214 protein-coding genes, 4 tRNA genes, 1 other RNA gene and 3 pseudogenes (2 of these 222 running past the window's edge) are annotated in these 230,686 nt (G+C 37.9%); 163 read left to right on the top strand and 59 right to left on the bottom strand.

The features are described from left to right. From MTT30_RS06215 to MTT30_RS06040, 36 genes and pseudogenes are all read left to right on the top strand, one after another. Positions 1 to 369 carry the 3' portion of a triose-phosphate isomerase gene (locus MTT30_RS06215; protein ID WP_429801362.1) on the top strand. The gene continues 312 nt to the left of window position 1, outside the view, so 369 of the gene's 681 nt are visible here — the last part of the coding sequence; its start codon lies beyond the left edge, outside the window; it ends in the stop codon at positions 367 to 369. 305 nt (positions 370 to 674) lie between these two features. Then, the gene (gene fabI / locus MTT30_RS06210; protein WP_429801361.1) at positions 675 to 1,493 is read left to right on the top strand and encodes an enoyl-ACP reductase FabI; all 819 of its coding nucleotides are present in this window, start codon (positions 675 to 677) and stop codon (positions 1,491 to 1,493) included. Positions 1,494 to 1,671: 178 nt separating this feature from the next. Continuing rightward, positions 1,672 to 1,911, top strand: a pseudogene (locus tag MTT30_RS06205) (DUF2625 family protein); the annotation flags it as partial. Positions 1,912 to 1,942: 31 nt separating this feature from the next. Next, a complete protein-coding gene (locus tag MTT30_RS06200; protein ID WP_429801360.1) occupies positions 1,943 to 2,134 on the top strand; it encodes a DUF2625 family protein in 192 nt (63 codons plus the stop codon). Positions 2,135 to 2,640: 506 nt separating this feature from the next. Beyond that, positions 2,641 to 4,635, top strand: coding sequence for a TonB-dependent receptor domain-containing protein (locus MTT30_RS06195; RefSeq protein ID WP_429801359.1), 1,995 nt, complete (start codon positions 2,641 to 2,643; stop codon positions 4,633 to 4,635). 130 nt (positions 4,636 to 4,765) lie between these two features. After that, entirely contained in the window at positions 4,766 to 6,112 is a 1,347-nt protein-coding gene (locus MTT30_RS06190; RefSeq protein ID WP_429801358.1) for an FAD-dependent oxidoreductase, read from the top strand. A 38-nt stretch (positions 6,113 to 6,150) separates the two neighbouring features. Further along, positions 6,151 to 6,828 (top strand): DUF4272 domain-containing protein, encoded by a 678-nt coding sequence (locus tag MTT30_RS06185; protein ID WP_429801357.1) that lies wholly within the window; start codon positions 6,151 to 6,153, stop codon positions 6,826 to 6,828. A gap of 45 nt (positions 6,829 to 6,873) precedes the next feature. Then, positions 6,874 to 7,932, top strand: a complete 1,059-nt coding sequence (locus tag MTT30_RS06180; RefSeq protein ID WP_429801356.1) for an NAD-dependent epimerase — start codon at positions 6,874 to 6,876, stop codon at positions 7,930 to 7,932. Positions 7,933 to 7,941: 9 nt separating this feature from the next. Then, positions 7,942 to 8,520, top strand: a complete 579-nt coding sequence (locus MTT30_RS06175; RefSeq protein ID WP_429801355.1) for a DNA-3-methyladenine glycosylase I — start codon at positions 7,942 to 7,944, stop codon at positions 8,518 to 8,520. Beyond that, positions 8,520 to 9,368: a DNA ligase gene (locus MTT30_RS06170; protein WP_429801820.1), complete on the top strand. Its 849-nt coding sequence runs from the start codon at positions 8,520 to 8,522 to the stop codon at positions 9,366 to 9,368. Before MTT30_RS06175 ends, MTT30_RS06170 begins: the two co-directional genes overlap by 1 nt. 79 nt (positions 9,369 to 9,447) lie before the next feature. Next, the gene (gene galE / locus MTT30_RS06165) at positions 9,448 to 10,431 is read left to right on the top strand and encodes a UDP-glucose 4-epimerase GalE (RefSeq protein ID WP_429801354.1); all 984 of its coding nucleotides are present in this window, start codon (positions 9,448 to 9,450) and stop codon (positions 10,429 to 10,431) included. 8 nt (positions 10,432 to 10,439) lie between these two features. Next, entirely contained in the window at positions 10,440 to 11,762 is a 1,323-nt protein-coding gene (locus MTT30_RS06160; RefSeq protein ID WP_429801353.1) for a UDP-glucose dehydrogenase family protein, read from the top strand. Next, entirely contained in the window at positions 11,759 to 12,196 is a 438-nt protein-coding gene (locus tag MTT30_RS06155) for an ecotin family protein (protein WP_429801352.1), read from the top strand. Before MTT30_RS06160 ends, MTT30_RS06155 begins: the two co-directional genes overlap by 4 nt. Further along, a complete protein-coding gene (locus MTT30_RS06150; protein ID WP_084109496.1) occupies positions 12,197 to 13,429 on the top strand; it encodes a nucleotide sugar dehydrogenase in 1,233 nt (410 codons plus the stop codon). An 8-nt stretch (positions 13,430 to 13,437) separates the two neighbouring features. Next, on the top strand, positions 13,438 to 15,564 hold the full coding sequence (locus MTT30_RS06145) for an STT3 domain-containing protein (RefSeq protein ID WP_429801351.1): 2,127 nt from the start codon (positions 13,438 to 13,440) through the stop codon (positions 15,562 to 15,564). Then, positions 15,564 to 17,081, top strand: coding sequence for an MATE family efflux transporter (locus tag MTT30_RS06140; protein ID WP_429801350.1), 1,518 nt, complete (start codon positions 15,564 to 15,566; stop codon positions 17,079 to 17,081). The genes MTT30_RS06145 and MTT30_RS06140 overlap by 1 nt, the downstream gene beginning before the upstream one ends. Then, the gene (locus tag MTT30_RS06135; protein WP_107793392.1) at positions 17,082 to 17,843 is read left to right on the top strand and encodes a glycosyltransferase family 25 protein; all 762 of its coding nucleotides are present in this window, start codon (positions 17,082 to 17,084) and stop codon (positions 17,841 to 17,843) included. 3 nt (positions 17,844 to 17,846) lie between these two features. Beyond that, a complete protein-coding gene (locus tag MTT30_RS06130) occupies positions 17,847 to 18,776 on the top strand; it encodes a glycosyltransferase family 2 protein (RefSeq protein WP_429801349.1) in 930 nt (309 codons plus the stop codon). Beyond that, positions 18,773 to 19,831 (top strand): glycosyltransferase, encoded by a 1,059-nt coding sequence (locus MTT30_RS06125; protein WP_429801348.1) that lies wholly within the window; start codon positions 18,773 to 18,775, stop codon positions 19,829 to 19,831. Before MTT30_RS06130 ends, MTT30_RS06125 begins: the two co-directional genes overlap by 4 nt. Further along, a complete protein-coding gene (locus MTT30_RS06120; protein WP_429801347.1) occupies positions 19,828 to 20,871 on the top strand; it encodes a glycosyltransferase in 1,044 nt (347 codons plus the stop codon). The genes MTT30_RS06125 and MTT30_RS06120 overlap by 4 nt, the downstream gene beginning before the upstream one ends. Further along, positions 20,868 to 21,992 (top strand): N-acetylgalactosamine-N,N'-diacetylbacillosaminyl-diphospho-undecaprenol 4-alpha-N-acetylgalactosaminyltransferase, encoded by a 1,125-nt coding sequence (gene pglJ / locus MTT30_RS06115; RefSeq protein ID WP_429801346.1) that lies wholly within the window; start codon positions 20,868 to 20,870, stop codon positions 21,990 to 21,992. Before MTT30_RS06120 ends, pglJ begins: the two co-directional genes overlap by 4 nt. Then, positions 21,985 to 24,084, top strand: coding sequence for an STT3 domain-containing protein (locus MTT30_RS06110; RefSeq protein ID WP_429801345.1), 2,100 nt, complete (start codon positions 21,985 to 21,987; stop codon positions 24,082 to 24,084). Before pglJ ends, MTT30_RS06110 begins: the two co-directional genes overlap by 8 nt. 2 nt (positions 24,085 to 24,086) lie before the next feature. After that, on the top strand, positions 24,087 to 25,202 hold the full coding sequence (pglA, locus tag MTT30_RS06105; RefSeq protein WP_429801344.1) for a N,N'-diacetylbacillosaminyl-diphospho-undecaprenol alpha-1,3-N-acetylgalactosaminyltransferase: 1,116 nt from the start codon (positions 24,087 to 24,089) through the stop codon (positions 25,200 to 25,202). After that, positions 25,195 to 25,800, top strand: a complete 606-nt coding sequence (gene pglC, locus MTT30_RS06100; RefSeq protein WP_429801343.1) for an undecaprenyl phosphate N,N'-diacetylbacillosamine 1-phosphate transferase — start codon at positions 25,195 to 25,197, stop codon at positions 25,798 to 25,800. The genes pglA and pglC overlap by 8 nt, the downstream gene beginning before the upstream one ends. Further along, the gene (gene pglD, locus MTT30_RS06095; protein ID WP_429801342.1) at positions 25,787 to 26,377 is read left to right on the top strand and encodes a UDP-N-acetylbacillosamine N-acetyltransferase; all 591 of its coding nucleotides are present in this window, start codon (positions 25,787 to 25,789) and stop codon (positions 26,375 to 26,377) included. Before pglC ends, pglD begins: the two co-directional genes overlap by 14 nt. A gap of 49 nt (positions 26,378 to 26,426) precedes the next feature. Next, positions 26,427 to 27,518: a UDP-N-acetylbacillosamine transaminase gene (pglE, locus tag MTT30_RS06090; RefSeq protein WP_429801341.1), complete on the top strand. Its 1,092-nt coding sequence runs from the start codon at positions 26,427 to 26,429 to the stop codon at positions 27,516 to 27,518. Next, complete coding sequence (gene pglF / locus MTT30_RS06085) at positions 27,519 to 29,300, top strand: UDP-N-acetylglucosamine 4,6-dehydratase (configuration-retaining) (protein ID WP_429801340.1); 1,782 nt, start codon at positions 27,519 to 27,521, stop codon at positions 29,298 to 29,300. Positions 29,301 to 29,302: 2 nt separating this feature from the next. Next, complete coding sequence (locus tag MTT30_RS06080) at positions 29,303 to 30,199, top strand: PDC sensor domain-containing protein (RefSeq protein ID WP_429801339.1); 897 nt, start codon at positions 29,303 to 29,305, stop codon at positions 30,197 to 30,199. Next, on the top strand, positions 30,196 to 30,807 hold the full coding sequence (gene hisH, locus MTT30_RS06075; protein ID WP_148798700.1) for an imidazole glycerol phosphate synthase subunit HisH: 612 nt from the start codon (positions 30,196 to 30,198) through the stop codon (positions 30,805 to 30,807). The genes MTT30_RS06080 and hisH overlap by 4 nt, the downstream gene beginning before the upstream one ends. Next, positions 30,807 to 31,517 (top strand): 1-(5-phosphoribosyl)-5-[(5-phosphoribosylamino)methylideneamino]imidazole-4-carboxamide isomerase, encoded by a 711-nt coding sequence (gene hisA, locus MTT30_RS06070; protein WP_429801819.1) that lies wholly within the window; start codon positions 30,807 to 30,809, stop codon positions 31,515 to 31,517. The genes hisH and hisA overlap by 1 nt, the downstream gene beginning before the upstream one ends. A 63-nt stretch (positions 31,518 to 31,580) precedes the next feature. Beyond that, a complete protein-coding gene (locus MTT30_RS06065) occupies positions 31,581 to 31,946 on the top strand; it encodes a chemotaxis response regulator CheY (RefSeq protein ID WP_002939933.1) in 366 nt (121 codons plus the stop codon). Then, a complete protein-coding gene (locus tag MTT30_RS06060) occupies positions 31,946 to 32,779 on the top strand; it encodes a 50S ribosomal protein L11 methyltransferase (RefSeq protein WP_429801338.1) in 834 nt (277 codons plus the stop codon). Before MTT30_RS06065 ends, MTT30_RS06060 begins: the two co-directional genes overlap by 1 nt. Next, positions 32,772 to 34,697, top strand: a complete 1,926-nt coding sequence (gene ftsH, locus MTT30_RS06055; RefSeq protein ID WP_429801337.1) for an ATP-dependent zinc metalloprotease FtsH — start codon at positions 32,772 to 32,774, stop codon at positions 34,695 to 34,697. The genes MTT30_RS06060 and ftsH overlap by 8 nt, the downstream gene beginning before the upstream one ends. A 2-nt stretch (positions 34,698 to 34,699) precedes the next feature. After that, positions 34,700 to 35,326, top strand: a complete 627-nt coding sequence (locus tag MTT30_RS06050; protein ID WP_429801336.1) for a phosphatidylserine decarboxylase — start codon at positions 34,700 to 34,702, stop codon at positions 35,324 to 35,326. Continuing rightward, the gene (pssA, locus tag MTT30_RS06045) at positions 35,319 to 36,050 is read left to right on the top strand and encodes a CDP-diacylglycerol--serine O-phosphatidyltransferase (RefSeq protein WP_429801335.1); all 732 of its coding nucleotides are present in this window, start codon (positions 35,319 to 35,321) and stop codon (positions 36,048 to 36,050) included. Before MTT30_RS06050 ends, pssA begins: the two co-directional genes overlap by 8 nt. Before the next feature lie 145 nt (positions 36,051 to 36,195). Beyond that, a complete protein-coding gene (locus tag MTT30_RS06040) occupies positions 36,196 to 37,710 on the top strand; it encodes a 2-isopropylmalate synthase (protein WP_429801334.1) in 1,515 nt (504 codons plus the stop codon). Between the two features lie 807 nt (positions 37,711 to 38,517). On the opposite strand, the gene MTT30_RS06035 is transcribed toward MTT30_RS06040, so the two are convergent. Next, complete coding sequence (locus MTT30_RS06035) at positions 38,518 to 39,165, bottom strand: tRNA threonylcarbamoyladenosine dehydratase (RefSeq protein WP_429801333.1); 648 nt, start codon at positions 39,163 to 39,165, stop codon at positions 38,518 to 38,520. Beyond that, a complete protein-coding gene (gene surE / locus MTT30_RS06030) occupies positions 39,155 to 39,931 on the bottom strand; it encodes a 5'/3'-nucleotidase SurE (protein ID WP_429801332.1) in 777 nt (258 codons plus the stop codon). The genes MTT30_RS06035 and surE overlap by 11 nt, the downstream gene beginning before the upstream one ends. A 102-nt stretch (positions 39,932 to 40,033) precedes the next feature. On the opposite strand from surE, the gene lpxB reads away from it, so the two are divergent. From lpxB to MTT30_RS05910, 24 genes are all read left to right on the top strand, one after another. Continuing rightward, positions 40,034 to 41,068: a lipid-A-disaccharide synthase gene (gene lpxB, locus MTT30_RS06025; RefSeq protein WP_429801331.1), complete on the top strand. Its 1,035-nt coding sequence runs from the start codon at positions 40,034 to 40,036 to the stop codon at positions 41,066 to 41,068. A gap of 3 nt (positions 41,069 to 41,071) precedes the next feature. After that, a complete protein-coding gene (gene greA / locus MTT30_RS06020) occupies positions 41,072 to 41,557 on the top strand; it encodes a transcription elongation factor GreA (RefSeq protein ID WP_429801330.1) in 486 nt (161 codons plus the stop codon). A 111-nt stretch (positions 41,558 to 41,668) separates the two neighbouring features. Further along, positions 41,669 to 42,460 (top strand): UDP-2,3-diacylglucosamine diphosphatase, encoded by a 792-nt coding sequence (locus MTT30_RS06015; RefSeq protein ID WP_429801329.1) that lies wholly within the window; start codon positions 41,669 to 41,671, stop codon positions 42,458 to 42,460. Next, entirely contained in the window at positions 42,460 to 43,413 is a 954-nt protein-coding gene (locus tag MTT30_RS06010; RefSeq protein ID WP_087577569.1) for a chemotaxis protein, read from the top strand. The genes MTT30_RS06015 and MTT30_RS06010 overlap by 1 nt, the downstream gene beginning before the upstream one ends. 8 nt (positions 43,414 to 43,421) lie before the next feature. After that, positions 43,422 to 45,764: a hybrid sensor histidine kinase/response regulator gene (locus MTT30_RS06005; RefSeq protein WP_429801328.1), complete on the top strand. Its 2,343-nt coding sequence runs from the start codon at positions 43,422 to 43,424 to the stop codon at positions 45,762 to 45,764. Positions 45,765 to 45,773: 9 nt separating this feature from the next. Continuing rightward, positions 45,774 to 46,271 carry a chemotaxis protein CheW gene (locus MTT30_RS06000; protein ID WP_072594427.1) on the top strand — a complete coding sequence of 166 codons (498 nt, stop codon included), beginning with the start codon at positions 45,774 to 45,776 and terminating at the stop codon, positions 46,269 to 46,271. An 8-nt stretch (positions 46,272 to 46,279) separates the two neighbouring features. Further along, positions 46,280 to 46,906: a phosphoserine phosphatase SerB gene (gene serB / locus MTT30_RS05995; protein ID WP_085658146.1), complete on the top strand. Its 627-nt coding sequence runs from the start codon at positions 46,280 to 46,282 to the stop codon at positions 46,904 to 46,906. A gap of 6 nt (positions 46,907 to 46,912) precedes the next feature. Then, complete coding sequence (locus MTT30_RS05990) at positions 46,913 to 47,905, top strand: transaldolase (protein ID WP_429801327.1); 993 nt, start codon at positions 46,913 to 46,915, stop codon at positions 47,903 to 47,905. A 116-nt stretch (positions 47,906 to 48,021) separates the two neighbouring features. Next, positions 48,022 to 48,558, top strand: a complete 537-nt coding sequence (locus MTT30_RS05985) for a 50S ribosomal protein L25/general stress protein Ctc (protein ID WP_021091684.1) — start codon at positions 48,022 to 48,024, stop codon at positions 48,556 to 48,558. A gap of 11 nt (positions 48,559 to 48,569) precedes the next feature. Continuing rightward, complete coding sequence (gene pth / locus MTT30_RS05980) at positions 48,570 to 49,118, top strand: aminoacyl-tRNA hydrolase (RefSeq protein WP_429801326.1); 549 nt, start codon at positions 48,570 to 48,572, stop codon at positions 49,116 to 49,118. Beyond that, complete coding sequence (locus tag MTT30_RS05975) at positions 49,115 to 50,179, top strand: LptF/LptG family permease (protein WP_429801325.1); 1,065 nt, start codon at positions 49,115 to 49,117, stop codon at positions 50,177 to 50,179. Before pth ends, MTT30_RS05975 begins: the two co-directional genes overlap by 4 nt. Positions 50,180 to 50,234: 55 nt before the next feature. After that, positions 50,235 to 51,458 carry a diaminopimelate decarboxylase gene (gene lysA / locus MTT30_RS05970; RefSeq protein ID WP_429801324.1) on the top strand — a complete coding sequence of 408 codons (1,224 nt, stop codon included), beginning with the start codon at positions 50,235 to 50,237 and terminating at the stop codon, positions 51,456 to 51,458. Continuing rightward, entirely contained in the window at positions 51,442 to 52,521 is a 1,080-nt protein-coding gene (gene pheA / locus MTT30_RS05965) for a prephenate dehydratase (protein ID WP_429801323.1), read from the top strand. The genes lysA and pheA overlap by 17 nt, the downstream gene beginning before the upstream one ends. After that, positions 52,521 to 53,618, top strand: a complete 1,098-nt coding sequence (gene hisC / locus MTT30_RS05960; protein WP_429801322.1) for a histidinol-phosphate transaminase — start codon at positions 52,521 to 52,523, stop codon at positions 53,616 to 53,618. The genes pheA and hisC overlap by 1 nt, the downstream gene beginning before the upstream one ends. A 4-nt stretch (positions 53,619 to 53,622) precedes the next feature. Further along, positions 53,623 to 55,320, top strand: a complete 1,698-nt coding sequence (fliF, locus tag MTT30_RS05955) for a flagellar basal-body MS-ring/collar protein FliF (protein ID WP_429801321.1) — start codon at positions 53,623 to 53,625, stop codon at positions 55,318 to 55,320. Next, complete coding sequence (gene fliG, locus MTT30_RS05950) at positions 55,320 to 56,351, top strand: flagellar motor switch protein FliG (protein WP_021091747.1); 1,032 nt, start codon at positions 55,320 to 55,322, stop codon at positions 56,349 to 56,351. The genes fliF and fliG overlap by 1 nt, the downstream gene beginning before the upstream one ends. Continuing rightward, on the top strand, positions 56,348 to 57,211 hold the full coding sequence (gene fliH / locus MTT30_RS05945) for a flagellar assembly protein FliH (protein ID WP_429801320.1): 864 nt from the start codon (positions 56,348 to 56,350) through the stop codon (positions 57,209 to 57,211). Before fliG ends, fliH begins: the two co-directional genes overlap by 4 nt. After that, complete coding sequence (dxs, locus tag MTT30_RS05940; protein ID WP_429801319.1) at positions 57,204 to 59,030, top strand: 1-deoxy-D-xylulose-5-phosphate synthase; 1,827 nt, start codon at positions 57,204 to 57,206, stop codon at positions 59,028 to 59,030. Before fliH ends, dxs begins: the two co-directional genes overlap by 8 nt. Before the next feature lie 72 nt (positions 59,031 to 59,102). Beyond that, the gene (locus MTT30_RS05935; protein ID WP_054197019.1) at positions 59,103 to 59,513 is read left to right on the top strand and encodes a Fur family transcriptional regulator; all 411 of its coding nucleotides are present in this window, start codon (positions 59,103 to 59,105) and stop codon (positions 59,511 to 59,513) included. A gap of 139 nt (positions 59,514 to 59,652) precedes the next feature. Continuing rightward, complete coding sequence (locus MTT30_RS05930) at positions 59,653 to 61,059, top strand: CHAD domain-containing protein (protein ID WP_262367583.1); 1,407 nt, start codon at positions 59,653 to 59,655, stop codon at positions 61,057 to 61,059. A gap of 13 nt (positions 61,060 to 61,072) precedes the next feature. Further along, a complete protein-coding gene (ubiE, locus tag MTT30_RS05925) occupies positions 61,073 to 61,795 on the top strand; it encodes a bifunctional demethylmenaquinone methyltransferase/2-methoxy-6-polyprenyl-1,4-benzoquinol methylase UbiE (RefSeq protein ID WP_429801318.1) in 723 nt (240 codons plus the stop codon). Beyond that, entirely contained in the window at positions 61,788 to 62,954 is a 1,167-nt protein-coding gene (gene xseA / locus MTT30_RS05920) for an exodeoxyribonuclease VII large subunit (RefSeq protein ID WP_429801317.1), read from the top strand. Before ubiE ends, xseA begins: the two co-directional genes overlap by 8 nt. Positions 62,955 to 62,956: 2 nt before the next feature. Then, entirely contained in the window at positions 62,957 to 64,036 is a 1,080-nt protein-coding gene (gene serC, locus MTT30_RS05915) for a phosphoserine transaminase (protein ID WP_429801316.1), read from the top strand. Next, entirely contained in the window at positions 64,036 to 65,496 is a 1,461-nt protein-coding gene (locus MTT30_RS05910) for a methyltransferase regulatory domain-containing protein (protein ID WP_429801315.1), read from the top strand. The genes serC and MTT30_RS05910 overlap by 1 nt, the downstream gene beginning before the upstream one ends. A gap of 30 nt (positions 65,497 to 65,526) precedes the next feature. On the opposite strand, the gene MTT30_RS05905 is transcribed toward MTT30_RS05910, so the two are convergent. Next, complete coding sequence (locus tag MTT30_RS05905) at positions 65,527 to 66,267, bottom strand: sulfite exporter TauE/SafE family protein (protein WP_103560421.1); 741 nt, start codon at positions 66,265 to 66,267, stop codon at positions 65,527 to 65,529. A gap of 152 nt (positions 66,268 to 66,419) precedes the next feature. Between MTT30_RS05905 and MTT30_RS05900 the strand changes: the two genes are divergently transcribed. Continuing rightward, positions 66,420 to 67,691: an anthranilate synthase component I family protein gene (locus tag MTT30_RS05900; RefSeq protein WP_429801314.1), complete on the top strand. Its 1,272-nt coding sequence runs from the start codon at positions 66,420 to 66,422 to the stop codon at positions 67,689 to 67,691. On the opposite strand, the gene MTT30_RS05895 is transcribed toward MTT30_RS05900, so the two are convergent. From MTT30_RS05895 to MTT30_RS05880, 4 genes are read right to left on the bottom strand one after another with little or no spacing between them, the layout of a single operon-like run. Then, a complete protein-coding gene (locus MTT30_RS05895) occupies positions 67,688 to 70,558 on the bottom strand; it encodes a hypothetical protein (RefSeq protein WP_429801313.1) in 2,871 nt (956 codons plus the stop codon). The genes MTT30_RS05900 and MTT30_RS05895 overlap by 4 nt on opposite strands. Beyond that, positions 70,548 to 71,303, bottom strand: a complete 756-nt coding sequence (locus MTT30_RS05890; protein WP_087586232.1) for a hypothetical protein — start codon at positions 71,301 to 71,303, stop codon at positions 70,548 to 70,550. The genes MTT30_RS05895 and MTT30_RS05890 overlap by 11 nt, the downstream gene beginning before the upstream one ends. After that, positions 71,300 to 73,117, bottom strand: coding sequence for an excinuclease ABC subunit UvrC (uvrC, locus tag MTT30_RS05885; RefSeq protein ID WP_429801312.1), 1,818 nt, complete (start codon positions 73,115 to 73,117; stop codon positions 71,300 to 71,302). Before uvrC ends, MTT30_RS05890 begins: the two co-directional genes overlap by 4 nt. Then, entirely contained in the window at positions 73,111 to 73,563 is a 453-nt protein-coding gene (locus MTT30_RS05880) for a hypothetical protein (RefSeq protein ID WP_429801311.1), read from the bottom strand. The genes uvrC and MTT30_RS05880 overlap by 7 nt, the downstream gene beginning before the upstream one ends. A 30-nt stretch (positions 73,564 to 73,593) precedes the next feature. On the opposite strand from MTT30_RS05880, the gene MTT30_RS05875 reads away from it, so the two are divergent. The 16 genes from MTT30_RS05875 (at position 73,594) to MTT30_RS05800 (ending at position 94,925) form a co-directional block, all read left to right on the top strand. Next, a complete protein-coding gene (locus MTT30_RS05875; protein ID WP_180371745.1) occupies positions 73,594 to 73,761 on the top strand; it encodes a hypothetical protein in 168 nt (55 codons plus the stop codon). Positions 73,762 to 73,876: 115 nt separating this feature from the next. Next, positions 73,877 to 75,265, top strand: a complete 1,389-nt coding sequence (nhaD, locus tag MTT30_RS05870) for a sodium:proton antiporter NhaD (protein WP_429801310.1) — start codon at positions 73,877 to 73,879, stop codon at positions 75,263 to 75,265. Between the two features lie 10 nt (positions 75,266 to 75,275). Next, on the top strand, positions 75,276 to 76,808 hold the full coding sequence (guaA, locus tag MTT30_RS05865; RefSeq protein ID WP_103580499.1) for a glutamine-hydrolyzing GMP synthase: 1,533 nt from the start codon (positions 75,276 to 75,278) through the stop codon (positions 76,806 to 76,808). Between the two features lie 20 nt (positions 76,809 to 76,828). Further along, positions 76,829 to 77,752, top strand: coding sequence for a HamA C-terminal domain-containing protein (locus MTT30_RS05860; RefSeq protein ID WP_429801309.1), 924 nt, complete (start codon positions 76,829 to 76,831; stop codon positions 77,750 to 77,752). Continuing rightward, on the top strand, positions 77,752 to 79,821 hold the full coding sequence (locus MTT30_RS05855) for a DEAD/DEAH box helicase (RefSeq protein WP_429801308.1): 2,070 nt from the start codon (positions 77,752 to 77,754) through the stop codon (positions 79,819 to 79,821). Before MTT30_RS05860 ends, MTT30_RS05855 begins: the two co-directional genes overlap by 1 nt. A gap of 104 nt (positions 79,822 to 79,925) precedes the next feature. Further along, on the top strand, positions 79,926 to 80,570 hold the full coding sequence (locus MTT30_RS05850) for a cupin domain-containing protein (protein WP_103560414.1): 645 nt from the start codon (positions 79,926 to 79,928) through the stop codon (positions 80,568 to 80,570). A 113-nt stretch (positions 80,571 to 80,683) separates the two neighbouring features. Next, on the top strand, positions 80,684 to 81,844 hold the full coding sequence (locus MTT30_RS05845) for a multidrug effflux MFS transporter (protein WP_429801307.1): 1,161 nt from the start codon (positions 80,684 to 80,686) through the stop codon (positions 81,842 to 81,844). Continuing rightward, positions 81,837 to 82,475 carry a uroporphyrinogen-III synthase gene (locus tag MTT30_RS05840; protein WP_429801306.1) on the top strand — a complete coding sequence of 213 codons (639 nt, stop codon included), beginning with the start codon at positions 81,837 to 81,839 and terminating at the stop codon, positions 82,473 to 82,475. The genes MTT30_RS05845 and MTT30_RS05840 overlap by 8 nt, the downstream gene beginning before the upstream one ends. A gap of 232 nt (positions 82,476 to 82,707) precedes the next feature. Further along, a complete protein-coding gene (purD, locus tag MTT30_RS05835; protein WP_429801305.1) occupies positions 82,708 to 83,952 on the top strand; it encodes a phosphoribosylamine--glycine ligase in 1,245 nt (414 codons plus the stop codon). Beyond that, positions 83,949 to 84,398, top strand: coding sequence for an RDD family protein (locus MTT30_RS05830; RefSeq protein WP_054197002.1), 450 nt, complete (start codon positions 83,949 to 83,951; stop codon positions 84,396 to 84,398). Before purD ends, MTT30_RS05830 begins: the two co-directional genes overlap by 4 nt. Next, positions 84,391 to 86,550, top strand: coding sequence for an LPS-assembly protein LptD (locus tag MTT30_RS05825; protein ID WP_429801304.1), 2,160 nt, complete (start codon positions 84,391 to 84,393; stop codon positions 86,548 to 86,550). The genes MTT30_RS05830 and MTT30_RS05825 overlap by 8 nt, the downstream gene beginning before the upstream one ends. Continuing rightward, complete coding sequence (locus MTT30_RS05820; RefSeq protein WP_021091548.1) at positions 86,551 to 87,249, top strand: hypothetical protein; 699 nt, start codon at positions 86,551 to 86,553, stop codon at positions 87,247 to 87,249. Continuing rightward, a complete protein-coding gene (locus tag MTT30_RS05815) occupies positions 87,239 to 89,437 on the top strand; it encodes a polyribonucleotide nucleotidyltransferase (RefSeq protein ID WP_107776377.1) in 2,199 nt (732 codons plus the stop codon). The genes MTT30_RS05820 and MTT30_RS05815 overlap by 11 nt, the downstream gene beginning before the upstream one ends. 17 nt (positions 89,438 to 89,454) lie before the next feature. After that, complete coding sequence (locus MTT30_RS05810; RefSeq protein ID WP_021091781.1) at positions 89,455 to 90,306, top strand: universal stress protein; 852 nt, start codon at positions 89,455 to 89,457, stop codon at positions 90,304 to 90,306. 311 nt (positions 90,307 to 90,617) lie between these two features. After that, positions 90,618 to 94,235: a DNA polymerase III subunit alpha gene (gene dnaE, locus MTT30_RS05805; RefSeq protein WP_429801303.1), complete on the top strand. Its 3,618-nt coding sequence runs from the start codon at positions 90,618 to 90,620 to the stop codon at positions 94,233 to 94,235. Positions 94,236 to 94,250: 15 nt separating this feature from the next. Then, on the top strand, positions 94,251 to 94,925 hold the full coding sequence (locus MTT30_RS05800; protein WP_429801302.1) for a DUF6882 domain-containing protein: 675 nt from the start codon (positions 94,251 to 94,253) through the stop codon (positions 94,923 to 94,925). Here the strand turns inward: MTT30_RS05800 and MTT30_RS05795 are convergent. From MTT30_RS05795 to MTT30_RS05785, 3 genes are read right to left on the bottom strand one after another with little or no spacing between them, the layout of a single operon-like run. Continuing rightward, entirely contained in the window at positions 94,922 to 95,584 is a 663-nt protein-coding gene (locus MTT30_RS05795) for a cysteine hydrolase family protein (RefSeq protein WP_429801301.1), read from the bottom strand. The genes MTT30_RS05800 and MTT30_RS05795 overlap by 4 nt on opposite strands. Before the next feature lie 2 nt (positions 95,585 to 95,586). Further along, entirely contained in the window at positions 95,587 to 96,570 is a 984-nt protein-coding gene (locus MTT30_RS05790; RefSeq protein ID WP_429801300.1) for a sensor histidine kinase, read from the bottom strand. Beyond that, a complete protein-coding gene (locus MTT30_RS05785) occupies positions 96,567 to 97,403 on the bottom strand; it encodes a DUF234 domain-containing protein (protein WP_429801299.1) in 837 nt (278 codons plus the stop codon). The genes MTT30_RS05790 and MTT30_RS05785 overlap by 4 nt, the downstream gene beginning before the upstream one ends. 110 nt (positions 97,404 to 97,513) lie before the next feature. Here MTT30_RS05785 and MTT30_RS05780 point away from each other — a divergent pair, with 110 nt between their 5' ends. From MTT30_RS05780 to MTT30_RS05765, 4 genes are all read left to right on the top strand, one after another. Beyond that, the gene (locus MTT30_RS05780; RefSeq protein WP_429801298.1) at positions 97,514 to 98,845 is read left to right on the top strand and encodes an aminotransferase class V-fold PLP-dependent enzyme; all 1,332 of its coding nucleotides are present in this window, start codon (positions 97,514 to 97,516) and stop codon (positions 98,843 to 98,845) included. After that, the gene (locus tag MTT30_RS05775) at positions 98,842 to 99,588 is read left to right on the top strand and encodes a hydroxymethylpyrimidine/phosphomethylpyrimidine kinase (RefSeq protein ID WP_429801297.1); all 747 of its coding nucleotides are present in this window, start codon (positions 98,842 to 98,844) and stop codon (positions 99,586 to 99,588) included. Before MTT30_RS05780 ends, MTT30_RS05775 begins: the two co-directional genes overlap by 4 nt. Beyond that, positions 99,581 to 100,186 (top strand): thiamine phosphate synthase, encoded by a 606-nt coding sequence (gene thiE / locus MTT30_RS05770; protein ID WP_429801296.1) that lies wholly within the window; start codon positions 99,581 to 99,583, stop codon positions 100,184 to 100,186. The genes MTT30_RS05775 and thiE overlap by 8 nt, the downstream gene beginning before the upstream one ends. Positions 100,187 to 100,253: 67 nt before the next feature. After that, on the top strand, positions 100,254 to 101,576 hold the full coding sequence (locus tag MTT30_RS05765) for an aminotransferase class V-fold PLP-dependent enzyme (RefSeq protein ID WP_429801295.1): 1,323 nt from the start codon (positions 100,254 to 100,256) through the stop codon (positions 101,574 to 101,576). Positions 101,577 to 101,590: 14 nt separating this feature from the next. On the opposite strand, the gene MTT30_RS05760 is transcribed toward MTT30_RS05765, so the two are convergent. Continuing rightward, positions 101,591 to 102,697 (bottom strand): FtsW/RodA/SpoVE family cell cycle protein, encoded by a 1,107-nt coding sequence (locus tag MTT30_RS05760; protein WP_429801294.1) that lies wholly within the window; start codon positions 102,695 to 102,697, stop codon positions 101,591 to 101,593. Positions 102,698 to 102,749: 52 nt separating this feature from the next. On the opposite strand from MTT30_RS05760, the gene MTT30_RS05755 reads away from it, so the two are divergent. The 14 genes from MTT30_RS05755 to mnmC all read left to right on the top strand — a co-directional run bounded on the left by MTT30_RS05755 (position 102,750) and on the right by mnmC (position 117,533). Further along, complete coding sequence (locus MTT30_RS05755; RefSeq protein WP_429801293.1) at positions 102,750 to 103,721, top strand: RluA family pseudouridine synthase; 972 nt, start codon at positions 102,750 to 102,752, stop codon at positions 103,719 to 103,721. Continuing rightward, positions 103,654 to 104,328 (top strand): fibronectin type III domain-containing protein, encoded by a 675-nt coding sequence (locus MTT30_RS05750; RefSeq protein WP_429801292.1) that lies wholly within the window; start codon positions 103,654 to 103,656, stop codon positions 104,326 to 104,328. The genes MTT30_RS05755 and MTT30_RS05750 overlap by 68 nt, the downstream gene beginning before the upstream one ends. A gap of 106 nt (positions 104,329 to 104,434) precedes the next feature. After that, positions 104,435 to 104,860: a hypothetical protein gene (locus MTT30_RS05745; RefSeq protein ID WP_429801291.1), complete on the top strand. Its 426-nt coding sequence runs from the start codon at positions 104,435 to 104,437 to the stop codon at positions 104,858 to 104,860. Next, complete coding sequence (gene trmB / locus MTT30_RS05740; RefSeq protein WP_429801290.1) at positions 104,860 to 106,047, top strand: tRNA (guanosine(46)-N7)-methyltransferase TrmB; 1,188 nt, start codon at positions 104,860 to 104,862, stop codon at positions 106,045 to 106,047. Before MTT30_RS05745 ends, trmB begins: the two co-directional genes overlap by 1 nt. Further along, positions 106,031 to 106,702 carry a cell division ATP-binding protein FtsE gene (locus tag MTT30_RS05735; protein WP_084109431.1) on the top strand — a complete coding sequence of 224 codons (672 nt, stop codon included), beginning with the start codon at positions 106,031 to 106,033 and terminating at the stop codon, positions 106,700 to 106,702. Before trmB ends, MTT30_RS05735 begins: the two co-directional genes overlap by 17 nt. Next, a complete protein-coding gene (locus MTT30_RS05730) occupies positions 106,689 to 107,504 on the top strand; it encodes a cell division protein FtsX (protein WP_429801289.1) in 816 nt (271 codons plus the stop codon). The genes MTT30_RS05735 and MTT30_RS05730 overlap by 14 nt, the downstream gene beginning before the upstream one ends. Further along, complete coding sequence (locus MTT30_RS05725; RefSeq protein WP_429801288.1) at positions 107,501 to 108,721, top strand: murein hydrolase activator EnvC family protein; 1,221 nt, start codon at positions 107,501 to 107,503, stop codon at positions 108,719 to 108,721. Before MTT30_RS05730 ends, MTT30_RS05725 begins: the two co-directional genes overlap by 4 nt. 73 nt (positions 108,722 to 108,794) lie before the next feature. Beyond that, positions 108,795 to 109,511, top strand: a complete 717-nt coding sequence (gene pyrH / locus MTT30_RS05720; protein ID WP_054196984.1) for a UMP kinase — start codon at positions 108,795 to 108,797, stop codon at positions 109,509 to 109,511. An 18-nt stretch (positions 109,512 to 109,529) separates the two neighbouring features. Continuing rightward, positions 109,530 to 109,745, top strand: a complete 216-nt coding sequence (locus MTT30_RS05715; RefSeq protein ID WP_021091717.1) for a DNA-directed RNA polymerase subunit omega — start codon at positions 109,530 to 109,532, stop codon at positions 109,743 to 109,745. Continuing rightward, entirely contained in the window at positions 109,732 to 111,921 is a 2,190-nt protein-coding gene (locus tag MTT30_RS05710; RefSeq protein ID WP_103600546.1) for a RelA/SpoT family protein, read from the top strand. The genes MTT30_RS05715 and MTT30_RS05710 overlap by 14 nt, the downstream gene beginning before the upstream one ends. A gap of 10 nt (positions 111,922 to 111,931) precedes the next feature. Continuing rightward, complete coding sequence (gene tyrS / locus MTT30_RS05705) at positions 111,932 to 113,137, top strand: tyrosine--tRNA ligase (protein WP_429801287.1); 1,206 nt, start codon at positions 111,932 to 111,934, stop codon at positions 113,135 to 113,137. After that, positions 113,138 to 114,229, top strand: coding sequence for a nitronate monooxygenase (locus MTT30_RS05700; RefSeq protein WP_021091713.1), 1,092 nt, complete (start codon positions 113,138 to 113,140; stop codon positions 114,227 to 114,229). Continuing rightward, complete coding sequence (locus tag MTT30_RS05695; protein ID WP_429801286.1) at positions 114,226 to 115,668, top strand: N-acetylmuramoyl-L-alanine amidase family protein; 1,443 nt, start codon at positions 114,226 to 114,228, stop codon at positions 115,666 to 115,668. The genes MTT30_RS05700 and MTT30_RS05695 overlap by 4 nt, the downstream gene beginning before the upstream one ends. Beyond that, entirely contained in the window at positions 115,665 to 117,533 is a 1,869-nt protein-coding gene (mnmC, locus tag MTT30_RS05690) for a bifunctional tRNA (5-methylaminomethyl-2-thiouridine)(34)-methyltransferase MnmD/FAD-dependent 5-carboxymethylaminomethyl-2-thiouridine(34) oxidoreductase MnmC (RefSeq protein WP_429801285.1), read from the top strand. The genes MTT30_RS05695 and mnmC overlap by 4 nt, the downstream gene beginning before the upstream one ends. A gap of 58 nt (positions 117,534 to 117,591) precedes the next feature. Here the strand turns inward: mnmC and putP are convergent, their stop codons facing one another. Further along, positions 117,592 to 119,079, bottom strand: a complete 1,488-nt coding sequence (gene putP, locus MTT30_RS05685) for a sodium/proline symporter PutP (protein WP_429801284.1) — start codon at positions 119,077 to 119,079, stop codon at positions 117,592 to 117,594. Between the two features lie 150 nt (positions 119,080 to 119,229). Here putP and MTT30_RS05680 point away from each other — a divergent pair, with 150 nt between their 5' ends. From MTT30_RS05680 to MTT30_RS05650, 7 genes and pseudogenes are all read left to right on the top strand, one after another. After that, positions 119,230 to 119,940, top strand: coding sequence for an amino acid ABC transporter permease (locus tag MTT30_RS05680; RefSeq protein WP_429801283.1), 711 nt, complete (start codon positions 119,230 to 119,232; stop codon positions 119,938 to 119,940). Next, positions 119,933 to 120,661, top strand: a complete 729-nt coding sequence (locus tag MTT30_RS05675; protein WP_429801282.1) for an amino acid ABC transporter ATP-binding protein — start codon at positions 119,933 to 119,935, stop codon at positions 120,659 to 120,661. Before MTT30_RS05680 ends, MTT30_RS05675 begins: the two co-directional genes overlap by 8 nt. 11 nt (positions 120,662 to 120,672) lie before the next feature. Then, positions 120,673 to 121,446 (top strand): basic amino acid ABC transporter substrate-binding protein, encoded by a 774-nt coding sequence (locus tag MTT30_RS05670; protein WP_087583956.1) that lies wholly within the window; start codon positions 120,673 to 120,675, stop codon positions 121,444 to 121,446. 379 nt (positions 121,447 to 121,825) lie between these two features. Next, positions 121,826 to 122,611 (top strand): annotated as a pseudogene (locus MTT30_RS05665) (nitrate- and nitrite sensing domain-containing protein); the annotation flags it as partial. A 555-nt stretch (positions 122,612 to 123,166) separates the two neighbouring features. Then, positions 123,167 to 123,778, top strand: a pseudogene (locus MTT30_RS05660) (methyl-accepting chemotaxis protein); the annotation flags it as partial. Between the two features lie 194 nt (positions 123,779 to 123,972). After that, on the top strand, positions 123,973 to 124,689 hold the full coding sequence (locus MTT30_RS05655) for a transporter substrate-binding domain-containing protein (RefSeq protein ID WP_429801281.1): 717 nt from the start codon (positions 123,973 to 123,975) through the stop codon (positions 124,687 to 124,689). 74 nt (positions 124,690 to 124,763) lie between these two features. Beyond that, positions 124,764 to 127,502 (top strand): M16 family metallopeptidase, encoded by a 2,739-nt coding sequence (locus MTT30_RS05650; RefSeq protein WP_429801280.1) that lies wholly within the window; start codon positions 124,764 to 124,766, stop codon positions 127,500 to 127,502. 170 nt (positions 127,503 to 127,672) lie between these two features. Here the strand turns inward: MTT30_RS05650 and MTT30_RS05645 are convergent, their stop codons facing one another. From MTT30_RS05645 to MTT30_RS05635, 3 genes are read right to left on the bottom strand one after another with little or no spacing between them, the layout of a single operon-like run. Further along, on the bottom strand, positions 127,673 to 128,560 hold the full coding sequence (locus tag MTT30_RS05645) for a hypothetical protein (RefSeq protein WP_429801279.1): 888 nt from the start codon (positions 128,558 to 128,560) through the stop codon (positions 127,673 to 127,675). Between the two features lie 51 nt (positions 128,561 to 128,611). Further along, the gene (locus tag MTT30_RS05640) at positions 128,612 to 128,833 is read right to left on the bottom strand and encodes a hypothetical protein (protein WP_021091847.1); all 222 of its coding nucleotides are present in this window, start codon (positions 128,831 to 128,833) and stop codon (positions 128,612 to 128,614) included. Positions 128,834 to 128,865: 32 nt separating this feature from the next. Continuing rightward, on the bottom strand, positions 128,866 to 129,159 hold the full coding sequence (locus tag MTT30_RS05635) for a putative quinol monooxygenase (protein ID WP_429801278.1): 294 nt from the start codon (positions 129,157 to 129,159) through the stop codon (positions 128,866 to 128,868). Positions 129,160 to 129,320: 161 nt separating this feature from the next. Between MTT30_RS05635 and MTT30_RS05630 the strand changes: the two genes are divergently transcribed. Beyond that, positions 129,321 to 131,774, top strand: coding sequence for a molybdopterin-dependent oxidoreductase (locus MTT30_RS05630; protein ID WP_429801277.1), 2,454 nt, complete (start codon positions 129,321 to 129,323; stop codon positions 131,772 to 131,774). Positions 131,775 to 131,822: 48 nt separating this feature from the next. Here MTT30_RS05630 and MTT30_RS05625 read toward each other — a convergent pair whose 3' ends face one another. The 14 genes from MTT30_RS05625 to MTT30_RS05560 all read right to left on the bottom strand — a co-directional run bounded on the left by MTT30_RS05625 (position 131,823) and on the right by MTT30_RS05560 (position 147,707). Next, on the bottom strand, positions 131,823 to 133,655 hold the full coding sequence (locus tag MTT30_RS05625; protein ID WP_429801276.1) for a dynamin family protein: 1,833 nt from the start codon (positions 133,653 to 133,655) through the stop codon (positions 131,823 to 131,825). Beyond that, a complete protein-coding gene (locus MTT30_RS05620; RefSeq protein ID WP_429801275.1) occupies positions 133,648 to 135,735 on the bottom strand; it encodes a dynamin family protein in 2,088 nt (695 codons plus the stop codon). Before MTT30_RS05620 ends, MTT30_RS05625 begins: the two co-directional genes overlap by 8 nt. A 95-nt stretch (positions 135,736 to 135,830) precedes the next feature. Further along, positions 135,831 to 136,838, bottom strand: coding sequence for a tRNA (adenosine(37)-N6)-threonylcarbamoyltransferase complex transferase subunit TsaD (gene tsaD / locus MTT30_RS05615; RefSeq protein ID WP_429801274.1), 1,008 nt, complete (start codon positions 136,836 to 136,838; stop codon positions 135,831 to 135,833). After that, positions 136,835 to 138,127 carry a M99 family carboxypeptidase catalytic domain-containing protein gene (locus tag MTT30_RS05610; RefSeq protein WP_429801273.1) on the bottom strand — a complete coding sequence of 431 codons (1,293 nt, stop codon included), beginning with the start codon at positions 138,125 to 138,127 and terminating at the stop codon, positions 136,835 to 136,837. Before MTT30_RS05610 ends, tsaD begins: the two co-directional genes overlap by 4 nt. Then, positions 138,127 to 139,362 (bottom strand): uracil-xanthine permease family protein, encoded by a 1,236-nt coding sequence (locus MTT30_RS05605; RefSeq protein ID WP_429801272.1) that lies wholly within the window; start codon positions 139,360 to 139,362, stop codon positions 138,127 to 138,129. The genes MTT30_RS05610 and MTT30_RS05605 overlap by 1 nt, the downstream gene beginning before the upstream one ends. Further along, positions 139,349 to 140,458 carry a 1-deoxy-D-xylulose-5-phosphate reductoisomerase gene (gene dxr, locus MTT30_RS05600; RefSeq protein WP_429801271.1) on the bottom strand — a complete coding sequence of 370 codons (1,110 nt, stop codon included), beginning with the start codon at positions 140,456 to 140,458 and terminating at the stop codon, positions 139,349 to 139,351. The genes MTT30_RS05605 and dxr overlap by 14 nt, the downstream gene beginning before the upstream one ends. Further along, positions 140,440 to 141,171: a phosphatidate cytidylyltransferase gene (locus tag MTT30_RS05595; protein WP_107697618.1), complete on the bottom strand. Its 732-nt coding sequence runs from the start codon at positions 141,169 to 141,171 to the stop codon at positions 140,440 to 140,442. Before MTT30_RS05595 ends, dxr begins: the two co-directional genes overlap by 19 nt. Positions 141,172 to 141,399: 228 nt before the next feature. After that, entirely contained in the window at positions 141,400 to 141,711 is a 312-nt protein-coding gene (locus tag MTT30_RS05590) for a restriction endonuclease (RefSeq protein ID WP_429801818.1), read from the bottom strand. 8 nt (positions 141,712 to 141,719) lie between these two features. Continuing rightward, a complete protein-coding gene (locus MTT30_RS05585) occupies positions 141,720 to 142,283 on the bottom strand; it encodes a winged helix-turn-helix domain-containing protein (RefSeq protein WP_429801270.1) in 564 nt (187 codons plus the stop codon). A 362-nt stretch (positions 142,284 to 142,645) separates the two neighbouring features. Further along, positions 142,646 to 143,365: a fumarate reductase iron-sulfur subunit gene (locus MTT30_RS05580; RefSeq protein WP_021091811.1), complete on the bottom strand. Its 720-nt coding sequence runs from the start codon at positions 143,363 to 143,365 to the stop codon at positions 142,646 to 142,648. Further along, positions 143,358 to 145,376 carry a fumarate reductase flavoprotein subunit gene (locus MTT30_RS05575; protein ID WP_429801269.1) on the bottom strand — a complete coding sequence of 673 codons (2,019 nt, stop codon included), beginning with the start codon at positions 145,374 to 145,376 and terminating at the stop codon, positions 143,358 to 143,360. Before MTT30_RS05575 ends, MTT30_RS05580 begins: the two co-directional genes overlap by 8 nt. Before the next feature lie 14 nt (positions 145,377 to 145,390). Further along, entirely contained in the window at positions 145,391 to 146,089 is a 699-nt protein-coding gene (locus tag MTT30_RS05570) for a fumarate reductase cytochrome b subunit (protein ID WP_021091688.1), read from the bottom strand. Between the two features lie 119 nt (positions 146,090 to 146,208). Then, positions 146,209 to 147,024 (bottom strand): prolipoprotein diacylglyceryl transferase, encoded by an 816-nt coding sequence (gene lgt / locus MTT30_RS05565; RefSeq protein WP_429801268.1) that lies wholly within the window; start codon positions 147,022 to 147,024, stop codon positions 146,209 to 146,211. 41 nt (positions 147,025 to 147,065) lie between these two features. Beyond that, positions 147,066 to 147,707, bottom strand: coding sequence for an IMPACT family protein (locus MTT30_RS05560; protein WP_429801267.1), 642 nt, complete (start codon positions 147,705 to 147,707; stop codon positions 147,066 to 147,068). Positions 147,708 to 147,833: 126 nt separating this feature from the next. Between MTT30_RS05560 and galU the strand changes: the two genes are divergently transcribed. From galU to MTT30_RS05480, 16 genes are all read left to right on the top strand, one after another. Next, positions 147,834 to 148,655, top strand: a complete 822-nt coding sequence (gene galU, locus MTT30_RS05555) for a UTP--glucose-1-phosphate uridylyltransferase GalU (RefSeq protein WP_429801266.1) — start codon at positions 147,834 to 147,836, stop codon at positions 148,653 to 148,655. Continuing rightward, positions 148,652 to 149,872 (top strand): glucose-6-phosphate isomerase, encoded by a 1,221-nt coding sequence (locus MTT30_RS05550; RefSeq protein ID WP_429801265.1) that lies wholly within the window; start codon positions 148,652 to 148,654, stop codon positions 149,870 to 149,872. The genes galU and MTT30_RS05550 overlap by 4 nt, the downstream gene beginning before the upstream one ends. Before the next feature lie 3 nt (positions 149,873 to 149,875). Beyond that, a complete protein-coding gene (locus tag MTT30_RS05545; protein WP_103624719.1) occupies positions 149,876 to 150,421 on the top strand; it encodes a DUF1287 domain-containing protein in 546 nt (181 codons plus the stop codon). A 62-nt stretch (positions 150,422 to 150,483) separates the two neighbouring features. Further along, complete coding sequence (locus MTT30_RS05540) at positions 150,484 to 152,073, top strand: ABC-F family ATP-binding cassette domain-containing protein (RefSeq protein WP_103624718.1); 1,590 nt, start codon at positions 150,484 to 150,486, stop codon at positions 152,071 to 152,073. Positions 152,074 to 152,733: 660 nt separating this feature from the next. Continuing rightward, positions 152,734 to 154,134: an aspartate ammonia-lyase gene (locus MTT30_RS05535; RefSeq protein ID WP_429801264.1), complete on the top strand. Its 1,401-nt coding sequence runs from the start codon at positions 152,734 to 152,736 to the stop codon at positions 154,132 to 154,134. A gap of 91 nt (positions 154,135 to 154,225) precedes the next feature. Next, the gene (locus tag MTT30_RS05530; RefSeq protein WP_087577643.1) at positions 154,226 to 155,713 is read left to right on the top strand and encodes an anaerobic C4-dicarboxylate transporter; all 1,488 of its coding nucleotides are present in this window, start codon (positions 154,226 to 154,228) and stop codon (positions 155,711 to 155,713) included. Positions 155,714 to 156,006: 293 nt separating this feature from the next. Further along, positions 156,007 to 158,280: a thiosulfate reductase PhsA gene (gene phsA / locus MTT30_RS05525; RefSeq protein ID WP_429801263.1), complete on the top strand. Its 2,274-nt coding sequence runs from the start codon at positions 156,007 to 156,009 to the stop codon at positions 158,278 to 158,280. A gap of 9 nt (positions 158,281 to 158,289) precedes the next feature. Continuing rightward, positions 158,290 to 158,853, top strand: coding sequence for a 4Fe-4S dicluster domain-containing protein (locus MTT30_RS05520; protein ID WP_072595164.1), 564 nt, complete (start codon positions 158,290 to 158,292; stop codon positions 158,851 to 158,853). Continuing rightward, positions 158,846 to 159,781: an NrfD/PsrC family molybdoenzyme membrane anchor subunit gene (gene nrfD / locus MTT30_RS05515; RefSeq protein WP_429801262.1), complete on the top strand. Its 936-nt coding sequence runs from the start codon at positions 158,846 to 158,848 to the stop codon at positions 159,779 to 159,781. Before MTT30_RS05520 ends, nrfD begins: the two co-directional genes overlap by 8 nt. Positions 159,782 to 159,871: 90 nt before the next feature. After that, positions 159,872 to 160,540, top strand: a complete 669-nt coding sequence (locus MTT30_RS05510; protein WP_429801261.1) for a response regulator transcription factor — start codon at positions 159,872 to 159,874, stop codon at positions 160,538 to 160,540. Beyond that, on the top strand, positions 160,524 to 161,630 hold the full coding sequence (locus MTT30_RS05505) for a sensor histidine kinase (RefSeq protein WP_429801260.1): 1,107 nt from the start codon (positions 160,524 to 160,526) through the stop codon (positions 161,628 to 161,630). The genes MTT30_RS05510 and MTT30_RS05505 overlap by 17 nt, the downstream gene beginning before the upstream one ends. Before the next feature lie 49 nt (positions 161,631 to 161,679). Continuing rightward, positions 161,680 to 162,690 (top strand): Holliday junction branch migration DNA helicase RuvB, encoded by a 1,011-nt coding sequence (ruvB, locus tag MTT30_RS05500; RefSeq protein ID WP_429801259.1) that lies wholly within the window; start codon positions 161,680 to 161,682, stop codon positions 162,688 to 162,690. A 23-nt stretch (positions 162,691 to 162,713) separates the two neighbouring features. Then, positions 162,714 to 163,793: a cytochrome C gene (locus tag MTT30_RS05495; RefSeq protein WP_429801258.1), complete on the top strand. Its 1,080-nt coding sequence runs from the start codon at positions 162,714 to 162,716 to the stop codon at positions 163,791 to 163,793. 216 nt (positions 163,794 to 164,009) lie between these two features. After that, on the top strand, positions 164,010 to 165,050 hold the full coding sequence (locus MTT30_RS05490) for an AI-2E family transporter (protein WP_087583930.1): 1,041 nt from the start codon (positions 164,010 to 164,012) through the stop codon (positions 165,048 to 165,050). 14 nt (positions 165,051 to 165,064) lie between these two features. Then, on the top strand, positions 165,065 to 165,436 hold the full coding sequence (locus MTT30_RS05485; protein ID WP_429801257.1) for an HIT family protein: 372 nt from the start codon (positions 165,065 to 165,067) through the stop codon (positions 165,434 to 165,436). A 97-nt stretch (positions 165,437 to 165,533) separates the two neighbouring features. Continuing rightward, on the top strand, positions 165,534 to 166,316 hold the full coding sequence (locus MTT30_RS05480) for a cache domain-containing protein (protein ID WP_178140366.1): 783 nt from the start codon (positions 165,534 to 165,536) through the stop codon (positions 166,314 to 166,316). Between the two features lie 44 nt (positions 166,317 to 166,360). On the opposite strand, the gene ssrA is transcribed toward MTT30_RS05480, so the two are convergent. Further along, positions 166,361 to 166,719, bottom strand: a transfer-messenger RNA (tmRNA) gene (gene ssrA, locus MTT30_RS05475). A 26-nt stretch (positions 166,720 to 166,745) separates the two neighbouring features. Further along, positions 166,746 to 167,150, bottom strand: coding sequence for a histidine phosphotransferase (locus MTT30_RS05470; protein ID WP_035167557.1), 405 nt, complete (start codon positions 167,148 to 167,150; stop codon positions 166,746 to 166,748). An 86-nt stretch (positions 167,151 to 167,236) separates the two neighbouring features. On the opposite strand from MTT30_RS05470, the gene panB reads away from it, so the two are divergent. Continuing rightward, positions 167,237 to 168,046: a 3-methyl-2-oxobutanoate hydroxymethyltransferase gene (gene panB / locus MTT30_RS05465; RefSeq protein ID WP_429801256.1), complete on the top strand. Its 810-nt coding sequence runs from the start codon at positions 167,237 to 167,239 to the stop codon at positions 168,044 to 168,046. A gap of 28 nt (positions 168,047 to 168,074) precedes the next feature. On the opposite strand, the gene MTT30_RS05460 is transcribed toward panB, so the two are convergent. The 11 genes from MTT30_RS05460 to MTT30_RS05410 form a co-directional block, all read right to left on the bottom strand. Next, positions 168,075 to 169,094 (bottom strand): bifunctional 3,4-dihydroxy-2-butanone 4-phosphate synthase/GTP cyclohydrolase II, encoded by a 1,020-nt coding sequence (locus MTT30_RS05460; RefSeq protein ID WP_429801255.1) that lies wholly within the window; start codon positions 169,092 to 169,094, stop codon positions 168,075 to 168,077. Positions 169,095 to 169,360: 266 nt separating this feature from the next. Then, positions 169,361 to 169,437, bottom strand: a tRNA-Asp gene (locus MTT30_RS05455). Between the two features lie 8 nt (positions 169,438 to 169,445). Continuing rightward, positions 169,446 to 169,521, bottom strand: a tRNA-Val gene (locus tag MTT30_RS05450). Between the two features lie 18 nt (positions 169,522 to 169,539). Next, positions 169,540 to 169,615: transfer RNA gene (locus MTT30_RS05445), tRNA-Glu, on the bottom strand. Between the two features lie 13 nt (positions 169,616 to 169,628). Further along, positions 169,629 to 169,704: transfer RNA gene (locus tag MTT30_RS05440), tRNA-Lys, on the bottom strand. A 582-nt stretch (positions 169,705 to 170,286) separates the two neighbouring features. After that, positions 170,287 to 170,547: a 30S ribosomal protein S18 gene (gene rpsR / locus MTT30_RS05435; RefSeq protein ID WP_021091467.1), complete on the bottom strand. Its 261-nt coding sequence runs from the start codon at positions 170,545 to 170,547 to the stop codon at positions 170,287 to 170,289. Positions 170,548 to 170,563: 16 nt separating this feature from the next. Further along, positions 170,564 to 171,118, bottom strand: coding sequence for a single-stranded DNA-binding protein (locus MTT30_RS05430; protein WP_429801254.1), 555 nt, complete (start codon positions 171,116 to 171,118; stop codon positions 170,564 to 170,566). A gap of 13 nt (positions 171,119 to 171,131) precedes the next feature. Continuing rightward, positions 171,132 to 171,551, bottom strand: a complete 420-nt coding sequence (gene rpsF / locus MTT30_RS05425; protein WP_429801253.1) for a 30S ribosomal protein S6 — start codon at positions 171,549 to 171,551, stop codon at positions 171,132 to 171,134. 77 nt (positions 171,552 to 171,628) lie between these two features. Further along, complete coding sequence (gene holA, locus MTT30_RS05420; RefSeq protein WP_429801252.1) at positions 171,629 to 172,627, bottom strand: DNA polymerase III subunit delta; 999 nt, start codon at positions 172,625 to 172,627, stop codon at positions 171,629 to 171,631. After that, positions 172,620 to 174,539, bottom strand: a complete 1,920-nt coding sequence (locus MTT30_RS05415; protein ID WP_429801251.1) for a VacB/RNase II family 3'-5' exoribonuclease — start codon at positions 174,537 to 174,539, stop codon at positions 172,620 to 172,622. Before MTT30_RS05415 ends, holA begins: the two co-directional genes overlap by 8 nt. Next, entirely contained in the window at positions 174,536 to 175,354 is an 819-nt protein-coding gene (locus tag MTT30_RS05410) for an HDOD domain-containing protein (RefSeq protein WP_103628805.1), read from the bottom strand. The genes MTT30_RS05415 and MTT30_RS05410 overlap by 4 nt, the downstream gene beginning before the upstream one ends. A gap of 142 nt (positions 175,355 to 175,496) precedes the next feature. Between MTT30_RS05410 and ilvC the strand changes: the two genes are divergently transcribed. From ilvC to ruvX, 4 genes are read left to right on the top strand one after another with little or no spacing between them, the layout of a single operon-like run. Then, on the top strand, positions 175,497 to 176,519 hold the full coding sequence (ilvC, locus tag MTT30_RS05405) for a ketol-acid reductoisomerase (protein WP_429801250.1): 1,023 nt from the start codon (positions 175,497 to 175,499) through the stop codon (positions 176,517 to 176,519). Positions 176,520 to 176,522: 3 nt separating this feature from the next. Beyond that, positions 176,523 to 177,914 carry a divergent polysaccharide deacetylase family protein gene (locus MTT30_RS05400; RefSeq protein WP_429801249.1) on the top strand — a complete coding sequence of 464 codons (1,392 nt, stop codon included), beginning with the start codon at positions 176,523 to 176,525 and terminating at the stop codon, positions 177,912 to 177,914. Continuing rightward, the gene (locus MTT30_RS05395) at positions 177,911 to 178,681 is read left to right on the top strand and encodes a DNA-processing protein DprA (RefSeq protein WP_107770122.1); all 771 of its coding nucleotides are present in this window, start codon (positions 177,911 to 177,913) and stop codon (positions 178,679 to 178,681) included. Before MTT30_RS05400 ends, MTT30_RS05395 begins: the two co-directional genes overlap by 4 nt. Next, on the top strand, positions 178,678 to 179,061 hold the full coding sequence (gene ruvX / locus MTT30_RS05390) for a Holliday junction resolvase RuvX (RefSeq protein ID WP_084109382.1): 384 nt from the start codon (positions 178,678 to 178,680) through the stop codon (positions 179,059 to 179,061). Before MTT30_RS05395 ends, ruvX begins: the two co-directional genes overlap by 4 nt. A 15-nt stretch (positions 179,062 to 179,076) precedes the next feature. Here the strand turns inward: ruvX and MTT30_RS05385 are convergent, their stop codons facing one another. From MTT30_RS05385 to MTT30_RS05360, 6 genes are all read right to left on the bottom strand, one after another. Then, complete coding sequence (locus MTT30_RS05385; RefSeq protein WP_429801248.1) at positions 179,077 to 179,877, bottom strand: hypothetical protein; 801 nt, start codon at positions 179,875 to 179,877, stop codon at positions 179,077 to 179,079. Continuing rightward, a complete protein-coding gene (queA, locus tag MTT30_RS05380) occupies positions 179,874 to 180,896 on the bottom strand; it encodes a tRNA preQ1(34) S-adenosylmethionine ribosyltransferase-isomerase QueA (protein WP_429801247.1) in 1,023 nt (340 codons plus the stop codon). Before queA ends, MTT30_RS05385 begins: the two co-directional genes overlap by 4 nt. After that, the gene (tatC, locus tag MTT30_RS05375; RefSeq protein ID WP_021091515.1) at positions 180,889 to 181,647 is read right to left on the bottom strand and encodes a twin-arginine translocase subunit TatC; all 759 of its coding nucleotides are present in this window, start codon (positions 181,645 to 181,647) and stop codon (positions 180,889 to 180,891) included. The genes queA and tatC overlap by 8 nt, the downstream gene beginning before the upstream one ends. Continuing rightward, positions 181,647 to 182,045, bottom strand: coding sequence for a Sec-independent protein translocase protein TatB (gene tatB / locus MTT30_RS05370; protein WP_429801246.1), 399 nt, complete (start codon positions 182,043 to 182,045; stop codon positions 181,647 to 181,649). The genes tatC and tatB overlap by 1 nt, the downstream gene beginning before the upstream one ends. 67 nt (positions 182,046 to 182,112) lie before the next feature. Next, complete coding sequence (gene hemW, locus MTT30_RS05365) at positions 182,113 to 183,159, bottom strand: radical SAM family heme chaperone HemW (RefSeq protein ID WP_429801245.1); 1,047 nt, start codon at positions 183,157 to 183,159, stop codon at positions 182,113 to 182,115. A 53-nt stretch (positions 183,160 to 183,212) separates the two neighbouring features. After that, positions 183,213 to 184,097 (bottom strand): helix-turn-helix domain-containing protein, encoded by an 885-nt coding sequence (locus MTT30_RS05360; protein ID WP_429801244.1) that lies wholly within the window; start codon positions 184,095 to 184,097, stop codon positions 183,213 to 183,215. A 106-nt stretch (positions 184,098 to 184,203) separates the two neighbouring features. Here MTT30_RS05360 and MTT30_RS05355 point away from each other — a divergent pair, with 106 nt between their 5' ends. The 12 genes from MTT30_RS05355 (at position 184,204) to cmoA (ending at position 195,954) form a co-directional block, all read left to right on the top strand. Beyond that, complete coding sequence (locus tag MTT30_RS05355) at positions 184,204 to 186,150, top strand: TonB-dependent receptor domain-containing protein (RefSeq protein ID WP_429801243.1); 1,947 nt, start codon at positions 184,204 to 184,206, stop codon at positions 186,148 to 186,150. A 1-nt stretch (position 186,151) separates the two neighbouring features. Further along, on the top strand, positions 186,152 to 187,237 hold the full coding sequence (locus MTT30_RS05350; RefSeq protein WP_429801242.1) for a PepSY-associated TM helix domain-containing protein: 1,086 nt from the start codon (positions 186,152 to 186,154) through the stop codon (positions 187,235 to 187,237). Between the two features lie 63 nt (positions 187,238 to 187,300). Continuing rightward, positions 187,301 to 187,765, top strand: a complete 465-nt coding sequence (locus tag MTT30_RS05345) for an RNA pyrophosphohydrolase (RefSeq protein WP_021091471.1) — start codon at positions 187,301 to 187,303, stop codon at positions 187,763 to 187,765. Beyond that, positions 187,765 to 188,967, top strand: a complete 1,203-nt coding sequence (locus MTT30_RS05340) for an aspartate kinase (RefSeq protein WP_021091541.1) — start codon at positions 187,765 to 187,767, stop codon at positions 188,965 to 188,967. Before MTT30_RS05345 ends, MTT30_RS05340 begins: the two co-directional genes overlap by 1 nt. Beyond that, positions 188,967 to 189,509, top strand: a complete 543-nt coding sequence (locus MTT30_RS05335; protein ID WP_072594585.1) for a HobA family DNA replication regulator — start codon at positions 188,967 to 188,969, stop codon at positions 189,507 to 189,509. The genes MTT30_RS05340 and MTT30_RS05335 overlap by 1 nt, the downstream gene beginning before the upstream one ends. Beyond that, positions 189,510 to 190,130, top strand: coding sequence for a DNA polymerase III subunit delta' (locus MTT30_RS05330; RefSeq protein WP_429801241.1), 621 nt, complete (start codon positions 189,510 to 189,512; stop codon positions 190,128 to 190,130). Next, positions 190,127 to 191,266, top strand: a complete 1,140-nt coding sequence (folP, locus tag MTT30_RS05325; RefSeq protein WP_429801240.1) for a dihydropteroate synthase — start codon at positions 190,127 to 190,129, stop codon at positions 191,264 to 191,266. Before MTT30_RS05330 ends, folP begins: the two co-directional genes overlap by 4 nt. Then, on the top strand, positions 191,260 to 191,691 hold the full coding sequence (locus MTT30_RS05320; protein WP_314539772.1) for an NADAR family protein: 432 nt from the start codon (positions 191,260 to 191,262) through the stop codon (positions 191,689 to 191,691). Before folP ends, MTT30_RS05320 begins: the two co-directional genes overlap by 7 nt. Before the next feature lie 41 nt (positions 191,692 to 191,732). Further along, entirely contained in the window at positions 191,733 to 193,676 is a 1,944-nt protein-coding gene (ligA, locus tag MTT30_RS05315; protein ID WP_429801239.1) for an NAD-dependent DNA ligase LigA, read from the top strand. Continuing rightward, positions 193,666 to 194,379 carry a 23S rRNA (cytidine-2'-O)-methyltransferase TlyA gene (gene tlyA / locus MTT30_RS05310; protein WP_429801238.1) on the top strand — a complete coding sequence of 238 codons (714 nt, stop codon included), beginning with the start codon at positions 193,666 to 193,668 and terminating at the stop codon, positions 194,377 to 194,379. Before ligA ends, tlyA begins: the two co-directional genes overlap by 11 nt. Next, on the top strand, positions 194,345 to 195,238 hold the full coding sequence (locus MTT30_RS05305) for a bifunctional riboflavin kinase/FAD synthetase (protein ID WP_429801237.1): 894 nt from the start codon (positions 194,345 to 194,347) through the stop codon (positions 195,236 to 195,238). Before tlyA ends, MTT30_RS05305 begins: the two co-directional genes overlap by 35 nt. 11 nt (positions 195,239 to 195,249) lie before the next feature. Continuing rightward, positions 195,250 to 195,954 carry a carboxy-S-adenosyl-L-methionine synthase CmoA gene (gene cmoA, locus MTT30_RS05300; RefSeq protein ID WP_429801817.1) on the top strand — a complete coding sequence of 235 codons (705 nt, stop codon included), beginning with the start codon at positions 195,250 to 195,252 and terminating at the stop codon, positions 195,952 to 195,954. Between the two features lie 64 nt (positions 195,955 to 196,018). On the opposite strand, the gene fdhF is transcribed toward cmoA, so the two are convergent. Together fdhF and rpsO are read right to left on the bottom strand one after the other, a co-directional pair. Next, a complete protein-coding gene (gene fdhF, locus MTT30_RS05295; RefSeq protein ID WP_429801236.1) occupies positions 196,019 to 198,298 on the bottom strand; it encodes a formate dehydrogenase subunit alpha in 2,280 nt (759 codons plus the stop codon). 394 nt (positions 198,299 to 198,692) lie between these two features. Continuing rightward, complete coding sequence (rpsO, locus tag MTT30_RS05290) at positions 198,693 to 198,965, bottom strand: 30S ribosomal protein S15 (RefSeq protein WP_004317763.1); 273 nt, start codon at positions 198,963 to 198,965, stop codon at positions 198,693 to 198,695. A 146-nt stretch (positions 198,966 to 199,111) separates the two neighbouring features. On the opposite strand from rpsO, the gene MTT30_RS05285 reads away from it, so the two are divergent. Genes MTT30_RS05285 through MTT30_RS05255 form a run of 7 tightly spaced genes read left to right on the top strand, consistent with a single transcriptional unit; the run spans position 199,112 to position 205,616 of the window. Next, entirely contained in the window at positions 199,112 to 199,516 is a 405-nt protein-coding gene (locus MTT30_RS05285) for an RrF2 family transcriptional regulator (protein ID WP_054196916.1), read from the top strand. A 2-nt stretch (positions 199,517 to 199,518) separates the two neighbouring features. After that, positions 199,519 to 201,711, top strand: coding sequence for a flagellar biosynthesis protein FlhA (flhA, locus tag MTT30_RS05280; protein ID WP_429801235.1), 2,193 nt, complete (start codon positions 199,519 to 199,521; stop codon positions 201,709 to 201,711). 9 nt (positions 201,712 to 201,720) lie between these two features. Further along, entirely contained in the window at positions 201,721 to 202,746 is a 1,026-nt protein-coding gene (locus tag MTT30_RS05275; protein WP_429801234.1) for a DHH family phosphoesterase, read from the top strand. After that, positions 202,743 to 202,970 (top strand): hypothetical protein, encoded by a 228-nt coding sequence (locus tag MTT30_RS05270; protein WP_021089755.1) that lies wholly within the window; start codon positions 202,743 to 202,745, stop codon positions 202,968 to 202,970. The genes MTT30_RS05275 and MTT30_RS05270 overlap by 4 nt, the downstream gene beginning before the upstream one ends. A gap of 9 nt (positions 202,971 to 202,979) precedes the next feature. Next, a complete protein-coding gene (locus MTT30_RS05265) occupies positions 202,980 to 203,390 on the top strand; it encodes a tetratricopeptide repeat protein (protein ID WP_429801233.1) in 411 nt (136 codons plus the stop codon). Between the two features lie 16 nt (positions 203,391 to 203,406). Further along, positions 203,407 to 204,336: an aspartate carbamoyltransferase catalytic subunit gene (locus MTT30_RS05260; protein WP_429801232.1), complete on the top strand. Its 930-nt coding sequence runs from the start codon at positions 203,407 to 203,409 to the stop codon at positions 204,334 to 204,336. Between the two features lie 2 nt (positions 204,337 to 204,338). Then, positions 204,339 to 205,616: a dihydroorotase gene (locus tag MTT30_RS05255; RefSeq protein ID WP_429801231.1), complete on the top strand. Its 1,278-nt coding sequence runs from the start codon at positions 204,339 to 204,341 to the stop codon at positions 205,614 to 205,616. Positions 205,617 to 205,706: 90 nt separating this feature from the next. Here the strand turns inward: MTT30_RS05255 and MTT30_RS05250 are convergent, their stop codons facing one another. From MTT30_RS05250 to MTT30_RS05235, 4 genes are read right to left on the bottom strand one after another with little or no spacing between them, the layout of a single operon-like run. Beyond that, positions 205,707 to 206,996, bottom strand: a complete 1,290-nt coding sequence (locus MTT30_RS05250) for a M28 family peptidase (protein ID WP_429801230.1) — start codon at positions 206,994 to 206,996, stop codon at positions 205,707 to 205,709. A 16-nt stretch (positions 206,997 to 207,012) separates the two neighbouring features. Continuing rightward, complete coding sequence (locus tag MTT30_RS05245) at positions 207,013 to 207,270, bottom strand: heavy-metal-associated domain-containing protein (protein WP_087577684.1); 258 nt, start codon at positions 207,268 to 207,270, stop codon at positions 207,013 to 207,015. Further along, complete coding sequence (locus tag MTT30_RS05240; RefSeq protein ID WP_087577685.1) at positions 207,263 to 207,586, bottom strand: aryl sulfotransferase; 324 nt, start codon at positions 207,584 to 207,586, stop codon at positions 207,263 to 207,265. The genes MTT30_RS05245 and MTT30_RS05240 overlap by 8 nt, the downstream gene beginning before the upstream one ends. Next, complete coding sequence (locus MTT30_RS05235) at positions 207,583 to 208,662, bottom strand: transglutaminase domain-containing protein (RefSeq protein WP_429801229.1); 1,080 nt, start codon at positions 208,660 to 208,662, stop codon at positions 207,583 to 207,585. The genes MTT30_RS05240 and MTT30_RS05235 overlap by 4 nt, the downstream gene beginning before the upstream one ends. A gap of 92 nt (positions 208,663 to 208,754) precedes the next feature. On the opposite strand from MTT30_RS05235, the gene MTT30_RS05230 reads away from it, so the two are divergent. The 4 genes from MTT30_RS05230 (at position 208,755) to MTT30_RS05215 (ending at position 211,773) form a co-directional block, all read left to right on the top strand. Further along, positions 208,755 to 208,922 (top strand): hypothetical protein, encoded by a 168-nt coding sequence (locus tag MTT30_RS05230; RefSeq protein ID WP_002942642.1) that lies wholly within the window; start codon positions 208,755 to 208,757, stop codon positions 208,920 to 208,922. Between the two features lies 1 nt (position 208,923). Beyond that, positions 208,924 to 209,793, top strand: coding sequence for a tRNA 5-methoxyuridine(34)/uridine 5-oxyacetic acid(34) synthase CmoB (cmoB, locus tag MTT30_RS05225; RefSeq protein WP_429801816.1), 870 nt, complete (start codon positions 208,924 to 208,926; stop codon positions 209,791 to 209,793). Between the two features lie 8 nt (positions 209,794 to 209,801). Further along, entirely contained in the window at positions 209,802 to 210,335 is a 534-nt protein-coding gene (locus MTT30_RS05220; protein ID WP_429801228.1) for a PaaI family thioesterase, read from the top strand. Positions 210,336 to 210,522: 187 nt separating this feature from the next. Next, a complete protein-coding gene (locus tag MTT30_RS05215; protein WP_429801227.1) occupies positions 210,523 to 211,773 on the top strand; it encodes a major outer membrane protein in 1,251 nt (416 codons plus the stop codon). Positions 211,774 to 211,944: 171 nt separating this feature from the next. Here MTT30_RS05215 and MTT30_RS05210 read toward each other — a convergent pair whose 3' ends face one another. Continuing rightward, positions 211,945 to 212,547 (bottom strand): MBL fold metallo-hydrolase, encoded by a 603-nt coding sequence (locus tag MTT30_RS05210; RefSeq protein ID WP_429801226.1) that lies wholly within the window; start codon positions 212,545 to 212,547, stop codon positions 211,945 to 211,947. Positions 212,548 to 212,667: 120 nt separating this feature from the next. On the opposite strand from MTT30_RS05210, the gene MTT30_RS05205 reads away from it, so the two are divergent. Genes MTT30_RS05205 through kdsB form a run of 6 tightly spaced genes read left to right on the top strand, consistent with a single transcriptional unit; the run spans position 212,668 to position 217,994 of the window. Next, a complete protein-coding gene (locus MTT30_RS05205) occupies positions 212,668 to 213,405 on the top strand; it encodes an NAD+ synthase (RefSeq protein WP_196086354.1) in 738 nt (245 codons plus the stop codon). 10 nt (positions 213,406 to 213,415) lie between these two features. Then, entirely contained in the window at positions 213,416 to 214,546 is a 1,131-nt protein-coding gene (locus MTT30_RS05200) for a DegT/DnrJ/EryC1/StrS family aminotransferase (protein WP_103589556.1), read from the top strand. Then, positions 214,539 to 215,459 (top strand): tetraacyldisaccharide 4'-kinase, encoded by a 921-nt coding sequence (locus tag MTT30_RS05195; RefSeq protein ID WP_429801225.1) that lies wholly within the window; start codon positions 214,539 to 214,541, stop codon positions 215,457 to 215,459. Before MTT30_RS05200 ends, MTT30_RS05195 begins: the two co-directional genes overlap by 8 nt. A 50-nt stretch (positions 215,460 to 215,509) precedes the next feature. Then, the gene (gene cutA / locus MTT30_RS05190; protein ID WP_103618588.1) at positions 215,510 to 215,824 is read left to right on the top strand and encodes a divalent cation tolerance protein CutA; all 315 of its coding nucleotides are present in this window, start codon (positions 215,510 to 215,512) and stop codon (positions 215,822 to 215,824) included. Continuing rightward, positions 215,821 to 217,284: a threonine synthase gene (gene thrC / locus MTT30_RS05185; RefSeq protein ID WP_429801224.1), complete on the top strand. Its 1,464-nt coding sequence runs from the start codon at positions 215,821 to 215,823 to the stop codon at positions 217,282 to 217,284. The genes cutA and thrC overlap by 4 nt, the downstream gene beginning before the upstream one ends. Beyond that, positions 217,281 to 217,994, top strand: coding sequence for a 3-deoxy-manno-octulosonate cytidylyltransferase (kdsB, locus tag MTT30_RS05180; RefSeq protein ID WP_429801223.1), 714 nt, complete (start codon positions 217,281 to 217,283; stop codon positions 217,992 to 217,994). The genes thrC and kdsB overlap by 4 nt, the downstream gene beginning before the upstream one ends. A 105-nt stretch (positions 217,995 to 218,099) precedes the next feature. On the opposite strand, the gene MTT30_RS05175 is transcribed toward kdsB, so the two are convergent. Both MTT30_RS05175 and MTT30_RS05170 read right to left on the bottom strand, forming a co-directional pair. Continuing rightward, positions 218,100 to 218,273 (bottom strand): hypothetical protein, encoded by a 174-nt coding sequence (locus MTT30_RS05175; protein ID WP_429801222.1) that lies wholly within the window; start codon positions 218,271 to 218,273, stop codon positions 218,100 to 218,102. Further along, positions 218,274 to 218,519: a DNA-binding protein gene (locus tag MTT30_RS05170; RefSeq protein WP_072594609.1), complete on the bottom strand. Its 246-nt coding sequence runs from the start codon at positions 218,517 to 218,519 to the stop codon at positions 218,274 to 218,276. A 347-nt stretch (positions 218,520 to 218,866) separates the two neighbouring features. Between MTT30_RS05170 and MTT30_RS05165 the strand changes: the two genes are divergently transcribed. The 4 genes from MTT30_RS05165 to MTT30_RS05150 all read left to right on the top strand — a co-directional run bounded on the left by MTT30_RS05165 (position 218,867) and on the right by MTT30_RS05150 (position 222,668). Continuing rightward, positions 218,867 to 219,661, top strand: a complete 795-nt coding sequence (locus MTT30_RS05165; protein ID WP_429801221.1) for an HrcA family transcriptional regulator — start codon at positions 218,867 to 218,869, stop codon at positions 219,659 to 219,661. Then, positions 219,658 to 220,200 carry a nucleotide exchange factor GrpE gene (gene grpE, locus MTT30_RS05160; RefSeq protein ID WP_429801220.1) on the top strand — a complete coding sequence of 181 codons (543 nt, stop codon included), beginning with the start codon at positions 219,658 to 219,660 and terminating at the stop codon, positions 220,198 to 220,200. The genes MTT30_RS05165 and grpE overlap by 4 nt, the downstream gene beginning before the upstream one ends. A gap of 35 nt (positions 220,201 to 220,235) precedes the next feature. Further along, a complete protein-coding gene (gene dnaK / locus MTT30_RS05155) occupies positions 220,236 to 222,110 on the top strand; it encodes a molecular chaperone DnaK (protein WP_087578979.1) in 1,875 nt (624 codons plus the stop codon). Between the two features lie 126 nt (positions 222,111 to 222,236). Beyond that, positions 222,237 to 222,668, top strand: coding sequence for a trehalose-6-phosphate synthase (locus tag MTT30_RS05150; RefSeq protein WP_429801219.1), 432 nt, complete (start codon positions 222,237 to 222,239; stop codon positions 222,666 to 222,668). A gap of 51 nt (positions 222,669 to 222,719) precedes the next feature. On the opposite strand, the gene ppk2 is transcribed toward MTT30_RS05150, so the two are convergent. Then, the gene (gene ppk2, locus MTT30_RS05145; RefSeq protein WP_087578978.1) at positions 222,720 to 223,529 is read right to left on the bottom strand and encodes a polyphosphate kinase 2; all 810 of its coding nucleotides are present in this window, start codon (positions 223,527 to 223,529) and stop codon (positions 222,720 to 222,722) included. A 105-nt stretch (positions 223,530 to 223,634) separates the two neighbouring features. Here ppk2 and dsbD point away from each other — a divergent pair, with 105 nt between their 5' ends. After that, the gene (gene dsbD / locus MTT30_RS05140; protein ID WP_429801218.1) at positions 223,635 to 225,365 is read left to right on the top strand and encodes a protein-disulfide reductase DsbD; all 1,731 of its coding nucleotides are present in this window, start codon (positions 223,635 to 223,637) and stop codon (positions 225,363 to 225,365) included. Here the strand turns inward: dsbD and nth are convergent. Then, positions 225,358 to 225,990 carry an endonuclease III gene (gene nth / locus MTT30_RS05135; RefSeq protein ID WP_429801217.1) on the bottom strand — a complete coding sequence of 211 codons (633 nt, stop codon included), beginning with the start codon at positions 225,988 to 225,990 and terminating at the stop codon, positions 225,358 to 225,360. The two genes, dsbD and nth, sit on opposite strands and share 8 nt — an antisense overlap. A gap of 95 nt (positions 225,991 to 226,085) precedes the next feature. Here nth and MTT30_RS05130 point away from each other — a divergent pair, with 95 nt between their 5' ends. The 5 genes in view from MTT30_RS05130 to MTT30_RS05110 are tightly spaced (at most 15 nt apart) and all read left to right on the top strand, a layout consistent with a single transcriptional unit that may run on beyond the window. Continuing rightward, positions 226,086 to 226,904 (top strand): peptidylprolyl isomerase, encoded by an 819-nt coding sequence (locus tag MTT30_RS05130; RefSeq protein WP_429801216.1) that lies wholly within the window; start codon positions 226,086 to 226,088, stop codon positions 226,902 to 226,904. Between the two features lie 15 nt (positions 226,905 to 226,919). Then, the gene (gene fbaA, locus MTT30_RS05125) at positions 226,920 to 227,984 is read left to right on the top strand and encodes a class II fructose-bisphosphate aldolase (protein WP_429801215.1); all 1,065 of its coding nucleotides are present in this window, start codon (positions 226,920 to 226,922) and stop codon (positions 227,982 to 227,984) included. 4 nt (positions 227,985 to 227,988) lie between these two features. Next, positions 227,989 to 229,302, top strand: coding sequence for a MotA/TolQ/ExbB proton channel family protein (locus MTT30_RS05120; protein WP_429801214.1), 1,314 nt, complete (start codon positions 227,989 to 227,991; stop codon positions 229,300 to 229,302). Beyond that, positions 229,299 to 230,390, top strand: a complete 1,092-nt coding sequence (locus MTT30_RS05115) for an OmpA family protein (RefSeq protein WP_429801213.1) — start codon at positions 229,299 to 229,301, stop codon at positions 230,388 to 230,390. The genes MTT30_RS05120 and MTT30_RS05115 overlap by 4 nt, the downstream gene beginning before the upstream one ends. Next, a protein-coding gene (locus MTT30_RS05110) for a pyridoxal-phosphate dependent enzyme (RefSeq protein WP_429801212.1) crosses the window boundary here: on the top strand, positions 230,383 to 230,686 show its 5' end (the start). It continues 548 nt past the right edge of the window; only the first 304 of its 852 coding nucleotides appear in the window; the start codon lies at positions 230,383 to 230,385; its stop codon lies beyond the right edge, outside the window. Before MTT30_RS05115 ends, MTT30_RS05110 begins: the two co-directional genes overlap by 8 nt.

The raw sequence follows: 230,686 nt of genomic DNA, 5'->3' as shown, positions 1-230,686 counted from the left end.
GCCGTAAAGGCGGGCTGGCAGATCGTCTACTGCATAGGCGAAAATTTGAGCGTGAATGAAGCTAGCGGCACGAAGGAGTTTTTAGCGGAGCAGCTAAAAAATATTGACCTTGGCTACGAGCAGCTGCTGATCGCCTACGAGCCAATTTGGGCGATAGGCACGGGCAAGAGCGCGAGCGCAGAGCAGATCGAAGTGGTTTTAAATTTCATCCGCGAGCAGACGAGAGCGCCGCTACTTTACGGCGGTAGCGTAAATGCTGCAAATATCGGTGGGATAGCGGGTATCGCGAACTGTGATGGAGTATTAGTGGGGACGGCGAGCTGGGACGCGACGAAGTTTTTGGAGCTTATTAGCGCGTCATCTCGCTGACGTCTTTAAATGATTTCGTAAATTTCGCCCTGCGACAGGCCACATGCCTAGTCTTGGGACGAAATTTACTTCAAAACATTTAAATCCGCCTAGCGATATTTCCACTTGTAGATTTACGTTTAGAATTTGACGTTTTGTTAAATTTAGATTGCAAATTTTTAAGTCAAATTGCAAAGGATTTTGAGATGATTTTTGTGGCTTTGCAGTTAAAATTTGCGTAGGCTAGACGGATGGTCTGCCGAGCAAAATTTTAACCAAATCGTCAAAAAGCGCTCAAAAGTCAAGCAAATTTTAAAGGAGAAATAATGATTTTAAAAGGAAAAAAGGGCCTCATCGTCGGCGTCGCTAACGCCAAATCTATCGCTTACGGCATCGCTGAAGCTTGTCACGCGCAGGGTGCGCAGATGGCGTTTACCTATCTAAACGACGCTCTGAAAAAACGCGTAGAGCCGATCGCGGAGGAGTTTGGGAGCAAATTCGTCTACGAGCTTGACGTAAACAACCAAGCTCACCTAGACGGCCTTGCAGATCGCATCAAAGCGGATCTTGGTGAGATAGATTTCGTCGTACATGCGGTGGCCTATGCGCCAAAAGAAGCGCTAGAGGGCGAGTTTGTAAACACGACCAAAGAGGCCTTTGATATCGCGATGGGTACTAGCGTTTATTCGTTGCTAAGCCTTACTCGGGCTATCCTACCGGTATTAAAAGAGGGTGGCTCGGTACTTACGCTCACATATCTAGGTGGACCTAAATTCGTGCCTCACTATAACGTCATGGGCGTTGCCAAAGCGGCACTTGAAAGCTCAGTTCGCTACCTAGCACACGACCTTGGCGCTAAAAATATCCGCGTAAATGCGATCAGCGCAGGCCCTATCAAAACGCTTGCTGCAAGCGGAATAGGCGACTTTAGGATGATTTTACGCTATAACGAAGTGAATAGCCCGCTAAAACGTAACGTCACGACTGAAGATGTCGGCAACAGTGCTATGTATCTGCTTAGCGACCTAGCTAGCGGTGTAACAGGTGAAGTTCACTATGTAGACTGCGGCTATAACATTATGGGCATGGGCGACGTAGCTACCGACGCCGAAGGCAACACGATCCTAGCTTGGGACGCAAAATAATCTACTGATACAAATTTGGCGGGGTGACTCGCCAAATTCTTCTTTAAAATTTCACTAAATTTACCGCAAGGGCATACAAAATGAGCTTTAGATTAGCTTATAGACGCAATAGTCCAGACTAGGCACTGATCAAGGAATGGCTAAAAGAGACTAATGAAATTTGTCTATTGATGAAGGCATGGTGCAAGGCGAGCTTTTAGGGCTTCAAGTAGCCACTCGATCGTCGATGGGTGCGCTTGTTTATAGGTATGGTGGCATCGTGATGAATGGAGGTTGGCTGCGCCTACTTGGTTCAGGATGTGAGCAGATGAAGCGTGGAATTTACAGCTTTAACCTTGGCAAAAACTTTAGCGAGGCAGGGTAGATGCCTAGCAATTTGTTCGTGGCAAACGATGTTTTGTATAAATTTTTCGTGATAAACGGCGGTGCCTTTGGTGGCAAAGCCGGCAATGTCTTTTACTGCATGCCAGACAAGCGGCAAATGGGAAGATGCGCAGCTTGGCTACTCGCAGTTTTTATACTGGGCGCTATGTGGCGATATATCTAAATTTTGCGAGCTTTACTACTGGGATGACTGGCGTGAAGATGTGAAAAATTTTAGCCTTGATAGGATGATATTTGTACTACTGCCGATACTTTAGCAAGACACCAACATAAGTCTAAGGCTAAAAGATATGAAAAAAGATATTATTTGCATGAATGAATATTTCATTTTTGTCTTCAATGGCATCTAATAAATTTGCATGATACTTCTATTAGATCCAAGAGTTTTGCTCTATCTTATTTAATTTTTAAAATTTCTTCATAGTCTATCTAAGAGTGTTTATAAAAAAAATTCTGAGCGCTAAAAAAGTAAAATTTATTTTAGATTTCTTAAGCCTTTTTTGATAAAAATTATCTATAAAATTTAAGAATTTTTCTATTAAAAATTAACCTTATTTACTACTTTGATAAAATTATTTAATTTAGTCCTTTATATCGGAATTTAATTAAATTAATGGACAATTAAAAATTTAAAAATAGTTTATATTTTTATCTAAAAACTCAAAAATTTATCCAAAATTTATACTTAAAATTATAATATTCAATCTCAAAATTATGCTATAAAATTAAAATAGTAACTTTAATAACTAAATTAGGAGAAAATATGAGATTTAAAAGCTTATTTAAACTCTCTCTTGCAGCAAGCATAGCAGTTTGTGCAAACGGGGCAGACGAGAGCGTGCTAAGCGGTGTAGAAGTGACAAGTAGCAGTGGCGGATATGGCGTTGATGACATCAAAATTTCAACCAGAAATGCTGGCCTAGCAAAAGACGTGATGAGAGACATCCCTGGCGTTTACGTAGGCGGAACAAACGGCATGAATCAAAAAATTTACATGAGGGGCGTTAGTGACCGCGGCCTAAACATCACGATAGATGGTGCTAAACAAAACGGAAATACATTTCACCACAACGCTGACTTACTAATCGATCCTGATCTCATAAAAGCAATAGATGTCGAGGTTGGCTCAAGGTCAGTCGTAAATGGCTCTGGTGCGCTCGGTGGCTCAGTCGCCTTTAAGACGGTTGACGCAAAAGACTTGCTAGAAAACGGCGAGATCATCGGCGCAAAGATAAAGACTGGATACGCTTCAAACAACAGCGAATTTTCTCAAGGTCTTATGCTCTTTACAGCTCCAGTTGATGGGCTTGACTTTATAGCTGCGATAAATCACAAAGGCTATGACTACGGCAAAAGCGGTAATAACAGAAGGATAGGTGGTGACGGAAATGACCTTAGCTATCTTTTAAAGCTTGGTTATAGCTTCCTTGACGCGCATAGAATTTCTATCTCAAGAGAGCACAATGAATTTAAGGGCATTTATCCTATAAGAGCAGAATTTGGTAGTTCGCATGCAAATGATGACCACCGCAAATACGAGCGCGATACGACAACGCTAAAATACGAATACAAGCCTAGTAATCTTTTGAATTTAGAGGTAACGGCATATAATACCGAGCATAAAAAAGATGATCCGGTCTTAAAAATTTTAGGCGTAAAGACAAACGGCATAAATGCAAAGGCTAAGAGTATAGTCGAGACCGGCGCTTTGACGCAGACGCTTAGATACGGCGCTGAGTTTTACCAAAGTAAAAATTTTAACAAGCCAAATAATCACTATCCTGAAAAGGTAAATAACTACTCAATCTATGCGGAAGATGCGCTAAATTTTAGCTCGCTAACCGTTACTCCAGGCATCAGATACACCCATCACGAGCTAAAAAGCTACGATGGTAGAGCCGGAAATATAAAGAGCTACACTTATAAATACAATGAATTTACCCCAGCGCTTGCGCTTGATTATGAGATACTTAAAGGTCTTAACGCTTTTGCAAGCTATGCAAGAGTCTTTAGAGGACCTGATGTCATGGAGTCGATGATGGCAAGTGGAAGCAGCAGGGGCAGAGCCTTAAATTGGTCGGCAAATAAGGATCTAAAAGCGACAACTGGTAATAGCTACGAAACTGGTCTTAAATATCATGGTGATATAAATGAAGTTAGCTCATATAGCCTCTCTGCAAAATACTTTATGACAAAATATAAAAATTTAATAGTTGATAACAACACAGCAAATGGGGCTTTAAAGAGGATAAATGCTGGTGGTGCTGATATAAGCGGCGTTGAGCTACTTGCAAGGCTAAATTTAGATGCACTAAGCCTAGCTGCTAGCTACACTCATCAAAATGTAAAATATAAAGATAGAGTAGCAAACCCAGCAAGGGGCGGATACTACACCTCAAACGTTATCGGCTACCGAGATCAGGGCGATAAATATACATTTAACGCAGAGTATGCATTTTCTAGCATTGATACGCTAGTAGGCTACAACCTAATCTACTTTGCATCAAAAAATACCATCTCGGCTGGTAATGACGAAAGTGTGAATATACCAAGCTACGCAGTTAGCGATATCTACGCTACCTATTCACCAAGCAGCGGTAAATTTAAAGGCCTTGAGATAAACGCTGGAATTTACAACCTCTTTAACAAAGCTTATACTTCACAATCTCAAAGATTGGCTACATATACAGGCGACTCAAATTTCATAGACTGGGAACCAGGTAGAAATTTCAAAGTAAACGTCTCTTATAAATTCTAACTTCAAGGCAAGGTGAGAACCTTGCCAAATTTCTCTTTTACACAGGTAAAATTCCACTTTCTGCTTTTTGCTGTTTGATTTAAATTTAATATAGTATCATTTTGGCGACTAAACTTTTTTGGGAGAAAAAATGAGGCAGAAGCACTTTGAAGTGGTAATTGTCGGAGCAGGCATTAGTGGGACGGCGCTCTTTTATGAGTTGGCTGCATTTAGCGACATAAAAAAAGTCGCACTTTTAGAAAAATATGACGGCGTAGCTACTCTAAATTCAAACGGCAAAGGCAACTCACAAACCATTCATTGTGGCGATATCGAGACAAACTACACACTAGAAAAAGCAAAAAAAGTCTCTCGTGTGGCAAATATGCCAGTAAAATATGCTCTAAAATACAATCTTGATGGCAAGTATATGTTCGCTCATCAAAAGATGGCACTAGCTATCGGAGATGCTGAAGTAGAGCGTATGAAAGAGAGATATGAGAGTTTTAGAGAGCTTTTTCCTTACCTTGAAATTTATGACAAAGAGAAGTTAAAACAAATCGAGCCAAACGTCGTTTTTGACACAAATGGTAATGAGAGGCCAGAAAACATCATCGCCATAGGCACGCAAAATGGGCAGTTTACGACGATGGACTTTGGTGGCTTAGCAAACTCACTTGTACAAAATGCCATAAATTTAGGCGCAGATGGCTATGAGATCAGCCTAAACTCAGAAGTAACTGATATAAAAAAGGCTGGTGATACATTTCATATAAAGATAAATGATGGCGAAGTGATCACTGCAAACTACGTTGTAGTAGATGCTGGAGGGCATTCACTATTTTTAGCTCACAAAATGGGTTATGGGCTTCATCTTAGCACATTGCCCGTTGCTGGAAGCTTTTATTTCGCAAAAAAACGCTTACTAAACGGCAAAGTCTATATGGTGCAAAACGATAAGCTACCATTTGCCGCGCTTCACGGCGATCCAGATATCTTAGCTAACGGCAACACTCGCTTTGGCCCAACAGCCCTAGTCATACCAAAACTAGAGAGATACCACGGCTGTTCAAGCTTTTTTGACTTTTGTAAATGCCTAAAATTTGATAAAAACGTCTTTGAAGTCTTTACAAATCTCTTAAAAGATAGCGACATCAGATCTTATATTTTAAGAAATTTCTTATTTGAAGTGCCATTTATCAATAAAAAAGAATTTGTAAAAGATGCTAGAAAGATCGTACCAAGCCTAAGTGAAAACGATCTGAGCTATGCTATAAATTTTGGCGGCGTAAGACCGCAAGTTATCGACCGTAATAAAAAGTGCCTTGAGCTTGGCGAGGGCAAGATAAGCACAGGCGAGGGCATAAGTTTTAATATGACTCCAAGCCCTGGGGCTACGAGTTGCTTTGAAATAGCAAGAACTGATATGATTGAAGCCTGTAAATTTTTAGGTAAAAAATTTAACGAAGAGAAATTTAACGCTGAGTTTTTTGAATAAAAATGGGAGTGTTTGATATTTTTACAAAAGGTGCAGATATGCCAAAAACAGCGCAACAAAGAAAAGATGAGAGTATAAAAATTTTAAAAAAAGAGGGTGTGGCTGTGCTTGAGAGCCTGCCACTAAGGTATGACAATAGTGAAGTTACGCCAAGAAGCGTTGATGAGATCATTGCTCGTGCGGTTTGTTCATTTACGGCCATTATGTGTGCTTGCACTATCCGCGATAATGGTCACCTAAGTGAAGATGAGATAGCCTGGGCTAAAGACTTTTTGGGCGATTTTTATGATGACCTAAGTGTAAAAGAAAAAGAGGTCGTAGAGGGCAGGGCTGATATAAATTTAGCCGTAAATATGGGCTGGAAGTATGAGTCGCTTTGGATCTTGCTTTGGGCACTTGGCATTGCTGAAGATATTGGTAAGATGGATAAAATTTGCGACTGCGAGTTTGTGATGGACGTCTTTAGAGAGGGCGGGCTAAAAAGCCGCTCAAAACTTCGCAGTTTGGATGAAATTTTAAGCAAACTTGACCTAGTTTATCGCTACCACTGGGCGTGTGTAGATGCAAGGATAAACGGCAAAAAGGTTGTTGGGCTTGACGAAGAGGTTGTTATGGAAAGACGTGCAGGGCTTGAGTGGCTATGTTGCAAAGGGCAAGAAAATGACGACTTAAGAGCTGAATTTAACGCTTGGGACTACCCTGATCTAAATACGTAAATTTACATTTTTGCACTAAAATAAGCCAAAAATGAAAGGAAAAATATGAAAATTTTAGTAACTGGAACAGCTGGATTTATAGGATTTCACCTTGCAAATGCCCTTGTAAAAAGAGGCGATGAGGTCGTCGGATACGACGTGATAAACGACTACTACGACGTAAATTTAAAGCTTGCTCGCCTAAAAACGGCTGGCTTTGAGACTAGCGAGATAGAGTATGGCAAGCTAACCACCTCAAAAACGCATCCGAATTTAAAATTTATAAAAGCCGACTTGGCCGATGAAAAGACTATGAAAGAGCTTTTTACTAAAGAAAAATTTGACGTAGTGGTAAATTTAGCCGCACAAGCAGGCGTTCGCTACTCTCTCATAAACCCAAAAGCCTATATAGACAGCAACATCACAGGTTTTATGAACATCCTAGAGTGCTGCCGTCACAACGAGATCAAAAATTTAGTCTATGCAAGCTCGAGCTCGGTTTACGGCTTAAATGAGAATATGCCATTTTCTACGCACGAGGCGGTAAATCACCCTATAAGCCTCTACGCAGCGACCAAAAAGAGCAACGAGATGATGGCGCACACTTATAGTCATCTATTTAACGTACCAACGACTGGACTTCGCTTTTTTACGGTTTATGGACCATGGGGACGCCCTGATATGGCGCTATTTTTGTTTGTTGATGCAGCGCTTAAAGATAAAACCATTGACGTCTTCAACTATGGCAAGATGAAGCGTGACTTTACCTATGTGGATGACATCGTAAAGGGCATCATAAAATGCATCGATAATCCTGCAAAACCTAATCCAAACTGGGATGCAAAGCACCCAGACCCTGCCACCTCAAAAGCGCCGTTTAAGGTCTATAATATCGGTAACAACAGCCCAGTCGAGCTCATGGACTACATTAAGGCGGTTGAGATAAAGATCGGCCGTGAGATCAAGAAAAATTTCCTCCCACTTCAAGCAGGCGACGTACCAGCGACATTTGCTGATGTGAGCGACTTGGTGGCCGACTTTGACTACAAGCCAAATACAAAAGTAAATGACGGCGTGGCTAAATTTGTTGAGTGGTACTGCGAGTTTTACGGAGTTAAAATTTAAGGAAAGCAGATGAGGCGATGCGAATGGGCAAAAGGCGAGCTTGATATAGCTTACCACGATAACGAGTGGGGCAAAGCCATAAAAGATGATAGAAAATTTTTCGAAATGATAGTTCTGGAGGGCTTTCAGGCGGGACTTTCGTGGCATGGTGTGCTTCAAAAAAGAGAGGCCATGAGAGAGGCGTTTGATGGCTTTGATCCAGAGAAGATCAAGCTTTACGGCGAGGCTGAGATAGCGAAATTTATGCAAAATGAGAGATTGATTCGCAACAGATTAAAACTAAAATCGCTTTCTGCAAACGCCATTGCATTTTTATCCGTAACGCAAGAATTTGGTAGCTTTTATGACTATCTTTGGGGATATTTGCTAAGAAAATTTGACCCCAAATTTGATGGCAAACAGATCATAAATCACTATCAAGATATCAAACAAGTGCCGGCGACTACGCCGATGTCTGATTTTGTGGCAAAGGAGCTAAAAAAGCGAGGGTTTAAATTTTTAGGCTCTGTTAGCACCTATGCATTTTTGCAAAGTGTGGGTGTGGTGGATGATCATATGGACTATTGCTTTTGCAAGGCAAAAGCTTGATTAGAATATTTTTTGCGGTTTTAGTCCTTTTAAATTTTGCATTTTCTCTTGATTTGCTGCGCCTTAGCGAGTATAAAGATCAAAATGTCTCAGGCTGGCTAGCTAGCGAAAAGCTTGATGGCGTGCGTGCCTACTGGGACGGAGAGAATTTACTCTCAAGGCAAGGCAAAAGGCTGAATGCGCCGCTAAGTTTTACTAAAAATTTCCCAAAATTTGCACTCGATGGCGAGCTTTACGCAAAAGAGCTTAAATTTGAAGAAATTCAAGCAACAGTGATGGATAAGTTGCCCGATGAAAAAGCTTGGCATAGGTTAAAATTTCATATTTTTGATGTGCCTGAGGCAAATGGTGGCTTGCTTGATAGGCTTGAAGTTTTGGCTAAATTTTTAAAAAATGAGCCAAATCAAAATTTGATCATCATAAAACAGATAAAAATGCGTGATAACGCTCAGTTTTTAAAATTTGCTGAGGAGATTATCTCGAATGGTGGCGAAGGAGCTGTGGTGCGTGAGCCAAATGCGCCCTACGAGCGAAAAAGAAGTAAAAATGCACTGAAATTTAAAAAATTTAAAGACGCCGAGTGCGAGGTAGTCTCCATAAATAAAGGCAACGGCAAATACGTTAATCTTGCTGGCTCGCTCACTTGCAGGGCGCTTGGCGGCAAAGATAAAGAAGAAAAAGCTGGCGAGCCAAAAGAGGGCACTATCTTTAAAATAGGCTCAGGACTAAGCGATGAGCAACGCACAAATCCCCCAAATATAGGCTCTATCATAACGTATAAATTTCAAAATTTAACAGCCAATGGAAAGCCAAGATTTCCCATATTTTTAAGGGTTAGAGAGGATTAAATTTCATTCAAAGCCTTACTTTACTTTTGCTTTACTCTATTTTTGATAAAATTAACCACTTTTTATGAAAGGCTTAAACTTGAAGATTTTAATAACAGGTGGTGCTGGATACATCGGCAGCCACGTAGTAAAAGCACTTTTAAAGCAAGGCAGAGATGAGATAACCATCATCGACAATCTTTGCAAGGGTTCACAAAAAGCACTTGAAGCACTCCAAAAATTAGGAAATTTCAAATTTATAAACGCAAATTTAGAGGATGATCTAAATGAAATTTTTGCAAATGGTAAATTTGATGCCATCATCCATTTTGCAGCGTTTATTGAGGTCTTTGAGAGTATGAGTGAGCCGCTAAAATACTATCTAAATAACACCGCAAACGTCGCAAGGGTGCTAAGATACGCAAAAACTTACAGTGTAAATAAATTTATATTTAGCTCAACTGCCGCAGTTTACGGCGAGCCAGACGTGGCAGAAGTTAGCGAAACAACGCCTACAAATCCGATAAATCCATACGGCAGAAGCAAGCTCATGAGCGAGCAGATCATCAAAGACTACGCCGCTTCAAATGAAAATTTTAAATTTGCAATACTTCGCTACTTTAACGTCGCAGGCGCGGACGAAGAGGGGCTTATCGGTCAAAACTATCCAAACGCCACGCACCTTATCAAAGTAGCTGTGCAAACTATACTTGGCAAGCGTGAGAGCATGGGTATCTTTGGCGATGACTACGCGACAAAAGATGGCACATGCGTAAGAGACTATATCCATGTTAGCGACCTGGCAGACGCTCACATTAGCGCGCTGGAGTGCATCGGAGAAAACGGCAGCGAAACTTTTAACGTGGGATATGGCAGAGGATTTAGTGTAAAAGAGGTCATCGAGACCGCAAAAAAGGTAAGTGGGGTAAATTTCAAGGTGTTAAATGCGTCAAGAAGGGACGGCGATCCAGCTATCCTTATCTCAAACGCAAGCAAACTGCGCTCGCTAACAAGCTGGAAGCCAAAAAGAGATGACCTAGCGCTCATCATAAAAACCGCCCTTGAGTGGGAAAAGAAAATTTAAGGATAAACATGAGGGTAGCAGTAATTGGAACCGGATATGTTGGACTAGTAAGTGGTGCATGTTTTGCCAAAATGGGCAACAGCGTGATCTGCGTCGATGTCGATGAAAAAAAGATCAAAGCACTAAAAAACGGCGTCGTACCGATATATGAGCCAGGGCTTGCTGATATCGTAAGTGAGTGCTACAAAAATGGCTCGCTTAAATTTAGCACGCAGATAACTGAGGCGCTAGAGCATGCAGATGTGTTATTTATCGCAGTTGGCACGCCTATGGGCGCTGATGGACAGGCGGATTTAAAATACGTTCTCTCGGTGGCAAAATCGATCGGAGAAAATTTAAGCAAACCGCTAATCGTAGTCGATAAATCAACCGTCCCAGTAGGCACTGGAGCCAAGGTGCACGAGGTGATCGAGGCTGAGCTTAAAAAGAGAAATGTAGAGGTTAAATTTGAAGTAGTCTCAAACCCAGAGTTTTTAAAAGAGGGCGCGGCGGTTGAGGACTTTTTAAAGCCAGACCGCGTAGTTATCGGAGCTAGCAGCGAGTGGGGCTTTAGCGTGATGAGAGAGCTTTATGAACCATTTATGAAAAATCATGATAGGCTCATTTGTATGGACGTAAAGTCAGCAGAGATGACAAAATACGCTGCAAATTCGATGCTAGCAACAAAGATAAGCTTTATAAACGAGATAGCAAATATCTGTGAACGTGTGGGAGCTGATGTAAATTTAGTAAGAAAAGGCATCGGCAGCGACTCAAGGATCGGATATAGTTTCATCTACCCAGGCTGCGGATACGGTGGCAGCTGCTTTCCAAAAGACGTCGAGGCGCTTATATACACCGCTAGACAAAACGGATTTGAGCCAGAGCTTTTAAACGCGGTCGAGTCAAGAAATAAGGCTCAAAAAAGAGTGCTATTTGATAAAATTTATAACTTCTTTGGCGGCGATCTAAAAGGCAAAACTATCGCTCTTTGGGGGCTTGCGTTTAAGCCAAACACAGACGATATGCGCGAGGCTAGCTCGATAACATTGATAAAGCTTTTAGACAAAGCTGGCGCGAAAGTGGTCGCTTATGATCCAAAGTCAAGTGAAGAAGCCAAAAAATATATGCCAGATTTAGATATAAAATACGCTAAAAATAAGTACGATGCGCTTGATAACGCCGATGCTATGGTGCTTGTGACCGAGTGGAGCGAGTTTAGATCGCCTGATTTTATGGAGATCAAAGAGAGGCTAAAAAACGCTGTCATATTTGATGGGCGCAACCAATACAACGCTAAAATTTTAGCTGAGCATGGATTTAAGTATTTCCAAATCGGAGTAAAGGCATGAGAAAAATTTTACTTTTTGTCGTAGCTTGCGTGCTGCCGTTTACGCTTTTGGCGAGCGAAAACGCGGCGAAAACCGAGGAAAAGATTTTTGAGCTACCTATTTCAAAGATGCCGCCTGATTATTTTAAATACGAAGTCGCGTTTTTTAAAGAAATAGAAATCGACTGCAACTTTGCCTTTTTGCTCGGCGGAAAGCTTGAACAAAAAGAGGACGCGCGCGGGATTTATTACGAATTTAGCGGCGGTGACGAGCTAGCGCAAACGATGATGCTCTGCAAGGACGCAAAGAAAAAGAGACGGGTTTATTACGAGCTCACTCAAATTTTACCAGGCGTTAGCCCTATTAGAATTATAACTCCAAAAGGTGTAAGTGCGGAAATAAGAATGTACGAACGCGTAAAAAAGATAGAAGCAAAAAAAGAAAGGAAAAAGTAAATGAAAATAGCAGTAGTAGGACTTGGATATGTTGGACTTCCACTTGCAGCAGCTTTTAGTGAAAAGTACGAAGTAGTAGGCTTTGATGTAAATGCAAAACGTATAGAAGAGCTTAAAAGTGGCTATGATAGAACGCTTGAACTTAGCAACGAGCAGATGAAAAAAGCGATCGATAATGGTATGAAATTTAGCCTAAATTTAGACGATATTAAAGAGTGCAACTTCTTCATCGTGACCGTCCCGACTCCGATAGATAAGAACAAACGCCCTGATCTAACTCCAGTCGTAAAAGCGACTGAGAGTGTGGCAAAAGTACTTAAAAAAGGCGACATCGTTGTCTATGAAAGCACCGTTTATCCAGGTGTTACAGAGGAGATTTGCGTGCCACTTCTTGAAAAAAGTGGGCTTAAATTCAATAAAGACTTCTTCTGCGGCTACTCTCCAGAGCGTATAAACCCAGGTGACAAAGAGCACACAGTGACAAAGATCAAAAAGATCACAAGCGGCTCAACTCCAGAGATCGCTGATAAGGTCGATGAAATTTATCGCTCGATCATCACAGCTGGCACACACAAAGCATCAAGCATCAAGGTAGCAGAGGCTGCAAAGGTCATCGAAAACACTCAGCGCGACATTAATATCGCCTTTATAAACGAGCTTGCGATGCTTTTTGAAAAGCTTCATATCAACACCATTGACGTGCTTGAAGCTGCAGGAACTAAGTGGAATTTCCTAAATTTCCGCCCAGGTCTAGTTGGTGGACACTGCATCGGCGTAGATCCATACTATCTCACTCACAAAGCTCAAGAGGTAGGCTATCATCCAGAGATGATCCTAGCAGGCCGCCGTATCAACGACGATATGGGCAGATACGCAGCTGATCAGGTTATAAAACTAATGATAAGAAAAGGCGTGCTTATCAACAAAGCTCGCGTGCTTGTTCTTGGTATGACATTTAAAGAAAACTGCCCAGATATAAGAAATTCTCGCGTTATAGACGTAGTTGATGAGTTAAAAGACTTTGGCTGCAAGGTCGATGTGACTGATCCTTGGGCTGATAGCGCTGAGGTAAAACACGAGTACGGCTTTGATCTAGTGAAAGAGTATAACCTAGATGACTACGACTGCATCGTGATCGCCGTAGCTCACAATGAGTTTAAAAAGCTAAATTTAAAAGGCCATTTAGTTTATGATATAAAAAATATCTATCCAGAGGCTGACGCTAGGCTGTAAGGAATTTAGTGCACAAAGTAAGCGTAAATTGTAAAATTTTACTTATATTTCTGGCTGCTTATCTGTTTGGATTTGTGGCTAGGATGTTCTGGGTATTGTGGGCAAAGGAGATGCCAGAATTTTACTTTAATGGCGAATTTATGCTTACGACAAATGACTCATACTACTACGCAGAAGGTGCTAGAGATATGCTGGCTGGCTTTCATCAGCAAAATGACTTTAGCCCCTTTAATCACCCAATCTCAACTATAGTTTTTTATATTTGCAAAATTTTTCCTTTTAAGATCGAAAGCGTGATGTTTTATATGAGCATCTTTTTAGCTCCTCTTATCGCACTTCCAGTTATTTTGATATCAAATGAGCTTAAAGCGCTAAAAGCTGGGGCTGTGGCAGCGTTTATGAGTGTTATCTTGCCAAGCTATCTTTCAAGGACATCGCCTGGATATTTTGATAGTGACATGTTAAATGTCACATTTGCACTTTTTATCATCTATTTTTTGATCAGGCTTTTAAACACAAATGAACAAAAATTTATCGTTTTGCCGGGCCTTTTTGTATCGCTTTATCTTTGGTGGTATCAAAGCTCATATGCACTTATTTTAAGTATTTTCTTTATGTTTTTACTATATACGCTAGTTTTTATGCGAGATAGATTGCAAAATTATCAAGCGATATTTTTTATGTTTATAAGCATCGTAAGCTCAAATGCTTTTACTAAAGATCCACTAATAGCAAATAAAATTTTGGTTTTTAATTTAGCAGTTATTGCTTTGTTTTTATCTTTTTTTTGCAAATATAAAAATTTACTCTCAGCTAGAAATTTAGCCATTTTTCTTACTTTAATGCTAGCTATTTTTATCTATTTTGGTGGGCTTGATTTTATCATTTCAAAGATGGGTATTTATGTTTTTAAGGGCGCTGAAGCCATCAACGATAAATATTATTTTATAAACGGATATAACTTTATTAGTGAAATAAAAGGTTCTAGCCCTTTATATTTTATCTATTTCATGTCAGGAAATATTCTTATATTACTGGCAGCTATTATTGGATACTTGCTACTTTGCTTTAAATTTCGTCCATTTTTACTTACTTTGCCAATGTTTGGTCTAGGTCTCCTCTCTTTTTTTGGCGGAGTTAGATTTGTTATGTATGTAACACCACTTGTTGCACTTGGTTTTGGATACTTTTTACATTTTTTTTTAAATTTATTTGATCTTAGAAGCTCTATTAAAAATTTATCATTTTTGGTTTTTGCAATAGCTGCCATTGCTATAAATTTAGATTTTGCTTATTCGTATAGACCAAATACCTTAATCACTAATGATGAGGCAGTTGCGCTTAGTGATATTAAAAAGGTAGCAAAGCGCGATGATTACGTATTTTCATGGTGGGATTATGGTTATGCTATAAGGTATTTTGCTGACGTTGAGACATTAAATGACCCTGGTAGGCAAGGCTATGAACACAACTATTTTGTAAGTCTTGCTTTGAGAAAAGATGAGGCATTTTCAGCTAAACTCGCAAGGGTGGCGGTTGCATATAATGATATCTCACTTGAGCAAAATATTAGGCTGATAGAAGAGATTTTAAAAGACTACAACACAAGCGATGTAAATACTTTTTTAAATCAGCTTGAAAATGCAAATTTTACTCTGCCACTAGCAAATCAGGCGGTTTATTATTACCTTGTGCCTAATATGATTGATATTGCTCAAAATATCTTTAGATATAGCTATATTGATGTTGCAACTGGTAAAAAACAAAAAGAGGATTTTTACCATGTTAGTGCGTTAAATGGCATTAGTGAAGCTGGCATTGATCTAGGAGATGGCTATACTTTGCCTATGAATGAGCAAAAATTTATCATACACAATGGTGAAAAAATAGCTGTAAAATCATTTTATAAAGTAAAAGGATCCGGAAGAGATTTGCGAATAGATGAAAAAATCATAGATAAAAATGCCAAAATTTATGTGGTTTTTTTGGAAGATTATGCGCGGATATTGTTGCTTGATGAAAATGCTTTTAACTCATCTTTTGTACAGCTTTTTATATTTGAAAAGGCTGATGATAGATACTTTGAGCCATTTATCGTTTCAAATGGTGTAAAAATTTATAGGTTAAAAATTTAATGCTAATCAATCTAATAAGTTCCATTATAGTTTTTATCGTATCAATGGGTATAAATTTCTTTCTTGCGCCATTTATCCTAAAAAGCCTTGGTAACGAAGCTTTTGGCTTTGTGGGCCTTAGCAACGCCATCGTTAGCTACGCAGCAGTCATAAGTGTGGCGATAAACTCGGTTAGTGGGCGCTTTGTCGCTCATGCGTGGCATAAAAAGGATCTAAGCCTTGCAAACACCTACTACTCGTCTGTACTTGTTGTAAATATATTCTTTTGTGCCGTTGTAGTGGTGCTTAGCTCCGTTTTTATCCTAAATTTGCAAAGCTTTTTAAACGTCCCTGAAAATTTACTTTTCGATGTGAGAATGACCCTTGTTTTTTACTTTATAAATTTCTGCGTTGGGCTATTTAACGGCGTTTTGACGGTTTGTGCCTTTGTGACAAATAAGCTCTATCTGCTCTCCATCAGAAATGCCATCTCAAGCGCGATCCTAGCGATCCTTATCGTGGCACTCTTTTTCTTTTTTAAGCCGTTCATTTCATACATCGCCATTTCAGCGCTAGTTGCTAGCCTTTTTGTCTTTTTTAGCACCATTTTTATGTCAGCTCGCATCACACCAGAGCTAAAATTTAGTCTTAGTAAATTTGACTTTTCTAAGATTAAAGAGCTTTTAAGCTCTGGCATTTGGAATAGTTTTAATGCACTAAACCGCATACTTTTAACGGGTATGGACCTATTTATCTGCAACATTTTCGTAAATGCAAACGCCACTGGTCTTCTTTCAGTCGCAAAAGCTGCTCCTATCATACTTGAGAGCTTTGTGGCGCAGCTTAGCGGTATCTTTGCGCCAAAATTTGTTGAGCTTTACTCTAAAAATTTGATCACGGATCTCATAAAAGAGGCTAAATTTTCGATGAAGGTGATCGCCTTTGTGATGAGCGCTCCGGCTGCATTTTTCGTCGTTTTTGGGCTGGATTTCTACACGCTTTGGCTACCTTTTAAAAGCGCAGATGAGGTTAAATTTATCTACAATGTCTCGATGATCACGCTTGTGCCGATCGTCTTTATAAGCTTTGTTTTTTCGCTTTTTAACCTTGATAGCGCGACAAATAAGCTTCGCCGCCCAGCCATTGCCAACACTATCCTTGGTGTTAGCACTATCGTAGTACAAATAGCCCTGCTTAAATTTAGTGACTACGGCGTTTATGGCATTGTCATTGTTGCAGCCATTTTTTATAGCATAAGAATTCTTGGCTTTGACCTCATAAACGCTGCTTTAAATTTAGAGGTAAAGCTCACCACATTTTACGGGGTTTATTTTAAAAATTTAGCCGTTTTTGCGCTTTGCGTGCTTGCGATGTTTGCCTGCAAGGACTTTGTAAGCTTAGATAACTGGCTAAAATTTGCTATCTTTGCTGCGATATACGCCGGCGCAGCTTATATTTTGGGATATTTTTTGTTTTTTAATGCCTTCGAGCGAGGCATAGTCTGGCGTAAAATTTTAAAAAAATTTAAAAGGTCTTAAATGGATGAAATTTACCTGATCTCTTTGGCAAAAGATATCAAAAGGCGTGAGCTTTTACAGCAGAAATTTGGCTCTTATGATAGCTTTAAGCTAATAGACGCAATAGACGGCAGGGAGCTAAACGCGAGGGAGTACTACAAGATTATTTCGCCATCATTTAAAGCTTACGGCAAGGTTTTAAGCCCAGCAGAAGTTGGCTGCTCGCTCTCACATGTGAAGGCCTACGAGGCATTTTTGGCAAGTGAGGCCAAATTTGCCCTCATCTTTGAAGATGATGTGATCGGAGATGACTTAGCTATTAAAGAGGCCTTTTTAGCAGCTAGCAAAATACCAGAAGAGAGTGTGCTCATATGTGGCATGCAAGATGGGCTAGAGGGCAGGTTTAGCGCCTTTGGCAAAAAGGTGGATACTAACCTAAGTAAGCCGCTTTGGCAGGTCTCAAAGCACTCATTTTCAAGCATTTATAGAGCAGGGGCTTATGTGCTAACTAAAAAAAGTGCTAAAAATTTGCTTGAAATCCACAAAAAAGCACTTTGTACGACTGATGTTTGGGACTATTTGCTTGGTGTTAACGACATGCAGATGTATTTTTGCGATCTTTTTGCACACCCTACTGATCTTAGCGGCTCAAACATCGAAGGAGAGCGCCTTGAGAGGGGATACAACGCAAATTTAAAGGCCTATATAAAGACAATTAAATTTATACTTTTCTCACGGCTTGAAAAGCTTCAAGGCTATGAGAGAATTTTTAAAAGGGGCTAGATAATGGGGCCGTTAATCAGCATCGTAACCGCGACTTACAAGCGTCCAGAGCTTTTAAAAAAAGCCATAAAAAGCGCTCTAGCTCAAAGCTATAAAAACCTAGAGATTATAGTTACTGACGACGGCGATGACGAGAGTGCGAGTGAAATTTGCAAGAGTTTTAACGATGCTAGGATCAAATTTGTAAAAAACAGCGCTCACAAAAAGAGTCCAAATGGCAACAAAAATAACGGCTTTGACAACGCAACAGGCGAGTTTGTCTGCTTGCTTGACGATGACGATGAGCTTTTGCCAGAGGCGATTGCTGAGTGCTATGAAATTTTAAAAAGTGGCGAGTATTCGTGCGTTTTTACAGACGCTATCTGCGAAAAAGATAGCGTGATGACTGAGGCGATGGCTGGTAGAAACCCGTATAACATGAGCGGGGCGATGAGCAAGGTTGATTATCATTGTGGGCGGATAAATGGCGAGTATTTCAAGCTTTTTTCACGTGAATTTATAGATGATTTTAGGTTTGATGAGAGCAGTTTTGGCGGCGAAAATGAGCTTTACATCCGCTTTTTTGAAAAAAATGTCTTCTATCTTAAAAAGCCGCTTTACATCTACCGCATCGCAAGAAGTGATAGTGCTACGCTAAATGCTGGCAAACACGCTCTAAACGTAGCAAACGCCTACATAAAAACGGCAAATATGCACTACGAGATAGCTATAAAAAATGAGCCAAAATTTCTAGCTATGCAGTATAAAAACGCCGCTTACTACGCCAAGATAGCAGGCGAATATGGGCTGATGCTAAGCTGTATTTTTAAGAGTCTTAGCATTAAATTTAGCAAAGAGGCGTTTATATTTTTTTTGCTTAGTCCGCTTCCAAGTGGCATTTTACCAGCACTCTCAAGGCTTAGAGTAAAGATAAAGAAAAGGTTTGGCGTATGAAGATATTATTTGTCACATCAACGCTTAGAAGTGGCGGTGCGGAGCGAGTTTGTGCGGTGATCGCATCAAGATTTAGCTTGGATCACGAGGTGAGTATTGTTAAATTTGACAAGGACGAACCATTTTACGAGCTAGCAAGTGGCGTAAAGCTCATAAATTTAGGCGTTGGGGCTGATGAGCTTGGCTTGGTTGGAAATTTAAAAAAGAGAGTTTTAAAGGTATTTGCTTTAAGAGCGCTCATACGAGAGGGTAAATTTGACGCCGTGATATCCTTTTTAGACGCCGTAAATACCTTGGTGCTCTTTAGCTCAGCTGGGCTAAAAACGCCTATAATAATAAGCGAGCACACAAACTATCTTGCACCAAAAAGAGCCATTTTTAAGGTGCTAAGACGCCTTAGCTACCCATTTGCAAACGCACTTAGTGTCTTAAGCGACGAGGATCTAGGGCATTACTCGAAATTTTGCAAAAATGTGATGAAAATTTATAACCCACTCTTTGAAGAGATACGCAGTGAGAGCTTTGATAAAGAAAATTTAGTTATCTTTGTTGGCAGGCTAAATAAGATAAAAAACTGCGAAATGTTTGTAAGAGTGGCTGCAAACTTAAAACAAAGCGGCTATAAATTTGCTGTTGCTGGAGATGGCGGCGAGAGAGCGAATTTAGAAAATTTAGCCAAGAGCTTGGACGCTGATGTCGAATTCTTAGGCAACGTTAGCGACATCGCCTCACTTTATAAAAGAGCAAAGGTGCTGATCTCTTGCTCAAATTTCGAGGGTCTTGGAAACACTTTGATAGAGGCTATAAACTATGACTGTGTGCGGGTCGCGACAAGAACTAGCGGGGCAAAAGAGCTTATAAAAGATGGCTTTGATGGCTTGCTTTGCGAGGTAAATGACGATAGGCAGATGAGTGAGAAGCTTGCAAAAATGCTGCAAGATGAAGCAAAAATGGGCGAATTTGCTAAAAATGCAAGGACTAGGCTTGATGAGTTTAGCGTGGAGCAAATTTATAAAAAATGGCTGGAGCTTTTAAGGCTTGGAGGTGTGAAGTGAAAATTCTTTTTGTCATCGCCGCACTTAGAAATGGCGGAGCTGAGCGAGTGCTAAATGTGCTTGCAAATGAGCTTAGCAAGGACAATGAGATCACTATCGCCCTGCTTGAAGAGGATCTTGGACTTTATAAATTTAGTGAAAAGATAAGTATCATAAACCTTAACGTCACTGGCTCAGGGCTGGCTTTAAAATTTAAAAAAATTCTCGCTCTTAGAGCACTTTTTAAAGAGCAAAGGGCTGATCTTATAATGAGCTTTATCGACTGGACAAACGTCGCTTGCGTGCTGGCAAATTTGGGGCTAAAGAGCAAACTAATAGCAACCGAGCATCACGAGCATAGCTACTTAAAAAGCAAAATCGCAAGCGCTATGCGTGATCTTGCCTACCGCTTTGTAGATGGCTTAAGTGTGCTAAGTAAAAGCGACTACGACTACTATAAATTTGCCAAAAACCGCGAGGTCATCCACAACCCACTTTTTATTGATGTGCCTGAAATTTGCAAGAAGCAAAATGTCATCTTAAGCGTGGCGAGGCTGGAGGCGGTAAAGGGCTATGATATCTATTTTGAGGCGCTTAGCAAGGTGGATAAAAGCTTGCTTGATGGCTGGGAGATAAAGATCGCAGGCAGTGGCAGGCAGGAGGCACAGCTAAAGCAAATGGCGTCAAATTTAGGGCTTAACGTCAAATTTTTAGGCCATATGAGTGATGTTAGCAACCTTTATAGTGAGGCAAAAATTTTTACTCTTAGCTCACGAAGCGAGGGGCTTTCAAACGTGCTAATCGAATCAGGCGCTTTTGGCTGTGCTAGGCTAAGTAGCAACACTGTGGGAGCAAGAGAGCTTATAAATGACGGCATTAACGGACTTATCTTTAAAATTGGCAATGCAAATGATCTAAAAGATAAGCTTGAAATGCTTTTAAAAGATGAAAATTTAAGGCAAAAACTAGCAAAAAATGCCAGCGAAAGTGCAAATTTATTTAGCAAAGAAAATATCATCAAGCAGTGGCGAGAATTTATAAAAAAGGTTGTTAGCAAGTGAAAAAATTAGCCGTTTTTTTATACTCGATGGGGCCTGGCGGGGCTGAGCGAAATGTGGCAAATTTACTGCCATTTTTAGTTAAACGTTATGAAGTTCATCTCATCTTAATGAGCAAGGTCATCGCTTACGAGATCCCAAGCGAGGTGCAAATCCACTTTATAGAAAATAGCGATCCTTACGAGAGCGGGCTAAAGAAGCTTGCAAGGCTCTTTTTGGCAATGCCAATGCTTGCCTTTAAGTATAAAAAACTTTGTCAAAACTTAGGCATCGACACGCAGTTTGTGCTTATGAACCGCCCTTGTTATATCGCTGCAATAGCTAGAATTTTGGGCTTTAAAAAGAGGCTAGTTATCAGTGAGAGAAGCTGTCCGTCTATCTTATATAAAAACGATCTAAGCGGACGAGTTAATAAATTTTTACTCACTCATCTTTATAAAAAAGCTGATCTCATCCTCGCAAATGCAGCTGGCAATAAAGAGGATCTGGTGCGAAATTTTGGCATGAGCGAAGCAAAAACAAAGGTGCTTTATAACGCCCTTGATCTAAAAACTATAAATTTGCTAAAAGATGAGCCACTTGAGAGTGATTTTAGGCCATTTTTCATAAATATTGGCCGCCTTGATAGCGGTAAAAATCAAGCCATGCTAATAAAAGTCATAGCTTCCATTAACGACCCTCACGCTACGCTTGGTATCCTTGGTAAAGGGCCTTTAAAGGACGAGCTACAAAATTTGATAGACAAATTTGGCGTGGGTGATCGAGTAAAGCTTCTTGGCACTGATAAAAATCCTTTTAGGCACATAAAAAACGCCTCTTGCTTGCTTTGCGCTTCGCGTTTTGAGGGCTTTTCAAACGTCTTGCTTGAAGCGCTAGCGTGCGAAAAAACTATCATCTCAACCGAGCATAAGAGTGGCGCAAAGGAGCTTTTGGGCGAGAGTGAGTTTGGCATTTTGGTGCCAGTTGATGATGAAAATGCGATGAAAGAGGCGATGATAAAGGTGCTTAACGAGCCAAAGATAAGGCAAAATTTTGAAAAGGTTGCGTATAATCGGGCTAAATTTTTTGATAGTGAAAATATAGCGAGCAAGCTTATAAATTTTTTGGAAAATCCTAATGAATAGAAATTTATTTTTTAAAAATTACTCTTTATACTTGATGATATTTGTCGCAGTCTTTTTTAGCGTGATTTGTAGGCTTTACTGGGTCTTTTGGGCGAGTGAGTATCCAGTATTTTTCTGGAACAACGAGCTAATGATCAGCACAAACGACGGCTACGCATTTGCCGAGGGTGCAAGGGACATGCTGGCTGGCTTTCACCAAGAAAACGACCTTAGCTACTACGGCTATCCGCTTTCCACACTTACTTACTGGATCGTGAAATTTCTAGGTGTTAAGCTTGAGACAGCGATGATTTATATGAGCGTATTTTTCTCATCGCTTGTGGCTGTGCCAGTTATCTTGATCGCAAATGAGTATAAGCTAAAATTTGCTGGCTTTATCGCCGCACTTCTTGCAGTGGTCGCAAATAGCTACTACAACCGCACAATGGCAGGCTACTACGACACTGACATGCTCATCATCCCACTTAGCGTCTTTGTCGTCTGGGGACTTATTAGAGTACTTGAGAAAAAGGACGCAAAGAGCCTAATAATCGCGCCTTTAAGCGTGCTTATTTACATGTGGTGGTATGCGAGCGCCTTTTCGCTTATTAGCGTTTTAACTGGGCTATTTTTACTTTACACGCTCATTTTTGATAGGAAAAACCCGCTTTTTTATCTTGAAATTTCGCTGCTTTTACTTGCCATTTCAAATCTTGATCTAACGCTTAAATTTATCGCTATCATCGCTATTTATACGCTTTGTCTTTTTAAAAAAGAGATGATAAATTTAAAATTTGCTCTTGCTGTTTTGGTTGTTGTTTTTGCTGTTTTTGTCATCCGTGGCGGACTAAATCCGATTATTTTTCAGCTTAAATTTTACGTCTTTAGAGATGCGCCTGAAGTTGGAGGCATGAGCTTTCACTTTTTTAATGTCAATCAAACTATCCAAGAGTCAAGCATCGTTGATTTTACGCTATTTTGCGAGAGGATCAGCGCAAATGTCATAACATTTCTGATCTCGCTTGCTGGCGTTGCTCTTTTTTGCTTTAAATACCGCTCATTTGCCGTCTCGCTTGGCATGCTAGCTCTTGGCTTTTTGGCATTTAAAAGTGGCCTTAGATTTACTATTTATGCTGTGCCTATCATGGCACTTGGATTTGGCTATTTAGTGGAGTTTGTGCTTGCAAATTTAAAGCTAAAAGGAGCCGTGCTAAATCTTGCGAGAGCCTTTATAACCGTGCTTGCTCTTACTCCAGCTCTCATTCATATCTATGGCTACAAGGCTGAGCCAGTTTTTGTGCACAAAGAGGTTGAAATTTTAAATAAGCTAAAAGGTATCGCAGGACGTGAGGACTACGTGGTTGCGTGGTGGGACTATGGATATCCGATTAGATATTACAGCGATGTTAAGACGCTAATTGATGGCGGAAAGCACCTTGGACGTGAAAATTTTGCCGTGAGTTTTGCGCTTGGAAGCGATGAGATAAGCTCAGCAAATATGGCAAGGCTTGATGTTGAGTACACAGAGAGAAATTTTAAAGAGCGATTTAATGGCAATTTGGCTCAAATTTTAAAAGAGAGAAATGCAAGCATCGATCAGTTTTTTAACGATATAAAAGAGGCAAATTTTAGCCTGCCAGCAAAGACAAGGGATATTTACTACTACTTGCCAGATAGGATGCTTGGTATTTTTCCGACCATTTTGCAGTTTAGCAAGATCGATCTAAAAAGCGGTAAAAATTTAAACAACGGCCTTTTTATCGTCACAAGAGCGATCTCTCAAAATGAAAATGGCATTAGGCTAAATGGTGGTTTTACGCTCACAAGTGATGTCACAAATTTAATCTATGATGGCAATATCTTGCCTCTTAAATCTTTCATAGAGACTGATTACAACGAGGCTGGCAAGCTAAATGTCAAAGAGTATAAAAATAACGAAAGTTCAAATATTTCTGTCATTTTTATGAGAGATTATGGTAGGTTTATCATCCTTGATGAAAGCATCTTAAATAGCGCATACATCCAGCTTTTTGTACTTGAAAGGTACGATCCAAAAATTTTTGAGCCAGTTATACTTGACGGGGCGGCAAAAATTTATAAACTAAAGAGGTAAAAATGGCAAGGATAGGGTTTTTAAGCCACGCTGATATGAGCATACACTTTTTTAGACGGCCTATTATGCAAGCCTTAAAAGATATGGGGCATGAGGTTTTTGCTATCGCTCCAAAAGGCGACTTCACTGGCGAGCTTGCTAAAAGCTTTCACGCTGTTACATACGAGCTTGACAAGGCCAGTCTAAATCCGTTAACCGTCATAAATAACTCAAAAAAACTATCTCAAATTTTGGGCGAGTTAAATTTAGACCTGCTTCAAACTGGCGCTCACAAGTCAAATGTATTTGGCACGTTTGCTGCTAAAAACGCTGGCATAAAGCACGTGATAAATTTGGTTGAAGGCCTTGGTAGCTTTTATATCGATGATGATATTAAGACAAAGGCTGTGCGTTTTGTCATGGAGAGTCTTTATAAATTTTCCTTTGCAAAGGCTGATGCTTGCATCTTCGTAAATGACGCAGATCCAGACTATCTGATTTCTAGAAATTTGATAGATAAAAGCAAGGTGTACCGCATAAAAAGTGTCGGTGTTGATACTATCAAATTTGACCCAGCTATCACGCAGGCGGCAGACTTGGGTGAAAAAAAGGTCATTTTAATGATCGCAAGAGCCATGTGGCATAAGGGAGTTCGTGAATTTTACGAGGCAGCTGAAATTTTAAATGGCTACAAAAACTGCGAATTTGTCTTTGTGGGCGAGGGTTTTGCTGGCAATAAATCAACCGCAGATGATAGCTTTTTAAAAGGTGGCAAAGTGCGGTATCTTGGCGCTAGAAACGATATACCGCAGCTTTTAAAGGCTTCTTATTTGCTAGCTTTGCCAAGTTATAAAGAGGGCTTCCCAAGAACGGTTTTAGAGGCGATGAGTATGGCTAAAGCAGTCGTTGCAAGTGATGTTACAGGCTGCAATGAAGCAGTAAAAGACGGCTACAACGGACTTTTATGCAAGGTAAAAGATGCAAGCGATCTTGCCAGTAAAATAAAAATTTTGCTTGATGACGAAGCGCTTTGTAATAGACTTGGGCAAAACGGCAGAAACTGGGCGGTTAGCGAGTTTGACGAGAAGCAAATCGCAAAAAGATATATAGAAATTTATAGGAAATTTATAGATGTATAGAAATTTTTTAAAGAGGGTGATTGATATTTTGGGGGCTTTGTTTTTGCTCATTTTAACGTCACCTATCATCATAGCAACGGCGATCTTTATCTATTTTAAGGTAAGTCGTGACGTCATTTTCACGCAGGCAAGACCAGGTCTTAATGAGAAAATTTTTAAAATTTATAAATTTAAGACGATGAGCGATGAGCGTGACGCAAATGGCGAGCTCTTGCCAGATGAGCAGCGTCTTGGTAAATTTGGCAAACTGATCCGCTCGCTTAGTCTTGATGAGCTGCCACAGCTCTTTAATGTGCTAAAAGGAGACATGAGTTTCATCGGACCAAGGCCGCTTTTGGTTGAGTATCTGCCCATCTATAACGAAACACAAAAGCACCGCCACGACGTGCGCCCTGGTATCACGGGCCTAGCACAAGTAAATGGCAGAAACGCCATAAGCTGGGAGAAAAAATTTGAGTACGACGTCTATTACGCTAAAAATTTAAGCTTTATGCTTGATGCAAAGATTGCCTTACAGACCATCGAAAAGGTGCTAAAACGAAGTGGCGTCAGCAAAGAGGGGCAGGCTACGACGGAGAAATTTAATGGCAAAAACTAAGAAAATTTACATCTACGGAGCAAGCGGTCACGGGCTAGTCGTAGCTGACATCGCTAGAAATAATGGTTATGATGAGATAGTTTTTTTAGATGACGCTAGCGAGCGTAAATTTAGCCCAGAGCTTGAAAAAGCTGACATTATAATAGCTATTGGCGAAAACAAAACTAGGCAAAAGATCAGCCAAAAGGTGGAGGCTGCCGGCTTTGAGATAGTAAATTTGATCCATAAAAGCGCAGTTGTGAGCGAAAGTGCTGTGATAGAAAAAGGCGTAGTTGTCATGCCAAATGCCGTGATAAACGTAAAAGCTTGCATAAAAGAAGGCGCTATCATAAACTCTGGCGCGGTGATAGAGCATGAGTGCGTGATAGGTAAATTTGCTCACATCAGCCCAAATGCAGCCCTTGCCGGAAACGTTAGCGTGGGCGAATTTACACATGTTGGTATTGGCTCAAGCGTCATTCAAGGTATAAGTATCGGCAGCAGCTGTATCATCGGCGCTGGTAGCGTGGTTGTAAGAGATATAAAAGATGGCATAAAGGCGTACGGAGTGCCAGCATGCGAGCATGCTAAGATATAAATTTAAAAATAAGTGCTAAAATCGCCAAAAAATCACGAAAGGTATGAACATGGATAGGGTTTTTTTATCTCCACCAAATATGAGCGGAAAAGAGCAAGAATATATAAAAAAAGTTTTTGAAAGCAACTACATAGCGCCACTTGGCGAATATGTCAATAAATTTGAAGATAGCATAAAAGCTTACACTGGCGCCAAAGATGCGCTTGCACTATGCGCTGGAACTGCGGCACTTCACCTAGCGCTTCGCGTCCTTGGCGTAAAAGAGGGCGATCTTGTGCTAGCTTCTAGCTTTACTTTCATGGCTTCAGTCTCGCCAATACTTTATGAAAAAGCAACTCCAGTATTCATAGACTGCGACGAGAGCTGGAATTTAAGCCCAGAGCTACTTAAAAAAGCGATCTCAAATTTACCTAAAAAGCCAAAGGTATTGGTCGTCACTCATCTTTACGGGCAAGCTTCAAAGATGAAAGAAATTTGTGAAATTTGCCAAAACGAGGGCATCGCTTTGGTTGAAGATGCAGCTGAAGCACTTGGCGGATTTTACGGCGGTAAGGCGCTTGGCACATTTGGCGTGATGGGCGCATATAGTTTTAACGGCAACAAGATAATCACCACTTCAGGTGGTGGTATGCTAGTTGGTGACAAGGAATTTGTGGAAAAAGCTAGATTTTACAGCACGCAAGCAAGAGAGCCTTTGCTTCACTATGAGCATAAAGACTATGGCTACAACTACCGCTTAAGTAATGTACTAGGCGCTATTGGCGTGGCTCAGATGGAAATTTTGGAAAAGAGAGTCGAGCAAAAGAGAAAAGTCTTTGAAATTTATGAAAAAGAGCTTGGCGATATTTTAGAATTTATGCCAGAACTGCCAAATTCTCGTGGCAACAGATGGCTCACAACTGGTGTTTTTGCTAAAAAAGATGCACATTTAAAAGTTATAAAAGCACTAGCTGATGCAAACATCGAGAGTCGCCCACTTTGGAAGCCTATGCATTTACAGCCTGTCTTTAATGGTGCGTTAAGTTTTATCGATGGATATAGCGAAGATCTATTTTCAAGAGGAATTTGCTTGCCAAGTGGCAGCGATATGAGCGAACAGACACAAGAAAGAGTGATAAAAATAGTCAAGGAAAATGCGTAAATGTTTCATGCAACGAAGTTAAAAAGGCTCGTATTTTTCCTTCTTGGCGATGTTTTTATATTTATCTTTTCGATATATGCGGCTTATCTTTTAAGATTTAACGCCGACATCCCAGATATCTACGTACAAGGGCTTTTTGTAACGGCTGGATTTTTGATCATTTTCAAGCTCTTTTTTCTATGTATGTTTAAAATTTACAAGGTACCGTGGAGGTTTTTTGGATTAAACGAAGCAAGAAAAATTTTCCTAGCTCACGTTTGCTCAGCGGTTTTATTTACGATCATTTTTTTTATCATTCAAGATTTTTTAAATCCATATCCAAGAAGCGTTATTTTCATTGATCTTCTTATTTCATGCTTACTTGTTGGGCTTTTAAGAATTTCAAAACGCATGGTACTTGACTTTTCAAACAAACCTCACAAAGGTGAGCCTTGTATCGTTATAGGCGCAACGTCAAAAGCGCTTCACGTCTTGCGTGGCTTAAAACAAGGGTATCTTGACTACTACGCGGTTGGAGTGGTAGATGGCAGGAGTGATCTTGTTGGTACTTATTGTGATGGATTTTTAGTTCAAGATAAAAAAGAAATACCAAGCCTTATAAAAGACTACGACGCAAAGACCGCTATCATCGCGCTTGCACTAGATCAAGATGAGCTTCAAGCTCTAGTTGATGAGTTAAGTGGATATGGTATAAGAGACATGAAGCTATTCTCTCTTATCGAAAATGAGCCGATCAAGGATATCTCGATCGAAGATTTGCTTGCTAGAAAGCCAAAAGACTTAAATCCAGAAGCTATTTCAAATTTTTTAAAAGATAAGAGAGTACTTGTCACTGGAGCCGGCGGCAGTATAGGAAGTGAAATTTGTAAGCAATGCTTAAAATTTGGTGTAAGTGAGCTTATAATGGTTGAGCACAGCGAGTTTAACCTTTATAAAATAGGCGAAGATACAAAAGATAAAAGAACTATTAGCAAGCTTGTAAATATCACAAATTTAAAGGATTTTGAAGAGGTTTTTGCTGACTTTAAACCTGAGATCGTCATCCATGCCGCCGCATATAAGCACGTGCCACTTTGCGAGCTAAATCCTCGCTCGGCTGTCGAAAACAACATCCTTGGCACAAAAAATGCAGTTGATCTTTCTAAAAAATATGGCGTTAAGAAATTTGTCATGATCTCATCAGACAAGGCTGTGCGCCCAACAAACATAATGGGTACAACTAAGCGTGTTTGCGAGCTTTACGCACTAAATTCAAATGAAGCAGGTGTATGCGAGATAGTTTGCGTTCGCTTTGGTAACGTCCTTGGCTCAAGCGGATCTGTCATACCTAAATTTAAAGCGCAGATCGCTGCAAATAGGCCACTAAGCGTCACGCACCCAGAGATTACAAGATATTTTATGCTTACATCAGAAGCTTGTCAGCTAGTCCTTCAAGCGGCCTCTATCGCAAAAGGTGGAGAGCTTTTCGTACTTGACATGGGCGAGCCTGTTAAGATAGTTGATCTTGCTAAAAAGATGCTTCTTCTTTCAAATAAAGAGCATTTGGGTATAGAATTTGTGGGTCTTAGACCAGGTGAGAAGCTTTATGAAGAGCTACTTATCAATAAAGATGATGTGCAAACAAAATATGAATCGATCTTTGTGACGCATTCAGAGCCTTATGATTTAGTGCTTTTAAACTCGCAGATAAGTGAGCTTTTACAGCTTGAGGATAATGAGATCGCACCTGCACTTAAAAAGATCGTTCCTGAGTTCAATCACGCATTAAATTTAAAAGGTTAAATTTGGTTATAAAAGATATTAAGAGATTTAGTGACACGAGATATAAGGCAAGGGCGTATATTTGCTATTTATTTAGTAGAAATTTGCCAAATAGACTGCCCGGAGTTTGTTTAGAGAACATAAAAGCTGGCTTTGATAAGATCAGCCACGAGATAGAAAATTTTGACGCATTGTATATCTTAGACGAAAATGGCGTGCAGATTGAAGACTCGATCAGCCTAAATGAGAAGTATAAAATTCCAAAGGGCGAAAACCGCGCAAATAAAGCCTACTACTACACTGCAGTGCGTGAGAAAAGATGCGTTTTAAGCGATCCATATCCATCAAACCTAAATGGAGGTTTATGCGTCACAGCAAGTGTGCCTATCTATAATGAAAAAAATGAGCTTAAATTTATCGCCTGCATCGACATAAGCCTAGAAAATATCCTAAATATGGTCGATAGCGGCTTTGTTGAGGAGCATTTTGGTAGATTTTTAAAGACTATTTATACACTTTTTTGTGCATCGCTTTTTATGATCTGCGCATTTTTGTTTTGGCACGGTGTAAAGAGCTTTATCTCAAAGAGCATCGAGCATATAAATGTCGAAGAAATTTTTGAATCAACTATCATTTTAACGCTAGCCCTCGCCATTTTTGACCTTGTTAAGACGATATTTGAAGAAGAGGTGTTAGGTAAAAATCACGAGGAAAATAGCGTTATTTATAAGACGATGGTGAGATTTATCGGCTCAATTATCATCGCACTTGCAATCGAGGCGCTCATGCTAGTCTTTAAATTTGCTATCACTGCACCTGAAAATATTATAAATGCTATCTATCTAATAGGCGGTGTGGCGATGCTGATGGCGGCACTTAGCTTTTATCTTTTCAGCGTAAAAAGACAAGAGAACAGATGATCGCTATTATTGATTATGGTGCGGGCAATATCAAAAGCGTGATAAATGCTTTTGATTTTCTTGACAAAAAATGTGCCTTAGTAAGTAAGCCTGAAAATTTAAAAGAGTATTCGCACATCGTTTTACCAGGCGTTGGAGCTTTTGGTGAGGCGATGACAAAGCTAAAAAATAATGGCATGGATGAAGCCGTAAAAGAAGCTGTAAAAAGCGGCAAAGCTTTTATTGGTATTTGTCTTGGCATGCAGCTTTTATTTGAGCGAAGTTTTGAGTTTGGCGAGCATGAGGGACTCTCTCTTTTGCCCGGTGAGGTCGTAAAATTTAATGAAGCTAATTTCGATAAGCCATTAAAAATACCCCATATTGGTTGGAACGCTTTGGAATTTAAGCAAAATAGTCCATTAAATTTAGGACTAAAAAAGCTTGAGTATTTATATTTTGTACATAGCTATCATGTGGTTTGTGATGATAAATTTGCACTGGCAAAGACGACTTATGGATATGAATTTACAAGTGCGGTTTGGCATGAAAATATCTTTGGCTTTCAGCCTCATCCAGAAAAAAGTCATGAAGCTGGACTTAAAATTTTAGAGAATTTTGCGAGGTTATGATGGAAATTTTTCCAGCGATTGATTTAAAAGAGGGACAAGCAGTTAGACTTAGCAAAGGTCTTATGCAAAGTGCAAAAATTTATAGCAACGAGCCAAGTGAACTTGCTAAGAGATTTGAAGATTATGGCGCAAAATGGCTTCATGTGGTTGATTTAGACGGTGCATTTGCTGGAGAGACGATAAATTTTAAAACAATTGAAAAGATTACAAAGGCTACAAATTTAAGCGTCCAAGTGGGTGGCGGCATAAGAGATGAAGAGCGAATAAAACGCTATTTAGATTTGGGAGTTAGCAGAGTGATCCTTGGCTCAGTTGCCCTTAGTGATCCAGAATTTACAGCAAAAATGGCTGAAATTTATAGAGTTGTAGTTGGCATTGACGCAAAAGATGGCTACGTGGCCGTACAAGGTTGGGGCGAGATCTCAAATATAAAAGCAGTCGATCTTGCAAGAAAATTTGCAGATGTTGGCGTGGAAGCTGTGATTTGCACTGATATTAACAAGGATGGAATGCTTGGCGGAGTCAATGTTGAGTTTAGCTTGCAAATAGCTAGAAATAGCAAGCTTGAGACAATAGCAAGTGGTGGCGTGAGTGATATAAATGATATTTTGATGCTAAAAGCCACAAATGAGATTAGTGGCGTAATAGTTGGAAAAGCCTACTATGAAGGGTTGCTTGACCTAAAAGAGGCCTTCAAACTACTTAGATAGCGTTAAAGCTTTTATAAATTTAAATTAGCTAGAATAGGGCAATTTTTACTAAAAGGATATTATGTGAAGATTTTGGTTGTAGATGACAGTTCAACAATGAGAAGAATCATAAAAAATACTTTACAAAGGTTAGGACATCAAGAAATTCTTGAGGCTGAGCACGGTCTTGAGGCTTGGAATATCTTAACTCAAAATGAAGGTATCGAAGTTCTTATCACTGACTGGAATATGCCTGAGATGAATGGTCTTGAACTTGTTAAAAAGGTAAGAGCAGAGCAAAAGTATGTTGATATGCCTATCATAATGGTAACAACAGAAGGCGGAAAAGCCGAAGTTATAACAGCTTTAAAAGCAGGTGTTAATAACTACATCGTTAAACCTTTTACGCCACAAGTTTTAAAAGAGAAGCTTGAAGACGTTCTTGGTTAATGAAAGATAAATTTTACGAATTAAGCATCAAAACATCAAATTTTTATGATGAAATTTTAGAGCTAGTTTTCTCTTTTGGAGTTACCTGTGTTGAAGAGCTAGATCACGAGATCATCATCAGGGAAGAGTATGATCTAAAAGATATAGCTTGGGGTATCGAAGAGTATGCAAAAGGGCTCTCTAGTGTTCGTAAAATTTCAAATGATTTAAAAATTTCTCTTAATTTAAAAGAAAATAAAGACTGGCTAGGTGAATATAAAAAGGCAGTTAAGCCTATTTTGGTTGATAAAATTTATGTTAGACCTAGCTGGGAAGAGCCACTTAATGGCGTAACAAATATCATAATCGACCCAGCTCTAGCCTTTGGCTCAGGGCACCATGAAAGCACAAATTCTTGCTTGCAGCTTTTACAAAAATATGCAAAAAGTGGCAATACTACTTTAGACGTGGGCTGCGGAAGTGGAATTTTAAGTATTGCCTTGGCAAAGCTTGGCTGTAAGGTCGATGCTTGCGATACAGACGAGCAAGCTACGCAAAGTTCACTTAGTAATGCCGAGTTAAATGAGGTTAAATTTAATAAAATTTGGACAGGTTCTATCGCAAATTTAGAGCAAAAATATGACATTGTCGTAGCAAATATCATTGCTGATGTCATTTTTATGCTCTCAAATGACTTAAAAAAATCGCTTAAAAAAGGCGGCTACTTGGTATTGTCAGGAATTTTAAACAAGTACGAAGATAGGATTCAAGATACATTTAAGGATTTGGAGCTAATTGAGATAAAACAAAGTAACGATTGGAGTAGCTTTGTTTATAAGGAAATAGATGAATAACCAAAATAATAACCAAAACAATGGCAACAATAACGGTTTTTTTAATAAAAATCCTATTTTCATTTTTGCCATTTTTGCAATAGTTATAGTTTTAGCTTTTAGAAGCTTTAGTGGAGACGGACTTGGTGGCTCTTTTGGGCTAAATAGTAATGCTCAGAGTAAAATGGTAGCTTATTCTGAGTTTAAAGATATGTTAAAAAATAAGCAACTAAATGAAGTTGCGATATCTGAAACCACGATAAAAGGCGTTGGTAATGACAAAACCATCTACCTCGCAAAGCGCATAAACGATCCAACGCTCATTGGCATACTTGAGCAAAATGGCATAACTTATAGCGTTTATAGCGAAAATAACTGGTTTGGTGATCTTATATTTTCATGGATAATCCCAGTATTTATATTTTTTGCCATTTGGATGTTTATTGCTAGTCGTATGCAAAAGAACATTGGTGGTGGCATACTTGGCATAGGAAGTGCAAAAAAGCTTATAAATTCTGAAAAGCCAAAAGTAAAATTTGATGATGTTGCAGGTGTCGAAGAGGCAAAAGAAGAGGTTCAAGAGATAGTTGATTATCTAAAAAGTCCTGATAAATATCTAAGACTTGGGGCAAAAATTCCAAAGGGAATTTTGCTAGTTGGCCCTCCAGGCACAGGTAAAACACTTCTTGCAAGAGCAGTTGCAGGCGAGGCTAGTGTGCCATTTTTCTCTATGTCAGCATCAAGCTTTATAGAGATGTTTGTCGGTGTTGGAGCAAGTAGAGTTAGAGATCTTTTTGAAAATGCTAAAAAAGAGGCTCCAGCGATCGTTTTTATAGATGAAATTGATGCGATAGGTAAAAGTAGAAATTCTGGTCCGATGGGTGGCAACGACGAGCGAGAGCAAACGCTAAATCAGCTTCTTTCTGAGATGGACGGCTTTGATGCGGATAAATCACCAGTCATTGTTATAGCAGCTACAAATAGACCTGAAGTTTTAGATGCTGCGCTTTTGAGGCCAGGTAGATTTGATAGGCAAGTGCTTGTTGATAAGCCTGATTTTAAAGGACGCTGCGACATTTTAAAAGTTCACATGAAAGATGTAAAGATCGGTAAGGATGTAAATATCGAAGATATTGCAAGGCTTACGACTGGTTTAGCTGGTGCTGATCTTGAAAATATCATAAATGAGGCAGCACTTCTTGCAGGACGTAAGTCAAAGACCTTTGTCGAGCAGGCTGATCTTGTGGAGGCTGTCGAGAGATCGATCGCTGGACTTGAGAAAAAGTCTCGCCGCGTAAATCCAAAAGAAAAAAGGATCGTCACTTATCATGAGTGCGGTCACGCCTTGATAGCTGAACTAACAAAAGGTGCAAAAAGGGTAACAAAAGTCTCAGTCGTACCACGTGGTCTTGCGGCACTTGGCTATACTCTAAACACGCCTGAAGAGAATAAATTTATGATGCAAAAGCATGAGCTGATAGCAGAAGTAGATGTGCTTTTGGCTGGTAGAGCTGCTGAAGAGGTGTTTATTAAAGAAATTTCAACCGGAGCTAGCAACGACCTAGAGCGTGCGACTGATATCATAAAAGCTATGGTTAGTATGTATGGTATGAGCGATGTTGCCGGTCTTATGGTGCTTGAAAAGCAACGCGCGACATTTTTAAATGGTGGTCAAAGCATCAAAGATTACAGTGATAAGATGGCTGAAAAGGTTGATGAGTTTGTAAAAACGCTTCTTCATGAAAGATACACAGCTGTGTTTGGTTTGCTTGAAATTTATAAAGGTGCTATTGAAAATATGGTATCAGCACTTTATGAAGAAGAAACAATCGAAGGAAAAAGAGTTAGAGAGATCATTAAAAACTATGAGATCGAAAATAGTCTAGAGAGCAGACTTGTAGAGATCGAAGAAGACGAAAAGAGTAAAAAAGAGGAATAAAAATGAGTGGCTATATCGCGAAAGCAGGATATAAATTTATATTATTTTTTCTAATTTTATTTGTTTTATCTTTGCTATTTGGGATCTTGCCACTTTTTTTTGCTATTTTACTTTTTTTGGGGCTTTATTTTTTTAGAGATCCTGAGAGAGAGCCATTTTCTGATGATAAATTGGCTTTACTATCGCCAATTGATGGCAAGATAAAAGAGATCAGTGCTTCAAATTTTGACAATAACGAAGTAGCTAAGATCGTCATAAAAAAATCTTTTTTTGATGTTGGTACATTAAGGGCTGTAAGTGATGTAAAAGTAGCTGAAATACGCAAAAGACATGGCTTATTCTTATGCCAAGCTATGAAAATTTCAGAATTTTTAAATGAAAGAGCTATTATTCGCTTTGAAAAAGAAAATATAAAATTTGTTATGAAAATTATAGCTGGAGCTTTCAGTCGAAGTTTAGAAATTTCAAATGTTACTAGCCTAAAAGCATCTAGAAAATTTGGTTTTTTAGGAAGTGGTGAGGTGATTTTATACTTGCCAAGAGATGCTAAGATATGTGTAAGCGTTGGAGAAAGCGTAAAGGCTGCTTCACTTTTGGGATATTTTGAAGAGGGAAAAAGAGATGAATAACATACAAAAGATGCAACTAATGTATATCTTGCCAAATTTATTTACAGCAGCTAGTGCTTTTTTGGGTGTTATTAGTATTATTTCATCTATTCAAGGTAACTATTTTAAAGCCATTATTTATATAATCTTATCGCTTATTTTAGACGGACTTGATGGACGTGTGGCTAGACTTACAAAGACAACTAGTAAATTTGGGGTAGAGTTTGATAGTCTTGCAGATCTTGTTGCTTTTGGTGTAGCGCCAGCGATTTTATTTTATTTGACTATTGGTAAAAATTTTGGCAGATTTGGAGCGCTTATAGCTGCTATGTTTGTGGTTTTTGGAGCTATCAGGCTTGCTCGTTTTAATGTCACTACTGGTACATATGAGCCAAATGTTTTTATCGGACTTCCTATACCATCAGCAGCTATTGTGAGCGTACTTTGGGTTGGAATTTATATCGACTATACTTTTTTAGAGGGATTTGAGTGGTGCTTGATACTACTTGAAGCTACTTTGGCAGCTTTAATGGTTAGCAACATCCGCTATCCAAGTTTTAAAAAAATAAATTTAAAACAAACCCATGTGATAAGAATTTTAGTAGCTCTTGTAGTTGCGTTTTCGATACTTTATCTATATCCATTTGAAAGTGCGACTTTGGTTATGAGCGTCTATACGCTTTATGGCATAGTAAGAGCCACTATAATGTTTAGTAAAAATTCCAAAAAAAAGGAGAGCGAATGAGCGAAAATGGCGTTATAAAATCACGTAAATTTTTACCAAAAATCGAAATCAAAAACTCTCTACTGCTGCTACTTAGGTAGCAAATTTCTCTTTACTTAACTCATTAAATTTAAAATTTAAATATAAAAAATAAAAAAGGACAAAAATGGATAAGAATAAAATTATAATCTTTGATACGACTTTAAGAGATGGTGAGCAAAGCCCTGGCGCATCGATGAATACAGCCGAAAAACTACAGATCGCACTTCAGCTTGAAAGGCTTGGCGTGGATGTTATGGAGGCTGGATTTGCAGCAGCAAGCCCAGGGGATTTTGATGCGGTAAATCAAATAGCAAAGCAAGCCTCAAATATCACGGTTTGTTCTCTTGCACGCGCAGTTGAGCGTGATATCAAGGCAGCTGGCGAGGCATTGGCTCCAGCTAAAAATAAGAGAATTCATACATTTATAGCGACAAGCCCAATTCATATGGAGTACAAGCTAAAAATGAGCCCAGATGAAGTAATAAAACGTGCAGTCGAGTCTATAAAATACGCAAAAACCTTTTGCGATGATGTGGAGTTTAGCTGCGAGGACGCTTGTAGAAGTGAAATGAGCTTTTTAAAAGAAATTTGTGATGCTGCCATAAATGCGGGTGCAAAAACCTTAAATATCCCTGATACAGTTGGTTATTTATATCCTGAAGAGATAACTGCTCGCATTAGTGAAATAGTAAAATTTGTAGGCGATAGAGCGATAATCTCTGTGCATAATCACAATGACTTAGGCATGGCTACGGCAAACTCGTTAGCGGCTATAAAAGCTGGTGCAAGGCAGGTCGAAGGTACGATAAATGGTATAGGTGAGCGCGCCGGAAATGCTGCGCTTGAAGAGATCGTGATGGCTATCAAAACCCGCCAAGACGTCTTTGCTCCACTTTATACGGACATCATCTCAAAAGAAATTTATCCAACTTCAAGACTGATTGCTAGTATTATAGGCATTGAGCCTCAACCAAACAAAGCTATCGTTGGTAAAAACGCATTTGCTCATGAGAGTGGCATACATCAAGACGGCGTGCTAAAACACAAAGAGACCTATGAGATAATTAGCGCTGAGAGTATAGGCCTTGAGAAAAATTCCCTTGTTCTAGGTAAGCATAGCGGTCGCCACGCGTTTAAAGATAAGCTTGCTAGCCTTGGATTTGACCTTGATAGCGATGCTCTTAATAAGGCATTTGAAAAATTTAAAGAGCTAGCTGATAAGAAAAAAGAGATATTTGATGACGATATTAGGGCTCTTGTGGCTGAAGAGATTACAAAAATTCCACAAGCTTATGAGATCACGGCTCTTCTTCAAAGTAGTGGTGGAAGCCTTGCAAGCGCTTCAATTAGTATAAAACACAATGATGAGATCATCAGTGACTCAGCTCTTGGCAATGGTACTGCCGATGCGATATTTAAAGTTATTGACCGCATTAGCGGCATAAATGGCACGCTAAAAGACTACAAGGTTACGGCCGTTTCGCAGGGTAAAGACGCGCTTGCAAAAGTTGATGTCAAGGTCGAATTTGAAGGAAACACGGCTGTAATAGGCCATGGACTTGACATAGATACTATGATGGCAAGTGCAAAAGCCTATGTTGGAGCACTAAATAGCTACCTTCGCATACATAAAAACTAAAATTTTAGCTGGCTGCTAAATTTGCAGCTGGCTACTTTAAATTTAATCCAAAAAAATATATAAATTTTTAAAATTCAAAGTCTTTATTTAAAAAATAGAATTTTACTATCTTTACAAATTTTAAAATCTTTACTCACTCGCCTTAGCAACTTACTAATTTTGGGGCTCATAAACATTCGCCACTAAATTTAGAAGTATGATATGCTCGCTCGTAAATTTTAAAATTTGATAGAGTTTAGACCGCATGCAGTGCGAAGCACTAGAGTATGCCCCTTGAATGTGCGAGGGATTTGGGGGATTAAAGGGGGATGAGGGATGGACTTCGTGTCTGCCACGCAGTTGCGAGCCTGAGAAGTAAATTAAGTCCATTTGCCTCCCTTTTGAATAAAAAATTGCAAATTTAATCAAGCCATTTTGTAAATTTTAAACTTTCATTCACTCGCAAGAATTGACTACTAAAATTTGTATGATACTTCCATAAAATCAAAGAGAATTTATCTTGTCTTGTTTCGTTTTTCTCTTTTGATTTTATAAAATTTCCATAAGCCCCTGTTACTAAAAAAGCGATTTCCACGCTGTAACCAAGATTTAGGGCTTATGGGTTAGTGTTTCGATTAAAAATCTTGGCTTCGCTTACCGCTTATCTCAAATTTTAGAGCCGAAATTACTCGCCCATAAATTTTAAAATTTGCTAGATTATCATCTTGGGTTGTTAAATTCGTGTTTTGTAGAGCTGGCTATTAAATTTATATCCAAAAATGCCAGCTCTAATTTGAAATTTTGCTTGTAGAATAAATTTTTGACTTACTACCCAACTATCTTTTTAACAGCTAATGAGGCTAAATTTAGCCCAAAGCAGGCAGTCACACCCATGAAGCTTCCAAGTGGCTTGCAAAGTGGCTCTTCGACCGAAAAAACTACGTCGAAATTTCCGATAAAACCCGATCTTTTTAGCTCATATCTATATTTTCTAGCTAGCGGATCGACCGAGGTTTTCCAAACACTAGCCACCTTTATTTTTGTAGGATCGACCCTTTTTGCACCACCCATCGAGGCTATAAATTTGCTAGGATCTGCTGCGTTTGCAAGGGCGATCTTGGCGGTGATATCATCGATAGCATCGATCACCACGTCAAATTTACTAAAGTCAAAACCAGCGACAAACTCAGGTGTGATGAGCATCTGCATAGGCGTGATGCAAGGATAAATTTTGGCAAACTCCTCTACCTTTACGCCACCAACATTTTCGCTATAAATTTGGCGATTTTGATTTGTTACGTCAAAGATGTCTTTGTCGATTAGAGTGATGCTTCCGACCCCGCTTCTAGCAAGCGCATCCATGCACATCCCACCAACACCTCCAGCTCCGCAAACTAGCACTCTTGCGCTTTGAAGTTTACTAAAACCATCCTCGCCAAAGAGCCATCTTATCCTTGTAAATCTATCATTTTGCATCAAATTTCCCCTTTAGACTCTCCAAGCTCTCATATGAAGTCATATTTAGTTTTATGGGCGTTATCGTGGCAAAGCCCTCATTTACCTTGCTGATGTCACTTGGCTCGCCTTTTTCGTATTCAAGCGCAGCGTTTCCAAGCCAGTAGTACTCGATGCCTCTTGGGTTGCGATTAAGCGTGGCATGCGTGGTGTAAGTGCGTTTGCCAGCTGGTACGACGGAGTAACCTTTGAAATTTTTGCTAGTTACAGCTGGAATATTTACATTTAGAAATTCTCTTTGATTTAGCGAAATTTCACCATCTAGCACCTTTGGTACGATAAATTTCACCACCTCTTTTGCTAGATTAAAGCCAAGTTCATTTAATGAGTTATTTGCATAAAATTGCGAAAATGCAATGCTTCTAATACCTTGCAAAATCCCCTCCATGGCAGCTCCACACGTACCAGAATAGGTGATATCTTCACCTAAATTTGCTCCGTGGTTTATACCACTTATTACAAGGTCTGGTTTTTTGTTATAAAGTGCGTGAAGTGCGAGATAGACGCAGTCGCTAGGCGTTGCATCATCAAGTTTAAAAAAGTTATCATCAAGCTTGATAAACCTAAGCGGTCTCGTGAGAGTTAGCGAGTGAGCGCAGGCTGACTTTTCTGAGCTTGGAGCTACGATCGTGACATTTACATCTTTTAATTCGCTCAAAGCTTCTTTTAGAGCAAGTAGTCCAGCTGCCTCAAATCCATCGTCATTTGTTATCAAAATTTCTTTCAAATTTTATCCTTTAGAGGCTTGGATTTTATCACAGCTTTCTTAAAATTTTAAAGAATTTTTGCGTATAATGCCCCTAAAAAAAGACCAATCGAAAGTGTGAAAATGAAAATTTTAGTCTCCGCTCTTGAGCCATCGGCAAATTTGCACTTAAAAGAAATTTTGAAAAATTTCGAGGGCGAATTTGAACTAATGGGAATTTTTAGCGAAGAATTTGGCACGCCATATATGAAAAGCAGCGAGTTTTCTGCGATGGGCTTTGTTGAGGTTTTGCCACTCATTTTAAAAGCAAAAAAAGCGATGAAAGTGATGAGCCAGATGGCAAAAGAGGCCGACGCAGTGCTACTTATCGATAGTCCAGCTTTTAACTTGCCTCTTGCAAAGGCGATAAAAGAGGCTGGGGTAAAGGCGGCCGTGACATACTATATCTTGCCCCAAGTTTGGGCGTGGAAGCCAAAAAGAGTGAGTATAGTCGAGAAGTATTGTGACAACCTTGCTTCGATCCTGCCATTTGACTCTAAATTTTACAGCCGTTCAACATATGTTGGACATCCTTTGATGGATGAGATAAGGCTAAAAAAAACTAGCCTAAGCAGTAGCGGCAAAGTGGCGTTTTTGCCAGGATCAAGAAGGTCTGAAATTTCAAGACTTATGCCAGTTTATAGGGAGCTTGCTAAAAAGATAGAGGCTAGGAGGCTACTTGTCGTGCCACCATTTTTGCTTGATAAAGTGGATGAAATTTATGGTGACACAAGCGACTTTGAGACCATCACAAACACGCCTGAGGCTTTGTATGATAGCGATTTTGCCTTTATTTGCTCAGGTACGGCTACGCTTGAAGCAGCACTCATTGGTACGCCATTTGTGCTAGCTTACAAGGCAAAAGCAATAGATGTTTTCATTGCTAGGAAATTTGTAAAGATCAAGCACGCAGGACTTGCAAATATAATGTTTGACTTCATGGGCAAAGAGCCACTTCATGAGGAGTTTATACAAGAATTTGCGACAGTTGAAAATTTACTAAGAGCTTATGAGAGCTGCGATAGGCAGAAATTTTTAAAAGGCTGTGATGAATTGAGAGAGTATTTGTCACATGGCAGCAGCAAAAATGTAGTAAAAATTTTAAAGAATATGGAGTAAAAAATGAGTGAACCAATGACAATATACGGATATGAAAAAATAGAAGCTGAACTAAAGGATTTAAGGCTTGTGCAGCGTCCTCAAATAGTAACTGAGATAGATATTGCAAGAAGTCACGGCGACCTAAAAGAAAACGCCGAGTACCATGCTGCCAAAGAAAAGCAAGCTTTTATAGATGCTAGGATAGCAGAGCTAGGCTCACTTCTTGCAAATGCCGAAGTGATCGATCCAAGTAGCTACGAGCATGATAGAGTTAGGTTTGGCTCAAGTGTTACGATAATGGACGAGGAAACTGAAATAGAGCATACATATACGATAGTTGGTATTAGTGAAAGCGACATTGACAAAGGCTATATCTCGATAAATTCGCCACTTGCAAAGCAACTTTTGGGCAAGGCTGAGGGCGATGAAGTGGTGCTAAATTTACCAAAGGGTAGAGGTGATGTTGAGATCGTAAAGATTTGCTACAAGCCTATAAAATTTAATTAAAAATCTTAAAAGTGATATCGCTAGAGCCAAAAGTCATGCTTGATAATAGTCAGTGCGTAGGCTTTTGGCTCATGAATGGATTAAATTTATATCTTTTAGTTAAGGCCAAATTTGAGTGAATATTTATACACACCCATTATTAAAGATGGTGCGATTTTTATAGGCGACGCACACGAAAATGTAAAGAGAGATGGTTTTTTAAAATTTTTGCACGCCATTGATAGCGGAAAAATCCCAGAGCCGCCACAAATTTTTTTACTAGGCGATATGTTTGATTTTTTAAGTGGTGAGAGCGAATACACTATAAATTTCTACGCCGAGCATTTGAGACTTATAAATAAAATTTCAGAAAAAATAGAAATCTTTTATTTTGAGGGCAATCACGACTTTAGGCTTTCAAATTTATTTAATAAAACAAGAGATTTTTGGGATGGACACGAGGTGCAAAGCTATAAAAATGTCAAAATCTATGACATTTCCGCACAGCCAGCAAATTTTAAGACGATCAATGAAGAGCACGTCCAGATCGCACATGGTGATATATTTTTACCTTTTATAGATAAATACGCACTTAGATTTTTACGTGTAAAATGGTTTTTAAAATTTATGAATGCTTTGGATAAATTTTTACATTTTAAAATATCAAAATCAATACTAGCTAGGCTTACTAAGAAAAATTTAGACTACAAAATCCCTAATTTTGAAGAGCTGATGAGTAGGCATTTACGCGGCTACAACGCTAATATAATAATAGAAGGGCATTATCATCAAGGTAGGCAATTTAATATTTATGATAAGTTTTATATAAATTTACCTTGTTTTGCATGCGAGCAAAGTTATTTTGTTGTAGAATACGCCCAGCAAAAATTAAATTTGCTCAAAATGAGTTTGAAAGGACATTGATGTTTGGAGATAACGTACTAAAAACGGACTCAAACGAGATGGAACTTGTTGATTTTCGTATCTTTAAAAAGACCGAAAACAAAGTATATGAAGGAATATACGGAGTCAATGTCGCAAAGGTGCGGGAGATCATTAAGATGCCAAATCTTACAGAGCTTCCTGGCGTTCCCGAGTATATCGAGGGAATTTTTGATTTAAGGGGTGTGGTGATCCCTGTCATAAATTTGGCAAGATGGATGAATATTATTGAGCCAACTGAAGGCGTAGTTATAAAGCCACGTGTTATTATTGCTGAGTTTAGTGGTATTTTGATCGGTTTTATCGTCCATGAGGCAAAAAGGATCAGGCGTATAAGCTGGAAAGATATCGAGCCTGCAAATTTTGCTTCAGGCTCTGGCGCTTTAGATAAAGGCAAAATAACAGGCGTAACTAGAATAGAAAATGATGAAGTTTTGCTTATTCTTGATCTTGAAAGCATAGTAGAAGAGCTTGGAATTTACTCACCAAAGATCGAATTTGATGTAACAGACGATCAAAAATTAAAAGGTGTTTCTTTGGTTTTAGATGATAGCTCAACTGCTAGAAAACTAGTAAAAGACGCACTTGAGAAGATGGGACTTAGCGTGGTTGAGGCTAAAAACGGCGTTGAGGGCTTGGAGAGAATGGAAGAGCTTTATCAAAGATATGGAGATAACTTATCAAGAGAGCTTAGAGTTATCTTAAGTGATATCGAAATGCCACAGATGGATGGATACCGCTTTGCTTCAACTCTTAAAAATGATGAAAGATTTAAAGAAGTACCAATAGTATTTAACTCCTCATTGAGTAATGATTTTAGTGAAATCAAGAGCAAAGAAGCTGGTGGTGCGGCGTATCTTACAAAATTTGATGCAAGCATATTTTATCAAGAAGTGCTAAAAGTTATTGAAGCACATTCTAAATCTGCAAAATGAGGTGAAACATGGATGATATGAAAGAAATAATGGAAGACTTTTTAATAGAGGCTTTCGAACTTATTGAGCAGATAGATCATGACCTTGTTGAGCTTGAGTCAAACCCTGAAGATTTGGAATTATTAAATAGAATTTTCCGCGTTGCTCACACAGTAAAAGGTAGTTCAAGCTTTTTAAATTTTGACGTTTTAACAGAGCTTACTCACCATATGGAGGATGTTTTAAATAAAGCTAGAAAAGGCGAGTTAAAGATCACTCCAGACATTATGGACGTAGTTCTTGAGTCAGTTGACATGATGAAAGGCTTGTTAAGCAGCATTAGAGATCATGGAAATGATACAGCTGCTGGCATTGATATTAAAAACATTTGCGCAAGACTTACTCAAATTTCTGAAGGCGAAGCTCCAGCAGCAGCTCCTGAAGCTCCTGCCACACCGGTAGCTGAGCCAACACCAGAGCCAGAGCCAGCCGCGCCTGCCGAAGAAGCACCAGAGATAAGTGATGCCGAGCTTTCAAAATTAAGTGATTCAGAAGTTGAAGCTGAGATAGAAAGACTCTTAAAAGTTAGAAAGGCTGAGGATCAAGCAAGGCGTGCTTCAAAAGGTATAGCTCCAAAATCTCCTAGTGAGATAGCCCCAGCTGCAAGTAGCACTTCAGCTCCAGCTGCAAAAGCAGAGAGTAAGGAAAAAGACGGAGATAAAAAGGTTCCAGCGGCAAGTAGTGGTGCAGTGGCTCAGGAACAAACTATACGTGTTGAAGTAAAAAGACTTGACCACTTGATGAACCTAATTGGTGAGCTTGTTCTTGGTAAAAACCGCTTATTAAAAATTTATGATGACGTGGAAGAGAGATATGAGGGTGAGAAATTCCTTGAAGAGTTAAATCAAGTAGTCTCAAGCCTAAGTCTAGTTACGACTGATATACAGCTTGCTGTTATGAAAACAAGAATGCTTCCAATAGCAAAAGTCTTTAATAAATTCCCACGTATGATACGCGATCTTAGCCGCGATCTTGGTAAGCAAATCGATCTTGAAATTTCAGGTGAAGAGACTGAGCTTGATAAGTCAATCGTAGAAGAGATCGGCGATCCACTAGTTCACATCATCAGAAATTCATGCGATCACGGTATCGAGGATCCTGAGACAAGAAAGGCAGCAGGCAAGCCAGAAAAAGGCCTTGTTCAGCTAAAAGCTTACAATGAAGGTAATCACATCGTTGTTGAGATAGTTGATGATGGTAAGGGTTTAGATGCTGACATGCTTAAATCTAAATCGATAGAAAAAGGCATCATCACTGAGCGCGAAGCTGATGCGATGAGCGAAAAAGAGGCATTTGGACTTATCTTTAGACCAGGATTTTCAACTGCGGCAAAAGTTACAAACGTATCTGGTCGTGGTGTTGGTATGGACGTTGTTAAGACTAATATCGAAAAACTAAACGGCATCATTGATATTGAAAGTGAAGTTGGAAAAGGCACGGTTATGAAGCTTAAAATTCCACTCACGCTTGCGATTATTCAGTCATTGCTTGTTGGAACGCAAGAAGAATTTTACGCTATTCCACTTGCTAGTGTTCTTGAAACTGTTCGTGTGCCGATTGATGATATCTACACGATCGATGGCAAAAATGTACTAAGGCTAAGAGATGAAGTTTTATCTCTTGTTAGACTTTCTGACGTATTTGGTGTAGAAAAAGCTTTTGATGGTGGAGATCAAACTTATGTCGTAATAATCGGTGTTGCTGAAGCAAAACTAGGTATTATCGTCGATACTTTGGTTGGACAAGAAGAGATTGTTATTAAATCAATGGGTGATTATTTACAAAATATCCCAGGTATTGCTGGTGCTACTATTAGAGGTGATGGCCGTGTGACATTGATTATCGATGTTGGTGCTATGATGGAGATGGCAAAAGATATCAAGGTAGATATTAGAGCCGAAATAGAAGATAGCACAAAAGCAAAGGAAAAACCAAGCGATTATAAAGTCTTGATAGTTGATGACTCAAAAATGGATAGAACTATCATGCAAAAAGCGCTTGAACCAACTGGGGTAACGATAATAGAAGCCACAAACGGTGTTGAGGCACTAAATATCGTAAAATCTGGAGAACACTCCTTTGATGCGATTTTGATAGATATTGAGATGCCAAGAATGGATGGATATACACTGGCTGGCGAAATTAGAAAATACTCTAAGTACAGAAATTTACCACTTATTGCTGTTACATCAAGGACTTCAAAAACAGATAGATTACGTGGCGTAGAAGTTGGAATGACTGAGTATATTACAAAACCATATTCAGCCGAGTACTTAGAAAATGTCGTTAGAAAGAATATAAAATTAGCTTAGGGGTAAGGGATGAACAATAAACTAAATCAAGTTTTAAGCAAGCAAAAACAGCAAATGAATGGTCCTGAGTTAAAAAATAATGAGGATATAGTTCAGCTAGTAGGATTTGTTGTCGGTGAGGAAGAGTACGCAATACCTATTTTAAATATCCAAGAGATAATCAAACCTATTGAATATACACGTGTTCCTAGTGTGCCTGATTACGTTCTTGGCGTGTTTAACCTACGTGGAAATGTTATTCCGCTTATTGATTTGCGTAAGCGTTTTTCACTAAATGTCACAAAACAAAGCCCAAGCACAAGATATATCGTTATGAAAGATGCGGATAATATCGCTGGCTTTGTGATAGACCGCTTGACGGAGGCTATCAGAATAGACCGCAATAGGATCGATCCGCCACCAGAGACTTTAGTAAAAGACAAAGGCATGATTTATGGTATTGGTAAGCGCGATCAAAATATCCTTACGATCTTAAAGGTCGAAAGCCTTTTGAAACGTGATTTTTAGGGTATAGCTTGATAAAACTTTGTGTTTTTGATTTTGACTCTACAATAATGGACGGCGAGACGATAGATATTCTCGCCGCCGCTAATAATGCTAGTGAAGAAGTAGCTAATATAACTAAGCGTTCGATGAACGGTGAGCTTGATTTTTTTGAAAGTCTTACAAAAAGAGTAAAATTTTTAAAAGGATTGCCACTTTTAAAAGTAAATGAAATTTGCAAAAATTTACCCATAATGCCAGGAGCTGGCGAGCTAATAGAAGCTTTAAAGCAAAAGGGTATCAAAGTCGTGGTTTTTAGCGGTGGATTTCACAATGCAACCGATGTAATGCAAAAAAAACTTAATTTTGATGCAAATTTTGCAAATATCTTGCATCATAAAGATGGAATTTTAAGTGGTGAAGTTGGCGGAGAGATGATGTTTGGTAGTTCAAAGGGAGATATGATTGACCGCTTGTGTGGACTATTAAATTTAGGCAAGGACGAGATAATGTGTGTTGGGGACGGGGCCAATGACATATCGATGTTTAGAAAGTGCGACCTTAGCATTGCATTTTGTGCAAAAGATATCTTAAAAAAAGAAGCGACACATTGTGTTGATGTTAAAGATTTGCGTGAAATTTTAAAATTTATAAGGTAGAAATTAATGTATGACAACGAAGCTAAATTCTCTCTTTGGTGTGATTTTATAGAGAGAAATTTTTTACAAAGCGAATTTAACTCTTTATTGGAAAATAATATTATAAACGGTGCTACAAGCAACCCAGCTATTTTTAAAACAGCATTTGCTTCACCTGCTTATAAAAAGATCATAGAAACTAGCAATAAACGCCACCCAAAAGATCTTTATGAAATTTTGGCTACTCAAGATATAAAAATCGCCGCATGTAAAATGTTAAAAAATTATGCAAATGGCGATGATGGCTTTGTAAGCATTGAGGTTGATCCAAATTTAAGTGACGATACGGCCGCAACGATAGAGGAAGGTATCAGGCTTTATAATCTAATATCAATGCCAAATGTTATGATAAAAATTCCAGCTACAAAAGATGGCTATGAGGCGATGAGCGCGCTTATGGCAAGGGGAATTAGTGTAAATGCTACGCTTATATTCTCGCCAGATCAGGCTAAAAACTGCCTTGAAGCTTTTAAAGAAGGTAGTAAGGCTTATACAAGTCGCTTTATAGATACTACTATGCCAAAAGGTGTGATAAGCGTTTTTGTAAGTAGATTTGATAGAAAGCTTGATGAAGTTATGGCTGTAAAGAGCTTGCCAACGGGACAAATTGGCATAATGAATGCTGCAAATATATACCACCTGATTGAAGATTTTGGACTAGAAAATGTAAGAACGCTTTTTGCAAGCACAGGCGTAAAAGGCGGTAGTTTAAGAGGGGATTATTACGTTAGAGAGCTAATGTATAAAAATTCTATAAATACAGCACCAATAGAGACGATAAAAGAATTTATAAAAGAAAAAGCAGAGGTAAAAAATGTACCTAGTAAAGAAAATATCTCAAGCTTTTTCCAGATTATAAAAAATAATGAGATAGATATAAATGTCGTTTATAAAGATTTATTAAGCGATGGTTTAAAACAGTTTGTATCAGCATTTGATGATATTATGAAATCACTTTAAACAAAGAAGCCTAAGCTAATACAAAACAGCAAAAGTGATCATTCTTAAATAAGCTTTATGTGAAATTTATAAAGCATTGGATAAAATCAGCACCTATTTTTTATGAAAGGAAAACGATGTTAGAAGGAATCGTTAGAGAGAGTATCGGTAAGAAGTCTGCGAAGGCTTTGAGAAGAGATGGTTATCTAATCGCCAACATTTATGGCAAGGGATTAGAGAATGTTGCAGCTGCTTTTAAAGTAAATGACTTTATTAAAGAAGCACGCAAAAAAGAGAGCCTTGCTTTTGATGTAAAAGTAGGCGGAAAAGTTTATAATGTCGTTATTGTTGATTACCAAAGAGATGTTGTTACAAGTGATCTTAAACACGTAGATCTAAAAGTAGCACTTCCAGGCGTTTTATCAAAATATATGATCCCAGTTAAGCCAGTTGGAACACCTATTGGTCTTAAAAATAAGGGCGTTTTGATCCAGTCAAAAAGACGTCTTTGCGTAAAATGCACGGCTGAAAATTTACCAAATTCATTTGACGTTGATGTAAGCAAACTTGACATTGACGATACTATTTTGGTTCGTGACATCACAGCTCCTAAAGGCGTTACTATTGTAGACGCTGACCGTGTTGCGGTACTTGGAGTTATTAAAGCTAAATAAAAAGGGCTTTTGTGACACTAATAGCGGGGCTAGGAAATCCTGGCTCCAAATATGAAAACACTAGACATAATATAGGCTTTATGCTTATAGATCTCCTAAAAGACTCAAATTACAAAGATGTTAGCTCAGCCAAATTCCAAGGCGAAGTTTTTAAATTTAATGACATTATCTTGCTAAAACCTACAACTTTTATGAACCTCTCAGGACAAAGTGTAAAAGTGGTCAAAGATTTTTATAAACCAGATAGAATAATCGTAATACACGATGACCTTGATCTTAGTTTTGGTGCAGTTAAATTTAAAAAAGGCGGCAGTAGCGGCGGCCATAACGGCATAAAATCGATCGATGGACTAATAGGCAATGACTACGAAAGGGTGCGTGTTGGCATTGGGCACCTTGGTGATGCTAAAAATTTTGTTCTTGGAGAGTTTAGTGATGAGGAGAAAAAGGCTTTAGATGAAATTTTAGCCTACACAAAAAATGCAGTTTGCGAGCTACTAAAGAGTGACATCAATGAAATTTCGCAAAAATTTACGATAAAAAAAGGTCTTATCAAATGAAACTATACGCCAGATACGTTGACTGGGTCTATATAAAATCTTTTCTTATCGTATTTTTGGCGCTTGAACTATTTTATGTTGGTATTGACCTACTTACAAATTTAAAAGATCTGCCACCATCTGCTAACCTTCAGCTCCTTTATGTTGGGCTTACATCGCTTAGCGCTATTGGCTATGTTTTACCACTTTCGCTCATTTTTGCACTAATAATTTTACATGTAAATATGGTCAGGTCAAATGAGCTAATCAGCTTTTATGCGCTTGGCATTAGTAAAAATAGCTTAATTTTTCCACCATTTTTTATTGCACTTTTTGTAACTATTTTTTATGTCGGCTTAAATTTTACTCCATTTGCCTATGCACACGACTATCAAAAAAGTATTGCTAAAAATACGGCTTTCTCAAAAAGCACGACTGATTCATTTTTAAAATTTGAAGGCAAATTTATCTACATAAAAGAGCTAAATTCTGTGAATCAAATAGCAAATGATGTTAGAATTTTTGAGATAAATGGCACAAATTTACTCTCAACTACATTTGCAAATCATGCTAATTTTAAAGACAATGAGTGGATTTTAAAAGATGTTAATCAAACTCTTTTGCCACAAATTTTAGAGCTTGGTGAGGCTGGTTTTAATAAAATACAAAGTGAGAACTTAGATGCATTAAAAGGCTTTAAGCCAAAGAGTATTGAAAGCGCTGCTAGTGTTGAAAACTCAAAATTTAATATCCCAGATGCGATAAATTTTATAAAGACATTTAAGAATGAAGGTATCGGCCTTGATAGCGCAAAAACAGCTTTTTACAACCTTGCTATTGCACCATTTTTTGCACCATTTTTGTTGCTCATTTTTTACTATCATTTGCCTGTAACTGGTAGATTTTTTAATCTTGCACTTTCGACTTTTATTTTTGTTGTGATAACTCTTATCGTTTGGGGACTGCTCTTTATTCTTGCAAAATTTGCACAAACTTCTGTGATATTGCCAGAAATCGGCATAGTTTTGCCAGTCATTTTACTTTTTGCATACGCCATTTATCTCATAAAATCGCATCGTTAAGCCAAATTTTGGCAAGCTTTTTGTAAAATCAAGCCATTTTAATAAAGGCTATTTTATGGATTTTAAAGAGCTTGCAAATAGATACAAAACCCCACTTTACATTTATGATTTTAACCACATAAAAAACCGCTATGAAGCGCTAAAGAATGCATTTTTTGCTAGAAAATCTCTCATTTGCTATGCGGTGAAAGCAAACTCAAATTTAAGTGTTTTGAAATTTCTAGCCGGCCTTGGGGCTGGATTTGATTGTGTTAGCATTGGTGAAGTAAAAAGAGCACTTTTAGCAGGTGCAAAGAGATATCAGATCATTTTTAGTGGCGTTGGCAAGAGCGATGATGAGCTAAAAGAGGCTTTGAAAAATGAAATTTTACTCATAAATGTCGAGAGTTTTGCTGAACTTTTAAGGCTTGAAAAGATCGCAAAAGAGCTAAACTTAAAGGCAAGAATTAGTGTCAGGGTAAATCCAGGCGTTGATGCAAAAACTCACCCTTACATTTCAACAGGGCTAAATGAAAATAAATTTGGCGTTGATGCTGAAACAGCCAAAAGAATGTACATCCACACTAAAGCTTCAGACTCTCTTGAACCAACTGGTATACATTTTCATATCGGCTCGCAGCTAACATCACTTAGCCCGATAATCGATGCTGCAAATATTGTTAGCGAGCTTTTAAGAGAGCTAAGAGCGCTTGAAATTGATATCAAATTTTTTGACGTTGGCGGCGGACTTGGCATCATCTATAACGACGAAAAAGAGATAAATTTATACGACTACGCACAAGGAATTTTAGGCGCACTAAAAGGTCAAGATGTGACCATCGTATGCGAGCCAGGACGCTTTATCGTAGGTAATGCTGGCTATTTTGTCGCAAGCGTTTTATATGAAAAATTTAACGGCAAAAAGAGATTTGTCATCACTGATGGTGCGATGAATGATCTTATTAGGCCAAGTCTTTATGGTGCTCATCATGAAATTTTTGTTTGTGGCAAGGATAAAAATTTAGGCACTTGTGACGTGGTCGGTCCAGTTTGTGAAAGTGGCGATTTTTTAGCAAAAGATATAGAGCTACCAGAGTGCGATAGTGGCGATATCATCGTGGTTAAAGGGGCTGGGGCTTATGGATTTAGCATGAGTTCAAACTACAACACAAGAAACAGAGCCGCTGAAGTTTGCGTGCTTGATGGCAAAGATAGACTCATAAGAAGACGAGAGAGCTTTGAGGATGTCGTGGCACTTGAGAGAGAATTTTTGGAGAGCGCTGATGCAAGAGCTAAATGAGCTTAGAAAAGAGATCGATGCGATCGATGATCTCATCTTAAATAAACTAAATGAAAGGATGATTTTAGTTGAGCAAATCGGCAAGCTAAAACAAACTAGCGGAACACCTATATATCGTCCTGAACGCGAGCGAGCTATCATAAACCGCTTAACTAGTCTTAGCAAAGACAAAGCTTTAAATAAAGCTGCTATTGAAGCCATTTATCTTGAAATTTTTGCTGTTAGTAGAAATTTAGAGATGCCTCAAAAGATCGTCTATCTAGGGCCTGAGGGCACTTATACACATCAAGCAGCACAGAGTAGATTTGGTGCGATGAGTTCATATTTGCCACTTGCGACCATCGAGGCGGTTTTTACAAAGCTAGCTCAAAAAGAGGCAAAATACGGTGTCGTGCCTATTGAAAATAATACCGAAGGCGCTGTTGGCGCTACGCTTGATTGTTTGAGTAAATTCAGTGATATAAAAATAGTTGCTGAGCTTTATGTGGATATCCATCACAGCTTTGTTAGCATAAATGAAAATTTAAAAGAGATAAAGCGAATTTATTCACATCCTCAAGGGTATAATCAATGCCGTAAATTTTTAGAAGATCATATGCTAAATGAGGTTGAATTTATCCCAGCAAAATCAACCGCAGCAGCTGCATATATGGCATCAATGGATAGAAACTCAGCCGCCATTTGCTCAAAGATCGCAGCAAAAATTTATAACGTGCCGATCGTTTATGAGACGATTGAAGACAATATGGCAAATAGAACGAGATTTTTGATTTTAAGCGATTTTAAAAACGCAAGAGTTGAGAACTCGAAAACTTCGATCCTTGCAAAGACTGATCATAGTCCAGGACGCCTTGCTGATCTGCTTTCTATCTTTAAAAATGAAAATATCAATATCACAAAACTTGAGTCACGTCCTATCAAACAGCGCGAATTTAAGTCAATGTTTTATCTTGATTTTGAAGGGCATATCGACGATGAGAAGGTGCAAAATGCCTTTGAATTAGCAAAAGAGAGCGGTGCTGAGATAAGCTGGTTAGGGAGTTATTTAAACGGAGAAGAGTAATGAAGTTTAATGATTTTTTAGATGATTTAGTTAATTACGAGGCTGGAAAGCCGATTGAGCTTGTGGTTAGAGAGTTTGGCATCGAGGCAAAAGATGTGATAAAGCTAGCTAGCAACGAAAACCCTTTTGGCACTAGCAAACGCGTAGAGGAGGCGCTAAAAGAGGTTGCTAAAAAAGCGCATCTCTATCCAGACGATAGCTACTTTGAGCTAAAAGAAGGACTGGCTAAGAAATTTGGCGTAACTAGTAAAAATTTAATCATCGGCTCTGGAAGTGACCAGATCATAGAGTATGCACTCCACGCAAAGGCAAATAAGCAAAGTGGCGTTTTGATGGCTGGCGTGACATTTGCGATGTATGAAATTTATGCAAAACAAACCGGAGCCAAAATTTACCGCACAAAGAGTGTGGAGCATGATCTGGGTGAGTTTTTAGAAATTTATAACGCGCACAAAGATGAAATTTCTGTCATTTTTCTTTGCCTGCCAAACAACCCTTTGGGCGAGTGCATCGATGCCGATGAGGTCTATAAATTTATAAAAAACATTGGTGAAAACACGCTTGTTGTGCTTGATTGTGCCTACAATGAATTTGCAAAATTTAAAGATAGCAAAAAAGAGATAAGGCCAAGCGAGGTGGTGAAATTTAAAAATGCCATCTATCTTGGAACATTTTCTAAAGCTTATGCGCTTGGCGGTATGCGCGTGGGATATGGTGTGGCAAATGAAGAGATCATAGGTGCTCTTTCAAAACTAAGAGCTCCGTTTAACATCACAACTCTAAGCTTAAGAGCAGCGATAGTAGCACTTGGAGATGATGAGTTTGTGCAGCAAACCATGCAAAATAACTTTGAGCAAATGAAGAGATATGAAGAATTTGCAAAGCAAAATGGCATTGAGTTTATCCCAAGCTATACGAATTTCATAACTTTTAAATTTAACGAGCCAAAATCAAGCCAGATATGCGAAAAGATGCTAAAAAAGGGTATAATTTTGCGAGATCTAAAAAGCTACGCCTTAAATGCGGTGAGAATCACCATCGGTCAGGCATGGCAAAACGATAGGGTTTTTGAAGAGTTAAAGCAAATTTTAAAGTAGGGATATGGATTTTAAGGCATTACTTCATCAAATAAGTCAAATTTATCAAAAGCTTTCATTAAAGCAAAAAATCGTTGCAGCTAGCTCGATCGTCTTGGTCGTGGCATTTTTAGTATTTTTAACACTTTATAAAAGCAAAAATGAAAATTTTGCAGGCTACAGCGTCCTTTTTGAAAACATTAGCCCAAATGATTCAGCCTTAATACTTGATCAGCTAAATAAAGATGGAATTAAATATAAATTAGCAAACGAAGGCACTATCCTTGTGCCAACGAGTGATGTCTATAAAGAGCGTATCGCTGTTGCAACGCTTGGAATACCAAAAGAGAGCAAAATCGGCTTTGAAATTTTTGATAAGCAAGAATTTGGAGCGACTGATGCCGAGCAGAGAGTAAAATTTCAAAGAGCGCTTGAGGGCGAATTAGCTAGAACGATCGAGAGTCTCTCTTCTATCCAAAAAGCAACTGTAAGAATAGCCATACCAAAAGAGAGCGTTTTTACTGAGCGTCAAGCACTTCCAACAGCGTCTATTGTTGTTGAGCTAAAGCCAGGCGTTAGCCTAAATGCGAAGCAAATTTTTGGTATTAAAAACCTAGTCTCTGCCTCTGTTACAAATTTAAGCACCGAAAATGTCAAGATAGTAAATCAAGACGGCGTCGCACTTGGCGATGAAGATGGTGAGTTTGATAGTGACGCTATAGCCCAGCAGATACGCTATAAACGTGAGTTTGAAAATAATTACGAGCAAAAGATCGTAAATGTGTTAGCTCCTATCGTGGGTGGAGCTGACAAAGTAGTAGCAAAGGTAAATATCGACTTTGACTTTGACAAAAAAGATACAAAAAGTGAAGTTTATGACCCAAATAACGTCGTTAGAAGTGAAAGTAATATCGAGGAAAAACGCCAAGGCTCAGCTCCAAATGAAGTGGGCGGCGTACCAGGTGCGGTTAGCAACATTGGCCCTGTTCAAGGTCTCGATGATAGCACTTTAAAAGAGCAGTACAACAAAAGCTCACAGCAGACAAACTATGAAATTTCAAAGAAAGTAACAAGCATCAAAGGACAGTTTGCTAGCATAAACAGAGTGAGTGCGGCTGTCGTTATAGACGGACTTTATCAGAGTAAAAAAGATAGCGATGGCAAGCCAACTGGCGAGGTGGAATTTACTCCACTTTCTAAAGAGCAAAGAGAATCAATCACAAATTTAATCAAACAATCAATCGGCTATAACCAAAATAGAGGCGATGAAGTAAGCTTAGATAACTTTGAGTTTAAAACCGGCAAAGATATAAGCGCTAGTGAGAAAATGGATGGCTTTGTGAATAACTATGTAGTACCATTTATGCCGCTACTAAAATATATTTTTGCAGCATTGTTGCTTTATATTTTCTATAAAAAAGTCATTGTGCCATTTATGCAAAAGATGCTTGAAGAGACAAAAGAAGAAGAGGAGCAAGTTCAAGATGGTCTTGAGGATATTGAGGTAGATGCTGAAGATACGCTTGAGAAATTTAAAGCTGCTCGCAAAAAGGTCGAAGAGCAACTAGGACTTAGTGGCGAGTTTAATGAAGATGAACTAAAATACGATGTTTTACTTGAGAAAATGAGAGCGGTCATCACAGAAAGAAATGAAGAGATAGCAATGCTACTTCAAGATATGGTAAAAAATGACAGCGACTTTAATATGCGTAAGGAAATTTGATGTCAATAAAGCTAAATGACAAGCAAAAAATGATTTATGATGATCTATCGATGCCTGAAAAGATTGCTATTTTGCTGATTCAGCTTGGCGAAGAGGCAACTGCTCTTATATTTTCTCACATGGATGTTGATGTCATCACTGAAATTTCAGGCTATATCGCAACTGCGAAAAACATAGACAAACAAGTCGCAAGTGCCGTGCTAGAAGAATTTTACGCGCTAATGCAGTCAAATCAATATATGAGAAGTGGCGGTTTAGAGTACGCAAAAGAAATTTTATACCGCACATTTGGTCCAGAGGCAGCTCAGAAAATTTTAGACAAGCTTGCAAAAAGCATGGAAAACTCAAAAAGCTTTGGCTATCTTGATAAGATAAAACCACAACAGCTTGCAGACTTTATCATAAAAGAGCACCCTCAAACCATCGCGCTAATACTAGCTCATATGGACTCAACGAGCGCTGCTGAAACGCTTAGCTTTTTCTCAGATGAGCTAAGAAGTGAAGTCGTTATTAGAATGGCAAATCTTGGTGATATTAGCCCATCGGTAATTAAGCGTGTTTCAACCGTGCTTGAGGGTAAGCTTGAAAGTCTTACATCATATAAAGTCGAAGTTGGCGGTCCAAGAGCTGTGGCAGAAGTGCTTAATAGGCTTGGACAAAAAGCTAGCAAAAGTACGATCGAACGCATTGAACAAAGTGATGATAAGCTCGCAACAACGATTAAAGAGCTTATGTTTACATTTGAAGATATTATCAACCTTAATGCAACTGCGATTAGAGAAATTCTTAAAAATGTCGATAAAAAAGACCTTATGGTCGCGTTTAAGGGCTCAAGCGATGGCATCAAGGATAAATTTTTATCAAATATGTCTCAGCGTGCAGCAGAAGCCTTTAAAGAGGAGATGCAATATCTTGGTGCGGTGCGTGTAAAAGATGTTGAAGAGGCTCAAAGACGCATAGTAGAGACGGTGCAAACTCTAGCTGATCAAGGTGTGTTCCAAGTTGGCGAAGCAGATGAGATGATAGAATGAAAAGCAGTGTAATAACTAGTGAGACTTCTCCAGCTCACTTTATAGAAAATTACAGATTTAAGGTGCTTGGAGTTGGAGAGCGAGCCGCAGATAGTGCTCCTGTATTGATAGAAGAAAATAATCTTAGTGAAGAGCTAAGCGAGCAAAATTTTGGGCAAAAGGGTGAAAATTTTGTTCCTCAAGCTAGCCACCAAACACAAGCAAGCCCACAAAACCACTTTGCTTCTCAGGCTCAAAGTCCACAAATACAGCAAGCAGGCGAGTCAAGCTTTATTGAAGAATTGCTTAAAAAAACAGACGAGCTAAGTAGCAACATCATCAAACTTCAAATGCAAATAGAAAATCAAGAGAACGAATTTGCTAAACGCCTTGAGACTGAAATTTCTCGTGCTAAAGAAGATGGTAAAAATGAGGGTATCGCCCAGGCAAATGCAGCAAATGAAGCAAGGATAAATGAGTTAGAGGCTAGATTTAGCGCTTCAGCTGCAAAGCTAGATGAGCAGTATGTTAAATTTGATGAGTTTTTAAAGAAGATCGAAGAAGAGCTTGGGCAAACTGCTATAAAAATCGCAAAAGAAGTAATCGATAAAGAAATTTCAACCTCTTCAAATCAGATCGCTCATCATCTAGCAAGCTCGCTTATAAAAGAGCTAAGTAATGTCAAAAATATAGAAATTTGCGTAAATCCCGAAGATAGCGAATATATAAAAGAGCAATTTAGCAAGAATGAGCACGTCAAAATAAGCGCTGATGATGCTATAAGCAAAGGCGGTGTGGTTATTATAAGTGATGGCGGCAATATCGATGCGACTATGCAAACAAGGTTAGAAAAACTAAAAATGCTGGTAAATAATGAATAAAGACGTTAAAAGTTTAGATGTTGATGAACTAAACGCACTTTGTCATGACATCAGGGATAAAATTTTAGCTACCGTTAGCAAAAATGGTGGTCATCTTAGCTCAAATATAGGTGCGGTTGAGATTATCGTTGCGATGCACAAAATTTTTGACGTCAGAAAAGATCCATTTATCTTTGACGTAAGCCATCAAAGCTATGCGCATAAGCTACTAACTGGACGCTGGGAGAGCTTTGATACGCTTAGAAAATTTAACGGTATCAGCGGCTATACAAAGCCAAGTGAGAGTAAATTTGACTACTTTGTAGCAGGGCATAGCTCGACGTCCATATCTTTAGCAGTTGGTGCTGCAAAGGCGATAAAACTTAAAAACGAAGATCGTATCCCAGTAGCTGTCATAGGCGATGGCTCACTAAGTGGCGGCATGGCGTACGAGGCGCTAAATGAGCTGGGCGATAGAAAATATCCTTGCGTCATCATCCTAAACGACAACGAGATGAGCATAAGCAAACCAATAGGCGCACTTAGCAAGTATCTAAGCCAGATGATGGCAGGGCAGTTTTATCAAAAATTTAAGGGCAGGGTTGAGAAATTTCTAAGTTATATGCCAGATTCGGCTGCATATATGGCTAGACGTATCGAAGAGGGCATTAGACTTATAACCCCTGGTATGTTTTTTGAAGAGCTTGGGCTTGAGTACATTGGGCCAGTTGATGGGCATGATTTGGCAGCACTTCTTAGTACTTTTGAGACGGCAAAAAGTATGAAAAAACCTGTCATAGTGCATGTACAGACGCTAAAGGGTAAAGGATATGAATTTGCTGAGGGGTGTTATGAAAATTGGCACGGAGTTGGACCATTTGATCTAAAAAGTGGCGAATTTATCAAAAGACAGTCAAATAAGTCAGCCACGGCGATCTTTAGCGAGCAGCTATTAAAAATGGCAAGAGAGCACAGCGATATCGTTGGTGTTACGGCTGCGATGCCAACAGGCACTGGCATGGACGCTTTGATACAAGAATTTCCAGATCGCTTTTGGGACGTGGCGATAGCTGAGCAGCACGCAGTTACCTCGATGTCAGCCATGGCAAAAGAAGGGTTTAAACCATTTGTCGCGATATACTCGACCTTTATGCAAAGGGCCTACGATCAGGTCATTCACGACGCTTCTATACTAAATTTAAACATCACATTTGCGATGGATAGGGCGGGCATCGTGGGCGAGGATGGCGAAACGCATCAGGGCGCTTTTGACATTAGCTTTTTAAACGCTGTGCCAAACATGGTTCTTTTTGCTCCAAGGTGCGAAGAGAGCATGAAAAATGTTATGGAATTTGCCTACTCTTACAAGGGTGTTAGCGCGTTTAGATATCCTCGTGGGGCGTTTATCTTAAGAGGTGAGTTTAAAGCTAAGCCACTTGAGTTTGGCAAGGGTGAAATTTTGGCTGACGTGGGGTCAGATATCGCTTTTTTAGGCTATGGCAACGGCGTTGGCAAGGCAAATTTGGTTAGAAATTTACTAGTTGGCAAGCTCGAAGCTGTCCTAGTTGATCTAGTCTTTGTAAAACCACTTGATAGTGAGCTTTTACTGGGTCTTGCAAAACGCACTAAAAAGTGGTATATCTTTAGCGATAGTGCCAAAAAAGGCGGCGTTGGCGAGATCGTAAGTGCGTTTTTACAAGAAAATGGCATATCAAATGTAAGCGTTGTTAGTTTTGAATATGATGATAAATTTATCCAGCATGGCTCGACAGCTGAGGTCGAAAAGAGCCTTGGCATAAGCGCTGAGCAAATTACCCAAAAATTACTAGAGAATAATTAATATCATTTAATAAAGAAACGTTTAATATTTTTTTTGCTAGCATAAAGCAAAACTAAAACAAGGAACTTCATTATGCAATATGTATCATTGCTAAAACAATCTGGGCTAAAAGTCACGCCACAACGACTTAGCGTTTTAAGAATTCTTGATCGCCACACGCATCCAACTATTGATGAGCTTTATGATGAGATTTTAAAAGAGAGTCCATCGGTTTCTCTAGCAACGGTTTATAAAAATTTAAATACTTTAAAAGACGAAGGTCTCGTAGTTGAAGTAAATATCGTCAATCAAAAGGCTAGATACGACATCTACGAATATCCACATATCCATGTTGTCTGTGAAAGCTGTGGAAGCGTCGAGGACGTGAGCTACGATGATGCTGAGCTTGGCAAATACCAAGAGGCACTAGAAAAGAAGATTGGAAATATAATAGAACGTCTAAATATCGTAGCTAGCGTAAAAAGCTGTAAACACTGTAAATAAAATTTATGTTGCTATTTAGCAACATAAATTCCATCTTTTTTCTTATAAAAATACTTTTAAAATAAGCCTAAATTTAGCATCTTTCTCATTGTTTTAAGCACTAACTTGCTAAAATGAACAAAAAATTTTGGAGAAAAATGTGAGTTTGGAGATAGAGCGTAAATTTTTACTCAAAAATTCTCAAATTCTAGATTTTTTAAAAGAAGCTGGAGTAGTCTTTAAGCATCTTGAAATTTCTCAGTTTTATACCAAGATAACGCAAAATGAAGAGATCCGCTTTCGAAGTGAAGAGGATAAATTTATAAAAACTGTAAAGATCGGTAAAGATCTAATCAGAGAAGAAAATGAAGAATTTTGCGAAAAAGTGGAGTTTAAAAAGGCTCTTAAAAACCGCATCGGTAGCGTCATCTTAAAAGATAGATATATTTTTAAACTAAATAACAATCCTTGCAATATCGATATTTTTAAAAATAAACTAAACGGACTTTGTACATTTGAGATCGAATTTAGCGATGAAAATGAAGCCGTCTTTTTCAAGCTGCCACCGTTTTTAGAAAATTTTTGCCTAAGTGACGTAACTTGTGATAAAAGATATAAAAACAAATTTCTTGCCATCCATGCTAATGAAAATGAACAAATTGACTACAAAAGAGCCTATAAGATCATAAAAGAAAAAGAAATTCTGCCAAATTTTGCTGCAAATCTAAAAAGCGGAGAGGCGCTAAGAGTCCTTTTTGTTAGTATTTTTAAAGTAATAAAAAGGCTAAAAAGCCAGTATTTGATAGACAAAGATGAAGAAGTTTTGCATGAACTTCGCGTAAATTTAAGAAAGGTTAGATCGTTACTTAAAATTTTTAGTGGCGTTTTTGATGAGAAAGTGACACTTTTTTTTGGCGAGAATTTTAAAATGCTTGCAAACTCGACAAACAAAAAGCGAGATTTGGATGTATTTTTAAGCTTTTTAAACGAGCAAAAACATGCAAATGAGTCTATCTATTTTGTGCAAAAGGCTCTAGATTTAGAGTATGAAAATGTAAAAAGCTACCTTGGCGATGAAGAAAACTACGCATTTTTAAAAGAGTGGGAGATATTTTTAAATGAGGGTGAATTTTATAAGTCAAAACTCTTTGATGTAAGCCTTTCGCGCCTTGGTTCGTTTAAGCTTAGAACGCTTTTGGTTTTAGCTCAAAAAAGGCTAAAAAGCCTTAATCAAGACTGCCCAAATGAGAGCTTTCATGATCTTAGGATAGAGCTTAAAAAGATGAGATATACATACGAGTTTTTATGTGAAATTTTCTATTTTGAAGGGCTTAAAAAGTATGAAGAGAAGCTAAAACAGATGCAAGAAATTTTTGGTAATCTTCAAGACTATGACGTCTGGCTCGGCATCCTTAAAAGGCTTCCAGAAATGCCAGACAAAGAGAGGCTCGAGAGTAAAATTTACAAGCAAATTTATAAAAGTAGAGAAGAGATACTAAAAAAGCGTCTTAAATTTATAAAAGCAACTCGTAAAATTTCAAGAAATTTAAAAATTTACTACATATAAAAAGGGCAAATTTATGCAAAAACAAGAAAAAATCGTTGATATGTTTAACCAGATCGCTCCGACTTATGACGTCGCAAACAGAGTGCTAAGCCTTGGTGTGGATGTGAGTTGGAGGAAATTTGCCTGCAGATATATGCTAGAAATTTTTAAAAATAAAAGCATAAATATCGTGGATGTGGCATGCGGCACTGGCGATATGATGGGGCTTTGGAGTGAAATGGCAAAAGAATTTGGCGTGGATATAAAAAGCCTAACTGGCATCGACCCATCAAGCGGCATGCTAAAAGAGGCGAGAGCGAAATTTCCAAATTTTAAATTTATAGAGGCCTACGCTGATAATACGACGCTTGCAAGCGGTGGGGCTCAAATTTTAAGCATAAGCTACGGCATAAGAAACGTGGTCGAGCGAAAGGCTGCGCTTAGGGAATTTAATAGAGTGCTTGCTCAAGATGGCTACGTCGTCGTGCTCGAATTTACAAAGCGCCAGAAAAAGGGCTTTATAACCTCATTAAGAGATTTTTACCTAAGTAAAATTTTGCCAAGTATCGGCGGCTTTATCTCAAAAAACAAAGAGGCGTACGAGTATCTGCCAAGCTCGATAGAAAATTTCCTAGATGCAAAGAGCTTTTGCGATGAGCTTGTGGAGGCTGGCTTTGAGATAGAGCTTTGCAAGGGCTTTAGCATGGATATCTCGACGCTATTTATCGCTAAAAAGGTCAAAGAGATCAATGCTTAGCGTATCTGAGCTAAACGAAAAAGCAAAGGCACTGCTTGAAGCTACGCTTGACTACGTCGAGGTAAGTGGCGAAATTTCGCGCCTTACTAAGCATGCCTCTGGGCACTGGTACTTCACGCTAAAGGATGAAAAGTCAAGCATCTCAGCCGTGATGTACCGCATGAATAACCAAAAGGTGAATTTTTTGCCAAAAGAGGGTTTGAAGGTCAAAATTTATGGCAAAGTGACCATTTATTCGCCAAGTGGGTCGTATCAGTTAGTGGCTAGTGCGATGCTGCCTGATGGCGAGGGCGAGCTTGAGCTTGCGTTTAGGCAGCTTAAAGAAAAGCTCGAAAACGAGGGCCTTTTTGACATCGGCGCAAAAAAAGAGATACCAAATTTGCCTAAAAAAATAGCCCTTGTCACAAGCGCTACCTCGGCGGCACTTCAGGATATGCTAAAGGTCGTGACGAGCCGTTGGAAATTAAGCGAAATTTATATCTTTGATGCCTTAACTCAAGGTGAAAATGCCCCAAGCTCGCTTATAAAAGCCTTACGCAGGGCCGATAAATACGGCGTTGATGTGATCGTTTTAGCTCGCGGAGGTGGTAGTAAAGAGGATCTTTGGTGCTTTAATGACGAGGGCTTGGCGCGTGAAATTTATGCCACCAAAACGCCAGTCATAAGCGCTATCGGGCACGAGATCGACTATGTTATAAGTGACTTTGTGGCTGATCGTAGGTCGCTCACACCAAGTGCAGCTATGCTAGATCTTTTGCCTGATGAAGAGGCGTTTTTTCAGTATCTTGATAGGCTCAGCGACGATCTTGATAGTGCTTTAAGCTTAAAGATCACCAAAAAGCAAAATTTGCTAAATGTCCTTCTTTCTAAATTTTCATCAAACGCTCTAAAGGCTAGGATTGAGCTAAAATTTAGCGAGATGACAAACAAGCAAAACGCCCTAGCAAACGCCGTGCAAAGAAAAATTTTAGTCCTTGGCTCGGCCCTTAGCTCGCTAGAGAAGGCTTATGAGATGAGAGAGCTCTTTTTTGAGAGCACAAAGGGGCTTATCGAGGTTAGAAAAGATGGCAAGAGGGTTGATCTTAGGGATTTAAAAATAGACGATGAGGTAGAGCTTATCTCGCAAAATACACATAAAAAAGCAATTATCAAGGAGTAAAAATGAGTAGAAAAATCAACTTTAGCGCAGGTCCAAGCGCGATACCACTAAGCGTTTTAGAGCATGCAAAGGCCGAATTTACCGACTACAGAGGCGAGGGCTACTCGATCATGGAGATCAGCCACAGAAGCAAGACCTTTGAGGAGATCCACTTTGGCGCGATGGATAAGATAAGAAAGCTTTACGGCATCGGTGATGAGTATGAAATTTTATTCTTGCAAGGCGGCGCACATTTGCAATTTAGCATGATACCGATGAATTTATATCAAGGTGGCAAGGCGCAGTACGCAAACACTGGCGTTTGGACAAACAAAGCGATCAAAGAGGCAAAAGTACTTGGCGTAAATGTGTATGTCGTCGCAAGTAGCGAGGATGAAAATTTCTCTTACATTCCTGATGTGAAATTTAGTGATGACGCTGACTACGCCTACATCTGCTCAAATAATACGATTTATGGCACGCAGTATAAGGCTATGCCAAAGACAAAATCTCCCCTAGTTGTCGATGCTTCGAGCGATTTTTTCGCTAGGCCGCTTGATTTTAGCAGTATCGGCTTGCTTTACGGCGGCGCTCAGAAAAATGCAGGTCCAAGCGGTGTGACTATCGTTATTATAAGAAAAGACCTAGTTGATCGTGTGAGTAGCCAAAATGTCCCTATGTTTTTGCGCTACAAAACGCACGTAGAGGCAAACTCACTTTACAACACACCGCCAACTTTTGGAATTTATCTTTTAAATTTAACCATGCAGTACCTACTAGATCTTGGCGGACTTGCCGAGGTTGAGAAGATAAATGCCAAAAAAGCAAGCACGCTTTATGACATCATAGACGGCTCAAATGGCTTTTACGTGGGCCATGCCAAAAAATCAAGCAGATCAGATATGAACGTGAGCTTTACGATACCAAAAGATCACGCACTTGAGCCAGTTTTCGTCGAAGAAGCACTAAAAGAGGGCATGCTAGGGCTAAAAGGTCACAGACATCTTGGCGGCATAAGAGCATCTATCTATAACGCCGTTAGTCAAAGCGACGTTGAAAAACTTGGCGAGTTTATGAGAGAATTTGCAAGAAAACATAGCTGATGAATAAAACAAAGAAAGCTTACGATGAAATTCCTTATTTCTCGGCTGCATTTAGCGACTGCTCGCCAGTTAGGATAGAAGCGGTTGCTAAATTTCTGGGGCTTAAAGCAGCTAGCTTAAAAGAGGCTAGAGTGCTTGAGCTTGGCTCGTCATATGGCGGTAATATCTTGCCATTTGCCATTTCGCATAAAAACGCAAAAGTCGTTGGTATCGATATCTCAAGTCATCAAGTGGCTGAAGGTAACAATGTGGCAAAGCAGATAGGTTTAGAAAATTTTACTTTGCTTGAGCGAAATTTTTTGCACATGAACGAAAGCGATATAAAAGAGCTTGGGAAATTTGACTATATTATCGCTCATGGCGTTTATAGCTGGGTGAGCCCAAATGTAAGAGATGCGCTGCTTGCCACGATTAAGGCACTACTTAGCGAGGATGGCATCGCTTATGTTTCGTATAATACCTATCCTGGCTGGAAAAGCCTTGATATTTTAAGAGATTTTATGCTTTTTGTTAGCTCAGGCAATGACAGCAAAGAAGCACTTGCTTATGTGAAAGATGAGTTAAATTTCTTGCAGGATTATTTGAAATTTAGCCTGCAAAGCCAAAGCGATGTCGTATACAAAGATAGTATGAAGCTTCTTTTAACACAGCTAAATTTCTTACAAGGCATCATCGCAAAGGGCAATGATTATTATATATTGCATGACTTTTTAGAGGCGAGCAACGAGCCAATCTACTTTCATAAATTTGCTAAGCATATTGACAAGCACGGACTTTGCTACGTAATAGATGCTTCACTAAATGACATCTTTGCAAGCTCAACTGGAATTTATCGCTTCGACGCACATATCGAGCAAAATTACAACTCTCGCATCAAAAAAGAGCAACTAAACGACTTTTTGTTTAATAGATCATTTAGAAAAAGTCTCATCGCTCACAAAGAGAGGCTTGGCGGTGCTGAGGACTTTGACGCGGTGCTTGGAGAGAGCGAGCTTGATAAGATTTATTTTGCATATTTTAGCGAGCAGCCAAGGACAAAAACGCAAGAAATTTTAAGTAAAAGCTATCCACAAAGCTTAAATTTAAGTGAAGTAAAGGCTGCACTTGGCGAGAATGCAAACGAAGCTTTTGTAGGGCTACTTGAAATTTTAAACGATCAAAACACTAGAATTTCTTCTTCAAAACTCAAAGCACTTACCTATGAGCATGGTAAAACTAGACTAAAGCCTAGAGCTGCGGCGTATCTTAAGTATTTTTTAAATGCTAGCTCACCAGTTATCTCTTTGGCAAATGAGCTAAATGGCAAGTTAAATTTAAGCCATGAAGAGATGAATGCCGCTTTAAAATTTGATGGCAAAGCTAGTTTAAAAGATATCGCAAAGAGCGTAAATTTAAGTAAAGACGAACTAGATAAGCTTGCTTTTAAATTAAGCGAAGCCTATTTTTTTGAAGAAATTTAAGACTAGCTAGTCTAGCCTTAAATTTTTGATTTAGCCAAATATCATATCTTTTAAGATTAGAATAATCATTGCTATATAAAAGAGTAAAAACCATTTTTTAAGTGCTTTTTTATCCATAGCTTGTGTCTTTTTGGTGCCAAAGTATGCACCTATTAGCGAGCCAAGCCCTAGGAATGTACCCTCCAAATAAGAGATGTGGCCGTTTAAAGATAGTGAGATAAAGCCTGAAATGGCTGCGAACATCACAAAAAACACTCCCATTGAAACGGCTTTTTTCATATCATAGCGCAAAAAGCCAACTAAAATAGGAGCTATAAAAACCCCACCGCCTATGCCTATACTAATGGCAAGTGCACCTATACAAAAACCAACTAGAAATAGTAAAAATACGGAGTTGTTCGCATTTGTACCGTCGCTATTTGGTGTGAAGTATAGTTTTATGAGTGAAAAGATAAAAGTTGCAAGCAAGAGTAGTTCGAGTAAGAGCTCGGGCGTGTGAGATACGATTATGCCACTAAAGCTAGCTCCGACCAATCCTCCAAGACCTAAAAATACGCCACGATTTAGCTTTAAAAGTCCAGCTTTGTAGTTTAGATACGAGCCAAAAGTCGCACTAAATATCATTTGCATAACACTTATGCCAATAGCGGTTTTTATGTCATACCCAAAGGCGACCATTATAGGAACAACGACTGTGCCGCCACCGATGCCAAAAAAGCCAGCGATATATCCAACACCGATACCAATTATAAAAAGTTCAACAAAAAGCATAAATTTCCTTTTACGAGTGCCAAATTTTAGCCAAGCGGTGTTAAAAAAATAGTAAAAAGGTGAAATTTGGGCATAAATTTAGAAATTTGATAAAAATTTTAAAAACTAAAAGCGAACTTTTTTTATAATCATCAAAAATTTAAAGGAAAAAAATGCTCTTAGAACAACCATTGTTTTATTATGAAGTGATTAAAGAAAAATTTAAAAATAGCTACCTAGCTGAGGATAAGACGCAAACGATTATAGGCATTGATTGCGAATACATCGATGAAAAGGATATGGATTTTTATGGGCTTAGAAGTTATTTTGATACAAATCGTAATAAATCATTAGCTCCATTTGCGGGACTTTTTGGTGTTTTTGCATATGACGGCGTGAGATACTTTGAGTATATCGGTGATGAGAAAGCTAAAAAGTATGAATTTCCAAAATTTATCTATGCCGATGCAAAGGCCTATCTGCACTTTGACAAGATGAGTAAAATTTATACATTTTATGGAGATAAGAATAGATATTATGACTTTTTGCTTGATGCGAAAGTTGAATGCAAAAGTAAAGAGCAGAGTAAATTTAGTATAAGAACTGATCTTGGTAAAGAAAAGAAACACTTTGAGGATATGGTTGAATTAGCAAAAGAGTATATAAGAAGTGGCGATGTCTTTCAGGTGGTGCTTGGTGAATTGCTTGAAATTTCAACGAATATGAGTAGTCTAGACTTTTATAAAAAGCTCTCACTTACAAATCCAAGCCCATATATGTTTCATTTTCCTACACCTTACGGCGATGTGGTTGGCTCTTCGCCAGAGCTTGTTTTTGAGATGAAAAGTGAGCAAATTTTTGTGGCACCAATTGCGGGCACAAGGCCTAGAGGAAGTGACGCAAATGTAGATGCAGCACTTGAAAGTGAGCTTTTAAGTGACGAAAAAGAGCTGGCTGAACACAAGATGCTAATCGATCTTGCCAGAAATGACATCGGCAGGGTTTCAGAACCAAAAAGCGTAGCTGTAAAAAATGCTATGCATATCCAAAAATATGAAAAAGTAATTCATATTGTAAGTGATGTCTATGGCAAGTGTGCTAAAGGACTTGATCTTTTTGACGTCTTGGCTAGCATTTTTCCGGCTGGCACACTAAGCGGAGCCCCAAAAATAAGAGCTATGCAGATAATCAATGAGCTTGAAATTTCTGAGCGAAATATCTATGGCGGCGGCATTGGATTTTTACATTTTAATGGCGATGCTCAGGTTGCTATTCTTATTCGATCAGCCATATTTGTGCCAAGTGAAAATGGCTTTAGTGATGTATTTTTGGGGGCTGGAGCTGGTATAGTTTATGACTCAAAGAGCGAAAGAGAATACGCCGAAATTTGCCATAAACGAGCAAGTGTGCTAAATGTATTTAAAAATAACGCAAAAGAGTTTTAAGCGTTAAACTTAATAAATTCATAAGAGCTTTTAGCGTAACTAGTGCCCATAGAATCGATTTGCTCTCTTACTGTAGCTGAAAGCTCTGCTTTTGTGATATTTTTAGCTAGCACTTTTACAAAAGGAAATTTACTTATTTCTTGTGTGCCAAATATCAGCACTCTTGTATCAACCTTTTGGCTTTGTCTTATCTTATCAACAACTCTTGTTAGCTCTTCATAGTTGAAGCCTTTTACGTTTTCATCTATAAGAACGATACCGTAAGTTTTGGTTTTTATTTTTGTTAGTAGCTCATCAAAGCTATTTGTGGTTTCAAGTGTGTTGTAAAATTCTCCTAAAGCTGAGCTAAATATTTTATTTTCCATTGGCGATTTCTTAAATAAAATAATATTTTCGCTTTTTGCTAGATAGCTTTCATCTATTGCAATCTCACCAAAATTTGGTAAAAATTTTCTAAAAATTTGAGCCAGTTCGTCGCTATTTATTGGCGTTTTTATATAGGCATTGAAGTATTCTTTGACACTCTCTCCATCTATATTTGAAGTATTTGAAAGCATTAGTATAATTGGAATTTTTGCATTTTGTATGGCTGCTTTTATAAGATCAAGATTTTTTTGAAGGCTATTTTTTTCAGCTTCGAAAAATTTTGAGCCAACAAATATAAGGTCAAAATCACCTTGCTTTATGGCTTGTTTTAGATCTTTTTTATTGCAAACTCCAACAACTTCACAGTTAAATTTACTAAAACCACTTGCTGTTATATCTATGTAAATTTCGTTAGTATCGCAGATTAAAAATTTTGGTTTATCGTTTAAATTTTTATTTATAATATTAGCTTCGCCTAAGCAAAGTAGCCTTGTAATGCTTAACGGAGTTAGCGGATCTTTAAAAATGAGCGGATTTTTAACATCCTGACCTTGCTTATTGGTGTTTCTTAAAAATATAGCATCATAATTTTTTGTAATAGATGGGCTAGTGCTTGTTAGCATATCCACTTTGAGCCCAAGGTCTTTTATAGTCTGCTCAAAAGCTTCGTTGTAAGCGATATTTACATCTTGCAAGAATGCTAATTTATGATTGCATTTTATATCAAAGTCTTTATAGTTTGATGTTGTTTTAAAAATGACTACAAATTTAAACTCGTTGCCAATACTTGGAAACGAGTTAATCTCCAGCTTGCTTTCTAAATTTTTTAAATAAATTTGAGCGATTTTTAGATAAAACTCGCTTTCATCATTATTTAAGCTATTCTCATCATCTGAAAATATATCTGAAATTTGCTTTTCGCTCATGGCAGCTGAGCTATTTTTTATGCTAAAGCTTACAGAACAAAGTCCACTTCTATCAAACTCTTTTTGAACTTTTTTGATAGCGATGATAATATTTTGATGTCTTAAAGACATTGATAAAGATGCCAAAAAGATAGAGTTAAATGCGGTTTTTAATGAATTTAGATTTCCTTCTAGTTCATTTGTAAGGCTTGGATCAAGATAGCTTATAAAATTTATCTTTTTGCTTTGCGAATAGACGATATTTGCTTGTAAAATTTCTTCAAAGCTTTTTTGAGGATCAAATATCTCAGTTTTATTGCATTCGCTATATTTTTTAACATTTGAGATATTTTTAGCATTGTTATAAAGCGAAGTCATGATATTTGCATTTTTTTCTATCGTGTCTATAAATACTTGCTTTTTGCTATTATTCGTTTCTATTTTTAAAGCCACAGTCGATGTAAAAATTTCTTTATTAATAGACTCTAGCTTCTTGCTCACTGATAAAATATATCTATCTTTTATCTGAAAAAAGCTGCTATCTTTTATATAGGTTTCTTTTAGATCTTCATAAGTTTTTATGAGCTTTGATATCGTATTATCCGCACTTGTCTCTTTTGATGATAGGATATAGTTTGATATGTATTTTGACTTATCGATAAGCACCTTTAAAAATTTCAACCTAGCAGAAATACTAAGCAAAGATAAAATGAGCAAGCCACAAAGCAAAAACTCAAAAAAGGTCTTTATGCCAAAGCTTATTTTCTCGCTCTTAGTAAGTTCTAACAGCTCATTTTTTATGTTTATTGCACTGTCTAATAAAAGTATAAATTTATCATCTTCATACTGTTTTATTAAGATGATATCTTCGATATTTAGCTTTTCAGAAAATGCGATCTTGGCTTTAACTTCTCTTATTTTTCTAGCTTGATAGTTGGCTTCAAACTGGTTAAAGTCTTTGTAAATATTCTCTTTTAGCTCACTTTTTGGAAGCATATCAAGATTTGGTGTGTTGTCCTTTACGGAATATATATTTTCTCTCACATTATTGTTTATTGAAAACAAAGGGCCATTTATGAAGATATTTTTTACGTAGTATTTAGTGTTGTTTGCTAAAGAGAGTTGATTGTAAATTTTACTTAAAGTTACGGCATAAGCTTTTATTATAAGCGGAAAGTCTCGGTCTAAGTCCTGTTTAAAATCGCTATCTATTTCTCCATTTATATTTTGGAAAAATTCGTAAAATAGTTCATCAAATTTATCATTTTGGTTGAGATTTGCTAGCAATTCTTTTAATTTATTTACATTTCGTATCTCAGTGCGATCGTCTTTTCTTATAGAATTTATAAATTTTTGTGTATTTTTTAAAGTGTTATCCTGCAACTTTTTTATATCTTCTTGGCTTTTGCCTATTAGTGTATCGTGCTCTTGTATTACGGATTTTATAGTTTGAAATACTAAGGATTGTTTATATAGTTTTTCATTTAGATCTTTTAGATCTGTAAATTTTTTATAGCTTTCATTTCCACTATATGCGCAAAAGATCGCTGAAATTATTATTGGCGCTAACAATATATAAAATTTATTATTTTTCATGGATACTCTTTTTGCTATATTTTTTGACGATATTTTCTATCTCAATTAGTCTTTTGGTAAAAAGAGACATCTCTTTCATTTTTCCATTTTGATTGTTATCTAAAAAAGCGTTAAGCTCATTTGCAAGGTTATTAAGCTTTAAATTTAATGCAGCTTCTCTTATCTCATCTACGTATTTTTTGAGCATTATCTCGTCTTTTGCGATTATGGCTGATTGGATCTGGATAAGAATTTCTCTTGCGTTGTGCAAAAATATATTTAAATAGGATGCAAAATCTTTTTTATTTAAATTTAGTATTTTAAGCGATGTTTCAAACCAAGAATCATCGATAAGTGATTGTGTCTGTGTATCAAAAAGATACCATGCGTTTAGTTTAAAAACAGGTAGTCTTAATGTAGGTTTTACTTTTACCGCTGCTATTAGATTTTGGTTGTTTATTATGTCTTGCTTCTCTAAAAGCACGATAAAAAATTTCTCACCATTTTTTAAAATGGCATTTTGCAATCTCGCTTCTAGTAAGATCGCGCCACCATCTTTTCTTTTTAAATTTACTCTAGCGCTATTATCTTTCGTATTTTGTAAAAATTCTAAGAAGCTGTAGTTTGTACTTTCCTGGCTTGTTATGACTAGCTCGCTTATATCTTTGTATCGCAACAAAAAGTCATCTAAACTATCAAAACCTAATAGCTCAAGTGAATCTTGCGTTATCGCAGATATTTTTAAATTTTCATCATATATTATCACTTCAAATTTCCTTCTTTGAGTACTGCAAGCTTTTCTGCTACGCTTTTATTTGTTATTTTTGCCACTTCGTCTAAATTCGCTTCGTTGATTTTATCAAAACTTCCGTAAAAGCTGATTAATTTCGCGATACTTCCTTTAGATACGCCAGCTTGCTTTAGAATTGATCTTTGCATATCATTTTTCTGCCTTGTTTTTCTGTGAAAGCTGATGACAAATCTATGGCTTTCGTCACGCATTTTTTGGAAAAACTGAAGCTTTTTATCGCTCGTGCTTAGGCTAAAGCTGCCATTTTTTGTGTAAATTTTATCTTTCGCCTCGCCTTTTGCACGGTGAGCTTTGGCATCGATCTTCTCTTTTGAAATGGCTATCACATCTACGTTTGCGCCACTGCTTGCTAAAATTTCACAGGCTAAGTTTAAAAGCACTTCGCCCCCGTCAATCACCCAAAGATCAGGCGGGCTAAGCTTGTCAAATCTAAGCGCTCTGGCTGTCAAACTCTCTTTCATCTGATCGTAGTCGTTTTTGGAGTTTAAGTGCATGTGGCGGTAGTTTTGCTTTGCCCACTCGCCATGCTCGTAGCGCACCATCGCTCCGACACTTGCCTCGCCAAAAAGGTGTGAGTTGTCGTAAGCCTCGACCACGTAAGGCGTGTGAGCTAGGTCAAAGTACTCTTTTATCTCGTTTAATAGCACGTTATCGTGCGTTTTTAGATATTTTTCGATGCTAACTTCAGCGTTTTTTGTAGCGATCTCACAAATTTTACGCTTATCGCCAATTTTAGGGCAAGTGATGCTAAATTTACGCCCAAATCTCTCGTTTAAAATTTCCTCCACCAGCTCGCTATCTTCAAAACTCTCATGCACATAAATTTTGGTGCTAATTATAGGCTGACCAGCTATGAAGCTTTTTAAAATAGCCTGCTTATAAGCTTCGTTTATCTCGTCTTTTTGGGCGTTTTTGGCCTGCGTGATGTCAGTTTTTACGCCAGTTATCTTGCCACTTTGCACGCTAAATCTCACCGCACAGATCATATCGTGCACGCAAGCGACCGAGTAGGCCTCAAAGTCCTCAAGTTTAGCAAGATCAACTTCAACCTTTGTTTGCATATTTTTAAGTGTTTGTATCTTATCTCTAGTTACGGCTGCTTGCTCGTAGTCTTCGGCCTTGGCGTAGTTTAGCATGAGCTCTTCAAGGCGAGTTATAAGTAAATTTGGATTTTGTAAGGCCATGATAGCCTCACTTACGATCTTAGCGTAGCTCTCTTTTGAAATTTTGCCTTCACACGGGGCATAGCAGCGTTTTAGCTGATAAAAAAGGCAGGCTTTTTTGCCTTTAATGCAGGATTTTTTCTGAACAAGATTAAAATTTAGATAAAGTGCCTCAAGTAGCTCGCTAGCTCCACTAAAATATGGCCCAAAATAGCGGATATTAGAGCCTTTTACCACTTTTCTAGTGATCTCAAATCTTGGAAAATCATCATTTAAATTTATAAAAATATAAGGGTAGGTCTTGTCGTCACGAAGCAAGATGTTGTATTTTGGCTTAAGCTGCTTGATGAAAGAATTTTCAAGTATGAGCGCGTCTGCTTCGCTTGGAGTGACGATGTATTCAAGATGCACAGCCTCGCTTATCATCTTAGAAATTCTTGGGCTTAGTTTTTCAGCCGGAGCTAGGCTTGGGGTAAATTTAAAGTAGCTTTTGACCCTATTTTTTAAAATTTTGGCCTTGCCGACATATAAGAGTCTATTTTGCGCGTCAAAATACTGATATACGCCAGGCTCGTTTGGAAGTGTTCTAATCTCGTCTATTAGCATCTTGCCTGCTCATTTTTCTTGAGCAAAATTTCTCTTAGCTCTTCAAATTTTTGGTGTATTTGCTCGTCTTTTGCTAAATTTTTAAACTCACCCTTGCTTGCTGGTATTATGAAATTTGACCTTTGCGTAGGTTGTGGTGTGAAAAATTTTAAAAACTTGCTCACGACAAATCTTATATTTTCTTCTTTCTTGTTTTTTGCATAATTGATTTCGTTAATAGGTTTTGGAGTAAGAATGCTGTTAAAAACGCTATTTTTATTAAATTTGCAAAAGGTTTTTAATAACCTTTTTATATCATTTATACTACTATCACGCCTAAGCTCTAAAAGCCCAGTGGGATGAGTAAGAACAAAGGTCAAAACACCTTCTCTAACGTAGCAAAAAGCTATATAAAATCGTTTTGCTTTCCCCATAAGCTCTAAAAGCTGTTGGCACTCATTTGCCATGCTTAATTTTTCTTTATACAAAGGATTTTCGTGAATAGTATTTATCAAAAATTTAGCGTTTTTCATGGGCTTATCTTATCATCTTTTATTTTAATTTTTACTCTTTTTGCATTTAGCGGTTGTGGCTATAAAGATGATCCATTTTATGGAGACGCTCCCGTAAAAGAAAAGAAAACTGACAAGATAAACAAAATCTAGTAAAATTTTCGTATTTAAATAAAAATGTAATGTAAGCTTAATAATTTTAACTAACCTAATTTTTAGGCTCATTTAAGTAATATACCAAGATTTTTTATTTTACAAGGAGAGTATAATGAGGTTTTTCGGACTTCTAGGCTTGTTTTTCGCGATGGCTTTTGGTGCTGATGGAGAAACCGCAGCTATTGACTTAACTACTACATGGGTAGGAATTTTATCGCTTATAATTTTTGTTGTTGGATATTTTTTCATAGCAGCAGAAGAAAATTTCCATATCGATAAGGCAAAACCTGCTATATTTATCGGTACGTTTATGTTCCTACTTATCGGCGTTTATATGCTTATAAATGGCATGGATGTGCATTCGCTTGAACATGAGGTAAATCACCTGATTTTAGAGATCGCTCAGATCGTATTTTTCTTGATGGTGGCGATGACTTTTATCGAAGCACTTATAGAAAGAGACGTATTTAATGCACTTAAATATAATCTCGTATCAAAAGGCTATACTTATAGAAAGCTGTTTTGGCTAACTGGTATTTTGGCATTTTTCATAAGCCCAGTAGCTGATAACCTAACAACAGCGCTTATTCTTTCAACCGTTCTTCTAACAATAGATAGAAATAATACAAATTTCCTAGTAGCTGGTGCGATAAACATCGTCGTTGCAGCAAATGCAGGTGGAGCATGGAGTCCATTTGGCGATATCACTACGCTTATGGCTTGGGCTGCTGGAAAAGCGCCGTTTGTCGATTTTTTCGCACTTTTCCCAGCATCTATCATAGGTTGGTTTGTAACGGCATTTTTACTTTCTCGCGTGGTGCCAAGTACCGCACCGCATTTTGACGTAGCAAACGAGCCAAAAGTGGTTATGAAAAAGGGCGGTAAAGCGGTTATCTTTATAGGCGCATTTACTATCTTTTGTGCTGTTATGATGCATCAGCTTTTCCACTTGCCAGCGATGTGGGGCATGATGTTTGGCTTCTCGCTACTTAGTCTTTATACATACTATTTCAAAAAAGCTCACAAAAATGAAGAGCCAATGCATGTATTTCACTATATGTCAAAGATCGAAAACAACACACTATTTTTCTTCTTTGGAATTTTAGCTGCGGTTGGTGCTCTTCATTTTGCTGGATTTTTAAATTACGCTGTATCACTTTATGATAAATTTGGCTCAACTGCTGTAAATATTGGCGTTGGCTTCCTTTCAGCGATCGTTGATAACGTCCCTGTTATGTCAGCTGTCTTAAAAGCAAATCCAGCAATGGGAGCTGATGCAGGCGAGGCAATGAGTCAGTGGCTATTAGTGACACTAACTGCTGGTATCGGTGGTTCGATGATCAGCTTTGGTTCAGCAGCTGGTGTTGGAGTAATGGGTAAATTAAAAGGAATTTATACCTTTGGTGCACATATGAAATACGCTTGGATGGTGGTTCTAGGATATATCGTATCGATCATTGTTTGGTATGTGCAGTTTGAAATTTTTCATATCTATTTTTAAAAGGTTATAAATGAACAATACGATTATAGTTTTGGATTTTGGTTCGCAATACACTCAGCTAATAGCTAGAAGGCTAAGAGAAGAGGGCGTCTACACTGAAATTTTGCCATTTAATGCAAAGCTTAGTGAGATAAAGGCGAAAGAGCCAAAAGGTATCATTTTAAGTGGCGGTCCAGCTAGTGTTTATGCTAAAGATGCTTATTTTTGCGATAACGGCGTCTTTGAGTTAAACATCCCTATACTTGGCGTTTGCTACGGCATGCAGCTACTTGCTCACACACATGGGGCTGAGGTTTTAGCGGCTGATCAAAAAGAGTATGGCAAGGCCGAGCTTAACGTTATTAAAGAGCATGAGCTATTTAAAGATACACCTTCAAAACAAATCGTATGGATGAGTCATAGCGACTATGTAAAGGACTTGCCAGAGGGCTTTGAAGTGATCGCTGTTAGTGAGAATTCACCTTATTGTGCTTTTGGCGATGATAAACGTAAATTTTATGCGATACAGTTCCACGCAGAGGTACAACACAGCGAATACGGCACGCAAATTCTAAAGAATTTCGCTAAATATATCTGCGGCTGCGAGAGTACATGGAACATGGGAAGCTTCGCTAAAAATAAGATAGAAGAGATAAGAAAAACAGTAGGCACTCACAAGGTACTTTGTGCAGTTAGTGGTGGTGTGGATAGCTCCGTGACTGCGGCACTTTTAGCAGCTGCTGTACCTGAAAATTTGATCCTTGTTTTTGTAGATAACGGACTTCTTAGAACAAATGAAAGAGAACAGGTTGAGGCTACTTTTAGAACAAAGCTTGGTGTTGAGCTAGTTAGCATAGACGCGAGTGAGACCTTTCTTGGACGCTTAGCTGGTGTGGTTGATCCTGAGAAAAAACGTAAGATTATAGGCGAGACATTTATAGAAATTTTTGAGCAAGAGGCTAAAAAGCATGGTGATGTGAAATTTCTAGCTCAAGGCACTCTTTATACTGATATCATCGAAAGCTCCGTAGTTGGCTCAAGCAAGACGATAAAGAGCCACCACAACGTTGGAGGTTTGCCTGATTGGATGACATTTGAGCTAATAGAGCCGCTAAGAGAAATTTTTAAAGACGAGGTTAGAAAGCTAGGACTTGAGCTTGGACTAAGCCGTGATCTAGTCTTCCGTCATCCTTTCCCAGGACCGGGCCTTGCTATTCGCATCATGGGTGAGGTAAATAAACCAAGTTTAGAACTACTTCGAAAAGCTGATGTGATCTTGCGCGATGAGCTAAAGAGTACTGGCTGGTATAACAAAACTTGGCAGGCATTCTGCGTACTTTTAAATGTAAATTCTGTTGGTGTTATGGGGGATAACCGCACTTATGAAAACGCTGTTTGCGTGCGTGTGGTCGATGCGAGCGATGGCATGACTGCAAGCTTCTCAAGACTCCCTTATGATTTACTTGAAAATGTAAGCCGACGCATTATAAACGAGGTAAACGGCATAAACCGCGTAGTTTACGACATCTCGAGCAAACCGCCTGCAACTATTGAGTGGGAGTGAAATTTGGTCAGGCTTAAATTTTGAACTATCTAACAAATAAGTATGAGTATGAAAGTATTCGAACGTATTGCTTTCATATCATTTTTGATATAAACGATGAAGGATGGGTATATCAAAAAATAGATGAGTGGAATGAGGAAATTTTTAATGAAATTCCATTCTTTGCACTCGGTAAAAAAAGAGCTTTAGAGATTTCATCGGAATTTGGTCCTAGAAAAGCTACTAGGGACGGTATGGATTTGCTTTATAAAGTTAAAGAGATTAAAGAAGCTAACGAATATTTCATATCGGCAGATAAGGATGTAGAAGATAGATATTTAAAGCGTGGCGAATTTGGAGAGCTTATACTATATTATTTACTGGAAAGACAATTTAATAAACCACAACTTATATCCAAAATATATTTTAAAGATAGTCCAAGCGGAATGGTTCATGGTTTTGATGCGGTTCATTATGACAAAGAGAAGAATGAACTCTGGATAGGTGAGAGTAAATTTTATAAAAGCCTATCAAATGCATTACAGGATCTGGCTAATGATTTATTTGAGCATTTTAATGTTAATTTTTTTGATTCTGAATTTGCAATCATCAATAATAGATTAAGTGATTATTATGACGATAAAGAAGTGAGTGATGAAATAAGAGAATTAATTAAATCTAGTACTTTTATACAAAGACTATCAAATATAAATGCTTGCTTTTTTGCACTATTTGATAGTAAAATTTTAGACAATTTTAAATTTAATGATTCAGGAAATACGCATAACGATTTTAAAGATATATTGGAGAAATTTGCAAAAGATACTAGAAAAAAATTTGATCAAAAAATTAAAGATTTTGGCAATAAAGATAGACTTAAAATAAATTTATTTTTATTTCCAGTAGAAAGTAAATTTAGGCTAGTAAAGCAGCTACACGAAAAATTAAAAAAAGAGCAGAATTAATGTTTGAAATTTTAGATTTGTCAGATTTAAATAAGAGTTTTAAAATAGCCAAAGAAATTTCGGACAATGAAGATATGGATAGCCTGATCTTGGTCTTAGAAAACTGGAAGTACGTTAATGAAAATATAAGACCTGTTTTTATTGATTTAATTGAAAGTTTTGGTTTTTATCCATATTTAAAAGATAAAAATGAATTGCTTAATACTGCTGCATTAGTTAGGTGCGAGTACCACAAATCTAAATTTATAAACGATTTTGAAAATAATAGAGTAGCGTTTCACTACTGGCAGAAGGTATTAGAGGAAAAAATCTCAAATAGACAAAATTTACTTATCTCCGCACCTACTAGTTTTGGTAAAAGCTTACTAATACAAGAATTTGTAGCAAGAAAAAAATATAGCAATATATTAATTATTCAGCCGACATTGGCACTAATTGATGAAACTAGAAAAAAACTCCAAAATTATCAAGATTTTTATAATATCGTGGTTAATACAAGCCAGGATATAAATGAAACAAACAACTTGTTTATTTTAACCAGTGAGCGAGTTTTAGATATTTTACCCAAAATTAACAATATAGATTTATTTATAGTTGATGAATTTTATAAAATATCAAACCATAAACACGACGATAGAGTCAGCCAATTAAACATTGCATTTTACAAAGTAATGTTTAGAAATCCGCAATTAATATTATTGACTCCATCGATAGATAGCGTTGATAATGATTTTATTAAAAAATATAGTCTAAATTTCTTTAAAACGGAGTATTCATTAGTAAGACAAGAATTGGAAAAAATAAGCTGTAGTTCCAAGGAAGAAAGGAAAATGAAGCTGTTTGAGCTATTAAATAGTTTAAGTGAGCCTACTATAGTTTATGTTAAATCCCCTACTCAAGCAGAAGAATTGTCAAATGAATTTATTAGAGATAATAAAAAAGGCACAGAAAATACTTTCCCAATTTTTGAATGGATTGATGAAAACGTTTCCGTAAAATGGAATTTAAAAAAATACTTACAAAAAGGTATAGGTTTACATAACGGTCAATATCCTAGACATATTGTTAATGCTCAACTCGACTATTTTAATAACAATAAAATAAATATATTATTTGCAACTACCTCATTAATAGAGGGTGTAAACACTGTCGCAAAAAACATTATCATATATGATATGCGCAAAGGCACAAGCAAGCTGACTTATTTTGATTTTAATAATATCAAGGGGCGTGCTGGAAGAATGATGAAATACTATACTGGAAAAGTATATTGTTTTGATGATCCTCCAAGGCAAGAGATGGAAAATATAGATGTTCCCATAGTTACTCAAGATGATAGTCTGCAGAGTGAAATTTTAATTAATCTAAATAATGAAGATATAAAAGACCAAAAGAGAAGAATATATGAAGAATTAATTAAAGATTTACCTGCAGATTTATTGCAAATTTTTAAATCGAACTATTATAGTATTGAAAAGCAAAAGCACCTTTATAATTGCTTAAAGGGTAGAAAAAAGATATTGAATCAATTGAGCTGGGATGCACCAATTCCTACTTATAAAACATTATCTCGTACATTATGCATAGTAGATCATTTATTGGAAGGCAATAAAGGAGATAGTTATAAATTCTTAGCTCAAAAATGCCATCAAATAATCCGGAGTGAAAATTTGCACTCTATTATAAGTAATGAGATTAAGTATCAGCGTACGCTAGATGCCAATCGAGGTAAGAATGAAGAAAGTATCATTAACTTATCGGTTTCAAAAGTATTTGGTTTTATCAGAAATCAAGCCAAATTCGAAATACCTAAAAGGCTTAGTGTATTAGAAAGTATTGTAAATTATCTCAATGGCAAACAAGCCGCTAATTATTCTGCATTTATTTCTATTCTGGAACATGAAGGGGTGGATAATAAGTTAAGTATACTTTTAGATTTTGGAGTTCCCGCCTCCACGTTAAAAAAGTTTAAAGATATGCCCAATAACAATATTATTGAATATGTGAAAAAGAATTTTGAAAAAATAGATTTAAGTAGTTATGAAGTTGACATACTAAAGAAATTATGATTTGTTTTTTTATTATTGGCTTTTCAAAAATAGATAATCCTTATCAACAAATCGTTCGAAAATTTTCACTACAATGACGTGTAAAATTTACGAAAGGAAGAAAAATGAGTAAAATTTACAATCTAAACGCCGATACGAAAGTCGTCGCAAAAAGCGTCGTTAGTAAGAGAATTTTTGATTGCGAGAACGCTCATGTCGATGTATTTGCTTTTGATACTGGCGAGGAGCTAGATCATGAGATGCTGTTTTGCGATAGCCTCGCATGGGTTGTAGAAGGCGGTGCTAGCCTATACTACGGCGAAAAGCAGATGCATATAGGCAATGAGCAAGCTTGCCTGATAGAGAAAAAAGTGTGGCGCAAGCTAGTTTTTAACGAACCAACGAAATATATTTCAATTGATTTTAAGGAGGATTTAATGATAGATCATTTACCTAAGGCAGCTATTTTTAGCTTAGTTGATGCAGTCGAATACGAAAAAGGCAAAATCGTGAGCAAAACGCTTGTAAAGAACGAAAACGGCTCAATGTCATTACTTAGTTTTGACACAGACCAAGAGCTCTCAACTCACGCAGCTCCAGGCGATGCACTACTTATCGCACTTGATGGCGAGATGAAGCTAACTATTGGTGATGAACATTTTGATATCAAAAAAGGCGATACCATCGTGCTTCCAGGCAAAATACCACACGGATTAAAGATAAAAGATAAATTTAAAATGCTCTTAATCGTCACTAAAGACAAAATGTAATACCAAGCCCTATCTTTAGGGCTTTTATATTTTATATATCACGTTAAATTTACCCTTAATAACCCAAAAAGCAAAGTCATAATATAATCTCTTTTAAAATTTAAAGAAAAACTATGAAAAAAGAAAATTCCAAGCTATTTTTATTGCTATTTTTAGGTGCCCTCTCTGCATTTGGACCATTTGTTACAGATCTTTATTTGCCAGCACTTCCGGCTATTACCGAGTGGTTTAAAACAAGTGTCACAGCTACGCAATTAACGATCACGACATCGATGGCAGGCTTAGCCATAGGTCAGCTCATAGTTGGCCCAATAAGTGATAAATTTGGCCGAAAACTGCCCCTTACCATCTCGCTCATCGTCTATACGATAAGTACGATTTTTATATTTTTTGCGCAAAATATCCAGTTTTTTATCTTTATGAGAATTATTCAAGGGCTTGCAAGTGCCGGTAGTTTGGTTATTTCAAGGGCTGTTGTTAGTGATCTTTATAAGGGCCATGAAATGACTAAATTTTTTAGCCTTATGATGGTCGTAAATGGTCTAGCCCCGATACTTTCACCAATTGGTGGCAGCTTGCTACTTAAATTTACCGACTGGCGCGGCATCTTTATGGCGCTAACTATCATTGGTATTTTGCTTTTTATCGCAAATTTTTATTTCAAAGAGAGCTTGAGTCAGTCAAATCGCTTAAAAATGCCTTTGCTAGTGACTTATAGTGTTTTTGGCAAAATTTTAAGAAAGAAAAAATTTATGCTTTTCGTAAGCATTCAGACATTTGCGATGGGCGCAATGTTTGCCTATATAGCGTCATCTTCGTTTATCTTTCAAGAATTTTATTCTCTAAGTCCAGTAAGCTATAGCTTTTGTTTTGCTTCAAATGGTTTAGGACTTGTTATAGGAGCAAGGCTTGCTAGTCTTTTAAATGAGAGAAAAGCACTTAAAACCGGGCTTTTTGGCACCTTATTTGCTAGCATTTTTATTGCTTTCATGCTTTGCTTTAAATTTGAAGTGATCGGCGTCATTATCGCATTTTTCTTATTACTTCTTTTTACAGGATTTGTCTTGCCAACTGCTTCATCGCTAGCTATGAACGAAGGCAGAGAATACGCGGGCTCAGCCTCAGCGATACTTGGATTTTGCCCATTTTTCTTAGGCGGCGTCGTTTCTCCGCTAGTTGGGCTTGGCGATATATTTTATTCGACTTCTATTGTTATTTTATCCTGCACATTACTTGCTTTGATGTCTTTTTTAAGGTTAAAAAGAGTTGCGTAAAATTTATCTTATTTCAAATACAAAAACGACTGATGAGAGCGTTGTAAATTTAAGTGTTAGCAAGATCGAGTTTTTAAAATTTGAATTAAATTTAAGCGACTATGATGTGCTGGTAGCCACTTCTAAAAATGCTTTTAATGCATTAAAATTTAATGGCATTTCGCCTATAAATTTGCCAGTCTTTGCCATTGCAAATAGTTGTGCGTCGGCCGCAAGAGAGTTTGGATTTAGCGAAATTTATACCGGAAAGAACGCTCACGGAGACGACTTTGCAAGAGAAATTTTGCCACTTTTAAAAGGTAAAAATGTTCTTTATCTAAAGGGTAAAGATAGTGCTTCAAATTTCTTAGAAATTTTGCAAAATGGCGGAGTAAATATAAAAGCGATTGTCGCCTATGAAAATGTCTTAAATCCTTGCAAAATGGAGCTAAAACCACCAAAAAATAGTATCTTGATCTTTGCTTCTCCGCTAAATGTCAAAAATTTTCTTAGTAATTTTGGCTGGGATGAGAGCTATCAAGCGATAAGCATTGGAAAGGTCACTGCAAAAGAGCTAAAATTTACCGAGCCAATAGTAAGCCAAAGTCAAGATATAAACGCCTGTATCGCGCTTGCCAAAACATTACTTTAAGCAAAGAATTTATATAATTTTATTGCCTGAGTGAAGCGAGTCAGCATTTTACGGGGTCCAACACTTTTTTGTTAGCGAAAAGGTATGGGTGCCTTGTGATGTGGCTTCGTTTGAGTCTGAAAAGGCGAGAAGTTGCAACCGTTTGGTATCCATCTATTTGCAAGATTGGCTTTGTTTATGGGCCACTCTTCTATGCGACGCCCACTCGGGTTTTTAAATTTACGGAGATGAAATGAATATTCTCATAATAGGAAGTGGCGGCCGCGAATACGCCATTGCTCTAAAACTAAAAAACGAAAAAAATATAAATTTATACTTTGCGCCGGGAAATGGTGCGACCTCACGCCTTGGCGAGAATTTAAATATAAAAGACTTTCATAAACTAGCTGAATTTGCTAAAAAAAATAGTATCGAGCTAACTATCGTGGGACCTGAAGCACCTCTTAGCGAAGGCGTAGTGGATATCTTTAAAAAAGAGGGTTTGCTCATCTTTGGACCAAACAAGGCAGCTGCTAGACTTGAAGCCAGCAAGGCCTATATGAAAGACTTTTTAGCTAGAAATAACATAAAAACCGCAAGATATTTAAACACAGATGATAAAGAAAAAGCATTTAAATTTATTGATACCTTAAGCGCGCCGATGGTCGTAAAGGCAGATGGTCTTTGTGCTGGAAAAGGCGTTATAATCGCAAACTCTAAAGAGGAGGCCAAAGAGGCAGTTAGTGACATGCTAAGTGGAGCTAGCTTTGGTGATGCTGGTAAATTTGTGGTAGTTGAAGAGTTTTTGGACGGCTTTGAGCTAAGTTTTTTTGCTATTTGCGACGGCGAAAATTTTGTAAGTTTGCCAGTGGCACAAGACCACAAAAGATTACTTGATAATGATGAAGGTCCAAATACTGGCGGCATGGGTGCTTATGCTCCAAGTCCGCTTGCTTCAAAAGAGCTGATAAAAAGAGTCGAAGAAGAGGTTGTAAAGCCAACTTTAAAAGGGATGAAAAACGAGGGCAGTCCGTTTTGTGGAGTGCTTTTTGTGGGGCTAATGATCGTGAAAAATGAGCCTTATGTGCTTGAGTTTAACGTGAGATTTGGCGATCCTGAATGCGAGGTCTTGATGCCATTAATTGACGGAAATTTAAGCGAAATTTTACTAAATGCCGCAAAGGGCGAGCTAAAGCCTATTAGTTTAAAAGATGAATTTGCAGTTGGTGTTGTGATGGCTAGTAAGGACTATCCGTATAAAAGTAGTCCAAAAGCTAAAATTTCAGTTTTAAATGATGCAAAAGATGCCTACATCGCTTATGCTGGTGTTAGTGAGCAAGATGGAGAAATTTATGCAGATGGTGGCAGAGTATTAGTCTGCGTGGCTACTGCGAAGAGTATAAAAGAGGCACGTGATAGAGCTTATGAGCTTTGCGAAAATGTAAAATTTGACGGAGCACATTATAGAAAAGATATTGCCTGGCAGGCATTAAAATGAGTATGCAGATAGTTGAAAAACTTGAAAAAGAAGAAATTTCGCTAGCGCCATTTTCAAAAAGAGTGCTAGCTTACTCAATTGATGAATGTATTGTTTCTTTTTTGTTTTTGATCATTTACTGGGATGCCTTTTTGTCGGTTATGAGCTATGATGAAGCCAGAAATTTGACTTTAAATTTCTTTTGGCAAATAGTCGCACTAAAGATTATTTATCATACATTTTTTGTTTGGTATTATGGCGCGAGTCTTGGGCAAATGCTAACAAAGACGATGTGCATTAATGTAGAAATTTTAGATAGACCAAATTTTATTTCAAGCCTAGTAAGAGCGATTTTTAGGTTAGTTAGTGAAGCTTGTTTTTATCTTGGTTTTGCATGGGCTTTTGCAAATCCAGCTAGGCAAACTTGGCAAGACAAAATAGCAAAAACAGTGGTGATAAATGCGTAAAATTTTATTTTTAGTTCCGATTTGTATTTTAAATCTAAGTGCAGCTGTGCAAGATGTGCAGCTTCTGGCTGATGATGTAAAGCAAGATAAAGGCATCGTAACAGCAAACAAAAACGTCGTTGTATATTCACAAGATTACCTTGTGACAGCTGATTGTGCAGTTTATGATCAAAATAATTCGATTATAGAGCTTTTTGGAAATGTCAATATGATGAAGGGCAAGAGTGAAGTCTCTCGCTCAAACTATGCAAAGCTAAATTTAAAAAATAATGACACTGCTTTTGAATCGCTTTTTATGATGAATAAAGACATGGAAGTGTGGATGAGAAGCGATGAGAGCAGCTCTGACAGTGAGTACTATAGAGTAAAAAAAGCGATGGTTTCAAGCTGTAATGTCCAAGATCCTGACTGGAGTATCACTTCAAGCTCAGCTATGCTAAATAAACAAAGCAAATTTTTGCACCTTTTTAACCCAGTCTTTCGTATAGCTAATGTGCCAGTTTTTTATTTGCCATATTTTGGTTTTTCAACAGATACCACAAGAAGAACAGGTCTTTTGCCACCTGAGCTTGGATACGGAAAATCTGAAGGTTTTTATTACAAACAGCCGATTTATTTTGCACCTTATAATGGGTGGGACTTTGAGCTTGATCCTCAGATAAGAACAAACAGAGGTGCTGGAATTTATGGTGCGTTTAGATTTACTGAGTCGCCTGATTCAAGGGGCGAAATCAGCTTTGGCTCATTTACTGATAAAAACAGCTACCAAGCCAAGCAAAAAGGAGAGACTTCAAATAAGGCCGAACTAAAAAATAAAACACATAAAGGCATTGGACTAAAATACGAAAGAGATAAGCTTATAAGATACCTTAGTGAAGCGGATTTACAAGAGGGAATTTGGATAGACGCAACGAAGCTAAATGATATAGATTATTTAAATTTAAAGGGCAGGGATGATGATTATGATTCGCTTGTAACTTCTAAATTTAACTACTTCATCGCAAACGACGATCATTATTTTGGTGCTTATGCAAAATACTACATAGATACTGAAAAAATTGGCTCAAAAAATGAGAACAAAGACACGCTTCAAGAGCTTCCGTCGCTTCAGTATCATAAATTTACAGATGATATTGTCTTGCCAAATATCTTATACTCGCTCGATCTTCAGTCACATAGATATGATAGAAAGATAGGCGTTAGAGCGACTCAGTATGAATTTACGCTCCCAGCTTCAGTGCATGTGCCACTGCTTGATGATAGCTTAACATTTTCATTTTACGAGTATCTATACGCATCAAGAATAAATTACGAGAATAAGATAAATTCATTTGATGATAAAAGAGAAGATAAGCATACAAATTTTGTAAATAATTACCATAAATTTGCCCTTCACACTGACCTTGCAAAAGCGTATGAAAGCTTTTATCACACTCTAAATTTTGGAGCTGAATACCTACTGCCAGGCTATAGAAAAGGAAATTTAGATGATGAGTTTATCTATGATAAAAATTTAAATGAGTATGAAAATTTCTTGGCTCAAGGGCAGAGCAAAGAAGAAATTTCTGGTTATTTGACGCAGTATTTCTTTAACTCTAATGGTAGAAAGATTATAAAACATAGTATTTCTCAAGGATATTACACAAAAGAAGATGAATATTCGAATTTAAAAAATGCTATCTATCTATATCCATTTGAAAATTTAAGCCTTTATAATAAGCTTGAGTATTCACACAAGAGCAAAGAGCTTAAAAAGATACAAAGCGGACTTTCATACACAAATGATCTATTCTGGCTAAATATGCTTCACACCATGAAGAAAAATGATAGCAAAATAAAAAATAGTGCGACAAAAGATAGCTATTTTACAAGTGGTCTTGGAGTAAAATTACCTCATCAATACAGCCTTATTGGCGGCTGGCAATATGATATTGAGCGAAGCTACACAAAAAGCTGGAGAGTTGGTGTGCTTCATCAAAGAAAATGCTGGAATTACGGGATAATTTATCAACAAGATGTCGAGCCAACAACAACAATAAACGGCTCAGCATCAACTAGAAAAAATGGTATCTATTTTACGATAAATTTCTATCCAATGGGCGGTTTGCACTATGACTTTTCACAAAGTAGTACAAAATCGAGTGCCAACTAAATGATAACGGCTAAATTTAAGGATCAATTAGAAGCAGCTAGCAAGCTAATTGAAATTTTGCCAAAAAAAGAGCTTGTAGATAAAAAGACGATAGTTGTTTGTATGTCGCTTGAGTCAGTTATACTCACAGATGCAGTTTGTAGAAGCTTAAATTTAAGCTACGAGATGCTCTTTAGCGAGCCAATACCTGCGCCAAATAATAGCGAATGCGACGTTGCAATAGTTAGCGAGACAGAAGATATAGTATTAAATGATAAACTTATAAAGGCTTTTAATATAAGCTATGACTATATTTACGGCGAAGCACATAGAAAATATGAAGAGAAAATTTTAAAAAACGTTTATAAATACCGAAAAGGAAATTTGATAGGAGAGCTAAAAGATAAAAATATTTTACTAATCGATGAGGGGTGCGAGACTGGTATGACGGCACTCATTTGCATAAAGACGTTGCTTGATGTGAAGGTAAAATCCATCTCATACGCAACGCCAGTGATTGCTACTGATGTCTTTACAAATTTAAATGATATGGTTGATGAAATTTACACGATAAACAAGATCGTTGATTTTATCGATGTGGATTCGTATTACGAGAAAAAGATCGAAGCTACGAGTGAGCGTATCATGTCAATATTAGAAGAGAGCCCTTATTATTTGCCGTTACAAAAACAACAAGGAGATAAAAATAATGCAATATAGTATAGAAGTCAATAATCAGGTTGAAATTTTTGACCTTAATAAAGTAGCAAAACAAGCTAGCGGAGCAGTGCTTTTAAGGGTGAAAAATACCGTCGTTTTAGCAACTGTTGCAAGAGAGGACACGCAAGTTGAGGAGGATTTTTTACCTCTAACGGTGCAGTATATCGAAAAAGCTTACGCCGCTGGTAAAATTCCTGGCGGTTACGTTAAGCGCGAGACAAAGCCAGGCGACTTTGAAACGCTAACAGCTCGCATCATCGATAGATCTCTTAGACCACTTTTTCCAAAAGGTTACGCATATCCAACTCAAATCGTTGTAATGGTGCTATCAGCTGATCCTGAGGTTGATTTGCAAGTCGTAAGTCTAAATGCAGCCTCAGTTGCACTATATCTTAGTGATATTCCGGTAAATCGCCCAGTTTGTGGCGTGAGAGTTGGCTACATAGATGAAAAATTTGTGATCAACCCAAGCAACTCTGAACTAAAACAAAGTGCGATAGATCTATACGTGGCTGGCACAAAAGACGAGCTTTTGATGATCGAGATGAGAAGCTTGCCTCAACAAACTACGCAGCTCATTCCAATGGTTGCGATTGAGCCGATGATAGATCCGAGCTTAAGTGACAGCATGGCTCAAAAACAGCTAATGAATGAATTTAGCGAAGATATGATGGTTGAAGCGATTGATTTTGCTGGTAAGGCGATATTAAGAGCTAGCAGTGCCTACGAAGAAGCTTTCAAAGAGCATAAGAAAGAGGACGCTGCGCTTGAGCTAAAACCTGAGATAGAAAATGAAAATATCGCTATTTACATCGATAAATTTTATAAAGCTGAAGTCAAAAATGCTATCAATCAAATGGCAAAAAGCGAGCGCGCAAGCGAACTTAGCAAGATCGCAAAACAAATTTCAAGCGATGAGGTCGCTCAAAAAGAGGGCTGGGACGAGTCTGTCATCACAAATGTCCTTGGCAAATATAAAAAGAAAATCGTAAGAGAACAGATCATAAACGAGGGCGTAAGGGCCGATGGACGCGGTCTTGAAGAGGTTAGGCCTATTAGTATCGAAACAAATGTGCTTCCAAATGCACATGGCTCATGCCTCTTTACAAGAGGGCAGACACAGGCTCTAGTTGTCACTACTCTTGGCACTGATAGCGACGCTCAAATGTATGACATCCTCACTGAAAAAGTACCTTTTGTAGAGAAATTTATGTTTAACTACAACTTCCCAGGCTTTAGCGTAGGTGAGGCAAGCCCACTAAAAGCTCCTGGTAGACGCGAGCTTGGACATGGAAATTTAGCCAAACGTGCCCTTGCGCCAAGTATCGATCTAGCTTCACCATACACAATAAGAGTTGTTTCAGAAATTTTAGAGAGTAATGGCTCAAGCTCGATGGCTAGCGTTTGCGGTGGCTCGCTCGCACTTAGAGCAGCTGGCGTAAATACTTTAAAACTTGTCGCAGGTGTCGCTATGGGATTAATATTTGAAGGCGATAAGCATGCAGTGCTAACAGATATCATGGGACTTGAAGATCATGACGGCGATATGGACTTTAAAGTAGCGGGCACAAGCGATGGTATCACGGCACTTCAGATGGATATTAAGCTTGGTGGCATTAGTTTAGAAGTGCTAAAAGAGGCACTTTATCAAGCAAAACGTGGTAGAGAGCATATCTTATCTTTGATGGCAGAAGCGGATAAAAATATAGAAATAAATGAAGATGTGCTTCCAAAGCTTGAATTATTTAGTGTCGATCCAAGCAAGATCGTAGATATCATCGGACAAGCTGGCAAGACCATAAAAGAGATCATTGAGAAATTTGAAGTTTCAATCGATCTTGATAGAGAAAAAGGCGAGGTGAAAATCGCAGGTGGTGCAAAGAAAAATGTCGATGCTGCAAAAGATTACATCATCTCTATCACTTCAAAAGACAATGGACGTTCATTTGGCAAAAAGCCGTTTAAACACGACAAAGAGCGTTCAAAACCAAATTTTAATATCGGTGATGAGTTTTTAGGAACCGTAAAGAGTGTGGTTGATTTTGGTGTATTTATCGAGCTAAAAGATGGCATTGATGGCTTGCTTCATATCTCAAAGATAAAAACTCCATTAAATGTAGGCGATCAGGTCAAAGTGTGTGTGAGCGAGCAAAAAGGAAATAAAATTTCGCTCTCTTTGGTTGAATAAATTTTAAAGGACAGATGATGAAATACAAAAAGTTGCTTTTTCCAATAGGAGCTGGAGACGATATCGAGCCAAGAATTTATGGTGCCCTAAAGGTTGCTCAGTGGTTTAACACACATATGGAAATTATGACTTGTCAGCTTGATCCAAGTGTAGTTTATAATATGAAAATGACGCTTCGTGGAGGAGTGCTTTTTGAAGAATTTCTAAAATCAGCTAAATCTGAACTAGCTGTCGAGCATGAAGAGAATGAGAAAATTTTTAATAAAATTTGTGCTGAGCTTGGCATAAAAGTAACTAGTGAAATCATTGAAGATGTTTGCACCGCAAATTTTACTATTCACAGTGGCAAAAGAAGCGCGATAGTGGAGCAAGAGAGTAAATTTTGCGATCTAGTGGTGGCTGCTGTGCCACTTGATGGAAAGATCACTGGAACATTTGAGTCAGCTGTTTTAAAAAGCGGTAAAAATGCGATTGTAATCCCTAGAAAAATGCGTGAGTTTAAAGCTGATAATATCCTTGTTAGCTGGACTGGCACGACACAAAGCTCAAGGGCATTAACAGGCTCGATCGATCTTTTAAAAAAGGCAAAAAAGGTTCAGTGCATTACCTCAAAAGCAAGTCTTGGCGATAATGCTGAACTAAATCTTAAAAAGCTTGAAGAGTACTTCAAAATTCATGGCATATCAGCCACTTTTGAAGTGATCGCTACTACGATGATACCTGGCGAAGCACTTTTAAAAGCAGCTATTGATAGAAACGCTGATCTAATCGTTGCTAGCAGATATGGTGAAAATGGTCTTATGGAAATGGTGCTTGGTGGCACTTCAAGATTTTTCTTAGAACACACAAATATCCCAGTTTATTTATAATGGATTGCGGCTTAGTCCGCGATCTAATTCTTTTTCACTTTATAGATTTTAAAATTCCATTCACTCATGAGAATTGACTACTAAATTTTGTCTTCATTGATCGCTTAGCTCAAATTTTAGAGCCGAAATTACTCGCTCATAAAATTTTAAAATTTACAAGACCTTAATAGCATAGTGTGTCAGATGATAGCGCGCTTCGTTCTTAGCCACAAACTACAAATTCTATAAATTTTAAAGCTCCCATTAAGTTTTCATCAAGCACCTTATTAGCCAAAATTTTGTAAAATCCACTCATTAAAAAAGGATAAAAAATGAGTGAAAATTCTAGCTTTACACACCTGCATTTACACACCGAATACTCCCTTCTTGACGGAGCGAACAAGATAAAAGAGCTAGCTCACGTACTTCATGATAGAGGCGACACAGCAGCGGCGATTACTGATCACGGCAATATGTTTGGAGCGATAGATTTTTACAAGGCGATGAAAAAAGAGGGTATAAAACCACTAATTGGCATCGAAGCTTATGTGCATAATGGCGAGCAGCTTGATGACAAAAGCACCAAACAACGCTTTCACCTTATCTTAATCGCCAAAAACGAGACTGGTTATAAAAATTTGATGTATCTTAGCTCTATGAGCTACATCGAGGGCTTTTACTACTATCCTCGCATTAATAAAAAGATATTAAAAGAGCATAGCGAGGGCTTGGTTTGTAGCTCTGCTTGCTTGCAGGGCGAGGTGAGTTGGCACTTAAATTTAAGCGATCGTAACGTCAAATTTGGCGCTAAAGGCTACGAGAGAGCAAAAGAGGTCGCACTTGAGTATAAAGAAATTTTTGGAGATGACTTTTATCTTGAGATCATGCGTCACGGCATCGGTGATCAAAAACGCATTGATGATGATATTTTGCGCATCGCCAAAGAGACTGGCATAAAGGTCATCGCCACAAACGATACTCACTACACTTTTAAAGAGCGGGCCGACGCACATGAGGTTTTTATGTGTATCGCGATGAACAAAACTTTAGATGATCCAAACCGACTTCGCCACAGCGTCCATGAGTTTTTTGTAAAAAGCAAAGAGCAGATGAGCGAGCTATTTTTAGATATCCCTGAAGTGATAGAAAATACCCAAGAGATCGTAGATAAGTGCAACCTTGAAATCAAGCTTGGCAATCCAACTCCGCCAAATTTTAAATTTACTCTTGAATATGCCAAAGAGAGAAATTTAACACTTCCAGAGCCAGAAAATAGATATAGCTTTAAAAATGATGCTGTATTTTTTGAATATGAATGTAGAAAGGGGCTTGAAGAGAGGCTAAAATTTGTCCCTGAAAATTTACATGACGAATACAAAAAGCGCCTTGAGATAGAGATTGGCATAATTAATAAAATGAATTTCCCAGGCTATATGATGATCGTTTGGGACTTCATAAATGAGGCTAAAAGTAGAGGTGTGCCAGTTGGTCCAGGACGTGGTTCCGCGGCTGGTAGCTTGGTCGCTTACTCGCTAAAGATCACTGACCTTGATCCAATCCCATACAACCTACTTTTTGAGAGGTTTCTAAACCCAGAGCGTGTTAGTATGCCAGATATAGACGTGGATTTTTGCCAGAGCAGGCGTGGTGAGATAATTGACTATGTTACGCAAAAATATGGAAAATTTAACGTTGCTGGCGTTATTACATTTGGTAAATTGCTTGCAAAAGGTGTCATTAGAGATGTTGCTAGGGTTTGTGATATGCCTTACGCCGAAGCCGATGCGATGGCGAAGCTAATACCTGATGAACTTGGTATTACACTAAAAGATGCTTATGAAAAAGAGCCAAAGATAGCTGAGCTAATAAGTCAAAATCCAAAGGCAGCTAAAATTTGGAAATTTGCTCTTGATCTTGAGGGACTAAACAGAAACGCCGGCCAGCACGCAGCAGGTGTTGTTATCTCAAATGAGGAGCTTTGGAATAAAACTCCGCTATTTCGTCAGCCAAACAGCCCAGAAGATCGCTATGTTACGCAGTATAGCCTTAAATACCTAGAAGACGTTGATTTAATAAAATTTGACTTTCTTGGACTAAAAACACTAACGGTTATCGATAATGCCATAAAGCTGGTAAAACAACGAACTGGCAAGGATATCATTTGGGAGCAGATCGATAAAAATGATTCTAATGTTTATAAAATGATACAAAGTGGCCAAGCGATAGGAATTTTCCAAATCGAGGGCGAGGGCATGAGAAAGCTAGGAACTAGTTTGCGTCCAGACTGCTTTGAAGATATTGTCGCGATGCTAGCGCTCTACCGCCCAGGACCGATGGAAAGTGGCATGCTTGATGACTTTGTCAAAAGAAAACATGGTGAGGCGGAGATAACATACGCATTTAAGGAGCTTGAGCCGATCCTTGCGCCAACATACGGCGTCATCGTCTATCAAGAGCAAGTCATGCAGATCGTGCAGGCCATAGGCGGCTTTAGCTTAGGCGGTGCGGACCTTGTGCGCCGTGCGATGGGTAAAAAGATCAAAGAGGAGATGGATAGGCTAAAGGGTGAGTTTGTAAAAGGCGCTGAGGCAAAAGGGTTAAATGGACAAAAAGCAGACGATCTTTTTGAGCTAATTGTAAAATTTGCAGGATATGGCTTTAATAAATCTCACTCCGCAGCTTACGCTTATGTTACCTTTCAAACAGCTTATCTTAAGGCCTATTATCCAGCTGAATTTATGGCTGCACTTCTTACAAGCGAAGAGAGCAACGTCGATAAGATCGTTCGCTATATCGATGAGATAAAACGCATAAATATAGACACTTTGCCGCCATCTATAAATAAATCAACTAAAGAATTTAGCGTCGTTAAAAATGGCGATCACGACGGCATTATCTTTGGGCTTGGTGCGATTAAAGGCGTTGGCGGTGCGGCTATTGAAAACATTATCACTGAGCGTGAAGCAAATGGCGAATTTAAGAGTATGGACGACTTTGTCTCAAGGATTGATCCATTTAAAGTAAATAAAAAGGTCTTTGAAAGCCTTATAAAAGCTGGATGTTTTGATGAGTTTGGCTTTAGTCGTAAGATGCTTATGCAAAATGTAGAAAATATCATAGAAGCTTGCAAAAGTGCTGCGCAGATCCGTAAAAATGTAGTTGAGAGTTTATTCGGCGAAGATGAGAGCATGAACGATGTGAAGATAAATTTTGTCACGATAAATGATGAATTTGACATCAAACAAATTTTAAAATTTGAGCAAGAGAGCGTTGGTATCTACCTTTCTGGTCATCCACTTGATGATTATAAAGACGAGATCAATAAGATAAAATACACTCTAAGTTCAGAATTTGAGAGCTTGCCGCAAAGCGCTGAAATTTTAGTCGTTGGCAAGATCGAAGACTTTAGCACAAGGATAACCAAAAGCGGCAAGAAAATGGGCACGATAAATGTGCTTGACTTTCATGGCAATATCGAGATCGCAGTCTTTGAAAGAGAGCTTGGTAACATCGAAGATATAGTAAAAGATGAAGCAAAACGCGACCTGCCTTATGCTTTTAGGATAAATATCACAAAAGACGATCAATTTGTAAGGACAAATTTAAATGAGGTTTATAGCCTAGAAGATGCGCAAAATTTAGACTTTAAAACAAGAAAGCTAAAACAAAACTCTAAATTTTCTAAAAATGAAGAAGCTAGCACACCTCAAAGAGCAAGAGAATATGCTGAGCTAGAGGTGCTTTTATGCCTTAGTGAGCTTAGCAAAGATAAGATCACTAACCTTTATAATCTTGGCTATAACGAACATATAAAAAGTGGCACAAACAATGATAAGCGTCTTGTTATTAAGATAAAAAATGAAAATACTGCTCAAATTTTTGTCTATAAGACAAAATTTGTTGTAAATGACAGCTTTAAAGAAAAAGCACTTCAAGCAATAGCTTGCTAAGGCCTGAGAGAAGCGATGTTTTTAGATAAGCTTGGCGTAGATAAAAGTAACTGGAGCAAGCTTTTTAGCGCATGCGTCGGTAAAGCGACATTACTTCAAAAACGTGCATTTAAGCTACTTGTTGAAGGTAGCAACTGGCAGGTTGATTTTGATAGCGGTAAAATTTACTTTGATGAGCGTGAGTTTGATATGCAGTTTATCGGCTCTGAGAGCTTCTCGTCAAATACGTGGTTTTGGGGTTATGAAAATATAAATGGCTTTGATGAGCGGTTGCTCGAGCTTGCAAATAAAGCACGTGAGTTTGGCGAGAAATTTGGACTTAGTATATTTAGCACGCCACAATTTGAGCTAGGTGAAAATTTTAATGGCCACACGATTAGTATGGTTGCTTGCACCGCTTTTGATGAGCAAAATTATTATAGGATAGAGTACGAGGGTGGAGCTGCGTATGTGGCTTTTAGATCGGATATAGTCTTTGAAGAGCCAGTGCTAGCAAATGAGCTTTTGAGTGTAGTAAATGATTGTTTAAGCACTTACGAACTAGATCACAAAATCCTTGTAAAAGGACTTTTGCTAAGCTGTGATATGAAATTTAGCGAAAGTCCTAATGAGATCGTAGCAAATAAAAACGAGCTTAGCTTTAAATTTGACGAGCTAAATAGGCTCATAAATATTTCAAGTACGCTTTAAAATTTAATGCTCTTTACCACATCAGCACCAAGTGCTAGCTTCATATGAAGAGAAAACATCTCATGGTAAAAGTCGCCATTGTGTCCTGGTATGTCATATGTTTGCGTAAGATCAAACGGCACGATAACTCTTGTTTTTTTATTGTATTCATTTGCTCGTAGTTTAAGATAACTAACACATTGATAAACGCACATATCAGTGCAATCCCCAGTGACTATAAAGGTGTCTAGCTCCGGATGCTCTTCTAAAAATTTCTCAAATTCTTTATTAAATGCAATGCTTAAAGAGTTTTTATAAAATGCTTTGATCTCTTTAAAAAAGCTTAGACTTTCTATCTCTTTTACAGTTTTTATCTCATTTGTATCAAGCATTGCGTGTGGCAAAAAGGTCTCAAATTCTTTTGAATCACTGGTATGCCTATCTTCTATAAGGATAAAATTTCTAAAGCCAAAATCTCTCCACGCTTTATCAAAAAGTGTCGCGATCCCTTTTGATAAGGCGGCTACTCTTTGGCTAGAGAGTGCGCCGCTACCAGCAAAAGCCTCTATCATATCAATGCAAATAAATGCAACATTTTTTGCTCCATCATTTGAAATTTCTCTCAAATCAAGCGTTTGAAGAGATTTTTTAAAAGCCTCAAGTTCGTTTTGTATGTTCATTCTTACTCCTTTATTGGTAAATTTATGCAAAATGTTTTTGGATTTAGTGTGATCTCGATGCTGCCTTTGTGAGCCTCTATGATCTGCAAGCAAAGGTGCAAACCAAGTCCGTTTCCTTTTAGTTTGCTACTTTTAAACGGCTCAAAAACTATGGCTTTATCTTTGATAGGTTCGCCGCTATCGTAAATGATAAATTTATGTTCACTCGGTGTTTTTTCATAGCTTAAAATGATCTCTCCCTCGTCGTCTTCGCTCTCTTCAATGGCATCAATGGCGTTAAATAAAATATTTTGAAAGACGATAGCTAGTAGATCAAGATCACCTATATATTTTCCATCTGGAAATTCTAGGCTAAATTTTATATCCTTTGAATAGTCGTAAAAATTTATAGCCTCTTCGCACTCTTTTTTAAGCTGTGAAAAGTCAAAAATTTGCGCATTTATATTAAGACCCTTTGTAAAAAGCAGTGTAGCTTTTATTATGCGTTCGACTCGCCATGTAGCTTTTTGTATTTGATTTACGATAGGCTGTATGCGTTCATCAGCTCTTTTAAGCAGTGTCGAAGCTAAAAGCGAGATAGAGCCTACTGGATTTCTGATCTCATGGGCTAAGTGAGCTGCTACTTGACCCATCGAGGCAAGACGCTCGGTGCGTTTTTCTGCTGTTATATTTGTTGCAGAGATTATTAGTTTATTGTCTTTAGAGCTTGTTTTAAAAAGATAAATTTGCCCATCTACATTTATCTCGCCCTCTTTTTTTGGTATCTCTTTAAAAATTTTACCAAGTCTTAATGCTTCTGAGTTTTGTAAAAAAATCTCATCATTTTCATCTAGCACCCAGATAGCATTTGGCAAAATTTCTACAATATCTTTAATGAAATTTTGTAAGTTTGCATAAGATGATGTTAAATTTTTATATTCATTCTCTATAAGATAAGTCTGCTCTATCAGGCTTTTTAAGCCAGCTTGGATATCGTGTTCGTTCATTTTAAAAGTTCCTCAAAATCGCTAATTTCATAAAGCCTTAGCCTCCCATCCTTTAGATTTCTTAGCTCGCTACTAAATCCACTCTTTGAAAAAAGAGCGATAATATCTGGCTTGATATTTAGTTTTTCGCATTTTTTTAATAGTAAATTTAGCACGTTTTTACAAACCTTTCTCTCTTTGTATTTTGCCTCGCCGACTATGATCTTGCCGCCTATATTTAATAGCATATCAAGTTCTATATTCCTGCTCCAAAAGCTACTTAAAAATATGCCATTAATCAGAAATTTTTTTGCCATGAGTTCACCGCATAAAATTTCAAATCCAAGGCTTGCATATTCGTCAAATTCCTTTTTTATGATGGCTAAAATTTCATCATTTTTACCAGCTTTTAGCAAGCTTAAATTTGGCTCTATAAATCTAAACCAAAACCTTGAAAAGTGGCTATTAAAATGTATTTTATCCTCAACTTTATAGCCCCTTTCCTCTTTTTTTAGCATTTGGTTTTTTGATCTTTTTGGAAGTACTTCTCTACTTTTTTCTAGCAGTAAAAAATTCTTTTCAAAAAGCTTTGCGTAGACTTTGCTAGCTAGGCTTTGAGGTAAAATTTTATTTACGCTAAATTTTTTTCTATCGCTTCGTGCGAGTTTTATGAGGGTAGATTTTATAGCATCGTTTGTATCGGATTCGAAGTAAAATTTTGGCATCAAGGCTAAGAAGTTGTTTAAAATTTCAGCCTCAATCGCTTCAAAAACATCATAATATGAGTGCTTTAAATCAAACTCATCAAAGACGAGATGAAATTTAATAAGTTCATTTATATCAAGGTGTTTCATTCGCTCAAATGTTGATTTTAAAGCTTTTATATTGGCTCCTTTATTTGGGCATTGTAGTATATTTTAGCTAAAGTAATCTATAATGCTACGCAAAAAACAAGGGTTGTGATTTGGTAAATTTAGAGCATATTAGAGAAAATATAATTTTAAAAAATGGTATTTATTATTTTGACTTTACAGCTTCAGGGCTAGCTTATAAACCTATCGAAGATGAGATAGCAAAAATACTCCAAACATACGCAAATACGCACTCTATCAGCTCATCAAACGCCTATAAAACCGCTCAAACTTATGAAGACTCAAGACGTGAATTAAAAAGCTTACTAGGACTTGATGAGAGCTTTTATCTTTTTACTTGTGGCAATGGAGCTACCGGTGCGATAAAGAAATTTCAAGAAATTTTAGGAATTTATGCACCGCCAGCATTAAAAAAAAGATATGCATTAAAGCCAGATGAAAATTCTCCACTTGTGGTGCTTGGCCCTTATGAGCATCATTCAAATGAGATAAGCTTTAGGCAAGCACTTTGTGAGGTTGAGCGTATCAGGCTTGATAAAAATGGAGGGATCGACTTTAGTCATTTGGAGCAAATTTTAAGGATAAATGTCGGTCGTGAGATCATCGCAACTTTTAGCGTGGCTTCAAATGTGACTGGGGTTTTGAGCGATTATAGAAAAATCTATACTCTTATAAAATCTTATGGTGGCATTGTGGCATTTGATGCGGCAAGTTTTAGCGCTTATGGAAATATTGATTGTGACTATTTTGATGCTCTTTTTTTATCGCCACATAAATTGCTTGGTGGAGTTGGAAGTTGTGGGCTTCTTGCTATAAAAAAGATACTTGCAAACTCAGATGAGCCGACATTTGCTGGTGGCGGAACGGTAAGTTATGTCAGCAAAAACTATGCTATATTTGTAAAAGATAGTGAGCAGCTAGAAGAGGCTGGCACTCCGCCTATTTTAGGACTTATAAGGGCAAATTTGGCTTATAGGCTAAGAAATGAGATAGGATTTGAGGCAATATATGAAAACGAGAGCGAGCTTGGAGAGTATTTTGAGAAAAGACTAGCAGAAATTCCTGAGCTTACGTGCTATCATCCAAATAACATAAAGCGTTTGCCGATATTTGCTTTTAACGTGGCCGGCGTTTCGCCTTATGAACTAGCTAAAGTTTTAAGTAAAGAGTATGGCATTCAAACGCGTGCAGGATGTTCTTGTGCTGGGCCATATGGACATGATCTGCTTCATTTAAAAGAAGATGCACTATTTACCCATAAGCCAGGCTGGGTAAGGGCTGGACTTCACTATACGCATACGCTACAAGATGTGGATTATTTAGTAGATGCATTAAAAAATAGCATTAAGAAGTATTCAAGCATTTGGAAAGTCGATGATCCTTTTAGTGTTGATAAAATTTCAGGTTGCAAGGGAGATAGATGAAAAATATATTAATAATTGCAGGAAGTGATAGTGTTGGTGGTGCTGGCGTGCAGGCTGATATAAAGACATGCGAGGCGTTTTCTTGCTACGCAGCGACAGCTATTACGGCTCTTACGGCACAAAATACAAATGGCGTTAGCAATATCTTTGCTACAAATGTTACAAATCTAAATGAACAAATCAAAATGGTAGACGAAGAGCTAAACATAGATGTCATAAAGGTTGGTATGCTTTTTAATAAAGAGCTTATATCTTGCGTTGGTCCTTGGCTTGAAAAATTTCATAAGCAAGGCATCAAAATAGTAATAGACCCAGTTTGCGTAGCAAAATCAGGCTCAAAGCTACTAGAAGATGACGCGATAGCAAGCTTAAAAGAGCTTTTTAAATTTGCAGACATTATTACGCCAAATATCGATGAAGCCAAAGTTTTGGAGCTTGATAGCAAAAATTTACCTTGCGATATGATCTTAAAGCGAAGCACGGTTGCAGAAATTTGCGAAGATACTCTTTTTAAAAAAAATGGTGATGTGCTTAAATTTAAAGAGCCACTAATACAACCAGAGATCATGCACGGGGCTGGATGTAGCTTTGCAAGTGCGCTGGCCTGCTTGCTGGCAAATGGACACACCAAAGAAGAGGCCATAAAACTAGCCAAAAAATACATTTTAAATGCTATTAAAAATGCAATTACGACAAAATTTGGCAAACGTCTACTAAATCATAAAGTTGGCATAATTGATTGAAATTTATGCGATTAGCGACGATGTGTTGATGCCTGAAAATTTAGCCTTGCAATACACTAAAGAAATTTTAGAGTGTGGGGTGAAATTTTTCCAATTTCGCTCTAAAAAAATACCCAAAGACGAGAGGCTAGCTAGTGAAATTTTAAATCTATGTGAGAAATTTGGGGCTAGATTTATCGTAAATGACGATGTTTTATTTGCTGCTCATATAGGGGCAAAGTCTGTGCACTTAGGAAAAGATGATGCGAGTATAAAAGAAGCGTTTGAAATTTTAGGGGATGATGCTTACGTGGGAGTTAGCTGCTATGATAGCTTGGAGCTTGCTATTAAGGCAAAACAAAATGGTGCTAGCTATGTGGCTTTTGGAGCTATGTTTAAAAGCCCAACAAAACCAAATGCGCCACTTTGCAAGGCTCAGACTATATCAAAAGCAAAAGAAATGGGAATGAATGTATGTGTCATAGGGGGCATAAATGCTAGCAACATTGCAAGTGTCGCTAGAGTAAAACCAGACATGATCGCCTTAATATCCGCTATCTATAAAGATGGCACGATAAAGAAAAATATAGAAAATTTACAAAGAAATTTATTGCTTTAAAAGATGCTTGTTTTGCAAGCTTTTTATGAAAATTTAATTATAATCCCTGCTTTAAAAAAGGAAAACATTGCTAAATATCGATGAAGTAAGAAAAAATATCATTTTAAAAGAAGGCCTTTACTATTTTGACTACACGGCTTCAGGTCTTGCTTATAAGCCCATTGAAGATGAAATTTTAAAATTTTTAAAAACCTACGCAAACACTCACTCAGATAGTAGTTCAAGCGCGGCGTTAACGCAAAAATGCTATGAAAATGCAAGGGCTGAGTTAAAAAGCTTATTGGGCCTTGATGATAGTTTTTATCTTATTGCGACTGGTCAAGGAGCAACGGCTGCGATAAAGAAATTTCAGGAGATAATGGGAATTTATATCTCACCAGCTACAAGAGTTTTGATCGGTGAAGCAAATTTAAGAAAATTAAACTTGCCACTAGCGATCATTGGCCCTTATGAGCATCACTCCGTTGAAGTTAGCTTAAGAGAAGGGCTTTGTGATATAAAACGTATAGAGCTTGATGAAAATAATGAGATAGATTATGCGATGCTTGAGAACACATTAAAACAAAATGCAAAAAGAAAGATAATAGCTAGTTTTAGCGCTGCTTCAAACGTCACTGGCGTTAAAACTAATTATAAAAAAATTTACTCACTAATCAAAAAATACAATGGCATTTTAGCGCTTGATGTGGCTACTCTTAGTGCTTATGAAAATGTTGATTGCAGATATTTTGACGCACTGTTTCTCTCGCCTCACAAGCTACTTGGGGGAGTTGGGAGTTGTGGGCTTTTGGCTATCAAAAAAGAGCTTTGTAAAAATTTGCCTACATTTGCAGCTGGAGGCACAGTCAAGTACGTAAGCAGGACATCACATATTTTTACTAATGAAGTTGAGAATTTAGAAGAGGGCGGCACACCACCGATAATGCAGCTAATGCGTGCAAATTTAGCCTATAGGCTAAGAAATGAGATCGGACTTAATAAGATAAAAGAGACTGAGTTTGAGCTAGGTAGTCTCTTTTGCGAAGAGCTAAAAAATATAGATGAAGTGATAAATTACTGTCCAAAAAATGTAGATAGACTGCCTATTTTTGCTTTTAATATAAAAGATGTTTCGCCTTATGATTTTGCGGCTAGCTTAAGCAATGACTTTGGTATCCAAACACGTGCAGGCTGTGACTGTGCTGGTCCATACGGACATGATCTGCTTCATTTAAAAGATAATGCTATTTTTTATGTAAAACCTGGCTGGGTACGCGTCAGTATTCACTATACGCACACTAAAGAAGATATCAAATACCTTGCAAATGCCATAAAGTCTTGCATCAAAAAACACAAAGAGATTTGGGGTGAAGAAAAAGCGATGTATTCGATGTTTGGAGATAAATTTTAAATACTAAATTTAACTTAGAAGCGAAATTTTACCAGACTGTATGTCCTATCAAACCTAAAAGTTAGCAAATTTTGCAAAATTCCAAAAAGCACCATAAATGTAACAAAGCTGCTTCCGCCGTAACTAAAAAATGGTAGCGGCACACCTACAACTGGTGCAAAACCGATCGTCATTGAGACATTTACACCCACATAAACGAAAATAAGTGCAGCAATCCCCGTGGTGGTAACTTGCGTAAAATAGTCATTTTTTAGGCCGTAATTTAAACTTAAAAGATGTGTTATAAGCGCTCCATAAAGTCCAAGCAAAAACAATCCACCATAAAAGCCAAAACGCTCGATATTGTAGGCAAAGATGAAGTCACTAGTGGCGATTGGCAAAAATTTAAAGTGCGTCTGAGTCGCTTCGTCCTTTGGCTTGCCTTTGAGTCCGCCGCTACCTATGGCGATGATACTTTGTTTGACGTGATAGCTTGGCTCTTCAGCGATAAAATCGTGGATCCTTTTCTTTTGATAGTCATGTAAATTTTCATACAAAACCGGCGCCAAAAAGCCTATGGCAAGGATGATGGTGATCCAAATTTTCTTATTTACACCGATAACAAAAAGTATTGTGTAGCCAACTATTAAAAGTATGAGTGCGGTGCCAAGGTCAGGCTCTTTCATAATGAGAGCAAATGGCAAAAGTATGTAAAAACTAAGCTTTAAAAAATCTTTTAATCCGTATCCATTAGCTTCTGGAGGACGCTGTTTTATTAGATAGGCTAGCATCAGTAAAAAGGCTGGCTTCATCAGTTCTGATGGTTGAAGTGTGAAGTGAACAAATGGAATTTCTAGCCAGCGTTTGGCTCCTAGCTTGCTAACGCCAAAGAGATCGACGCTTAAAAGTAGCACGATGCAAACCCAGTAAAACATCGGAATGATCCAGTCTATACGCCTAATGGGCAACAAAAATGCGACACAAAATGAAATAAAACCAATGCCAAAATATACAAGCTGTTTATTTGCCAGGATGTCGTTTGCTTCGGAAACTAGTATGTATGAGATGGCTATGATTGGGATTATTAAAAACGGCTGAATAAAATCAAAATGTGTTAAAATACGCCGATCTAGTTTTATCAAGAAGCAAACCTTAATTTTTGGGCTAGATTATATCACAAACAAGGCTTTGATTTTGGTTAAATTTAATGTTTTAAATAGCTCAAGACTCGACGTTGCAGTGGCACAAGAGCTTCAAATTTCACGCAATCAAGCTTTAAATTTGATAAAAGACTCCCTTGTAAGCGTAAATTTAAAACCAGTCTCAAAACCAAGCTTTTTGTTAAGTGAAAACGATGAAATTTGCGTAAATTTCGCTCCAAAAAAAGAGGTGCAAAACGAGTATGAAGTAAATTTTGACATCCCAATCATCTACGAAGATGACGATCTCATAGTGCTAAATAAACCACCTCAAATCGTCGTCCATCAAGCTCCAAGCGTAAAAGAGGCGACACTTGTTGAATGGCTAAATAAAAAAGGATTTATGCTCTCAAATTTAAATGGCGATGTAAGAGCTGGCATCGTCCACCGCCTAGATAAAGGCACGAGCGGTGCTATCGTCGTTGCCAAAAATAATTTTGCTCACGCAAAACTTAGCGAGCAGCTAAGCGATAAAAGCATGGGGCGAATTTATCTAGCGCTTACCGACCTGCCGTTAAAAGAGGACGTCATCATCGACAAGCCAATCGGCAGAAATCCAAACAACCGCCTAAAAAAAGCGATCATCGAGGATGCTAAATTTGCAAAAAGTGCCTTTGTAAATTTACTAAGCGAAAATGGCATAAATTTAATAGCAGCAAAACTTTTTACAGGCAGGACTCATCAGATAAGAGTGCATCTTGCTAGCATAAACCGCCATATTTTAGGCGATGATTTATACGGATTTAAGAGCCAAGGCGATAAAATAAGCAGGGTTATGCTTCACGCTTATATGCTTTATTTTATCCATCCAAGAACTGGCAAAAGGGTAGAATTTACCGCAAAAACGTATGATGACTTTAACCAGATAATTTACAAAAAAATTCCCAAGGAGATTTTTGATGAAAAAATTTGCCCTACGCATATTGACACCATTTTTGGCAGCTTTCTTAGCGGGATGCGGCTCTAGCGTACCGACTCAGCAAAGTATGTCACTGCCTACGATTACAAGTTTAAAGACTATTTCAGATATGACAGAAGTTGGCTTCGAGTGGAATCCAGTGACCGATGAGAGCGTCGTTGGCTACTATCTTTACCGCTCAAATCCAAATGACGCAAACTCAAAAATGCAGCTAGTTGCAGACATCAAAGACCGCTTTGCTACGCACTATGTGGACCGCAATCTAGCTCCAGAGACAACTTACTCATACCAAATGAGAACCTACTCAAGCAATGCCATCTCTCAACCGGGCACGATCGCAACAGCAATTACAAAGCCACTGCTTGACTCAGTACCATTTTCGCAAGCTATTACAGGGCTTCCAGGACGTGTGAAAGTGATCTGGAGACCGCATCCTGATAGCACCGTGGCAAGCTATATCATTCAAAGAAGTGATGCCGGAGTTAATAAATTTAGCCAAATCGCAGAGGTAAATGGCAGACTAAATGCCGAATATATCGATACTGAGGTAAAACCTGGTAAGTCTTATGAGTATAGAATTTTAGTTAAAACTTCTTCAGGCGTTGTTTCAAAACCAAGCCAAAATATAAGTGCAACGACAAAGGAGTTACCCTAAATCAGTAACAAACCTTCAGGCAACAAAAAATGCACCAAAAAAGATAATTTTAACTTGGGATTACGTGCCGGCTGAGGATTTTGCTTATTTTAAGGTTTATAGGACAGTGAGTAAAATTTTACCTTACACATACCTAGCAAAAACGACTAGCAACACTTATGAGGATCTCATAAACACAAATGCAGCGACGAGGTATTACAGAGTCACAGCAGTCGATAAAGACGGCCTTGAGAGTTTAAAACAAGAAGAGCCAATCGTGGGGATAACACTTAGTGCACCAAAGACCCCAAATATTAGCGCTAGCTACGATGGTAGCGGAGTAAATGTAAATTGGAGTGCAGTTGATAGAGCTAGTTCGTACACTGTTTATAGAAGTGGCGCAAGCGAGAAAATTTTTAGTGGCATAGATGGTACTGGACTTAGAGATGATAGCGTGCAAAAAGGAGCTAGCTATTCTTACAGCGTCGTAGCTATCGATGAGTACGGTATTGCCTCTGACAAGTCATCAAAAGCAGAAGTTAGTATAAAATAATGCCAAATTTCATCGCTTCGTCTTTAAAAGAGCTCTCGTTTCCATTTGGTAATGACAAAGTCAAATTTCTTTGGCAGGCAAATGGGCGAAACGAGAGGCTCATATACACAAAAAATGAAGAAGAGAGTTTTTTCCTAGTCGTAAAGCCCGGTAAAAATGGCATCGTCGTAAAGGGAGAAAAGCTTACAAAGCCAGCTAAAGTTGGCCTTTTACAAGAGGCGCTTGAGCTTTTTAAAGAGCAAAATTGTAACGATATAATCAGTCAAGCATTTGCTGTAAAAAAGACAAATTTGACTAAAAAAGTGAGTGAAATTTTAAGCCTTGAAGAATTTGTGCCAGCATTTTGTGAGCTAAAAGATAAATTTGATCAAATTTTTATAGAGATCGGCTTTGGTTCTGGTAGGCACTTGCTTTATCAAGCCAAAAACAATCCAAAAACTTTGGTTATAGGCATAGAGGTGTATAAGCCAAGTATCGAGCAAGTAGCAAAGCTAGCTAAGGCAAATGACCTAGAAAACGTGCGTTTAATAAACACTGACGCCAGACTTTTACTCTCGCTTATTGGCTCAAATTTAGTTGATAGAGTCTTTTTGCATTTTCCAGTGCCTTGGGATAAGGCTGAGCATAGACGCGTGGTCTCATCGGCATTTGCACTTGAATGCGAGAGGATACTAAAAGTAGGCGGTAAATTTGAGTTAAGGACTGATAGCAAGGAGTATTGCGACTTTAGTTTGAGTAAATTTTTAGAGCCTACAAACTCAAAGCTAGAAGCTTTTAAAAATAGAAATTTAGAGGTAACTAGTAAGTACGAAGACCGCTGGAGACGTCAAGATAAGGATATTTACGATGTTGTTTATACTTGTGAGGTTGAAAGTGGCGAGAGTGTTTTAGTTGGGGATTTTAGCTTTAAAGAAAAGACAAGTGTAAAAAATATCATTAAAAATTTCAAAAATTTCATCATCAAAAAAGAGGATTATTTTTTACATTTTGAAGAAATTTACACCATAAACGAGGGTGAAATTTTGCTAAAAGTTGCTTTTGGAGCATTTAATAAACCTGAGCAATGTTTTATCAAAATAAGCGATGAAAAAAGCGAATATTTTATAAAAAAACCGATCTTAATTCGTGAGAATTTAGCAGCACACGAGCTTTTGAAGGAGTATTTGGCTGATGCAAGAGATAATTAGTGCAAGAAATTTGAGCCTAGCTTATGAACGCGATGAAATCGTAATTAATAGCGTCAATTTAGATATTTATGCAAATGATTTTGTCTTTATCACAGGCAAGAGCGGAAGTGGAAAAAGCACGCTTTTAAAATCATTTTATGGAGAAATTTCACCTCTTGCTGGAGAGCTAAATGTCTGCATGACACAAATGGATGACATCGATGATAAAAGGCTTTGTGAGCTTAGGCAGCGAGTTGGCATTATATTTCAAAATTATCGTTTGATAAATGAATGGAATGTGGAAAGAAACGTCATGTTGCCCCTCATCATCAAAGGCATCAATCAAAATGTGAGTAAAAAGCAAGTAGCGAAGCTTTTAAAACATGTAAATATGCTTCATAAAGCTGATAAATATCCAATGGAGCTAAGCGGTGGTGAGCAGCAAAGAGTAGCTATGGCAAGGGCTCTAGCACACAATCCAAATTTGCTCTTATGCGACGAGCCAACTGGAAATTTAGACGAATACTCAAGCGACGTCATCTGGTCGCTTTTAAAATCAGCTAGGGAATTTTTAGGTACGAGCGTGGTAGTTGTCACGCACCATATCCCATCGACACTTCGTATCCCATACCGTCACTTCGTCATAGAAAATGGAGGCGTGCATGAGATCGCTTAAGAATCATCTTGGATTTATCTTGCCACTGATCGCGCTTTTGTTTTCTGTGCAGTTTAGCCTAACTGCTGATAAGGTTGTGAGAGATTATGAAAGACTTATGGGAAATGACTACAACATCGTCATAGTTTCAAGTAAAGAGTTAAGTGATGCTATGCTAAAGCCGATCGTGAGTAATCTAGCTAGCCTCGAGCCACTAAGTCCACAAAAGATCATCGACCGCCTTTCAAATGACATCTCTGCTAAAAATTTGTCCATACTGCAAAATGCGCTACCTAAATTTTACTCACTAAAACTTAGTGAATTCCCGACACCGCAGTACATGGATGAGCTAAAGCAAAAACTTTTAAAATTTGATGGGATCACAAAGGTCGAGACATTTTCAAAGACTCACGATAAGGTCTTTAAAATACTAAATTTAGCCAAAAGTATATCGTATGCTTTTATGGCGATACTTTGCGTAATAGGGCTTATGCTTATGCTAAAGCAGGCTAAAATTTGGCTATTTGAGCATAGAGAGCGCATCGAGATTATGACACTTTTTGGAGCACCTTTTTGGCTAAAATCAGCCATGCTTTACAAATCAGCTATGGTTGATAGCCTAGTTGCTACCATTGCAGTTGGTGTATTTTTCTTTTTCTTGCCTGGTATTGAAATTTTTAGAGAAAATGCCGCAAGTATTGATGTGGTATTGCCTAGTCTTGATCCCTCAAGAGATATTTTTATTTTATTTGGCGTGGCTATGTTTTTAAGTATTTTTGCTGTCAGTTTGGTGATGAGTAAGGCTAGAAAAAGCACGATATGAGAAAAGGAATTTTTATATTTTTGCTAGCTTTTAGTCTAGCTTTTGCGTCAAATACCAAAGAGAAGATCAAAGACTCCAAAAACTCATTAAGGTCGAGTCAGGCGATGAGTGAGCAGCTTAGTAAAAAGCTAGATGATTTGGCTGGTGATATCGTAAGTGGCGAGAAAAAACTACGTGGAATAAGTGGCGATATCACAAATCTAAAAGGTCAAATTTCAGTTCTTGAGACAAATGCTTCAAAGGCACTTATTGAGCTTGATGATCTAACTAAGCAAAACAAAGAGCTAGAACGCACTCAAAAGGAGCTTGAGCAAAACATGATAAGGATCATCGCAGAAGATTTGTCGTTTGATCTTTTGATGTCTGCAACTGAGGGCAAGCAAAGCGAGGAGAGCATCATCTCATCTCAAATTTTAACCAAGCTAAATGCCATCACAAAAGAGGATTTTAAAAGACTTAGCCAGAACTATGAAGATACGATCGAGAAGATAAAAAATAAATCAAACAAAATAAGCGAGATAAACTCAAGCATCAAAAACTATAGACGCAAGCAAAGTGACTTGCAAAATTTAGAGAGTACGCAGAAAAATACTATAAACGGACTAAAACGTGATAAGGAAATTTACAGCAAAAAGCTAGCCAAACTTCAAGCCCAACAAGATGAGCTAAGAAAGACGCTAGAGCAGCTTGCTATCATGCAAAAACAAGAAGATGAAGCCGCACGTGCTGCTAGAGAAAAACAAGAAAAAGCAGCTGCAAGCAAAGGTGCTAAAAAAGGCGAAAAAAGCCAACCAATGGGTGGAGGCTATCAAACAAGCTCGGTAAAAAAATATTCAGGTGCAAAGACAATCGCTCCTCTTGATAGCTACACCGTAAAGCAAAAATTTGGAAATTACGTAGATCCAATATATAACATCAAAATTTTTAATGAGTCAGTCACGCTTCGCTCAACCACGCCAGATGCCAAGGTCAAAAGCGTACTAAATGGCAAAGTGGTCTTTGCAAAAGCGACACCAATGCTTGAAAATGTAGTCATTATAGAAAATGAAAATGGTATACACACGATCTATGCTCACCTAAGCCAAATCGCACCGACAGTCAAAGTAGGCTCAGTCGTGCAAAAAGGCTACGTCATAGGTAGAGTAAGAAACGATCTAACCTTTGAAGTAACGCAAAGAAACTACCACATTGATCCACTTGAAATGATCTCAAAATAGCCACTTTGTAAGCATTATTAGCTAAATTTAAAGCCTTTTTGGCTAGAATGCGTGAATTTCAAGGAGCATGACAATGAGTAAAAGAAAACGCGTATTGGTTAAATTTTCAGGCGAAGCTTTAGCGGGAGAAAATGGTTTTGGCATAGATACGGCGGTGCTTAAATTTATAGCAAATGAGATAAAAGAGCTTGTCGAAAATGGTATCGAGGTTGGCATCGTAATAGGTGGTGGCAACATTATACGCGGTGTGAGTGCTGCAAAAGATGGCATCATCAAACGAACGAGCGGCGATCACATGGGCATGCTAGCAACTGTTATAAATTCGATCGCAATGCGTGAAGCTTTAGAGCGAAGTGGGCTAGAGGTGAGAGTGCAAAGTGCAATCAAAATGGAAGCGATCTGTGAGACTTTTATCGTGGGACGTGCACAGCGCCATTTAGAAAAAGGTAGAGTCGTTATATTTGCTGCAGGTACTGGTAATCCATTCTTTACAACTGATACAGCAGCAACTTTAAGAGCTATTGAAATCGGCTCAGATATGATCATAAAAGCTACAAAGGTTGATGGCGTTTATGATAAAGACCCTAAAAAATTCAAAGATGCAAAACTTTTAAAATCACTAAACTACGAAAAGGCAATGAGCGATGATATCAAGGTTATGGACGATACTGCCATAGCTTTAGCAAAAGATAACTCACTGCCGATTTTGGTTTGTAATATGTTTAAGGCTGGAAATTTATTAAAAATAATAAATGAAGAAGAAGCAGCCCTATATTCAGTAGTAAAATAAATTTTAAAAAGGATAAAAATGAGAACAGAACAAATAACAGCAAGAGCATTAAAACAAGTTGGTGATGATAGATATAAACTTTCACTTATCGTAGCAAAGCGTGCAGAAGCACTAGCAAATGGAGCAGTGGTGCTCGTAGAAGCCGATACTTCAAAGATGAAATTTGCCGACATTGCGCTACTTGAAGTAGCTGAGGGCAAAATAGGCTTAGAGGCAATAGTTGAAGGAAAATAGTCTTTTTTTAGAGCAGCTAATAGAACAAATTTTACCTTGTAAAAATGTTTCAGAAGCTATAACGCTGCTCTTTTCTCTTTGCGAACGAAGCGATAAATTAGACAAAGCTATAGATAGCTGTGTCACATCTCATGCCGGTCAATACCGCAAAAGTGGCGAGCCATACGCAATCCATCCTATCTTGGTAGCATCAATAGTAGCAAATATGGGCGGAGATGAGAGTATGGTTATAGCTGCACTACTTCACGATGTAGTTGAAGATACTGAAGTTACGCTTAGCGAAGTCCAGGCTGAATTTGGTGATGAAGTGGCAAAGCTAGTTGAGGGGCTTACAAAGATAGTTGCTATAAGAGAAAACAAACTTGCAAGCTCAAGTAGTAATGAAAAACTAGCAAGTTCGGCGCTAACTTTTAGAAAAATGCTTTTAATCTCCATTGAGGATGTTAGGGTTCTTGTGGTTAAGCTTTGTGACAGACTTCATAATATGCTAACCCTTGATGCATTAAAGGTAGAAAAACAAAAACGCATTGCTGAAGAGACGCTTATGGTCTATGCTCCGATTGCTCATAGGCTTGGAATTTCATCGATTAAAAACATACTTGAAGATCTAAGTTTTAAATATGCGATGCCAGAAGAATACGCTAAGATCGATAGCTTTTTAAATAAAAATAAACAGCAGCTTAGCCTTAAGCTAAATGCCTTTTACGAGAAAGTAAACCAAATTTTGCTTGAAAACGGCTTTATTGAGGGCACTTTTGAGATACAAAAACGCATAAAGCATTACTACTCAATCTATTTAAAAATGCAAAGAAAAGGTATTTCGATTGAAGAGGTGCTTGATTTGCTAGCTATTAGAATTCTTGTGCAAAAGCCACTTGATTGCTACCTTGCGCTTGGGAATTTGCATATAAATTTTAATCCTCTTATTTCGAGATTTAAGGATTATATTGCGCTTCCAAAGCAAAATGGTTATCAAACGATACATACAACTATTTTTGATAATAAGAGTATTTTTGAGGCACAAGTTCGTACTTACGATATGCACAAAACCGCTGAATACGGTGTTGCAGCTCACTGGAAATACAAAAACGGCGAGGGCAGTTTACTAAATCCAAAGCTTGACTGGCTAAACGACATTGGTATGCAAAACAATGAAGCTGAAAGTAACGTCGAAGAGCTTTATGAATATGCAAAAGATAGTCTTTATATAGAAGATATTGCGGTCTATTCGCCAAAAGGTGAAGTTTTTACGCTTCCACGCGGGGCTACTGCACTTGATTATGCTTATGAGATTCACACAGAGATCGGACTTTACGCAAAAGAAGCTTATATAAATCGCGTCAGGATGCCACTTTTAACAGAGCTAAAAAACGGCGATATTGTAAGGATCGTAACTGGCGAGGAGGCAAAATTTCGCTGTTCGTGGATAAATAGCGTTCGAACTGGTAAAGCAAGGGCTACGATAAGAACATATTGCAAGCAAAAGATAAAAGATATAAATTATAAAATCGCAGTTGATATTTTAAAGTCGGTTTTTGGCGTTTCTAAAGATAGAATTTTAGACTGGATAGAGCATGAAAATTTAGGCAAAAAAGTTTTTCGTGCTGCAACTGAAAGCGATTTTTTGCAAGAGGTTGTAAATATGCTTAAAAAGTATATAAAAAAAGAGCGTCCTTTTATGATCTCTTTGGGCGATAAATATCAGGTTAAAAAGCAAAAATTTGAAAATATCGTAATCTACTCAAATCACAAAATTTCAAATGTCGAGTTTGACTATTGTTGTAACCCAAAAAGAGGCGATAGTATAGTTGGCTTTAAAAATGGGCACAATGTGACAGTGCATCACAAGCTTTGTGAGCGTGCTGGAAAGCTTATGGATAAGGGCAATGAGATCATATTTGTCAAATGGACTAGAAATGCCCCACATAGATATAAAATTTTATTAAATCTTGAGAACAGAAAAGGCGCGTTGGCTGAATTTTTAACATATCTTGCTAGACTAGATGTAAATTTGGCTACAATCTCGCTAAACGAAGCAAATGACCTTAGCGGTGATACATTTGAAATAAGTGTTGAGATAGCCGAAAATATCGATGCAAACGAGCTAAGAGAGAAGATCAAAGATAGATATAAGATTATAGATTTCGTTTCGCAAAGCGATCCATACCATAACTAGGAGAAAGATAATGCAAGATATAGCTGAAATTTTACAAGAGATAAAACGCGGTGTCGCCGAGATTATTGACTTTGAAAGAGTTGAGAATTTAATAAAAAACTATTATGAAAAAGGTGAAAATTTCTATGTAAAGGCTGGCTTTGATCCAACTGCTCCAGACCTTCACTTGGGACACACAGTCGTTTTAAGCAAGATGGCACTGCTTCAAAAACATGGCGCGATCGTGCAGTTTTTGATAGGCGACTTCACTGCTCAAATAGGCGATCCAACTGGTAAATCAGTCACTAGAAAAAAGCTAGATCAAGAGACGGTTTTAAAAAATGCCAAAACTTATGAAGAGCAAGTTTTTAAAATTTTAGATCCAAAAAAAACCGTGATAATGTTTAACTCAAAATGGTCAAATGAGCTTGGAGCTGCTGGAATAATAGAGCTAACTAGCACATTTTCAGTCGCTAGAATGCTAGAGCGCGACGACTTTGAAAAAAGGATAAAAGCTGGCAGTCCAATTTCAATTTGTGAATTTATGTATCCACTTCTTCAAGGTTATGATAGTGTCGCGATGAAGTGCGACATCGAGATGGGCGGTACGGATCAGAAATTTAACCTTCTAATGGGTAGAACCTTGCAGAGGACTTATAATGTCGGCAAAGAGCAAGCTGTCATCATGATGCCACTTCTTGAGGGGCTTGATGGTGTAAATAAGATGAGCAAGAGCCTTGGCAACTACATCGGCGTAACTGAAAATGCAAATGATATGTTTGCAAAAACGCTTAGTATAAGCGATGAACTAATGTGGCGTTGGTACGAGCTTTTAAGCACAAAAAGCCTTGGCGAGATAGAAAATTTAATGAACGATGTTAAAAACGGCAAGTACCATCCAAAAAAAGCAAAAGAGGATCTTGCGTACGAGATAACAGCAAGGTATCACGGCGAGGAGGCTGCAAAGGCTGCGATGGCTGAGTTTAATAGCGTGCACTCTCAAAATCAGCTCCCAACTGATATAAAAGAATTTAGCCTAAAAGCACCAGTTTGGATCGTGGAAGCTTTATCGCAGTGTGAGCTAAGTGAGTCAAATTCTCAAGCAAGACGCGACATAAAGGCAAATGCGGTTAGCATTAATCAAGAAAAGATTAGTGATGAGCAGCTAAAATTAGGGGCAGGTGAATATATCTTGCAAGTCGGAAAGCGTAAATTTGCAAAAGTAAAGGTTGAATAGATGGAGTTAAAGCCATTAAAAATAGGAAAATATGAGATAAAGTATCCGATATTTCAAGGCGGTATGGGACTTGGTATCAGCTGGGACAAACTAGCTGGCAACGTCAGCCTAGAAGGAGGTCTTGGAATAATCAGCTCAGTTGGCACAGGATATTATGAAAATCGTAAATTTATAAACAAAGAGCTAAATGCAAAGCCATTTGGAAGTGAAAATTTCTACTCAACAAGAGGTCTTAGAGCAATTATTGAGAATGCCCGAAAAATTTGTGGAGACCTGCCGCTTGGTGTAAATATAATGTATGCTGCAAATGACTACGCAAGAGTGGTAAAAGATGCTTGTGAAGCCGGTATAAACATCATCGTATCAGGTGCTGGGCTACCTACGAATTTGCCAGAATTTACACAAAATTTTAAAGAGGTTGCGCTAGTTCCTATTATCTCAAGTGCAAAAGCACTAAAGATCATCTGCAAGCGCTGGCTACAAAGATATGACCGCTTGCCAGATGCTGTTGTGCTTGAGGGGCCACTAAGTGGCGGACACCAGGGCTTTACTTACGAGCAGTGCCTTGATCCTGAGTTTTCGCTATTTAATCTAATCCCACAAGTAAAGGCCGAGATAAAAGAGTGGGGCGACTTTCCGCTCATCGCAGCTGGTGGAATTTGGGATAAAAATGATATAGAAAAAGCAATATCGCTAGGAGCAGACGGCGTTCAAATGGGTACACGCTTCATCGGAACTCATGAGTGCGACGCGGATATTGGCTTTAAAGAGGTGATACTAGCAGCCGAGGAAAAGGACATAGAGCTTATAAAAAGTCCAGTTGGCTATCCGGCTCGTGGGATAAGAACAAATTTGATAAATTTGGTAGAAAAAAGGATGGGACCAAAGATCCAGTGTATAAGCAACTGCGTGAGCCCTTGTCAAAGGGGCAAAGGGGCTAAAGAGGTTGGATATTGCATCGCTGATAGGCTGTTTGACTCATTTAGTGGCAAAAAAGAGACCGGGTTATTTTTCACGGGAGCAAACGGGTATAAACTAAAAGAGCTAATAAGTGTAAAAGAGTTAATGCACAAGCTGGTACATGGTGAATGAAACGAGCGATAATCCTCTTTTTTATTGTTTGTAATTTTCTTTTTGCTGCGACAAATTCTGAGATATTTGCAAAATTTGATAAAAATTTTGCCAGCTCAAGCAGAAGTGTAAAGATCAAATTTCACAACGATATAAAAGATATCTATGTCGACGCGATCATAAAAAACGATAAAAATATAAAAAAACAAGCGCTCACAAGACTTATAACCAGCTCGAAATCGCTTGGTTTTGATTCAAGTGGGTATATAAAAGATCTAAATGCACTAAATGGCGTAAAGAGCGCTAGTACGCCTAGCACCGCTACTTTGACTCTGCTTAGTGCAACCAAGGTAAATGACACTTTAGTGCTTAAGTTTAATACAAAAATCGATACTGCAAAACTAAAAACATCCTTTTTAAAGCAACAAAATACATATAAAAACATTATGGATATCGATGGTAGATTAAATGGCAATCCGCTAACTTATAAAAATTTTATATCTGATTATATTCACATCTCGCAGTATGATAAAAATACTGTTAGAGTTATTTTTTCTGATAAGATCCAAAAGACTATAAAAGCAAATGCAACAGGTGATCTACTCATAATAAGTACACAAAATTTTATCTCAAACGAAAATGTAAAAGCACCACTTCATAAAACTAAAAACAAAAATGAAGAAGTGCCACACAAAGAGCCTGAGCCAAATTTAAAGCCGCAGCCTGCACAAAGTGAGCCAGTGGCAGCACCTTTGCCACCAGTTGCGACTGGTAAATTTTCACGCAACAAAACGATCGTCATCGATCCTGGTCATGGTGGCACTGATCCAGGTGCAGTAAATGGCAAGCTTCAGGAAAAAACCGCGGTTTTAGGTGTAGCCAAAAAACTTGGCGACATACTAAAAGCACGTGGCTACAAGGTCTATTTTACTAGATCAACCGATGTCTTTATAAATTTAAGAACAAGAACAAAATTTGCAAATGATAAGATGGCTGATCTATTTGTTTCCATTCACGCAAATGCCGCTCCAAATGCTACAAAGGCAAAGAGCATGCACGGCGTTGAGACATTTTTCTTATCGCCTGCAAGAAGCGAACGTAGCAAAAACGCGGCTGCACTTGAGAACAAATCAGATATCGAAGAGATGAACTACTTTTCGCAGCAGACGTTTTTAAACGTGCTAAACCGCGAGAAGATTATCGCATCAAATAAGCTTGGCATCGATATTCAAAAAGAAATTTTAGCAAGTGCTAGAAAGGTCTATGCTGCAAGTGATGGCAGTGTGAGAGAGGCGCCGTTTTGGGTACTCGTAGGCGCTCTTATGCCAGCAGTTCTTGTTGAGATCGGCTATATCACGCATCCAGTCGAGGGCGAAAAGCTCTTTAATGATGCATATCAAAATGCCCTTGCAAATGGCATCGCAAACGGTATAGATGGATATTTTGCAAAAAATAGATGAAAAATGCAAATTTAAGCTTTAAAGGACAAATCCCATTTAACGAGGAGTTTGGTGATATATATTTCAATACCGACAAACCTTGGCTTGAGAGTGAATTTGTCTTTGCAAGCGCACTTGATGAAATTTGGCAGAGTAAAGATAGCTTCGTCATCGCTGAGGCAGGATTTGGTGCTGGGCTAAATTTCTTCACGCTTTGTAAGAAATTTAAAAATAGCTCTAAAAAACTTCACTTCGTTAGCATCGAAAAAAGTCCTATCAAAAAAGATGATATTTTAAAAATTTATGAAAATTTAGGCATTTTTAAAGCTTATGCTAGAAAGCTGGTTTCGCTCTATCCGCCACTTATTGAGGGCATACACCGTATAAATTTTGCTCCAAATATCACCCTTGATCTTTGCTACGGCGAGGCTAAAGAAATTTTACCTGAGCTTGATTTTAGCGCTGACATCTGGTTTCTAGACGGCTTTGCTCCAAGTAAAAATGGCTCGATCTGGAGCGAAGAAATTTTTAGAGAGATCGCAAGACTAAGCAGGGTTGGCACGATTGCTAGAACCTACTCGTGTGCAAAAATAGTAAAAGACGGGCTAAAGGGCGCTGGCTTTTTGCTAAGCCTAAAGGAGGGTTACGCTAGAAAACGTCAGATGAGTAGCGCCGTGCTAGAGAAAAAGGATAAAAATTTAAAGGATGCTTGGTTTGTGAGATGCGAGCCAGTTGCTAGTGTAAATGGCGAAACAGCGCTTATCATAGGAGCTGGTGTGGCTGGACTTGCAACAGCTGGCGAGCTAGCCAAAAATGGCTTTAAAGTTGTGATCGCCGAGGCAAAGAGCGAGGTGGCTACAAATGGCTCAGGTAATCACTGTGGCGCTTTGATGCCGTTAGTTACCAAGCCCGGGGTAAATTTAGGTCGCATGCATTTAAACGCATTTTTGCAAGCAGTGAGATTTTACAAGGCAACTTTGCCAAAAAGCCTTATAAAATTTAACGGCTGCATCGACTACGCATTTGATGAAGAACTCATTAAAAGATATGGTTCGTGGCAGGATCAAGCTGCTAGCGATATTTTTAAATTTGATGAGAGTCTAAAGCCATATCCTGGCATATTTATAAAAGATGGTGCATACGCCAGACCAAGAGAAATTTGTAAATTTTTGTCAGGCAGTTTTGAAATTGTATTAAATCACGAGTATGAGAGCAGGGCGCACCTGCAAAACGGCAAAATCAGCGTTAAATTTAAAAACGGTAAAAATTTAGAGACTGATATCTTAGTCTTTTGCACTGGCAGTAAGAGTAGTGAAATTTTTAATGGCTACGATATGCAAATAAGTAGTGTCAGGGGTCAAGTAACCCACTTAAAACCAATACTTAAAAATACTTTACCGCTAAGTGCAAAAGGCTACATCTGCCCAGTCATTAAAGGTGTGCAAGTTATTGGAGCAACTTACGCTAGAAACGAAATTTGTGACACGCCTAAAGAAGAAGATAATACTAAAAATTTAAACGACGTAAGTGAGTTTTTTGATATCAAAAAAGCAACCATTCTCGGTGCAAAAGTAGGCTACCGAAGTTATAGTGGAGACAGGTTTCCGATAATTGGTGCCTTGCATGACGAAGAATTTTACAAGCAAAACTATAAAGGGCTATTTTGGAGTAAAAATAAAGATAACAATCCAAAAGCAAGTTATGAAAAAAATGTCTTTGTAAATTTTGCCCACGGCTCGCGAGGCCTAGGTACAGCGATACTTGGAGCAAATTTGGTAGCCGATCTTGTGCTTGATCGTCCGCTTTGTATAGAAAGGTCACTATTTCATGAGCTTCATCCAGCTAGGTTTTTGATAAGAAAACTGAAAAAGGGATTAAAATTTTAAGGAGCAATGGGTAGAAATTCCCAGTACAAAATACTAGGAATTTCTTGTAAGTTTAGGCCTAAAGCCTTGTTTTCATCTTTTCAAATTCGTCTTGTATCACTTGCTCGTGTGGCTCACTTGTCATTTTATTTATCGCATCACCCCAGATACTGACCATTATGATGGCTATACTTGAGGTTAAAATACCTGGTAAAATTTCATAAACATAGGCATTTAGCCCTGATGTTATCCAAAATATTACGGTCGCACCTCCAGCTATCATACCAGCGAGTGCTCCAAGTGCACTCATACGTTTCCAGTAAAGGCTAAAAAGTAACACTGGTCCAAAGCTAGCACCAAATCCAGCCCAAGCATTTCCAACGACGTTTAGGACGCTATCTGTAGAGATAAAAGCAAGTACTGTTGCTATTAACGCTACGACTACTACTGCATAGCGGCTAATCGCTGTTTGCGTGTTTTGACTAACTTCTTTTTTATAAAAGGCAAATATAAAGTCCTTTGTAACCGAGCTTGATGTAACCAAAAGCTGGCTTGAGATGGTACTCATTATCGCTGAAAGCACGGCTGAGATGATGATGCCTATAAAAAATGGTGGGAAAAGTAGCTCACCAAGCTTTAAAAAGACCGTCTCAGGATCGCCAAGCCCACCTCTTTGGCTAAAGTAGACAAAGCCAATAAGACCACTCATGATAGCACCTAGTAAGCCAATCGTCATCCAGCCGATACCGATCCTTCTTGCCTTTGCAAGCTCTTTTGAATCGCGTATCGCCATAAATCTAACGATGATGTGTGGCTGACCAAAGTAGCCAAAGCCCCAGGCTAGAAGACCTAAAATGCCCCAGAAAGTCTGATCTCTAAATGGATTTAGGTGATTTGCATCAAGTCTGCTTATCTCTTTTATCAAATTTGTATCGCTTGGCAGGTCTAAATTTAGATATGCTACGACTGGGATCGAGACTAGGACACAAAACATCAAAAGACCCTGAAATGCGTCAGTTATGCTAACAGCCTTAAATCCGCCAAAAAACGTATAAAAGACCACAATACAAAGCGTAAATATTGCGCCATATCTAAAGCCTATACCAAAAAAGCTCTCAAATGTCTTGCCGCCAGCGATGATACCGCTACTTACATAAAGCGTGAAGAATATCAAAATGATAAGGCCAGATACGATCCTTAAAATTTTCGTTCTATCTTTAAAGCGGTTTTCTAAAAAGTCTGGTATCGTGATGCTATCGCTCGCAACCTCAGTATAGACTCTAAGCCTCTTTGCTAAAAATAGATAGTTGCAGTAAGCTCCAATGATAAGACCGATTATCATCCACACATTTGCTATGCCAGTTGCGTATAAGGCTCCGGGCACGCCAAGTAGCATCCAACCACTCATATCAGAAGCACCAGCACTAAGTGCAGTAACTACTGGACCCATTCGACGGTTATCTAGCAGATACTCGTTCATACTTGCATTTTTATCGTAGAAATATCGTCCGATAAAGAGCAAAAAGCCAAAATAGATGGCGATGGCTAAATAAGACCCAAAGCTCATAAATTTCCTTTCAAATTAAGATAAATGGCTTATGTTAATATAAATTTTTTTAAATTACAACATTCAGTGCCGATCCTTAAACGCTTTTAAGCAAAATGATATAAATTTTTTCGTATTATTTAAAGCCATATTTTAAAGAGAAGGACAAAGTTGAAGGCTCAAAATTTAGCTAAATTTCTATTTTTTATAATAATTGTCTCACTTGGAGCATATTTTTTCTATCCAAGAAATCTTAGTGAGGCTCAAGAGATCGCTTATATCAAAAGTTATGGAGTGACTTTAGGGCTTACTATAGGTGGTATTGCCATAGGCATAACACTTGGATTTACCTTGGCGTTTATTAAATTTTTAAATATTAAAGTCTTAAATTTTATAATTGATGAATATATCGATATCTTACGTGGAACACCTGTAATACTTCAACTTTTAATATTTTCAGTTGTCATTTTTGCAACATGGAGTGATAATTTTTATGTAGCTCTCATCGCACTTGGACTAAATAGCTCTGCTTATGTGGCCGAGATTGTGCGAAGCGGCATAAACAGTGTCGATAAAGGACAAATGGAAGCGGCTCGTGCGATGGGCCTAAACTACTATATTTCGATGCGCGAGATAGTTTTTCCACAAGCTACAAAAAATATCTTACCAGCTCTTGCAAATGAGTTTATATCGCTATTTAAAGAGACATCAGTCGTGGGTTATATAAGCGTCGTTGATATTACGATGCAAAGTAAGAGCTTGCAAGCGGTCTTTTATAGTCCAGAGCCAGTCATTTTTACAGGCATTGTCTATTATGTGAGTGTTAAATTTTTTACACTTTTGACAAAACTACTTGAGAGGAGATTAAACCGCCATGATTGAGATTAAAAATTTAAACAAAAGTTATGGCGATTTGCGAGTTTTAAATGATATTAGCGTAGATATAAAAAAGGGTGAAGTTATAGCGATAATTGGTCCAAGTGGTGGTGGAAAAAGCACATTTTTACGCTGCATAAACCGCCTTGAAGAGGCAGATAGCGGGCACATAAAGATAAATGGTGAAGATATTTTAGATAAAAAATCAGATATAAATAAAATTCGCCAAAAAGTGAGCATGGTTTTTCAGCACTTTAATCTTTTTGCAAATAAAAACGTCTTGCAAAATTTAACTCTAGCTCCGATAAAAGCGGGAATTTTAGATAAAGCAAGTGCAGAAAAAAGAGCTGATGAGTTGCTAAAAAGTGTTGGGCTAAGCGATAAGAAATTTGCCTATCCACACAAGCTTTCAGGCGGACAGAAACAACGTATTGCGATCGCTAGAAGCCTAGCGATGGAGCCAGAAGTGATACTTTTTGATGAACCGACAAGTGCGCTTGATCCTGAGATGATCGGAGAGGTGCTTGATATCATGAAAGATGTTGCTGCAAGGGGCATAACGATGCTTGTGGTTACCCATGAAATGGGCTTTGCAAGGAATGTGGCAAATAGAATTTTCTTTATGGATAAAGGCAAAATCGCAGTTGATGACACACCAAAAAATGTCTTTACAAATCCGCAACATGAGCGTTTAAAAGAGTTTTTAGGCAAAATTTTAAATCATTAAAGGAGTAGAAAATGAGTAAAATTTTAAAATTTTTGATGGCAAGCTTGGTTTTATTTTTACTAGGTTGTGGCGATGATGCTAATAAAAAAAATGCAGTAAATAATGCCGAAGAAGCTAGTAAAAATGTAGTTTATAAAGTTGGCTCGAGCGCTGATTATCCACCTTTTGAATATCTTGATGAAAACAATAAAATTGTTGGCTTTGAGATAGATTTATTAAATGAGATCACCAAAAAAACTGGAATAAAATTTGATGTTGCAAATATGAGCTTTGATGGACTGATATCAGCATTAAAAACCGGTAAAATCGATATTGCTATAAGCGGAATGAGCGCAACTGATGAGAGAAGAAAATCGGTTGATTTCACTAAGCCATATTATTTTTCAGAGAATTTATTTATCCGCAAAAAAGGCTCAGATGTAAATAAAGACAACCTTAAGGATAAGAAAATTTCAGCTCAAGTTGGCACACTTCAAGAAGAAGCAGCCAAAAGCATAACCACTAAGTCGATACCTGCTGAAAATGTAGCAGCCGCTATCATGTCACTAAACGCTGGCAAAATCGACGTTGTGCTAACTGATAGTCCGATAGGGGTTGAATATTTAAAACAAAATCCAGATTTGGAAGAATTTTTAAGAGTTCCTGATGGCACGGAAGGATTTGCAATGGCGTTTGATAAAGGCAAACACACTGAGCTTATCAAGAAGATAGACGCAGCAATCGATGAGCTACAAAAATCTGGCGAATTTGACAAAATGCTAGATAAATATGGATTAAAGAAATAAATCTAAATACAAAATTTGCAGAGAAGCAAGAATTCTCTGCAAAAACTCACTTTTTTCTAATTTTTAAAATTTAACATCTTTTAAAAGTAAAATTAATAAAATGACTTAATTATTTTCAAGGAGAAAAAATGAAGCTTCTCAGGATGAGAACGGCATTTATTTTAAATGTGCTATTTTCTATTTGCATGTATCACAATTTTGTTAAAAAATTCCTATTATTTAATAAAGCTAAATATAAATTAAAATTTTACATAAATAGACTAATCAATATTTTTTATAAAAATAACCAAAAGTATTTTTTGGTTGATAAATTTTAAGTATTAAAGTCATACGACTTTATTTTTGAAGCAGATATTAAGAAAAACTAAAAGGAGAGAAAATGAATAATCTAGGTATTAAATCTAAGATTATGGCGATAGTTATCGTCAGTCTTATTGGCCTTGGTATCATGAGTGCATACATGCTAAATGGTATCTTAAAAACTCGCTCAAAAGCAGAGTTTAGCGAGAAAATCGTGGATACAATAATAAATCAAAATAATTTTATCCATGAAATGCAAAAAGAACGCGGATTTAGCTCAGGTGTACTAGCGGGAGGGGATAATAAAAATTTATTAGAGCAGCGTAAAAAAGTAGATGCTGCGCTTGATAAGCTTGAAGAGAAAAATGAAATAGCTCCAGAGATAAATAGTATCCGCTCAAATGTAGATCAAAAAAGCGGCAATGATCTAATTAGTCGTATAACAAAAATTTTAAGAAAAGAGGTCATTGCTATAAATGGATATAGTGATAAGCTTGAGCCTAGCTTGGTAGATGATCTAAAGCGTATCATTATTGTTGGTGAGATAAAAGAGTCTTTTGGTATTTTGCGTGCTACTTTAAATGGAGTTTTTACTAAAAAAAGTATAAACAAAGAGGACTATAACAAAGTAGTTGCACTAAATAGCGTTATAAATAAATTTATGCAGGACTTTGACGATTACAATCCAAAAGAATTTAGCGATGAATTTGATGCTATCGCTAGAAAAAAGGCTGATTTTATAGATGCGATGAATATTATTAAAAATGTAGTTGCCACTGAAGATGCATCTTATGATGCAGCGAGTTGGTTTTCAAAGATAAGCATTTCAATAGATGCAATGAGAGAGCTTGAGCTTAAACTACTTGATAGTATGCAAAAAGATGCACAACACATAAAAAGTGAGGCAAATACACAACTTATTTTTAGCTCAATAGTGATTGCGATTTGTATTTTGCTCATGTTACTAGTATCTACATTGATAGGTAAAAATTTGATCTCTGGCATAGATCAGACTAAAAATGGCTTAGTTAAGTTTTTTGACTTTTTAAATAACAAAACTAATAAAGCTGAATTTTTAGATCGTAGCGGTAGCGACGAGATCGGACAGATGAGTGCACTGATAAATGAGAATATCAAACAAATCGAGGCAAATTTATCTGAGCAAAATAATTTCATTAAAGAAGCAAATACTTTTGTAAATCAAATCGGCAAAGGTAACTACGTAGCTCAGCTTAACGCAGATACTTCAAACCCTGCACTTAGCCAGCTAAAACAAACTTTCAAAGACTTACAAATCGCACTTAAACATGCTATTGCGGAAAATGGCGATGACGTGTTAAATCTATTAGAAAGCTTTAAAAAACAAGACTTTACTAAAAGGCTTGAAGATGATGGCAAAATGGCGGTTGGTATAAATGCTCTTGGTGAAGAGATAGCCAAGATGTTAAGGGCAAATTTAGATCAAGCTCATGTGCTAGAAGAAAAGGCTGAGGCTTTAAGTCAGTCAATGAAAGAACTAACTCAAGGCGCAAATGTACAAGCAAACTCACTTCAAGAGTCTGCTGCCGCAGTAGAGCAAATGTCAAGTTCAATGAATGCAATATCTCAAAAAACATCTGATGTTATTAGACAAAGTGATGAGATTAAAAACATCATAACTATTATTAGAGATATAGCTGATCAAACAAATTTACTAGCTCTTAATGCCGCAATCGAGGCAGCGCGTGCAGGAGAGCATGGTAGAGGCTTTGCGGTTGTTGCAGATGAGGTTAGAAAACTAGCAGAGAGAACTCAAAAATCTCTAACAGAGATCGAAGCAAATACAAATGTACTAGCTCAATCAATCAATGAAATGAGTGAATCTATAAAAGAGCAAAGTGAGGGAATCAATATGATAAACCAATCAGTTGCTCAAATAGACACACTTACAAAAGAAAATGTAGTAATTGTCAATAAAGCAAATGAAGTAACATCTGATGTTGACGACATGGCTAAGGCGATAGTAAACGAAGTTAGAAAAAGTAAATTTTAATCTTTGACTTACTCCTAGAGCTCCTACTATTCTATCCCTTAAAATAATTAAGGGATAGAACTTATCTATAAAAATTTATATGCTACTTTGCTATACGATTATTTATAGCATTTTTCTTTTATTGTAAATTTAAACAATTTTTAATAGAGAAATACTGATAATTAAGCCACTAAATCACCTTAAAGGACACTATTATGAAAAAGATCTTTGCTCTTTTACTCACAGCTTTTGTTGCTCTTTGTGCAAATGAGCTAAAATTTGGCACAGCGGCGAATTATCCGCCATTTGAATATATCGATGAGAACAACAAAATAACAGGCTTTGACATCGAGCTAATTGATGAAATTTCAAAGCGTGCAGGCTTTTCATATAAGATCATAAATATGAGTTTTGACGGCCTTATCCCAGCGCTTAAAGCCGGCAAAATAAATGGCATTATAAGTGCGATGAGTGCGACTTCAGATAGATTAAAATCGATTGATTTTACAAAGCCATACTATCTAACTGAAAATCTTTATCTAAAGAAAAAAGACAATGACGCACTAAAGGCTAAAGAAGAGCTAGCTGGCAAAAGAGTTGGCGTGCAACAAGGCACCGTCCAAGAGCTAGCAGCAAATGCTATAAATGGCGTAAAAGTAGTGCCTTCAGAAGATACTGTGCCACTCATCATGGGATTAAAAGTTGGCAAATTTGACGCAGTCATCCTTGATAGCTCTATCGGATATGGCTTTGTCAAGAAAAATCCAGAACTTGAGGCATTTTTCAAAGAAGTTGATGGTAGCGAGGGCTTTTCAATAGCTTTTGATAAAGGAAAAGAGAGCGCATTAATAGAGAAAATAAATCAAATTTTAGATGAAATGAAAAAAGACGGAAGCTACGAAGCTTTACTTAAAAAATACGATCTAAAATAATCTTCTAGCCTGCAATTTTGCAGGCTTATGCTAAATTCTGCTTTGTCTATCGATTAAAATTTAAAAGGAAAATAATGAGAAAAATTTTGTTGCTTTTTTGTCTAGCAATGGGTCTTTTTGCACTTCAAAACGATAAAGATATGTTAAATGGAGAGCTAAAAAACGGGCTAAAATACTATATCAAAGAGAATAAATTTCCACAAAAAACAGCTATTTTTTATCTTGTTATAAATTCTGGTTCAACTGATGAAAAAGATGGCGAGCAAGGTCTTGCTCACTTTTTGGAGCACATGGCGTTTAATGGCAGCCGTGACTTTAGCAAAAATGAGCTGATTAAACAGCTTGAGAGCCTTGGTGTAAAATTTGGAGCTGATTTAAACGCACAGACGAGCTACGATCAGACGAGTTATATCTTAACGATTAATGTAAATGAGAAAAATTTACAAGATACGTTTAAGGTCTTTTCGAATTGGATAGATGGCGTTAAAATCGATCCTAAGGAGCTTAATAAGGAGCGTGGAGTCATAATGGAAGAGGAGCGTCAGAGAAATACGCCAGGATATAGGCTTTATTTGGCTCAAACAAAGGATATTTTTGAGGGCAGCATCTATCTAAAAAGAGTGCCAATAGGCGATATGAACGTCATCAAAAGCGTAGATGCTAAGCACATGCAAGAATTTTACGAGAGGCTTTATCAGCCAAGATTTATGAGCTTTGTTGCTGTTGGCGACTTTGATAAAAATGAGATAAAAAGCTTAATCGAAAAAAACTTTAGCCAAGCAAAAAATACAAATTCTTACATTCATCCAGAAAAAAATATCAGCTTTAAAAGTGGTTTAAATATTTTTAACTATGACTCGAATGAAACTGGAATGGAGCTAGCTAGACTTAGCTATTTTGATAAATTTAGCCCGGTTGTAAATGAAGCTGACGCAAAAAGAAATTTAGAAGACGCACTTATCGCAAGCCTAATAAATATGCTTTATGAGCAAAAAAATGCAAATAATTCATCAAATTTAAGCACTGATTTTATAGCTCAAACACTTCAAGCAAAGCAGAAAATTTATAGTTTTGAAACAAATGTGCTTGGAGGCGATTTTAACGCAAGCCTTAAAGATATGCTTGGCGTTATAAAAGGCATTAAAGAGTTTGGCTTTAATAAAGAAGATTTCGAAGATGTGAAAAAGGCGTTTGTGGCAAATGTGGATGCAAAATTTAAACGCTCAAAGACTAAAAAATCAAGTGCTTACGCAGGACAAATTTTAAATATGATAGAAAATGGTGGCTTTGTGTTAAGCGATGAAGACGACAAAGAGCTTAGTTTAAAGCTATTAAACGAGATTACATTAGCTGACGTTAATGTTAGATTTAGGCAAATTTTGGCTATTTCTGATGAACGTATAAGAATTTTTAGCAAAGATGGTTATAAGCTTAGCAAAGATGAGTTTTTAAAGCTTTTTACCAAAGCGCCTGCTTATAACACAAACCTATCTGCTAATAACAACGATAAGAGTCTAGGCAATGAAAATTTAGAGCAAAAAGAGATAAGCTCAAGAAGCTTTGATGAAAAAAATGGAATTTATACCTACAAAATGTCAAATGGCTCGCAAGTTATCTTTAAGCCACTAGCTACTAAAAAAGATAGCGTTTTGTTTGCAGCCGTCAGCAAAGGAGGCACATCAAATTTGGCTGATCCAAAGCTTGGTAGCTTTGCAGTGGCGCTCACAAATGAAAGCGGCGTTGGTAAATTTAATAACTATGAGCTCTCAAAGGCACTAAATGGAAAGATCGTAAGTTACGAAAAGGGTATAGAAGCACTCACGCAAGGCATTTATGGCTCATCAAGCACCAGCGATCTTAGCTCGCTGCTAGCTGTTATAAATTTAGAGTTTAATACTCCAAGAGCCGATGCAAACGTGCTTGAGAGGATAAAGCAAAGAGCAAAAGATGAGCTAAGCAAAGAGCAAAATTTGCCTGAATATAAATTTAGTACCGAATTTAGCAAGTTTTTTTATGAAAACAATAAACGTGTCGCGCCGCTTGAGACAGCTCATATCGACGCGCTAAAGTTAAATGAGCTAAAAGAGATCATCAAAGATAAATTTACAAACGCGGCCTCATATATTTTTGTAATCATCGGCGATACCGACGAAGAGAGGCTTTTGCCACTTGTTAAAAAGTATATCGCCACTCTGCCAAAGCTTGACGAGGCTGAAGAATTTAAAGACGATGGCGTGCGAAGTATCAAGGGTCAGCACACCTTTAAAAGGGAGCATCAAAGCACAAGAAGAAGCGATGTTGGCATAAATATCATAAATTCTGATGCAAAATATAGCTTTGAAGGAGCGATTGAACTAAGGGCATTAAGTGAAATTTTAAAAACGGCACTTCGAGAAAAGATCAGAGAAGATAAGGGTCAAACATATGGCTTTAGCCTAAATGTCAAGCTCTCACGCTATCCTTTTGAGCATTCAGATATGCTAATTAGCTTTACTTGCGATCCTTCAAATACAGACAAGATTATCGCTGAGATAAAGGAGATAATAGCTAGCATCAAGCGTAGTGGTGCGCTCTTGCCAAAGCATTTGGAGGATTTTAAGGCACAGAGTGAAATTTCTATAAAAAAAGATTATGAAAAGCCTGAGTTCTGGCAAAAGCTCATCATTTCAAATAAAATTTACAACATGCCACTTTATACGGCTGATGAGTACATAAGTGCGGTAAAAGCCATCACAAATGACGACATCAAAGAGGCAGCTAAACTCTATCTTGATGATAAAAATATGGTGATAAGCATAAATAATCCAAAGTAGAAATTTATGGAGCTAAGCTGGCTAACTCTTAAAATTTAAACGCGAGTAAAAATTTATTAAGATAAGCTAGCTTTTTAAATTAGTTGGCTAAATTGGCTCTTTAAATTCAAATCTAAGTAGAAATTTAAAGAGCCAAGCTAGCCCCTAGAAATTTAAATATAAGGCCAAAACTATGCGAGAATATCCTTTGGCTTTAGCTTGTTTAGCTTTTGCACTAGATCATCAAAGCTCGCGCCATTTTCGACCTCGCGCCTGATAAAATCCTCGAAAAACTCGCGTTTTATGTCTTTATCTGTGTAGGTCACGCTCTTTTTGGTAACTTGCATAGGCTTAAATTTCTCTTCTTCCATCTCTTCATCGCCATTTTCTCTAACTGGCGTAAGAGCGATATTTTGCAGCACATCAGCGATGCTCTCGCCCTTTTCATAGCTTGTTGTTAGAAATTTTAAAAACTCATCTTTGCTGTTTTTATCAGCGTAGCTCACACGGTGCAACATAGGCTGACCTAAGAATTCTATACGTTTTTTATCCGAGCTTTGCTCGTAATGTAAAGCTCCGTCTTTAAAAGAAATTTTCACATTTGCATGCTCGCCAAGTATCCTTTCGGCGGTAAATTCCAGCCATTTATCTTTAAACTCATCGATACTTAGATCAGAGTCTAGCAAATTTGTAGCCTCACGGCTTAGATAAAGAGCACCAAAAGCATTATTGATTATTTTATTGTTTATGCTCATTTTGTGATTTTTGATGAACTCATCTACGCTAAAGCCGTTTTTCTCGCTAGTTAGAATGTAGCTTGCTCGCCAAAGCTTCGTGCTATCAACGAAATTTTTAAGGCTAGAGATTTCATCTTTGCTCGCTCCGCTATCAAGGCCATTTATCTTGCCCCAGATAGAAATTTTATCATTTGATGAGTAGCCAGAGAGCGGTAGATGCTTGATGTCCGCAGTTTCAGCGGGAATTTCTACTTTGTTTAAATTTGTGCTTGTGGCTTGACGCTTACTAAAAGCGTCTTGGTAGTTAAAGCTTTGATTAAATCCATTTAGCGCGTTTATCATGTCAAAATCCTTTAACACAATATCGGCAAACAGATTTAAATTTTAAGTGGATTATTTTTTATTGCGGTATTTTTCAAAAATGGCGATCATTTGGTATGAGTTTTGGGCGATTTTAAATTTATTTGGATTTTTGCCAAGTAGCTCTTCTCTTAAAGAGTCGATAAATTCTCTATCTTTTTTGCAAGCCTCAAAGCTCACTCGCCCCCTAAGTACGGCCATAAATATAATATCAGCAGTCGCATTTATCATCTCAAGCATTTTTTCTTCGCTCATTTTTGTGGATTTTGCCCTTTTTAAAGCAAATATTATTCCTTTACGCTCACAAAATTTACTATTTTCACCTCTTGGCTCTCTTTGCAAGCCTCCAGCGTGGCTGCATTTTTCACCATATGAGCGCTTTTCATATGCTCTTTTTGGCTTGCAAGATCTTCCCAAATTTCCATAAAGCAGTATTCATTTTTACCGCCCACAACCATGCCGCACTCGTAGCTTATGCAGCCTTTATCTTTCCTTGAAGCTGGCACGATCTCTTTTAAAATTTCTTCAAATTTCTCCTCACACCCAGCTTTTAACTTTACATTTACATAAAATCCAATCATCTGCCCATCCTTTAAAAATTTTTGGCTAAAATAGCGCAATTTAGACGCAAGTTTGCGTATTACATTACAAGGCCTTTAAACGATGAAATGATACAAAACCCTAAATTTATAATTTCTAAAACCAACCAAAAACAATAAATTTAACCAAAATCGGAGAGAAAATGAAAAGACGAGACTTTTTAAGATTAAGCGCATTAGGCGCGGCTAGCCTTCAAGCAAACGAGCTTGGAAGCGCAGAGCAAGCGTTATTTGACAAACAAAGCGGACTAAGCGCAAATAAATTTGGCGCATTTTATGTAAGAACTATCGCAGGGCGCGTGGTTGAGACCGTGCCATTTGAGGGCGATGCTTATCCAAACGAGCTAAATAACGCAGTCATTGACTACATCCAAAATGAGAGCAGAGTAAAATATCCATTTGTTAGAAAGAGCTTTTTGGCTAACCCAAACAACCCAAAGCCAGAGCTTCGTGGTAAAGAGGAATTTGTACGTGTGAGCTGGGACGAGGCTATAAAGCTAAGTGCAAAAATTTTAAAAGAAAATTTTGATAAATACGGTGCTGAAGCGATCTACGGACAGGTTTATCAGTGGGGTAGCCTCGGCAAAGTAGGCCACAGCCAAAAGACTGCAAAAAGGCTACTTAACGTGCTTGGTGGCTACGTAAATGAGCTTGGTGGCTACTCATACGGCGCAGCGACTGTCATCATGCCTCACGTCACTGGCTTCGTCGATCCTGCGCTAGCGCCAACAAAGTGGGAGGCGATCTTAAAAAACGCCAAAACGATCGTATTTTGGGGCACAAATCCAGTCGTTTCAAACAAGATCGCCATTGGCGTGCCGCTTCACAACTCATATAAATACTATGATGAGATCAGAAAAAAAGGCGAGAGCGGTGAGATGAAAATTTATAGCGTTGACGTTTATCACAACGATAGCGCAAAATACTTTGACTCAAAATACCTTGAAGTCGTGCCTTGCACCGATACGGCGATGATGATAGGTATGTGTAACTACCTTTATGAAAAGGGACTTTACAGCAAAGAATTTATAGAAAAATACACAGTTGGCTTTGATAAATTTAAAGAGTATATGCTTGGCAAAACTGACGGGGTAAATAAAAATTTAGCTTGGGCAAGCAAAATTTGTGGCGTGAGCGAGCAGGATCTTGCTAAATTTAGCGAGGATCTAGCTAAAAATGACTCAGTGATAATTAGTGGCTACGCCATTCAAAGACAAGATCACGGCGAGATGGCATACTGGGCGCTTGTGACGCTAAATGCGATGCTTGGACACATCGGTAAAGAAGGTTGTGGCTTTGTCACAAATGACGGCATGCACAAAAACGCTGATGAGAGCTTCATAGCGCCTAAACTAGCGGCGTTTGAGACAAAGGTGCCTCAAAAATTTATTGATAGCGGGCTGGTGCCAAAGACAAAGGACTATGAAATGCCAAACTCAAGGCTAATAGACGCGCTTTTAAGCCCAGGCAAGGAGATAACAAGAAATGGCAAGAGCTATAAACTGCCAAAGATTAGGGTAATGTTTAACGCAAATGGCTCGACTTTCACAAGGCATCCTGACGCAAATAGAGCGATAAAAGCTATGCGAAACGTTAATGCTATCATCACTTGCGAGCCGTTTTGGACAAGTACAGCTAAATTTAGCGACATCGTCTTGCCAGCTGCGCTTGAATACGAGCGAACTGACATCGAAATGGCAAACTCTACAAGCGAGTATCTATTTGCGATGAAGCCACTAGTTAAGCCATTTGGCGAGAGTAAGAGCGATTACGAGATCGCAAGACTGATTGCCAAAGAGTGGGGCAGGGAAGAGGCATTTAGCGAGGGTAAAAGCGAGCTAGAGTGGGTCAAAGAAATTTACGAAGATGCCGTTAAAAAGTCTGCCGAGCTTGGGTATGAGAGCATGCCAAGCTTTGAGGAATTTTGGGAGAAGGGATATTTTAGATTTGACAAGATCGATGAGAAAAAACGTTACTTTACAAACTATAAGAAATTCCGCGACGACCCAGTGGCAAATCCGCTAAAAACGCCATCTGGCAAGATAGAAATTTACTCTGAAACGGTCGCTGGCTTTGGCTATGATGACTGCCCACCGCATGCAGCTTGGCTTGAGCCATTTGAGTGGCTGGGCGCAAAAAATAAAAAATACCCTATCGCAATTAGCGGTGCGCACTCTAAATTTAGGCTTCACTCACAGCTAAATAACTCCGTGCTTCGCAACTTTAACGAGATCGCAGAGCGTGAGCCAGTGCTTATAAATCCAAAAACAGCCGAGGCTAGAGGAATAAAGATGGGCGACGTGGTGCGTGTGTTTAACGACAGGGGCGAAATTTTGTGCGGTGCCTTTGTGACTGAGGACGTGCCACAAAATGTCGTAATAGTAAGCGAAGGTGCTTGGTATGACCCTGAAAAACCGGGCGAAAAGAGCCTTTGCTTGCACGGAAATTTAAATGTACTCACAAAAGACGTACCATCAAGCAAGATGAGCCAGAGCAACACCGCTCACACAAGCCTTGTGAATGTCGAGAAATTTAAAGGCGTGCCAAAGCGTGTAACTGCATTTGACGCACCAAAGATCGGTATAATGCACGCATAAAATAAAAGCTATCCTTAAATGGATAGCTCTAAGTTTTAAAAATTTTATTTATCCTAATAGCAATGAATTTTCACAAAGCTCTTCAATCTTTGAAATTTGCTCTTTAACTCTTGCTTTTAAGTCATCAAGCATTGCTATTTTTAAAGTATAAATTTCATTAAAATCGCTTTTTATGTCAAGCAAAATTTTATTTAAAAACGAGCTGTTTGAGCACATTAAAGCTTCAAACTCATAAAGGCTAAACGCATCAAGCATGCGCTCATAGACATCTTTTGCACTTGGAATATAAAGTGGCGTATTCATCTGCAGGTGCGACTCTAGCGTCTTTTCTATCTTTTGTTTTATAAAATAAACCGCGAGTTTGAGCGCGTTTTCATAGTTTGAGGCTAGCTTTATATCAAGCTTTTCGAAAAACAAAGAGACCTTTTGTATAGCCTTAAATTTGGCCGTTTCATACTCTCTTAAAAAATTTTCATATGTCCGTCCGGCATAGGTATTTATGGATTTTGTTTCGTAAGCCAAGGCTTGATCATCAAAGCTAGCGTAATTTTCATAGCGAGATTTGTATATTAAAAATTTATCCTCTAAATTTTTATAAAGCTTATTAAATGCTGAGGTTATTGCATTTTCTAGCTCTTTTAGATCTTTTTTGTAGCGTTTAAAAAATTTATTAAAAACCACATCTTCGTAGATAAGTTTTGAAAAGACTTCATCGCTATCAAGACTTATTACCTCAAAATTTTCACGCTTATAAATTTCTTTGTTTAAAAGCGTCTTTGAAGCGTTAAATTTTGTCTTTGAAAAAGGCTTAAGTAGCTTAAATACCTCATCGGCAGCAAGTTTTATGACTTCACTCATTTGACTATATCTTAAAGCGATCTTTGGTTTAAACTCCTCTTTTATCGCCTCCAGCCTACCATCTAATGAGCCACTAAATTCATCTAAAATAAACCGCGCATTATCATAAATTTCTAGATGTTTTTCTTGCTCGTTGGTTAGGAGTTTTACGATCTTTTTTGCCCTTACTTTTATGAAATTTTCTTTAAAGCTCTTGTCTAAAAAGCACTCTTTAATAGCCTTTAGAGCTTCGTTAAAATTTGAAGCTTCAAGTGGGCTTTTGTCATTATTTGTAATGCCAAGAAGAGCTTGCTTTGATGAGATAGCGATGATGTCCTCAAAAAGCTCGCCATAAGTTTGCCTAGCGTGTTTTAGCAAACTTTCAAGCTCCTCCTCACTTAGCTTGTCTTTTTGGTTGATTAAGCAGATCGCTTTTAGATCATTGGCTTTTAAAATTTCTTTGATACTTTCAAGCTCGCTTGCTTTTGCGGCGTTATTTGCAAGGCTTAGCCATATTGCACCACTAACCTTTTTTAGCGTATTTTTTGTCTCTTTTGTGTCAGCGTCTCTTAGCGAGTTTAGGCCAGGAGTGTCGATGAAATTTATCTCTTTTAAAATCTCACTTGGCGCATAAAGTGTCATGCTAGAAACTTGCTCGCCTAGCTTATTTAGCTCGGCTAGATCGCTACTTGCTAGCAGGCTTTCGCTACCGTTTATAAATTTCACACTTAGAAGTGGCATCTTTGCAAATTTTAGCCTCACAGCCTTTGCGGTGACTGGAGTTAGTCCTGATGGCAAGATATCTTGACCAAGAAGTGCGTTTAAAAATGTTGATTTTCCACTTGAAAATTGACCGATAACAGCTATTAGCGGTGGTTCATTTAGAGTGTCTATTAGTAAATTTAAGCTCTCTTTTATCTGCTCGCTTATATGCAAACTAGGATCGTTTAGATCATTTACGAGCCTAGCTAGCTCACCCTTAAAATCATTTGTAAAGACCTTAAAATATCTCGCTTTGTAGGCATTTATAAACTCATTAAACATTTTTAATATCCTCTAAAAGTGAGTAAATTTCATCTTGCAAGGAGGTCTTTTGTTTAAGCTTTGAAATTGAGCTTTGATTTTGTAAATTTAGCTCATTAAGTTTTTCATTGAGAACTAAAAGCCTTTGATTTAAAGCCTCTTTTTGGCTGATTTCATAAGCCTTTACTCGCTCTTTTAGCAGCTTTTTTTCATGTTCTGCTAGCGTCTCACAAAACTGCGATATACTTTTATTGTTAAGTAAATTTTGCCTTAAACTTAAAAGTGCCTCATTTGGCTCACTTTTGCTTAAAATTTTAGCTTCAAGCTCATCTAAAAGCTCGCTAAAATCAAGCTCTACGCCCATTTGCTTTAAAAAGTCATTTATACTAAAAATTTTATTTTCACTCACCTTAAAGCCATCAAAACTTAAAGCGATATTTTGCTCGCATGACTTTGTCTGCACCAAAGTTTCATTTCTAGCCTCTCTCATAAGTGCCGCAACTCCGTCGCAAAGTGTAGTTTTTGTTATTTGTGTAAGACGCTTTAGATTTAAATTTTCTCTTTTACTTTTGCAGTAAGCGATCTCGCTCTTAAGCTTTTCATTTAGATTTTGTAGTAGTGCTTCAAGCCCCATTTTATAGATATCTTTTGCATTTTTATCATCGAGTTTTTTTAGCTCGCTTTCTAAAAGCCTTTCAAGTTTTGTGAAATTTTCATTAAGAGAATTTTTGATATTTGCTTGTTCGTTTTGCAAAGCTTCTAGCTCTAAACCAAATGCTTTAAGCTCTAAAATTTCAGCCTTTGTGGCTTCGAGTTTTATTTTTAAAATATTTTGTAATTCTTTTTGATATGAGCTTAAAATGAGAGCTGATTTTTTAGAGTCTTTGCCAAAAAGCACATCGTAAAGATACTCTTTAAACTCCGGCACGCCACTATTTAAAGCGCCATCAAGATAAGCTTTAGCGCTAAGCACAAAATAATCTATCTTGATATCATTTATCTGCTCGCCAATCGCCTTTTTTACGTAGTTAAGCGTTTCATTAATATCCTTTGCGTCCAACTCGTCAGCGTGAGTTAGCACGATAGCAACTCTTACGATGTGCGAGTTTTCAAGGCATTTTTTCAAAAATAGTGCGTCTTTTTGCGTGGCACTTTGTGAGGCATTCATGAGATGTGCTAAAAGATCGCACTCTTTCATAAAATTTGTAGTTATTTCTTCTCTTAAGATAACGGCGTCATCTATGCCCGGAGTGTCTATAATGCAGACATTATCCCTTAAAAGTTCCAAGTCATCATAAAGCTCAACGCTTTTTACGAGATTTGCTGTTTTTGAGCTTGAAGATGTATAGTTTTTTATCTCATCTAGGCTAATCTCTACACTACTAGCTGGTAAATTTTCGCTTGAAAGTCCAAGCTTTTCTAGCTCGTCTGGGCTATAAAAATTTACCTTTGCATGGCTATTTGATGCATGCTTTAAGATGGTTAAATTTATGGTCTCAGGCACATTTGAAGTGCCAAGGATGGATTTATTTAAAAGCGCATTTAAAAGCGTTGATTTGCCAGAGTTTATGATGCCACTTACTGCGATGTTAAAAAGCGTTTCATTTGATCTTTTTTTGGCATTTTTTAAAGCTAGTAAAAATTCTTTATCCTCATCAAGCATGCTTGCTTTTTCATTTATCTCATTTAGAAAATCCAGGCTCTTGTGAAAGTGATCTTTTGGCTTCGCATTAGAAATTTCAGCCTTATTTTGATTTGAGTTTTTACTTATAAATTTTATTAAAAAATCAAATTTTTCATGGCTAATTATCTTTTCATCACGTAGCTTTTGTAAGTAGGTTACAAGTTCATCACTTGAAATTTTTGCTTCATTTAGTGCTTTTAGAGTGGCTAGCTGAGCACTTTGTATGCTAAATATATCAAGTCCAACGCCTAGCTTTTTTAAGATATTTCTAAACTCGGCAAGAGCCATAAACTCATCTAAATTTTTCTCATCACAAGATAAAAGAAGCGCCAGTAGATCTGGGTAGAAAGGCACGCTCGCATCAGTGTTGGCGTAAATTTTATTTAAATGCCAAGCGTGATTTAAAAACTCGTCCATTAAAGATTCTTTTTTTAAAATTTTTTAGATTTTATTACGTTTTTACTTACGAAGCTATCAAGATTTAGGCGCAAAATTTATGTTTTTTAAAAAGTTTAATTTAACTCAAGCTTTCTAAAGCTAACTCTTGGGTTTATATTTAGCTCGCTATGGTTTACAAACTCGCCTTTTAGGTACTTCTCACGCCCAGCTCTTGCTATCATTAAGGCGTTATCAGAGCAAAATTCAAGTGGAGCCAGTAAAAGCTCGCACTCATTTTTTTGGCAAAGCGTTTCAAGCCTTTTTCGTAAATTTAGATTTGCACTTGCGCCACCAACTACACCAAAACGCTTAAAATTTCTTAAACAAAAGACCTTTTCAAGCTTGTTTAAAATGTGCTCACAGGCAGTATTTTCAAATGCGTAGCAGATGTCAGCGATATCCTTTTGTGTGATATTTTCTAGCTTTGAAATTTCGACTCTGACTTGGTTTTTAAGCCCTGAAAAACTATATTCAAGGCGTTTATCGTGAAGAAGTGGAATGGTAAAATGAAACCTCTCTTTGTCTTTGCAAAGTAGGGCATTTTGCTGAACTACGGCACCGCCTGGATAGCCAAGATCAAGCATTTTAGCAACCTTGTCAAAGCTCTCACCAAAGCTATCATCGCCAGTACTTGCAAGCTCAGTGATTTCACCATTTTCGTCAATCTCTAAGATCATCGTATGCCCGCCACTAACTAACAGGACGCCAAGTGGAAAGGTGGCTTCACGATCTAAAAATAGTGAGTAGATGTGGCCAACTAGGTGATTTACGGCAATTAGCGGGATATTTAGAGCCACGCTTAGCGCTTTTGCCATGCTGACGCCACCTATTAGGCTCACACTAAGACCCGGTTCATTTGTTACAGCGATCGCTTTTATATCTTTAAAATTTGGCAAAATATCCTCTAAAAGTGCTGGCAGTGCCTTCGTATGAAGCCTAGCTGCAAGCTCAGGAACAACGCCACCAAAGATAGCGTGCTCCTCTTCTTGAGAAATTTTTTTATAATAAATCTTCTCTAAAGTGCGTTCATCTATTAGTGCGACCGAGCTATCATCGCAGCTACTTTCGATGCCAAGTATCATTTAAACTCCGCTAAGATCATGCCAGCAAATTTCTCTTTGCCATCTTCGTTTTTATAAAACTCGACTCTATAAATTTTGCCATCTTTATCGATGCTATAGCTTTTATTTAGGCTATTTTTAGCCACTTCTTGCTCGCTCTCATCTATACTTTTTGTGCCATATCCTATGACATTTACGCGCACATTTTTGAGTGATTTTATTTTAAAGCTCTTTTTCACGCTAAATTTATCGCCACTTTTTAATGTAAGCTCGCTACCATCACTTATTAGTGAAATTTCATCAAGTGGTTTTGCAAACTCAAAATATTGTGGCTTTAGCCTAGTAACAAAGCGGTTGCCGTATTGCACTTTGAAGCTACCATTCTCTTTTATGACGGCTATTAGCGGATTTGGTGAGCTGTAATTTAACTCGCCTTTTTTAAGTGGGACAAAATTTATTAAAGGTTTTAGATTTTTAAGACTTATCGCATATGAATTTTCAAGCTCGAGTCTGATCTCTTTTTCGATTGCTTTTTTTACACTTTTAACATCAAGATTAAACGGCCTAGTAAAGTTAATGCCAGCTTTTTTCATATATTCTTCAATGGCGATTAGATGGTAATAAGTCCTTTGCTCGGCGTTCAAATTTTTACTAGCTTCGTTTGCAAAGGCTGATTTATTTTGCGTGATAGCATAGTAAGTTAGGCTTTTTAGCATCTCTTTATCACCCATTGCGGTGTGCGTATTTTTGATGTGATACTGGTGTTTTTGATCTATTAGATGCTTGTTTAGCACGTCTTTTACGCTTGAAGCAATGTTTTCAAGCTCTGGGTATTTTGAACCAGGAAGTGTGCTTTGATCAATGATGCAAGTATTGCCCCATTTATCTGGATTTTCGTCTTTGTTTATAAATTTATCTCTGTAATAGCCGCTTCCATCGTGCAAATTTAAGATGAGCGTAACGTTTTTATCAGTGATGACGTCTTTTATCTTCATTACCGAGTTATAGTCTGGATCGTTTTTATCGACATGGGCAAATTTTCTATTCATATCGCCTTTTGTGCCACGACTTCGCTCGATTATGCTTGGGAAATTTAAATTTGGCACAACCCAAAGCGAACCTTTTGTGATGTTGTAGTCGGTGGCCACGATAGAGGCTGCCAAAAAGCCACCCGGCTCATCGCCTTGAATGCCACCGATTAACAACATCGTGTTTTCGCTTGGTTCACCTTTTTTGATGAGCGCATAGTCTAAAGTATTGGCTAAACTAGCAGTGGTAAAGGTTAGTAAAAAAAGTAAAAATTTACGCATTAATATCCTTCATAATGCTTTGTCTTTGGTAAAAGTAAATTTAAAACTATACCAGTAACCGCGCCAAGCCCTATACCTGAAAATTTAACCGCTCCAAGGTCAAGCACCATGCCGCCGATGGCAAAGATGAAGATGAGGGCTACGATTATCATATTTCTAGGGTCTGCAAGATCGACTTTATTTTTTATAAGTGTCTCCATGCCAACGCTTGCGATGATGCCAAAAAGTAGCAGCATGATACCGCCGATGACTGGGGCTGGGATAGTTGAAAGCACAGCTCCTAGCTTACCAACGAAGGCTAGTACGATGGCAGTGATCGCTGCAAAGGTCATGATCGCTGGATTATAAGCCTTTGTAAGGCTAACTGCGCCTGTGACCTCTGAGTATGTAGTGTTTGGCGGGCCACCAAAAAAGGCAGCAAGCGAAGTGGCAAGTCCATCTCCAAGGAGCGTGTTTTTAAGGCCTGGATTTTTTAGAAAATCCTCTTTTGTGACATTTGAGATAGCAAGCATATCGCCTATGTGCTCGATTGCTGGAGCGATGGCTATAGGTATCATATAAATGATCGCTTCAAACTCAAATTTTGGTGTAGTGAAATTTGGCATTCTAAACCAAGGCGCATTAAATATAGGACTAAAATCAACCATGCCAAAGCAGTAAGCTACGATGTAGCCAGTGATAATGCCAAGCAAAATAGGTATAAGCCTAAACATGCCACGCCCAAGCATCATTACCAAAATAGTAGCCACTAACGAAATGCCAGCAACGATCATCGCCTCATTTTGAGTATAAATTTCAGTGGCTGATGTTGCCATTTTAACGGCATTTGGAGCAAGGATTAGACCTATTGTCATGATGACCGGCCCAACGACAACTGGAGGCAAAATTTTATGCAAAATTTTCTCTCCGCCAAATCGAACCACAAGACTTAAAGCAACGTAGAAAAATCCAGCAAATATAACGCCTCCCATCGTTACGGCTATGCCCCATTTTTCGATACCGTACTGAAGTGGCGCGATAAAAGCAAAGGAGCTTGCTAGAAAGATCGGCGGAACATTTTTTCTAGTGATTAGCTGAAAAAGTAGCGTGCCAAGACCAGCCGTAAAGAGAGCTACATTTGCATCTAGTCCCGTAAGTATCGGCACTAATACAAGTGCACCAAAGGCGACAAATAAAAACTGAACGCCGATTAAGCTTTGTTTGGGATCAAATTTATAACCCTCATACCTTTGCATTTAACATCCTTTTTGCGTAATTTCTAACTTCTTTATCAGCTTCAAAAATTTCATCAATATTTGAAATTTTAATATCTCTAAAATTTTTAACAGAGCTCAAAACGAGCCTTGAAATATCCAAAAACGAACATTTTTTCTCTAAAAAGCTAAATACTCCAACCTCATTTGCAGCATTTATCACTACACCTAGATCAGGGTTTGCCAGGACTTTATCTTTTAGCGAAAAAATGGGATATTTTTTAAGGCTAATTTTATGAAATTTTATATTTTTTAGATCAAGTAAATTTGCGTGTGAGACAATATTTTCACTGACATTTTCAAACATAGCATGAGCGATAGCTAGCTTCATGTCAGGTCGCGAGAGGTGCATCGTGCTTGAGCCATCTATAAATTCAACTACGGCGTGTATCGCAGAAGTTGGCTCTATCACAGCTTCGATCTCCTTGATGCCATAAAGCCAGTAAGCCTCCATCACCTCAAAAAGCTTATTTGCCATCGTCGCACTATCAATCGTTATCTTTGCGCCCATATCCCAGTTTGGGTGTTTTAGTGCGTCACTTGGCGTGGCGTCTTTTAGAAATTTGATCGGCTTTTTATAAAATGCGCCGCCACTTGCTGTGATGATGAGTCTTTTTGGTGCAGTTTTGTTTTCTAGTAGAAATTTAAGCCCAAAGTGCTCACTGTCTATTGGTGAAATTTCTCTAGTTTTTAGAAATTTGCCGCCAACAACAAGGCTCTCTTTGTTTGCAAGTGCAAGCCTTTTGCCAAGAGTTTGCGTCTTTAAACTAGGAGCAAGGCCAGCAAAGCCAACAAGGGCGTTTATTACCTTTTTTGAGCTTGAAATTTCTAGCATTTGCAGCAGTCCAGCCTCACCAAAAAAGATATTTTTAGCTTCTATGTTTTTTACATTTTTAGCTAGCTTTTCATCGCCTACGCAGACAAATTTTGGTTTAAATTTTAAAATTTGCTCATTTAGTAAATCTACATTTTTAGCGCAGCTTAACGCCTCAACCTCTACGCCAAATTTTTCGCAAAGATTAAGGGCGTTTTTGCCGATTGAACCAGTTGAGCCAAGTATTACCACGAGAGCGACCAAAGTAGGGCTACTACGCCAAATAAATAACCATCTATCCTATCAAGCATACCGCCATGTCCTGGGAAGAGCGAACCACTATCTTTGACGCCGCAAAGTCTTTTTAGGTAGCTCTCAAACAAATCTCCCCAAACTGCAAAGACGCAGACTAAAAAGCTTGAGAATAAAATTTGGAAAAATCCTTCAGTTACAAAATTTCCAACAATGCAGCCAATCACTGTGCCTATCGCCACACCGCCTGCTGCACCTTCAATTGTTTTGTTTGGTGAGCTTGGGCTAAATGGATGTTTACCAAACATTTTGCCAACAAAAAATGCACCACTATCGCTTGCAACTACGCTTAAAATAAGCCATACAAGATAGCCCACACCATACTCTGAGTAAAGCATCCATATCATAAAGATCGGCGTGGTTGGATATACAAAAGGTGCGACTAGCTTTAAATTTTCACTTTTTATGTGAGCTAGGATCGAAGCAACCAGCATGATAGCAAGGATCGCTATGAAAATTGGATTTGTAAAATATGTAAGCACGTAAAAAGCAAGTGCGGCAAAAACTAGCTGTTTGTGATCGATATTATAAAGCTTGAGCGACTCATTAAATGCAAAATAAAGCACAGCGCCGAGCAAGATAAAATTTAAAATATAATTATCAATAAAAAAAACTACCAAAATAGCAACAAACATCAAAACGCCAGTGATTATGCGAGATTGCATATCCTCTCCTTAAAATCGTTATTTCGCTGTAATTATAACACTTAAAATTTAGACGGCGTTTATAAGAGTAAAATTTGGTTTAAAAAGCATTCTAAGCTGGTAAATTTGGACTATTTTGGCGTTAGTAAAGATTTAAATTTTCCTTCTAAACCACACAAAAATAAAGCAAGACTGAAATGATCCCAAGCAGTAGTATTTTATGGCTTAAAATTTTAAAAATTATTTTCCTCAAAAAAAATCGGTATCGATTTTGCAAATTTCATATATTTGGCTTGTTTGAACGCCGACTTTGTATTTTATCATTAGCTCTGCAAGCTTGTCGCCATCTATCAAAACCACGCTAAAATTTTGATTGTCTTTAGCGAAATTTTCAGCTTCTTTGGTAAATTTTGCCGTAGTGATAAAGACACCTTTTTTAGTATTTTTATTTGAGATGGCGCCGATAAACTGCTGAATTTCTGGCCTACGGATATTACTGCCGTCTTTGTATCTTTTTGCTTGGATATAAATTTTAGAAAGTCCAAGTTCATCTTCATCTATGATGCCATCTATCCCGCCGTCTGGCCTTTGTTCGTAAGATTTCCAGCTCCATAATTCATCTTTTCAAGTAATTTTGTTACAAGGTATTCAAAAAATCTTGGCTCTTTTTCTAAAATGCTAGATAAAATTTCACTTTTTAGCTCTTCTTTTATCTTGCAAAGCGCTTCATCTATATTGTCATCTGGGGTGTTTTCCGTGGCTTCTTTTTTCTCTTGCCTTATCTCTTGTTTGTAAATTTCATCGTACCAAGTGAGAAATTTGCTCTTTTTATCCTTACTGCTTACTAACTCTTTGCCAAAATTTGTTATGGCAAATAGGCTTCTACCAACTTTTTGAAGCGGCACTTTTTCTGGCTTTGATTTTACTTGAGCTGTTGTAGCCAGATAGGATAAAGCCCAGTCGGTACGATTTATATAAGTTGGAGTTCCTCTTTTTATTTTTTGCAAAAGATCTTCGTCTTTTAGCTTAAAATGCTCAATTATAAATTTAGAAATTTCAGCTCTATTTGCCTCTTTCTTTTGTGCGACAAATTCTAAAATAGGTAGCATCATATCTTTATAGCTTGGTAACATTTTATATCCTTAAATGAAGCAAATTTTTGAAATTATATAAATTTTTTGGCTTAAAAGCTATAATCAAAACATGAGAAGTCTTGGCCTAACAAATTTTCTTCTAGAAAATATTAGCTTATTTGTAAATACCTTTGCTACGATATTTGCACTAATTTTTTGTTTTGTTTCTGGTGTTGGAATCGTCTTTATATTTATCGCATTTCCACTTGGTTATATAATGGGCGCACTCTTATCAATCCCATTTTTGATATTTTTATTTTTCTTATTTGTATCTATTGATATCTTTTTATGCCTTTTGGCATCTATTTGCAATCTTTTTTAATAAATTTAGAAGTAAATTTGGGGCTTTTACAGCCCCTTTTCTACTTTATAGCAGCCATTTTTCTACGCATATAAGCTATGCGGCTTTGAAGCGGTAAGTGTTTAGGGCAGTTGTCTTCACAGCCTAGCAAAGTCATACAGCCAAACACGCCGTCATCATCGCCGATAAGCTCGTAAAAGTCCTCGTCGGTTCGTTTATCTAGCGCGTCGATTTTAAATCTAGCTACGCGGTTAAGTCCGACCGCACCGATGAAATCAGGCCTCATGATAGCCGTACCGCATGCAGCCACGCAGATACCGCACTCGATGCAGCGGTCAAGCTCAAATACCTCTTGCGCTACTTCAGGCTCAACCTTTTCCTCAAGCTTAGAGATATCTGTCTCGTGGTCTGTATGTATCCAGCTCTCCACACGCCTGCTCATCGCATTCATCCAGTTGCCAGTGTCTACGCTTAGGTCTTTTAGTAACTTAAATACTGGCAAAGGCATAAGCTCAATTACTCCGCTTTCAAAATCTTTAGTAAGAGTTCTACAAGCTAATCTTGGCTTACCATTTACAAGCATGCCACAACTTCCACAAATTCCAGCACGACAAACAAAGTCAAAGCTAAGATCTGGGTCAAATTTCTCGCGAATCATATTTAACGCGATAAACAATGTCATACCATCAGTCTCTTCTAGCTCGTAGGTCGCAAAATGTGGTTTTGAAATTTTGCTTAACGGATTATATTTAAATGCTTTTATGGTTATTTTTCTACTCATATCCTATTCCTGCTCTTTCGTTTGGTGCTTTATATTTTGGTTGAAGATCATAGTGCATTAAAGCCTCTTGAATTTCTTGTCTGCTCTTACCTTCAGCTTGCATTTTCTCACGAATTTCATCAACCTCTTTTTGGCGGATGGCACTATCTGGATGCTCAATAATATTACCTTTCGCACCATAGCCTCTAAATGCTGGTGGCATTTCCATTTTCATAATATCAAGTGGCTCATATACGATAGTCGGTAGCGTATCGCCCTCTTTCCAGCTAGTTAGAGTTCTGTTTAGCCAGTTTAGGTCGTCGCGTTTCGGATAGTCCTCGCGGCAGTGCGCTCCGCGGCTCTCGGTGCGATCAAGCGCGCCTTTTGCGATACAAAGGGCTAGTTTTAGCATCTTTGGTACGCGGTAGGCTTCCTCAAGCTCAGGGTTGCCAAATAGCGCCTTATTTGTGACTTTAACGTCCAAAGATTGCTTATAAAGCTCTTCTAGCTCTTTTACCGCTACGGCTAGACCTTCGCCGGTTCTAAAGATCGCCACGTGCTCCCACATGATATCTTTCATCTTGTTTTTGATCTCAAATACGTTAAATTTACCCTCTTTTTCTACTAGGCTCTTTAGATAGTCTTCCTCTTTTTTAACGAATTTTTCGATATCTGCGGTATTTATATCGATCTCATGGCTGCCGCAGTAGTCGGCAAAATAATCGCCCACGATCATACCAGCTACGACCGTTTCTGAAACGGAGTTGCCGCCTAGGCGGTTAAATCCGTGCATATCCCAGCATGCTGCCTCGCCGGCGCTAAATAGACCCGCTAGCGTCGGACTTTCGCCGGTAGGCTTTGTCTTGATGCCGCCCATAGAGTAGTGCTGCATAGGTAGGATCGGCGCCCAGCCTTTACCGCGCTGGCGACCGTTTTCGTCGGTGTACACTTCGGTATCGGCAGGATCGATACCGTTAAAGATTTCGCAAATTTCTTGAACGTCGCGTAAATTTTTCTCTATATGCTCGCGTCCTAAGATCGAGATATCAAGCCAAACATGATATCCGTATGGGCTAGGTACGCCTTTACCAGCGCGGATATGCTCCATGATGCGGCGGCTTACGACGTCGCGGCTAGCTAGTTCTTTTTTCTCAGGCTCATAATCAGGCATAAAGCGATATCCATCCACGTCGCGCAAAATTCCGCCGTCGCCGCGGCAACCTTCCGTTAGCAAGATACCGCTTGGAACGATCGGAGTCGGGTGAAACTGCACCGCTTCCATATTTCCTAGCTGAGCAACGCCGGTCTCAAGAGCGATGGCTGCGCCGATACCTTCGCAAACTACGGCGTTTGTGGTGTGTTTATAAACCCTACCGTAGCCGCCCGTAGCGATTAGCGTGCCTTTTGCGACGTATGCCGTGATCTCGCCGTTAACTAGATCGCGAACGATCGCGCCGTAACAGCGGTTGTTTGCGTGGATTAGCGCGATAGCTTCCTTGCGGTCATGGATTTCGACGTTGTGTTTTAAAGCTTTGTTTGCTACGGCAAAAAGCATCGTGTGACCGGTAGCGTCTGCCGTAAAGCATGTTCTCCATTTTTTAGTTCCGCCAAAGTCGCGAGAGTGGATGAGTCCGTGGACCTCTTCTTTTTCTACGATAGTCGTTTTTTGAGCATTGATGATAGCGCTTCTCTCGCCTTTTGTTATACGAGTCCAAGGCACGCCCCAAGCCGCTAGCTCGCGGATCGCCTTAGGCGCAGTTTGACAAAACATACGCGCGACTTGCTGATCACAGCCCCAGTCGCTACCTTTTACCGTGTCGGCAAAGTGCACATCCTCGTTGTCACCTTCGCTCATTTTTGAATTTCCCAAAGAGGCTTGCATACCGCCTTGCGCAGCCGCAGAGTGTGAGCGCTTTACGGGTATTAGGCTTAAAACTACCGTACTTAGCCCTTTTTCTCCAGCAGCCACAGCAGCTCTAAGACCAGCTAGACCACCACCAATTACCAATGCATCATAATATTTTACATTCATCTTCTAGCTCCTTTTTAATGGCTGATCCACACGAAATCGGCGATTAGCGCAATTATAGCAAGTATGCCATAAACGGCAAATACAATTGTTTTTGCCTTATTTCTTTTGGCAAACATTTCGTGCTTATTTGCACCATCAATGCTTATCCATTTGACATACAAGCGGTACATACCGATACTAGCGTGAACGACCATAAAAACAAGTAGTGCGAAGTAGAAAATTTCTAGTTGATGAAATGCAGCCGCTGATTTGTCGGCAGTGATGTGTCCGCCAAAGACTATATCCACTAGATGTGCGCTGGCTGCAAAAAATAGAGCAAAACCGGTTAAAAACTGAAACCACCAAAGCGTAGTATCAAGGTGCTTCATGCGGTCTTTGTGGCCTCTAAACATTAGATATTGTCTGTAGTTTGCTGGAAATTTTCTCATAGCTAAAAATGCATGAGCGATAAAAATGGCAAATATTACCGCGGCAATAACGTTAGTAATCCACCAAGTAGCCTCGCCGAATAAAAATTTAGCCTCCGCAAACCCTACGACAGCGTTAAATGCGTCTTTGCCAAGTAGTATGGTAGAAGTAAAAACCATATGGCACAATATAAAACAGGCCAAAATAAACCCTGTAATACTTTGCCATCTATCCCAAGCGGCTGGAGTGCGACTTTTTTTGTCGTCCGACCGTTTTCCCAAAAAACCTTCTATAAGCCCGGTCATGAGCCCTCCTAAGAAATTTGAAATAAATTATCATTTCTTAATACTAATTTAAATATTAGTATTAATTGATAAAGCTAATGCTAGCAGATTTTTACTTTAATATTTTTTAAACACTTATATTAGAGCTTTGAAAATTTTTTATAAAGCATGGCATAAATAAAAATTCCAAAACCACACATGATAAGTGATAAAATTTGACCCATTGAAAGACTAAAAATAATAAATCCAAGCCCTGAATCAGGCTCTCTAAAAAACTCGCAAATAAATCTTGCAAAAGTGTATAAAATAGCATAAAGCGCGATCAGTTCGCCATTAAATTTCTTATATTTTCTATATAAAAATAAAATGACAAAAATAACTAAACCTTCTAAGAATGCCTCATAAAGTTGGCTAGGATGCCTTGGCTGACCAAAGACATTTATCGCCCAAGGCACATCTGTGACTCTCCCAAAAAGCTCTTGATTTAAGAAATTTCCTATCCTGCCAAATGTATAGCCAAAAGGTATGCAAACGGCACAAAGATCAAGTAGCTGCCATAAATTTTGTTTATACCTTTTGCAAAATAGATATGTCGCAAGCAAAAAGCCAACTACTGCTCCGTGGTAACTCATACCACGAATTCCTATAAATTCGCCGTTATGAAATGGATTAAAAATTTGCCAAGGCTGCGTCAAGTAGTAGCTTACTTCGCCTGAATATACTAAAACCCAGCCAAGTCTAGCGCCTAAAATAACGCCTATTTCAACCCAGAAAAAGTAATTATCCAAGAGCTGATTTGAGATTGGGATTTTATCTTTTTTAACGAGATATTTTGCCATGGCAAGCGCTAAAACAAGGGCTAAAATATACATAAGCCCATACCAGTGCACGCTAAAGCCTAAGATACTAAAGGCGACTGGGTTAAAGTGGTTATAAATATCGTTCCAAATTTCCATTTTTACTTTCTTTTTAAATTTTTTTGCGATTTTACAATGATTTAGCTTTGATGAGCGAATAAGCTCTTACCACTAAGCGCAAGGGCTAAAAATTTAAACTCGCTTGCTTCAAATTCTTTGCAAAATTTAAATAGCTCTACAAACTCAGCCTCGTTTAAATTTACGCTCCAGATCGCTCCAGTGTCATTAAATTCTCTTTCAAACTCGCTTAAATTTTTAGTGGCAAAATAGTGCTCAAAGCGGCTCATCAGCGAAAACGGCGTAAAAAATTTGATCTCATCTTTTATCTCAAATTTCATCACGCCACCATCTTTTATGGCTTCATTTATCACTTCATTCACAGCCCCTGAGTAGGCTCTGACTAACCCTCCAGTGCCAAGCTTTATCCCGCCAAAGTAGCGAACTATCAAGACGCCAACGTTTATGAGTTCAGCACCGCGTAAAGCATTTAGGCTCGGCTGGCCGCTGGTGCCTTTTGGCTCGCCGTCATCACTTTGATTTTCGACTATTTGGCCATATTTATTTAGCTCTCTTGTTGCCCAAACTACGTGAACAGCCTTAAAATGCTCCTCTTTTAGGCTCTCATGCAAACTTTTAAATTCGCTTATCGGGCACAAAAATGCTAAAAAATTTGACTTTTTTATATCAAGCTGGGCTTTAAAAATCCTATCAATCGTCTGCAAATTTGCTCTTTTTTAAAAATTTTAAAAATCTTATCAATTTGCTAATTAAAGCCTTGTAAATTCAGACAAATTTATATTATTAAGGAAAAGATAGTAGAATTTTGCAATTTTTTATGAAGGACTAAAATGATACAAACTTGCCTATTTCCAGCGGCTGGATATGGAACGAGATTCTTACCAGCGACAAAATCACTTCCAAAAGAGATGTTGCCAATCCTTACAAAACCGCTCATTCACTACGGCGTTGATGAGGCACTTGAGGCTGGCATGGATAATATGGCCTTTGTCACAGGACGCGGGAAAAGGGCGCTTGAGGACTATTTTGACATCAGCTACGAGCTAGAAAAAGAGATCGCTGGTAGCTCAAAAGAGTCGCTACTTAGCGAAGTTAGAAATTTAATGAGCTCATGCACATTTTCATTTACTAGGCAAAATGCCATGAAAGGGCTTGGACATGCCATTTATACAGGTAAAACGCTAGTTCGTGATGAAGCATTTGGGGTCATTTTGGCAGATGATTTATGTATAAATGAAAATGGCGAGGGCGTGCTTTCGCAGATGGTTAAAATTTATGAAAAGTATCGCTGCAGCGTCGTTGCTGTGATGGAAGTGCCAAAAGAGCAGACCAAGTCTTATGGCGTCGTAAGCGGTAGGTTTATAGAAGATGACCTTATAATGGTCGATGATATGGTTGAAAAGCCTGATCCTAGTGAGGCTCCGACAAATTTAGCTATCATTGGGCGCTACATCCTAACGCCAGATATTTTTAACATTTTAGAGCGAACAAAACCAGGTAAAAACGGCGAAATCCAGATCACAGACGCATTAAAAGCGCAGGCAAAAGATGGCATGGTACTAGCTTATAAATTTAAAGGCAAGAGATTTGACTGTGGTAGCATCGATGGCTTTGTCGAGGCTACAAATTTCTTTTACGAGCGCAGTAAATGATCGAGACTTCATTTAAATTTAACTTTGCAAGCAGCGATGTCATCGACTCCTACGCTAAACGCATAAACGACGAATATGAAAGCGGCGAGATAGGCTACTACCACCTGCCAGCTCTTGGACAAAATTTGCTAGGTGAGATCGAGGAGTACGAAAAAGGGCTAGCTCATATCAGAAATGTAGTACTTGTTGGCATTGGCGGTAGCAGTCTTGGCGTAAAGGCGCTAAAATCGATGCTTGAAGGCACAAAGGGGATAAAAAGAGAGCTTTTGTTTTTAGATAACGTCGATCCTTGTAGCTACAAAAGCACGCTTGATGGGGTAAATTTTGACGAGACGCTTTTTGTAATAAGCTCAAAATCAGGCAACACGATCGAGACGATCACTATTTTTAAGTGCTTGCTTGATGACTTTAAGCCTCAAAATTTAGGCAAAAATTTCCTCATCATCACAGATCCTGGGACAAATTTAGAAAATTTTGCCAAAGAAAATGGCATTAAATTTTTTAATATCCCAAAAAATGTTGGCGGGAGATTTAGCGTGCTAAGTGCGATTGGCCTTGTGCCTCTTGGTATCTGTGGCTATGATATAAAGGCACTACTAGAGGGCGCGCTTGCTTGCAAGAAGCAATACATTGAGCAAAAAGATAGCTCCATAGTCGCTAAAGCTTACCGCTATGCCACTAGCAGAAATGCCAGTATAAATGTCATTTTTAGCTACTGCGATAGATTTTTTGAATTTAACGACTGGTACGTGCAGCTTTGGGCAGAGAGCCTTGGTAAAAAAAGAGGATATAAAAGGGTCGGCCTTACTCCAGTTGGACTTGTCGGTAGCCGTGATCAGCACAGCTTTTTGCAGCTTATCATGGACGGCGTAAAAGATAAGAGTGTGACATTTATAAAGATAAAAGATCACGCGAGTGACAAGACTATTCCAAGCTTTAGCCTAAAAGGGCTTGAGGAATGCGATTTTGTAGCAGGGCTTAGCCTAAATGAGCTTATAAATTTACAGTGCGATGCAACGGCTATGGCGCTCGTGCAAGAGGGTATAAGTGTCGATACGATCACGCTTGAGAGGCTTGATGAGTTTCACGCTGGATGGCTCATTTTTTACTACGAGCTACTGACCTCGGCTACTGGTATCATGCTAGGCATCAATACCTACGATCAGCCAGGCGTTGAGATAGGAAAACGTATCTTAAAAACTATGCTTTTAAAGTAGAAAATGAAGAAATTTCTACTTTTGGCTCTTTTTGCTACGCAAATTTTTGCCTTTTCGGCGAGTAAATTTGTAAATGACGCTAGGTCGCAGATCGGTGTGACGCTAAGTTATGATCCAGGCTATGAGCGGCTCGCCTATCCTATGGGTGACGTAGATATCAAAAAGGGCGTTTGCACGGACGTTGTGGTAAGGGCGCTACGGCATCAAGATATGGATCTGCAAAGGCTCATTTTTGAAGATATGAGTAAAAATTTTTCAGTTTATCCTAAAAAATGGGGGCTTAAAAAGGCTGATAAAAACATCGATCACAGGCGTGTTTTAAACATCGCTACCTATCTAAAAAGAAAAGGTTTTGAGGTGAGTGATGATAAATTTTTACCAGGCGATATCGTCACGTGGATGCTACCAGGAAATTTGCCTCACATCGGTGTGATCTCAGATAAATTTTACGCCAAAACACCGCTAGTTATCCACAATATCGGCTCTGGCGTGCAAGAAGAAAACATACTTTATGGCTACAAGATTACGGGGCATTTTAGGCTAAAGTAGCAAAATGGCTTTTTAATCAAATTTTAGGCAAAATCGCAAAAAAATAAATTCAAGGAAAAATAATGTTAGAAGTTAGGGGACTTACTCAAAGATTCGCAAGTAGTTTGCTATTTGAGGATGTAAATTTAAAGCTAAATCGCCACAACAGATACGGACTAATCGGTGCAAATGGCGCTGGCAAGTCGACATTTTTAAAAATTTTAAGCGGAGCTATTGAGCCAACTAGCGGAGAGATCATCATAGAAAATGGACTAAAAGTTGGTGTACTTGGGCAAGATCAGTTTGCGTTTGAAAATTTCACGCTAAAAGATGCGGTGCTTTATGGCAACAAACGCTTATACGACGCTGTTAAAGAGAAAGAAAAGCTCTATATGAGTGAGGAATTTACTGATGAGATAAATGAGCGCTTAAGCGAACTTGAGATGATAAGTGCCGAAGAAGACCCAAGCTATGAGTACGAGACTAGGATAGAGAAAATTTTAAGTTCGCTTGGTCTAAATGAATTTGATAAGCTGATGAGCGAGGTCGAAAACTCGGATAAAGTTAAGGTTTTGCTAGCTCAAGTACTCTTTCCAAAGCCAGACATCTTGTTCTTAGACGAGCCGACAAACAACCTTGATATAGACGCGATCGCATGGCTAGAAAATGAGCTAAACCGCCACGAGGGCACGCTTGTAGTTATCAGCCACGATAGGCACTTTTTAAATAGAGTTTGTACAAACATTTTGGATGTGGATTTTAAGAAAATTCGCGAGTTTTCAGGTAACTACGACGACTGGTATATGGCTGCAAATTTGATCGCAAAGCAGCATGAGATGGAGCGTGACAAGAAGCTAAAAGAGAAAGAGGAGCTGGAGAAATTTATCGCGAGATTTTCAGCAAATGCGAGCAAGGCAAAGCAGGCGACATCTCGTGCAAAGCAGCTTGAAAAATTAGATATCGCCGAGATCGCAGTATCAAGTAGGCGTGATCCAAGCATACTCTTTCGTGCAAATCGCGAGATAGGCAATGAGCTAATTGAGCTAAAAAATATAAGTAAGAAATTTGATGATAAAGTGATATTTGAAAATTTTAACTTTAAGCTTGAAAAGGGCGACAAGCTAGCCATCATCGGTCATAACGGCGTTGGCAAGAGTACGCTTTGTAAGATCATAATGGGCGAGCTAAAGCCTGATGCTGGCGAGGTACATATAGGTGCAACCATAGAGCCAGGCTACTTTGCACAAGATACAGTAAATAAGATAGATGGCGAGCTAAAGCTTTATGAATACTTGCAAGATGCCAAAAACAAGGACATCGACGAGATCAGAAAGTGCCTTGGCAGGATGCTCTTTAGCGGCGCTGAGCAAGAAAAGGCAGTGGGTGCGCTAAGCGGTGGCGAAAAACACCGAGTAAGACTAGCTCAGCTCATGCTTCATAGACCAAATTTACTTGTCATGGATGAGCCAAATAACCACCTCGATCTTGAGGCTATCATTGCGCTTGGCGAGGCGTTTTACAACTTTAGTGGCTCAGTTATCTGTGTGAGTCATGACAGGGAGCTAATAGACGCTTTTGCAAATAGAATTTTACACCTAAAAGGCAATGGTGAGGTTGTTGACTTTAAAGGAACATACGAAGAATACAGAGCAAATTTGGGGCTTGAGAGCTAAAATTTGTTATTCCTTGCTCCTGATTGTAGGGGCAAGATTAAAATTTATATTTACTACAAAATCTTACAAATATTAATCTAACCATATAAATTAAAAATAGCTTATAAAAATTATTAATATCCAATAAAAATACTTTATAAGTAAATAAGAAAATTAATAAGAATTTTCTAAAGCATTAGTAAGATTTGTAAAATAAAATTTATTAAATAATATTTTTATGATTCTTAGTTTAAGGGCTCTATTTAAAAATTTAATAAATTTACTTTGCAATATGGTGATATTTACTTAGTTTTTACTTTCTAAAGTAATATTAGAAATAAAATTTAACTTTATTTTTTATATTTTTGGATATAAAAAGTGTGATTTAATATTTATTTTATGTTATTTTTCTATATATTTATCTTTTAAACTTAAAAATTTAAATAAATTCGAGCTAATTATGAGCTTTTTATATAATAAAAAAGTGATATTATTATTAAAATAACAATTTATCTAAGCTATATTATTAAATATAGCTTAAAAGCTACTATAAATTTTTCTCCAAAAGTCGTTTTATCTAGGTTAAGAGCCAAAGCTTAAAAAAATAAAGTAGTAATTAATATTTAAAATATTAAATATCTATATAATTTCATTAATACATTTTTTATAAGGAGAATGGTTATGGCAACCAGAAAAGAACACGATTTTATAGGTGAGTTGGAAATCTCTGACAATTTTTATTATGGTATCCAAACATTTAGAGCTACCGAAAATTTTCACATGAGCGGTAGAACTTTAAAAGAGTATCCATACTTTGTAAAAGCATTTGCACAAATCAAAAAAGCAGCTGCACTTGCAAATAAAGAGGTTGGCGTCTTAGATCCTAAGATTGCTGATACGCTAGCAAAAGCCGCTGATAGAGTAATAGCTGGTGAGTTTTTAGATCAATTTGTGGTTGATATGGTTCAAGGTGGTGCTGGAACAAGTACAAACATGAATGCAAACGAGGTTATTACAAATATCGCACTTGAGAGCATGGGTCATAAAAAAGGTGAGTATCAATACATCCATCCTAACGATCATACAAACCTTGGACAAAGCACAAACGACACTTACCCAAGCTCAATAAAAGTAGCAACTTACGCAAAACTTACTGATTTGCTTGCTGCGATGAATCTGCTAAAAGATGAACTTGATAAAAAAGCAAAAGATTTTAAAGATATCATTAAAATGGGTAGAACTGAGCTTGAAGACGCAGTTCCTACAACACTTGGAAATACATTTAATGCATTTGCAAGCTACATTAAAAGCGATATCGAAAAGATTACAGCTGCACGCGAGTCAATGACATATCTAAATATGGGTGCAACTGCGATTGGTACAGGTATTAACTGCCACCCTGATTATAAAAATGTAGTTGTTAAAAAGTTAAAAGATATCACTGGTGTTGATTTCAAAAAAGCTGATGATTTCATTGCAGCCACACAAGATACAGCAGACTTCGTTCACGTAAGTGGCGCGTTAAAAACTGCAGCTGTTAGACTTTCAAAAATCGCAAACGACCTTCGCCTAATGAACTCAGGTCCAAGATGCGGCCTTGGCGAGATAAATTTACCACAAATGCAACCAGGCAGCTCTATCATGCCAGGCAAAGTAAATCCAGTTATCGCTGAGGTTGTAGGCGAAGCGTGCTATGAAGTAATCGGCAACGACGTAACTATCATGCTTTGCTCAGAAAGAGGCGAATTTGAGCTAAATGCATTTGAGCCAGGCATCGCTTATGCATTATTTAACTCTATATTTATCCTTGAAAACGCGATGAAAACACTAGCTGAAAAAGCTGTAAGAAAACTAACAGCAAATCCTGAAGCGTGCCTAAAATCAGTACTCGGCTCAGTTGGTATCGTAACAGCATTTAACCCATACATCGGTTACGAAAAATCTGCAAGCATCGCTAAAGAAGCTTTGCAAACAGGTAAAGCAGTTGGCGATATCTGCCTAGAGAGAGGTTATCTAAGCAAAGAAGAGATCGATAAAATTTTAGAGCCAAAAAATATGCTAAATCCAAGCATGGTTAGGTAGAAATTTAAGCAAAGTATTATTAAAAGCGTGTCAAAATTCTGGCACGCTTAAGTAAAAATTTTAGTTATAAAATTTAATAGAGGAGTTTTCAATGGATATTTCATTGATATTACAGTTGATCGTGCTCTTTGGCGCGATATTTTTGGGTGTTAGACTAGGCGGTATGGCTATTGGTTATGCTGGTGGCATCGGCGTCGTAGTTTTAACTTTAGGACTTGGATTAAAAGCAGGCAGTATACCTTGGGATGTTATTTTAATCATTATGTCCGTTATAGCTGCTATTACAGCGATGCAAGTAGCTGGTGGCCTTGATTATTTGGTGCAAATAGCCGAAGGGATACTAAGAAAACATCCAAAATACATAAATTTCTTAGCCCCAGTTGTCACTTATCTGCTAACTGTATTTGCCGGTACTGGACACACAGCATTTTCTATGATTCCAGTTATTACTGAAGTTGCAAAGACACAAAATATTAAGCCTAGCGCGCCTCTTAGTATAGCTGTTGTTGCTAGTCAGATAGCTATTACAGCAAGCCCAGTTTCAGCAGCGGTTGTCTTTATGGCTGGTGAGCATGCTTTGGGCGGACTTGGCATTAGCTATCCATTGCTATTAGCTATCTGGATACCTACAACTTTTATTGGTTGTATGCTAACGGCTCTTGTTATTAATATATTTTATAATCTTGATTTAAGTAGCGATAAAGAGTATCAAAGAAGACTTAAAGAAGGGCTAATCAAAGATGTTAAAATCGAAGAGAAAAAAGAGCTTCCAAAAGGAGCTAAACTATCTGTTTTAATATTCTTAGTTGGTGTTATCTCTGTCGTTTTATATGCTACTGCTATTAGTAAAAACGTAGGCTGGATAAAACCAAGCTATGTAACAGGCTATGAAAAAATTTATGAGACCAAAAGCCCAGATAAATTTAATGAACTAGTCGCAAAAGATATAAAAATCAAAACTGACTCAACTACTAATGTAAAATATGTAGAAGATCCAGATAAGCCTACAAAGGTGTTGGTATTAACTAGAGATAACGCTATTATGAGCTTTATGCTAGTTATCGCTACTTTAATCACACTAACTTGTGGCGTTAAAGTCGATAAGCTATTTAATACAGCTACATTTAAAAGTGGTATGACTGCGTGCGTCTGCGTGTTAGGTGTAGCGTGGCTTGGAGATACTTTTGTGGTAAATCACACCGATGCGATCAAAAATTTTGCAGGTGATTTTGTTAAAGACTATCCGTTTATGCTAGCGGTTGCGTTATTTTTTGCTAGTATGCTTCTTTATTCTCAAGCCGCTACCGCAAAGGCACTTATTCCTACGGTTATAGCTGCACTTGGCTTAACTGCTGCAAATAACGGTGACGCATATATTTTAGTTGCATCATTTGCTGCAGTTTCAGCATTGTTTGTGTTGCCAACATATCCGACACTTCTTGGAGCCGTTCAAATGGATGATACTGGAACAACTAGGATAGGTAAATATATATTCAACCACTCCTTTTTTATTCCAGGCGTTTTAGCTATTGCTTTTTCTGTCGCACTTGGATTTTTGATAGCTCCGATACTTTTATAAGTATTTTAAATCAAACTTAAGCCGAGATCTCTCTCGGCTTTTTAAATCCCTTTGAAATTTTTAATTTCTATTCAAAATCCTTAATCAAAATTTTATATTCAAATTTTTTATAAGATTGCGTTAAAAATTATATTAATTAAATTTATAATTTTTAGAATTTTACTCATTTTGATATTAGAATACCTATTTTTTAAAACTAAAAATCTAAATATAAATATTAAGTAGAATTTAATTTTATTTTCAACTTTAAATACTAGAATAACTAAAGGCAAATATCTTTTAAAGGGAGAAAGATGAGCTTAAATAGACGAGAATTTTTAAAATTCGGTGCTGGAGTTAGTATGGTTGCATCGTCCTTACCGGGTGGTGCTTTGGAAAATGCTGCAAAGCAAGATGAGAAGTACGTCCGTAGCTTTTGCGAGATGTGCTCTTCAAGATGCCCTATCGAAGCAAAGGTCGTTGATAACAAAATTTGCTTCTTAAGTGGTAATCCAAAAGCTGGCGGTACGGCGACTTCGCTTTGCGCAAGAGGTGGCTCTGGTTTTAGTCAGCTTTATGACGAAAATAGAGTCAAAAAGCCTTTGATCAGGGTCGGCGAGAGAGGCGAAAATAAATGGCGCGAGGCCAGCTGGGACGAGGCACTTGATCTAGTTGCTTCAAAAATGCTTGAGATCAAGCAAAAGTATGGCCCTGAAAGCTTTGTCTTTACCTGTAAAAGCTCACAAACGCATAAGCTAATGGTAAATTTTGCCTCATCTTATGGCTCGCCAAACTGCTTTTCACACTTTTCGTGCTGTCCGATCACATATCAAATGGTCTGCGAGCAGATGTACGGCATAGCTAAGCTAAAAAGAGACTTTGCAAATGCAAAATATATTGTAAATTTTGGCCACAATCTTTTTGAAGGCATAGTTATAGCCGATGCTAAAAAGCTTGCTAAATTCGCAGCTAAAAAAGATACAAAGCTACTTGTGCTTGAGCCAAGATTTAGCGTGGTGGCTTCAAAGGCTGATGAGTGGCTGCCAGTTAGACCTGGCACTGATCTAGCTTTTGTGCTAGCTATCATAAATACATGGATACAAAATGGCACTTATGATAAAGAATTTATTGAGAAATTTACAATTGGCTTTGATGAGATCGTTAAAAGCGTAGAGGGCAAAACGCCTGAATGGCAAGAAGCGATCACTGGCATAAAAGCAAGTGACGTTAGACGCATCGCTGATGAAATTTATAAAGCTGCTCCAAGAGTTATTTTTGATTTTGGACATAAGACCACCACGACAAGAGCTGAATACATGAGGACAAAAGCCATCATGGTGGCAAATGCGATGATGGGTAACTGGGAGGTCAAAGGTGGTCTTTTTGGTGGCAAAAATGCAAAAACCTTTAACAAGCTAGTTGGCGAGGATAAATTTCCAGTTCTTAAAAATCCAGATGAGAAATTTAAAGTGCCAAAAGTCACTAGACTTGACTTTGCTGGAGAGGCTGGTAGGCATAAATTTGTAAGTAGAAAACATGGCGTTTTGATGGATATAAATGACGCTATCTTAAACGAGAAGCCTTACGCCATAAAAGGCTGGTTTAACATCCGCTTTAACCACCTAATAAACGTTGCTGAGACGATGAAGAGCATAGAGGCTATGAAGAAGCTTGATTTTATCGTGGTAAGCGATGTTTATCTAAACGATATGGCGACATTTGCTGATGTCATCTTGCCTGAGAGTAGCTACCTAGAGCGCGACGAGGGCATAGAGGATAAGTCAGGTCTAAAGCCAGCTTATATGATAAGAAATAAAGTTATTGATCCAGTTGGCGACACAAGAGATGGGGCATTTATCTTTAGAGAGCTAGCACGCCGCATGAAGATAGATGAGCTTTACACTTGGAACGATATACGTGAGTTTAGGATGCAGCAAGCTGGCGGAGATGTAAATTTACTTGCTGCGCTGGAAAAAGATGGCTTTATCACGTGGGATGAGCCGGGAATTTTGTTTAGAGAAAAAGGCATGATCGATAAATTTGTTGCTAAATATCCAGTCGCTACTAAATTTATAGGTGAAAATGGTCTAATGGATGATATGGCTAAGCTTAAAACAAAAAGCGGCAAGATAGAGCTATTTTTGCCTGATGTCGAGGCGCAGTTTGCAGGATATGGCGCGCTAAATGATAAAGATATGGACACATTTGATGGACATGATCTTTGTTTAACTTGTGGCAAAACGCCTATTCATACCAACGGCCACACTCAGGCGGTGCCGTCGCTTCATGATCTTATGAGTGATAGCCCTATCTGGATAAATCCAAAAACAGCTAAACGTAAAAATTTACGAGATGGCGATATGGTCGTGGTGAAAAATAAATTTGGCGAGCAAAAGGGCAAGCTTATGGTGACTGAGGGCATTAGAGAAGATACACTCTTTATCTATCACGGCTTTGGACACATCACTCCAGCTCTTAAGAGTATAGATCACGTGGGGCTAAATACAAGCGTGCTTCTTAATCCAGCCGAAGGGCCAGTGGCTGCGACTATGGTTACAAATGTTGGCGTTAGCATAAGTAAAGCGTAAGGATAGAAAATGAAAAAATATATGATGATACATGATGAAAATTTATGCATCGGCTGTCAAGGCTGCTCGGTAGCTTGCAGAAGTGCAAACAACGTACCAAGGGGACTTTACCGCTTGCAGGTGCATGCAAAGATGAGTGGGACATTTCCAAATTTAAAGACTGACTTTTTACGTCAAAGCTGTGTTATGTGCGAAGATGCACCTTGTGTTGAGGTTTGCCCAACTGGCGCTAGCTTTAAAACGGCTGATGGCGTGACGCTGCTTGATCATAGAATTTGTGTTAGTTGCAAGTACTGCATCCTGGCCTGTCCATACGACGCTCGCTACGTCTTACCAAATGGCGAGATAGGCAAATGCACATTTTGCTATGAGAGTAGGCTAGAAGAGGGCAAAGAGCCAGCTTGCGTTAGCGTCTGCCCTACAAATGCCCTAACTTTTGGCGATGTAAATGATGAAAATTCTAAAATTTCAAAGAAATTAAAAGAGAGTAAATACTACTTGCCAAAAGCGGAGCTAAACACAAAACCTTCACTTGCGATGATCGCAAATACAAAAGGAGCACACCATGAATAACATGTCAGGAAGCCTAGCTCAATACTCTGAAATTTACTGGGGCTGGCCGATAGCCGTTTATCTATTTTTAGCAGGACTTAGTGCGGGTGCTAGCATTGTTGCTGTGCTCATTTCAAAAAAATATGGCAAAGAGAACTACTACTTTAAAGCAGCCACTCTTATCGCTCCAGTGGCGATCGTCTTTGGACTTGCTCTTTTGGTGCTTGATCTTGGCAAGCCGCTTAGCTTTTACTGGATACTCTTACTTTACAACTTCGACTCAGTTATGTCAATAGGCGTTGCGCTACTTCTAGTTTATACGCCTCTTAGCGTTATATACGCGCTTGGTGCATTTAAAAACGAGATCGCAATGATTAAAATTTCTCTTTTTGACGTGGTTGCAAATTTTGCTAGCAAGCTTTCAAGCCTACTTGAAATTTTGCTTTTTATCCTAGGCATTGGCGTTGGTGCATATACAGGCTTTTTGCTAAGCGCGGCTCACAAGATCGCACTTTGGAATACATCAGTCTTGCCGGTATTATTTTTAGTATCAGGCTTGAGCTGTGCTGGTGCATTTACGTTACTTGTTGGCGTACTAAAAGATAAGGCAAAAGGACAAAACGATATTGCACACTATTTATTAAAATTTGATTTTTTTGCGATTATTGCCGAGTTTTTGCTCATAGTTGCTCTGTTTATGGTTGTAAAAGGTGCAAGCACAAGTGGTGCAGAGAGCGTAGCAAACGCACTTAGCGTAAATTCTCTTGGGCTAATGTTTTATGTTGGCGTCATTGGTTTTGGTATGGCTTTGCCTATTATTTTAGACTTAAGCGTTTTAAAGGTGCATGATTTTAAACGCGAATTTGCCGTGATCAACGCATTATTCGTAATATGTGGCGTCTTTTTGCTAAGGTGTTACATTGTCTATGCGGGGCAAATTTTTATTTAATGCTTAAAAAATAATTTTAATTTTGAATTTACCTATTAAATATTACAATAGTGCTAAATCTTAATAAAACTTATTTTTTAGGAGAGAGATTTGAAAATTTTGCTTTTAGAAGATGATTTAGGGTTTCAAGAGAGCGTCTGTGAGTTTTTGCAGACGCTTGATTATGAAGTTACAGCGGTGAGCGATGGCCAAGAAGCGTGTGATCTGATAGAGAAAAATTTCTATCATCTTTTTATACTTGATATAAAAGTGCCTGGCGTAAATGGACATGAGGTTATCAAGTATATAAGGAGTTTAAATCCAAGCGCTCCTATCATGATAACAACATCTTTAGTTGATATAGGCGATATGGCTATTGGCTATGAGCTTGGCTGTAACGAATACCTAAAAAAGCCATTTGAGCTTGCTGAGCTTAAATTTAGAGTAGCTGAGCTTATGAGAAAATACTATGGAACTGACGATAAAAACATAGTAAAGATCAATGACGAGTTTAGCTTTAATCTAAACAAGCGTGCGCTATTTAAAAACGGCAAAATGGTCGATCTTAGCGCAAAAGAAGTTGCACTTGTTGAGTGTCTAGTTTCACATCTAAATTCTTACGTCAGCATGGAAGAGCTAAGAGATCTTGTCTGGAATGATAAAGAGATAGAAGGCGCTGATATCAGAATGCATGTTTTAAAGATAAGAAACAAAACAACCAGTGACTTTATCATCTCAAAGAGGCGCATAGGCTATAAAATAGATGCACAAGAGCTTTAAGATCCAGATCATAGCGACATTTGTGATAATGTCGCTATTTTGTTTTCAAAGCTTTGTGATCCTAAATTTAAGCCAAAAAAACAGCACTTCAAAAGCTCTTTTTGGTGCGATGAAGCATGAAACTATTATCAAAAATTCGTTTTTAAAAAATGAAAATATAACTCCTTCTTTAAAGTATAAATTTGCGATCTATGATGTAAATTTTAATCCTATTATTTCAAATCTTACCAAGCAGCCAAGCAACTTTAAGTTTGTAACACTTGAAGAAAATGGCTACTTGTTTTACAAAAGTTTTTTTATAAAGGATAAAACGCCTTATTATATTGTCGTTGAAAAAGAGCTTGATAATGAAAAAAGCATATTTCTAGCGGCACTTATGCTCCTTGTCATCCTTGTGGCTGTGCTTTTTATCGTATATTTCTTATATCTAAGCAGCGTTAAGCCTTATAAAGAGTTTCAAAAGTATATGAATAACTTCTTTAATGACGCCATGCACGAGCTAAAGACCCCACTTGGCGTGGCTGGCATGAACCTTGAGATGCTTGGGCTTGAAAACAAGTATATAACTCGCATCAAAAACGCCCTAAAACAGATGCAAATAACCTACGAAGATGTCGAATATTTCATAAAGCGAGGCTATATAAAATTCCCACTTGAGCGCCTAAATTTGGGCGAGCATATAATAGAGCGAGTAAAATTTCTCTCAAGCGTGGCTGATGTCAAACACATCGAGATAAAGACAAATTTAGAAGGCGATGCATTTACTATGCTAAGCAAGGTCGAAGCTCAGCGCATCATCGACAACACCATAACAAACGCCATAAAATACAGCCAAAAAGAGAGCGAAATACTAATAAATTTAAGCTTTGAAAATGACCGGATAAAGCTTAGCGTGCAAGACTTTGGCAAGGGGATAAAGGACGTTAAAAAGGTCTGGAAACGTTATGTAAGAGAGGATGAAATCCAAGGCGGCTTTGGACTTGGGCTAAATATCGTCAGTGAAATTTGCCAAAAACATGGCATTACATACGGCGTTGATAGCGTCTACGGCGAGGGCAGCACCTTTTACTATAAATTTAAACGAGCTTAGATTAAGCATAAAAGCGTAAAATGAAGCCTTAAATTTAGAAGGAAAAACTTTGGATAGAATCGTTGAAATCGAAAAAGTAAGCTTTGAAAACGACTTTGAAGTCTCGCTAAGACCTAGCAAATTTGAAGACTACATCGGTCAAGAAAAGATAAAACAAAATTTAGACGTCTTTATAAAAGCAGCCAAAAAGCGAAATGAGTGCCTAGATCACGTGCTATTTTACGGCCCTCCAGGGCTTGGTAAAACCACCCTTGCTCACATCATCGCAAACGAAATGGGCGTAAGTATCAAAATGACCGCAGCACCGATGATAGAAAAGAGTGGCGACCTGGCGGCAATCCTTACAAATTTACAAGAGGGCGACGTGCTTTTTATCGATGAGATCCACCGCCTAAGCCCAGCTATCGAGGAGGTGCTTTACCCTGCGATGGAGGACTTTAGGCTAGACATCATCATAGGCTCAGGGCCTGCGGCTCAGACTATCAAGATAGACTTGCCAAAATTTACACTTATTGGCGCAACGACGCGTGCTGGCATGATCTCAGCACCACTTAGAGACCGCTTTGGGATGGACTTTAGGCTGCAGTTTTACACAAGTAGTGAGCTAAGCCGTATCGTACAGATCGCCTCAGCCAAGCTTGGTAAAGAGTGCGACAAAAACGCATCTTTGGAGATCGCCAAACGCTCACGCGCAACGCCTAGGATCGCTCTTAGGCTTTTAAAGCGGATTCGCGACTTTGCCGAGGTAAATGACGAGCAAATCATCAGTCACGAGCGTGCAAAAGAGGGGCTTAACGCACTTGGTGTAAATTCGCTTGGATTTGATGAGATGGATATTAGGTATTTAGAAATTTTGATGCAAGCAAGGCACCGCCCTATGGGACTTAGCACGATCGCAGCGGCGCTTAGCGAGGATGAGGGCACGGTTGAGGATGTCATTGAGCCATATCTGCTTGCAAATGGCTTTATCGAGCGCACCGCAAAGGGTAGGATCGCGAGTGCGAAGTGCTTTGAGACCTTTAACATCAAGATCGACATCGAAAAAGGGCTTTTTGAGTAGCAAAATTTAAATTTGGAGCAAAAATGGGTGAGCCACATCTTTGTCCTAAGTGCAAGCAAAGGACGATTTACTTTGATGGGATCTGTTATGATTGCAGACAAAAAGAGAAGCTGGAGTTTTATCAAGGCTTAAGCGAAGATGAGATTAAGCAAAAGCTAAAAAATGTCCTAGCCCACACAGAAGATATTGGCAAATATGATGAAATTTATAGCGATCTTGTCTATATTTTCTACCTGCATGGCATTTGCGACGAGCAGATAATAAAAGAAGTGACCAAAGAGTGTGAGTACTATCCATTTGAAATTTACAAAAACGCTCCAAGTGACGTGAGAGATGAGCTCATAAATAGTCTAAATGGCGCTGAAAATATCGTAAAAATAAATCACATCCTTTGCGCACTTGCCTGGCAGGGCGATGAGGTGGTAAGGGAGCTATTTTTTAAGCTCTATAATGCGCCAAAGCCTTGGAAGGCGAAGCTTCATGTTGATATGGACGGATATGCGCAGGTTGCTGGCTGGAGCTTTGACGAGAGTGGCAAGAGAAGAAGCCTAGTTTTTGATAAGTGTTTTACATGTGAGCCAAGCCAAAATGTAGACGCAAGCGTTAAATTTAAAGCACTAAGCGATGAAAAATGTAAATTTTGTAGCAGCGAGATGCTGGAATTTATCATCAAAAAAGAGAGCCTAAAACGAATTGGTCTAGAGCTTAAAAATGACACTGTGCTTAAATTTTGTCCAACATGCGTTGGCCTTGTGCAGTACTTTTGCCAAAATGATGGTAATAGCGTGCAAACAGAGATAGTAGGCAAGGGTGATAGCGAAGACTATTTAAGAGATGCTGTGGCAACGCTCGATGGGCAAAATTTCGAGCTAGCCAGTGAGGTTTGCGCTCACTACTCGTATATGATAGATAGCGAAATTTTGCTTGGTGGATATCCGAAGTGGGAGCAAGATGCTGAGCATTTAAAATGTCCAAAATGTAGCAAAAGCATGAAATATCTAGCACAAATTCCTCTTGGAAGTCTAGTAGATGGCGAGGGAACTATATATGTTCAAATCTGTGATGAATGCGAGATCATCGGGGCAAATTTTCAGTGCACGTAAAAGGCTAAATTTATATGAGCTTTTGAGCTAGAAATTTTACGTAAAACTATAAATTTATCTAAATTTACTAAGCGCCAGTAGCATGCTAAAAATGTCAAAAGCCTAGCCACACTTGCTAGCTTTGCAAGCTTGATGGCAAAGAGCTTGAGCAAATTTGGGAAGCAAATGAGCAGCTTTGATAAATTTGCTATAATTACCCCATTTTAAGGGAGCAAGATGAACAATAGACTATTTTTTGGAATTTTTGTATTTTGTGCTTTGGCTTTGGTGGTCTATCTTTTTAAACCATATCTGCTTGATATTTTTATCGCTGCACTGCTTGCTGTCGCGGTTTCAAATGTCCAAATCGCATTTTTATCGCTCACTAAAAACCGCAAGACGCTTTCATCGGCTCTTACCACGTCTGTGCTTCTTTGCTTATTTATCGCTCCACTTCTTTATGCGGTAGTTGAGATCGCAAAATACGCAGCTGGCTTTGATATAAACAATGTCACAAAGACTATCGAATTTATTAAAAATTATGATTTTAGGATGCCTGAGTCGATAAATTTTTTAGAGCCAAAGATAAAAGAATTTATCGGCGGACTTGATATTAAGATGCTGTTTTCTCAACTTGCGACAAATCTTGCAAGTCTAGGTAAGTTAAGCCTTAAATTTGGCGTTGATATGATTATTATTTTGGTCTTTTTCTTCTTTTGCAATCTTTATGGCAATGAACTAATCAGCTATCTAAAATATGCACTTCCGCTAAAGCAAGATGACACAGAATCTATTTTAAGCGAGGTTGGTAACGTGATGAGTGTCGTTTTTTACTCAACCATCGCAAATATGATAATCCAAGGCTTTTTATTTGCTATTGTCACAAGCTTTTACGGCTATGACGGCGTGCTAACTGGCATCTTTTTTAGCTTTGCTTCACTTATTCCAGTTGTTGGCGGTATTTTGGCGTGGGCGCCTATTAGCATTTATGAGTTTGCAAATGGCAACACAGCAGCAGCGATAACTATCGCAATTTACACGATCGTAGTGATCTCGTTTGCAGCTGATACGCTTTTAAAGCCACTTGTTATTAAATTTATAAACTCGAAGCTGGTTAAAATACCAACAAAGATAAATGAGCTTCTTATATTCTTTGCGATGCTTGCAGGTATCACGACATTTGGGTTTTGGGGTGTGATCCTTGGACCTGCGATCGTTACATTTTTTATCTCAACTATCAAACTTTATACGCTTTTGCGAGAGAGAAATTTTGTATAAAAATAGGAACAAATATGATCTATGAAGATAAATTTATAAAAATCGAGCGTGAGGACAATGAACTTCCATGGATAAAAATTTTTACCATTAAGCCATTTCGTGAGCTAAGCGATTGCGATGAAGCGAGTAAGGCAAGGCTTTTTGAGGCGATACTAGTAGCTGAAAAGGCGATGCTTGAGTTTTATAAACCAACCAAAATAAATATTGCAAGCTTTGGAAACTACGTGCCACGCGTGCATATTCATGTTATTGCTAGATTTAGTAGTGACGCATTTTTTCCAGATAGCGTTTGGGCTAATCCAAAAAGAAAAAGCGAGCTTGCGTTGCCAGAATTTAATAAATTTGCAAAATTTTTAGAAGAAAAGTTAAGGGCTAGTTTTGAATAAATATAAAAAATATCTTAATTTCTATATTATTTTTATCTTTATCATAGTGCTTGGAGGGCTTTTTTACTTTCTTTACAGCTCTTATATGGCTGAAAAGATGCAAAATAATATGCGAGTCTTTTTTGATTACCAGGTAAAACAGCTTAATAAAAGTATAGATGATGAGAAATTTTCATCAATGGCGATCTCGATCTTGCTTGCTCAAAATGAATCCATACAAATGTGCTTGCTAGGGCAAAGCCGCGATGAATGCATAAAAAATATCGAAAATTTGACCAAAACCCTTGGCGCAGCATCGATGTATAACAACATTAAGCTTCACATTTATGATAAAGATCTAAAAAGCTATGTAAGGAGCTGGGATCTAAACAGATATGGCGATATGATCGCTAGTAGCAGGTTTTTAGTGCAAGAGTCAAGGCATCAAAACAAGCCCATGGTCGGCATCGAGGCGTGGTATGCTGGAACGCATATAAGGGCTGTCTCAAACGTAATACGTGATGGTAAAATTATTGGCAACATCGAGGTTTTATTAAATTTTGACTCACTTGGTAATTATTTTAAAAAGCAAGGAATTGATCTATTTGTTCTTTTAGCTAAAGACAAGATGCCATCTCGTAAAAGTATTCCAAGTGATCAAATTTTAAATGATTATTACATCGAAAATTTAAGCAGTGCAAATTTAAATATAGTAGGTTTTTTGCGTGATATTAATTTTAAAGAATATGAGTTTTACGTTTATAAAACACACTACTTTTGCGTGGTACCATTAATAGACGCTAGCAACACACAGATAGGTTACTACGTGCTTCATGTAAATACAAATGAAAAAGAGCGAAATATTTCACAAAATTATTTCGAGTCAGAAGAGCTTTTTTAATTTAAGCTATTTAATAAAATTTTTATTTGTATTTTAGATAGAAATGGTGGAAGCGAGGGGGATCGAACCCCTGTCCAAAAACAAAATGCATACAGCCTCTACACGCTTAGCAAAAGTGAAAATTTCATCTAAAAAGGCTCACTTTCCAAAACCAAAATTTAGACTAAGACTAAAATTTCAGCTAGCAAGCAGTCACTTTGCGAGCCTACTCTAGCTAAATTACTTGCTTTTGTCCTAGCTAGAATTAGACTAAGCAAGGCTCAACTGAACTTACGCAGCTTTAGCGTAAGCAGGAGCGAAATTAACGTTGTTTGCGTTTAAATTTAATTTGAGCTTTTTACGCTTTGCTCAAAGCGACGTGCCACCATACACACTCTGCTCCTGTCGAAGCCAAGTCGCTCCCAAAAAATAAAATGGTTAGTGAATTATTTAGTTAAGTTTTGCAGGCACATCAATGATTTTTGGCTCAAGAACACTAAAATATTCAAAATCGTTCTCGACGTCATCTTTATATTTATTAAACTGATCGCTAATAAGTAGTAACCAATCTATAAATTTATCATTTGCTGGCCCTTTTAGACTTCTTGCTTCTTGAGTTATCTCTTCAGCTAAAGTTGTAAGCTTTAATATCGGATCAAGATGCATGAATCCTGCTGCTGATTTAATATTATGAAAAATCCTAGTAAGCTCTAGGATGCTATCTTTATATTTATCAGCTCTTCCTAAATTTATTATCAAAGGCTCGAGTAAATCGCACATTAAAGCATAGTGAGATAAAAATTCTTCAACTATATCATAAGAGTAATCTATTTCAAGCCTTTTTAATATACCCATTTTTATGTCCTTAAGAAATTGGCGTAATTGTAGCAAAAATTTGATAAAATTGTTAGCCTTTTAGCTAAAAATCCTTGGAGCTTGCAATGAAAAATGAAAAAACTCAGAAGAAAAAACTAAGCATAAGTGATATAAAAAACAAAAAAGGCATTGAGCCTATTGTAATGATAACTGCCTATGATGCGTTATTTGCTAAGCTTTTTGATGATTATGCTGATATTATTTTGGTTGGCGATAGCTTAAATATGAGTTTTAATATGCAAGAAAGCACGATAAGTGCGGACATGAATACCATGCTTTATCATACAAAGGCCGTTTGTGCCGGAGCTAAAAATACTTTTATCATGGCAGATATGCCATTTGGCAGCTACACAGATGAAAAGCAAGCGATAAAAAACGCGATGAAATTTTTCAAGCAGACAAATGCCGATGCAGTAAAGCTCGAAGTTGGCATGCACCAAGTAAATTTAGTAAAGCGCCTTTGTGAAGAGGGCATAAACGTTATGGCTCACATTGGCTTAAAGCCTCAGTTTTATAAATTTGAAGGTGGCTATAAGATAAAAGGCAGAAGCGAGATCGAGGCAAAAGAATTAATTGAAGAGGCTTTGGCGTTCGAGCAAGCTGGAACATTTGGTATCTTGCTTGAAGGCACGATGAGTAGCGTGGCTAGCGAGATAACAAAGCAAGCTCATATACCAGTTATTGGCATTGGGTCTGGGGTAAATGTCGATGGACAAGTGCTTGTATGGTCTGATATGCTTGGATTTTTCGAGGACTTTAAGCCAAAATTTGTAAAACGCTATCTTGATGGAGCGGATATTGTAAGAAAGAGTGTGCAATCCTACGCAAATGATGTAAAAGGCAAAATTTTTCCAAGTAAAGAATTTTGCTATTAGGATGATTAATTAAAAGAACGTGGCAAAATTAAATTTCTTTATAGCCTTTTATATCAAGACCAAAGCCTGCAAGGCTTACAAATTCTTTATTTTTATTTGAGCTTAAAAGCTCAATTTCGCTTATGCCAAAATACTTTAAAATTTGTGCCCCAATGCCATAATCTTTTTGTGAGCTTGCATCGCTTTTATTGCTGTCTAAAAATAGTAACACTCCGCCATTTTTACTTAAAAAATCCAACGATTTTAATAAATTATCAAATTTATCTCCGCTTAAAAGCTCATGGTCTTTGCTTATTTTTTGAAATTTTACATTAGTTTGTGCTTTTATCTTTCCGAAAATATAGGCAGCGTGATTTTTATTTTCGTGATCTTTTATGTCATATCTTTTTGCTTCAAAACCACAGATTTTTACACTCTTTGCAGGCGAAACCTCTATTAAGCTTTCGTGGCTAAGTCTGTATTCTACTAATTCAGAAACGCTTATCATATTTAGGTTAAATTTTTTACAGAATTTCTCCAGATAATCACGTCTTGCCATTGTGCCATCTTCCTTTACGATCTCACAAATCGCTGCCATTGGGCTAACGCCAGCGAGTTTGCAAAGATCAACTGATCCTTCAGTGTGACCTGTTCGAACGAGTACGCCACCTTTTTTTGCAATAAGCGGAAATATATGCCCAGGCCTTACAAAATTTTCAGGCACTGAATCAATACTGGCAGCAAGTCTAATCGTCATATCACGCTCATAAGCACTTACGCCTGTCGTTGCTTCCTTTGCGTCAATTGTGACAGTAAATGCGGTTTCGTGACTAGATGTATTTTCAGAAACCATTAGCGGCAAATCAAGTCTTTTTGCATTTGCTTCATCCATCGCAAGGCAAAGCACACCTTTTGCATGAGTGATCGCAAAATTTACCTTTTGCATATCGCTGCTTGCCGCTGAAAAGACCAGGTCTCCTTCATTCTCACGGTCCTCATCATCGACCATAATTACCATTTTGCCATTTTTTATATCTTCAATCGCTTTTAATACATTTTCAAATGCCATAAATTTCCCTTATTAAATTTTTACGATTATATTGATTTTTTGATAACTTAGAGATAAAAATATTAATTTTGATTTGTCTTGTATCAATTATTTAGAAATTTTAGAAAAAGATTTATTTTTAAATATATGCGATTTAGTGGTGATAACTTAGATTTTATTTCTCAATTTATTTTATATGTAAAATTTTAAAACATAATTTTTTAATAAAATTCACTATTTTTAAGAATAACAATAACTGAGAAAAATGGGAGTTAAAGAATAATAGATGGCGCAGCGGACGGGGCTCGAACCCGCGACCTCCGCCGTGACAGGGCGGCATTCTAACCAACTGAACTACCGCTGCACCTAAAATGGTGGTCGCTATAAGACTCGAACTTATGACATCCACCTTGTAAGGGTGGCGCTCTACCAACTGAGCTAAGCGACCTAAAAATTTAAAAATATCTGGCGACCCTTAGAGGATTTGAACCTCTGTTTCTACACAGAGAAAGTAGAGTCCTGAGCCACTAGACGAAAGGGTCATAAACCCAAAAATGGTGTCCTGCGTTGGATTCGAACCAACGGCCCCCTCATTAAAAGTGAGATGCTCTACCGACTGAGCTAGCAAGACATTTGTTTAAAAAAGAATTGAGATTATACAAAAAACATTATTACATGTCAAGAAAAGGATGCTTAAAATTTGTTTTTGGCTAATATTAATTGTACGGTTAAGCTGATTTGACATCGGTAAATTTTTAAAATAAAAAATACATAATAAAGGTCATTTGTAAGATATGCGGACACCAAATGGATGAATATTGGTTTTGCTAAGATATGTTTTTATTGTAAAGTTCTTCTATATTAAGTATCTTACTTTTTAGCCTCATGTGAACAGCTATTGCTATACTATAGATGATGTGTGATTCATAATAGTAAGAATTGTAGTGAATCGACGACATTGATTGCACATATGGCTAAATAAATTATTTTGAACTAATAAATTGATGCATAGAGTTATTTAAAGACAGCATATATTTGAGATATCCACCTAAATAAATTCTAATTACCCCGTATAAGTTAAATCAAGCTTATAAATAGTACTTGAAAAATATTTTAAACCGTGTTCAATAAATAAAAATCTATAAGAAAATAAATCTAGGATATTTAAGATTAGGATTAAACCCCATTAATAGGGGTTTAATAAATTAAATAATTATAGTCCATCAAAAGGATTTGAAACTACATCTTTGCGATCTACTATGTAAGGTATGATAGCTGCATGACGAGCTCTTTTGATCGCTTTTTCTACCATCTCTTGATGTCTTTTTGATGTGCCAGTTAAACGTCTTGGCATTATTTTAAATCTCTCTGATAAACAATACTTTAAAAGGGAAGTATCTTTATAGTCTATAAAATCAATTTTTGCTTCTGTAAATTTGCAATATTTACGTGAATATTTTCTTTTTTCTGCCATTTTTTATCCTTTAAAATTAAAACGGTATTTCGTTATCGCCATCAAAATTGTCGGCGTCGACGTTTATATCAGGGATTTTTTCTTCATAGTACTCTTGTGATTTTTTGTTTTGTGGCTGCATTTGCTGTCTTTGTGATGCTGAGTTTTGATATCCACCATCGCCATAGTTATTGTTTGAGCCATAGTTTCGTTGTTGTGAGTACGAACTATTTTGATTAAATCCACCTTGGTTTTGTCCACTAGCTCCGCTATTTCCACCAAGCATCTCCATATTTTCAACTACAATTGAGTGTTTTGAACGGTTTTGCCCATTATTGTCGGTCCACTGATCAAATTTCAATCTTCCTTCAACTAAAAGTTTGGAGCCCTTGCTTAAATATTGATTTGCTATTTCAGCTGATTTTCCAAAGAATGATATGTCAATAAAGCACGTTTCTTCACGTTTCTCACCGTTAGTATTAAATTTTCTAGTAACAGCAATACCAGAATTTCCTATAGCAGATCCACTAGTAGTATATCTAAGCTCTATATCTCTAGTTAAATTTCCAACCAAGACTACTTTATTGAACATTTTTTATCCTTGATTATTCTTCTGTAAAAGTTTGCTCGTCTACTTTTTCAACTCTTGGCTCACGTGGTGCTCTTGGCTCGCGAGTCTCTTTTTTGATAGTTTGCTTGATACCTTTGCAAAGTCTTTCCCAAGCCGCGATTTCGCGTTTATTTTCATATTTAACGCTTAAAAATCTTATGATATCTTCAGTGATTCTTACGTTTCTTGTAAGCTCTGCAAGAAGTGCTGGTGGAGCTTTGTAGTAGATAACAAAGTATGTTCCACGCTCATATTTTTTTATGGTATAGGCTAACTTTCTAGTACCCATCTCAACGACAGTAGTGATCTCTCCGCCGTTTTTTGTTATGACTTCTTTTACGAAATCAACCTTAGCTTTAACTTCCTCTTCCGTTAGTGTCGGCTTAAGAATAAATAAAAGCTCATAATGTTTCATTTTTTCTCCTTATGGATATTTAGCTCACTTTGTGAGCAAGGATTTTGCATTAAGCAGGGGTGGATTTTAGCTTAAAATTACTTAATGTTTGCTGTTGATATTAGATGCTGTAAGTTTAAAATGGTAGATAGAACAAAAATTTCTTTATCCATTTTTGTGTTTGTTTTTAGCTCTAGTTCGGCTGAATTTAGAGTTTTAAATATTTCTAGATATGTATTTAAATTTAGTTTTAAACTATTGGTTTTTAGTAAATTTGCGACATTTACAGGCGGTTGATAACCAATTGCCTCATCTAAATTTAAGCGACCATTTATCTTTATATAAGAGTAAATTTTAAATAGCCTAAAAAATGCTTTGTAAAGTGAGTTTAGAAGTAAAATTTCATTAAAATTTGGATCTTCTAGATAGGTAAAAAAGTCGTTTTTTATATCTTTTAGTGCCATAAATTTGTTAAAAAAATCATCAAAATTTATCCCGCCAAGTCCAAAAACCAGCCTTTTTACATCATCTTGTTCGATGTGGGTGTTTAGGCTCTTTAGCTTTGTTAGCTCGCTTGCTGCAAGGTATAAATTTTCATTATGCGTAAAGTAAAGCTCATAAAGTGCGTTTTTGGTTATGTTTAGACCAATTTTAGCTGCGCTTTTAGCTAGCAAATTTATCGCTTCATCTGGAGTTGAAGGCTTGAAAAATCTAGCAAAATTTGTCCCAAAAGCCTTTTGCGTATCAAAAACTAGCTTCATATCTGCCTCATAAAGCTCAAACAAAAAGTAGTTGTCCTGGCTTTTTGAACAAAGCGAGATGAGCTCTTTTAGCTCTTTTGCTGGGATCTTTTTGTCGCTTTTTATATAAAGGATATTTTTGCCGCCAAAAAGCGACTGCTCGCTTAGGTGAGAGCTTGCTTGCGCGTAGTTGTACTCGTCAAAATAAAGGCTTAATAAATTTGCATCTTCGCTTGAGTAAAAGCTCAAAATTTCTTTGCCAAAAAGTTCGATCTGAAACTCATCCGCTCCAAAAAGCAAGAAGTAGTTGCTTAAATTTGCATTTGCTAAATTTAGCTCCAAATCTTTTCTATACATCGATCTTTCTTACCACTTTTGCAAAAATTTTAGCACTCGCGATGTCGGCCTCTGTGATCTTTACGATGAGCTTTTGAAGTAAATTTGCGCTGTATCCAGTTATAAAAATTCTAGCTCCAACAAAATGATCATCAAGCTTGGCAATCAAGACATTTTGGTTTTCGCTCACATAGCAGCGCACCTCTTTGCCGATATTTGCGGCTACCCAGCGTGCAAATTTCCTATCCATAAAGTCGTAGGCCACCTTGTCAGCTTCTCTTTCAAGCTCGCTTAAATTTGCACATGTACTTTGTATGTTTAAAAGTAAGAAGTTGTAAAGCTTATCATCTTTTGAAATTTTAGCCTTTAAAAGCCTGTGTAAGATAAGGTCGGAGTAGCGTCTAATAGGGCTTGTAAAGTGCGTGTATCTATCAAATCCAAGCCCAAAGTGGCCTAAATTTTCACTTGAGTACTCAGCCTTTTTTTGAGACTTGATGATGAGCTTATCTATCTCTTCACGGTTGCCAAGTTCATCGGCTTTTAGCTGTATCTTTCTTATTAAATTTGCAAGATCGTTTTCATAAGTAAAGTCAAGCCCCAGAAGTTGTAGGTCCTCAAGCAAGGTATCTATCTTTTTAAAATCAGGCGAAGCATGGTTTCTAAAAACACCTTTTGTGATGAGCTTTGCGGCAGCTTTATTTGCTAAAAGCATGCAGTCCTCGACAAGTCTATGTGAGTCGGAGTCGCTTTCAAACCTAGTTTGCGAAATTCGCCCCTCTTCATCAAGGCTCATTCTAAGCTCTTTTGTCCTAAAATCAAATGCGTGCAAAAGCCTTTTTTTGCGAAGCTTTGTAGTGAGTTTAAAAAGTGGCTTGATCCATGAAATTTCACACTCTTTTTTACCTTCTAAAATTTCATCGATTTCATCGTAGTTAAAGCGCCTTTTTGAAAGGATGATCGCTTCAAAAAGCTCCTCTTTTTTTACCTCATTATTCGCATCAAGTGAAATTTTAAAACAAAATGCAAGGCGAGGCACATTTGGCTTTAGCGAGCAGATATTTTCACTGAGCGCGCGCGGCAACATCGGTACTGAGATGTGCGGAAAGTAGATCGAAAAGCCTCTTTTTTTAGCCTCGCTGTCAATAGCGCTATATGCGGTCACATACTCGCTTACATCAGCGATTGCAACGTAAATTTCATGCTTTTTCTCATCGAAATATATCGCATCGTCAAAGTCTTTAGCATCGACTGGATCGATCGTACAAAAGTCTAAATTTCTTAGATCAACTCTGTTTGGATACATGCTAGCATCGACTTCGTCACCAAAAGCCTTTGCTTCAAGCTCGCAAGCCTCGCTAAATTTATCGTTTTTATTATAAATAGCAAGCGAAATTTTTTCATCACTTAGCGGATCGTCTAAATTTCCTAAAACCTCGACTATTTCGTTGTTTAGGTTGTTTATCTTAAGCAGCGTCCCAAGAGGAAGCATCTTTAGGCTTTTTTGCGTCGCTTTTAAGGTAGTGCTTAGTCCAGTTTTTAAATTTACACCTAAAATGGCCGCTCCAAAGCGTTTTGTATAGACCACACTTGTCTCATTGGCAAGCTTTAGGCTCATTACTATTTTAGCGCTTTGGCGTTTTTTCTTAAGCGGCAAAAGCTTTGCTAGCACGATATCGCCAAGGTGAGAGTTGTTTAAATTTTTATTTTCTACGATGATATCTTGCTTGAAGCGTTTATCAAATGGCATGATAAAGCCAGTTGCGTTTTGACTGATGTCTAGCTTGCCGCAGACATAGCCATTGTTTAGGTAAAATTTATCTTTATGGGAGCTTACGGCACCAAGATTTAAGAGATTTCGTAAAATCTCTTTATCTTCGTTTGAAACTTCTTTTTCCTTGATGCCAACTAGTAGTGAGGTTAGAAATTCTTTCACAAATTATCTTTGACTTTAGCGACAGCCATTAAAAACGTATCATGTCCAAAGCCGTATTCGTCAAGAAGAGGTAGAGTATTTTGTATACTTATATCATCAAGTTGATTAAAGATATTTACAGCTGTTTTTATCACTTTTAGGGCTTTCGCGTAATCTTTTATATGATCTGGTGCCTCTTCTGGATTGTTTGAATAGAGTATTGAGCTGCTAAGCTCTGTCTCAAGGTTCCATTGTTCAAAAATTTTAGCTGTAACTTCTTCATTTGACATATCTAAAATTTCTGTTTCAAATAGGGCAAGATCGATTGGGCTAGATATATTTTTAAGTTTTTCTCTAAATTCGATGTCTTGTTTATTTTCAGCTAATTCATGAGCAAGAACTATCTTGCCAATCTCAAGCATAAATGAAGCTGGAGAGAGAATTTCTAGACTTTTAGGATTAACTTTAGAATGCCAATTGTACATCAGTGCATTTTGTATTATCGAGATATTTAAAAAATCTTGTGTAGTAATGCCATAAGGCTCTAAATTTATAGAAAAGCTCTTTTTAATCGTACTTGAAAGCGCAAAACCTCGAATAGTAGCCATACCAAAAAGAGAAATAGCTCTTGCAATGGTTGTGATCTCTTGAGAAAACCCATAAAGTGGAGAGTTTGCTGAACGCAAGATATTTGCTGTTAGCATCGGATCCTTTTCGACCACTTTTGTAAGATCACTTATTGAGCTATTTTCATCCGCATGTAAGCGTTGAATTTGTATAACTGTGTCATCTAATGGTGGAAGTGCTTTGATTTTTTTAAAAACTGATTCATTCATTGAGTTATCTCTTTTTTTGAAATTTCAGCGTATTTTATCAAAATAAATTATCATAAAACTTAAAAAGAGTTTCTGTATATTTCAGCCGAATTTTTGCTGGTTAAAGTTATAATTTTGCCAAATTTTAATAATAGGAGTAACAATGGCTATAAATGTTTATTATGATAAAGACTGCGATTTAAGCCTTATTCAAAGTAAAAAAGTAGCAATCATCGGCTTTGGTTCACAAGGTCATGCACATGCTGAAAATTTAAGAGATAACGGTGTAAGCGTTGTGATTGGCCTTTCAAAAGGTGGTAAAAGCTGGGCAAAAGCTGAAGCAAAAGGCTTTGAGGTAAAAACCGTAAGTGAAGCTACAAAGGGCGCTGATGTGGTTATGATTTTAACTCCAGATGAGCTTCAAGCAGAAATTTATAAAAACGAGATCGAGCCAAATTTAAAAGATCACGCTGCTATCGCGTTTGGACATGGTTTTAATGTTCATTTTGGCCAGATAAAAGCTCCAGCAAATATAGATGTCATTATGATCGCTCCAAAAGCTCCAGGACACACAGTTAGAAGCGAATTTGTAAGAGGCGGTGGTATACCTGATCTTATCGCTGTTGAGCAAAATGCAAGTGGAAAGGCAAAAGAGATCGCTCTAAGCTATGCTTGCGGTATAGGTGGCGGTAGAACCGGCATCATCGAGACTACATTTAAAGATGAAACTGAAACAGATTTGTTTGGTGAGCAAGCTGTGCTTTGCGGCGGTCTTTGCGCACTAGTAAATGCTGGCTTTGATACACTTGTAGAGGCTGGTTATGAGCCTGAGATGGCATATTTTGAGTGCTTGCATGAGTTAAAATTAATCGTTGATCTAATGTATCAAGGTGGCATGGCTGATATGCGCTACTCTATCTCAAATACTGCTGAGTACGGTGATTACGTAAGCGGTGTAAGAGTGGTTGGCGAAGAGAGCAGAAAAGCTATGAAAGAAGTTTTAAAAGAGATTCAAAATGGCAAATTTGCAAAAGACTTTATCTTGGAGAGAAAAGCAGGATATGTTAGAATGAACGCTGAGCGTGGTATAGCTGAGAGAAGCTTGCTAAATCAAACTGGCAAAAAACTTCGTTCAATGATGCCTTGGATTACAAGCGGCAAACTTATAGATCAAAACAAAAACTAAACTTTGAGCGAAAAAAAAACTACAAAGAAGCGACCTACAAAAAAGAGTGCAGGTCGCTCTCACAATAAAACCTATCTTGGTATCGGCATTATCGCGGCTATTTTGATAATAGCGCTTAGCGTAGCTCTTAGTATAAAAAATAATGGTGCAGAACAGATAAGTAAAACAAATGAGCCAAAAATAGAGAAACAAATTCCAAAAAAAGCTGAGTCAAAGGTTGCTGGTAAAGAGAAAAAACAAGAATACGAAAAGAGAAAATACCCTCTAAAATTTGATGAAGATGAAAATTTAAGTAAAATTTTTACTGATCCTAAGTATAAAAGTGAGCTTGCTTTAAATTCAAAAGTTGAGCCAAAAGAGCAAAAAAAGATAGCTGAAGTAAAGAGTGAAGCCAAAAAAGAAGAGATAAAAAAAGAGCAAAACGATACTAAAAATTTACTCGCAAGTTATAAAAATACAGAGCCTAGTGTAATAGAAGATGAACAAAAGATAGAGCCATTTTATAACTCAAAAACCGAACAAAAAACCGAGCTAAAATCTCAAAATTTTGAAGTAAAAGTCGATCAAAATAAAAGTACTGAAATAGAAAAAAAAGAGAAATTTAAAAGCGAGAACATAAAAGTCGAGCCAGCTAAAAAAGCTAAAAATTTAACTACCAAAAAGATAGAAAAAACAAAATATGAAGAAAAAAATATAAAAAAAGATAGCTTTGAAGCGGTACCTTTTACGCCAAGCGCTAGCATAAAAGGACGTGCAAAGCTCGTCATCATAATAGACGATGTGGCGACATTTGAACATGCAAGTATGATAAAGTCACTTGGCTTAAAAATCACACCGTCTATTTTTCCAGCGACAAAGACTCATCCAGATACTCCAAATATCGCAAGAACATTTGAGTTTTACATGATACATCTTCCGATGCAAGCAAAACACTTTGATAGCCCAGAGATAGGAACTCTTACGATCAACGAGAGTTTTGAGAGTATACACGAAAAGATAAAAAAGATACGCAAAGACTTCCCGCGTGCAAAATATACAAACAACCACACAGGATCACGCTTTACAAGTGATTTTGACGCTATGGATAAGGCTTATAGGGCGCTGATAGAGCAGGGCTTTGTCTTTATTGATAGCAAAACTATCGCTCAAACCGCAGTAGCAAGAGCTGCAAAAAAACATAATCAACCATACATTTCAAGAGATATATTTTTAGATGATGATCCATCGGCTAGTGCTGTTAGGCGTGAGCTTGTGGCTGCTATAAATTTGGCTAAAAAAAGAGGCTATGCGATCGCCATTGGGCATCCAAAGAAAAATACGATCACAGTGATAAAAGAGAGCAAAAACAACATCTTAAAAGATGTTGATGTGGTTTATTTAAAAGATATTTTATGAGACTTGACTTTATCCCAGAGCCGTTAAATAGACTAAAAAATCCACCAAAACAGCTAAATTTTATCGGAGATACTTCGCTTTTATCTTTGCCAAAGATCGCAGTTGTTGGCTCAAGAAAGGCAAGTGTTTATACAAAAGAGTGCGTCACAGCACTTTGCGCAGTACTAAAAAGTGCAAATACCTGTGTGGTAAGTGGTGGAGCAATCGGCGTTGATATCGCAGCTCATAAAGCTGCTATGCCACGAACGATTGGCATTTTTGCGAGCGGACTTGATACCATCTATCCAAGCCAAAATAAAGTGGCTATAAATGAAATTTACACCAAGGCATTGGCGCTTAGTGAGTATAATGAAGGTGAGCCGCCACTTGCTTATAGATTTTTGGAGCGAAACCGCATAGTTGTGGGGCTTTGTGAAGCTCTAGTAGTCGCGCAAGCTGATCTTAAAAGTGGCTCAATGCAAAGTGCAAGGCTTGCAAACGAGCTTAAAATCCCAGTTTATGTACTGCCACAGCGCATGGGTGAAAGCGATGGGACAAATTTTTTGCTTGCAAATAAAAAAGCCGAGCTTATTGATGACTATCATAAATTTGCTTCACTTTTTGGTGAGATAAGAGAGCAAGAAAAGACTAGTGACGAGATCTTAAAATTTTGTAAAAATGGCGTAAATCTTGATGAAGTTTTGGCAAAATTTGGCGATATCATCTATGAGTACGAGCTTGAAGGGTTGGTTGAAATTTCAAATCTAAGAGTAAAGAGCGTGCTATGAGAGAGAAATTTATGGCTATTGATGTTGGGTTAAAGCGAATAGGACTTGCCTTTGGTTTTGGCGAGATCGTGACTCCGCTTGAGCCAGTGCTTAGAAAAAATAGAAATCAAGCCGCAAGAGATGTGAGCCAAAAGGTAAATGAATATGCCCCAGATACGCTAGTAGTGGGTGTGCCAATCGGCGGTAGTAGCGAAGATGAGATGAGAAGACGCATTGAGCATTTTGTCTCACTTCTTGATGTAAAGGCAAATATTGTCTATCAAGATGAGGCCTTTAGCAGCAGCGAAGCTAGTGAAATTTACACCAATACAAGACGAGATGGTAGGCTAGATAGCATTTCAGCCACTATTATTTTAAAAAGATATCTTAGGATAAATTAAAAAATAAAAATCAGTCTATTTTTCGAGCGAATTTTTAAAAGCTAGCTGAAAGCTATCTGTGCTAAAAGGCTGCTTTAATACCGTGACATGATTTGGCAGATCGTTAGCTGACTCATCGCTTTTACAAATGGCTACAATACGAAAATTTTTAATATTTTTAAATTCAAGTATATCTTCTAGCATCGCTTCATTTTTTAAAATTTTACTATCGATAAAAATAACAAATGGAGTAAAAATAGAATCTTTTATATGCCTCATTAGATTGCTAAGGTCGTTTTTACCGATAACCTTTAGACCTAAAAAATTTATCTGAGCACTAATGGTGTCAAACAAAGCATCGTCATCGCAAGCGACTAAGATATTTGTATTTGTTTGATTTTTGATATTTATTTGTCTTTGGATGGCTCTATCGCCTGTTAGTACCGCACTAAAAGATATTAAAAATTCTCCATCATTATGAGAGATCATAGATTCATTTGCTTTTTTTAGATAGTCATTTATCTTGCTGAGATAGTAATGACTTGGTCTCATTACGCTATGGCTAGATTTTATTTTAATGTCAAAATGTACAGATTTGGGACTATAATTTTTAAGTTGAAAGAGAATGTAAATGTCTGCATATTCGGTAGAATAAAGGAAAAATTTGCAAATATTTTCAAGTGTTTTTATGAGATTTGTAGCATCAAATTTTAAAAACCTTGGATAACTTGGATCGTAGCTAAAAATGATGGAATTTTTAGTGTCTTGTGCGTCTTGGTATATGGCACTAAGAAAAATTTCCATTCTGTTTATGATATCGATAGGCTTATCTTTCATATTATCAACATCCCGTCGCCGTATGAGTAAAATCTATACTTTTCATCAACTGCCGTTTTATAAATTCTCATCGTCTCTTCAAACCCTATGAAGCTAGTAACTAGCATTATTAGGGTTGATTTTGGTAGATGAAAATTTGTAAGAAGGTAGTTTTGTCTGATAGGCTTATTATTTAAGTTTAAAAATAACTTACAAAAGCCGCTTGCTTGCTTGCTTCTTGCAAATTCTTCAACACATCTAGTAACCGTCGTGCCAACGCCAAGGATTGGTTTATTAGAATTTATAATCTCTTGAGCTTGCTCGCTTAGCTCGTAAAATTCTGAGTGCATTTTGTGGTCATTTATATTTTGGCACTCCACACCTTTAAATGTTCCAGCGCCAACGTGAAGCGTAATGTAGGCGACTTCATGCTTTGCTTTTATCTGCTCTAACATTTGTTCGCTTATGTGAAGGCTAGCTGTTGGAGCTGCCACTGCGCCACTATTTTTAGCAAATATGCTTTGATACCAGCTCTCATCATCCTTTGTATCGGCTCTTTTAATGTATGGCGGAAGCGGGACGTGGCCGATCTTTTCAAGCTCACTAAAAAGGCGAACATTATCAAGCAAAACGCCATTTTGCGTAAAATTTACCACCCTTGTGCCATCGTCATTTAGCTCAAGCACATTGACTTTTAGATTATCAGGAAAATTTAAAACGCTACCAGAGCTTACTTTGCCTCTTATATAAACGCTAAATTTATTCTCGCCTATGGGCTGGTTTAGCATCACTTCGCAAGCCCCGCCGCTCTCTTTTTGTCCTAAAATGCGAGCTTTGATAACTTTTGTGTTATTAAAAATAACTGCAGCATCATCTGGAATAAGGCTGGATAGATCTTTAAATTTGTAGTGTTTTATCTCTTTTGTTTTTTTGAAATAAACAAGCAATCTTGCCTCTTCTTTTGGCAAAACTGGCTCTTTTGCGATAAGCTCTTCCGGCAAAAAATAATCATAACTTGAGACGTCGTTTATATTACTCATCGCTTGCTACGTCGCTGTCTTGTTCTTCTTTTTCGTCTTCATCGTCGCTCTTGTTAGCTCTTTTAGCGACGATTATTGAAATTCCATAAAGTCCGATGAGTGGTAGTGCCATTAAGACTTGACTTATCACATCAGGTGGTGTAACGATGGCTGCAAAGATAAAGATGATAACAACAGCGTATCTGAAGTAATCTTTTAGCATCTTGTCATCGACTAGGCCGATCTTTGCTAAGAAAAATGTAATGACTGGAAGCTCAAATGAAATTCCAAAGCCAATTAGTAGTTTTGCAAAAAAGCCAACATACTCGCCAATGCTTGGTAGTGCCGTAAAGAGCTGGCCACCAAAATTTACCAAAAATGCAAAGCCAAGTGGGATGACCACATAGTAACAAAACGCCGCCCCGCACGCAAACATAAATGAAGCTGAGATGACAAATGGGATCACATATTTTTTTTCATTGTCATAAAGTCCAGGGGCGACAAATAGCCAAAACTGCCAAAAAATGATAGGTAGCGCGATCACGACACCAGCAAAAAATGCAACCTTCATCGCTGTAAAAAATGGCTCTTGAATCTGAGTAAATATGATATTTGAGCCAGCTGGCAAGACCTGTTTTAGCGGTTCGCTCATCCATGCAAGCAGTGGGTTCCAAAACGTAAAGCAGATGCCAAAACAGACAAAAACGCTTACTATGCTTATAAAAAGTCTCTTTCTAAGTTCGATTAAATGGGGTCTTAGCTCTTCAAACATTACGCCTCTTTTTTATCGTTTAAGATCGCATCTTTAACTAAATTTGTTGGATTTTGTATATTTTCTACCGTTTTTTTCGTGTCGCTTACGACGTTTTGTATGCTTTCAGTGACGTCGCTTGCGCTTTTCTTGATCTCGTCAAGCTCTTCAAAAGTAAGCTTTTTACGCACACTTTGCGTACTTTTAATTATGCTTTCTTTATATTTTTGAGCATCTTCTTTTAGCTCTGCTATCTTCATTTCTTGATCAAATGTTGATTTTGCGTCGTTTATGCCTTTTTTAAACATTTTTAGAAATTTTGCAATCTGAACCATCGCGCTTGGCAGCTTGTCAGGACCTAAAACTAACACTGCAATAATGGCGATAACTAAGATTTCAGAAAAACTCATTCCAAACATTTTTGCCTCTATTAAATTTTATTTAAGCTTTGTATTTTATCTTGACTTTGCTCAAAATTTTATAAATTTAGCCCTCGATAAAGAGTGCGATCTCGTCGCTTAGTAAGAAATTTGGATTGTAAAATTTGCCATTTTTAAAGAGCAGTTTTTTATTTTCCACAAGCAAATTTGCTCTGCTTAGCTGTGATTTATTTAAGCGAGTAGCATCTACTCCGACTATGCTTCTAAGCCCTAAAAATATATGCTCTCTTGCTAGCTCGCTTTGGCTTAAAATTTCTCTTTCTCTATGCGTTGGCTGAGCGATGTAGACGTCTATGCTACTTTTGGCGTAGTATCTGGTGGCGTCCTTAAAGCCCACGCTAAAAGCCCCCACGCCAAGATAGTTTTTGCCTTGCCAGTAGCCAAGATTGTGCTTGCAAATTTCTCCAAAATTTGAAATTTCATACTGCTTAAAGCCAGCTCGCTCTATCTGCTCTATCATAAATTTAGACAAAGTGTCGCTATCCTTTTTATAGCTTTTTTTGCCAGAAAATGGGGTGTTTTCTTCAAGTGTGAGCGAGTAGGCGCTTAGATGCGTGATAGCAAGGCTTTTTAAATTTTCAGTCTCAGCCAAAAGGTGCTTTTTAGTATCAAATTTAGTGTCATAGATGAGGTCTAAATTTATGCTCTTAAAGCCAGCTGTATGGGCATTTTCAACCGCTTTAAAAATTTGCTCCCTGCTGTGGATGCGTCCTAGAAATTTAAGCTTATCTTCAAAAAAGCTTTGCGCGCCAAAGCTTATGCGGTTTGCACCTAAATTTTTTACATGCTTTAGCCAAGCAAGGCTTGCTGAGTTTGGGTTTGCTTCAAGTGTGATCTCGGTTTCTCGCGCGCAAAGAGGCGCTAAAATGCTAAAAATTTCATCATAAAATTTAGCATTTATAGCACTTGGTGTACCTCCACCAAAAAATACGCTTGAAATTTCTTTTACATTTTGGCTTTTTAGCTGAAAATTTAGATCAAGAACTAGCGCTTTAAAATAAGTGTTAGCCTTGTTAAATTCGTCGTCACTTGAGCCAAAAGCACAATAAGGACACTTGCTTTCGCAAAATGGCACATGGATATAAACTTGCAAATTTCTCTCTTTTAAATTTTGAGGATTATAAGAAATTTGGCATTTATAGTAGTTTAAAAGTAGCTTTTGGTCTTTAAGAGTTTGCTTGGTAAAAAGCCAAAATTTATCTTAAAAATTTTTGCAAAATGTGCAGTATTTGTATAGCCTACGATATTTGCGGCTTCTTTTATGCTGATATCATTTTGCTCCAAAAGAGTAAAAGCGAGCTTTAGACGCTCTTTTGCTAAGAGTTGATATATCGTATCTTTGAAAAATAACTTAAAATTTTTCTTTAGCCAAAAGTCATTTGTACCACAAAGATGGGCTAGCTCTTTGATGCTTGGAGGATTTTGCATACGACTCAGCAAGATCATTTTAGCCTTTAAAAGAGTCTTTTCTTCATCTCTACTAAGTGAGAATTCGCTCTCTTTTTGTATTTTACTTTTATAAATAAGCTCTAAAATTTTTGACTCGGTAAAAATTTCCCTCATTGCACCTTCATATAAATTTGTCGTCTCAAGTTCATTTAAAACGCAAATTTGAGCTAAATCTTTTTTGTATTTCAAAAGCTCAAATTTATCATCAAATCTAAGCCCAGCAAATATCTCAAGCTTATTTGCATAGCTTTCATCAAAAAGTAGTGTTTTTGTCTTATAAAATTTATTTTGATACTCAAAGACACCTTTAAAATCATCATTAACAAGCCCAATGCAAAATTCATCTTTGTTTAAAATATACTCTTTTCTATCAAGCTTAAAGCAAAGATCGTTTTTATCCTCATTAAACATTAAAAATAGATATTTTTTAGACTTGTGACGATCTCTTTTTATCCTACCATTACATAAAATTTCACTTTTTAGATAGCTGATGCCACTACTTTGCTTGAAAAACTCCACGCTTACTTGTTTTTCCTTTTGAGATATCTTGCTCGTTCCATATTTTTTATCTAAATTTATCATTTTATCCCTCAAGCGTTAAATTTAATCCCTTTAGCGTTACGTATGATATTGATAACGATTATTTAATTTTAGTAAAATGTGCATTAAATTTTTATAAGGAGTTTTTGTGAAAAGTGCATTAAAAATTTCTATTTGTGCGGCAATTTTTATAAATTTACCGCTTTTTGCAAATGAAGATAAGGTTCTACCAGAGGTTAAAGTAGTGAGTGCGACAGGATTTGAGCAAAATATCAAAGACGCACCAGCAACGCTTAGCGTTATAACTAAAGAGGCATTAGAAAAGAAAAATCATAAAGATATCGAGAGTATGACAAAGGATATCCCAAGTCTTTTTGGAACGACTCCCGAAGCGGCAAATAGACGAGGAATTTCTATACGTGGATTCTCTCCAAGATTTACTAAAATTTTAGTAAATGGCATGCCAGTACCAGGCGATAACGCCTATAAAGGGCTTAGAAGTGTTGGAGGCTCATATAGTTTCATCCCGCCAGCAAGTGCGATAAGTCGTATAGAAGTAATACGCGGCCCTATGAGTTCGCTTTATGGAAGTGACGCGTTAGGCGGAGTTATAAATATCATTACAGATGAGTTTAGCAATGAATTTGGTGCAAATCTTGGCTCAAGCTATAAATTTGCTAGAAATAAAAATATAAGTGGCGAGCTTTACAATAGCCTTTATTTGCACTCTGGACTCATTGACGATGTTTTAAGCGTTTCTGTTTATGGTAAAAATTTAAATAAATCAGAAGATAAAATTTCTTATGCAAATAGAGAGCAAAAGGATAGAAATTTTGGTGCAAAACTATTTTTTAGGCCAAATGAAAATAATGATCTTACGCTTGAGCTTGCAAGAAGCGATGTGAAATATAAAAGAACTAAAGGCAAAACACTATCAACTGGTACTAACTCGGTTGCTAGCGAGAGAATAAAGGGAGATATGATAAATTTAAGCCACGAAGCAAGGCTTGATAATATCTTGCTTCAAAGCTATTTATCTTACGGCAAGATAAAAGAGATAGCACAACAAAATTTGACGCTAAAGACTCTAAACTTTGATACAAAAGGCTCATATTTTACCGATAATAATGCCTTTACATTAGGACTAAATGCTAAAAAAGAAAAGCTTGACGAAAAGGCCACCACAGCAGATGCGGCAAATGTAAAAAGATATGATGTTTCACTTTACGGCGAAGATGATTATCATCTTACAAAAGATTTTATCTTAAGTACTGGTATTCGCTACAACTACGATGAAAACTATGGCTCGCACGTTTCACCAAGAATTTATGGCATCTATAGCTTAAACGACTTTTTCGCCTTAAAGGGTGGAGTTAGCACAGGTTATGCGACTCCAGATATCAAGCAACGCACGCAAGATCTTGCTTTGCCATTTGCTGGAGGACGTGGAGCGCAGCTTGGTAGAAGCAGCCTTAAGCCAGAGACAAGCGTAAGTTATGAATTTGGTGGCGTTTATAATAACAATGAAGGTTTTGAAACGTCTTTAACTGGCTTTTACACAAGTTTTAAAGATATGTTAAGTTACAGGCCTATCTGCTCAAGAGGCAGTGTTTGCAGGCATAAAGGCAAAATTTATCCAAATGGTATTTGGGAGAGTATAAATATCGGTAAAGCTGAAATTTACGGAGTTGAGCTAACAAATGAGTGGCAGGTAACAAATGCTCTTAGACTAAATCAAAGCTATGTTTATACAAAATCAAAACAAAAAGATGGATCAGAAGTCGGTAAAAGCTTAAACAACTATCCGCTTCATACATTTAAATTTGGAGCGAACTATGAGCTAAATAGATGGCTAAATTTCTGGTCACAGATAAATTATTATGGTAGAACTAAAAACTCATTTAGCTATGCTGATGATATGAGAGCTTATGTGATCGCAGATCTTGGCATAAACTACAATGTAACTAAAAATTTCAGCCTAAACTTAAGCGTTTATAATCTCTTTAACGAGTTTTTTACGACAAGATCAGGCAGATACGATGTTTTGATAGTTGATGGACAAAAGATCGAACTTGGCTTTAATTTGAAGTTTTAAAATGTTTAAAATTTGGCGGAAATTTCACTTAATTTTAGCTCTTATATTTGCTTTGCCACTTTTGATAATCTCAATTAGTGGAGCAATTATTTCGTATCACGATGAGATAATTGAGGCTTTTAGCAAAGATGAGATAGACATAATGACTAATAAAAGTGCTTTAAAAATAGATGAAATTTTAAAGGTCTTTAGTAAGACTATGCCAAATTTTAACCTTAGTTATATAAAGATAAAAGGCGAGGCAAATAGAGCTTATGTGGTAAGCGGCACAAGCCAGAATGGCGAGTTTAAGTCATTCTTTGTAGATCCTTATACGGGCGAGGTAGTCTCTGAAAATAGCGTGGAAAAATTTATAGGGCTAGCCTTAAATTTGCATAAAAATCTAGGACTAGCTCTATTTAAAAATGAAAATTTATCTAAATTTGCAAGCGAGATAGTGGCGATTTCAACGATTGCACTACTTGCAATTTTATTATCTGGAGCGTTTATACAATTTTGGAGATTTAGAAGTAAATTTATTAGCGCCTTTAAGCTAAATCTAAAGGCAAAGATATATTCGCTGCACGGATTTTTGGGGCTTTATTTGGGGGTCATTTTGCTTATTATCTGTATTAGCGGTCTATACTTTTCTTATGAGAGCTTTGCTAAGGTTATAAATCAAATTTGTGGCGAAGAGAAGGTATTTAAAAAGCCAAATTTTACTAGCAAAAATGGCTTTAGTTTAAGTGATGAGCAAAAGGTAGAAAATCTTCAAAAAGCTTATGAAATTTTTACTTTAAAATTTGGAAATGAGTTTGATGCTTTAAATTTTATCCTCAATAAAGATGGCGTAAAATTTATGATCTTTTACTTGCCAAAAGGCGCTAGTGAGAGTGATGGCGTTAGGCTTGCGGTCGATACGGCAAGAGGAGAAATTTTAAAAAATACCATGCCAAAATCTTTTGAAATTTATAAATTTATGCTTGATCTGCACGCTGGATATATATTCAAAGAGGCTGGAAAATTTATCTTTTTTATGGCTTCTTGTGGAGTTGGCGTGCTACTTTTTAGTGGTTATGTGATTTACTACAAACGGCGTAAAAAGTAGTCTTATTTATCTATCTCTTAACTCTTTTTAGTTATTATCCCAAATAAAATTTTTGGAAAAATCATGCAAAAAAAATACAGACCAAATGTGGCAGCTGTTATTTTGTCTAGCTTGTATCCATTTAAATGTGAAATTTTAGTCGCAAAAAGGGTGGATATGGATGATATTTGGCAGTTTCCTCAAGGCGGAATAGATGAAGGTGAGAGTCCAAAGCAGGCCTTAAAAAGGGAGCTTAAAGAAGAGATCGGAACTGATAAAATCGATATCTTAGATGAGTATCCGCAGTGGCTAAGCTACGACTTTCCAGCAAACGCGGCAAAGAAATTTTATCCATTTGACGGACAGACGCAAAAATATTTTTTGGTTAGACTTAAAAATGGTGCCAGCATAAATTTAAAGACAGAGCATCCAGAGTTTAGCGAGTATAAATTTGTAGATTTTGGTAGAAGTTTAGAGGGAATAAATCACTTTAAAAAGCCTATTTATGAAAAGGTTTTGAGTTATTTTAAAGAGAAAGGATATTTTTGATGTTGATCGTTCAAAAATTTGGCGGAACTAGCGTAGGAACACTTGAACGCATCGAAGCTGTGGCAAATAGAGTCATTGAGACAAAAAATAGCGGTGCGGATGTAGTTGTGGTAGTTTCTGCGATGAGCGGAGTTACAAATCAATTGGTTGAATATAGTGAATATTTTTCAAAACATCCAGATGGCGTCGCCACTGATATGCTTTTAAGCTCTGGAGAGCAAGTAACGACCGCGCTTTTAACGATCGCACTTAATGCAAAAGGCTATGCATGTGTGGGTATGACAGGTGCGATGGCAGGCATTATTACTGATGATATTCATACAAAAGCAAGGATCGAAAGGATAGAGACTGCTAGGCTAAAAGCCGAGCTAAAAGCTGGCAAAATCGTGGTTGTGGCTGGCTTTCAAGGTATAGATGAAAAAGGTAATATCACAACCCTTGGTAGAGGTGGTAGTGACCTTAGTGCAGTTGCATTAGCAGGGGCGCTTGATGCTGACCTATGCGAAATTTTTACCGATGTTGATGGCGTTTATACGACTGATCCAAGGATAGAAAAAAAGGCAAAAAAACTTGAGAAGATAAGCTATGATGAGATGCTAGAGCTCGCTTCTGCTGGAGCAAAGGTGCTACAAAATCGCTCAGTCGAGCTGGCAAAAAAACTAAATGTAAAACTCATTACAAGAAGTAGCTTTAATCACAACGAAGGTACATTAATAGCAAAGGAAGATGACAACATGGAAGCAGTTTTAGTAAGCGGAATAGCACTAGATAAAAATCAAGCAAGAGTAACACTAAGAGGCGTAGTTGATAAGCCTGGCATCGCAGCAGAAATTTTTACAGCTTTAGCTCATGAAAACATAAACGTAGATATGATAATCCAAAACGTAGGACATGACGGCACTACAAATTTAGGCTTTACAGTGCCACAAAACGAGCTTGAACTAGCAAAAGAGACTATGCAAAAGCTCTCAGCTGCAAAACATATAGAATTTGATGACGCGATCGTGAAAGTTTCAGTTATTGGCGTCGGCATGAAGAGCCATAGCGGTGTAGCATGTCTAGCATTTGAAACGCTTGCAAAAGAGGGCATAAATATCCAAATGATCTCAACAAGCGAGATAAAAATTTCAATGATCGTTGATCAAAAATATGGTGAGCTAGCGGTTCGCGTACTTCACGATGCTTATAAGCTAGATAAATAATGCAAGATTTTATTCAGTGGACGTTAAAGGCTATTAGGGACGAAGGCCCTTTGATGAGCTGGATGGAGGAAAGGCGTGTCGAATGGACGCCTTTGCTCGCATCTAGGCTTAAATTTTTACTTGAAGGAAGGGCTTTTATAACTATAAGCGATGAAGAGCGAAGATGGTTTGAAATTTATCTTTTAAAAAAGATGAACCATTCAAAAAGCATAAGGCCGTTTTTGCCATTTTTTAGCCTAAGATCGCTTTATCCATCGCTTGATGAGATAGAGACAAATGAGCAAAAGCAGCTTCTAAAAGATATGCTAAGTCTTGCTTTTCCAAACGGATACTTGTTTTTTTATATAGGAAAGAGCCTTGATAGATATGCGAATTTAGCCAAAAGTGATGAGGATAGTTATATGTGGCTATTTGACGAGCAGGCACAAAACAGCTTTACTCTTAGCTCGAGTGACGAAAATTTAGACGTTAAACTAATAAGCCTTTGCAAAATTTTTGACAAAAGCATCGATGCTGCGCTCTTTGCTAAGGTGATACTCTAAATGCTTAATAAAATCGTCGTTACAAGCGATTTTGAAAATTTAAAAGCCAAACTTGAAGATGAGCTTGGTATAAATAATTTAAGATTTTATATAAGTGATGATTTTTTGCTAGAAAATGCAAAGGATGTCATCGCAGAAGCATACATTGCTGAAAAAGATGAAAAAATTTTAGTAATACATGCTAATTCTTTTAGGACAGAGGCTCAAAATGCACTTTTAAAGATCATTGAAGAGCCTCCAAGAAATATCAAATTTATAATAGTAACGCAGAGTAAAAATTTACTTCTACCAACGATAAGATCGAGAATGCTCATAGAAAATAAGCTCACCAAAAAGCAAAAAATGAGTGTGGAGCTAAATTTAAAATCGCTCAGCCTAAAAGAGCTAACAAGCTTTATCGATCAAAAGATAGCAGACGAGCAAGCTCAGAAATTTGGCAAAAACGAGTTAAAAGAGCTTGTTGGCGTTATCGTGACAAAGGCGGTTGATAGCGGGTATAAATTTAGTGGCGATGAGATGGATTATTTTTTCTCGCTTATTAAGCTAGCTGATCTAAATGCCAAGTCTCACGCCGTGCTAACGCCACTACTGCTTACTATATTTCAAAAAGGACGACGTTGAAATTTTATAAGATAGATAACAAAAGCGACTTTGATGAAATTTGCAAAGCTATCTCGCCAAGTCCTGCTGGTGCGAAGCTCATGCATGAAAAGAGCGAGATAAATTTTATTTTTATCGACGAGATAAAGACCCCAGCGGCAAATATCCTAAAGCAAGACGCCCTAAGCGTTGGCGCCGAGCTAGTTACGCATAATGATACGATTTTAGGCAAAGAGAGCCTAAATAAAGCCTTGTTAATGGCGACAAACGCGCAGCTTAGGCAGTTAGCCAAAAAAGAGAAGCTACAAGACTTTGGGCTTAAAAAGCTTGCAGGTTTTTTAGAAACTAAATTTATAAAGCCCGCAAAGCCTCTTATAATGGGCGTAGCAAATATAAATTCGGATAGTTTTAACGAGCAAAGCCGCATAAATATGCAAAATGGCATAGCAAAAATCGAAAGTATGATCGAAGCAGGTGCAGACTACATCGATCTTGGCGGCGTTAGCTCAAGACCAGGGAGCGAGTATTGCGGCCGTGAGGAGGAATTTAGGCGTATAAAAGATATCGTGGAGGAAATTTATAGGCTAAATTTACACGAAAAGGCGAAATTTAGCCTTGATAGCTTTGATGAGTATTGCTTAGAATTTGCGCTAAATCACGGCTTTAAGATGATAAATGACATCACGGCAAACGCAAATTTAGCCCAGCTTGCTGCAAGATACGACGCCCAGTTTTGCATGATGCATATGCAAGGCGATCCAGCCACCATGCAGGTTGCGCCAAAATATAGCGATCTAATCGGCGAGATAGCGGACTTTTTTGAGCAAAAGATAGCCCTTGCAAGAGAGCTTGGCGCTAAAAAGCTAGTGCTTGATGTGGGTATTGGCTTTGGCAAGACGGCCGAACAAAATTTATTGCTTATCAAGCATTTGGAGCATTTTTTGAAATTTGAGTGCCCACTACTAGTTGGTGCCAGCCGCAAATCAGTGATAAATCACTACCACCCAAGCGAGGTTAAAGACCGCCTGCCAGGCTCGCTTTACCTACACTTAAAGGCCTTCGAAAACGGTGCGCAGATCATTAGGACGCACGATGTGGCCGAGCACAGGCAGCTTTTTGATATGCATGAGGCGATGAGTCAAGCCACGCTTTGGTAGGGCGCTTGACTAAAAAGGCTGAGTGCTTTGGTGATAAAGAGGCTTTTGAGCAAATTTTATCCGCTAAAGATCCAGTGCAGATGAAGGCGCTTGGCAGGCAGGTGCTAGGCTTTGACGCTAAGGTCTGGGACGAGGTCAAATTTGGCGTCGTGCTAAATGCGAGCTATCTAAAATTTAGCCAAAATGAACCTTTGCGAGACTTTTTGCTATCAACTGGGAGTAAAGTTTTGGTTGAGGCAAGCCCAGTTGATAAAATTTGGGGCATAGGTTTGGCCGCAAGTGATGAAAATGCGCAAAACCCTATGAAGTGGCGAGGGCAAAATTTACTTGGCTTTGCGCTGATGAGGGTGAGGGACGAGATAGCAAAGGTCTATAAAAATGTCCATTTACGTGACGCGAGAGAGCTAAATTTAGATCATTTATAAAGTATGTTTAAGATAAAATGCGGTGTAAATTTGGAGCAAAAATGACAAAACAAGAGTACGAAAAAGCGGTAGATACGCTAAATGCTTGGGCAAAGGCCTACTACGACGAGGATGAGCCACTTGCAAGTGACGAGGAGTATGACGCGCTATATCACGCGGTGCTTGATTATGAGCAGGCAAATCCAAGCGAAATTTCTATCTTTTCACCTACAAAACGCGTGGGCGGCACCGTAAAAGAGGGCTTTAGCAAGGCTAATCACATCAAACGCATGTGGAGCATGGAAGATATTTTTGATCTAGCCGAGCTTGATGCGTGGCTAAAGCGTGGCGAGAAAGAAGATTTGGTCTTTGTTGCTGAGCCAAAATTTGACGGAGCGAGCTTAAATTTGCTTTATGAAAACGGCGTTTTGGTTAGGGCGATAACTAGGGGTGACGGTGTTACTGGTGAGGATGTGACGCAAAATGCAAAGACGATAAATTCTGTTTTAAAGAACATTGATTACAAAGGGCTTATAGAAATCAGGGGCGAGGTCGTTATAAAAAAAGAAGATTTTGAACTACTAAACGTAGAGCGCGCAAAAGAGGGCGAGGCGCCACTTTCAAACCCTAGAAATGCAGCCGCAGGAAGCCTTAGACAGCTTGATAGTGCAGTCACTGCTAAAAGAAAGCTACTTTTCATACCTTGGGGTGTGGGCGAGCAGAGTCTTGGGCTAAAAGATCACAGCGAGGTGATGAAATTTGTGCGTGATCTTGGCTTTGAGAGGGATGAATTTTTTAAAATTTTAAAAAAAGATGAGCTTGAGGCCGCATATAACGAGCTCTTGGCAAATCGCGACGCAAAAAGTGTGATGATGGATGGTATGGTGATACGTGTAAATGACCTTGCGCGCTGTGAGCAGCTAGGATATACGGTCAAATTTCCAAAATTTATGGTGGCGTTTAAATTTCCAGCGATCGAAAAGGTTACTAGACTAAAAGATGTGGCACTTCAAGTTGGCAGAAGCGGCGTAGTAACGCCTGTTGGTGTGCTTGATGAGGTAAATATCGATGGCGCAAATGTAAAATCCGCCACGCTTCATAACTTTGATGAAATAGAGCGCCTTGGTGTTATGAAAAACGACTATATCGGCATTATCCGTTCAGGTGATGTCATACCAAAGATAACAAAAGTTTATAAGGATAGGCGAGATGGTAGCGAGCAGGTGATAGAGAGGCCTAAATTTTGCCCAGTTTGTGGCTCGCACCTACTTGATGAGGGGGTGTTTGTAAAGTGCCAAAATTTAAGCTGCAGGGCAAGAGTGGTGGGCTCTATCATCCACTATGCGTCGAAAAAATGCCTAAACATCGACGGCCTTGGCGATGCGATCGTAAATTTACTATTTGATAAGGGGCTAATTTCCTGCATAAAAGACATTTACGGCCTTAAATTTGATGATCTCATTGTGCTTGAGGGCTTTAAAGAGAAAAAGGTAAACAATCTTTTAAATGCGATCGAAGCTAGCAAAGGTGCGGAGCTATCGCGCTTTATCACTGGGCTTGGCTGCGAGCACATCGGCGAAGTGGCGGCTAAAAAGCTTGCAAGTAGCTTTGGACATGGCTGGCTTGATGTTAGCTTTGAGGAGTTAACCTCGCTTGAGGGTTTTGGCATGGAGATGGCAAATAGCCTGATAGACTTTGCCGAGGTAAATAGGGACGAAATTTTAGCCCTAAGCCAGATCGTGCAGCCAAGCGTGACGCAGGTGCAGAGCATCTCAAATGCGCTAAGTGGCAAGACGGTCGTTATAACTGGTACGCTAAGTCGTCCAAGAGATGAGATAAAGGCCGAGCTTGAGAGTTTTGGCGCAAAGGTTTCTGGCTCAGTTTCTAAAAAAACAGACTTTGTCTTAGCTGGCGATGAGGCTGGCAGCAAGCTTGATAAAGCAAATGAGCTAGGCGTACGAGTGATCGACGAGAGCGAATATGAAAGGCTAAAACTTGAGGTTTGATAACTACGTCGCAAGCGTTTTAAACATCAGTAGAAACAAGGCCAGCGAGCTTATAAAGGCTGGCAAAGTGCTGCTTGATGGAGAAATTTGTACTAGAGTATCAAGCGAAGTTAGCGAGGCTGAAATTTTACTGCTTGATGAAATTTATGTTGGGCGAGGCGCGCTTAAGCTAAAGAGTTTTTTAAAAGCAATGAAATTTGATCTAGCTGGTAAAAACGCACTTGATATAGGCAGCTCAACAGGTGGCTTTATGCAAATTTTACTTGAAAGCGGCGTAAAAAGTGTGACTGGCGTCGATGTGGGCACTGATCAGTTAGATGCTAGCCTAAGAAATGACGAGCGAGTGAAAATTTATGAAAAGACCGATATAAGAGAGTTTGCTAAGCAAGGGCAAGGTAAATTTGATCTAATAACCTGCGATGTTAGCTTTATCTCTTTGGCTGAAATTTTGCCCGCCGTTTGTGAGCTAGCAAGTGGGAATTCGCTCATTATCACGCTTTTTAAGCCACAATTTGAAGTGGGTGTTGGCGTAAAACGAAATAAAAAAGGCGTCGTCACTGATATGAAAGCTATAAATTTAGCAATGAAGAGGTTTGAAGTGATGGCTGCAAATTTAAAATTTGAGATGATAACTTGCAAAGAGTGCGAGGTAAAAGGGAAAGAGGGAAATGTCGAATTTTTCTACGCTTTTAACAAAAGATAACATCACTGCCGTTGCGATAGGGCACTTTGACGGCGTACACAGGGGGCACAAGCAGCTTTTAAAGCAGCTAGGCGAGTTTGGTGGACTTGTCGTGATCGATAAGAATAAAGCCAACATCACGCCAAAGCTAAAGCGAGCCGAGTACTCGAGCTATCCATGTTTTTTATATGATTTTGACGCTATAAAAGGGCTTAGTGGCGAGGAATTTATCGCGCTTTTAAAGCATGATTTTAAAAATTTAAAAAAGATCGTTGTGGGATTTGATTTTAGATTTGGTAGAAATAGAGCCTGGGACAAGTATGATCTGGATAGAATTTTTGATGGAGAAGTGGTCGTTGTAGACGAGGTTTGCTATGATGGCATGGGTGTGCACAGCTCGGCGATAAGGGAATTTATCAAGCAAGGCAAAATCAAAGAGGCAAATAAACTGCTAGGCAGAGAGTACTCGATCGAGGGCAATGTGATAAAAGGGCAGGGCATCGGCGCAAAAGAGCTGGTTGCGACGCTAAATTTGGACGTCAAGAGCTATCTTTTGCCGCGCGAGGGCGTTTATGCTACAAGAACCAGAATGGGCTCATACACCTACGGTTCGGTCACTTTTATAGGCACTAGAGTTAGCACGGACGGAAATTTCAGCGTCGAGACACACATCTTAGACGAGGTCGCGCCAAAAGTAACAAAACACGTCGCAGTTTGCTTTGTAAAACGCATCAGAGATAATGAGAAATTTGCAAATTTAAGCGAGCTAAAAGAGCAGATAAAGTGCGATATAGCCGAGGCTAGAAAGAGTGTTGGTGTTTGCGATCTGTATTGTGATGAGGCGATAAAGTATTTTGATGGAAGTGGAGCCGGAATATGAGAGATGAGAAGATGAGAGATGAAATTTTTAAAGAGCCTATAAGCAAGCAATTTGAGTTTGACGACTTTGTGGCGAGCGTTTTTGACGATATGATCTCACGTTCGGTACCATTTTACGATGTGAGCTCAAATTTAAACGCAAAGCTACTTGCTAAAATTTTGCCAAAAGATGCAAGCGTGTGCGACCTTGGCTGCTCGACGGCAAATAGCCTACTTTTGCTAAATAACCTTAGAAATGACCTAGCGCTAAGCGGCGTGGATAACTCTGAGGCGATGCTAGCAAACGCTAAAAACAAGGCAAAGGCATATGGAGCTAGTATAAATTTCGTCCTAGCTGACATCACAGAGTGTGAGCTAGCAGGCTTTGACGCGGTTTTAGCAAACTATACTTTGCAGTTTATCAGGCCGCCAAAAAGAGCAAATTTGGTACAGAAAATTTACGATGGGCTAAATGAAAATGGACTCTTTTTATTTAGCGAAAAGATCATTTTTGATGATAAGAAGCTCACCAAAAGCGTCATAGAAATTTACGAAGATTACAAGCAAACACAAGGCTACTCACGCTATGAAATCGCTCAAAAAAGAGAGGCACTTGAAAATGTGCTGGTGCCATATACTGAAGAAGAAAATAGAAACTTAACCCTAAATGCTGGCTTTAAACGAGTCGAGAGTACATTTAAATGGGGAAATTTTATGAGCTTTTTAGCGTTTAAGTAAAAATTCTCTTTTAAATTTATATCCACTATTTTTATAAAAAGTGAGGCACGAGGCCCCACTAATTTTACTCATTTATCGCTGCATTTCCGTGGTGGTGAAAGTCATCGTAGATGATCTTTGAAGTTTGGAATTTCTCGCGTTTTAGCTCGCGAACTCTTAAAAATTCCTCTTCGTCGATCTTCTTGATCTGGATCGCTGCTTTAAATGTCGGAGTCTTACTGATGAAGTCCCAGCCGCTGCTTGTTAGCTCGTTGCATGAGCTCTCCCAGTAGTGAAAAGTCATCTGTATGATACCATCAGGCACGATGTCGGTAACCTCGGCTTTTACGACGATGTAGCCGTGTCTGCTCCACGCTTTGATGAAGTCGCCTTGCTTTATACCGTATCTTGCTGCAAACGACGGGCTCATCTCAGCGATAGGTCCGATGCTGTCGCCGCCTTCTTCGATCGCACGTGATCGCCTTGTCATGGTGCCAACAGTGTATTGATAGACCTTTCTAGTGGTTAGAAGCTGTATCGGATACTCAGCGTCGGTTTTCTCATCAACTGAGCCAGCCATAATAGGATACTCAGGCGACATATTCATTTTCTTAGCAAATTCAAGTTTTGCTGGCTCGATCTTGTCGGTACTGTCCACAAATAGGCATGGTACAAAGCGACCTTTACCATCAGGTGTAAAAAATTTCTTATCAAGATACAAGCTTTGACCACCCATGCTATCTTCTGTTGGGCATGGCCAGTGAAGTCCGTGATATTTTTTGATGCGGTAGTAGCTCATGCCACCATAGCGTCTAGGGTCGCATTTTCTAACTTCTTCCCAAATTTCTTCTGGTGAGTTGTAGTTAAAACCCTCAGCTGCACCCAAACGACGTGCGATCTCACAAACGATCCACCAGTCTTGCCTAGCATCGCCTGGAGGTGTGATAACTGCTTCGTTGTGTTGTACGCGGCGCTCTGCGTTGGTATAAAGGCCTTCTTTCTCGCTACTTGCAACACCTGGAAGTACTACGTCAGCTTTTAGAGCAGTTTCGGTCAAAAATAGGTCTTGAACCACGTAGAAATCAACATTTGCAATGCCTTTTAAGAAGTGGTTTGTATTTGGCTCAGATATAACTGGGTTTTCGCCGATAGTCCAGAAGAAATGCACTCTGCCATCAAGTATTGCATCAGGCACCTCTGTCTTGTGGATACCTATTTTTGAATTTAAAAATCCAGGCTCAAGGTGCCACATTTTCTCAAACCAAGCTCTTTGCTCTGGGTCGGTGACTGAGCCAAGATTTGGAAAGATGTTTGGTAGTACGCCCATATCGCAGCAGCCTTGAACGTTCTCTTGACCTCTAAGTGGCAAGTCGCCTGTGCCAAGCTCGCAGATGTTGCCGGTGATCAAGAATAAATTTGACACATCGCAAACTCCGCCAACGCCGTGGTTGAAGTGAGTTACGCCCATGCCGTGAGTGATGACGGCTGGTTTTGTGGTGGCGTACATTCTAGCAGCTGCTCTGATATCCTCTGGATTTAGCCTTGTATACTTGGCTACTACCTCTGGTGCATAGTCTTTTACAGCTTCTTTGACGTACTCAATGCCGATTGTGTGATCTCTTACAAATTCTTCATTTACAAGGCCTTCTTCGATGATAGTATAAAGAAGTGCGTTGATAACTGGGATATTGTGCTCAGGCTCTAGTTGTAAGTGAATGTCAGCTCTACTTGCAAACTCAGTCTTAATGGGGTCAATAACGATCAGTTTTGCGCCGCGGTTTAGCGCTCTTTGGATGTGCATAGCTGCGATTGGATGGCCATTTTCTGGGTTTGAGCCTATCATTAATATACAGTTACTATAAATTCCTATCTCTGTAAAGCTATTTGTGGCAGCTCCGTTTCCGATTGTTTTAGCAAGTCCTGCTACTGTCGGAGCGTGTCAAATTCTAGCACAGTGATCGACGTTGTTTGTGCCAATTACAGCCCGCATTAGCTTTTGAGCGACGTAGTTGTCCTCAAGTGTACAGCGTGCTGAGAAATTTCCTGCTAATGAGTCAGGGCCGTATTTCTCTTTGGCTTCTTTCATTTTTTCTACAACAAGGTCAAGTGCCTCGTCCCAGCTGGCCTCTTCAAATTCGCCATCTTTTGAAAAAACGCCGTTTTTCCTTCTGATAAGTGGTTTTGTAAGTCTATCCGGACTTGCAACGTAGTCCCAGCCATAAAAGCCTTTTAAGCATAAATTTCCTTGATTAACTGGATTGTCTTCAACGCCAGTTGCGGCACGAACGACATTATTTTCCACATGCAAGGTAACCTGACAGCCCGTCCCACAATAAGGACAGATGACTTTGCCTTCTTTCATCATTTTCTCCTTTACTATGCAATATTTGCATATTTCTATATGAGTAATATTACTAGCCAAATTCTTAATCTTTAATAAAAATTCTTTATCTATAAAAATAAATTTTTAATCTAAGTTAAAATTAATTTAATTCTATTAAAGTCAATTATTTAGGGGTTTTAAAATTTATTTAAAATTGATAAATTTATTATAAAAGAAATAAAGATATAGAGATTTAGCTTTTTATATAAAATGAAAAAATTAATTCTAATTTTACTTTATTTAAAAAAGGTTAGTCATATTTTGAATAGATAAATTAATACTAAAGATGGAAAAATTTTAAAATAGACTGTAAATTTTTGAATAAAAATATGGATGAAGGAAATTTAATAAGGAGAGCAGATCGCTCTCCGATGGATTATTTATCTCTTAAGCCAAGCTCAGAGATTAGTTTTGAATATGTAGTGTAGTCTTTATTTTTAAGATATTTTAAAAGTCTTTTTCTTTGACCAACTAGTTTTAAAAGACCTAAACGTGATGAAAAGTCTTTTTTGAAAATTTTAAGGTGTTCTGTAAGTTCAGTTATTCTAGCTGTTAAAAGAGCTATTTGAACTTCTGGAGAGCCTGTATCTCCCTCTTTTCTAGCGAATTTCGCAACTATTTGAGCTTTTTTAGCCGAATCCAAAGCCATAATGACCTCCTGATTGGTGAATTTTGAAAGAGCGATTATAGCATTTAAAACATAAAGTTAGATAAAACTACGCTTTTTAAAAATTAATGAAAAATGCAGTAAAAATTTAATAAAATTAGGGCTATTTAAAGACCTAAGGAAGATAAATGCTTTTTACAAAGGCAAGCGAATACGCTCTACTTTCACTTATTTTAATATCTCAAAAATCATCTCCAGTTGATGTTGATACGATTTCAAATGAGCTTAAAATTTCAAAAAGCTTTTTGGCCAAAATTTTACAAAATCTTGCAAAAGATGGAATTTTAAAGTCATTTAAAGGGGCAAATGGCGGTTTTGCGCTAAATAACGAACCTGAAAATTTAAGCATAAAAAAGATAATAGAGTGTGCTGAAAAACGTGAACTTAATGTCTTTGAGTGCTCATCTTCTGCAGATGGCTGCCCGTCAAATAAAGCCTCAAGCTGTCAAATTTGGTCGATGTTTAGTGGCCTTCAAAGTAAGATCGACGAGATGCTTGATGCAATAAAACTAAGCGACATCGTTAAGAAGTAAAGTTGGCAAAGCAAAAAAATAATATCTTAACTCTTGTTGCGCCGTTTCTTGCGCCAATTGTTAAGTTTAAAAGTCTTAGCATCGTTGGTATCATTGTTGCCATCCTTGCTATCATCATCGTACCGCTTCCAAGCGCGGTGCTTGACTTTTTTCTGGCACTTTCTATTTCTATTTCTGTGCTTATAATCTTAATTTCGATTTATGTGCCAAAGCCAACCGATCTTAGTACATTTCCGACACTAATTCTTATCGTTACGCTTTTTCGCCTCTCGCTAAATATCGCAACCACGCGTATGATCTTAAGCGAAGGTCACAACGGTCCAGAAGCGGTCAGTGAGATCATCTCAAGTTTTGGAAATTTCGTCGTTGGCGGTAACTTTGTCATCGGCACCATCGTCTTTTGTATCTTGGTGCTCATAAATTTTATGGTCGTAACAAAGGGTTCAACCCGTGTGAGTGAGGTGCAAGCACGTTTTACACTTGATGCGATGCCAGGTAAGCAAATGGCGATAGATGCGGATTTAAACGCAGGTTTGATTGACGAAAAAACAGCGCGTGAAAGACGTCAAGCCATCATCGGCGAGGCAAATTTCTACGGCGCGATGGATGGTTCGTCTAAATTTATAAAAGGTGATGCCGTCGCTGGCATCATCATCACTATCATCAACATCATCGGTGGCTTTGCTATCGGCTCGTTTCAGCACGGCCTTGATATGGCGACATCGGCTCAGTATTATACGATCCTAACTATCGGTGATGGCCTTGTGAGCCAGATCCCAGGACTTATCACATCAACAGCGACTGCTATCATTATCACAAGGGCTAGCAAGGACGATGAGGATTTTGCAGAAGGCACATTAAATCAGCTCTTAGGGGATTATAAAACCTTGTTGATAGTGGGCTTCATACTATTTATGTTTGCCCTTGTCCCTGGACTTCCAACTCTTTCTCTTGGCTTTATTGCAGTGCTATTTTTGGGACTTGGCTACATCATCAAGCAGACCAAAGATGGCGGGCTAAATTTAAGCCTTGCGTCAAAAGATAAAACAGCTTCTAAAAAAGCTGGAGCCGCTACGAAAAGTGGGGCAGGGGCAGCTGCTAGTAGTGCCACTACCAAGGTGCCAAAGAAGAGCGATGAAGAGATCGCAAGAGAAGAAGAGACTAAGATAAACGACATCTTAAAGCTTGAAATTTTAGAGCTCGACCTTGGATATGGCCTACTAAAGCTAGCTGATGTAGATCTCATTGAGAGGATTCGTGCTATGAGGCGAAATATCGCTTCAAGTCTTGGCTTTTTGATGCCAAAGATAAGAATTCGTGACAACCTTCAACTACCGCCAAACGAGTACCGCTTTAAGCTAAAAGGTATCGTGATCGGTCAGGGTGAAATTTATGCGGATAAATTTCTAGCGATGGATAGTGGACTAGTTAGCGAAGATATCGAGGGGATTCCGACAAAAGAGCCAGCTTTTGGGCTGGACGCGCTCTGGATCGATGCTAGCGTCAAAGAGGACGCCATACTTAGCGGCTACACGATAGTTGATCCTGCAAGCGTCATATCAACGCATATGAGTGAGCTTATCAAACAAAATGCAGCTGAGCTTCTAACTCGCCAAGAGACGCAAAATTTATTAGACAAACTAAAGATCGACTACCCAGTTGTAGTCGAGGATACGCTAAGGATCGCACCTATAAATTTGATCCAAAAGGTTTTAAAAGCGCTGCTTAAAGACAATATACCGATCAAAGACCTACTTAGTATACTTGAATCAATTAGCGACATCGCCGAGGTTAGCAAAAACCTAGATATGATCATCGAGCACGTGCGCGCAGCGCTCTCACGTGTCATCACTTCGCTTTATGTCGATGAGAAAGGTCAGCTAAATTTTTACATTTTAGATAGTGCTGCACAGCAAAAGCTTATGGACGCGGTGCAGTATAAAGACGGTGCGTATCACCTGATGATAAATGTAGCTCAAACTTCATCGATCGTTCAGGCTCTAAGACATGAAAAAGAGAAACGTCCGATGAGTCAGCACGGCGAAATGGTGCTTTGCGTGGAGCCAAGTCTAAGAAAATTTATAGCAAATATCTGCGCAAATTTTGCCATCGACATCGTGGTGCTAAGCTTTGCTGAGATCTCGGCAAATACGCCATTTGAAACGGTTGGCGTCATAGAAATAGAAAATTTATAAAGGAAAAAGATGAAAATTTATCACCTCTCGCACACCGATCTTGACGGATACGGCGCGCAATACATAACAAATTTTTACTTCAAAGATGTGAAATTTCTAAACTCAAACTACGGCAGAGAGATAGATGATAAATTTGCTCAAATTTTAGCTGAGATAGATGCCTCAAATGACGATAAAAACATCATCTTGATCACTGATCTAAATTTAACTCTAGCTCAGTGCGAAAGCTTTGAGGAGATAATAGAGGGTAAAAATATCAAGCTATTTTTGCTAGATCATCACCAAAGTGGTGCCGAGTGTGCGAGCAGCTATCCTTGGTACTTTTTAGATAGCTCAAGGTGCGCTACAAAGATCACTTACGACTTTTTTGCAGGAATTTTTGGCAAAAACAAAGAGCTTGAAATTTTTAGTGACGTCGTAAATGCCGTGGATATCTGGCTAAAAGATGATAAAAATTTTGAGATGGGCAAAGTTTGCTTGGGACTTGTTGCAAATGCTAAAGAGATAAACAAGGTGATGTTTGAAGCTGAAAACAACCTCTATATGGATTACATCTTAAAAGAAGCTAGCAAATTTTTTAACGAAAAAAACGACTATATCGGCCTTGACATGCAGGTGCATGCTATTAAGAAGTCATTTTTCAAAGAGGAGAGAGACGATACGCTAAGTAACCTAATCTCAAACTACGTCGTAAAAAAACTTAGTGAAAATAAAGAGAGATTTAGCATAAGCTATAAAAATCATAAAGGAATTTTAACCTACAATATCGGCAACGTTTCTGTTATCGGCAACGACTTTTTAGTGGCAAATCCTGAATTTGACTTCTTTATCGACGTGACAAATAAAAAAACGCTAAGCTTTCGCGCAAATGGCAAACTTGACGTTAGCGCCATGGCAAAACACCTAGTTGGCGGTGGTGGACACGTGAATGCAAGCGGCGGCTTGTTTGCAAATTTTAAAGATAGCTTTAGCTATGAGCCGATTAAAGCCCAGATAATTGATCTAATAACTAAAAAAACACAGGAGGAAATATGAAAGAAGAAGAGGTAAGCGTAGAAGAACTTAGCTATGAGCTTAGTATGGTGCTTGAGGCTATGTTCTACTATGCTGGAGTAAAAAAAGATAAACTTGAAGAGGCGGCAAATCTCTATGTCGAGTGCATCGATGATGCGCTTGAAAATTCTGACGCTAGCGGTAGCGACGAGGTCATAGAGATAGTTGAATATATGAAAAAACATCATTCAAAATTATTTAAATAAGGAAAGAAAATGAAGAAAATTTTAGTTTTAGTGGCAGCAGTTTTTGCGTTAAATGCTATGGCAAATGAAAATTTAGACAAGGCAAATGAGCTTTATGCAAAGAAAAATTTTAATGAATCTTATCTTTATTTTAATAAGGCTTGTGGAGAGGGCGAGAAAAAAGCTTGCACGATGAATGCGATCATGCTATTTAACGGTGACGGTGTAGCAAAAGATAGAGTTCAAGCTGAGAAAATTTTTACAAAAATGTGTGACGAAAACGAAGGCATGGCGTGCGAAAAACTAGGCGAAATGATCGCTTATGGCCTTGTAAAAGATAAAGACGCAAACGAAGCAAAGAACGAAGAAAAAGCAAAGGCTTTATTTAAAAAAGCTTGTGATAACGGCTACCAACCAGCTTGCGACTTTGTGACAAAATAAATTTAAGAGGCTTAAAATGGGCTACAAACATAAAGATTTGATAGGAACTAGAGAGCTTAGCAAGGAAGAAATTTTATATTTTTTAGAGGCGGCGAAAGAGTTTAAGGAGCTAAATTTAAGCCAAGTGAAAAAAAATGACTACCTTCGTGGAAAGACCACGATCAACGCATTTTATGAAAACTCGACAAGAACTAGAACATCCTTTGAGATTGCAGCAAAGAGGCTTGGGGCTGATACGATAAATTTCAGCTCATCAAGCTCGAGTGTGACAAAGGGCGAGAGCCTAAATGACACGATGAATAACATGGCTGCTATGAGAAGTGACATCATCGTGCTTCGTCATCCAAGCTCTGGAGCTGCGAAATTTGCAGCGGATAGAACTGATGCTAGTGTCGTAAATGCGGGGGATGGCACAAATGAGCATCCAAGTCAAGCCCTGCTTGATCTTTTTACGTTAAGAGAGCATGGTAAAATTTTAGATAAAAACTTAAACGTTGCAATCATTGGCGACATCGCTAGAAGCCGTGTAGCAAGGTCTGACATCTGGGCGATGAAAAAATTTGGTATCAACTTAAAGCTCTTTGCGCCAAGGATGATGATGCCAAAAGATGATGAGGTCTTTGAGTCTCAAATTTGCAAAAATATGGAGGAGGCTTGCGATGGCAGTGACGTCATCATCATGCTTCGCATCCAGCTAGAGCGTGGCGGTGCGGACGTAGCATTTCCAAGCTCGAGGGAGTACTCGAAATTTTTTGGACTAAATAAAAATAGGATAAAGCTAGCCAAACCTGATGCGATCGTGTTGCACCCAGGACCGATAAATAGAGGCGTGGAGCTAAACTCAGATGTGGCTGATGGCGCGCACTCAGTCATACTAAATCAAGTAGAAAACGGCGTTGCTATAAGAATGGCGATACTAAATACGCTTGCAAAAAATAGGGGCTAACGATGAAAATAGCAATAATTAACGGCACTATCGTAAATAGCGACGAGAAATTTAAGGCAAATATCCTAATAGAAAACGGCAAAATAGCCAAAATCGGAAGTGAGAAATTTGAGGCTGATAAGGTCATAGACGCTACAAATAAGCTAGTCATGCCAGGACTTATCGACATGCACGTGCATTTTCGCGATCCTGGTCAAGAGTATAAAGATGACATCATCTCAGGCTCGCAGGCAGCGGTGGCTGGAGGAGTGACAACCTGCCTTTGCATGGCTAACACAAACCCAGTAAATGACAACGCCTCGATCACAAGGGCGATGATAGAAAAGGCTAAAAACTGCGGGCTGATCGATCTTTTGCCAATTGCAGCCATCAGCAAAGGACTTGGTGGCAACGAGATTGTCGAAATGGGCGATCTTATAGAAGCTGGCGCAGTTGCATTTAGCGACGATGGCCTACCAGTGACTAGCTCAAGCGTGATGAGAGCGGCACTTGAGTATTCAAGTATGTTTGGCAGTTTTTGTATAAGCCACTCAGAGGACTGTTCGCTTTGCAGGCAGGGTGTCATGCACGAGGGTAAAGTCTCGGCGATACTTGGACTTCGTGGCATGGCAAGAGAGAAAGAAGAGATCGCAGTGAGTCGTGACATGCTACTTGCAAAGCTTACTAAAGCACACATCCATATCGCTCACGTAAGCTCGGAGTACTCGCTAAAGATCATCGAAATGGGCAAAAAAGAGGGCATAAACATCACTTGTGAGGCCACACCTCACCACTTTAGCTTTAGTGACGATGAAATTTTGAAAAATGCCTATGATACAAATTTCAAAATGTCACCGCCGCTTCGTGAGATAAGCGATGTAAAAGCGGTGAGAGAGGCACTGAAAAGTGGCCTTATAGACGTCATCGCTACCGATCATGCACCGCACCACACAGACGAAAAGATAGTGGAATTTGACAAGGCACCATTTGGTATCATCGGACTTCAAACTCTTGTGCCGCTTACTTTAAAGCTCGTAAATGAAGGTGTTATAAGTCTAGAGCGCATGGTGGAGCTAACATCTACAAATGCGGCTAAAATGCTAAATTTAAAAGATAAAGGCAGACTTGCAGAAGGCATGCTAGCTGACATTGCGGTGATAGACCCTGAGATCGAGTATGTCTATGATGAGAAGATAAACCGCTCAAAATCTATAAATTCTCCGCTTTTTGGTAAAAAACTAAAAGGCGCGGCGACTATCACGATAAAAAGTGGCAAGATCGTTTATAAGTTTGGAAAATAATCCAAATTTGCTCGCACTTGCGGGTAAATTTGACTTAGACTATTTGATAGATAAAATTTGCTAGAAATTTCTAGCAAATTTTGGTTTGGATTATGAGTTGTATTTTTTAACGATACCGCGAACCACTTTTTCTATAAAAAGTGCAGATTCAACTTCGCAGCATTCTCTTGTTGAGTGAGGAGAGTGGATGTTTGGTCCTATTGAGCAAGCGCTAAGACCCACTTTTTTCTCTAAAAGTACGCCACACTCAAGACCTGCATGCACAGCTGTTATCCTAGCTTCTGGTTTATAAATTTTTAGCTCTTCTAGGATGTCGTTTGCAAATTGATCATTTATAGGTTTCCATGCTGGGTTTCTATCTTTACTTATGATGTTAAAACCAAGCGCTTTTGCAAGCTCAGAAATTTCAAATTCCATTCTATTTAGGCCATCTTTGCTCATTGATCTAGCGAAAAATTCTACTTCAAGCATGCCATCATCTTTAATCTTTGCAAGTGAGAGATTGACACTATCTTGTGGTATGCCTAGCTCGCAGTTATAGGCTCTTACGCCTTGAGAAAATGAGTTAATAAGAGCTAAAATTTTCTCGCCATTTTCTAAAATTTCTTCACCCGTGCCAAGCTTTTTCACACTTAAATTTTTACACTCACTCTTTAGCTCTTTATTGCTTAACACAAGAGCAGTTGCGCCGCTTGGAATAGAGTTGCTTCGTTCGCCACCTTCAAATTTAACAAGCCTGCAGCCATTTTTAGTCACAAATGTAGCCAAAATCTTGATCGCATTTGGGATATTTTTGTGTATCTCATTGCCAGAATGTCCACCTGGTAAGCCGCTCACTTTTACTTCGTAAAGTGTGCTCTCTTTTGTTTTTTTACTATTTAGTGCGATAGTGGCAAATAAATTTATACCACCAGCACAGCCGATAGTGACTCTATCGTCCTCTTCGCTATCTAAATTTAAAAGCTTATCGGCTAAAAGATTGCCACTAAAGCCAGCAGCTCCGACCATACCGACCTCTTCGTTGTTTGTAAAGAGGCACTCAATGTCGTCAAATTCACTTATCATCTGCATCATTATAGCTACGCCGATGCCGTTATCTGCACCAAGAGATGAGTTTTTAGCCCTCATGTAGCCATCATCGCCATAAACTATCTCTATCTTTGGCGCATCGCCCATGCAGACCATATCGTAGTGGCTTTGCAAGCAAATTTTTGGCTTGCCTTTAAACGCATGAATGTTGCCAAAACTATCGACTGCGACCTCACAGCCCTTATCTTTTGCATAGCTAGCTAGAAAATCACGCATCTTATCGGTCTCATAACTGCAGTGTGGTATCGCAGCAAGTGTCTCAAATTTCGTTAGAATTTCACTATTTGACATATTTGCCTCCGTAGATTTATTTTATTTCGCCCTTATAGCCAGTCGCATCGACTGCTTTTAAAAGCTCTTTTTCATCGAGCTTATCATCTGCTATAATGACAGCTTTTCGCTCTTTTAGCGATACATCTGCCTTTTTTACGCCCTCGACGCTAAGAGCAGCCTTTCTAACAATCGCCGTGCAAAGCGGACAGTGCATGCTAGGCACTGAAATTTCTATCTTTTTATCAGCGTAGCTTGCAGCCACCAAAAGGGCTAAAACTAAAATTTTACGCATAAATTTCTCCTAAAAGCTCTGGGTATGTAAGGAGTAAAAGCAAAATCACTCCAAAAAGTATATATACAAGTATCCATTTTTTCTTTTTATAGCTCAGGTTGCAGCTTTTTGGCTTGTAAAATAAAGCAATGCCTGAGATCACAAAGCAAATGACCGCCACGATGCTTAAAGGGACGCGGTATTCGTATAAATTTTGTGTCCAAGATAGAAATGAAAAAGATGTGCCAAAAAGCAGAAAAAGAAGTGCTGGCAAACAGCACAAGGTAGCGCCAATAGCACTACCTATGGATGTTAGTATCAGCCAAAAGGCTCTCATTTTAGCTCTGTTGAGACGTAGTCGTAGCTAAATTCTTTTGGCGAATAGTAGTTTTGTGTGTTGCCATCAACCTCAGCGTATGGATAGCCAAAGTTGTTTAGCGGAGTTTGCTCTGGGGTTGGCTTTAAGATAAAGTCGCGTCCGTAGTTAAAGCCTATCCAGCACATCTCCCAGTTGCCAAAGCAATAGTCCCTAACAGCTTTGATCTTAGCGTCGTCGTTTGTTAATTTCTCGCCCAGTCTTACCTTTGTGACATCTGCTGGATCAACCGGTATCCAACCATAGCCTTTTAGGTAAAATTCAGCCCTGCAGTGCTGTCCGCCTGAAATTTTAGCCACGCCATCTTTTGCGCTGCCCATCTGATCTGAAAATCTAGACTGACCAACTCTGATACCAAAAATTTCTCTTGCAGGGATGCCAACTGATCTACAAAGTCCCACAAAAACAGAGTTTATGTCGGTGCATTTGCCAACTAATTTACCACTTTCAAGTATGGCTTTAACATCGCCTGTGCCACATCCTAGGATGCTGTTATCACGCTCCATAGTGTTTGCAACCCACGTGTAGATCGCTTTTGCACGCTCTAAATCGCCCTTTAAATTTCCAACTATCTCTAACGCTTTTGCTCTTACGACGCCGTCAGTTGGGATGTGTGAGGTTGGTTTTAAAAACTCTAAAACTGCAGGATCAACCTTCTCGTTTGGATCGTAATTTACCTTGCTAAAGTCAGTATTACGCTCTGTTGTTTGGATTTTAAACTGCACATTTAAGATAGGTCTTGGCTCGTTTTCTTCAAAATCAGCATACATTGTAGGTATTAGCGTATCTGAGATATAGACGTTTTTAGCGGTTGTGTTTATGACGTAGTCTTGGGTTAGTTGCTGATAAGTGGTGCTTAGTGGGAGTGGTAGCCAAATTTTTGAGCTTTTGCCCTTTTCAAGCAGCTGGTGTTTGAAATTTACGTCGAAATTTCTAACTACTGGGCTTGCTGGCTCGTCGCTAGCTAGAGTGACACTTGGAAGCAGACTCGCTGCACCTAAAAAACTACTGAATTTAAAAAAATCTCTTCTTTGCATAAAATGCCTTTTTGCTTAATATTAGCCAAACTTGGCTCTAAAACTGCCTGCTATTCTAGCATAAAATTTTTATTTATGATAAAATCCGCCACATGAAAAAGATTATATTTTTAGGCTTTATAGCGCTATTTTGCAATGGTTGTCTTTATATGAATGAGCGTGGAGTTTCGACTCAATACTATAATGATTGTAAAGAGTATTATGACGCGACTGGCACCTACCAAAAAGAGTGTCCGCATAACATCGTCGACTGGAAATAGCGTGGATCTTAGTAAATTTAATGAGCAGCAAAAGCAAATTTATAATAGGATAGAAAATTTAGCAAATTTTGACTGCGAGCTTGAGCTAAAAGATAGTGTAAATGTGAAATTTAAAAATTTAGACCAAGCTAAAAAAGATGAAATTTACAACCTCGCCCTTAGCCTAAAGCCTTGGCGAAAAGGACCATTTTTACTTGATGATATATATATAGATAGCGAGTGGCAAAGTTTTATCAAATTTAATATCTTAGCACCGCATCTAAATTTAGCAGGAAAGTGTATGGCTGATGTTGGTTGCAACAATGGATATTATATGTTTAAGATGCTTGAATACGGTCCAAAAAGCATAACTGGCTTTGATCCTAGCGTGCATACATATTTGCAGTTTAAATTTTTAAACAAATTTATCCACTCAAATATCGCTTATGAGCTTCTTGGCGTTGAGAACTTGCCTGAATACGCAGTAAAATTTGATACGATTTTTTGTCTTGGCGTGATATACCACAGAAGCGATCCTATAAGAATACTAAAAGAGCTAAAAGCCGCGCTAAATCCTGGTGGCGAGCTATTTTTAGATACTATGTATATTGATATGAAGGGCGACTTTGCACTAAGTCCAAAGGATAGGTATTCAAAAATTCCAAATATCTACTTTGTGCCAACGCTTAGCGCGCTTCAAAACTGGTGCGAGAGAGCTAAATTTAGGGATTTTACCTTGCTTGAAACAAAGGCGACTGATCTAAATGAGCAGCGAAAAACGCAGTGGATAGATGGCGAGAGTCTTGGAAATTTCTTAGACCCAAATGATAGTACAAAGACCATTGAGGGCTATCCGGCACCAAAAAGAGCATATGTTAGAGTTAAAATTTAAGGATAAAAATGGCAGAAGAAAATATCTATGATGTAAAAGACGAATCGCAAATAATCTTACCAGAAGATGAAAACCCATTAAGAAACGAGATCAAAACTGCTCTACTTACAAAGCTAAATTTTAGTGGAACGGCATTTTTGCTTGAAAAAAATCACGCAAAGACTAGATTTTTTACTACAGATGATATGATGTGCGACACTGAGGGGCTTATTCATAGTGGATTTATTTTTATGGGCGCAAATCATGCTGCACTTTTAGCTATTAATGAAGAATTTTGCGTTAGTATCGGGGCTAGGATAAATTTCTTTGGACCGCTAAAGCTTGGTGACGTGGTGGAATTTGACGCTCAAGCAAGATTTGAAGAGAGCAGAAAAAGAGAAGTAAAAGTGCTTGGATACGTTAAAGATATAAAAATTTTTGAAGGAGTATTTCAACTTGTCACACTTGAAGAGCATATCTTCTTGGCTCAACAAAAAAATATCCAAAAAGAAGCTGCTATAAGGCAGAAAAAAGAACGAGAAGAAGCTAAGGCTAATAGCTAAAAGTAAGTAAAAATTTTTGATTTTTAATCCCAAATAAAACGAAATTTTAAAAAGACAATCTTTATCTCATTATCCTATTTTGGTAAATAATTGGTAACATTTTTTAAAATTTTAAGGAAAATTAAGCAATAAAATTAATTTTCTATGATAATATCCTTTCAAAACTTTTTATCAAAAGGAGATTTAGATGAAACTTACAAAAGTTAGCTTAGCTGCTTTGGTTGCTTTAGGTGCATTTTCAAGCGTTGCAAGTGCAACTCCACTTGAAGAAGCTATAAAAAATGTAGATCTTTCAGGATTTGCAAGATATCGTTATACAAATGATAGTACTAAAAAAACTAAAGCTGATACTGTAAAGGGTAATAGTGCTGGTCATGCGTTTAGAATGGAGACAGCATTTAAAGCTGCGATAGACGATAACTTCTTTGGTGTTTTAAGACTAAGGTATTCTGCCACTGATGATTCAGGCGATAAAGTAGCAACTGGTACAGATAAAACAAATACAACAAATTCTTTTGGTGTATATGAGATGTATCTAGGATACAAAGTATCTAACACTACTATTACAGCTGGTAAACAACTTATCAAAACTTTCTATGATGATGGTGATATAGCAGCTACTGGTCTAAAAGTGGTAAGTACAGATGTATCTGGTCTTACTTTAACAGCTGCTGCTTATGATGCCATAGAAAACAATAGTGATGAAGTAGATGGACCTTTCCTAAAAGAAGTAACGGATGGTACAAAATTTCATGATGCTCCTGCTAACCTTTATTATTTAGGTGCAGTTGGTAGCTACGACCCAGTATCATTTAAAGTAGCTATTGCAAATCTACAAGAAATAGCAACACTTTATGGTGCTGAAGCAGCATTTAGCTTTAATGTAACTGACGATATAAACCTAAACCTAAAAGGTCAATATGTTTATAGTGATTCAGATCACAAAAAAGTAACTGATGCTGACTTTTGGGCTGTTCAAGCTGGAACAAAACTATTTGGTGCTAAATTTAATGCTGGTTATTTAGAATTTGACGCTAAAAATAGAGATAGAGATACTAGAAATAGCGGTAAAATCGCATTTACATCAATCGATGCAAATGGTCAGCTAATCAACCCAGCTAAAATACTAAATAGCGTAATGAGTGGTGGTGGCAAACAATACTACAATAATATCAAAGGTGACAACGATTACTGGTTTGTTAATGCTGGATATGACATAGATAAATTTGGTCTTGGTGCTGGTTATACTCAAGGTAAAGGCACAAGCTATGCTCTTAATAAAGAGAGAGCAAAAAGAAATGAGTGGTATGCACAAGCTAGCTACAAATATAGCAAAAAACTTAATTTCCTAACTTGGTATGCAGCTGCTAAAGATAAAAAAGATAGCGAAAGCTTTAAACAAAATCGTATAAGATTTGAAGCAAAATATAGCTTCTAAAACCTTTATCCGAGCGAGCTTTCGCTCGGACCTCTTTAAAATTTAATAGACTCCATATAAAATTTTTCTATCTTTTTTGATCGATCCTTAGTTTTATAAAAAATATAAATTTTAAATAGTGATTAAGTGTATTTTAGAAGTTTGAAACTTGAAATTAATACCACCGAAATTTTAGCTATTTTTTACTATATCTATCCAATAATCAATATTATTTTGCTCGGCCTTTAATGTACTGCCTTCTCCGTGCCCTGGATAAAGCGTGAAGTTATCTTTTAAATTTTTACAGTTTCCTAGACTTTTTAACATTTCATTTTTATCTGAAAAAGGAAAATCCCAGCGTCCTATGCTTCCTCTAAATAAAAAATCTCCACTAAACATCATGTCATCTATCTCTATCATCGAGCAACCTGGCGTATGTCCTGGGAAATGATGAAATTTGATGAAAAAATCATCAATGTTAAAATTTTCATCATTATCAACCAAAACATCTGGAGTAAAAGTACTTTTCATATAACCAAAAATATCACTCTCACACATGAAAGCATCAAATTTATTGATATAAACTGGAATTTCTAGCTCATTTTTTAGCTCGCTCACGTCGTAAATATGATCAAAATGCCCGTGAGTGCAAAGGATGGCTTTTAAATTTTTAGTATTTTGCAAAACCCATTCTTTTGCCCCATCTCCAGGATCTATCACTAAAGATGAGTTATCTTTTGTAACTATGTAACAATTAGTGCTAAAATCTCCAAAGCTTTTATGCATTACTCTCATTTTTTACCTTAAATTTATTATTTCTTAAAATTTTACATCTTTTTACTTAAACTTAAAGAAAAATTTTAAATTTACTTAGTATAATTTTTACAAAAGGAAGCAAATCTAGGCAAAGGAAGAATGAAGGAGTATCAAAAGATCGAAGAAACTTTAGTTTTTAGCTTAAAAGATAAAACTAAAGATAAAAATTTGTTGTTGGGTGTTAGTGGAGGTATTGATTCTGCTGTAGTAGCGACTTTGTGCGCAAGAGCAAAACCAAATGAAACTCATGCGCTCATCATGCCAACAGCATCATCAAATAGACAAAATATGGATGACGCCTTAAATTTATGCGAAAAATTAAACATAAAATATAAGGTTTTATCCATAGAGGGTATTTTAAATGCCTTTTACGAAACGATAGATGTAAATTTAAGCAATTTAAGAAAAGGGAATTTAGCAGCTAGAGTTAGAATGAGCTTGCTTTATGATTATTCATCTAGTATAAACGCTCTAGTTATCGGAACAAGCAACAAAAGTGAGCTTATGCTTGGATACGGTACGATATTTGGGGATTTAGCATGTGCAATAAATCCTATCGGAGAGCTTTACAAAAGTGAAATTTTTGAATTTGCAAAACATCTTGAGGTTGATAAAAATTTTATCAACAAAGCACCTTCGGCTGATTTGTGGGATGGACAAAGTGACGAAGGCGACATAGGTTACAGTTATGCTGTTATTGATGAGATTTTAGAAAATTTAGAAAATAACAAGGAGCAAGTCATCAAAAAGTTCGGATTAAAAGCAGTATCGGATATAGAAAATAGAGTTGTTTCAAACAGGTTTAAACGACAAATGCCGTTGATAGTGAAAATTTAAAGGATTAAAGATGAGAGAGATTCCGTTTTATAGACCAACTATCACTGAGCGTGAAAGTGAGCTTATTGAAGAGGCTTTGCACTCTGAAAATACTACTAATATCGTTGCTAGATTTGAAGAGAAGTTAAAAGAGTATTTTGGTGCAAAATTTGTAGTTACCACAAATAATATCGCAGCCGCACACCACTTGGCACTAAGTGCGCTTGATACTAAACGCGGAGATAAGGTTATTTGCTCCATAAATGCTTTTCCTAGCATTGCACAAGCTGTTAGACATTTTGATGCTGAACCTATTTTTGTGGATGTTGATGAAGAAGATTTTAACATCTGCCCAGACGCCCTTGAGAAAGTGCTAAAAGAGCAAAATCACAAAAAATTAAAATGTGCTTTTATCTCTCATATCGCAGGTCAAAGTGCTAGGATGGATGAGATAACGGCGGTTTGTGAGAAATACGGTGTAAAAATTTTAGATGATGCAAATCGCGGTATGGGACTAACATACAATGGCAAAAAGGTTGGTTCAGACTCCTTTTTGTCATGCTTTCAAACACATTCGCGTGTGCAAAATCCTATATCAACGGTTGGATTTTTTACGACAAATGATGAGGAAATTTATAAAAGAGCAAAACTACTTCGCAACTATGCTCTTGTAAATGGCATTGATAAATTCGGTAGCTTGAGTTATATTTATGATGTCGTTGATATTGGCTTAAAGTATGATATAAACTCGATAAATGCAGCATTTTCTATTGCGCAGCTAGAAAGAACAGATAAGCTCATACAAAGAAGACAAGAGATCGCAAAAATTTATGATAAAGAGATTGGCGAGTGCCATAATATAACAATCCCTGTCAAAAAACGTGAACACATTTATACTCAGTATATTATTAAGATAAATAAAAATCGAGATGGCTTTGCTAGAGAGCTTTTGGAGCACGGAATTCACACATCATTGCACTACATACCGATACATTTACTAAGCTATTACAAAAATAAATACTCACTTAAAGTAAATGATTTTCCAAATGCTTTAAAAAATTATCAGCAAGTGTTGTCATTGCCTATTTATCATAGTCTGAGTGACGAAGAGGTGCAATACATCTGCAACAAAGTAAAAGAAATTTCTAAAACTCGTGTTTAAGAAATTAAATATTTTCTTGCATACTTGGGCGAATGACTACTTCTTTCGCCCAAATTTCTTTCAAATTCTACTAGCATTTTTACTTTTGCCACTAAGTTTTATCTATTTTCTTATTGTTGTGCTTAAGAAATTTACTGCTAGAAAAATAGACTTTGGCATAAAGATAATAAGCGTGGGAAATTTGACACTTGGAGGAAGCGGGAAGACTCCACTTTGCGTGGCAATTGCTAAAAATTACGAGGGCGCTTTTATCATTCTTAGAGGCTATAAAAGAAAAAGCAAAGGCATGCAAGTTGTCGCTCGAAATGGCGAAATTTTACTTGACGTAACAGCAAGTGGCGATGAGGCGATGATATATGCTACAAGTCTTAAAAACGCAAATGTGATAGTAAGCGAAGATAGGAAAGTAGCTATAAAATATGCCAAAGAGCATGGCGCAAAGTATATTTTGCTAGATGACGGATTTTCTAAATTTGACATAGCTAAATTTGATATCTTGGTGCGTCCAAATCCAGAGCCAAGGCTAAAATTTTGTCTGCCAAGTGGAGCTTATAGATATCCATTTAGCTTTTATAAATTTGCTGATTTTATAGCGATTGAAGGGCAAACTCATTTTAGAAAGAGTGAAATTTTAAATAAAAGCGAAAAAATGGTTCTAGTTACCGCCATAGCAAACCCAGAGCGCCTTAAGCCATTCTTTGATGAGTGCGTAGCTCAAGTCTTTTTTCCTGACCATTATAATTTTTCAAAAGATGAGCTAGAAGAGATTTTAAAAAGATATGGTGCCACCTCGCTTTTGATGACGCAAAAGGACTATGTAAAGGCAAAAGATTTTGGTTTACCAGTATCGCTTATAACGCTTGAAGTTACGCTAAGTGAAGAGTTTAAAAAGGTTTTGGCACAGCAAATTTAAGTCCATTTTGTTATAATGAGCCACTTTTTAAAAGGAAATTTTGGATCAAAATGAGAATTTTAATCACCTCGGTCGCAAAGAAAAAAGAGGCAAAAAAACTAAGTAAAAAGCTCGTAAAAAAGAGCCTTGCAGCTTGTGTGAGTAGCTTTAGCGCAAAAAGCATTTATCTTTGGCAAGAGAAGCTTTGCGATGGAAAAGAGCAAATTTTATTCATAAAAACAGACGAGAAATTTAAAAAAGTAGCTAAATTTATAAGAAAGCACCACAGCTACGAAACCCCAGAAATTTTGGCACTTAGGCCAAAAGAGGTCTTTAAAAAATATGAAAATTGGATAAAAAAATCAACCAAAAAAGGTAAAAAATGAGACTAACACCAACTAGAAGCGTGAAAGACGAAAAGACAAAAAATGTAAATTTAAGCACAGCCATGCTTAGTCCAAGCTCCGCTCATGGCGGACTTTATGCGCCAAAAAAGCTTCCAAAAATAACAAAATCAAAATGGCAAGAGCTCTCACAATTAAGCTACGAGAAGCTCGCACTTTATATCATATCACTATTTAAATTTGATGTGCCAGAGGCATTTTTCAAAAAAGCGGTTAAGAGATACGCGAGTTTTGACAATCCAAAACATCCAGTTATTTTTAAAAAAATAGATAAAAATTTATACGTAAATGAGTTATATCACGGTCCAACTAGGGCTTTTAAGGATATGGCGCTTCAGCCTTTTGGCTCGCTGCTTAGCCAGCTAGCAAAAGAAAGAGGCGAAAGATACCTTATCATGTGCGCAACTAGCGGCGACACGGGCCCTGCGACACTTCAGACTTTTGCAAATGACGAAAATATCAAGGTCGTTTGCCTCTATCCAGATGGCGGCACGAGCGAGGTTCAAAAACTACAAATGCAGACCATGCAGGGTGAAAATTTAAAGGTTTTTGGCATAAAAGGCGACTTTGACGACGCCCAAAGAGCACTTAAAACGCTGCTTGCAAATGATAAATTTAAGGCCGAGCTTAAGAAAAAGCGTCTTAAACTAAGCGCGGCAAACTCGGTAAATTTTGGCAGAATTCTCTTTCAGATCATCTATCACGCCTACGCTTACGCAAATTTGCTAAAACAAAAAGCACTTAAAGCAAACGAGAGCTTTGACATCATCGTGCCAAGTGGGAATTTTGGCAACGCTCTTGGGGCGTATTACGCTAAAAAAATGGGCGCAAGGATCGGTAAGATCAAGATCGCCTCGAATGCAAACAATATCTTGACGCAGTTTTTTACTACCGGCGTTTACGACCTCAGGGACAAAAAACTAGTTAAGACGATAAGTCCGGCGATGGACATTTTGATCAGCTCAAATGTCGAGCGCTTGCTATTTGATAAATTTGGTAGCGTTAGAACCAATGAACTCATGCAAAGCCTAGCTAAAGATAAATCTTATAAACTTAGCAAGCAGGAGCTTGAAGCGCTAAAAGAGGACTTTGAGGCTAGCTGGTGCGACGACAAAGAGTGCGAGGCATACATCGCAAAGCTCGCAAAAGGCGGCTACGCGATCGATCCACATACGGCTACTTGCTTTAAAATGGTAGATGCTGGCCGCATAAACGTCATCACATCGACCGCGCACTGGGTGAAATTTACGCCAAGCATGATCAAAGCGTGCCAGATCAAAGATACAAAAGATGAAAAAGATGCGCTCGCAAAGACCGCTAAAATCTTAAACGATAGCGTGCCAAGCTCGATAAACTCGCTATTTAGCACGAAAATTTTACACAAAAATATCATAAAAGAGGACGAGATCGAAAAGTGCGTCCTAGAATGGATCGAGCGATGATAATCATCCCAGCCCGCCTTGCCTCAACAAGGTTTAGTAATAAAATTTTAAAAGAGATAAATGGCGTGCCGATGTTTGTGGCGACGGCTCTTAGAGTAAGCGGCGTGGACGATGTGGCGGTTGCTGTTGATGAGCCAAGCGTGCTAGAGATCGCCAAGGCTCACGGCATAAAAGCTGTACTAACTAGCAAAGATCATCAAAGTGGCACTGACAGGATAAACGAAGCGGCGCAAATTTTGGGATTAAATGAGAGCGAGATCATCATAAATGTTCAGGCTGATGAGCCATTTATTGAGCCTGAAAATATCGCTAAATTTAGGGCATTTTGCGAGCAAAAGAAAGGGAAAGCCTTCATGTTTTCTTGCTATAAAAGGATGGACGATGAGTTTGCAGATGATAAAAATTTAGTCAAAGTGGTGACTGATTTTGAGGGCTATGCGCTTTATTTTTCAAGATCAAGGATACCATTTAACAGAAGCGAGTGTAAAAGCTATAAAGCGCATCTAGGCATCTATGGATACAGCGTAAAAAGCTTAAAAGAGTTTTGTGCTCTTATGTCTTCAAGCCTTGAAAATACCGAAAAACTCGAGCAGCTACGCGCCTTAGAAAATGGTAAAAAGATAGCGATGCTAGAGGTTGAGAGCCAAAGTATCGGCATCGATAGCGAAGAGGACTACCAAAGAGCGCTAGCTAAATTTGGTGAGAAATAAGTCGGCAAATTCTCTTTAAATAGAGTCAATATTTAAGGAGAATTTATCTAAATTATTAATCTTTAAATGCAGTAAAAAATATTTTTCTACTCAAATAATATAAAACTAATTTTTCTTGTTTTTTATTTTTTTAATTCTGTCTTTAACTACGTAAAATTTTAAAATTGCACTCGAGTAAAAGTCTTTATAAAAACCTAAAAATTTAGGCTCTTTTTTAGTGCAGATAGCTGCAAATACGCTCTCAAGGTCTATTCTCTCTTTTTGTGTCAAATTTTCCATCTATTTTCCTAACAACTTTCTCATCTTATTGATAACAAATAATATTTCATCATCGTCAAGCTCACATAGTAGCTTACAAACTGCAGCAGCAGCTTGTGGCTTTGAGTTGCCAAGCCTCCAATCTTGATATGTTCTCATTGGTACACCAAGCTCTTCTGCCATTTTTGCTTGTGAAATTTTCTTACCGATATTTTTTGCTTCAACTGCATTGTGAAGCAAATTAAATATATCACTTGTTTCAATCATTAAAGTATTATACGGATTATTTTATTAAATATACATAAAATAATATATAAATAATAGTAATACGTATAAATAAATTAAAATATATTATATATTATACTATAAAACATTATATTAATACGTAAAAACGTATAAAAACATTAGAACATAGAAGCAATATAAAAGACTTTTAAATTTGTTTAATTATTTTTTGTAATTTTATTTTCGGAAAGGCTTATACAATTAATATTAAATAAGCTTAGTTATATAGACTAAAGATACATAAATAAATTATTTTAACTTAAATACTTGACATTAATAAACTAAAGTTGTATAATCCGCTTAGCAATTAAAAAGAAAGAGTGCTAAAAGTGAGTAAAACAAATAAACGCGATTTGATACTAAATTCTATCATTGAAGCCTATTTGCAGAACAATGCGCCTATTGGCTCAAACGAGCTTGGCTCTCGCATGAGTATGGCGATACCGGCATCTACGATACGTGTTTATTTCAAAAAGCTTTCAGATGAGGGCGAGATCACAAAGCTTCACATCAGTGGTGGCAGGATCCCAACTATCGCTGCGATGAGGAGATATTGGAGTGAAATTTTTGCTGAAAGCGACATAAATTTAGAGATAAATGATTCAAGAAGCTTAAAAATGCTCTGTGATGAATTTGAGCTTTATTGTATGATTTTTGGCACAATCGATAAGGAGTTGCTAGAAATTTTAAATTTAAATGATAGGTATCTGGTTTTAAATTTTAGTGGCGATGAGATCGTCATCAAATTTGATGCTAGGATGTATAAATTTTTAAACAACCTTATCGGAGTTAGTTTAGACAAGCTTGAGCTTATCTGCTCTCAAGTTGGCTTAAGCGAACTAAAAAACAAGATAAGAGAGCTTAAAAGGACCAAAGTTTATTTCCAAGAAAATGAAATTTTGGCCTTTAATATGTTTAAAGATAGTCGTTTTAAGATGATTTTTGACCCTAGCTTTAGTTTGCAAATGGATGATAAGTTGGCATTTTCTCCACTGTTTGATGAAAATTTTATGGGTCTTAAATTTAATGCAAACTACCTTGGTAGTGAAGCTCAGATGATCTGTGCTGGCAGTATTTATACTGACTATGTGAAATTTCTAAATCTAATAAAGGAGGCCGCGTGAGCGAGGAAGTAAAAGAACAAAACACACCGGAAACTGAACCTGTGCAAGAGCTAGCTAGTGATAGCGTAAATTTGGATGCACTTGGTGATATTTCAAAGGTGGAAAAGCTCGAAAAAGAACTTGGCGAGATCACTGATAAATATTATAGAGCAAATGCTGAGTTTGAAAACATGAAAAAGCGCTATGAAAAAGAGAAGGCAGACATTGCAAATTTTGCAAATGAGAAATTTGCCAGGGACTTGCTTCCAGTTATTGATGCGCTCGAAATGGCAGCAAATTTTGACCCAGAGGATGATGAATTTGCCAAAAAGATCAAAGAAGGTATTTTGATAACTATAAATCAGTTTAAAAAATGTTTTGAAAAGCATGGCGTAAGCGAGATACCAACTGATACTGAGTTTGATCCAAGCGTGCACAATGCCGTTTTAAGGGTCGATAGCGAAGAGAAGCAGAGTGGTCAAATCGTACAAGCTTTGCAAAAAGGCTATATGATAAATGGTAGGGTCTTGCGCCCAGCTATGGTCAGTGTGGCAAACTAAATTTATAAAAATAAAATCTAATAAAAAGGAAAAATATGTCAAAAGTTATAGGTATAGACTTAGGTACAACAAACTCTTGTGTGAGCGTTTTTGAGCGTGGCGAGAGCAAGGTTATCCCAAACAAAGAGGGTAAAAACACGACTCCATCTGTTGTTGCTTTCACAGACAAAGGTGAAATTCTAGTAGGTGACGTTGCAAAACGTCAAGCAGTTACAAACCCTGAGAAAACGATATATTCTATCAAACGTATCATGGGTTTGATGAGCAATGAAAAAAATGCTGAAGAGGCAAAAAGCCGCTTACCATATCACGTCGTAGATAGAAATGGCGCTTGCGCAGTTGAGATCGCTGGTAAGGTTTACACTCCACAAGAAATTTCAGCAAAAATTCTTATCAAACTAAAAGAAGACGCTGAAGCATACCTTGGTGAAAAGGTAACAGATGCGGTTATTACTGTGCCAGCTTACTTTAATGATAGCCAAAGAAAAGCTACAAAAGAGGCTGGAACGATCGCGGGACTAAACGTACTTCGTATCATCAACGAGCCAACAGCAGCAGCACTTGCTTATGGTCTTGATAAAAAAGAGGCTGAGAAAATTTTAGTTTATGACCTAGGTGGTGGTACATTTGACGTTACAGTGCTAGAGACTGGTGATAATATCGTTGAAGTTTTGGCAACTGGCGGTAACGCATTCTTAGGCGGTGATGACTTTGATAACAAGATCATTGACTGGCTAGTAAGCGAGTTTAAAAATGAAAATGGCATTGATCTAAAAGGCGATATCATGGCACTTCAGCGTTTAAAAGAAGCGGCAGAAAACGCTAAAAAAGAGCTAAGCTCAGCTCAAGAGACTGAGATAAATTTACCATTTATCACAGCTGATGCAACTGGTCCAAAACACCTTGTTAAAAAGCTAACTCGTGCTAAATTTGAGGGCATGATCGACTCACTTGTGGGCGAGACTATCACTAAGATAAACGAGGTAACAAAAGACGCTGGTTTAAATAAAAGCGACATCAAAGAGGTCGTAATGGTCGGTGGTTCAACTCGTGTGCCACTAGTTCAAGAAGAGGTTAAAAAGGCATTTGGTAAAGAGCTAAATAAGAGTGTTAATCCAGATGAAGTCGTAGCTATCGGTGCTGCTATCCAAGGTGCGGTCATAAAAGGCGATGTTAAAGATGTGCTACTTCTTGACGTTACTCCACTTAGCCTTGGTATCGAAACACTTGGCGGCGTGATGACAAAGATCATCGAAAAAGGCACAACCATACCAACTAAGAAAAGCCAAGTCTTCTCAACTGCTGAAGATAACCAAAGTGCCGTTACTATTATGGTTTTACAAGGTGAGCGTGAGTTTGCAAGAGATAATAAGTCACTTGGAAATTTCAACCTTGAAGGCATTCCAGCAGCTCCAAGAGGTGTTCCTCAAATAGAAGTTGAGTTTGACATTGACGCAAACGGAATTTTAACTGTTTCAGCAAAAGATAAAGCAACTGGCAAAGCTCAAAACATCACTATCTCTGGATCAAGCGGCTTAAGCGAAGAAGAGATAAACAACATGGTAAAAGATGCTGAGCTTCATAAAGAAGAGGACAAAAAGCGCAAAGACGCAGTTGAAGCTAGAAACCAAGCTGACGCACTAGTTCATCAAACTGAAAAAAGCATGAGCGAGCTTGGCGAGAAAGTTCCAGCTGAGGATAGAAGTAACATCGAAGCTGCGTTAAATGATCTAAAAGAGGTCTTAAAAGATGAAAATTCTTCAAAAGAGCAAATCGATGCTAAAGTAGAAGCTCTAAGCAAAGCTAGCCATAAACTAGCAGAAGCTATGTATAAAAAAGATGAAAACGCTGGAGCAAACGGCGGAAATAATAAAAAAGACGACGACGTTATAGACGCTGAAGTCGAGTAAAACTCCTAGAGCAGGGCACTTGCCTTGCTCTTTTATAAATTTATCTTCATAAATTCTTAAAATTGATTTAAAATAAGCAGTTTAAATAGTTAAAATTTATATAATGCCAAACAAAAAGGCTAAAAAATGTACTTATTTTTTTTGATTACTCATTTAATTTGTGCCATTGTATTTATAGGATACGTATTTTTCGATGTTTGCATATATCCAGTTGCTAAAAAAACGGTTGATGCTAAAACCCTTGAAATAGTTAAAAAAGCCTACACAAAAGGCAGCGCAAAGGTTTTTGGCACGGCATTTTTATTGCTTTTAATAAGCGGCACTTATATGGCAAAAGACTATTTTGGAGGTGAGCTTGGCTGGTGGCAAAGCAACTTTCAAAAGCTACTACTTGTAAAAATTTTTGTTTTACTTATAATGTGCCTTGTAACTTTTATCTCTGTTTTTAATGTCGTTATTTTAAAAAAGCCTGATCCATTTGGTAAATTTTCACATTTAATAGCTCTAGTGCTTTGCATGATAATGGTCATTTTGGCAAAAGTAATGTGGTGGGCTTAAAAATTTAGCTAGCAAATCTAAGTAAATCGCCAGCTAGAAGTTAAAAATTCTTTAATCGATACTCTTTAACTTATCTTTATTTAGCCCTTCTTCTATGCGCTTTATCTCTTCACTTCCGTCTCTTACGACGTTTTTGTCAAATTCCAAGTAGTCATTTATCTTTTTTGGATATTCAACGTGACTTAGGATAAATTTAAAGACATTTAGCCTAGCTTCTTTTTTGTTATCACTTGAGACAATGACCCATGGCGAAATGCTATTGTGAGAGGCAAGAAGCATCGAATATTTAGCGATAGAGTACTGATCCCAAAGTTCTTGTGCTTTTTGATCAACGGGTGAAATTTTAAATTGCTTTAATGGATCATTTTGCCTCTCTTTGAAGCGTTTTTTCTGCTCATCCTTTGTGATTGATAGATAAATTTTAAAGAAAATTATGCCGGAGTTTATGATCATCTCTTCAAATTTTGGTACTTCACGTAAAAATTCCTTATGCTCTGCTTGCGTGCAAAAGCCCATCACTGGCTCAACACCAGCTCTATTGTACCAGCTTCTATCAAAGATCACGATCTCTCCAGCACTTGGCAGATGAGTCACATATCTTTGAAAATACCACTGCGTTTTTTCGACATCACTTGGCTTAGCAAGCGCTACTATACGGCAACCCCTTGGATTTAGATGCTCAGTTAGGCGTTTTATCGTTCCGCCTTTGCCGGCTGCGTCGCGTCCTTCCATTAGCATAAGTACTCTAAGGCCTTTTTCTTTTACGTAATTTTGAAATTTTAAAAGTTCAATTTGAAGCAGTCTAAGCTCTTCCTCGTAGCCAAGTTTCTCGCTTTTTTGGTGTTTTTTGTCTTTTGACATCTTTGCTCCTTTAAAATTTCACATATTTTCACGATTTTACAATAAAATAGAATAAATTTAAGAATTTAGACTAAAATCATCTTTTTTAATTTAGCAAGGATTAGTATGTTTTTAAAATTTCTTTTTTCGATTATTTTATTTGCAGGCTCGCTTTTTGCCGAGGTTTTAGATGTTAGCAAAGCCTTTGTTTTAACTCCAAGCGTTGATAGTCAAAATGTTGAAGTGAAGTTTAACTTTGGTGAAAATATCTATCTTTATAAAGAGAGTTTTGAGATTAAGCTAGCTGGCAAAAAGATAAATGAGCTATTAAATTTGCCAAGTAGTGAAAATACGGGAGAATATGAAATTTATCCAAAAGATTTTTCGATTTTTATCCCATTAAATTTAGTAAAAGAAAATCTTTCAAATGGCAAAGCAATACTTGACATTAACTATCAAGGCTGTGCTAAAAACGGCATTTGCTACCGTCCACAAAGTAAAATTTATGAGATAACTGACCAAGCTGGAAAATTTAGCATCGCCACTTTTAAAAAAGAACAAAAAAACGATGCCGACAGCTTTGCTGAAGAATTTTCTAGCGAGCAAGATATTGCAAATGGGCTTGGAGATAAAAATTTCTTTATCTCACTTCTTACTTTTTTTGGTTATGGTCTCTTGCTTTCACTAACACCTTGTGTCTTTCCGATGATACCGATACTTTCAAGCATAATCGTCTCAAAAGGCGCTAATTTAAATGCAAAAAAAGGCTTTTTATTATCATTCATTTATGTTGTCGCGATGAGCCTAGCTTATGCACTAGCTGGAGTGGCAGCTAGCCTACTTGGCTTTGGCATCGCAGGCGCTTTGCAAAATATCTATGTGCTTGGCACTTTTGCAGCCATTTTTGTCATTTTAAGCTTTAGCATGTTTGGATTTTATGATATAAAATTGCCAGCAAAATTTGAAAATTTGATAAGTAAAAAATCGCAAAATAGTTCAGGCTATGTTGGAATTTTTATTATGGGTTTTGCCTCAGCTCTCATAGTATCACCTTGCGTAGCAGCACCATTAGCTGGTGCGCTTCTTTATATCGCTCAAAGTGGAAATGTCTTTTATGGTGGCATTATGCTTTTTGTCATGGGGCTTGGTATGGGTGTGCCGCTACTTATTATCGGGCTAAGCTCTGGAAAGCTCTTGCCAAAACCTGGTAGCTGGATGGATGAAGTGAAAAAATTCTTTGGTTTTTTAATGCTCATAATGGCGATTTGGATCCTTTCGCGTGTGCTCGGAGAATTTTTTGAGCTATTAGGATATGGCATTATAGGCGTTTTTATGGCGGTTTATTTTGGGGCATTTGAAGTAGCAGAGCAAAGCTGGACTAAGTTTAAAAAAGCGTTTTTTATCCTAGTTTTTATATATTCAGTTATGTTAATAGTTGGTTCATTTTTAGGCTCAAAGGAGGCTTTTTCTCCGCTTTCTGGACTAAATTTGGCAAAAAGTGATAGTGCGTTAAAATTTAATTCCGTTAAAAATTTAGATGAACTAAATGAGATAATAAAAAACTCAAAGAAGCCCGTTTTAGTAGATTTTTATGCTGATTGGTGTGTAAGCTGCAAAGAGATAGAAAAGATCACTTTTAAAGATAGTGGTGTTATAGATGCTTTGGCAAATTTTGCACTTATTCGTATCGATGTAACAAATGGCGGATCACAAAATGATGAGATGCTAAGAAATTTTGGACTTATTGATCCGCCTGCACTCTTGTTATTTAGTGGTGGCGATGAGCTAAAATTTCTTAGAACTATCGGCTTTATAGATGCTAAAAATTTTCTAGCAAAGCTTGAGAAAATTAAATAATCTTGTCCTTGCTGTTACAAAGATCATTTAAGATACACTCATGGCAAAGTGGCTTTTTGGCTTTACAGGTATAACGTCCAAAGAGCACCATGGCTTGATGAAGCTTACCAAGATCTGTTTTAAAGGCATGGCTAAGATCAGCTTCAGTAGCTTCTGGCGTTTTTGCATGACTAAGATCAAGTCTGTGCGCCACTCTAAAAACGTGCGTATCAACAGCCATAACATTTGCATTTGTAGCTTCTAAAAGTACGACATGAGCGGTCTTTTGTCCAACTCCAGCAAGCGCTTTTAGCTTCTCTTCATCAAGCGGAATTTCTCCATTATAAAGCTCAACCACGCTGTTTGCCATTTTGATTAAATTTACTGCCTTGTTATTAAAAAAGCTGCACGAGTTTATCATGAGTTTTAGACTTGCTAAATTTGCGCTAGCTAGCTCAAAAACGTCTTTATACGCCTCAAATAGGGCAGGTGTGATCAAATTTACCCTTTTGTCGGTGCACTGAGCTGATAACATGACGCAGACAAGTAGCTCATATAAATTTCTAAATTTAAGCTCGCTTTTGGCGTCTTTAAACTCTTCTAGGAGCCTTCTTTTTATCTCTAAAATATTTTTTTTTGTTCTCATTTTCGTATTTTACCTTATTTTCTTAAGTTAAATGAAAAGTTATCGCTTTATTTGATATAATCCTGCCCATAAAATCAATTTTTTAAAGGATTTATATGAAAAAATTTTTGTTTCCAGCAGTTTTAAGTTTAGCAGCGGCTGTTACTCTAAATGCAGCAGTAGTTGCAACAGTTGATGGTGATGCTATAAGCGATAGCGATATTTCAAGCCTTTTATCGGCAGCTATGCCAGGATTTGACGCTAGTAAGCTTCAACCAAATGAGAAAAAACGTATAATCGACGATCTAATAAACAGAAAACTTCTTTTAAAAGATGCTAAGTCAAGCGGTATCGAAAAAGATGTAGAGTACATCAAAGCTGTAAAAGCAGCGCAAGAAGGCATCGCAGTTGAGCTTTATATGAGAAAGCTTTTTGATGGCATAAAAGTAAGTGATAACGAGCTAAAAGATTTTTACAATAAAAATAAAGCAAGTATGAATGAGCCAGCTCAAGCAAAAGCTAGACATATCCTAGTTGAAGATGAAAAAACAGCAAACGATATTATTGCTCAGCTTAAAAATTTAAAAGGCGAGGCTCTAACTAAGAAATTTGCAGAGCTAGCAAGCCAAAAATCAATCGACAAAGGCTCAGCAGCACACGGTGGCGAGCTTGGCTGGTTTGGTCAAAGCCAAATGGTAAAACCTTTTGCAGACGCAGCATTTTCAATGGCCAATGGCACAGTTTCAACTAAGCCAGTTAAAACTCAGTTTGGTTACCACGTTATCTTAAAAGAAGATGGCAAAGCTGCTGGTACTGTAAGCTTTGAACAAGCAAAAGCGGAGATCGAGCAAGCTGTTAAAATGGAGAAATTCCAAGCTGCTGTTAGACAAAAAAGTGAAACTTTACGCCAAAAAGCAAAGATAGAATATAAATAAAATTTGGAGGATAAAATGGGCGTTTTAGATATTGTAAATGCTGGAGTTTTAAGCGGAGATGATGTAACAAAACTTTATGCTTACGCCAAAGAGCAAGGTTTTGCGATACCTGCTGTAAATGTCGTGGGAAGTGACTCTGTTAATGCCGTTTTAGAAGCAGCAAAGGTTGCTAACTCGCCTGTTATCGTTCAGTTTAGTAATGGCGGCGCAGGTTTTTATGCTGGTAAAGCCTGCGAAAATGCAGCCGTTCTTGGTGCGATCGCTGGCGCAAAGCATGTTCATCTGCTTGCCAAGGCTTACGGCGTGCCAGTCATCTTACACACTGACCACGCTGCTAGAAAGCTTTTGCCTTGGATAGATGAGCTAGTAAAAGCAAGCCATGAGTATAAAAAAACTCACGGCGTGCCACTTTTTAGCTCTCACATGCTTGATCTTAGCGAAGAGAATATCAACGAAAATTTAATCACGTGCGAGAAGTATCTAAAAGAGCTTAGCGAGCTTGGCATCAGCCTAGAAATCGAGCTTGGTGTCACTGGTGGCGAAGAGGACGGCGTGGATAACACAAGTGTTGATAACGCACTTCTTTACACTCAGCCAGAGGACGTCGCACTTGCTTATGAAAGACTAAGTAAGATAAGCGATAAATTTAGCATCGCAGCTAGTTTTGGTAACGTCCATGGTGTCTATAAACCGGGCAATGTCGTGCTAAGACCAGAAATTCTTAAAAACTCACAAGCCTATGTGGCAAAGAAATTTAATACAAAAAGTGACAAGCCAGTAAATTTTGTATTTCATGGCGGTAGTGGCAGCGAGCTAAAAGATATCAAAAATGCTGTGAGCTACGGCGTTATCAAGATGAACATTGATACAGATACGCAGTGGGCATTTTGGGACGGCGTACGTGAGTATGAGGCCAAAAATAGAGCGTACTTGCAAGGGCAGATCGGCAACCCAGAGGGCGATGATAAGCCAAATAAAAAATACTACGACCCAAGGAAATGGCTAAGAAGTGGCGAGGAGAGCATGGTTAAGCGTCTTCAGACTGCTTTTAGCGACTTAAACTGCCTAAATAGGAACTAATCCTATGCAAAATCAAAATGATTTTAGTGAGCTAAGCGTGCCAAAAGAGCGCCAAGCTCACTCTTTCTTTGTCTTTTTTAAAGTTATCTTTATCCCTTTAGTCATCTACATCTTGGCAATACTAGCGTATCTTGGCGTTATAAATTTTCAGATGAAGCTTCACACCATCGTGATGATGGGCGTTATACTCTTTGTCGCTTTTATATTTTCACGCCACAGCGCCTTGGTAGCTTACTCAAATTTTTTGGCAAATGCCAAAGATTACAAGATAAGGCTAAAAGAATTTATCATCACTCATCTCTTTGAAATTTCAAGCGTCAAAAAGGCAAACGCTAAATTTGAAGATTTTTTCGAGAGCTACACAAGAAATTTTAGAAATGACAATCTAGCAAACATCGGACAAGCAGTCTTTCCTATGCTTGGAATTTTAGGCACATTTATCAGCATCGCTATCTCTATGCCAGAGTTTAGCTCTAATACTACAGATGGTCTTGAAAAAGAGATCGCTATACTACTAAATGGCGTGGCTACGGCGTTTTATGTATCGATTTATGGTATATTTTTAGCGCTTTGGTGGATGTTTTTTGAAAAGATAGGCGTTAGTAAATTTGAGAAATTTTATAGCGAGCAAAAAGAGCTTAGCCGTGAGTTTTTCTGGCAGGAAAATGAACTAAATGCAAATTTTATGAAAGCAAGTGTAGGCTACTTTAAAGATAGTCATGACGCCTTTAAAATGGTGCTTGACGATAAATTTTTAAGAAATTTAAACGATCAGGTAAATGAAAAATTTGACAGACTAAAAGAGCTTTGCGAAATAGAGAAAAATATCATCAATCAAAGCAAGGCCGAGCTTAGCGCAAACCTTAAAATGCTAAATGAAGCTAGCCTAAAACAAGACGAATTTGTAAAAATCCACTCCGATATGCTAAAGGCAGTAAGCGCGTTTTCTAATGCCTTTAAAGATATGGAGGTTAAAATTTTAACCGAGCATGCAAAGCTTGGCGAAATTTTTAATAGAAATTTAAACGCCACAAAAGAAAATCAGCTTAAATTTGAGCAGACTATCAAGAGCTTTGACAAGGTTTTAAGAGAATTTTCATACTCGCTCATGAAAGAGCAAAACGACGCACTAAAGGAATTTAGAGCCTCACTCGTGGAGAGTGCGACGATATTTAAGGTAGCTTATGAGCAAGAGGGCAGGAGCTTGGAGCGTGAAAAAGAGCGCGAGAGTCTCATAGCTGAGCTTAAGAAAAACATAGACGAGATCGATAAAGAAGCAAATTCTGTAATAGAAAAAATCGAAAATCTAGTGCAATGAAAATAAACAAAAATAACGAGGATCAATCGAGCTTTTGGGTTTCGTACGCGGACTTGATGGCGGGTCTACTCTTTGTTTTTATGCTGCTAATAGGCGCTGTCGTCGTAAAATACGTCCTAACTCAAAACACCCTTGAAAATAAAGAGCAAGCCATCATCGCAGCACTGGCAAATTTAAAAGACGCCCAGGGTAGAAATTTCACCCTTGAAGAGCTAAATGACGCCCTAAAAAGAGAGCTTTCAAAGATAAGCGACGAAAATATAAATTTGAAAAAATCAAATGAAATTTTTGTTATCCAAATAGACGCTCTAAAAGAAAAGCTAGCTCAGCTAATAAATGAAAACAAAGATGCAAATGCGAGCATAAAAGAGCTAAACACAAGCATTTTTGATCTAAATCAAAAGATGATCGTGCTAAATGATGAAATTTCATCAAAAGATAGAGCGCTTAGCGACGCAAATGAAAGTAGCGAGAAAAATTTAGCCAAGATCGCCTTTTTACTCGAGCAAGTGAGCAAAAAAGAGGCTAGATATGACGAGCTTTTAAGGGATCTAAATATCACTCGTGACAGGGTCAAAAACCTAACTGGCATAAGGGTAAAAGTGATCTCAGCTCTAAAAGATAGGCTAGGATCGAGCATCGAGATCGATCCAAACTCAGGCGCGCTAAAGCTTAGCTCCTCAGTACTTTTTGATAAAGGAAGTGCGGTCCTAAAAGAAGAGGTCAAAGAGGAGCTAAAGGCGACACTTGGTAAGTATTTTGACGTGCTTTTAAATGACAAAGAGATCGCCTCAAACATCGATCAGATAATAATCGAAGGCTTTACAGATAGCGATGGAAGCTATATTTATAACTTAGAGCTTTCGCAAAAAAGAGCTTACGCGGTGATGGAGTTTATAAACTCATTTAGCGATGACGTTCGCCTTAGAAAGTTGCTTGTCGCAAGCGGACGAAGCTACAATGAGCTAATTTTTAAAGACGGAGCCGAGGACAAGGACGCTTCAAGGCGCATAGAGATCAAATTTTCACTCTCAAACAAAGAGGCTATCAACGAGATAGAGAAATTTTTGGAGTTTAAGGGTGATTGATAAAATTTGCTTAAGAGAGCGAGAGTTTTGGCTTTTAAGAGATGATCTGCTAGGCGAGTTTAACGGCAATAAAGCAAGAAAACTAGAGTATTTTTTAAAGGCCGATCTTAGCGGCATCAAGGCCATCGTATCTCACGGCTCAAGCCAGTCAAATGCGATGTATAGCCTAAGTCTTTTTGCTAAGCTAAAGGGGCTTAAATTTTACTACGTCGTCTCTCATCTAAGCTCAAATTTAAAGCAAAATCCGGTTGGAAATTTCAAATTTGCACTTGAAAATGGCATGGAAATTTTTGTAA

The organism is Campylobacter concisus, from assembly GCF_050447445.1.
Classification (GTDB): domain Bacteria; phylum Campylobacterota; class Campylobacteria; order Campylobacterales; family Campylobacteraceae; genus Campylobacter_A; species Campylobacter_A concisus_BI.
This window is presented reverse-complemented; position numbering and strand designations above follow the sequence as displayed.

Bases quoted from the DNA above. Each gene is read 5' to 3' on its own strand.
- fabI (WP_429801361.1), top strand. From the start codon at position 675: ATGATTTTAAAAGGAAAAAAGGGCCTCATCGTCGGCGTCGCTAACGCC.
- MTT30_RS06200 (WP_429801360.1), top strand. From the start codon at position 1,943: ATGTCTTTTACTGCATGCCAGACAAGCGGCAAATGGGAAGATGCGCAG.
- MTT30_RS06195 (WP_429801359.1), top strand. From the start codon at position 2,641: ATGAGATTTAAAAGCTTATTTAAACTCTCTCTTGCAGCAAGCATAGCA.
- MTT30_RS06190 (WP_429801358.1), top strand. From the start codon at position 4,766: ATGAGGCAGAAGCACTTTGAAGTGGTAATTGTCGGAGCAGGCATTAGT.
- MTT30_RS06185 (WP_429801357.1), top strand. From the start codon at position 6,151: ATGCCAAAAACAGCGCAACAAAGAAAAGATGAGAGTATAAAAATTTTA.
- MTT30_RS06180 (WP_429801356.1), top strand. From the start codon at position 6,874: ATGAAAATTTTAGTAACTGGAACAGCTGGATTTATAGGATTTCACCTT.
- MTT30_RS06175 (WP_429801355.1), top strand. From the start codon at position 7,942: ATGAGGCGATGCGAATGGGCAAAAGGCGAGCTTGATATAGCTTACCAC.
- MTT30_RS06160 (WP_429801353.1), top strand. From the start codon at position 10,440: ATGAGGGTAGCAGTAATTGGAACCGGATATGTTGGACTAGTAAGTGGT.
- MTT30_RS06155 (WP_429801352.1), top strand. From the start codon at position 11,759: ATGAGAAAAATTTTACTTTTTGTCGTAGCTTGCGTGCTGCCGTTTACG.
- MTT30_RS06150 (WP_084109496.1), top strand. From the start codon at position 12,197: ATGAAAATAGCAGTAGTAGGACTTGGATATGTTGGACTTCCACTTGCA.
- MTT30_RS06140 (WP_429801350.1), top strand. From the start codon at position 15,564: ATGCTAATCAATCTAATAAGTTCCATTATAGTTTTTATCGTATCAATG.
- MTT30_RS06135 (WP_107793392.1), top strand. From the start codon at position 17,082: ATGGATGAAATTTACCTGATCTCTTTGGCAAAAGATATCAAAAGGCGT.
- MTT30_RS06130 (WP_429801349.1), top strand. From the start codon at position 17,847: ATGGGGCCGTTAATCAGCATCGTAACCGCGACTTACAAGCGTCCAGAG.
- MTT30_RS06125 (WP_429801348.1), top strand. From the start codon at position 18,773: ATGAAGATATTATTTGTCACATCAACGCTTAGAAGTGGCGGTGCGGAG.
- MTT30_RS06110 (WP_429801345.1), top strand. From the start codon at position 21,985: ATGAATAGAAATTTATTTTTTAAAAATTACTCTTTATACTTGATGATA.
- pglA (WP_429801344.1), top strand. From the start codon at position 24,087: ATGGCAAGGATAGGGTTTTTAAGCCACGCTGATATGAGCATACACTTT.
- pglC (WP_429801343.1), top strand. From the start codon at position 25,195: ATGTATAGAAATTTTTTAAAGAGGGTGATTGATATTTTGGGGGCTTTG.
- pglD (WP_429801342.1), top strand. From the start codon at position 25,787: ATGGCAAAAACTAAGAAAATTTACATCTACGGAGCAAGCGGTCACGGG.
- pglE (WP_429801341.1), top strand. From the start codon at position 26,427: ATGGATAGGGTTTTTTTATCTCCACCAAATATGAGCGGAAAAGAGCAA.
- pglF (WP_429801340.1), top strand. From the start codon at position 27,519: ATGTTTCATGCAACGAAGTTAAAAAGGCTCGTATTTTTCCTTCTTGGC.
- hisH (WP_148798700.1), top strand. From the start codon at position 30,196: ATGATCGCTATTATTGATTATGGTGCGGGCAATATCAAAAGCGTGATA.
- hisA (WP_429801819.1), top strand. From the start codon at position 30,807: ATGGAAATTTTTCCAGCGATTGATTTAAAAGAGGGACAAGCAGTTAGA.
- MTT30_RS06060 (WP_429801338.1), top strand. From the start codon at position 31,946: ATGAAAGATAAATTTTACGAATTAAGCATCAAAACATCAAATTTTTAT.
- ftsH (WP_429801337.1), top strand. From the start codon at position 32,772: ATGAATAACCAAAATAATAACCAAAACAATGGCAACAATAACGGTTTT.
- MTT30_RS06050 (WP_429801336.1), top strand. From the start codon at position 34,700: ATGAGTGGCTATATCGCGAAAGCAGGATATAAATTTATATTATTTTTT.
- pssA (WP_429801335.1), top strand. From the start codon at position 35,319: ATGAATAACATACAAAAGATGCAACTAATGTATATCTTGCCAAATTTA.
- MTT30_RS06040 (WP_429801334.1), top strand. From the start codon at position 36,196: ATGGATAAGAATAAAATTATAATCTTTGATACGACTTTAAGAGATGGT.
- MTT30_RS06035 (WP_429801333.1), bottom strand. From the start codon at position 39,165: ATGCAAAATGATAGATTTACAAGGATAAGATGGCTCTTTGGCGAGGAT.
- lpxB (WP_429801331.1), top strand. From the start codon at position 40,034: ATGAAAATTTTAGTCTCCGCTCTTGAGCCATCGGCAAATTTGCACTTA.
- greA (WP_429801330.1), top strand. From the start codon at position 41,072: ATGAGTGAACCAATGACAATATACGGATATGAAAAAATAGAAGCTGAA.
- MTT30_RS06010 (WP_087577569.1), top strand. From the start codon at position 42,460: ATGTTTGGAGATAACGTACTAAAAACGGACTCAAACGAGATGGAACTT.
- MTT30_RS06005 (WP_429801328.1), top strand. From the start codon at position 43,422: ATGGATGATATGAAAGAAATAATGGAAGACTTTTTAATAGAGGCTTTC.
- MTT30_RS06000 (WP_072594427.1), top strand. From the start codon at position 45,774: ATGAACAATAAACTAAATCAAGTTTTAAGCAAGCAAAAACAGCAAATG.
- MTT30_RS05990 (WP_429801327.1), top strand. From the start codon at position 46,913: ATGTATGACAACGAAGCTAAATTCTCTCTTTGGTGTGATTTTATAGAG.
- MTT30_RS05985 (WP_021091684.1), top strand. From the start codon at position 48,022: ATGTTAGAAGGAATCGTTAGAGAGAGTATCGGTAAGAAGTCTGCGAAG.
- MTT30_RS05975 (WP_429801325.1), top strand. From the start codon at position 49,115: ATGAAACTATACGCCAGATACGTTGACTGGGTCTATATAAAATCTTTT.
- lysA (WP_429801324.1), top strand. From the start codon at position 50,235: ATGGATTTTAAAGAGCTTGCAAATAGATACAAAACCCCACTTTACATT.
- pheA (WP_429801323.1), top strand. From the start codon at position 51,442: ATGCAAGAGCTAAATGAGCTTAGAAAAGAGATCGATGCGATCGATGAT.
- hisC (WP_429801322.1), top strand. From the start codon at position 52,521: ATGAAGTTTAATGATTTTTTAGATGATTTAGTTAATTACGAGGCTGGA.
- fliF (WP_429801321.1), top strand. From the start codon at position 53,623: ATGGATTTTAAGGCATTACTTCATCAAATAAGTCAAATTTATCAAAAG.
- fliG (WP_021091747.1), top strand. From the start codon at position 55,320: ATGTCAATAAAGCTAAATGACAAGCAAAAAATGATTTATGATGATCTA.
- fliH (WP_429801320.1), top strand. From the start codon at position 56,348: ATGAAAAGCAGTGTAATAACTAGTGAGACTTCTCCAGCTCACTTTATA.
- dxs (WP_429801319.1), top strand. From the start codon at position 57,204: ATGAATAAAGACGTTAAAAGTTTAGATGTTGATGAACTAAACGCACTT.
- MTT30_RS05935 (WP_054197019.1), top strand. From the start codon at position 59,103: ATGCAATATGTATCATTGCTAAAACAATCTGGGCTAAAAGTCACGCCA.
- ubiE (WP_429801318.1), top strand. From the start codon at position 61,073: ATGCAAAAACAAGAAAAAATCGTTGATATGTTTAACCAGATCGCTCCG.
- xseA (WP_429801317.1), top strand. From the start codon at position 61,788: ATGCTTAGCGTATCTGAGCTAAACGAAAAAGCAAAGGCACTGCTTGAA.
- serC (WP_429801316.1), top strand. From the start codon at position 62,957: ATGAGTAGAAAAATCAACTTTAGCGCAGGTCCAAGCGCGATACCACTA.
- MTT30_RS05910 (WP_429801315.1), top strand. From the start codon at position 64,036: ATGAATAAAACAAAGAAAGCTTACGATGAAATTCCTTATTTCTCGGCT.
- MTT30_RS05905 (WP_103560421.1), bottom strand. From the start codon at position 66,267: ATGCTTTTTGTTGAACTTTTTATAATTGGTATCGGTGTTGGATATATC.
- MTT30_RS05900 (WP_429801314.1), top strand. From the start codon at position 66,420: ATGCTCTTAGAACAACCATTGTTTTATTATGAAGTGATTAAAGAAAAA.
- MTT30_RS05895 (WP_429801313.1), bottom strand. From the start codon at position 70,558: ATGAAAAATAATAAATTTTATATATTGTTAGCGCCAATAATAATTTCA.
- uvrC (WP_429801312.1), bottom strand. From the start codon at position 73,117: ATGCTAATAGACGAGATTAGAACACTTCCAAACGAGCCTGGCGTATAT.
- MTT30_RS05880 (WP_429801311.1), bottom strand. From the start codon at position 73,563: ATGGCAAATGAGTGCCAACAGCTTTTAGAGCTTATGGGGAAAGCAAAA.
- nhaD (WP_429801310.1), top strand. From the start codon at position 73,877: ATGAGGTTTTTCGGACTTCTAGGCTTGTTTTTCGCGATGGCTTTTGGT.
- guaA (WP_103580499.1), top strand. From the start codon at position 75,276: ATGAACAATACGATTATAGTTTTGGATTTTGGTTCGCAATACACTCAG.
- MTT30_RS05855 (WP_429801308.1), top strand. From the start codon at position 77,752: ATGTTTGAAATTTTAGATTTGTCAGATTTAAATAAGAGTTTTAAAATA.
- MTT30_RS05850 (WP_103560414.1), top strand. From the start codon at position 79,926: ATGAGTAAAATTTACAATCTAAACGCCGATACGAAAGTCGTCGCAAAA.
- MTT30_RS05845 (WP_429801307.1), top strand. From the start codon at position 80,684: ATGAAAAAAGAAAATTCCAAGCTATTTTTATTGCTATTTTTAGGTGCC.
- purD (WP_429801305.1), top strand. From the start codon at position 82,708: ATGAATATTCTCATAATAGGAAGTGGCGGCCGCGAATACGCCATTGCT.
- MTT30_RS05830 (WP_054197002.1), top strand. From the start codon at position 83,949: ATGAGTATGCAGATAGTTGAAAAACTTGAAAAAGAAGAAATTTCGCTA.
- MTT30_RS05825 (WP_429801304.1), top strand. From the start codon at position 84,391: ATGCGTAAAATTTTATTTTTAGTTCCGATTTGTATTTTAAATCTAAGT.
- MTT30_RS05820 (WP_021091548.1), top strand. From the start codon at position 86,551: ATGATAACGGCTAAATTTAAGGATCAATTAGAAGCAGCTAGCAAGCTA.
- MTT30_RS05815 (WP_107776377.1), top strand. From the start codon at position 87,239: ATGCAATATAGTATAGAAGTCAATAATCAGGTTGAAATTTTTGACCTT.
- MTT30_RS05810 (WP_021091781.1), top strand. From the start codon at position 89,455: ATGAAATACAAAAAGTTGCTTTTTCCAATAGGAGCTGGAGACGATATC.
- dnaE (WP_429801303.1), top strand. From the start codon at position 90,618: ATGAGTGAAAATTCTAGCTTTACACACCTGCATTTACACACCGAATAC.
- MTT30_RS05800 (WP_429801302.1), top strand. From the start codon at position 94,251: ATGTTTTTAGATAAGCTTGGCGTAGATAAAAGTAACTGGAGCAAGCTT.
- MTT30_RS05795 (WP_429801301.1), bottom strand. From the start codon at position 95,584: ATGAACATACAAAACGAACTTGAGGCTTTTAAAAAATCTCTTCAAACG.
- MTT30_RS05790 (WP_429801300.1), bottom strand. From the start codon at position 96,570: ATGAACGAACACGATATCCAAGCTGGCTTAAAAAGCCTGATAGAGCAG.
- MTT30_RS05785 (WP_429801299.1), bottom strand. From the start codon at position 97,403: ATGAAACACCTTGATATAAATGAACTTATTAAATTTCATCTCGTCTTT.
- MTT30_RS05775 (WP_429801297.1), top strand. From the start codon at position 98,842: ATGAAAAATATATTAATAATTGCAGGAAGTGATAGTGTTGGTGGTGCT.
- MTT30_RS05750 (WP_429801292.1), top strand. From the start codon at position 103,654: ATGAAAAAATTTGCCCTACGCATATTGACACCATTTTTGGCAGCTTTC.
- trmB (WP_429801290.1), top strand. From the start codon at position 104,860: ATGCCAAATTTCATCGCTTCGTCTTTAAAAGAGCTCTCGTTTCCATTT.
- MTT30_RS05735 (WP_084109431.1), top strand. From the start codon at position 106,031: ATGCAAGAGATAATTAGTGCAAGAAATTTGAGCCTAGCTTATGAACGC.
- MTT30_RS05730 (WP_429801289.1), top strand. From the start codon at position 106,689: ATGAGATCGCTTAAGAATCATCTTGGATTTATCTTGCCACTGATCGCG.
- MTT30_RS05725 (WP_429801288.1), top strand. From the start codon at position 107,501: ATGAGAAAAGGAATTTTTATATTTTTGCTAGCTTTTAGTCTAGCTTTT.
- pyrH (WP_054196984.1), top strand. From the start codon at position 108,795: ATGAGTAAAAGAAAACGCGTATTGGTTAAATTTTCAGGCGAAGCTTTA.
- MTT30_RS05715 (WP_021091717.1), top strand. From the start codon at position 109,530: ATGAGAACAGAACAAATAACAGCAAGAGCATTAAAACAAGTTGGTGAT.
- tyrS (WP_429801287.1), top strand. From the start codon at position 111,932: ATGCAAGATATAGCTGAAATTTTACAAGAGATAAAACGCGGTGTCGCC.
- MTT30_RS05700 (WP_021091713.1), top strand. From the start codon at position 113,138: ATGGAGTTAAAGCCATTAAAAATAGGAAAATATGAGATAAAGTATCCG.
- MTT30_RS05695 (WP_429801286.1), top strand. From the start codon at position 114,226: ATGAAACGAGCGATAATCCTCTTTTTTATTGTTTGTAATTTTCTTTTT.
- mnmC (WP_429801285.1), top strand. From the start codon at position 115,665: ATGAAAAATGCAAATTTAAGCTTTAAAGGACAAATCCCATTTAACGAG.
- putP (WP_429801284.1), bottom strand. From the start codon at position 119,079: ATGAGCTTTGGGTCTTATTTAGCCATCGCCATCTATTTTGGCTTTTTG.
- MTT30_RS05675 (WP_429801282.1), top strand. From the start codon at position 119,933: ATGATTGAGATTAAAAATTTAAACAAAAGTTATGGCGATTTGCGAGTT.
- MTT30_RS05670 (WP_087583956.1), top strand. From the start codon at position 120,673: ATGAGTAAAATTTTAAAATTTTTGATGGCAAGCTTGGTTTTATTTTTA.
- MTT30_RS05655 (WP_429801281.1), top strand. From the start codon at position 123,973: ATGAAAAAGATCTTTGCTCTTTTACTCACAGCTTTTGTTGCTCTTTGT.
- MTT30_RS05650 (WP_429801280.1), top strand. From the start codon at position 124,764: ATGAGAAAAATTTTGTTGCTTTTTTGTCTAGCAATGGGTCTTTTTGCA.
- MTT30_RS05645 (WP_429801279.1), bottom strand. From the start codon at position 128,560: ATGATAAACGCGCTAAATGGATTTAATCAAAGCTTTAACTACCAAGAC.
- MTT30_RS05640 (WP_021091847.1), bottom strand. From the start codon at position 128,833: ATGAGCGAAGAAAAAATGCTTGAGATGATAAATGCGACTGCTGATATT.
- MTT30_RS05635 (WP_429801278.1), bottom strand. From the start codon at position 129,159: ATGATTGGATTTTATGTAAATGTAAAGTTAAAAGCTGGGTGTGAGGAG.
- MTT30_RS05630 (WP_429801277.1), top strand. From the start codon at position 129,321: ATGAAAAGACGAGACTTTTTAAGATTAAGCGCATTAGGCGCGGCTAGC.
- MTT30_RS05625 (WP_429801276.1), bottom strand. From the start codon at position 133,655: ATGTTTAATGAGTTTATAAATGCCTACAAAGCGAGATATTTTAAGGTC.
- MTT30_RS05620 (WP_429801275.1), bottom strand. From the start codon at position 135,735: ATGGACGAGTTTTTAAATCACGCTTGGCATTTAAATAAAATTTACGCC.
- tsaD (WP_429801274.1), bottom strand. From the start codon at position 136,838: ATGATACTTGGCATCGAAAGTAGCTGCGATGATAGCTCGGTCGCACTA.
- MTT30_RS05610 (WP_429801273.1), bottom strand. From the start codon at position 138,127: ATGCGTAAATTTTTACTTTTTTTACTAACCTTTACCACTGCTAGTTTA.
- MTT30_RS05605 (WP_429801272.1), bottom strand. From the start codon at position 139,362: ATGCAAAGGTATGAGGGTTATAAATTTGATCCCAAACAAAGCTTAATC.
- MTT30_RS05595 (WP_107697618.1), bottom strand. From the start codon at position 141,171: ATGCAATCTCGCATAATCACTGGCGTTTTGATGTTTGTTGCTATTTTG.
- MTT30_RS05585 (WP_429801270.1), bottom strand. From the start codon at position 142,283: ATGTTACCAAGCTATAAAGATATGATGCTACCTATTTTAGAATTTGTC.
- MTT30_RS05580 (WP_021091811.1), bottom strand. From the start codon at position 143,365: ATGAGTAGAAAAATAACCATAAAAGCATTTAAATATAATCCGTTAAGC.
- MTT30_RS05575 (WP_429801269.1), bottom strand. From the start codon at position 145,376: ATGAATGTAAAATATTATGATGCATTGGTAATTGGTGGTGGTCTAGCT.
- MTT30_RS05570 (WP_021091688.1), bottom strand. From the start codon at position 146,089: ATGACCGGGCTTATAGAAGGTTTTTTGGGAAAACGGTCGGACGACAAA.
- lgt (WP_429801268.1), bottom strand. From the start codon at position 147,024: ATGGAAATTTGGAACGATATTTATAACCACTTTAACCCAGTCGCCTTT.
- galU (WP_429801266.1), top strand. From the start codon at position 147,834: ATGATACAAACTTGCCTATTTCCAGCGGCTGGATATGGAACGAGATTC.
- MTT30_RS05550 (WP_429801265.1), top strand. From the start codon at position 148,652: ATGATCGAGACTTCATTTAAATTTAACTTTGCAAGCAGCGATGTCATC.
- MTT30_RS05545 (WP_103624719.1), top strand. From the start codon at position 149,876: ATGAAGAAATTTCTACTTTTGGCTCTTTTTGCTACGCAAATTTTTGCC.
- MTT30_RS05540 (WP_103624718.1), top strand. From the start codon at position 150,484: ATGTTAGAAGTTAGGGGACTTACTCAAAGATTCGCAAGTAGTTTGCTA.
- MTT30_RS05535 (WP_429801264.1), top strand. From the start codon at position 152,734: ATGGCAACCAGAAAAGAACACGATTTTATAGGTGAGTTGGAAATCTCT.
- MTT30_RS05530 (WP_087577643.1), top strand. From the start codon at position 154,226: ATGGATATTTCATTGATATTACAGTTGATCGTGCTCTTTGGCGCGATA.
- phsA (WP_429801263.1), top strand. From the start codon at position 156,007: ATGAGCTTAAATAGACGAGAATTTTTAAAATTCGGTGCTGGAGTTAGT.
- MTT30_RS05520 (WP_072595164.1), top strand. From the start codon at position 158,290: ATGAAAAAATATATGATGATACATGATGAAAATTTATGCATCGGCTGT.
- nrfD (WP_429801262.1), top strand. From the start codon at position 158,846: ATGAATAACATGTCAGGAAGCCTAGCTCAATACTCTGAAATTTACTGG.
- MTT30_RS05505 (WP_429801260.1), top strand. From the start codon at position 160,524: ATGCACAAGAGCTTTAAGATCCAGATCATAGCGACATTTGTGATAATG.
- MTT30_RS05495 (WP_429801258.1), top strand. From the start codon at position 162,714: ATGGGTGAGCCACATCTTTGTCCTAAGTGCAAGCAAAGGACGATTTAC.
- MTT30_RS05490 (WP_087583930.1), top strand. From the start codon at position 164,010: ATGAACAATAGACTATTTTTTGGAATTTTTGTATTTTGTGCTTTGGCT.
- MTT30_RS05485 (WP_429801257.1), top strand. From the start codon at position 165,065: ATGATCTATGAAGATAAATTTATAAAAATCGAGCGTGAGGACAATGAA.
- MTT30_RS05480 (WP_178140366.1), top strand. From the start codon at position 165,534: ATGCAAAATAATATGCGAGTCTTTTTTGATTACCAGGTAAAACAGCTT.
- MTT30_RS05470 (WP_035167557.1), bottom strand. From the start codon at position 167,150: ATGGGTATATTAAAAAGGCTTGAAATAGATTACTCTTATGATATAGTT.
- panB (WP_429801256.1), top strand. From the start codon at position 167,237: ATGAAAAATGAAAAAACTCAGAAGAAAAAACTAAGCATAAGTGATATA.
- MTT30_RS05460 (WP_429801255.1), bottom strand. From the start codon at position 169,094: ATGGCATTTGAAAATGTATTAAAAGCGATTGAAGATATAAAAAATGGC.
- rpsR (WP_021091467.1), bottom strand. From the start codon at position 170,547: ATGGCAGAAAAAAGAAAATATTCACGTAAATATTGCAAATTTACAGAA.
- MTT30_RS05430 (WP_429801254.1), bottom strand. From the start codon at position 171,118: ATGTTCAATAAAGTAGTCTTGGTTGGAAATTTAACTAGAGATATAGAG.
- rpsF (WP_429801253.1), bottom strand. From the start codon at position 171,551: ATGAAACATTATGAGCTTTTATTTATTCTTAAGCCGACACTAACGGAA.
- holA (WP_429801252.1), bottom strand. From the start codon at position 172,627: ATGTATAGAAAAGATTTGGAGCTAAATTTAGCAAATGCAAATTTAAGC.
- MTT30_RS05410 (WP_103628805.1), bottom strand. From the start codon at position 175,354: ATGAATGAATCAGTTTTTAAAAAAATCAAAGCACTTCCACCATTAGAT.
- ilvC (WP_429801250.1), top strand. From the start codon at position 175,497: ATGGCTATAAATGTTTATTATGATAAAGACTGCGATTTAAGCCTTATT.
- MTT30_RS05395 (WP_107770122.1), top strand. From the start codon at position 177,911: ATGAGACTTGACTTTATCCCAGAGCCGTTAAATAGACTAAAAAATCCA.
- ruvX (WP_084109382.1), top strand. From the start codon at position 178,678: ATGAGAGAGAAATTTATGGCTATTGATGTTGGGTTAAAGCGAATAGGA.
- MTT30_RS05385 (WP_429801248.1), bottom strand. From the start codon at position 179,877: ATGAAAGATAAGCCTATCGATATCATAAACAGAATGGAAATTTTTCTT.
- queA (WP_429801247.1), bottom strand. From the start codon at position 180,896: ATGAGTAATATAAACGACGTCTCAAGTTATGATTATTTTTTGCCGGAA.
- tatC (WP_021091515.1), bottom strand. From the start codon at position 181,647: ATGTTTGAAGAGCTAAGACCCCATTTAATCGAACTTAGAAAGAGACTT.
- tatB (WP_429801246.1), bottom strand. From the start codon at position 182,045: ATGTTTGGAATGAGTTTTTCTGAAATCTTAGTTATCGCCATTATTGCA.
- MTT30_RS05360 (WP_429801244.1), bottom strand. From the start codon at position 184,097: ATGATAAATTTAGATAAAAAATATGGAACGAGCAAGATATCTCAAAAG.
- MTT30_RS05350 (WP_429801242.1), top strand. From the start codon at position 186,152: ATGTTTAAAATTTGGCGGAAATTTCACTTAATTTTAGCTCTTATATTT.
- MTT30_RS05345 (WP_021091471.1), top strand. From the start codon at position 187,301: ATGCAAAAAAAATACAGACCAAATGTGGCAGCTGTTATTTTGTCTAGC.
- MTT30_RS05340 (WP_021091541.1), top strand. From the start codon at position 187,765: ATGTTGATCGTTCAAAAATTTGGCGGAACTAGCGTAGGAACACTTGAA.
- MTT30_RS05335 (WP_072594585.1), top strand. From the start codon at position 188,967: ATGCAAGATTTTATTCAGTGGACGTTAAAGGCTATTAGGGACGAAGGC.
- MTT30_RS05330 (WP_429801241.1), top strand. From the start codon at position 189,510: ATGCTTAATAAAATCGTCGTTACAAGCGATTTTGAAAATTTAAAAGCC.
- ligA (WP_429801239.1), top strand. From the start codon at position 191,733: ATGACAAAACAAGAGTACGAAAAAGCGGTAGATACGCTAAATGCTTGG.
- MTT30_RS05305 (WP_429801237.1), top strand. From the start codon at position 194,345: ATGTCGAATTTTTCTACGCTTTTAACAAAAGATAACATCACTGCCGTT.
- cmoA (WP_429801817.1), top strand. From the start codon at position 195,250: ATGAGAGATGAAATTTTTAAAGAGCCTATAAGCAAGCAATTTGAGTTT.
- rpsO (WP_004317763.1), bottom strand. From the start codon at position 198,965: ATGGCTTTGGATTCGGCTAAAAAAGCTCAAATAGTTGCGAAATTCGCT.
- MTT30_RS05285 (WP_054196916.1), top strand. From the start codon at position 199,112: ATGCTTTTTACAAAGGCAAGCGAATACGCTCTACTTTCACTTATTTTA.
- MTT30_RS05275 (WP_429801234.1), top strand. From the start codon at position 201,721: ATGAAAATTTATCACCTCTCGCACACCGATCTTGACGGATACGGCGCG.
- MTT30_RS05270 (WP_021089755.1), top strand. From the start codon at position 202,743: ATGAAAGAAGAAGAGGTAAGCGTAGAAGAACTTAGCTATGAGCTTAGT.
- MTT30_RS05265 (WP_429801233.1), top strand. From the start codon at position 202,980: ATGAAGAAAATTTTAGTTTTAGTGGCAGCAGTTTTTGCGTTAAATGCT.
- MTT30_RS05260 (WP_429801232.1), top strand. From the start codon at position 203,407: ATGGGCTACAAACATAAAGATTTGATAGGAACTAGAGAGCTTAGCAAG.
- MTT30_RS05255 (WP_429801231.1), top strand. From the start codon at position 204,339: ATGAAAATAGCAATAATTAACGGCACTATCGTAAATAGCGACGAGAAA.
- MTT30_RS05250 (WP_429801230.1), bottom strand. From the start codon at position 206,996: ATGTCAAATAGTGAAATTCTAACGAAATTTGAGACACTTGCTGCGATA.
- MTT30_RS05245 (WP_087577684.1), bottom strand. From the start codon at position 207,270: ATGCGTAAAATTTTAGTTTTAGCCCTTTTGGTGGCTGCAAGCTACGCT.
- MTT30_RS05240 (WP_087577685.1), bottom strand. From the start codon at position 207,586: ATGAGAGCCTTTTGGCTGATACTAACATCCATAGGTAGTGCTATTGGC.
- MTT30_RS05235 (WP_429801229.1), bottom strand. From the start codon at position 208,662: ATGCAAAGAAGAGATTTTTTTAAATTCAGTAGTTTTTTAGGTGCAGCG.
- MTT30_RS05230 (WP_002942642.1), top strand. From the start codon at position 208,755: ATGAAAAAGATTATATTTTTAGGCTTTATAGCGCTATTTTGCAATGGT.
- MTT30_RS05220 (WP_429801228.1), top strand. From the start codon at position 209,802: ATGGCAGAAGAAAATATCTATGATGTAAAAGACGAATCGCAAATAATC.
- MTT30_RS05215 (WP_429801227.1), top strand. From the start codon at position 210,523: ATGAAACTTACAAAAGTTAGCTTAGCTGCTTTGGTTGCTTTAGGTGCA.
- MTT30_RS05210 (WP_429801226.1), bottom strand. From the start codon at position 212,547: ATGAGAGTAATGCATAAAAGCTTTGGAGATTTTAGCACTAATTGTTAC.
- MTT30_RS05205 (WP_196086354.1), top strand. From the start codon at position 212,668: ATGAAGGAGTATCAAAAGATCGAAGAAACTTTAGTTTTTAGCTTAAAA.
- MTT30_RS05200 (WP_103589556.1), top strand. From the start codon at position 213,416: ATGAGAGAGATTCCGTTTTATAGACCAACTATCACTGAGCGTGAAAGT.
- cutA (WP_103618588.1), top strand. From the start codon at position 215,510: ATGAGAATTTTAATCACCTCGGTCGCAAAGAAAAAAGAGGCAAAAAAA.
- thrC (WP_429801224.1), top strand. From the start codon at position 215,821: ATGAGACTAACACCAACTAGAAGCGTGAAAGACGAAAAGACAAAAAAT.
- kdsB (WP_429801223.1), top strand. From the start codon at position 217,281: ATGATAATCATCCCAGCCCGCCTTGCCTCAACAAGGTTTAGTAATAAA.
- MTT30_RS05175 (WP_429801222.1), bottom strand. From the start codon at position 218,273: ATGGAAAATTTGACACAAAAAGAGAGAATAGACCTTGAGAGCGTATTT.
- MTT30_RS05170 (WP_072594609.1), bottom strand. From the start codon at position 218,519: ATGATTGAAACAAGTGATATATTTAATTTGCTTCACAATGCAGTTGAA.
- dnaK (WP_087578979.1), top strand. From the start codon at position 220,236: ATGTCAAAAGTTATAGGTATAGACTTAGGTACAACAAACTCTTGTGTG.
- MTT30_RS05150 (WP_429801219.1), top strand. From the start codon at position 222,237: ATGTACTTATTTTTTTTGATTACTCATTTAATTTGTGCCATTGTATTT.
- ppk2 (WP_087578978.1), bottom strand. From the start codon at position 223,529: ATGTCAAAAGACAAAAAACACCAAAAAAGCGAGAAACTTGGCTACGAG.
- dsbD (WP_429801218.1), top strand. From the start codon at position 223,635: ATGTTTTTAAAATTTCTTTTTTCGATTATTTTATTTGCAGGCTCGCTT.
- nth (WP_429801217.1), bottom strand. From the start codon at position 225,990: ATGAGAACAAAAAAAAATATTTTAGAGATAAAAAGAAGGCTCCTAGAA.
- MTT30_RS05130 (WP_429801216.1), top strand. From the start codon at position 226,086: ATGAAAAAATTTTTGTTTCCAGCAGTTTTAAGTTTAGCAGCGGCTGTT.
- fbaA (WP_429801215.1), top strand. From the start codon at position 226,920: ATGGGCGTTTTAGATATTGTAAATGCTGGAGTTTTAAGCGGAGATGAT.
- MTT30_RS05120 (WP_429801214.1), top strand. From the start codon at position 227,989: ATGCAAAATCAAAATGATTTTAGTGAGCTAAGCGTGCCAAAAGAGCGC.
- MTT30_RS05115 (WP_429801213.1), top strand. From the start codon at position 229,299: ATGAAAATAAACAAAAATAACGAGGATCAATCGAGCTTTTGGGTTTCG.